The sequence below is a fragment of the Photobacterium sp. HL06 genome, from assembly GCF_059552575.1.
In genome coordinates, this window is record NZ_CM183915.1 from 634,386 (window position 1) to 865,071 (window position 230,686).

Genomic DNA, 230,686 nt, shown 5'->3' on the forward strand with positions numbered 1-230,686 from the left:
ATCATTGAGATCTTTGGCGACCTCATGGTCAATCTCCTGCAACCGTGCGATACGATAAATCAGCTCATCGTGATAATCCGGTGGCATTTTTGCCAATACATTCGATGAACTTTCGGCTGGCAAATACGCCAGAAAAATTGCCTGCATCTGCGGGTGCTCCTGGCTGATATACTTCGCCAGCACCTCTGCATCCACCCACTGCAAGCGCTGCATATTGTTACGCAGCTCATCGCCATATATGTTGTTTAGCAGGCCTTTGGCCAGATCATTACCCAGTGCTTTGCGCAGCGTATTCGACAGGTACTCCTTGGATGCCCCACGGATACCGCTGTGTTCTCTAAAATCATCAAAGAAGTGCTGAATAACTCCTTTCGCATTATCACTCTTGATACCGCTCAGCTTTGCCATCGAATGGGTGACGCGCTGCACTTCATCACGGCTGAAATGCTGCAAGACCTGAGAGGCTGCCTCTTCACCCATTCCCAATAGCACCAGCGCCGTTTTCTCTACATTGTTGAGCTTGGCCGGTTCAGACATTTTCGTTGTGTACGCGCTGTTCATTCACATTCACCCATTGTTTCAATACTTCTGCTACACGTTCAGGCTCTTCATTGGCAATCAGCTGCAAATGCTTGAGCTGAATTTCCAACGGTGATCCCGGTGGCGGTAAGAGTTCGTGATTAGTGTCCAATGCCGAGCTACTGACATCGATACCTTTATCAGCAAGCCGTCTGTCGAGTACTTTCTCATGTTCACGCTCGGCACGGGTCTGGAGGCTGCTATCGTAGTCTTCATCTTCTTCAGGCGACGCAAATTCCAGCTCTTCTTTTCTCCGGTCGATCCCCATAAGGTGAGAGATCAGCGGACGCAATACAAAGAAGATCATCGAGAGCCCAAGAATGCCGCCAATCACATAGCGGATCGGCTGCTGAATGGTTGGATCTTGCCACCACGGGATCGCTGGCGGGGTTTCAATTTCGATTGGCGTAAAGTTGAAGCTCATCAAGCTGAGGTTATCGCCGCGACCGGCTGTAATACCGACAGCATCCGATACCATGGTGGTAATTTGCTGTTTCTCGGTATCAGTCCAGGCGGTACCGTTGGGCGCCGCTGCTGAATTCAATAGCACTGAAACCGTCAGCTTCTTCAGTTGCCCCTGTTGATATTGAGTCTGGCGAACACTGCTACCCAAGGCGTACTGACGGTTAACCTCTGAACGCTCGTTGGTATTTTTGCTGTCTTGTGTCTCAGGCTCTTCTACTACCGGTGGTTTGTTACTCAGCGATCCCGGCACTCCCAGGGCAATCTTATCAACGGAATTGTTTTGAATGCTGTGCTCGCTCCTGACAACCGGCGTCGAGTCAATGATTTCCTGTGTCTCCTTGGTACGACTGAAATCCAGATCCGCCGCGACCTGAACCCGGAAATTACTTGGCCCCACAATGGGTGTCAGCATATCCGCGGCACGCTGGATCACCTGCTTTTCAAAACTTTTCTGGTAATCCAGGTATTTGGCATTTACCTTGCCCACTTCAGAAGCACCAATTTCAGCACTCAACAAACGCCCGTACTGATCAACCACCGACACATTCTCAGGCTTCATCGCCGTTACACTGCCGCTGACCAGATTAATGATCGCTTCAACTTGTTCAGTTTTCAGATCTTCACCCGGCTTGAGCTCTACCATCACCGAAGCCGAAGGCGCTTCGCTGTTCTGGCGAACAAACAGAGTCTGACGAGGGATCGCAAGGTGTACTCGGGCATTAGAGACCGCATTAAGGGCGATAATAGTACGTACTAACTCGCCTTCCAAACCATGGCGATAACGCGCCGTTTCCATAAACTGGCTCGTCCCCAGCGAGGAGTCGTCTTTCAGCGAATCCAATCCTGTAGGTAGCTTGGCTTTCACCCCTTTGGCCGCCAGCAACATCCGAATACGTGCCACTTCGCCTTCAGCGACCAGCACCTGACCATTTTCCTCTTGCAGACGGTACGGGATACCCTCGGTTTCCAGAACCGAGATAATTTCACCGGTATCGAAACGTTCTTGCTGGCTATACAGAGGGCGGTAATTTTGGGTCGAACTCCATAACGCCACCACAATAATGGCAGCCACAATAGCCGCTAGCACTGCAGAGAGCACCAGGTTACGCTGGCTGCTATACCACAGATGCCTGGCTCGCTCAGCAAACGCATCCATTGTGCTGTCGTCGGCACCAGCCGATACTGGTTGAGAGATAATTTCAGACATAATTTACACCGGCATCTTCATAATATCTTCAAACGACATAACCACTTTGTTCCGTACCTGCATCAACGCAGAGAACGACAAACTGGCCTTCTGACTGGCAATCATGGCACCGACTAAATCGTCGCTTTTTCCTGTTTCCACGGCAGTCATTTTGGCGCTGGCCACTGACTGTTGGTCATTCACGACTTTCAGTACCTGGTGCATCGCACCTGAGAAGGACAAAGGGGAATTTAGCTGGGTAGACCCAACTTGCTGATCAATCGGGTTCTCAGACACCACAAAATCGGCTTGTATCCGATGTTGCATGTTCTGCATTTTTTCCAGCATTAGCTGTTCAGACGAAGCCAATTGAACCATTGTGTTATTAGCCATTTTGTTTCTCCTTTTAAGCGGCGGATCCCAGCTCTGCCTGTAAATCAATGCCCTGATCGCGCATTGCTGCCAACTTGTAGCGTAAACCGCGTGTCGTTACCCCCAAAGCCTTGGCCGTCTGGGTTCGGTTGCCACCGAACTGCTTTAAGATGTCGATAATGTATTGAAATTCAGCCATTTTCTTTGCTTCGATATGACCGATATCTGCAGAAGGTTTCGCAAGTGTGTGCACTTTCGACGTGTCGATAGGTAACATTAAGTCTTGCGCGGTAATAAAATCACCATGACGCATGACCAGCGCACGTTGAATGACATTTTCAAGTTCACGAATATTGCCCGGCCAGTGGTACTGAGACAGTGCGGCCTTGGCATCAGCAGATAACTGGCAGGAACTCATTTCCTGGTACTTATTGATGAAAAACTGCCCCAAAGGCAAAATATCTTCAGCGCGTTCACGCAGCGGCGGCCAATGCAATGGCAATACATCCAAACGGTAATAAAGGTCTTCGCGAAACGTTCCCTCCTGTACCGCCACTCGCAAGTCTTTATTCGTGGCCGCTATCACCCGAATGTCTAACTGGATTGCTTTATGGCTGCCTATTTTCTCGACTTCACGCTCTTGCAACACGCGCAACAGTTTGGCTTGCAATGCCGGTGACATTTCGGCAATTTCATCGAGTAAGATCGTGCCGCCGTTGGCTTCTTCAAACTTCCCGGTCTGAGTTTGCGTTGCCCCTGTGAACGCGCCCTTCATATGGCCAAATAACACGGCTTCCAGCATCGATTCCGGGATCGCCGCGCAGTTGACGGCAATAAATGGTTGGTCGCTGCGGGGGGACTGTTGGTGCACATAGCGTGCGAGCACTTCCTTCCCCGTACCTGACTCACCGGTGATCAGAACACTGGCATTGGTACACGCCGCGCGATGTGCCAACTGCAGGATCTGTTTGCTGCGCCACGACTCTGCGACAATATCAGCCATCGGCTGTTCGAGCGCCTCGACACGATGTAGCAAGCTCAACAGCTGGCCCGCCTCAAAAGGCCGCAATAAATAATCTGTCGCTCCCGCTTTCATCGCATCAGCCGCCAGTAACCCCTCATCTTGCTCAACAATCGCAATCGCCACACGCCCTTTGTTACCACTCAATTGCTGGTTACACTTGATCCATTCTGTCAGGCCGATATCGGGCATTGTCGAGCTGACCAAGGTGATTGCAGCTCTTTGATCATGTAAGACTGCACGCCCAGATGTAGCATGGCTGACCAGATATCCAGACTGCTCTAATACCGCAGTCACTTGTCTGGCAATGTTCAAGTCGGGCTCGATAAGTTGAATGTGTTTATGGAGCATCACTGAACCTTACTGTTCGTTATTGATCCGTTACGGATCACCCTGATGGTGACTCGGCGATTCTTCGCTTTGCCTTGTTCGGACGCATTACTCGCAACGGGATAACGCGAGCCATGGGAGCGAACCTGAATTTTCGAAGCACTCACACCTGCTTCTTCAAGGAAACTGGCAACATCATCAGCCCGCACTTTAGAAATCTGGAGATTGGCTAGCGATGACCCGACGTTGTCGGTATGCCCATCAATCAACACCTTTTGGACGCCTTGATCTAACTTGACGTATTCGGCCAAGTGCTGAAGCGATACTTTTTGGTCTGTCGTCGCTACCCGCTGTCCCAACTCAAAGGCCAGAACCAAGTCTCGGGCTTGTTCGTAAGACATCGCCGGCAACGAAGAACGGCAACGATTGAAAGCATTTAATGGATCTGCAATACGAACACTAGGTAACTGGACAGTTAGGGCATCCTGCTGAGTAGGGGATGAAACAGAAAACTTCATCCACGCCCCTCGCGAAATAGCTTGTAATAGCTCATCAACCGAATCGTTAAACACAAACTCATAAGCTGATACCCACAGCCCCTCTCCAATAATTGCTGCCTGCTCTGGCTGTTCCCAAGGAGAATCCAGCTTATACAAACGGGCCGTTTTATAGTGTTTCGGCAACTGATAACTTCGAACTTGTAAGACAAGCTTATTATTTGGTTCAGCTCTAAAAGTAACCTGCCCAAATTTATTTACATTTTGATTTAATAAACACTGAAAATGGTCGCCTTTATATTCCCATTTAACCAAATCCATTGGTACGGATATATTTTGCGCATTTACCAAGCCAACATTTAAGGTAAAAAGCAATATTACATTTTTTTTATAAGACATAATTCGCATGAGCACCCTCTCTGGCCCACCCTCTTCATATTCTTTTTTGGAATTATTATATAATGGTTATTTAGCTTTCATCATGGTGATAAAACCACCTACAAAAACCTCTGAAATAAAATCAAACCAGAGAAAGGATATATATTTGACACTTCCCTGACATTTGACTGACGCCTTTAAAATGAACATAATTCAAAATTAAACACGAATAAAAGTTGATTAAAAACAATACAGTAAATCAGTTTCATACTGTGCAAACAATAACCAAGCTTCGTTGTACTATTAAAAACTACACTTATTTAAATATATGAAAACCATATATTGTAATTAAAGAACAACATGTGGACTAATATCACACATTTGCATTAAACAACTAAAAACTCATAAAAACATCAGGGTAGACTACAGCCTCAAGCCTACAACTTATATTTATATCAACAAACGAAACATAGACTGTAAAGTAGTTTCATATAAGCATGTGGATATACAAAAATGAAGTTTATTGAAATGGAAAGTCTTAAAAAACATCCCACATTGAATGTCGAGCTCTTAGGCAAACCTATACATACAATTCGAGATGAGTTAAACACAATTCTAGATCAAGCTTCTTCAACTTTATGTCTGAAGTTACAGAAGTGGATAACGAGTGTTGATATTTCCCTTGAGTTTAGTGGTATTGAACTGCATAAGTGCAGCAACCAACCTCATGCACATATGGCGTCAACATTCAGACACCAGCACCAAGGATTACTTCGGGCTTCAGTATCCAAGAATATCCTGCTTAACCTGTCTGATCACTTTTATGCTGCCGCTATACAACGGCCAGCCGATTCAACCTGTACGGTAACCAGCAGTGATAGTCGGCTTCAGCAGCGCTTAGGACAACTTGTTGCCAGCCATATTGCCCCTGAAGATATGTGGCAAAGCACTGAAGCCACCTTCAGTGATGAAATTGGATTACAAGCAAATTTCATCATTAGGCATGACGATACGTGTGGTGAGCTCCTTATCGAACTGGATGCAACCTTGATTCAAACCTTAATTGATGAACTGGTTGTTGATTCCCAAGAGCCTATTCTAGCCAAGTTCACTGATGTATTGAGCCAAACACCAGTAAAAATGAATGCCGTACTATGCCGTAAAGAAATGCCACTCGATCAGGTTTTAAGCCTACAGCCAAATGACATCATCAACATCGATTTACTTTCCAACGTACCTGTCAGCATTGGGCAAGAACACTTATTCAACGGACGGGTGGCTGAGCAAAACAGTCAACTCGTTCTGATACTGAAAGACTTTAAGGATTAACACTGATGAGCGATATGAGTGACCAGACCACATTTGACACCGATGATCTAAATTTCGATGATTTGCAACTAGAGCAATTCGAGCCAAAGCCAGATATCCCCTTCACCCCTGATATCCCTGTCCGTGACCTGAGTTTTTTCAAGAAAATCCCTGTCACTGTGACGTTGGAGGTATCAAGCACCGAGATCTCGCTTGGTGAGCTGATGAAGGCAGGTGAAGGCTGTGTTATCGAGCTGGATAAATTGAACGGCGAGCCACTGGACGTCAAAGTAAACGGCTCCCTGATGGGCCATGCCGAAGTGGTGGTGGTCAATGAAAAATACGGTTTGCGTTTGATCGATGTCGTCGACTCCCCATTGAATTCGGTGGGCAGCTAGCCCATGGTATTTCCACGGTTCATTACATTGGCTTGGCGTGTCATCTTGTGTATTGGAGTGCTAACCACACAGGTTAGCTTTCCTACCTATGCCGCCGACGGTGGCGGTCTATCGTTTCTTACCGTTACAGACGGACAGACCGAACAGGAATACAGTGTTAAACTGCAGATCCTGATCCTGATGACCGCCCTGAGCTTTCTTCCAGCCTTCCTGCTAATGGCCACCAGCTTTACCCGGATTATCATTGTATTGGCGATTCTTCGCCAAGCATTGGGGCTGCAGCAAAGTCCCCCCAACCGGGTGATGGTCGGAATTGCACTGTCGCTCACGATTTTGATCATGCGCCCCGTCTGGAGCGATGTCTATGACAATGCATTCATGCCCTATGACAACGGCGACATTACCCTGATGCAGGCTTTTTCGGTGGCCGAAAAACCGATGCGCGAGTTTATGCTAAGTCAAACCCAACAAAGCTCACTCGAACAAATGTTGCGGATCGCCAACGAGCCACTGGATCAGAAGGTCGAGGACATTTCCTTCGCGGTAGTACTGCCTGCATTTGTGATCAGCGAACTTAAGACTGCCTTTCAGATTGGATTTATGCTGTTTATCCCGTTTCTTATCATCGACCTGGTCGTCGCCAGTGTATTGATGGCAATGGGAATGATGATGCTATCACCATTGATCATTTCACTGCCATTCAAGCTGGTGGTGTTCGTGCTCGTCGATGGCTGGGCAATGACAGTCGGCACCCTGTCCGCCAGTTTCGGGTAACAGGAGAACATAACCATGACACCTGAACTCGCCGTTACCCTCTTTTCCAATGCCGTCTGGACCATCATCAACATCGTCATCGTGCTGGTGATCCCCGGCCTGTTGGTCGGTCTGGTTATTGCCGTGTTTCAGGCCGCCACCCAAATCAATGAACAAACCCTGAGCTTTCTGCCCCGTTTGCTGGTCACTCTCCTGATGGTAATTTTTGCAGGTCACTGGATGCTCAGAAAGTTAATGGAACTATTTGATTACTTGTTTCACAACATACCGGGGATGATCGGTTAATGAATGTCACCTTTGCCGAAATCTCCACTTGGCTCGGCCAGTTTTGGTGGCCCTTCTTTCGAATGGGGGCCGCGATGCTAGCCATGCCGTTTTTCGGTGATGCCCTGATCCCGGTATGGATTCGAGCACTGCTGGTACTGTCTCTGGTAGTGATCACCGCCCCCTTACTGCCTGCGATGCCGGCTGTCGATTTACTGTCATTCACTGCTATATTCCTGGCTTTAGAGCAAGCTATCTGGGGGATTTTCTTCGGCCTTATCATTCATTTGCTATTTTCTGTACTCACCATGCTCGGGCAAATCGTCTCGTTGCAAATGGGACTGGGGATGGCAGTGATGAACGATCCGGTCAACGGTATGTCGGTGGCGATCCTGGGCCGGATGTTTTTAATTTTTTCCACTCTGCTGTTTCTAGCTCTTGAAGGCCACCTTCTGGTCATTGATATTCTGGTGCAGAGCTTTTCGGTCTGGCCTGTGGGGTCAGGATTAGCCGGGCCATCGCTACAGGGCGTGGTGAACATGTTCGGCTGGATGTTTGCTTCAGCACTGGCACTGGCGCTTCCGGCCATTGTGTCGATGCTACTGGCTAATATCAGCTTTGGCGTAATGAACCGTGCCGCTCCTAGCCTAAACGTGTATGCCCTGGGCTTTCCGATGACCATGCTGCTGGGACTATTCAGCGTACTGCTCTCTGTAAGCGGCGTTCCCGGCCGCTATACCGAACTGGTTCATACCACCTTGGAACACCTACGCATTTATACGACGGGGGGCCTATGAGCGATAACTCAGCTCAGGATAAAACTGAAAAGGCCTCCCCCCAGAAAGTTAGAAAAGCACGTCAGGAAGGGCAAATTCCCCGTGCCAAGGAATTTACCACTGCGGTTATTTTTATGATTGTAGCGCTATTTTTCTATACCCAGCTAGACAGCATTTGGCAGAGTATCTCCGGTGTGTTCACCTTTAACATGAGCATCACCCGGGCCGATTTAGCCAATCCCTGGCAAGCCATCGAACACCTTGGAAACAGCCTTGCCATCATTATCGAGCTCCTGCTGCCACTGTTTTTGGTGATCCTGGTTGCCACTCTCGGCAGCAGCCTGGTGTTGGGCGGGTGGATATTCCATCCCGCCAGCGTGATGCCAAAACTATCTAAAATCAGCCCTATCTCTGGAGTGAAGCGCATTTTCTCCACTCGATCATTAGTCGAGCTATTAAAATCGTCGCTCAAAGTCACGGTCATTTTCTCACTGCTTTATTACTACCTTGATGACAACCTCGCGCAACTTCTGGCTATGCAGAGCCTGCCGCTAAAACAAGGCGTGGTAATGATCATGCGCATTTTGTTTGAGGGAGTGCTGTTGATGGGGATCGCGCTGTTACTATTCGGCCTTATCGATATTCCCTATCAGCGGTGGGAACACCTCAAGCAGCTCAAGATGAGCAAGCAAGAGCTCAAAGAAGAATACAAAAACAGCGAAGGCCGTCCTGAAGTTAAACAACGTATTCGCCAGATCCAACAGCAGTTTGCACGCCGTAAAATTGAAAAAACAGTCCCTCAGGCGGATGTAGTGATTGTCAATCCAACCCATTACGCGGTGGCGATCAAATACGACCCGTCGCTTTCGGACGCACCGTTTGTGGTGGCCAAGGGCATTGACGAAACCGCACTGCATATCCAGCGCATAGCTCGTGAGAGTCAGGTGGAAATACTGAGCTCGCCACCGCTCACCCGCGCTATATATCATACAACGCAACTAGAACAGGCCGTTCCCAGCCAGCTTTATATCGCAGTCGCACATATTCTCACTTACGTTCTCCAACTGCGATCATTTCGTAAGGGGCAAGGAGAACAACCGCAACCACTGCCCTCATTTGCGATACCAAAACACTTACAACATTGATTGAAAAAATGAATAACAAGACATTTGCATCCAGCAAAGGCATTCATAGCAGCAAGAAGGACAACGCATGCTTAATTGGCTAAATAACCTAAAACACTCCACTAAAGGATTTGTCGGCATCCCCATTGTCCTATTAATGATCCTAGCAATGGTGATTCTGCCCCTGCCGCCGATCCTACTTGATGCCCTGTTCACGTTTAATATTGTACTTGCTGTACTGGTATTGCTCGTTAGCACCACGGCCAAGAGGCCGCTGGATTTTTCTGTTTTCCCAACCATCTTGCTGGTCGCTACCTTAATGCGCCTGACGTTGAATGTTGCCTCGACCCGTGTCGTACTTTTAGAGGGGCATAACGGGGGGGATGCAGCAGGCAAAGTCATCCAGTCCTTCGGTGAGGTTGTGATTGGCGGCAACTATGTCGTGGGTATGGTGATCTTCATAATTCTGATGATCATCAACTTTGTTGTGATCACCAAAGGTGGTGAACGAATTTCTGAAGTGGCCGCTCGCTTTACCCTCGATGCCCTGCCGGGCAAGCAAATGGCTATCGATGCTGATCTGAATGCTGGCCTGATTGACCAGGACAAGGCTAAACTTCGCCGCCGGGAGGTTGCCAATGAAGCCGATTTCTATGGCTCGATGGACGGTGCCTCGAAATTCGTCCGTGGTGATGCCATTGCCGGCCTTCTGATCTTATTCATCAATATCATCGGCGGGATCAGCATTGGGGTATTCGAACACGGTCTGGCCGCTTCTGAAGCCTTCAAGACCTATGCCCTGCTTACCATTGGTGACGGTTTGGTCGCCCAGATCCCGTCACTATTGCTGGCAACGTCTGCCGCTATCATCGTCACCCGTATTAACGACAGTGATGATGATATGGCTCAAGCCATGCAGAACCAGTTGCTGGCCTCTCCGGCTACCCTGTTTACGGTTGCGAGCGTCATGCTCATCATCGGTTTGGTACCGGGCATGCCGCACCTGGCTTTCTTCTCGTTTGCTGCAGTTCTTGTATTTGCAGGCTGGCGTCAGCTGAAGGCACCAAGCCGCGATAGTCAGCTTGATGAAGTGCATACCCTCAGCGAAGCGATGCAGCAAGAAAGTGAGCAGCAACTAACCTGGGATGATATCCCCCATGTACACAGCTTGTCACTGGCACTGGGTTTTCGGCTTGTTCACCTGGTAAACAAAGACCAAGGTGCCCCGCTGTCCCAGCGTATTCGTGGCGTTAGGAAAAACCTTTCCGAGCAAGTCGGTTATCTGCTACCTGAAGTCAATATCCGAGACAACCTGAGCCTAAAACCCAACCAGTATACAATTTCGGTTCATGGCGAAATTATCGAGCAAGGGTTTATCGAACCCGAGCGCCTGATGGCGATTGCCGTAGGTGAAACTTACGGTGAGGTCGACGGGATTCTAGGCAATGATCCCGCCTACCAGTTGCCTGCAGTATGGATCCAGCACGATGATAAAGCCAAGGCTCTGAACATGGGTTATCAGGTGGTCGATGACGCGACGGTGATTGCAACTCACCTGAGCAAAGTCATGAAAACCCAGCTATCCGAGCTGTTCACCCACGATGATGTCGACCTATTAAACCACCGCCTTGCCCAGCAGGCGCCCAAACTGGCAGAAGCATTAAGTGCCGCGCTACATGCCGGTCAGCAGCTAAAAATCTATCGCCAGCTGCTTCTAGATCAAGTCCCACTGAAGGATATCCGCACTATCGCCAACACCATGCTGGAAAGTGCCGAAAATACCAAAGATCCTATTTTAGTTGCCGCCGATGTACGTTGTAGCCTGCGCCGTACCCTGGTGAACCTGATTAACGGTGACCGCAAGGAGCTGAGCGTCTACGCCCTGTCGGACGAACTGGAGCAAATGCTGATGACATCGCTACAGCAGGCCCAGGCTAGCGGCCCTGTGATGCTAGATAGTTTCCCGGTCGAGCCCAACATCCTCAACCAGTTCCAGCAGAATTTGCCGGTTGTGAAGCAGCAATTGAAGCAGCAAGGCTTGGCCCCTGTATTGTTAGTGATGCCACAACTCCGACCGTTATTGTCGCGTTATGCCCGTACTTTCGCCCAGGGGCTAGCGGTGCTGTCTTACAATGAAGTGCCAGAAAACAAACAAATCAATGTGGTAGGTAACCTTGGATAGATTAACAACTCATGATGCTCTGTATAGCTTTGTGCTGAATCTTGTTCCTTCGTTAGCAAGAACAAAAGACGATGCAATTATCATTGACGCTTTTCAGTCCAATGATATTCGACATGTGTGCCAAGCTATCCGAAACGCCCAAACCAATGAGGTGAAATATCAACATCTGACGCTGCGGTTTGGCGGTAACAGCGAACAAAGTGTATATAGTTACGATCTCTCGCGACAAATGACATTTTGCCTCGATATGTACAGCTTATATTTGGCCATCAAGCATATCAGCTTTCAGCTCGAGGCATTTCACCCAGATATGATCAGCAATTTGGTGGTACCGATCCAGGCGGAAACCCTTAACTGGCCGTTAGGGCAAGCGTTCTTGCAACAGATCTTCTACAACCACAGAGATGCCATGTCACACATTACGCCTTGTGTCCAACTCCATGCCAGTAACTTGGATCAGATGAGCCTATCGAGCAATATCGCCTCGCTAAAGAACAAGACGACAAGCTTGTGGGTTGATATACACACACCCTCCGAGTACCTCGAATTTCTGGAACAATGCAAACCAGACGCAATCAAAGTTTCCCAGCTATTAGAAACAAAGGAAATGCGGGACGGGCTTATTCCTATCGTTCGCTTTGTTCGTAAAAAGAATATTAAATTCATTGCCGGAAGAGTCGCGACGCAAAAAGATCTTAATCAGTTTAAATTATTAGGCGCCAGTTATTACTTTGGTTATATCAGTGACATTCCAGCATCAATGGCAACCAGAGTAATTCGATTAATTTCAAATAGTTAGGAAATAATTAAATATTTTTATCTTTTTTAGTTAATGTTTTCCAAAAGACGTCCGCCTTATTAAATCGAGCAGGAAACATTCCAAAAGATGGACAAATAGGAGAACTATCATGGCTCTATCGATGCATACGAATTACGCTTCTTTGGTAACTCAAAATACACTGAACAACACATCGAATCTATTAAATACCTCAATGGAGCGCCTGAGCACGGGTTTCCGTGTTAATTCGGCTGCCGATGACGCTGCAGGTCTTCAGATTGCTAACCGTCTAGAAGCACAGACTCGTGGTATGTCAACTGCAATGCGCAACGCACAAGATGGCATCTCTATGATGCAAACTGCTGAAGGTGCAATGGATGAAATGACCAACATCGTTTACCGAATGAACGACTTGGCAACTCAGGCATCAAACGGTTCAGTAACCCCAGCCGACGGTGTGGCACTAAACAAAGAGTACCAGCAGCTGAACGAAGAGCTGGTTAACATCCTTGACTCTACCAACTTCGGTGGTAAAGACCTGTTGAATGCTGCTGGCGCATTCGGTGCTGCAGCTGTTAACTTCCAGATTGGTACCAACGCCGGTGACCAGCTTGCTGTTGACGTAACAACCGAAGTAGGCGCAATCAATACTTCTGTCGGTGCAGCAGGTGCCTTTGCGCTAGGTGATATCAGCACTGCTGCTGGCGCACAAACAGCCCTGACTACACTAACGGGTGCAAATGGTGATGCCGGCGTGCTAAAAGAGCTAGGTGATGCGCGCTCTGCACTGGGTGCTAACATCAACCGTCTTGAGCACACAATTACTAACCTGGGCAACATGGTTGAGAACACCACAGCAGCGAAAGGCCGTATCATGGATACTGACTTCGCCGTGGAGTCTTCAAACATGACCAAGAACCAGATGCTGATGCAGGCAGGCACAAGCGTACTGACTAAAACAAGCCAGCTACCTGGTATGGCGATGTCTCTGCTTCGCTAATCAAGCCGCAACAAGGCGTAGCCTTCCGCTCCAGAAAGCCTCCTCACGGAGGCTTTTTTCTTTGCCTGTGTCCGTCATCTATTATCCCGACAGGTATTAATCTCCCCCCACTTCCCGTCGCCTTATTACATTAGTTTCCACTTTCTCTCCCGTACCTATCGCCGACAGCAGATCCATCGGAATAGCGGAAGTACCGAACGGAAACAACAAGCGGAAGCAACCCTTCCGCCGCAGGTTGAAAATCACACTAAATTCAATTTATTTAATGACTTACAGACAAATTTAAGCTGGCACGCTATTTGCTGTTAGGTATATAAACAAGGAGTTCTGCAATGAGTATGATGGACCCAATTACCATGGCAACACAATTGGCCACCTTTGACGTACAGCCATTTGAGCAACGCTATCAATTACAGGCGAACAAATACCAAAGCCAGCTCTCGGCATTAGGTAAAGTCGAAACGGCACTGCGTGAGTTCCGCACAGCAATCGATGAAATGAACAGCACAACTGCGAGTGTGATCAAAAACACCGCTACCCTATCGCAGGAAGGCAACTTTACTACTAACGTAGATGCCAGTGCGCTCAATGGCAGCTACCAGTTTTTTGTCGAGCAGGTAGCCACGGCACACCAGGTATCTACCGGTATGCCTGCCGGCAGTACTGCTGACACCCAAATCCCGACCACAGGAACGCTCGATTTCACCATTGACGGTGAAACTACGTCAATCGATCTTTCCAAGGTCGATACTGACGGTGACGGCACAGCAACCCTGACCGATCTGGCAACGGCTATCAACAATGACAGCACCAACCCGGGCGTCAATGCCACCCTTGTACGTGCCAACGGTGAAACCCATTTTATGCTTTCCAGCACCGAAACAGGTGTTGCCAACACCATCAACGTCAGTGCATCCGGAACGGGACAGGCATGGTTTGAAGATGCCTTCACCAACCTCACGGATATTAGCACCCCGCAGGATGCGAAGATCTGGCTGGGTCCCCAGGGCACTGGCCTCGCACTAACAGGCAGCTCCAACACCTTCTCGGATGTCATCACAGGTGTCGACATCACTGTAACCAAGGCCCAGGCCGCAGGTGACCAACCAGTAGGATTAACCGTGGGAACAGACCAAGAGGCGACCAAAGAGCAGCTAAATACCTTCATAGATGCGTATAACAACCTGGTATCGACCATCGACGGGCTTACTGGCTCGGGCTCTGAAGACCAAAAGCGCGGCGTACTGGCCAGCGATCCGACCGTACGATCTATTGAAAGCCAGTTAAACAACGTGCTTCGCACCCAATACAACGGCAAGAGCCTGATGGAAGTCGGCCTGAGTATCAGCCGTGAAGGCAAGCTGGAACTCGATGCCGAACGTTTTGAAGCTGCCCAGGCCAATGACAGTTCGTCGCTTGAGGTCATGTTCAACGGCGACGGCAACTTATTTGACTCCCTTGATCAGGCAATCGACCCTTTCCTTAAATTCTCAAACGGCTTGTTCAAAACCCGTAAGGATGCGCTTCAACAGAACATTTCCCGTATCGACGACAAACAAGCCACTCTCGAGCGTAAGTACCAGATGTCTTACGACCGCTATCTGTCGCAATTTACCCAAATGAACACCCTAATGACTCAAATGAACCAGACCGGCAGTCTGTTCGCCTAGTACAGGAGTACCCTATGTTAATGCAAGATTCCGGCTTTAACTCTTACCAACAAGTTGACCTTGATGCCCAAGCCGCATCTGCCAACCCTCACCAGCTGGTGCTGATGCTGATTGATGGTCTGCTCAATGAGCTTACCCGCATAAAAGGCCACATCGATGCCAAGCGCCTGGCTGAGAAAGGGGCGGGGATCAATAAATGTATGAATATTTTAATTGGCCTTGATAGTGCGTTAGATCTCACCAATGGCGGTGAAATTGCAGCTAACCTGCACGATCTTTATGAATTTTCCCAAATCGAGCTGTATCAGGCGAGCGTGAACAATGACAACGAGCGCATCAGCAATGTAGAGCGCGTCATGGGCAATATTCGTGAAGGTTGGGAAGGATTTGGTAAGCATGCCTAAGGTCTCGCCTCAGACGTTGCGCCAGTTAGCAAAACAGCTGCAAGCCGCCACCAGTGATGAAAACTGGCAGGCAGTGAAGCAGCTGGATTTGCAGCTACGTCCTCTTTTGCTGGCGTGCAGAACCATTCCTCATACCTCTGTTCTCGAGGCTGAACTCTTGCAGTTAAAGCAGAGCCACCAGCATGCCTACTCTGCGCTTTCTGCCGCCCGAGACAAGGTAAAACAACACATTGATTCTGCCCCCGAGCAGAAGGAGCGCATCTTGGCTTATCAACTGGCTATGGACATGGAGTAACCGATGCAATCAATGACCTCAACCACTGTGGGCAGTACGCCGGATACAACAGCCCCATCGCACGGCAAGGGTGATGAAATCAAGGTGATCGCATCAACAGTGTCACCATCTGGCAAGAATGGACAAAAAGCCGAGAGCAGCTTTAGCAAAAGCACTGGCTTCTCAACTCAGCCGGGCGCGAAAGAAAACAGCGAAGACGTTGCGAGCGATGTGCAAGGCAGCAGCATTGAAACGGCTATGACCTACGCAGATTTCGCTCCTCCCCACAAACAGGAACAAGCACTGAATAGCTCCTTCACACACTTTGGGACAAATACTAACGCTTCGGGACAGGGGTGGAGTGAGGCCGCCTCAAGCACCGCGGCAAATGTTAAGCTGAACAAGCTTACTGCAGGCTCACTACCCCAGCCTTCTCTGCAGGCTACAAGCTCCGCCCAAGTTGGGCCAGACACCATTTCAGGTGCAGCTTTGGCTCAGCGCCTCACTAACGATTTACCAGTCGCCACTGCATTTAATGGAAAATTGAATGAAATGCTGGCATCAAAGTCCGAGCCAATAAGTATTTCACCGCTTATCACCTCTTCTAGTGATGTGGCACATTCAGCGATTTCTCAAGGGCACTCCCCGTCACAAGCCTCACCCGTTCGTGCCGTCTGGGCCAACATGCAGATGGACGCCTCGCCAGGCAAGTGGGGAGAACAGATGCTCCACGTTTTGCAGGATCGTGTCTCTTTACAGGCGACCCAAAACTTACAGGAAGCTCGCATTCGCCTCGACCCACCCGACTTGGGCAAGCTCGATTTGGTGGTGCGTATTGATGGAGACCGCCTGAACGTTCAAATCAATGCCAACCATGGCGCAGTTCGCGATGCCTTGGTACAGGTTTCCGAGCGCCTGCGTGCCGAGCTACAACAGCAACAATTTGTTCATGTTGACGTTAATGTCGGCTCGGGGGATCAGGGACAGGCATCATATTCCCAACCCCAAGAGGACGACAGCTACCAGCCAGCCGTGCTGGGAGCCAACGAGAGTGCCGACAACACCACAGAGACAACATCAGAACACTGGTTATCTACCACCGCCTAGGAAGGAGTCAGACTCATGACAAAACAAAATTATGCCTTTATATTTTTCACAATGCTCCTGACCAGCATTGTTGTATCGGCGGGGACATTTACCGGCACGGTCTGGTATATGAAAAAACACAATAGCTTTAATCTAAGTGAAATCGTTGGCAACTTTTCGTTTCAAGATGAAACTCGTTCAGAACAACCTTCGTTTCACTCTCTGGACAAGCTAGTGCTCAGCGTGAAAGGCCAGCGCCAAACTCACTTTGTAATGCTGGAACTCGCACTGGAGACTCACCAGCCAGAACGAATCAAAAACATCGATAACTACATGCCCGTGGTTCGAAATTCTTTGCTAAAGCTTTTTAGCAACAAAACCTACGAACAACTACAAAACCAACCAACCATTGATTCTTTGCAAGAAGAGGTCAAAGAAACGCTGCTTACCGCATTTGCCGACACTCACCTCGCGCGTGATATTGACGATGTGCTACTCACCAAGTACGTGGTTCAGTGAGGTCGGTATGCTTGATATGAACCCAGCCGGTCAATACGGCACTGAACCCGAACTGACACCCACCCAATCCTCGTTCAACGAGGATTTGCTGATCAGAAAACACCTTGTGTTAGTAAAACGGGTCGTGAACCAGCTTAGAAGCCATACCAGCACCCATTGCAGCATTGAAGATATGCAGCAAATCGGTCTACTTGGTTTGCTTGAAGCTGCCAGGCGTTACGAAAATGTGGAAGATCCTAATTTCCCGGCCTTCGCTGTCTGTCGGATTCGCGGCGCAATCCTCGATGAATTACGCCGCTTAGACTGGCGCTCTCGTCAAACTCGCCAGCAGGCCCATGAGCTGAATGATGTGACACGCGATCTGATGAAAAAGCTCAAACGCCAGCCAACAGAGGCTGAAATCATCGAAGTGCTAGGAACCGATAAGGACGATTACCAACAACGCCTACACGCAAGTATGGCCAGTGAAATGCAAAGCTTGGATCAACTCATCGAAGCCGGTACAGACCTGTCGACACCTGAGCATAGTGACGGAATTAGTCATGAACAGATGCGACGGACACTGGAAGTGGCGCTGGCCAAGCTCAATAAACGCGAGCAACTGCTACTCACCCTGTTCTACCAACACGATATGAACCTGCATGAAATCGCATTGGTGCTTAACCTGACCCCGCCTCGCATCTGCCAGCTTCATAAACAAGCCCTTAAACAACTTAACCACTACTTGTCTTCCTAGGAGTCTTCATGCAAAAGTTTACTGGTGCGATCATTATCATCTTGTGTGTATTTGGAGGCTACCTCTGGGCTGGGGGTAATCTGTCTGCTATCTGGCAACCTGCCGAGCTGTTAATTATCGTGGGAGCCACCATTGGCTCACTGATCATCGGCAACCCGCCCCATGTACTGACAGAAATGCGCCGTCAGTTTCGCCGTATCTTGTCTGCCCGGGATGACGAGCAGGCATATTACATGGAGCTGATGGCACTAATGCAGTTGCTGCTTGAAACCATTCGCAACGGTGGATTCAAATCCCTCGATCAACACATTGAAGATCCTTACAACAGTGAGATATTCAACCGTTTTCCTCTTATTAATCAGGAACCGTACCTCATTTCTTTCATTACAGACAATTTGCGTTTAATGGCGATGGGACAGATGTCGCCTTATGAGCTAGAGGGGCTACTCGAGCAGGAAATAGAAGCCATTGAACAGGATTTACTTCTTCCTTCCCGCTCGATGCAACGTACTGCTGAAGCGCTACCAGGTTTTGGGATCTTGGCTGCGGTGATGGGCATCATCATCACCATGCAAGCTATCGATGGCTCTATCGCGTTAATTGGCTATCACGTTGCCGCCGCTCTGGTAGGCACATTTTTAGGGATTTTTGGCTGTTACTGCATTCTTGACCCTGCGAGCAACGCAATGGCACAACGAGTAAAGCGTGATATGTCAGCCTTTGAATGTATTCGAGCAACACTGGTTGCGTACGTGGCAAAAAAACCGACTTTATTAGCCATAGACGCAGGCCGAAAACACATTCAGCTAGACATCAAACCGTCATTCAATGAAATGGAAAAATGGTTAGCTGAACAGGAGGGATAATGCAAAAAAACGAGCAAGTTGTCTTTAAACGTTCTGTCCGCCGCCGTGATGAAAACTATCATGGTGGCGCCTGGAAGGTTGCATTTGCAGACTTTATGATTGCTCTTATGGCGCTATTCCTTGTCCTTTGGTTGATGCAGGTTGTCGATCAAAAAGAGCGACGAGCCATCGTCGCTTACCTCAATAGCTCGAGTATCTTCGACGAAGGCTCGGGCAACCCTTTTGACACCTCCAGCAGCTTATCCCCTATCGATTTTGGTGGTGACGCCTCCGATCTCAGCTCCCACAATGCCGCAATGACCGTCAGCTCGTTTTTCGACGGCAACGGTGACGGGCCGGAAAGTGACGCACTTGTTCCGGGATCCTTCGAAACCCAAGAACAGCTCACTATTCTGGCTAAGGTCGTTGAAGAAATGGCGAAACAGATAGCGGCACAGGGCAATGTGATGGTCGATGTCACCCCCCAAGGCCTGCGGATCATTTTGCAGGATAATTACAAACAGCACATGTTCAGTCGTGGTGGCTCGCAACTTACCCCTTTCTTTGAAGATGTGCTGTTTGCTATCGCGCCGGTTTTCAAAAAAATCAATAATCAACTCATCATCAGTGGCCATACCGATGCCACTCAATTTAAAAGTCACTTCAGCAGCAAATCAAACTGGGAATTGTCGGCATCGCGCGCCAACGTCGCCCGGCAAACCCTGATTGCAGGTGGAATGCCGGAGCAACGGGTTTTACAAGTTGCCGGGATGTCCGATCGCGCACTCCTGAACGCCGATGCACCCGATGCCAGTGAGAACCGCAGGATTGAGCTCTTTGTTCTGACAACCCCTGCAGCACAAGTCGTCGATGCGTTATTTGGCAGCAGTCCTGGCAATGAAATTGAAAAAGCCCGTCAAAAGGCAGAATTCAATCAACCCGTGCTACGTCGTGACCTAGCCCGCCATACCGTTTCAACCAACAATGAAAATATGGCTGAGCTTTCGCCCCTTTAGTCGTACTCGGTTTATCTCAAACAATACGAACAAAACAAACCGTAAGGTGTTGCTACACTGACACATCAAAGAGAACAGTCAGATAGCATCACCTTAATTTTGCTGTAATTTAAGGCCCACTATGTCTCGTCAACCGGTAAGAACCAGAAAGCCTGATAGCCTACAAAAGGTCTTTTTGTGGCTAATTCTTATCGACTACGCCCTACTCTCGATGTTCTTGTTTCAACTAACGTCACTGACTCTACAATCAGGCACCGCTATCAGCCTCTTACTGGTATTTTACAACGCTATCTTGACATTCTTCTGCTTCCAGCGTGCCAATCGACGTGATGACTCTTACATCATCTATCCGACCCTATCAGCCACACTGCTGGCGTTTATCTGTTTTCTCTATTTCTTCTTCTTGCTGGCCTAACTGCACAGCACCATTCACAGCCAATCTAATCACAGCCAATCCAATCACAGCCAATCCAATTCTCGTATAAGAAAAAAGGGGCTGGCAGTAAAGCCAGCCCCTTTATACTAAAGAGAATACCTACGGGGGACAGTACGCCCTTACCTCAACAAGGCGACCACAGTATGGCGGTGTACATTGGCCTGGGCGGAAACGGCCTGATAGGTGGTAGTGAAGTTGACGTTCCCCATATTGCTAACAGTATCCAGCTTACCTTCAATGGTCTCTATATCACCAAGCCTGCTTTGAGCTTTGACCTGCACCATCTGCTTGGCAAGCTCGCCTTGATAGGCTTTGATATCATCAAGGCTTTGCTGCACCTGGCGTAAATGCTGATTCACTTTACCCACGGTATGACGGATGCCGTCGCGATTACCGAGGTTAACCGCCAAATCTTCTACCCCTTCAGGTTCTGGCTGAAGCTTGACGACATTCGGCTGGCCGGCAGGATAACGATGGCCCTGGCCAGTAACCATCACTTGCTGCTGCATCTGGTTAAAGTCTGCATCTTTGGCGCGGAAGATTAAATCACCCTCTTGGGTGGCTGCTGCCCGCATTCCTAGCGGGATCAGGCTACGATCAATTTGATCGACCAGCTGCTTATCGTCCATCTGACTGTTGAAGTTAATCATCACTGTCCCGGTTTGGGGAAAGTCGAGACGGATCTGCTCATTTTGGTGACGCTGGCGGGAAAGGTTTAGCCCCGGGACGGTAAAGGTTCTTGCCGCTCCCTGTTCAAGCTGGACGCGAAGCTGAGAGTCCAATACCCGTCCACCATCACTGGTTGCACTCTCCAGCCATTGCTTGATGCTCTGCTGCTTCGAAGCTACCTGCTGCGCCGTATCCGGTGAGGCCGGTTGATTGCTTTTCAAGGCCTGTGTCAGCACCTTTTTCATTGAGATCAACTCACGCCCGACATGCTGCAGTGTCTGGTGGGCAATTTGCACTGTCGTTACTTGCTGCTGCCCTTTGGCTAACAGCGTTTTAGAAACAGAATATGCCCCCTGTGGTAAGGAGGCATATTGTTGCGACGTCGCCGAATGAGGTACCCTAGCTTTATCTGCCACCATTGGCGGTGCAATTGTGGTCTTACCCTGCCCGGTTAGCCTGACCCCTTGCTGCCGGACTTCTACCGTAGAACTCACCATATCGTACCTTTGGCCTTACAATCGATTAAACAGAGATAAGTCATTGATCTTCACATAACTGGCTTGGGTAGCCTCAAGGGCGCTCATGTAGTTGGTTAAACGAACCGAGGCTTCTCCATAATCTAGCGCTTCCAAATCGCCTGTCACCTTATCGACAAACAGCTTGTTTTCACTGTGACTGCTTTCAAGTAAATCAAGGTTGTTGTGACGCCCCCCAATCGAGGTCATCGCACCGAGTATATTGCCAAGGGTGTCATCAATAGCATTGAGCGTATTATCTACTTCTGCATGAAAATTAGCGGTTGGATTCTGAAACTCTGCAATCATACGGTCAATCTGGTTGATCACGTTGTCCCCACCAAGATCCAGTATTTCCTGTGCCGTTAAATTAGACTCCATGGTCACTCCTTTGGCTACCGTGACCACCCGTTTGTCTGCATTGCCATCAATGACATAGCTACTTCCAGAGTTTGACAGCGACGGCGTGTCAGTCTTGGTTCCCGAGAACAGGTAATGCCCCTCCTCGTCTTGGGCATTGAACGACGACACCAGAGAATCTCTCAAGTTTTCCAACTCACTGATGATCCCGACGCGATCCTCATCGGTCATACTGCCATTGGCTCCCCACAGCACCAATTCACGCATGCTCTTGACCGTCTCATTGGAAGCATCGAGATAGACTTCCTGGCTTGATAGCGCGGTTTTCACATTTTGAATATTGTCTTGATACTGATTGATTGCACTGCCTTCTCGAGACAGGTTGAGCAACTTTATCGAATCGATAGGTGCGTCAGACAGCTTGGTAATTCGCTTGCCAGTGGACATTTGCTGCAATACTTCACCCAAACCGGCATTATTGGTTTGTAGGCTCTGCAACATCATCTGACTAAACTGGGTATCACTGATCCTCATTTCGTCCCCTTAAAATAGCTTTAGAACGGTATCGAACAGCTGGTTGGCCGTGCTGATCACCTTCATATTGGCCTGATAGGCATTGGCAAAGACCATCAGGTTCGCCGCTTCTTCATCACTGTTGACCGCGCTCAGGTTATCTCGTGCAGCAATAGCCTGCTGGTTCAAACTCTCGGTCGCCTTGTAATCGGATGTCGCCTGACGCGTCTTGATCGCCGTTTCACCCACCATCGACGAGAACGCATCATTCAGGGTCACATTGCCAAACCCAGAAACAGAAAAGGTCTGATTACTAATACTGATCAAGTCTTTAAGCACATCGCTATTACCCGGGTTACCATCAGAGGAAAGGGCAAGCTCCTCAGGCGTAATGCCTGTAATATCCAGGCTCGCCGATGGGTTGGCCGGATCGTAGGTAAATAATGGGGTACCCGGGTTGTTGTTAAGATCTTTACCCCCCGACAAGGTGCTATTGAAAGCATCGGCAAGCGAGGCAGCCATGTCGTCCAAGGCATCTCGGTAAGGCTTGATAGCCTCAACCTGATACGCGGTAATGGCACCGAGTTCGCCGCCGACCTTACCACTGACGGAAAAACGCTGACCGGCAAACTCTACATTCAAATCCGCCAGGTACGGATCAGAGGGATCCGGTATGGCTTTCAGTTGCGCCGCTTCTCCCCCCAATACTAGAGGCTGGCCCGATGCCAATGTGACCTGGAGGCTACCATCAGGCTGATCGGTGGTTTTAATATCGACAACTTGTGACAGTTGGCCAATAAGGTTATCACGTGCATCCAATAGCTGGGCAGGATTACCGTTTGTCCCTGTAATTTCAACAATCTGACGGTTTATACCGGCAATGTTATCGACAAGGCTATTGGCATGCTCGATAGCCGCCCCTCGTTGATCATTCATGTCTTTATGCTGGGTATGGAGGGATTCAGTCAAGGTATTAAAGCGGTGAGACAGCGCTTCCGCCTCGTTGATTATTTGCTGGCGAAGCGGGGTGGATTCCGGCTTGACTGACGCATCATTTAAGGCTGCAAACAAGGTATCAAGACCGGCCGAGAGGCTGAAACCATCAGCCCCAAGCATATTTTCTAGTTGGCTCATGTTGGTCAGGTACCGGGCCGAATAGGACGTCTGGCTGTTGGTAGCCCAGGTTTGCTTGACCAAGTGTTGATCGGTCACTCGGCGAATGCTGGTTACCTCAACCCCGCCACCAGCGCTGTAACGATCATTGTTGCCCGAGCCCAATGCGTTCATCATTGCCTGCTGGCGGCTGTATCCCGGCGTATTGACGTTTGCCACATTTTGCGCCGTCACATCGAGTGCGGCCTTATTGGCATTCAATCCGGTTAATGCAATATTAATCAAACTCATTGCTGTTAAAGCTCCATCTTACGAATCAGCGGCTGTTGGAATGCAACCGTACTCCTCACCTCTTTATCGCTGTTTTTCAAAGTGGCTTGTGGATCATAGGCGACCGTATGCCTGGCTTCGTTAAGAGGTGCGACAGCATGCGCCCGTTGATTTTGCGAGATCGATTCCATGTTTGTTCCCGACGTCGAAGCCTTTGGCACAACCGATTCATTAACCGGCTCAACCATATTAACGACCGCTTCCACCTGTTTCGGGCTTAGCTGTTTTACCAGCATGTCGGCAATACCACTGTTCTGCTTTTTGGCCATCTCAATTGCCAGCTGGCCATCATAGAAATCACGATACACGCCTTGCTCCTTACTGGAAAAAGGGTTGTCTTCAGGCGACAGAACATCGCTGCTGCTACGCATCTGTCGCAACACCATCTGTAAAAACAACGCCTCAAACTGGCCAGCAACAGATTCTAGCGCCTGCTGCTTGTCACTGCTGTGCCTGATGTTGGCCAGCGCACTGTTGTCGTGATACAACATGGCCGAATATTGGGTACTCTCACCGTTACCTTCGACTTTCATCAAGACTCCTTAAATCACTACCAATTCAGCATTGAGCGCACCAGCTTCATGCAAGGCTTGCAAAATAGACATCAAATCGTCTGGTGTTGCACCCAGGCTATTGACTGCACTAACAATCGTATTGAGCTCAGTCCCTTCCGGCCAGATATACATTTGTGCCTTGCCCTGGTTGATATCTACTGTTGAATCATTGACCACAGTAGTTTCGCCCTCGCCGAAGGCATTAGGCTGGCTTACCTGCTGACGCTCTGAAATAGTTACCGTCAGGCTGCCATGGCTGACCGCCGCCTCGCTTACCTGAACGTTTTTACCCACCACAACTGTGCCGGTCCTGGAATTGAAAACAACGCGGGCAGGTTTGCGCCCTTCCACGACAGTCAAGTCTTCAAGCATCGACATGAAAGTCACCCGTTGCTGGGTATTGTGTGGAGCCCGCATTTCAACCCGGCCTTTATTGATAGCAGTCGCTACATCAGGACCAAACGTTACATTGATAACACGGGCGATATTCTTGGCCGTGGTGAAACTCGGCTTACGCAAGTTAAGAGTGACCGTTGGTTTATCGTTGAAATCTGACGGTATTTCGCGCTCCAGGGTTGCGCCGTTTGGGATACGACCGGTGGTTGGGGTGTTAATAGTAATTTTCGACCCGCTTCGCCCTTCTGCCTGCACACCGCCGACAACCACATTGCCCTGGGCAACAGCGTACACTTCACCATCGATGCCTCGTAGCGGTGTCATCAGCAAAGTACCGCCACGCAAGCTCTTGGCATCACCAATCGATGACACCACGATATTCAACTCCTGCCCCGGTCCCGCCATAGGAGTGACATAAGCCGTGACACTGACAGAAGCCACATTTTTTAACTTGGGATCAGTTTTGTCACCGATCTGAACCCCGAACTGACGCAGCATATTGGTAATAGACTGGCTGGTAAATTTCACCTGATTCCGATCACCGGTTCCGTCCAGGCCAACGACCAGGCCATAGCCCACCAGCTGGTTGTTCCGGATCCCCTGGACATCAACCAAATCCATAATCGGCATTGGTGCCGACGCGCGTGCTGGTTGGGTCATAAAAGCTGACACACCCATGATCAGCAAAAGAAAAAGCAAGGTGCTGAGTTTGTTCATTAGAAAGGTATCCATGGGCTATTAAAGAACTGAGAGAGCCAGCCAGCGGCATTGCTGTCGGCAAGTGCTCCCCGGCCGGAGTAGGTGATCCTGGCATCTCCGATACGCAGTGATGACACCTGATTGCGACGGTCAACATCATCAACACGGACGATACCGGTCAGACGGATAAACTCATCTCCCTGATTGAGACGAATCCACTTTTCACCGCGAATTCGAAGTACCCCGTTTGGTAACACTTCATGCACAGTAACAGTAATGGCCCCTTCCAGCTTGTTGCCCTGCGAGCTGGCCGCCGAGCCATCAAAGGCACGGTTGGCGTCAATACCTACGGCTAGATCATCGATAACATTAGTGTCGAATGTCGGTGCGGCAAAGTTGACTGACGATCCCTTGTCATACTTGGTATCGGCCTTTTTGCTCGACTGGGTTTCCTCGTCAAGCAAAATGGTCAGCACGTCCCCGACACGGTAGGCACGGCGGTCCTGGAACAAGGTCATCATGTACTGATGGCGATACAAGCTACCATCGGCCGCATCCGGCAGGGAATAGTCCAGCGGTGGCGGCGCATACGCTTCATCGTTCGGCTCCGGCGGGATAAACTCAGGACGCAAGCTGCACCCGGCAAGTACCGAGCTGGCAAGCAACACAACAACAGAGGAAGTAAGCCATTTCATCACTGACTCCTTACACCGACTGTGCCACGAACTTCAGCATGTCGTCGGCTGCAGACACCACTTTGGCATTCATTTCGTATGCACGCTGAGTGGTGATCATATCGACCATCTCTTCCACTACCTGCACGTTAGAACCTTCCAGTGCTCCCTGCTTGATATTGCCAACACCATCTAAACCCGCGATCAGCTCGTCAGCCTGACCGCTCGCAGCAGTTTCACGAAACAGGTTGCCGCCAACGGCCTCCAAACCCGCCGGATTGATGAATTTCGCCAAAGTGATTTGCCCCAGATCCTGAGGCTGGGGATCGCCAGCAACGATAGAGGTCACGGTTCCGTCTACACCAACAGATAAACTGGTAGCATTTTCAGGGATCTGGATTTGCGGTGTCAGCGGCAGGCCCTGGCTGTTCACCATCAAGCCCTCGGAGTTAACATGAAACTGGCCGTTACGGGTATACATGATTTCCCCGTCCGAATTTTCAATCTGGAAAAAGCCGGCTCCCATTACCGCCAAATCCATTTCCTGGCTGGTGTTTTGCGAGTTACCCTGGGTGAATACCTTTTGGGTTCCGACCACTCGGACACCGCTACCCAGCTGCACACCGCTTGGCAGCTCATTGATTTGGTCAACCTGCGCTCCCGGCTGGCGCTGAATGCTGTAAAACAGATCCTCAAAGACCACACGGTCACGCTTGAAGCCCACCGTATTGACGTTCGCGAGGTTATTGGAAATAGCGGTCATCTTGGTATCTTGCGCCGCCATCCCTGTTTTACTTACCCATAATGCTGAATGCATTGTTCTCTCCTAACATTTTATATTCAGGTTCAGCTGAAAAATGGCTTAGCGGCTACTCATCAGGCGATTGCCAGCCTGTGCCAGCGTCTCGGCCGTTTTCATCATTCGTACCTGCATTTCAAAATTGCGGGTCAGCGACATAACGTTCACCAGCTCATCGATGGCTGAAACGTTACTGCCCTCTAAATGCTCAGCGGCCACCGAGACCGACGCATCGGCAGGAAATTCACCGCCGTCACGGGCATGAAGCAGACCATCACTTTCCTTTTGCAGCTCGGTATTAGCCGGTTTAACCAGCTTAAGCAGGCCGACTTCGATCTCCGCACCACCACCCGGCGGGATCACCGAAATAGCCCCCTTATCGCTGATCTCAATATGCTGATAATCAGGCAGGGTGATAGGATCACCCTCAGCCATGAGCGGGAAACCATTCACCGTCATATTGCCCTGCTGATCGACACGAATATTACCAGCGCGTGTGTAAGCCTCGTTGCCAGCCGGGGTTTGTACGGTAAAGAAACCTTCTCCGTTTATCGCCACATCCAGGCTACGGCCGGTCTTGATCAAGTCTCCCGAGTCAAACCGTGTCGCGGCAGAGTTCGTCACCACCATGGTCCGGCCATCAAAGCCCGCACCTTGCAACTGCATACTCTGCACCCGCTCCATATCGGCGCGAAAACCTGCTGTATCGGCATTCGACAAGTTATTCGAACGCACATGCTGGGCTTTCATCACCCGGCTGGCACCACTGGTGGCGGTATATAGCAAACTATCCATTGCTTAATCCTTTGAGTCCGTCATCCGGTTAAACCGCGTTAAACAGTGCCTGAGTCAGCTGATCTGAGGTTGAAATGGTTTTTGCGTTGGCTTGATAGTTGCGCTGGGCCGTCATCAAGCTGACCAGCTCGCTGGTCAAGTCCACATTAGAACCTTCCAGTGCGCCCGCTGTCAGGCCACCAAGGGTGCCGCTTCCCGGTACACCACTAATCGGTGCGCCAGAGCTAAAGCTTTGCATCCATGAGGTATTGCCTGTTTTCACCAAGCCCTGGGCATTGGCAAAGTCAGCCAAAATCACCTGTCCCTGAAGCTGGGACTGACCATTGGTATAGGTGGCAAACACCATGCCGTTGTCTTCAACACGTACACCTGCCAGCTCGCCCGATGAGTAACCGTTCGGGCTGTTGGTACTCACACCAAAATCAGCACCAAACTGAGTAGTACCATTGAGGCTGATATCAATGCCCATTGGCTCGGCTCCGGGAGCAGGAAAGGCAATATTGAAGTTTCCGGTTGGCGTAGCCAGCGTGCCATCGGTATTGAATGTGACGGCTTCGGTATGCACCGTCGAACCGCCATCAACCTGGACATGAACATCCCATTGGTTGTCACCCGTTTTGGCAAAGTACTGCGTCACGGTATGTGGATTACCCAGAGAATCATGAACCTTCGAGGTATATGACGAGTTAAAAGTATCGGTATCGGAGGCATTAAAAGGAGTGGTGGTTGGTACATCCACCCGTGCGTCAAAGTTGGCGACAAAATCAATTTTATCTGTCGCTTTAGCGGAAAGTGATGATGTGGTGATATGCAGATCGCTCACCGCACCTGTTTGCAGCTTATTATTGCCATCGACGCCATAGCCTTGCAGCTTCATTCCGTTATTGCTAACGATGTTATTATTTTTGTCTGTGCCAAACACACCAGAACGGGTATAGAGCAGTTGACCAGTGTTGTCCTTGGTAACAAAAAAGCCACCACCGTTGATCGCCAAATCCAACGAGCGACCTGTTCCGCTTACCGAACCGTTTTTGTCGAAGTTCTGAGAAATCGAAGCGACTTCCACCCCGCCTGACTGCATGCCGTTGTAGACCGCAGAGAATTCGGTACGCGACTCTTTAAAGCCGGATGTTGATACGTTGGCAATGTTGTTACTGATGGTATTCAACTGAACATTGGTTGCGCCCAGACCACTTAATGCAATATCAAAACTCATAAGATCCTCATTTCGAGTAATGTCTGGTTAAGCACCAAACTGACTAATCTGATAGAAAGGCACACTGCCGACACCCGCCACATTGACCAGTGCCGCGCCGCCATTGCTTGGAACACGCACTTGAGAAACCTCACCAGCCAGCAAGAGGTTAGGTTGTGCCTGTCCTTGTTCCACTTCCACTGAAACCGTGTAGTTGCCTGGTTTCAGTCCCAGGGCATCGGGGTCAATAGAAAAATCGACATCACCTTTACCTCGCGCCCCAAGCGGCATCTTGGTTGTTTGGCCGTATTCATCTTTGATCAGCAAAGTCACCTGGTTGGAAGGGTGCTCTAATTCAATCTTGCCCTGCTGGATCTGCTCGGAAAGCTCGAATTCACTGGTATTGACATAAACGGTTTGCCCGACAAGGCCCGCTGTTGACAGTACTTGCATGTTGTCGAGCAATACCATGCTGTTTTGCATCACTTTCGACATGTTTTCAGTACTTTCAACCTGAGAGAACTGTGCCAGCTGGCCAACGTATTCGGTGCCATCCAACGGATTAAGTGGGTCCTGATTCTGGATCTGCGCCACCATCAGGGTAATAAATTCATTCTTCAGCGAGCCCGCATCATTCATATCTGCGGGGTTAGCCTGCACCTGGTTCTCGGAAGTGGTCACGGCTGGCGTATCACTGCTTAACGCGGTAAATTGAGCAAGACTCATCGGCTACCCTCCCCTAACCGCAGCAACCCCTGCTGCATGCTTTTCACATTGCTCAGCACTTCAACATTGGTCTCGAAGCTTCGGGTCGCTGACATCATGTCAGCCATTTCAGACACAACATCAATATCCGGGTAGTACACATACCCCTCGTCATTGGCCAGCGGGTTATGGGGTTCAAAGCGTTTTTCAGCATCGCCCTTGTTCTGCACCACATCGACAATCCGTACTTCGGCATTTGGGTAGCCATCATTGCTCGTCGTAAGCTGAGTATTGCTGTATACCGTAGCAAACACCGGCTTCAGTGCCTGATAGGCATCATCCGGATTAGCCGACACCGCATCGGCATTAGCCAGGTTACTGGCGACCGTGTTCAACCGCACGGTCTGCGCCGTCATCGCCGATCCCGCAATGGAATAGATATCTGTAAATGACATGGTAATTAACGTCCCTCTATTGCTTTAGCTAACCCGCTAAACTTCATGTTGAGAAAAGTCAGGCTGGCCTGATAACTCATGTTGTTCTGGGTAAACTTGGCCTGCTCCACGCCCAGCTCCACCGTGTTGCCGTCTTTCGAGTTCTGGTATGGCACTGAGTATTGCGCTGAAATATCAAGCTGTGGCACCGGCTTATCGACCTTGTTCGAGCCTGTGTTTTTCATCACTGTTTCAAAACTTATGTCTTTTGCGAGATACCCAGGCGTATCAACATTTGCTAAGTTACTGGCCAACACCTTGGTGCGTTGAACCCTAAAGTTGAGCGCATCAGGGTGAACACCTAACGCATTTTCAAAACTGATCGCCATTGATTCTTCCTTAGGTCTGGCTTACATCAACCCTTACAATCAAAATGCGTGCCAAAAAATTAGGTATTATTTATCAATGATTTACAAAGGAACACGGAAGCGGAACTTCCGCCTATCGGAAACCATACGGAAAGGAAGGAAATGGAGAGCAAGCTTAGTTTCCATCGGCTTACTGCTGGCGAGTTCCGTACATGCCCAGCCGGAAACCGTAGGCACAACCGTGAATGCCAATCAGCTTCGCGCGCAGCTACGCAAACAAGTCACGGAAGAAATTCAGGCCTTCGCCACCCGTTACCAATGGCAGGTTCTGGAAACAGGTATTGATATTGCAATTCCTGCATCGGTCAATCACCTTCCTGTGTGTCCTGAGCCCATGATCATCAGCGCAAGCGATCAGCAAACCCAACCGATCGGCAACCTGAAACGTCAGGTTAGCTGCGACAGTAAAGAGCAAAAGTGGCGCCTGAACACGACGGTTAAAGTCCGCATTAAACTGCCGGTTGTCGTGGCCAAAACCACCATCAACCGTGATACAAAAATCGATGTCAGCATGCTGAAGATGCAAACCCTGTCATTTCACCGCAGCAAAGATTTCGCGACCCAGTTCCGCACCGTAACCGGAAAACGTACCAAGCGCCGTATCCGCTCTGGCCAGTTAGTAAGTCCTTCCCATTTGCAGCAGCGTTGGCTGGTAGAAAAAGGAGATGAGGTGCTGATTGTTGCCAGCAAAAATGGTATGCAAGCGAGCATGAAAGGGATAGCAATTGAAAACGGGGCTGAGAACGAACAAATCAGTGTTAAAAATACCAGCTCGTCCAAAGTGATCAGAGCCATGGTGGCGGGACAAGGAAAAGTCCAAACAATCTTTTGATTTTTGTTTAATAAAACTGGCCACACTGCCGCTTTAAATAATTAGCAGAGAGAACTAGGAGCCCCCAGCCATGAAAATCGATAAAGTGATTGGCACGCATGTGCAGCCAAGCCAGTTAAGTAACAGTGAGTCAAAGACTTCACAGCCATCATCAGCGAAGCCAGCAATCGAGCCCCAAGTGAGTGTCGACACTCAGCTGGTATCAAAGGCGCAAGATACATTAAATCAGCTGCCAGATGTGGATATGGCCAAGGTGGAATCAGTGAAGCAGGCATTGGCCCGTGGTGAGCTTGATTTAGATATTTCGGCCCTGTCCAGTGCACTAATGCGTTTCCATACCGGGCATGAATAATCGGATATAAGAATCTAGACAGATAAGAGTCAGGGAGGCGACAATGGCTAATCCAATCAATAAGCAACAAGCTATCATGCTGATTATGAAAGGTATTCAGCATGATATTCGTCAGTACGAGCAGCTTCATCAGCTAATGGTTGAACAGCAAGAGAGCTACCTGAAGTTTGACGGTGAAACTCTCCAGGCATTGATTGCCAAGCAGCGGCCATTAATAGACGATCTGAGTCGAAGTGCCACAAAGCGCTCTGAATTAATGGCAACATTAGGGCTAAGCCAAACCAAAACAGGTATGGCAACCCTGCTCCACGCATTACCTGAGAAACTCAAGAAACCAATGAACGAGTATTGGCAAACATTAGAACTGCGTATCCGCTCATGTCACCAGCTCAATCAGCTCAACGGGCAAATTTCAGCGTCATATAACGAAATGCTACAGCAGGTAGGTAAAGAGCAGAGCTACGCATCAGGAAACCTAATGCAGCTGTAAGAATGAATGTAAACTTAATTGAATACATAGCAGCGAGTCGCTTACAGCCCAAGCGTGTTCTACTCTATTGTCTCAGGCATTGGCCACGCTCAATTTTGCCGGGCAGCCCGTACCCACTTTGCTTGGCTTTGCTCCTTTTTATCGCACTTTTCTATCCCAACCATGGTTACAGTGTCACTACCACTATTAACCAGCAGCACTTCCAAACGCAGGTCGGCCAACACTATCAAAAGCTCTCCCCCCATCAGACACTGATCAACCAGCAATTTCTCCGCTTCCTACCCACCGTCCAACAGATCCTGTTGCGGCTGGAGCAACACCAGCTGCCAAAAAGCTTGGTTCTTATCCCAATGCTGGAATCGACATTCAATCCAAAGGCGGTTTCACCAGCCAACGCCGCCGGTCTATGGCAACTGATGCCCGCAACTGCCAGGCGATTTGGTCTTACCGTAAATAAGCAGCAAGACGAGCGCTTTGATATCAGCCGTAGCACCGAGGCCGCTATCGCCTACCTCAGTTTTCTCTATCAGAAATTTAACCACGACGTGATGTTAACCCTGGCAGCCTACAATTCAGGGGAAGGTCGTGTACAGCGAGCATTGAACCAGCAGGCCGAGAAGCACTTTCCCTCTCTTCGCCTACCACAAGAAACCATCAATTATGTCCACAAGTTCTACGCCCTGATGGATATTGTCGATATCGCAAGTATCAGCCACGGAACTCCCTTGCGCTCAACTACGATTAAAGCCATTGCGACTCATATAGCGACAAACAACCAGATTCGGCCACTCAATATGCAGCAGAAAATACTTCTCGTTGAGTTATTCGAAATGCGGCAGGTCATCAATATGAAGCCAGTGAAACCGCTGATAAGTCTGTAATACTTAATCACCTCTATATAACGGCATAAATGCAAACAGGCTGACCATTGCTGGCCAGCCTGCGTGCTTCCCTGGGTTTTATACCAAACTAAATAAATATCTGATCATTTTTCATGGCTAAAATCACCAACTACTTCGTTGGAAACTTTGTAATTAGACCACTAGTTACTGCAGCTTCCGCCTAGTATTTAGCAATTTTCCCTCATGAAAAAGTAGATCATCTACTTATCCAGCTTGGTATTAGCAACTAATCAACCGGTATTAGCGATTAATCATTTGCTCACGCTCAGGGCCTACCGAGATCATTTTGACCGGTACACCCATGAGTTCTTCAATGCGCAGTACATATTTCTGCGCGGCAACCGGTAGGCTTTCAAACGTACGACACCCTGTGATGTCCTCGCTCCAGCCTTCCATTTGCTCATAAACGGGGGCAAGGGCTGCCGTCTGTGGCCAAATTGGGTTTTCGCTGTGCTCGCCATCGTAATCGACACAGATCTTCAGATCTGACATGCCGCTCAGGCAGTCAACCTTAGTTAGGGCAATTTCAGTTGCCGCCTGGATTTCTACGCCGTTACGAGTCGCGACTGCATCAAAATACCCCATATCACGAGGACGACCAGTAGTTGCACCGAACTCGTTGGCTGACTCACGGAACGCATCTTGCTCTTCCATTGCGGTGATCAGGGTGCCTGTACCAACTGACGAACTAAATGCCTTAGCAACAGCAATAACACGCTCAGGGCGAAGCGCTGGCAAACCGCTACCAATACCTGCATAAGTTGAAATCACATTGGATGAGGTTGTCCATGGGTATTCACCGTAGACCAAATCACGCCCTGCACCTAGCTGGGCTTCAAATAGCAGGTTCTGATCTTTTGCCTGTAGCTCTTTCAGTGGCAGGGTAACGTTGCAGATCGCATCACGCCAAGGTGCCGATACTTCTAGCAGCCACTCGGTCATCTCTTCAGCCGTCTGGCTAAACTCAAATGACGGATACAATGCCTTAAGCTGTGGCAGTTTCCAGTCCATCATAAACTGAATGCGCTCACGCAATACTTCAGGTTGCTTCAACCAGCCGACCAAGATGCCTTTCTTCATCACTCGGTCGCCATAAGCGGGTGCTATGCCCTGACGTGTCGAACCGTAAGCCCCATCACCCAGGCGCTCTTCTTCAAGTGTGTCTTCAATAGCGTGGAGTGGAAGACAAAGCGTTGCGCGGTCTGAAATACGCAGGTTGACGTTGACGCCAGCCGCTTTAACTTCAGCCAATTCTTCGGATAATGGTGCCGGGCTGATCACCATGCCCGGGCCTAGCACCGCAATACAGTCAGGGTTAAATACGCCGCTCGGAAGCTGGTGCAGCTTGAATGTGCCGAAGTCATTCACTACGGTATGGCCAGCATTGTTACCACCCTGAAAACGGATGCTCGCCGATGCCTGATCAGCTAAATAGTCAACGATACGGCCCTTACCTTCATCACCCCAGTTTGCACCAACAACAATAGACGACATGATTTACTCTCCTCAAAAGCGATGCCCATATCCTATGCCCCACCAAGAAATAAGAAAAATTAATAATCGTTATCACCTTGATAAGGATTCCATATGGGATTGTTGGGAGACAGGTGTAGAATAGCGGGAAGCGGGAAGCGGGAAGCGGGAAGCGGGAAGCGGGAAGCGGGAAGCGGGAAGCGGGAAGCGGGAAGCGGGAAGCGGGAAGCGGGAAGCGGGAAGCGGGAAGCGGGAAGCGGGAAGCGGGAAGCGGGAAGCGGGAAGTATTTTGCGCAGCTTGCTGGAAGTAGCAACTATGATTCGAGAACTATTATGTTAGATCTTCACTGGCTTAATACCTTTGTGACTCTGGCCCGGTTGGAGCACTTTGGTAAAACGGCCATCGAACTGCACATGACCCAGCCTAATGTCAGCTTGCATATCAAGCAACTTGAGCAAGCCACCCGGGTAAAGTTAATCGAGCGCAACCCCTTCAGGCTGACCCAGGCCGGTGAGCGCCTATTGCAAAGCGCACAAAACACCTTAATGGAACTGCAAGTCTGTCAGGCTGATCTAAATGCTATCAATGACTTGTGCCAGGGAACACTGACGATAGCTGCCAGTGATATTATCTCGCGGCTGCTACTGATATCCCCATTCCAGTCGTTCAAACAAGAGTTTCCCGGTATTGACCTATCGCTGCTCAATACCACCTCTTCACAGGCGGCAGAGCTCGTCAAAAGTGCCAAGGCCGACTTGGGGTTTGTGATGGCACAGAAGGAAAGTCAACCGCTGCATTTTACCGAATTGCAGCAGGTGAAATGGTGTGCTCTCGGTGATGGGTTACAGGCATGGCAGCAAGGCTTGCGGCCAGATAGCCAGGAAGAGCCAACGCTAATTTTACTCGGTCACGATACCCGTACCCGTGATCTGCTCGACTCGGCTCTGCCGACATTAAACCTGCCTAAGTACCGGGTGATGGAAGTCGGCAGTGTCGATGCCCAAATTGACTGGGCAGAAGCCGGATTCGGGGTGGCGATTGTGCCGGAATTCTCCCTTCATCCCAAGCTCAACCTGCAAACAGCGGTTACGCCACTACCTAATTTCCCGACCACCAGCCTCGGCTACATCGTCAGGCAAAATCAGGTACTATCGCGGGCAATCAAGCAACTATTATGCTGGGTAAATGAAGAAATTGTTAGCTCGCAGCAGGTAAAATAACCAACGTCAGTAAACACTTAGCTATTCAGAATAAGCTGAATGCAAAGAAGATGACTGCAAACCAAAATATAAATCCGAGAACTGCGGCAACTCTCTTGTTTAGCAGAAGGCCTGAGCGCTTATTATGGTTTTCCTGAGAGCAATCTTTGGCTTGAACATGGACATGACCAAAAGTGAGTAAAGGTATCAGCACTCGCGCAGTATGATACCCCATGAACAGCATTAGCTCTTCAATGACCACTATTAACAAATCGACCATGGTTTTTGAGTCCTTTCATTGGAGCCTATCTGTGAGGCTTGCTTTGTTTGCGATTAATCAACTTACCACAAGTAAAAACCGTTGCACTGTGAAACACTGCTCTTACTTCAAGAAATATCACTAGATTCAATCAGTCAGGATGTTGCAAGGTACCCAAACCTAACCTCCACGATCACTTGTTCTTGTTCCTTAGAAAAAGTGAACTGCCACCCCTGCTTATCACAGATGCGTTTTACCAGCTCAAGCCCTAAACCAAAACCACTGGCATTTTTGCCGTCATAATCACTTTGGTTTTGAATTCGAACTAGGTCCTTCTCAACTTCAATCGTAATTTCCCCCGCTTCGGCATACTGAAACGCATTCCGGATCAAATTGCTCAGCACAATTTCCACCAGCGGCAAATTACTATGACATTCTCCGGCTCCACGGATGACGGTTGTCAGCGCTTTTTGCTGCTGGAGGTAGGCAAGATCTTCTGACAGACGCTTACAACAGTAGAGTAGGTCGATATCAACCTGTTCTAGTGGCTCATTAGACTCACGAGCCAACCAAAGAAGGGTACTACTTACCGTATTCATATTATCAAGTGCCTTGCGGGCTCGGCCTAATGGCCGCGACTGAGGGTGTTGCTCATCCAAGGTATCCAAACTTATCTGCAAGATAGCAAGAGGAGTGCGAAGTTCATGGCTTGCGTGGCGCAAAAAATCCGCCTCTCGCTCGTTGAAGGCGCGAATACGATCCACCGCAGACTCTAGCTGCTCCGATAGATCATTGAGCTCCAAATAGTCGTAGGATGGTCGTGCCCCCTGCTCTGTCGTTCCGAGTTTACTCGCCCATTGGCTAAGATGAACAAAAGGGCGACTCAGCTGGCGCATCCAGACAGCTGTAACACCAAACAAGACAACCACAAAAAACAGAATACCGATAACACTCTGCTTGGCAACGATTTTAACGTACTCGGAAACAAGCCAGTTAAGGTCCTCATCAGCATACTCACCTAGCCAGTAGATCAGTTCGCCGCTTTCAGTTCTATAGGGCAACATGAAGAGATAAACCAAACCGCCTTCCTGCTCAACTTCCATTTCGACAATTTCACCGACTGTTAACTGCTCAGGAGCTAGATAGGCTTCACGAACGACCTCAGGTAACACATCCCAGTTTCGATAAACTTTCGAAACCGCTAAGGTGAGGACGTCATCTTTTTCCCCTAAGCGGATATTGCGAGCAAAAGAGCGAACTTCCAATTCAACTTCCTTGTCTGACGCCATATCGACTCCAACAAAAAATTGGACCGTAAAAATGGCTATCATGGAAAAAATAAGAAACACCCCAAAGAGCAGCAGCTTTCTTCTGAGACTTTGTTGCAAAGAGCGAATTTTCCGCGTCATTCTTCAAGCTCCTTAATTTGCACCCCAGCATTTACACGTGTATGTAAAAGCGGCTTGGAGAAAGGCTTATCCAACACTTTTCGCAATTTACTTAATTGAACCTTCAGGTTGCTCGGATCTATGTCTTCATCGTTCCATATTGCTTGTTCCAGCTCATACCTTGGCACCACCCGTGGACTCTCGCGGACAAGATAAAGCAGCATCTTCCAGCCAATTGGCGTTAGTTGCAGCCGTTGCCCAGCTCTGTATGCCTCCTGCGCGTCTATATCAAGTGACAACTCACCCACTGATAACTGTGTACTGGCAGGCTTCCCTCTTTTCACCAAGGCTTGCAACCTCGCCCAAATGACAGGCATTGGACATGGCTTGATAACAAAATCATCCACCCCGCTCCGAAACCCGGAGAGCTCATCTTCTACGGTGTCATACGCTGTCATCATCAATACTGGCGTATTGATATAAGCCGCCCTTAGCAGGCGACACATTTCGTAGCCGTCCATTTGGGGCATGTTAACATCAAGGATGATGACGTCTGCATCGCCCTTCCTGGCTAGCTCGAGCCCGGCTTTGCCGTTATAAGCGAAGTCACATTCAACGCCTTTAAGCTCGAAATAATCCGCTAACGCTTCTGATAACTGTCTATCATCATCAATAATCAGTACTTGCATCTGCTACCTTCACGTCGGCATCACTGCCTTTTTTATTAAATATTGACTGCACATCCACCACCACAGCGATCAAAACAGGGACCAGGATCAGGGTTATGCCTGTGCCGAACAACTCACCATAGGCCAGCGATACCGCTGCCGGGATCAAGTACTGCGCTTGCTCCGACGTTTCCAGCATCAAAGGCATCAAGCCGGCGAATGTTGTTACCGTTGTGAGGAAAATTGCCCTCAACCTGGAAAGGCCAGTTACGACAAGTAATCGATGTACCTCTGGTTTGCTCAGAGCGTCTTTTCTGTTCTGGTTAAAGCTGGCAATCAAAACCAAGCTGTCATTAACTATCACACCAGCGAGTGCCATCATACCGAGGAATGAAAGCATGCTTAACGGAATATCCAGCAGACCGTGACCCAATACAGCACCAACAAACCCAAACGGTATCACCGACATAATCACTACAGGTTGCATGTAGCTTTTCAACGGCACCGCGAGCAAGGAATAAATCGCAATCAGCGCAATAACCAATGCTTTGATAATATTGGCTTTAGCCTTTTTGCTCTCTTCTAACTCTCCCGCTTGCTTAATGGTTATTCCCGGCCACTTCAGTTTCATGTCATCAAACGCTGACTGACTTAGATTGGCATACAACTTCTCAGGCGAGACCATTGCTTTATCAACCTGTACGGTGATGTTGGCGTACTGCTGGCCATTTTTCCGGATGATGTCGGCGCGCTTATAGTCAAATTGAATATCAGCCACGGCTTTTAATGGGAAAGCCTGTCCCGCGCTGTTTCTGATCTGAACCAGGTTTAAGTCCAGAAGTGAATCCCTGTATTTTCGTGGAAAACGAATTTCGACACGCACTTCATCAGAGCCGCGTTGCAACCTTTGGATCTCAAGCCCGCCCATCTTGTCGCCTAACTGGCTCGAAAGATCTTGCTGAGTCAGCCCCCACTGTTTAGCTTGCTCTTTTAATGCAAAGGTAAGCTCAGGAACACTGCCTTTGAGATTATCTCGCGCAGCGATGACTCCATGTTCCCGGTTAATTTTCTCAATCAAGAACTGCTTCGCCTGTTCTAAGTAAGCGATATTGGAGTGTGTCAGTACTACCTCCACTTGTGGCGTTGAACTATCTTCCGACGTTGAAAAATTCACATTCCACGTAGCCGAAAGCAGCCCCACTTTTTTACGCCAGCGATCAACGACAGCTTTCGCTCCCAGCACCCTTTCCCCCTGAGGTAGCAGCTCTGCATAGATTGTGATGTCTTCACCATCCACGACGCTCAAGATCTTATTGAGCAGCTTCTGCTCAAGCTCAGTATTGATCTCTTCTGCAGCATTTAGGATCTTCCGGGCATTATTTTCGACTAACTCTAACGGCGTATTGGGTTGGTGAGTCACACTAATGCTAATTAAGTCACCCGGAATTTCAGGAAAAAAGACACTTCTTACGTAATTCTTTTGAACAAGAGCAAAGCTTGCCAACAAGATGGCAAAAAACAGAACCACCACCGAATACCTATGCCGGATAGACCAAGTCAAAACAGGGGCATAAAACGCCTTTCCAAACCACGAGAGCGCATTATTCGCAGCCTGTTGGATTCTATTTGGTGCTTTTACCTTAGAATGGGCAAGGTGAGCAGGAAGAATAAGCTTCGACTCCACCAGCGACATCAGCAGTGCCACAATCACAATCCATGCAAAGCCGGCAAATAACTTGCCCCACTCACTTGATATCTGGGTCATGGGCATAAAAGCGGCGACCGTTGTTGCGATGCCAAAAACCGTTGGAATAGCAACAAGTTTGGCTCCTTTTTCAGTCGCCCTCAGCACACCTAGCTTGGTGCCCCAGGCTTGGCTTCGCACTGAGTAGACACTTTCGCCGACAACCACTGCATCATCGACTAGGATACCAAGCACCAAAATAAAGCCGAAGGTTGTAATTTCATTTAAGGTAAAATTCAGGAAAGTCGGCCCCATAAAGATAAATGTGCCAGCAATCGCAACAGGCAAGCCCGCCGCAACCCAAAATGCCAGGCGAACATCCAAGAACAGGGCCAACAGCAAGCACACCAACACAACGCCCTGGAAGGCATTGCTTTGCAGCAAACTCAGACGCTCATCAATATAGCGGCTCAAATCAGACCATATCGTCAGCTTAATATCGCTCGGAAGGGTTGCTCTCATCTCCTCCAGAACACTATGAGCTTGCTGACTCATCTCTTTTAAATCACTTTTCGACCCCGCCATAATTTCAATACCCAGTGCAGGCTGGCCATTGAAACGCACTTTTTCATCATGCTCCGCGTAGTTATCGACGAGCCGGACGACATCTTTTAGCTTGACCGCGTAGCCCTGCTCTGTCGTTTTCACCACCACATCGGCAAAGTCTCTGGCATAAAAAGCCTGCTGATCGGTACTTAATACCAAGGTGCCAGACTTAAGTTTCAACAAGCCACTCTTCCCGGTAACAGAAAATGAATTTACTGCAGCAGCGACATCAGCCAAGGTTAATGAATACGCCTTCAACGCAAAGGGATCGACCTCCAGCGTGACGCGGTTTTCTTCTTCCCCCCAGCTTTTAATTTTGCTGATGCTTGGCTGTGAGATGAGGCGTCTTTTAAGCTCCTTTAATACCTCCTGCCGGGTTTGAATATCGCCGCCACCGTATAGCTGCACAATCATAGATGGGAAAGTATAGGCTTCTTGCTCTATCACAGCCCTTTCAGCACCAGATGGCCAGTTTTCAATGGCATCTAGCTTTTGTCGAATTGATTGAGTCAGCTTATCAAGCGGGTAATTGTCTGTGCGTATCACCTGGACATAGCTATAGGCTCTCTGGGAGGAAGAAAAACTATGCTTTACCCCTTCAATGCCTTCCAGAGCCCGTTCGATTTTAGCCGTCAAACCAAGATCGACTTGCTCGGCGGTTCTTCCGATAAAAACTGTGGAGATCCCGACGCTATTGGCCGGTAATTTAGGAAATGCTTCTAATCTCAGGCCGTTCAGTGTCAGCCAGCCAGAGACTAAGATCATCACCATAAGCAAGTTGGCAGCTACCGGGTTGCGAATAAACCAACGGATCATAGTTTCACCCCATGAATTGGTTTAACCGACGCACCCAGTTTCAACCCGTCATGAGCATATTGAACAATGCGAAACTCCCCACTTTCTGGTGCGCTGACATATAAACTGTGCTTTGAAGAACCCAGTAGATTAGGCCTCCAATAAGCAAGTGTATCGGGCGTATTGAGGTACCAAACCTGGCCTGATGGACTCATCGCCGTTTGGGGAATGATCAAAGCGTTCTTCCACTCTTTACCTTTCACTGCCACTTCAACAAAAGTGCCAGGCAGGCCGCCTTCTAACTCTAAATATAAGAACCGTTGGCGACTACGTTGATCAATAAAACCCGCCTTGCGAACTCCTGTTACCTTAAATGTTTTTTTGTATGACTCATCAGAGGTTGCCGTCACAACTTTCACCTCAAGCAATGAAAGGTCCTCAGGCAGTGATCGCCACTGCTTATCAGTAAGCGCTATCGCCACCTCCCTTGCACCAAGGTTAAAGAGAGTCATTAGCTTCTGCCCCTCTTGAATAGCTTCTCCGGGGTCGATCATCCTTTCTGCAATAATGGCATCATAGGGTGCACGAATTTCGGTAAAAGAGAGTCGCAATCTCGCGTTTTCTAGATTGGCTTTGGCCGCGGCAACTTGAGCCTTTGCCTGGGCGACTTGTGGCTCTTTCAATACAATCGGCGCAACGGGTTTGTTCTTATTGCCAGAGAGCGACCAGCCTTTCTTTGCCGCTTTCATTTCACTTTCTGCAATAGCCAATTCAGCCTTCGCCTGTTGCAGGCGGGCTTTCGCTTCTTCGACTGCCAGTAAATACGTTGATCTGTCGAAGCTAGCTAACAACTTATTTGCAGAAACAACATTCCCCTGTTCGAGTTCCCTATCGATAAAGCCAACTTTGCCTTCAACCTGGGCAATAATGTCTGTTTGCCATTTTGGTTTGATTTCCGAGTAGAACACCATCTGTTCGCTTTCAGGTGATGTCATAACATTGACAATATCGACAATGGGAAGGGGGATCGATTTCGGTTCGCCCTGAACCGAGTTAGCTGGGGCTGAGAACCAAATATAGCTAGCGGAGAGCACAGCAAATGCTAACCCGAAAACAGCTAATTTCCGTTTCATGTTGTAACCTTGGGAGGTGAATGATTAGTTGGAAAAATTCTAGCTGTTCCCGGGTTACCAGAAGGTAAACTCAATGGCTGATTGCAATTGCTCGGATCTACAACCCTGTCTGCTTTTTAGCAGACAGAGTCACTTTTTTTTCTTCATTTTCAAAGGTGCGCTTCCATTCTTTTGGCACCTCAAATATGAACCCGACCCTTTCACTATGATTCCGAGACTGAGCTTGTTGCTCCTTGTTCTTTAAGGGAAAAATAACAGAAGTTACGTTATGGTTTGGCAATGCCATACCTAGCATTAACACCGTCATAGCCAGTGCAATACTCAGCAGTACGGTTTCTTTTATTCTTTCTATAGCCATAACAACATCCCTTCTGACAGCATTAAAAAACCTTTGAGGCAGTAATAGCTATCGAGCATAGCGGGGCAAGGGTTACCAAAGGGTTAATGCTGGTGACTCTGCTTAGGCGCAAACCAAAACAGAAAAACGATGGTTCAGGCCTGATTGGCCCGGACATTCGCGGCAAGGGCTATGACTCGCTCAAGGCTGCAATCATCAGCCGACGCGATATGATAAACGGGCCCTCAGCCGAGTAATGCCGATCAGTTAAGACAGAAATGATCGGCATTACAAACTATGGCGTTCTTTTTTCTTGCCCTCAACTAACAGCTAGGCATTAGTCGCCGTAGGCTTCTGACGCCTTTTTATCTTTAGGGTTAAGGCCATTGCTATCCCACCATAAACCAGTACCTGGAGCCATAGCTGCCCCCACAGGTGTACAACCTGATTGAACTCCGCCCCCATCTGATTCAGCCTCAAAAAAGCATGAATTGCCGGTGTTGCCGGAACCAGTTGAACCAGCATAGTAATCGGGCCAGGGATCGCTGAGGTAGGCCAGATAAAACCCGCCGAAAAAATCAGTGGTATAGAACTTAGCAGAACCACCACCGTGGCCAGCTCCCGCCGGGGGATCAATTGGCCAATGATCATGCCCATGAATATCACCGCCAGCAAAAACGGTACCGTAATCGCCAGCAAATCTGAGATCGAAGCCAGTCGGTTGATTTGATAATAGGAAAAGCTGAAACCAAAGTAATACATCACCAATGGCAGGTAGATCAGCATAAACAGACAGCCTCTAACCAATGCCACCCTCCAGGCCGGATATTGTAGCCAATAACCGGTTTTTCCCTGCCTGTGATATTCATTCTGCCCACCACCCAGTAATGCCACAGCAATCAATAATGTCTGGTGCAGGATCAACACAAAGACAGCAGGCACGACATAGTTGATGTAGCCCATGGTTGGGTTAAAGACGGGTTGCATCTTCAAGTTCATTGCCGAATACTGCTCAGCCGCCAGTACAATGTTTTCACCCGACATGACCATACGTGATACCTTGGCCTTGGCACCTAATGTTCCTCCCGCAGTCGCCAACCCTTCAACAACAGAGCCATAAACCAGAAAGTAAGCGGCATCGCCTGCATAGGCCAATGTCGGGCTTTTCCCTAGCAGCAAGTCACGAGAGAAATGTTCAGGGATCACCAAAAGCCCCTGTACCTTACCCGCATTGATCATGACTTTGGCCTCATCGACGCTAAATGCCCGAGACACTAGTTGTACCTGCGGTGTGGCATCGACCATGCGCTCCAATTCACGACTGATCTGGCTATTATCCAAATTCACAACAACAACCTGTTGCTCCCGTGGAAGCTGCTGAGAATAAGGTAGCGGGTATAGGAATGAGTAAATCAGCACCCCGCCAAATACGGTGAAGAGTATGGATTGATTGGTAAAAATGGCGCTTAATTCAAATTTAAGCAAGGTTCGCCAGCTCATGCTTTCACCCCTTCAACGGTTTCCTTTCTAGCCAATGCCTTCACCCTCAATACCACAGCAATCAGAGCCAATGAGAATACCGCGAGAATAGACAGTTGCGGCAGTGCTTCACTGATTGCCTGGCCATGGTTAACCTGGTGAACCTGCACTTCAAGATAATGCGTCACTGGCAACATGGCACGCCACAGCTGGGCAAAAGCAGGCATATCCGTTGCGGGGAAAGTTACCCCGACAAACGCAAATGCCGGTGCCGTGAAGCCAGCGGCAAGACTCATGGCCTTGGTTGGATCAAGCGGAAACAGAAAAAACAGCGCCGCAATGGCCTGGCAGGCTATCACCATTAGCAACTGCGCCAACATTAAGATTGGCCAGCTACCATGCATCGGCCAACCCTGTACGACATACAAGCCCCATAGAAATAACATCCCATGCAGCCAGAAAATCGCAGTATACGGCACTAACTTAACCACCAGGTTTCGAACCGGATCCGTTTGCAGCCACTCAGTGATCCCTTGCTGTCGAGACTCTGCCGCCAAGGCCAAAATGGTCGTGATCACAATCAAAATCTGCCACAAGGCCGGGATCGCTGCCGACACTAGAAATTGCCCATAGTGGCTATTACTGTTGTACAAAGGGGTTACCTGAGAGCGCAAGGGCACAGCTTGCCCCAAAGCCTGAACTGGAACAGCATCACCACCTGCTAAGTTTTGCAATGTGCCCACCGATGCATTCAGCGTTCCCTGTGCCTGGACAATAGCGGAGTTAACCAGCTTAGCAATCAATATGAACTGGCTATTGTAAAAAGCTGTGATATCAGGTGCCTGCCCCAACAGCGTTTTTTTCTCCAGATCATTCGGGATCACCACTAATGCATAGACTTCACCCGCCCTTAAGGCCGCACTGCCTTGGGCAACGGACGAAAACGCCTGAGTCACCGCTATAGCGGGGCTGGCATCGTATTGGCGCACCACCTGGCGAGATAATCGGCTATGGTCGAAATCCACCACACCGATAGGTAGATCCCTCGCGATACCTGCAGAAAAAATCGCCCAGAGAGTGATAAAGAGTGCCACTGGCAGCCATGAGACCAGAGATCTGAGCCAACCATCGGCTTTCAGCAGCTGCCACTCGCGGCGTAACTGTGAAGTAAACGTCATTTCGATCACTCAACAATCACGCTCATACCGACACGCATCCCTTCTATTGGCTGTACCGGGCGAGCTTCCACCTCAAAGGTGCGCATATCAAAACCCTGTGCCGGATCGGTAGTACGCCAAGTTGCAAAATCCCCCATCACGGCAACATGGCTGACTTTAAAACTGTACTTTTCTTTACCTAGTGCAGGGATCAGCGCATCAAATTCTGCCCCTTGGTTATAGTCTTTCAGCTTATCTTCACGGACATGGAAAACTGCCCAGGCATCTTTGATATCGACAACGCTAACAACAGGAAAACCCTGCGGGGCAAGTTCTCCTTCATGGAGCAAGATCTGTGTCACCTCGCCATCATGCCAGCTCTCGATTTGCGTATCTGCCGCATAAGCTTCAACTTCAGCAACGGCACCTGCCGCCATCCGGGCTTTTTCTACTGCCGCGCGCTTGGTTTCATCGCGGGCACCTTCTTGGGCCATCTCAAACATCTGGTAGGCGGCGCGCTCGGTATAACGGGCTGCCTGCCACTGTGTATAGGCTTCATCTCGCTTCTGCTCGGCAACCACACCATCTTTATAAAGGTTATCAACCCGTTGGTAGGTTTTCCCCATCAAGGCTGCTGCAGCCTTAGCCTTTTGCCATTGATCGCGAGCCGCTTCAATCTCCTGGCTACGGGCCCCTTTTTCGGCTTGTTCAGCCATCGCACCTGCCGCTTCCTGCCCCGCTTTGGCCTGTTCCAGTTTGGCATCCAGCTCCGGGCTTAATAAGGTGAAAATCAGATCACCCCGCTCGACCTTGTCCCCTTTTCGTACCAATACCTGCTCTATACGGCCCGGTACTTTTGACGATACATTGTACTGCTGTGCCTCAATTTGCCCCTGCATACGCTCGGGCTGAGGCTGGTATGCCTGCCAGAAGGTGTAGCCAAGCCAGCCCACCAATGCCGCTGCCGGTACTACCGCCGCCAAAGACTTAAACTTACTCATGACTTAACCTCTACACCTTGATATTGCTGATACTGATTAAAACTGCTGATCTCGCCACTAACAGCTAATAGGCGCGATAGGGAAATAACATACTGAAATGCAGCCGCAGAACGCTGCGTTCTCACACTGGCCTGATACAACTCTGCATCGATCACATCCAATGATGTAGAGAGCCCCTGGCTGAAAGCCTTCTCACGCAAGCGGACGTTTTCACTTGCCAGCTGCAGGCTTGATGACAGGCCGTTGTATTCTTCCAGTGCCTGCATCGCTTCGCGGTATGTTTTCTCAACCAATACCGACAGATCTTGCTCCGCCTGTGCGCGCAGGTAATTCACCTGAGTGACCGCACTGTGGGCTGCCTTGACCTTGCCCGAACGCCCGGAGTTATCCACCAGCGGGATATTAACTCCAACGCCTACCGCCCAGTCTGGTGCCGTTTTCGCAGCAAGGGTATCGTCTTCATGCAGGTTGTAATTACCGTATAAATACACTTCCGGATAGTACTTGCCTTTCTCGGCATCAATCAGCCCGCTCGCTTGCTTCTTCTTGGCATCCAAGATCTGAAGCCCCGGATAATCGGCCAGTGTCTTGTCAATAAATGCGCTCATCGGAGGCAAAGAGGTATTGGTAAACAAAGGTGTTGAAGGCACGGCCGGCAAATCCAATTTCAGCAATCGGGTAAGTGCTACCTGGGCAATTTCCATATCGCGCCCGGCTTTCTGGCGTTCCACGCGTGCTTTATCGTATGAAGCTTCTGCCTGCAGGCGTTCAACCTTGGCAATTTGCCCTTGTTGTTCTAGCTTGAGCGCGTGATCAAAATGTTTCTTCAATCCTTGCTCAACGTCGATACGGGTTTGCAGCACTTGCTGGGTCATGGCGACGCCAAAGTAGAACTTGGCCAGATCTTCAAACTTGGCCTGCTGCTTCATTGCCAGCAAATGGCGGGCTTCTTCACTCTGTCCTTTGGCAATGTCCTGAGCTGCCGTGATTCGGCCACCAGTAAAAATCGGCCAGACTGCACGAATTGAACTGGTAAAAATATCGCGCTCAGTCAACTGGGAGGTAAATAGCTTGTCTAGGCTGGCAGTATTGATCCCAAGCATTTGCGCCAAGCCTGCAATGGATTCACCAGCTGGCATACTCTCGATCACATCAGAAGGTTTGATTTCAACTGGCTTATCCAACCGGGTGTACTTTGCCGTTGCCGTTATTTGCGGGAAATACAAATCATGGGCTGCATCCTGGAGGTGCCTGGCCCTGTCAACATTAGCACGCTCTGCGGCCAAGCCATCATTATTCACCACAACCGCTTGCCAGGCATCAGCAAAGCTCACTGCTTGCTGCCTGGCTGGAGAGTAGCTGCTCTCAATAGATTCTGCTGCGTAAACATCAGACACGATACTACCGAAAGGCATCGTCAATATAGCGGCGCAACACGTCATCACCGCGATAGGCTTTATTCTCATTATTCTTCCGTTGAGCCTTGTACTGGACAGGAACTACAATTTTAGAGCAATGACTCTAAAACTCAACTGGTCTGCATCATGTATCTTCTTCTCCTGACAGAATTTACATGGCAGTATCGACTCAAAATTGAAAATTAGTCGGCTAGACTATTTTTATCTGGCTGTTTTTAAACAAAATAATGTATAGAAACAATGGAGGTAAAAAGCAGGGGTGAGAGGTGAATAAAATTGCAAAAAAAACGAGAACCTTTAGATTGGATTCATCCCCCTTGCAAAGCAAAAAGCCCGGATGCAATCATCTCGGGCTAAAAATCATTATTATTATGTAGTGTTCAAACACTTTTTTGTTTTAAAGGCAAAGCAGCAATAAAAGAAACTACTTCACCTTATTCCCAGCCACAATCGTAATACCAGCACCTTATTCAAGCCTGTGACAGTTAGGGGCAAAGAGTGGCGGTATTACTATTTCGCCTAACGTTGTAGAAATGGTGCTAATGCTGTAAACAGCTGATCGATTTCTTCCACCGTGTTGTAGTGCATCAAGCCAATACGAATAACACCACCATCATCCATCAGTCCCAGCTGCTCACACAAACCCTGAGCATAAAAATGACCATTCCATACACACATATTGAGCTGGCCCAAATGCCCAGCCACATCACTCGGTGTAACACCGTCAATGCGAATAGCAAAAGTTGGCGTTCGCTCTCGCAAGCGTGTCGGCGTATCAATACCGTAAAGCTTGATATTGCTGTACTGGGACAAACAGTTCAAAAAGTGTCGACTCAGTGTCTCTTCATGCTGCTGATACTGCTCATAGCTTTGCACTAGGCGCTGACGTAGGCTGGCGCTTTCATCACCCCATTGGGCTAAGTACTCAACAGCAGCTACCAGTCCTGCCAAGGCTTCAAAACTCTGGGTACCCGTTTCAAAACGCCCCGGCCCATGATCTGTTGCTGGTTCTACTTTGTAAGGGCGCAGCGTATGCAGCCATTGCGGTGCAATATAAGCGATGCCAACATGGGGGCCAAAAAATTTATAGGCCGAGCAAGCCAGATAATCACAGTCTAAAGCCTGTACATCAACTAACGCATGTGGTGCAAAGTGAACCGCATCAACATAGACCTGTGCCTTCACTTGGTGTGCCGCATCAATAACACGTTCGACATCTACCAGTGAGCCAGTCGTATTCGAAGCATATGTCACTGCGACTAAGCGAGTCTTTGCATTCAGTAAAGACAGCAAATGATCATAGTCTAAGGTGCAGTCTGCCTCGTTTACCCGTACCTGATGGACTATCACTCCTTTGTCTTCCGCGGCCTGCTGCCAGCTCGAAACATTCGAATAATGATCCAGTGCAGTGACAATAATTTCGTCACCAGCTTGCCAGTCACGACTGATGGCCCGGCTCAACTGAAACGTCAGCGAGGTCATATTGGCACCGAATACGATGTTATCCGCAGAGGGCGCCCCTAGTAATGCCTGCGCCGATGCCCTTGCCTTTTCAACCAAAGATACTGTTTCAGCACTGGAGAAAAACGCCCCGCCTAAGTTTGAGTTATAGTGCCCCAAATAGGCTGTCATCTTTTCAAGTACAGTTGATGGTACCTGTGAACCACCTGGGCCATCAAAGAAGAAGACAGGCTGGTCATTGACTGTCTGATTCAGGGCTGGAAAGCCCGGTCGAACGGCTTCAGGCGTGAACGGCATGACTTGGCTCCTTCGCAGTCAGTACAAAAAGATCCAAATATCCCTGCTCGTCTTTTTTCACAGCCTTGATCGGCCGCGCATTATGCCAAAGCTGGCTATCTGCCAGAATAGCGACTTCGCCCTGCTGAAGCGCCATGCTCAAAAACGGCAGATCTTTCTGCTCCCTGTATACTAGGAACTCTCCACCTTCGATGTTATGGCGACCAATACCGATCACTGCAAGGTGATCAAAACCATCCTGGTGAACACCTTCAGGTGCGACTAAGGTTTCTTCCTCAATGGCTGAAATGCGAATTTGATGGATCTCGATTTCCTGCTCATCATCCAGGGCATTGGCTTTCTTAAAGACTTCGCACATCTCGCGCAAGCCATCGCTGTGCAGGATAGACGCTTCAAGCGTCTCAAAACTTCGACTGACATTTCCTTGGAACGTATTGATATCATCCGCCTGCACAAACTGGCGTGATGGCAAATGTTCAACCTTACCCTGCTTTACCTTCACCACTGAGTAGCGACGTAGGCGATACTGGCCATCGGCATGGTCTGTCGTTGGCAGATAATTAAATGAAGGCGAAAGATCATTGACCGCCTGTCCGCTTAGTTGGGTCAGCTGAAGTGTACGCTCTAACGAAGTATTCATCGATTTGCTCCTAGTTCCTTGCCTTGAGTTTCCCTGTTTCGCCATACCGGCCACGTTACAACAGCAATCAGCTGCGTTAACAATCAAGTTACAATTAGGATTAAACAAAACACTGAGGATGCCAACCTTTGACAATTAAAATTTCGCAATACAGGCGAAATTAAACATATAAAGCCATTAATATCAAATCAACCAGTTTAAAAACCCAAAATAAGGAAGCGTTAGCTCAGAAAAGCAGTTGACTCATCCAAATAGGAATGTAAGCACATGAAATTAATGGATTTATTAGAGAGTTATGGTCGATGTTGTCACTGGCATCGTGCAGGATATAATCCTGTTTGTGATGAGATGCTCAATTTTTAAAATTAACTATGAAATGTAAATTAGTCAATAGCTCCAAGAATGGCAACAGCATACTCTGCTGCTGCCAGTCGTCTTTATCGATGTGATGGTTGATCGACAGAACGATACTCGTTACCAGATTTTTTATAAAACGTATTATTGATGATGGCGTATGATACCCCGGCAATTACGGCAAATGTTGCAATTTCAGGTAATCTGGATTCATGGTACGAGTGGTGATGCTGTTCTTTCACAATCACGACATCACGATGGTGGTGATTGTGGCCGTGGTGATTGTGATGTTTATGGTGCTTGTGATAGTGCTCTTTATGATGCTTGTGATGGTGATCTTTATGATGGTTCTTTTTGGCCAATACTGTTGATGGGAACGTTGCTAAGGAAAGCGCAAGAAAACAAGTAATTACAGATTTCATATTATAGCTTTATTAATATATTCATTTCCCTCTAGCATAGGTTTATCATTCGAAGGCATGTCAATACAGAGTTAACATTCTGTCAGAACTTGCTGATACAACACTATTGCATATCAACACACCCATATATTTTGAGTAAACCAAACTAACTGATGCGCATAGCTACTGGTTGCTAATGTATAGCAATCCAGATGTATTATCCTTATAACAATTCCATTGATTGGTATAAATGCCAACGGAACAATGATCTGCTGCATTCAGAAAATTTTCCATTGGGTATATGTCTGATATACAGGAATTTTAGTGTATGCAGATCAACCTAGCTCCCCTGATCTTCGAGCTATGTGCTATCGTAATCAGTGCTGCCATTCTTGGCACACTGTTTCTTTATGCCCGCCAGCCAATCATCTTGGCGTATATTGCCGCAGGTATGCTCATCGGCCCCAATGGTCTGGAGTTAATCCCAAACCCTGAACATATCACTCAAATCGGCAATCTTGGGGTGATCCTGTTGCTGTTTCTAATTGGGCTTAACCTGCAGCCGAAAAAGCTCATCCAGCTTTTTAAAGAAAGCTCCATTATCACCCTGGGAACCTGCTGCTTCTTCTTTTTAAGTGCTTTGCTCTTTGCCCTGGCTATCCAGCTTCCTATGCAAGATGCCTTGATCATCGCTGCAGCCCTGATGTTTTCCAGTACGGTGATCGGGCTGAAACTGATCCCGACCACGACCTTGCATCACAAACATATGGGTCAGGTCATGACCAGTATTTTGCTGGTACAGGATATTCTGGCGATCAGTGTGATCATTTTCCTCAATACTGGCGGTGTCGGGGGCAATGCCATACTAGTGGCATTTATAATGATGTTGCTAAAATTTGTAGCGTTTAGCACCCTGGCTTTTCTGGGTGTTCGCTATTTGATCCTGCCATTATTCCAGCGCTTCGACGTCATCCAGGAATATAGTTTTGTAACGACTCTGGCCTGGTGTTTTTTCTGGGCTGAGCTTAGCCACCAGGTAGGACTGTCGTATGAAAGTGGCGCGTTTATCGCAGGAATTTCCATTGCCGTTAGCCGGGTTTCCCAAGCCATTTCAGTCCATCTCAAACCACTGCGTGAATTTTTTCTGATCCTGTTCTTTTTTGCCATAGGTGCAAGAATGGATCTGGCTGCTAGCAATATCTACAGCCTGCTGGGCATCCTGTTTGGCGCTTTGCTCGTTGCCATCAAGGCATGGGGGTTTACTAAGGCCTTATCTCTGGCCCATGAAAAGCCAAGTATGACCCTTGAGTTAGGAGCCAGGCTTAGCCAGGCCAGCGAGTTTTCCTTCTTAGTCGCTTATGCTGCCATGAATGCCGAATTACTCTCACAAGAAGCTAGCATGTTTATCCAAACAGCCACCATGACGACATTTATCATTTCCACCTATTGGGTTGTTAAGCGCTACCCAACTCCGATTTCTATCACTAGCAATCTACGCCAGGACTAATACCAAACTACATAATTTGCACCCGAGGGAAGCCAAAGTACTGTTATTCACCATAATCAGCAAAAGGATAGGCAACCGTTATTGTGATCTGTTCGGCCGACACTGACATCTTCACTGTTCTGTCTTGTTTTTTAGAATCGCCTGCCGTCGCTTCTATCTTCAGCCAGTGCTCAACATTTTTATAGCCTTGGCGATAGGCGTGGTTAAAAGCACTTTTTTCAAGAAACAAGTACTCCCTTGGTACCGTAAAGCCATAACGGTTGGCCAACGTAAACATCTGCTCATCCAATGTCTGCCGATCCAGATTCTGAATACCTGCCAGTACATCTAACGTTTCCCCATTTACATTTAAATGGGTAAAAACCAGCCCTTTACGCCTTAGTCCTGCTAGCACTGCATTATAATTTGCCGCGTTTAACGGTACATTGTATTCAACATAACGAGCTTTCTGATCGACAAAAAATACCGACAGCATTCCTTCATCAACATTAAGTTCCTGCAACTGGTCGAAGCAGAACACTGGCTCATCTTCATACAAAGCAGAACAGTCAAACACACCCGGTAACGAACTGACCTCTTCAGCAGTATCGTTCAGGCTAATATCACCAAACAACCGCAACTCAGAAGCGCTCACAGAAAAAGTCACGACCAAAGCAGGCAATAACATCATTATTGCTAGCAACATACGCCTTGAAGAAAGGCGGAATAATAGAGAGAACACACTAGGCTCCACAGCAAAATACGCTGCATAGTTGTACCCTCTGAAGAGCAAGACATCAATGAGCAAGAAAAAAAACTGTAACCCCAAGCCTCAAGGGGTTACAGCTTAACTACAGTCAGCATTAACGTAGTAAAAATTCGGGCAGTATTGCTACTCCCCGAGAGCGGTTACCGTTACAAGATGTTGTTATTGGTTTTATTAATTATTTCAATTACATTGACCACACGAAGAAGATCTGGGACTTCATACGGATAATGATGCCGCGGATCACATCCAAGAATCCCAGGAATGGCACCGGTTTTTCAGCACTTATCCAGGCGAGGCCAACCGAACCGACCGGAATGTCATAACCTTGATGCTCATCGAGTTTCAATCGAACAAAGTGATGCTTGTTCATTGCATTCTGCCCTGTTGTCTGGCGAATATTATCGTCACGAGCCAACAAGCTGCCCTGCGCTTCTCCAGTGGCTTCGATAATACCTTCAACTTCTGCATTGAAAATTTTGCCCGGATATACGGCCGAGGTAAATTCAGCCCGTTGCCCAACTTTTACATTGCGGATCGCCTGGTGGTTTACTCGCATCAGGACATATTTTTCGTTGGTGTACATCTGTATGCGGGGCAGAATCCCTACATATTGACCTTCACGCATAATGAAGTTGGTCAGGTAACCATCGGCTGGCGCATATACTTTGGTCTGGTTCAGATTCCACTGAGCCTGAGCAACATTTTCCTGCTCGCTAACAATATCAACCTGACGGCTACTCACCATCAATTGTGACTTCTCCAATGCCAGTTTGGATTTATTAGCAGACAACTTTGCTTTTTCCAGCTTCGATTGCAGAGTAACCACTTCAGCTTTCGCCATCGCTACCGCAGTACGTTGCTCATCCATCTGAGTTTCGGTAATGGTATGCTTGACGGTCGTGTTCTGCTCGATATAACGTTTCAGTGTTGTTTGCTTTAACTTAAGATCTTCCTGTTCAGCAATAAGCTGATTCTTTGATATCTCAATATCCTGCAATGCTGCGTTATATGATTCTTGAGAAATACGGACATCTTCCTCAGCAATAGATAGGATGACTTCTGCAGCATCCAGCTCCGCCTCTGCTTGGTTCAACGCAATCTGATACTGCTCGCTATCCAATGTGTAAATCAGCTGGCCTTCTTTGACCTGCTCATTTGGTTTGACATAAATTTCATCAACATGCCCTTTTATCTTGGTCGAAGCCGGCCGCAGCTGGATATGGGGTGACTGAACCAATGAACCACCCGACATATCCATAGGCGCAAAAGTGATTAAGCCAACCCAGACAAACAACAGCCACCCAGCACCACCTAAGTAGGCAAAGCTTTTTGAAAACTTATTCCAAGGCATACCGACCATGCGCAATAAGTAGATGAACAACGACCATACTGCTAAACCCTCAAGCATGCTCCGTCTCCTCAACCTTATTCATGGCAACGTCTGATGTTGCGACTTCAGAAGCACTGTGACATTGGCGATGGACTTCGATCTCACCCTCATCATTCCCTTTCCAGATATCGCGAATACGTCGCAGGGCCTGCTCACCATCGACAAATGCGATAAACACGGCAATAACCCACACCCAGTGCCAGACAAACCCTATCCAGGTAAGTGCCGTTATTAGCCCTATTTGATGGTGTTCTTTGGTATGTGCTTTTTGGATTGGCAGCTCATGAATTCGCCAGAATCCATAAGCTGCAGCCGCGACAGTCCCTATCAAAACCACGGCGGCCATAATATGTAATGCTGTGTCGACACCGCTATCGACAAAAGGCATGCTTACGAGGCTCATCTTAATCAACTCCGATCTACAAAAGTTATGTTGTTCTATGTTTTTTGTTCGATGGAGTGTGCGGAAAAATGTGATCTGCGTACTTTTATCGGATTGAATGCATCAAATAACCTCACAATGTGAGGTAATCTATCCTCATGTGACTTGTGACGAGCTTAGTACAATGAAGCGCTCCCCAGCGACATTCGATATATCATTCATCCGTTCAATATTCATGAAGCCCGTATCTACTGGGCTGGAGAAACGCTACGGCCTAAAGCCTAAAGATTTGGGTATCCCTTCACGTATACTGACCGAGCCAATGGCTCTCATCCCCTTTACTGATGTCCATCACTGGCTGGTACTCATTGAAGAGCAAGTAAATGATCCCGCCTTCATGATCGAGATAGCTCCCTACCTGAAATTCGACAACATGGGGTATTTTGGTGACTGGTTTTTATCCAGCCCAGATCTGGCACTCGCCTTTAGGCGTATCAACTACGGCACCTCCTGTTTGCAATCAGGATCTGCCTTTCATGGTGAACAATCAGCAAGAATGATTAAATGGTGCTATGACAACCATTTTTCCGAGGGACGCAGCCGGCTGCATGACAGCCTCCGCATGGCTTTGATGTTTACCAATACTTTAAAACACTTTATGGGTGATAATTACCGACCGAAACATGTCGAAATCAGCGGCCCGCCATGCGGGGATGGCAGAGTGGAAGCCTATTTTGGCTGTGAGATTAAATGGAATTCGCCAATGACCAAGGTCTGGCTAGACATTTCGATCCTGGAGCATGGTAGCGCCAAACCCTTTAGCACATCCCGCCCAATGCTGGTATCGAACTTTCAGCTCGATGAATTTCTCAACATGCCGCAACCGCATGATACTGCCAAGATCGTGTATGAGATGGTCAACTATGCTTGTTATTACGGTTATCCTAGCCTAGATTTTGTTGCTAGTCGGTTCCAGGTTACTCGCCAGCAACTTCAGCGTAAGCTCCATGCCTTCGGCTGGAATTTTACCAACGTTACTAACTATGTACTTTGCAACCTTGCCATCAAGTATATGCTCAAAGACATGCCAATCAATGAAATCGCCAAGGAGCTTGGCTATAACAATGTACAGAGTTTCAACAAGGCATTTCAGCGTCAGCGCGGGGTAACGCCGACGCAATATAAAGATAGGCTATTGGAGCGAAGTCAAAGCTAAAGCGAGAAAGCTAAGCTACATTCTGCCGTGTACACTGCATTTTAAAATGCTTGTCCGGCGTAATGTGGTACCACATATCAAACAAAGCTTCGTTTTTACCCTGCAGTATTGGTTTGAAGAAAATGCGATAGCCAGTCAGATCGCGCCGGGCAGCATAGTCAAAGGGGTTACTATTGTTAGGATCGGTAATGATCTCCCGGCTTAGTTTTACCGGTTTCAGCATATAGTCAGTGTCATTGGCAATATAGCGATAATCAATAAACAGGTTGAATTCCAACTGTGTTTGCTGCTCTTCCTGATACTTAACCCACTCTTGCGAAATCATCGTACCGTCTGATTTAAAATCGTATGTCACCCAGCTTTGCTCCTGCGGAGCTTCGTTCTGCGGTGTGCACTGCCACTTTCCATGGATTGCCGGCAATGACGATGAGGCGGCAACACAAGGGATTATCGCCCCAGCCACCAATAGAAATCTGTTAATCCAGCGATTCATCTGTCTCTCCGGTTAATCACCATATTCTAAACAACAATAACTTAACAATTTAAAACTGCCAATAAGCCAACAAAAAACAGACGTAAAAAAAGGAGCTGCTTCCAGCTCCTTTCTTAGAACACAACACAGCAATTACGCTGTTTTCTTTTCACGTTCTAAATATTTAGACGCTACTTGCGCCAATATCGCAGAAATAGGCACAATCGGACCCATCATATTGACTCTCAGTGGTGAGCCACCTGTACCATAATGCAAGTCAGCTGCGTCGGCCGTCGAATAGTTGTACTTATAGTTAAACTTACCTGTCGCCACATGCAGCAAATCGAACTCTTTTCGGTGGCATGAAATGTAGGCTCGCCAATACATCGCATCCAACACCTCACCGGGATGTTCAGCCCGGATAATGAAGCGCCAACTTCCATCCTCGCCATAAAAGTCGAGCGGAAACGTATTTTTTATTTTTCTTTTGCTTAACAAGGTAAACCTATCCACTTAGCCAGCAAGACAGGGGGATTATGCAATGATTACGGGAGAATGGAAGAGATAAGCGAAGAAATAGGGAAAATTCGCCAAAATTGGACGTTTTTTTACCTACTATCTTTGTGAGGATACCACAAAAAAAATCACATTATTAGACTTGTTAATTAACTTTCTCGGCCTATAATGCTGAAAACCGGAGCGTCTGCCAACGCTCCGGTTTTTTTGTGCCTGCTCTCCGGTGATCTACCTGCTATCTGCCAATAGCAAGAAAGCCAGTGAGCAAAATTCGATAAGATTAAGGAAATACCAATGCGTATCGAACAAGACTTGAAGTTAGGTTTTAAAGATGTACTGTTTCGTCCAAAACGTTCAACCCTAAAAAGCCGCTCTCAAGTTGAATTAACCCGCGATTTTACATTCAAGCATAGCGGTCGTCAATGGTCAGGTGTACCTATTATTGCGGCGAATATGGATTCCGTGGGCAGCTTCGAAATGACAGTATCGCTGGCTAAACACGGTGTAATGACAGCTGTTCACAAGCACTACACCGTTGCTGACTGGGCTGAGTTCATCAAGAATAACGACGCAAATGTACTTAACAATGCAATGGTATCTACTGGAACATCTGAAGCTGACTTCCAGAAAACCAAAGACATCATGGCATTGACCGATGACCTGATCTTTATTTGCATCGATATAGCAAACGGTTACTCAGAGCACCTGGTGGAATACGTAGAAAAAGTACGTGCCGAATTCCCAGACAAAGTGATCAGTGCGGGTAACGTTGTCACAGGCGATATGGTTGAAGAGCTTATCCTTGCAGGTGCCGACATTGTTAAAGTGGGTATCGGCCCAGGCTCAGTATGTACAACACGTGTAAAAACAGGCGTTGGCTACCCTCAGCTATCTGCCATCATCGAATGTGCTGATGCAGCACACGGCCTGGGCGGTCGCATCATCGGTGACGGCGGCTGTTCATGCGCTGGTGACGTTTCAAAAGCCTTCGGTGGCGGTGCTGATTTCGTCATGCTTGGCGGTATGCTAGCTGGCCACGAAGAAAGCAACGGTGAAATCATCGAAAAAGACGGCCAAACATTCATGAAATTCTACGGCATGTCATCCCAGAGCGCGATGGACAAGCACTCCGGCGGTGTGGCTAAGTACCGTGCTGCCGAAGGAAAAACCGTACTATTGCCTTACCGTGGCCCGGTTGACAATACCATCCAGGATATCATGGGTGGCGTGCGCTCAACCTGTACCTACGTTGGCGCGGCGCAGCTTAAAGAGCTAACCAAGCGTACTACTTTTATCCGCGTTCAAGAGCAAGAAAACAACGTATACGGTAAAGAGTAAACTCGAGGCTTTCGAGTAACTGAAGGCCACTTTCGAGTGGCCTTTTTTGTGCTTGAAACCGATGAGAGCGGCAAAGAAGGATATCCAATATTCACTTATATCGAAAAGCATGTGCCAGGCAGTCGGTTTCACACTGATTTACAAAAATAACCATGACGCACACCTTTCATCAAAAGATGAAACTGTTCATTGTTAACCACTATAAGCTGTTCATGATCACCCGCTTCAAAATAGACTTTGGATAATAAATTAAAAGCTTCGTCCACAATGGTATCGATCCCGTAGGCCTCTCCCAAGGGGGGGACCGCACCGGGTTGGCAATCTGAGAATAATTGTTCCATCTCATCTTCAGGTACCAACTCAAGCTCTCTGTCTAGCTCATCCTTTAGTCGACGGAGGCTTATCCACTCACTCGCAGGGATCACCACCAACAGATATCCCTTTTCATCTTTTAATACAACTCCCTTGGCAAGATGATCAGCAGGAATAAAAGCGGAGTGAGCGGTCTCACTGCTAGAAAATGTTTTAGGGTGAGCAACAGTTTCAAATGAAATATTTTTTTGACTTAGATATTTTGACACCGTCTGTACAATCGCCATAACTACACCTTTCGTTGACGTTTGTAGCTAAAAGTCGGGGAATAGAGCTGACTATTAATAAATACCTTGGTTCCCCCATCGCTAAGCCGAAGCTGATGAGCTCCCTACTAAAGCTAGTTTAGAATTGGAAAAAGTAAAATCTGGCAGTGCGACACAACTCTAAAGCTGTAATGAACCGAAAGTAAAGGATACAAAAGAGATTGCATGGCTTTACATCCGTCAGGTAAAGTCATGGGAATGCATGCTCATTATGCATTCTTGGAGCTGGACTCACCTTAGCTGACTATAAGCACCTGTGGTTACTATCTTTCTTCGGATAGCTCTTTATTATTGCTATTAACGTGGAATAAATAACATCAGCGCCTCCGATGAAAAATCAATCACTTATTCCCTGCTTGAATAATAATAGCTTAACGCCCCATTCAGGCAGGATTGGATAACGAATCGTAAGGGTCTGTAATGACACATTCTCCACTTAGTGAGCGTGCTTTCCGCTTTCTGATGATCATGATCTTTCTGGCCGCCGCCATAGAGACAGATATATACTTACCCGCCTTTCCGGACATGATGCTGGCATTTGAAACCAACGAAACCATGATCCAGCGGGTACTGAGTTTTAACTTCCTCGGCATTTGTCTGGCAGCATTACTTTATGGACCTGCATCAGATTCGTTTGGCCGGAAGACAGTGCTGAATATTGGTTACCTGTTCTTTATAACAGGAAGCTTTGGCTGTGTGTTCTCCGGCAGTATTGAGATGCTGATATTCTGGCGCTTTTTTCAAGGATTTGGCAGTGCAGCCTGCTTCATCATCGGGGCGGCAGTGACGTTCGATTTGTATAAATCGGAAAAAGCGGCGCAGATGATTGCAGATTTAAACAGCCTTGTGGTCACCCTGATTGCATTTGCCCCGATGATTGGCGGTTGGATCAACTACCAGTTTGGCTATCATTACAACTTCCTGTTTATCGCAGTACTGTCGGTAACAACCGGATTAGTTTGCTTTGTCAAACTACCGGAGTCCCTACCACCAGAAAACCGAAAGCCCTTTTCTGTACGCGGCATTGGCAGAGATTACCTGACTGTATTGAAAAACAGCGCGTTCTGGGCTAATACCCTGATCACCACACTGATGTTCGCGGGATATATTATCTTTATTTCAAATATGTCGTTGGTGTTTGTGAACCACCTTGGCATTGATACCAAGATATTTCCGGCCTACCAAATAAGCCTACTGGTTGCCTTTGTGATTGCCAGCGTGAACAGTGGTCGCCTTATCGCCTGGTTAGGGGTGGAAAAGCTGAAAGATATTGGCTTTGCGGTTATCGCAACGGCAACATTATTGCTATTTTCTATCCCAGTAAGCTGGCAACAGAACCCAAACATTGTCACCGGCATTATGGCTGTCTATTCGTTGGGAGCAGGTATTTGCATTGGGATATTTTTTACTAAATCGATGGAAGCCTGTCCCGGCCAAACAGGTGTCAGCGCATCATTGGTCACGTCTATCCGGCTTGCTCTAGTTGCGGTGTTGATTGATATCAGCAGTGCCATGTTCGATGGCACCATGACGTCAGTGATCAAGATGATCGCTTACTGTATCCTTGCCAGTGTAGTTATTTACTTTGCAAATGAAATTGTGCAGGTTCAGAAGCAGACTGAGGACTTGGCTGAAAGTTAGTTGAAACTCATCGTTGATGCTTATACCCAAGCTACCTCAAGATGCAGGATTCAGAGTGAGACCAGCGTGCTCAGTTCAAGGAAAATAACGGTAGGAATGGCAATCCCTTTCAACGTTATTTGACACAGAAATGGGTTCGCTGGCTCACTCTCAAAGGGCGAAGTTTACTTGGCTCCTATGCGTTGTTACCGATTATTAATTTAGAGTCACTAGATTTTCAAATCGGTGCCTATCCTAGTAGCCAAGTAATTCTCGCTGAAACGAGCATCTTGAGGTAACTTGGGTATAGCATGCAAAAATGCCAACATATGATTGTTTCTGCAGTTTAATAAAAGGCTACTTTCAAGTGGCCTTAATTTTTGACCCAAAATCAGTTAGTGGCAACAAATGAACGATACGTATCGTTCATTCCTTTAAGTACTCTTTAGCTCGTTTAAGAAGAAAAAGTGGACACTATCTTAAATTCCTATGGTCAGCTAAATATCATCAGAACAATCAAACTGTATTATTAACATTAGATAACAGTGATCTAGTTATCACAAATGTGAAAATTAATGCTTTATACATTGCAATTGGTTTAATATCATCTATACCCATACAATAAGTCATACCCTGGCAGAGCATTATGCAACAGAAGGACTAAATGAATCTTAACAACAGAATAAAAGAAATCTATAAATATGTTGAGCCCAATTTAGTCATTGTCGGCGTGTTTGGAATACTCGGTTTTCCAGCCTACTATCTCATATGGGAGTATTTGTTTCCTCAACCTTATGAAAATTTAGCACTTAGGTTGTTCTGCTGCCTATTATTCCTCCCTTTTGTGCTTAAAGACCATCTACCGGCAATCCTTAAGAAATATAAATATATCCATTTTACGGTCGCTGTTGGTTTCTGCCTTCCCTTTTTCTTCTGCTTCATGATGTTGAAAAATGATTGGTCCTCTGTCTGGATGATGTCATTTATGGCCTGTATATTTCTATCCATATTGCTTATCTATGACTGGGTTATCATTTTAATCATTTCAACATTGAGCATAACGGCTGCTTTCGCATCAGCATTTTGGCTTGATGGAACAATTATTTATGCAGGGTTTGATTGGTCATATAGCATTGTCTTTATGTTTGCCTATATTGCTGGCGTAGTATTCAACTACAGAAACCAGATTGAAAATGAAAGTAGAATGCTGTTTGCACGTACCTTTAGTGCAGGCATTGCGCATGAAATGCGTAACCCGTTAAGTGCACTATATACCTCCATAGAAGTCATTCGCGAATTATTACCAAACTCACAACAAAAAAATGAAGCTCAACAATACAGTATTTCTCAAGAACACTTAATTAGAATTAATGACATCATTAGTGATGATATTTCCATTATTAAGAGCGGTAACGAAACTATAAACTTACTATTAAGTTCAATTAACGAACACAAAATATCGAATGATTCATTTCAGAATCATTCTATAGTTCGTGTCATTGAGCATACTTTAAAAACGTATGGCTACAAAAACGCTAACGATAAGAAACTTGTATCATTTATCTGCTGTAAGGATGCTACATTTTTCGGCAGTGAACTCTTACTACGCTATGTCATGTTTAACCTGATCAAAAACGCTCTGCATTACAAAGATAAAGAAGGGTTTCGCATTAGCATCAACCTTGAAATAAACGACGACAACAACATTATTAGAGTAAAAGATACTGGCGTAGGAATTTCAGAAGAACATCTTCCTCATGTCTTTGATGAATTCTTTACCTATGGCAAAAAGAACAATACCGGTCTTGGGCTTCCCTTCTGCCAAAAAGTAATTACCGCTTTTAAAGGTAAAATCACTTGTCAATCTTGTTACGGTAAATGGACTGAATTCAAAATCAGTCTGCCAAAACATACTTCAGAAAAAATTGAAAATTTGAAAAATGATTTGTTGACAGAAAAATCGATGCTGTATGTCGGTATAAATAACAACACCTTCTTTTCATTTCAAAGACATGCGTTTTATACTGGATACAACTTAAACTTTATTAATGTCGATATGATGCATAATATCGATAAGAATATACTTAATACTGATTTAATTGTTATTGACATTGACAATGCCAATAGAAACATAAAACAATTTACCGAATTAGAAAATCAGCTCTCAACTGTTAATAGCAGGGTTATCTATTTTTATAATAATACTATACCCCATAACCTAAATTTGAATCGTATAGTTAACTTTCATCTTATGGATGTGAAATACCATAAAGATACCTTTACGAACAGAGTTTCAAACATATTTTTTGAACCAATAACATATCTTGCCGAGACAAAACAAAATGATACCAACACATCTCGTACAGTGATGATTGTTGATGACAATGCTTCACTTCGGACCTACTCTGGGGTTTTATTAGAGAAGAGTGGCTATCAAATAGTTTATGCTGAAAATGGCTTAGCCGCCTTGAATTACCTAGAAACCAACCTTATTGATGTTATTTTGATGGATCTAGACATGCCGAAAATGGGTGGTGAAGAAGCCACCCAACAGATCCGCAGTAACACACGATTTAAACTTAATAACCACGTACCCATTATTTGTTACTCAGGCAACCTAAGTGCCAAGGAAAAGGACGAACTCATTCAATCTGGTATGAATGACTTCTTAAGTAAGCCCTCTTCAAAAGAACACTTACTTTCTATAATCTCCACATGGGCTTAAAACTCGAGAGCAACATGTGATCTTACTGTGAGCCCAGCATCCGTTTAGACGTAACTACATACAGATACTGGGCTAATTCCTAGTCTATTACTTCAATGCAGTTACACCACTTCTAGAACATAATTTTCTATCAATACTGCTGCATGCGCTCAATATCTGCTCTATCTCTAAATCAGAAATATCACTATTTACAGAAAATCGAACAAGGTTTCTATTTTTTGGTGTCGCAGGCTGACAAAAGACTGAACCAAACACATTAAGATTTTCTAAATGATCCCGTACGGTTTCTGTTTGTGCTTCACTGCCTGTTTCTAGTGCAATAATCTGTGACTGACTTTGAATGTTAAAGCCTAGATGCAACAAACCATTCTTCAATTTTTTGGCCTGTTCAAATAACTTAGTCCTACGCTGATCGCTGCTCTTTATAAGCTGCAAGGTTGCTTTCAGTACTTCTTTTTCATGAGATAGCAGGGTTGAACTAAAAATTGCTGGGTGAGCAACAAAAGGAAAACACTGTCCAACCTTATGGCTACATAAAATAGCTCCTGCACGATGAGCGAAACTTTTTGCTAAACTTACTGTTATAAAATCAACATTTTGGGTTAGATTCAGTTCAGCGATGATACCAGCGCCGTTTGGCCCATGTGTACCGAGAGAGTGTGATTCATCGACAACAATGGCACACCCATATTGCTTAGTGAGATCAATGATTTCTTTCAATCGTGCTACTGTTCCCAACGTACTGTATACGGAATCAACCAATATAAGCCCTGGCCCATTGCGCTTAATCAGTTTCTCTAGCTGCCGAACATTATTGTGCAAAAATGGTTTAATATTTCCTTGCGCATTTCGTGCTCCTTCCCATAATGACATATGAGCAAAAAAATCAATATATATAGGTGTTTTTGGAGGTAATATAGTTTGGATCAAACCGATGTTTGCCGCCCAACCAGATTGAGATAAAATACAATGCTCGTAGCCCGTAAAAGAAGCAAGCTGTTGTTCGAAGCTATCGACCTCTTCTTCTTTGTGCATGAAAATAGCTGACATAACAACATCTTTATTCGTGTTATGTAGTGCCTCAAGATGAGCCGCCAGAATATCCCTATGATTAGATATTGCCAGGTAATCATTACTCTGTAATAAAATAGATCTTGCTGTCGGCTTTTTCCCCAACACTAAATGTTTCTGATCCCTCCTTGGATAAATCAATTCACTTAAGTGCGAGTCAATTTTTTTTTATGAATTCAGGCAGTTTTTTTGTTGATGTAGAGTTATTAAGCATAATAAACCTCATTGTGGTTATGGGTGGAGTAGTTTAATCATTATCAAACAATATTTTGATAATATAATTACTATGCCTTATTCACTTAATAATTCAACGTTAAATTCCTAACAATCATGTTATTAGCTTGATGATATCTGAAATTCCACCTGCGAATGGTTATATACAACTCGAAATAAAAGACCGCAGTTAGCGGCCCAAAACAATATATTTACAGGGTAATACCTTACAGCAGGTAAAAATTAATTAATGTAAGGTATTTTCCTTACTGACATGTTTTCTTGTCAGAATGTCATTAATAATTTTGGCTGCCATATGCTCAACTCTGAATTGTTGAGTGAGCCGTTGCTTATTCTTCCTGCTCCAGTGACGCATGACCTTATCCTTACTCTTCGCTTATCCTGCACCGCCCTCTACGCAAACGTCATGAGCTGCCACCTGTTATCGCCAGCTTATGCTCTGGGCATAAGGCAGCGGGAAAAGTGAGCCTGACGTCACTATTAAGTGTATCTCCTATACTCAGCCCCATCATGATTTTTCTGTTTCACTTTGGTTGCATTGATGCCTTAGCAGAAGGTGCTGGCTCTACCATCTGTATGTGAGTATCGCCCCAATCAGCCAATTGCTGAAGAGATTGGCAACAAACCATACCAGGCGAGCAAAAACAGCCTTATTAAAGGCTAATGGCCACCACAATCGAGCCATGATTCAGAAACAAGCGGCATAGATAACAAAACACAGTATTTCGTGTAAGTGATGTTTGTATTTATTACAAACAGCACCTATGTTTTTGCATATATTAGAAAAACAAGAAGCGAGAATTCTCTATGGAAGCATTAGCCAGCTTTATAGCAGCAATTAACAGCCAGGTATGGGGTGTACCCATGCTGGTAATGATCCTCGGGGTTGGGTTTTTCCTGACGGTTGGTTTGAAATTTATGCCAATTGTAAAGCTAGGTGCTGGCTTTCGACTACTGTGGGCTGGCAGGATCCCTGAAAAAGAAGAAGACATACAAGGTGAAATTAGTCCATTTAACGCCTTAATGACCTCTCTTTCAGCGACTATCGGAACCGGGAACATTGCAGGGGTTGCTACGGCTATCTTCCTTGGAGGACCTGGAGCGCTATTCTGGATGTGGTGTACCGCGCTGGTAGGCATGGCGACAAAATATGCCGAAGCCGTGTGCGCCGTTAAATACCGTGAGACCGATGAGGACGGCAACCATGTCGGCGGGCCGATGTATTACATCAAAAATGGTCTAAGCCATAAGTGGGCGTGGTTAGGGACGGCGTTTGCTATTTTCGGCTCGATTGCGGGGTTTGGGATCGGCAATACGGTACAGTCAAATTCTGTCGCCGCTGCAGTGGATTCAAGCTTCGGTATTCCCCCTATGGTATCGGGATTTATTATGATGATCCTGGTCGGCCTAGTACTGATGGGCGGGATCAAGAGGATTGCTGATGTAGCCGGTAAATTGGTTCCATTAATGGCAGCGTTCTATATCGCTTCGGGTTTGTTGGTACTGGGAATAAATGCCTCTGATATTCCCGCCGCTTTTAGCTTAATCATCAACAGTGCCTTTACTCCAGTCGCCGCACAAGGTGGTTTCGCAGGTGCCGCTGTTTGGGCTGCGATCCGGTTTGGTGTGGCACGTGGTATTTTCTCAAACGAAGCAGGTTTGGGAAGTGCACCAATAGCGCATGCTGCAGCGCAAACCAAAAACCCGGTAGCACAAGGCTTGGTGGCGATGCTGGGTACATTTATCGATACACTTGTGGTTTGTAGTATCACAGGGCTGGCGATTGTTGTCTCTGGAGCCTGGCAAAGCGGTGAAACCGGGGCTGCATTAACATCGGCAGCTTTTGCTTCTGCATTACCCGGCCTTGGTAATTATGTGGTCGCGGTTGCGCTCTCGATTTTTGCCTTTACCACCATTCTGGGCTGGAGCTTTTACAGCGAAAAATGTATTCAGTATTTGTTTGGTGTGAAAGCAATTGTTCCTTTTCGGGTGCTTTGGATTATCGCAGTACCCATTGGCGCAACCAGCTCGCTAGAGTTCATCTGGCTACTTGCCGATACATTGAATGCTATGATGGCAATTCCTAACCTGATAGCCCTACTCCTACTAAGCCCTGTGGTATTTAAACTTACCACCGAATATTTCGCGCTTCAGAAGGCTCAGTCAAAACAAAACAAAGAAGAGTGATTCAACTTGAAAGGTTCGTATACTGTAAACGCAGATTTACCTTAACTTTATTTATCTCTTTTGGCAGATAAAAGCCCCGAATAATCGGGGCTTTTAATTGGCAGAATATTATTAGATTAAGCCACTGCTAATTCTTTTTCTTCGGTTTGCTTTAAAAAGGCATAAGAGATCCCCGTCACCAGCGTACCTGCTGCAATTGCTACCAGATACATCAGTACCGGAGTTATCGCATTCGGAATAAGGAGCACAAACAGGCCGCCATGTGGAGCCATCAGCTGAGCACCGAACAGCATCGATAGTGCACCGGTCAATGCACCGCCCGCCATACAGCATGGGATCACACGCATAGGATCGCGGGCTGCAAACGGGATAGCCCCTTCAGAGATGAAGCACAGACCAAGAACAAAAGAGGCTTTACCCGCTTCAGCTTCGCTGGCGTTGAATTTACGTTTAGCCAAGAAGGTCGCCAGGCCCATACCCAATGCCGGTACCATACCCGCAGCCATAATCGCCGCCATTGGCGCGTAAGTTTGCGACGCCAGCAAGCCAACACCAAACGTATAAGCCGCTTTGTTCACCGGACCACCCAGATCAAAACACATCATACAACCAAGGATAATACCGAGCAGTACTGCATTGGCCGAGCCCATGTTATTCAGGAACTCAGTCAGCCCCGTCATTGCCGCAGATACCGGACCACCCACGATATAAATCATCACAAGACCTGTGATCAAGCTGGCAATTAGCGGAATAACCAGAATCGGTTTCAGTGCTTCCATTGATTGCGGCAGCTTCACATTGTCAGCAATCATTTTTGCACTATAACCAGCCAAGAAACCGGCAACGATACCACCCAGGAAACCAGCACCGGTTGAGCTTGCCAGCATGCCACCAATAAGACCGGGAGCGAGACCCGGACGGTCAGCAATCGAAAACGCGATGAAGCCAGCTAAAATTGGGACCATAAGAGCGAACGCTGAACCACCACCAATCGTCATTAACGCTGCTGCCAGAGTGCCTTCTTCTTTAAAAGCTTCAATACCAAACACAAACGACAGCGCAATCGCCAGACCACCAGCAACCACCAGAGGTAACATGTGGGATACGCCCGTCATTAGGTGTTTATAAGCCCCGGTTTTCTCCTGCCCCGCCGATACCGCTGCGGATGACTTCGCCTCATTCTTATAAACCTGAGCCGTAGCAAAAGCATTATCCAGCTCTTGAGCCGTTTTCTTTAGCGCCAGACTAGTGCTGGTTTTATACATCTTCTTGCCATCAAAGCGCGCTAGATCGACTTCAATATCAGCAGCAATGATGACTAAGTCGGCATCGGCAATTTCTTCGGTTGTTAGCTGGTTTTTGGCACCAACAGATCCTCGGGTTTCAACCTTAATCCAGTGTCCCTGCCGCTTCGCTTCTGTTTGCAGCGCTTCTGCTGCCATAAAGGTATGGGCTACCCCGGTAGGGCAGGCTGTAATGGCCACTATCTTTCGAGTTTTCATAGTATTCCCTCTATTATCACGTTCTACTTTCAAGTTAATGTGAGTCCGATCCTATCTTGCCTTGCACGACACCCTTGCTTTCAGCAATACCGCTCCACCTTGTCATCGGTCAATGCTTACAGTGCCTTACAACGCTCATCAAATTATTGCCCTCCCCCGCTACTGCTCCCTCTGCTGGAAATGACGACTTAGCTTCCTTTCCTGTGAAACAGATAATTATCACAACAACTGAATCGATTCAGCAACCAGCTAAAAAAAAGCTCCCATAGAACTATTTTTTGATGCTTAAGATTTATCCTCAACCTTTTAGCTGACATGCTGAATGGTTTCAGCTAGTATTGCAATTACTCTCTGCTAGATCCTTGGCGAATCTATGATCCAGCGCACATGACGAAGTGGAAATAACTGACATGAAGTTAGACGAAGTAGCAAAACTTGCCGGTGTCTCACGAACCACAGCCAGCTATGTTATCAATGGCAAAGCGAGCAAATACCGAATTAGCGAAAAAACGCAGCAGAAGGTTATGGCTGTAGTGAATGAGTATAATTTTCGCCCGGATCATGCCGCAACTTCATTACGTGCAGGCAGCAGTCGCTCATTTGGCTTGATCATTCCTGATCTTGAAAACACCAGTTACGCCAAACTTGCAAAATTACTTGAGCGAGATGCCCGTAAAGCAGGATATCAGCTCATCATTTCCTGCTCAGATGACGACATCGATACAGAAATGAAAGTAGCAGAAACTCTACTCAGCCGCCGTATTGATGCTCTATTGGTAGCCAGCGCCCTGCCCGCAGACAATGACTTTTATAAAAAGATCCAGCAAGGCGGCGTGCCGATTATCGCGATTGACCGTGCCTTAGACGATGAAAGCTTTGCATGTGTGATCAGTGAAAATCTTGAAGGAGCGTATGAGTTGACCAAAGCACTTATCACCAACAGCATCCGCAGTATTGGTTTAATCGGAGCGGTACCTGAACTCGGCGTTTCCAGAGAGCGTGAGCAAGGCTTTCATTCTGCCATTAGAAGCGAAGGAAAAAATATTGAGGTACTGACCAGTTATGGCGATCATTTTAGCCAGCAGCAAGGCCAGCAACTGATGCAGCAATGGATCGATGAGAACACGGTTCCGGATGCCATTGTGGCCACTTCTTACACCTTGTTTGAAGGGATCCTTGACTGTCTCGTTGCTCACCCGGAGTTGATGACTAAGGTTGAGCTGGCCACCTTTGGTGATAATCGGCTACTCGACTTCCTGCCGATTAAAATTCAGTCTCTGCCACAGCAATTTGAGCTTATCGCTGAAAATGCCCTTGAGCTGGCGTTAAATGCAGCAGCCGGTCGCTACCGCACCGGCGTTGAGGTTATTCCGCGTCAGCTTCACCAGAGAGGATAAAGCCAGCTACAGGCAGTAAACAACAACCGTAGAGGAGGGGAGGCCGGAAACACAACGGCAAACCGTGTCCGTTCAGTCACTATACTCCCTTCCATCATGACAAGCTTCCAGCTGTACCTCTCTTTGCCCGATTGAGCTATCTGAAATAACAAATTCCTCGCGCCCCTCCTTCGGTGCTTTATTCCTAAAATTCTCACAGAAGCAAGTACCTTGCCTTGTCACCTCCCCCTTCTCAGTCTCACTCAATATGGTTGACAAACTCAACCAAATAATTATAGTTGAACTTCTCAACCAAATAATTATAGTTGAACTTCTCAACCATTTTAATGATGAGAAACGGTCATCAACAATGCACATACAACAAGAGTGCAACAGAGAAATCTTGATGCCTTTTTTCTACTTGCTCGCCAAGCTAAACCCTATTTGACTTCAGAAAGGAGTACTGAATGAAGCCAACAATACGATTAACCCAAGTTATTGATACAATTGAACTGACCCCACATTTAAAAAGGGTCGTGTTATCTGGTGAAGGGCTGCTTGGCTTTCCAACCGGACAGGAAGGTGCCCACGTCAAAGTATTGCTTCCGAATGTAGGGGAAGAAATACCTAATCTAGATATCCGCGGAAGTGATCGTCCAGTAATGCGCTCCTACACGATTAGACATTATAATCAGGACACTAATCGCCTATGCCTCGATTTTGTCATCAACCGTCATCAGGGACCGGCAACTGAGTGGGCAGCAAAGGCCAAAAAAGGAGACTACCTCGGCATTGCCGGGCCTGGGCCAATGAAGCTGACTGATTTCACCGCTGAAAACTACCTATTGGTAGGTGATTTAACATCAGTAAACGCCATTAATGGTTACGCAAACGCAATTTCTAACCAGTCGACAATCCATGCGATCATCTCCATCCCAACCGTGGAAGACATTATCCCTCTCGATGTAGGCACACATGTTTCCGTACAGTGGATAATAGAGGAAGATGAAAAGAGTACATTATCTGATGCCATTCTGGCACTAGCCACTAAGTTACCAACAAACACAGAAGTCTTTCTCGGCCTTGAAGCAAGTAATATCAGGACACTAAGAGGGCTATTACAAGAAGAAGTGGGCATTCACCGCCAACATATCCATGCCACAGGATACTGGAAAAAAGGGGTTGATGCCGACCGATTCAGTGCCGAAAAGAAAAGTAGCCCTCTTTAATTTGAAGAGAATGCTGCAATAAAACCGGCCTCCTCTCACACCACACGAAAAGCAAATGTAAGCTGACAGACTCTAGGCATCTTCCTGTTTGCCAAGGCCAACCAACGGCTCTCCATCATCTGAGTAGCTCAGCTCACTTTTCATGACTTCGCCCTGAAATTCAACATGCGTATAGCCACCTTGTGCAAATTTCAGTGCGGCTTCAGGTGTTAGCCAGTCACCGTAACCACAAACGTCCGCCCACCCGATCTTCATTACTTTCATAATCATACCTAAGAATTTTGTCCGGCCAGATTATAGCGTTTATTACTACCGCCGAGTAGCGGTAGCATCTAGCTAAAAACATAACTAGATTGCGAACTACAACCACTCCTGACTGATTGCTACGATCTCGATATTAGCCGCCTCTTCACAAATAGTTCGGATCCGGGTTTGCTCTTGTTCCAACAGACGTTTATCACTACCTACCAGACAAACCGCCATCATGCTACGTTGCCACTTGTCCTGATAACCCACCTCAGCAACTGATGCATTGAATTTTTGTCTTATTCGAGCCCGTAACCCCTGTACTTCACGACGCTTTTCCTTGAGCGATTGAGCGTGGGGGATCACCAGTTCAATGGTCAGAAGAATAATGAAAAAGGATTGCTCACTCCAGTGATCCTGCATAGCTGTCTCTCCACTGCCTTAACCAATATCGACTACACCAGTACCCTATTGAGCAGTTGTGCTTTAATTTGTGTATTTCCAACACTTTAAAAGTGTACACCCGTACAAGGATGCCTATGCTTTATATCAGCACCCTTGCATGGAGAAAGTCACAATGTTTGGTTTTATCAGCAAAAATATCATTACCGGGCTAGTGACAATATTACCTATTGTACTCACTCTCTATCTTCTTTACTGGTTCGCCGTTTCTCTAGAATCAATCTTAGGTAGCCTTATTCAAGCAATTATCCCAAGCGACTGGTACTGGCCGGGGATGGGACTTGCCGCTGGGCTACTGGTCTTTTTTATCGCCGGGCTGATGATGAATGCCTATGTGGTACAGCGCCTGTTTGAAAAAAGTGAACAGGTTTTCTACCACATGCCCTTATTCAGAACCGTATATCCAACAATTCGCGATTTTTTTGACTACTTCTCCCCTACTACCCGCAAAGAATTTGAACAGGTGGTTGCCGTCACTCTGGGAGAAACAGGAATGCAGGCGATCGGATTTGTTACCCAGCCTCTTTCTGAGCGAATGCCGGAATCCTTACGTGAAAAAGACAGTGTCCTGGTCTACCTTCCCTTAAGTTATATGATAGGCGGCTACGCCGTACTGATCCCCCGCAGCGCAATAAGACCTCTTGATATGACTATCGAAGAGGCAATGCGCTTTACATTGACTGCCGGGATGTCCGGCTCTGGGTTCGATCACAGCCATAGTTCGGATAAGGGCCATAAAACATCACCCAATAACCAAACACAAAAATAACGAACAACTATTCCTCTATATGGTTTTTTCTCGGTAGCTGGTGAATAAGCCAGTATCCGATGCTCATGGCTAGCACAACGCATCCAATCGCAAAAACATATAAAACATCAATCTGTTCAAGGTCGATGATAATGACTTTCCTTGCGATAGCCATTAGCGCAGTCGCCATCACAATTTTAACGTGAATCACATTGTCACGAAGGTAAATGGTAATGTTGATGAAAATTTCAATAGCGATCAGAACTGCCATAAAAGCCCCAAACGTTGCCAACATATCATTGATGGTCAAAATATAGAGCGGAGGCGTTATGAGGCGCTGATAAAGTGTCCAGGCAACATCCAATACTCCCATCACAATGACAAATACCATCAGAATCGATAATGTCCTCACTGACCAATGGATGATAATTTCCAGTTTTTTAGAGAGTCTATCTTCATTGTCGATTTGCATTGCTCACCTCCGCACAACAAGGCCTGTTGGGAAGGTTGAATTAGGAAAGTATCGGTGACCGAAATCCTTTCGGTTTCAAAGTAATCACGGAGCACTGTAAGTCATCAAGCATATACTCTGCCGTATTTCCCATCAAAAAACCGGCAATCCCCGTTCGTGAGAGGCTTCCCATAATGACCAAATCTATCTCTTCTTTTCTGACAAAATCGGGGAGCACCTCCTTGGCATTTCCCTCAAGCAAACGGAGGTGTACAGGGGTGGCTAGCCGTTGATAAGGGGCCACAAGAGTACGTAGGCGATCTGAGCGATCGCTCCGTAAGCTTTTTGCAATCAAAGCAATATCTAAGTCGTTACAGTGATTCCACTTCCGCAGATACCCTTCACTCTCCAGCCGCCAGGCATGGCAAGGATACAGACTGGCCTGATTAACTGAAGCGAACTCATACGCCAACTTGATAATATTCTCATTCAATGATCCGTGCTCCTCTCCGGTCACGTCAATCGCAGCAACAACTCGCTCAATGCGAGACTGGCTGTCGTGTATGGCCCAAATAGGAATTGTAGATTTGCGCATAAGGTGCCTTGTAGTACTACCCCACTGGCAAGCCGCTTTTTTATGGCTTCGATGAGTATCAATAATAATCAGGTCGGCCTTCCCCTCCACCGCCGATTTGATTATTTCAATAAACGGGATCCCTATTCTGATCTGGGTACTGAAAGTAATATGAGGATATTGCTGTTTTAATGCCAATACATGGGCTTTCAATTGTTGATGGTAGGTCGCGGTTGCTTTGTCCAGTAAGTCCAGGGTTGTGAAAGAGTATTTGGTCAGCTCTTGGATTTCCTCAAGATCCTCGACAACCGTCAATAACGTTACTTTCGCTTTTTGCTGGTCGGCGAATTTCAAAGCTTGGTGAAAAGCTGGACCCAATACCTGTTCAGGAGAGACAGGAACCAGTAAACGTCGATGAGTCATAAGTCCTCCGCAGTGCTTCGGTAATTACTAGTGCGTACTTGAACTCCGTTAAGGCTCTACAGTGACGTATCCAACGCTTAAATAAAAATTAATCTTTTACATGCTTTGCATAGACTATTTTCTATATATCCGGTGATGAAATGGAGGCGATATGGCACAACACCTTCGCCGTCGGCTTAATGCTATTCGACCATTACGCGTTTTCCTGACTGTGTATGAAACAGGTTCAATCACCAAGGCAGCCAATAGCCTTAACTTAACTCAACCCACTATCTCAATTCAGTTACGGAAACTGACTGAAGTAATAGGCACTCCTCTGTACAAACAAGTTGGCAGGAAGCTGGTTTTTACCGAAGCCGCTGACATCGTTGCAGCCCATGGTGTTGAACTGTTTGAGACTCTTGATCGGCTGGAGATATCACTGGCAGATCTCAACCAGCTCAAGGCTGGCACACTCCGCATCGCCGTTGTGACATCGGCCAAATACTTTATTCCCCATTTACTTGGTTCCTTCTGTCAACGATACCCCTTAGTTGACATCCAGTTAACAGTTGGCAACCGGGCCAAAATTATCCAACGTTACAAGCAAGACTTAGATGATATCTACCTGTTCAGCCACCTGAGCGAAGAGATGACAGACTACGCGATTAGCTTTCTTGCCAACCCGCTAATAGCGATTGCCCATCACCAGCACCCTCTTGCCCAAAAGAAAAAAATTCAGCCAGCGGAGCTGTGCCACTACCCCTTTATCTCACGAGAATATGGTTCCGGTACCCGGTATGCCATAGAGCACTATTTTGAGGGAAAAGGCTTGAAGCTCACGACCAAAATGACGATAGAAAGTAACGAAGCAATTAAGCACTGTGTTATTGCAGGGCTTGGTATCTCAATCCTTTCCGAGTATGCCCTCAGGTATGAATCTAACCCTAACCTTATCTATCTGCCTGTCGACGATTTTCCAATCCTCACATCCTGGCATCTGGTGCGCTCCGCGCATCGTTTACAGACTGCATTAAGTGAAGCATTTGTAGACTTCATCAAAGAAGAAGGAAGAAGTGTACTCAACCAGAAGCTTTAACCTGTATTTATTGTTTCATACATAATCGGCTGCCGAAACATCGGTTACTGTCACATTGCGCTTAACGCACTCGTGAGAAAATTACTCATCCAGTCATTTGGCCAAGAAAGCTCCCCCAACAATGAAAATGCAACAACACAACGCCAGACCTTGCCTGATGCAAGCCTGGGATCAACACGAACATCAACTCGCACATTGGCTTCAAGCCCAAACCCGCGATGAACCTTTGACACAAGACTTGTTGCACGAAGTATTTATCCGGGCAATGCATCAAGATAAAAACTTTTGCGACATCGGGAACACCAAAGCATGGTTATTCAGGGTGGCGAGAAACCTGATCATCGATCAAACACGTAAGCGTACACCGCTGCCAATTCCATCGCTTGATGATATCGAACAACAAGAGCCTGATGGTATTACCGTAGATAGCCTCGCCAACTGCCTACCCAGAGTACTAAAAGAACTCGATTCGAAAGACAGCGAGCTACTGCAAGCGTGTGATATACAGGGAATGACCCAACAGCAATATGCAACCCAACAGGGTTTATCATTATCGGCCGTTAAATCACGCTTGCTCCGTGCCCGGACAAAACTGAGGCAACAACTCACCGTCTCATGCCAGGTAAAGCTTGATGAAAATAAGAAAGTTTGCTGTTTCACACCGAGAGATTAACTACAGTTAACAGATGACTGTTTCATCTACCTTTCAAGTACATGTGAGTACAATCACAGGCTGTAGTGCTCAGAAAAGCTAAGATGATGCCTCTCGATTTAGTTGGACACTTTCTCATGCGTAAGAAAATTATTCTGGACACTGATCCGGGCATCGATGATGCAATGGCCATTTTATTTGCCGAAGCCCACCCGGATATCGACCTTGTCGGGATCACGACAGTTTACGGCAATGCCACTATTGAAAATGGCACACGCAATGCGCTCTACCTAAAAGAGAAATTCAACTTTCGCTGTGATGTTGCCAAAGGGGCGGATAAACCGATCCAACGCCCACCCGTTGGTGCAACCGTTGTGGTACACGGCGAAACCGGCTTCGGTGATTTATGCTCCAGTGAGCCAGAGCACGCCTGCATCGACCCACGCCCGGCTTATCAATACATTATTGAAACCGTCAAAGCGACCCCCGGCGAGATCACCCTCGTTACAGTTGGCCCGCTGACTAATATCGCTTTGGCGTTAGATGCTGCACCTGAGATCACTTCATTGGTGAAAGAAGTTGTCGTTATGGGTGGTGCTTTTGGTATGAATGATCACCGAGGCAATGTCACGCCTTATGCCGAGGCCAATATCCATGATGATCCGCATGCGGCAGACAAGGTATTTACCGCTGACTGGCCTGTCGTCGTTGTCGGCCTGGATGTCACGGAAGAGAGCTTCTTCTCGGCCGATTACATTGATGATCTAAAAGCCGAAGGCGGCAAGGTTGGCGAGTTTATTTGGGATGTGAGCCGTTATTACCTACGTTTCTATGCTAGCAAATTGGGATTGGAAGGTTGTCATGTCCATGACCCATCAGCTATTGCCTATGTCATCAACCCAGAATTGTTTACCCTGCGTGAAGGGCCTATCCGCGTTATTACCGACGGCCCGGCAGAAGGACTGACACTGCAAAAGTTTGACGGTCGCCGATACCAAACAGATGACTGGAAAGAAATGCCAACTCAAAGAGTAGGTATTGCTGTCAACGATCAGGCCCTGCTTTCCCTCTACCGTGACAGCATCATCAATTACGGTAAACAGTTTGTCTAATCAAAGTATGGGAGAAACATGTGTTTCTCCCCTGTTTTTCAAGACTTGAACAAATACCTTATTCTTTTGACCAGCTTCGAATGCTATTGATCTCTTCAGCGTCAATATTTAAAGATTCAAGAAACTCTTGGTGGGCACTTGGCTCCATTTTTTCAAACTGTTTGTGCCAGTTTTGCATATCGTCTTCATTAAACCCTGCAGCTTGCATGATTTCGACCCAGCGCTCTTTTGTCACAATATTTTGTTCTAAAAGCGACGGTTGCTCTAACAGCATGACAATCGCTTTTTGCTGTTGGCGTAATTTTTGTACCTCTTTTTCCAACGAGTTAAATTGATTGTGCAGTATTTGCTCTTGGGCCAAGTCATTATGGTGATCCAGGAGAGGAGCTATATCCTGAATAGGTAATCCAAAAGATCGGTAAGACGTTATAGTCTTTAATCTATTCACTTCCTTATCGCCATACCATCGATAACCATTATCTGAGCGACTGGCGGGTAAGAGTAGCCCTGCCCGTTCGTAATAAAGAACCGTAGTACGTGACACATTACAGGCTTTAGCCAATTGGGTTACAGTCAGCATATGCACCTCTCTTACAATCTAATGCTCTATCTATTATCAATAGTTAACGAAATCGTTTTGCCCAATAAGCAAAGGTATAAGGTAACAAAACACTGGCAATGATAACCAGCGCCCCTGTTATCGCAAGGTGATTGGGAACCTCGGCAAATAACCAGTAACCAAACAGTAGAGAATAAATAATTTTTGCATACTCAACATTGGCGATAACATTCGCTTCCCCCCACTTATAGGCGGTGACACCTATCCATTGGGCAATAGAAGAAATAATGCCCACTAAGAGAAGAAGAACACACTCGTGCATTGTCGGCCATTGCCAAGAAAGAATACTCGGAATGAGTGCAATCAAACCAACAAACACAGCCTGGTAGGTTAGCAGAACTACTCTAGATTCGGTTTGCGCCATTTTTCTCACACACACTACCGCAATGGCAGCCCCCAGTGCGCCACCTAGCCCCGTCAGCGTATAGATAAGCGATGTTCCGTCAAAGGTTGGCTGAACGACTAATAGTACGCCGAAAAACCCGACAAGTATGGTGATAAGACGTGCAGCCCCAACCTTTTCAGAAAGAGCCAGGCGGGAAATCACCGCAACAAATAATACCTGGGTGAAACCTAGCGCTGTGGCATCAGCAAAAGGGATATTACTCACCGTAAGAAAACCCAAATACAGTGCGATGAATGCGCCAACGACTCTAAGTATATGAAGCTGAACGCTGTATGGATTCAGAAGTGATTTAAAATTTACAGCAACTGCAGGCAGCAGCAAACCGATAAAAATTAATTGCCGAAACAGTAATATTTGAAACACATCAATCCGTTCACTCAACATTCTGACCAACACGCCAACAAAAACAAACATTGCTGTAGAAACTAATGCTAATGCAATCCCTTTGGCAGGGGCTGGTAATCGTTTGAGCGTATCTTTCCATGGGGTAGAAATGGAAGATCGCGTACTAAATAGCGGGGAGATGGACATATCGAACCTCATCGTTGTTGAGGCGGAAGGATGGAGCCTACACCTGTAGACAGGTCAACATGTTTTTCAGAACCATACCCTCGGCTTATTAACGAATCAAAAGCGCAGTGCAGCTTCAGATCTATTCGAATATCACTGACTAAGCCTTATGACTTACCGTCTTCGTTGTTGACTATAATGATGCATGTATCGTTAACTTTATTGATGAAGGGAATGGTTATGGCCACTGAATTTGACTCGTTGCTACCTGAACTTAGGGAGTTTTCACTACCTGATGTCCCCTTTAAAGTTGTTGACCCAACGGCTCTGCCAGAGCATACCAGACAGGCATTTGATGACTTTATTGCAGACGCTTCTGCACCTAGTGCTTTTTGCGCGTACAGTCATGATTACTCACGCTTTTGCAAGTTAGTACGACAGGGGAAGATTAACATAGACTAAGCCCTGTTATTGGTGATTGAAAAAATATGCGCTTGATTGCTTGGGGAGATTTCGAGGAGGGTTTAGGAGCTGCCAAGGCAGCTCCTGATTACATTTTAATTTGGCGCCGGTATTAGCTCTTGGTTGATGGCCTTGTTATAACGCCTTTTCAACTTTCTTGGCTACATCATGAGGAACCCAGGCTTGCCAGGTTTGCGGATAGTCTTCCAGGAAGTGGTACATAGCTTCTTCACCATCAGCCTGATTGTCTTGCATCCACGCCAGCAGCTGGCTCATATCGTCATTGCTAAAGCCGCGCTTGGTAAAATATTGGTAGGCTTCGGGGGCGCGGTTAGCAAAACTTTCTGTCGTGATTGTATGCACGGGAGAAGGTGGGTACATCGTTACCTTAGGCGTTTCACAATCCGCTTGAGTGGTGCAGTTCACATACTCTTCAAGGTCGACTCCGCTGCCGAAATCCACTTTTACCATATTGTACTTACCCAGAACCGGTGTGGGTGCCCAGTAGTAACCAAACCATGGCTCTTCGCGTTCGTAAGCCTTGGCGATAGCGCCCGCCAAACCGGCGCCAGAGCCCGGATCAATAACGGTAAATCCGGATTGCTCTAGGTTCATTGCCTCGAACAAGTGATCAGCGGTGATCTGGCAGGTCCAGCCTGCCGGGCAGCCGTAAAAAGCTGACTTGTCAGGGTCTTCTGGGTGTTCAAAGATTTTTGCGTGTTTCTTGACCCCCTCGATGGTTGTCAATTCAGGATATTTTTTGACGAGGTAAGCGGGTACCCAAAAACCTTCTTCACCGCCGTTGACTAACGACTTGCCCGCATAGCGCAAGCGTTTTTCCTGCACGCCCTTATCGAGAGCATCTTTGACGCTGTTGGTCCATAGTTCGGGAGCCACATCAGGCTGGCCTTTCTCAATCATAGAGATGCCGGTTGGCATGCTATCGCCGGGGATCAACTCGGCATCACAGCCGTAGCCATGCTCTAGAATAAAACGGTCGATATTGGCAATCAGGCTTGCCGAGTTCCAGTTCATGTCTGCAATGGTGACAGTTCCACATTCACCTGCATTTGCATTTGCATTTGCATTTGCATTTGCATTTGCATTTGCATTTGCATTTGCATTTGCATTTGCATTTGCATTTGCATTTGCATGGCTTGATAAGGCGCCAAAAAGAAGTAAGGCAGCTATTTTGGTTTTCATTTTGAGTTTCCTTTCTCAAGGCTAGAAAATTCAGTAGGGTCAATAAATCACTCTTGTTCGTACATTATCATCTCTTTGGCAAATAGTTATAGGGCTTCTATCCGTTATTGTTAGCTAGCTAAAAGTTCAAGAATTTTATCATTATCCAACTTTACGGACTCTATGGTCGTTGTCCGAACATGGTGGATAGAAATAAAAAGCCCTGGCTTTAATTACCAGGGCTTTTTCATTTTATTCAGCATCAGATGTAGTTAATCAATAACTGAATGACGCTCTACTTTTTCATGATAGTTGAGGTGTAAATTTCACCTTCTCCACCATTGTCCTCCTGCCAGTAAGTTTTCTGAGCGTAGAAGTCACCTTCAATACCGGTAATGGTGTTTACACCCATAGAGGTTTCACCATCCGGTTTAATCTCCAGTTGTCCGTCGCTGTTAACAGACCATTCGAAAGTAAAGCTCTCATTTACATATCTCAGACTGGTACCGTAACCCGTATTATCGGCGCTCATCGTTACTTCGTCTTCAGCGATATAGGCTTTTACTGTATGATCGCCAACGCTGTTTTGCTGAACATCGATATAGCCAATGACCCAATCGGTATCGGTAAGGTTGATATCGTTGTAGGTAACAGCTACGCCAGAGTCAGCACGGCAAGCGTTCGCCAGCGCGTCATAGTCCGCTTTGGTTTTGTAGTTAGCATCACTGCTGGTTTCCCACCAGACGTCGTTGGTATCATCCTCGCACTCCGTCAGGTTGCCCGTGTAGGTTGCATCGATGTATGTCACACGGTCTGTTTCACTATCCTCATAGTTTCCGTCAGCCGACTGACTTTCTGGTGAGTAGACCGCAAATGTCTTCTCATCACCCTCTTCGCTTAGCAGTACGTGAATTGAATTCAGTTCATTAGTACCGGTAACCGTCGTCTCAATATAGTCGATACCCTCTTGAGACTTGATGTTCCAGTCTCTGCGAACTTTGTCAGTGTACTTGTCACCAAATTCGTCGAATTTTTTCTTCTTGCTTAGCATAGTGCCGTCATCGAAGAAGAACTTACGACGATACAGGCCTTCACTGTTAAAGCGGTTGAGGGCCAGACCAGCAATGGATGTCTCAGAGATAGCGGGTAGCGTTGTGTCAGAACACGCCTGATACAGTGCTACTTTCTCGAAGAATTCATTAACGCTGCCACCTTCTGTGTAAGTAAATTCACAGCTGATATCAACTTCATTCAAAATGGCCTGGTATGCAGTATCATTGAAGAACGTCACCTGATAATCGTTAGATTGGTTAGCAAGCTCAATCGTTCCGCGGATAACCCCGCCGTCATTTTCTGCAAACAGAACGGTTGCTGGATCATCATGCCAACGGTCACCGAAGGCAGCAATAGCTTCATCAGTGACGGTGAACTGGTAGACAGTCTTACCGCCCATCACACTGCTACTCCAGGTTGTCTCACCTACTTTGACCAACTGATAGGTATTTTCATCTCCTTTATAGAAATTTGCGGCTCCGTCATCAATCAGTTCTACACCAATATCCCAGCCCAGATAGATAAGCTTAACCTGGTACGGGTCTGTAGCGGCAGAGCTCGATGTCAGGTCATACAGCGTTGTTGCTACCTCATGATATGGATCTGAAGTGGCACCTACTAACTTCATATGGACGTCTGAATCTGTCCAAAGAGAATAGATGTCCTGGGCGGCAACAGGTATAAACTGTAGCGCTTTGGAGTCTATCGGGAACTGTGCAGTACCCGTTTTATAAGAAGACCAGAACGGCAGATTTGTCGCATTGATAGTCTCACCGTCTAGGGTCGTGATCATTGGTGTATCCAGAGAATAAACCATCTCAGAGTATTCAGTTGGATAGGCGATAGCACTGCTACCGGAAATATCCAGTGTATACCCCGTCGGAGTCACCCAACCGGTACTTGTCAGTATCATATGCTCGTCATCATCAACCAGACCACCCAGAGTGCCGTCAGGCAGAACAACTTTGAACCCTTCAGATATTGCTAAGCTACCATTTACAACAAATTCATCGACTGTCAGTACTTCACTGCCATATTCGCCTTCATCGTCAAACTCATGAAGGACGCTGTTATTACCAACAAATTGAACAATGTCAGCGTTTGTTGCGTTGGCAGTTTCACCCACGCCGTCAGCAATGTCATTTCGGTCGTCGTAGTCCTCGGAGTGGCTACCATCGTCTGAGCCATCATTTGAGCCATCATTTGAGCCATTGTTGCCGGAATCTGAACCGTCAGATGAATCACCCGAATCAGGATCTGAACCTCCAGATGTATCACCGTTGTCTGTTGAATCTCCTGTATCATCCGGATCTATTACGCTAACAACGACCTGCTCAAGGATGGCTATTTTTGCCGTTTCGTTAAACAGGTAGATCTCTTCATCAAAGCTTGTACCTTGTTGCTCGATTGAACCCATACGAACATAACTGCCGTTTCCGTCATCAAACACACTGGCGAACAGGGCTGGAGAATCTTCATCCCACTTCTCGCCATAGGCTGTAATCACGGCATCCGGTACAATGAACTGCAGGATATCTTCACCAGAAATCGTTGAGCGAGTCCAGCTGCCTGAGCCGACTTTTACGAGATCATGGCCAGTTTTGTAGTAGTTTGCACTACCATCTTCAACCAGCTCAACCCCCATATCCCAGCCAAAGTATACAAGGTTTGGATATGTTGTTGCCTCGGTGGAAACGTCGGCAGCAGATTCAGAAATCAGCTGTTCCAGCGTTGTGGCCGGCGCATGGTATGGCTCAACATCTGTGCTGACGTGTACCTCAGAGTCTATCCAGAGGGAATAGATATCCTGAGCCGCTGATGGGGTAAATTTCACCGCCTGTGAGCCCGGTGGGAACTGAGCATTCATAGACTGGTAATCGCTCCAGAACGGAACTGTGCTTGGTGAAATAACCTGGCCAGCAAGGTCAACCAGTTCCAGAGACAGATTTAGCTGGCTCGCAGGAATATTGGTAGGGTATGCCACAGCATTATCGGTGGTGACGTCAATCGTGTAGCTGTTGCTTGTCGTCCAACCTGAGCTGGTCAAAATAGCATCATGGTTATATTCATCAGTGACTGCAGTCAAGGTTCCGTCAGTGTTAACCTGCTGCGGAGTTTGAGTTACCCCTTTGTTGTCACTGATCAGAACTGGCTCAACGTACAGGTACTCCTGGTGCGTATTTGTCGAATCGTCATACTCATCGTCAGCATCCAGGATATAGAGCGAGCTTGCGCCACGAATAAACGCGATAGCGTCAGACGCGGTTGGTGTTGTTTCGTCAGCATCGTCGGTGCCATTGTTGTTGTCATCCGGATCGGCGTTGTTGCCAATGCCGTCGCCGTCAGAGTCTAACGATTCAGTTGCATCCAGCGGGAATGCATCCATATCATCTTCGACACCATCGCCATCGTCGTCCATATCGGCATTGTTACCAATACCGTCCCCGTCAGTATCTACAGACTCTGATGGATCTGTTGGGAATTTATCCTCGGCATCAATTACACCGTCACTGTCAGCATCGGCTGGTGTGATATCCACTTGTTCAAGAATCGCAGTTTTCGCGGTTTCGTTAAACATGTAGATCTCTTCATCAAAGCTTGTCCCTTGTTGCTCGATTGAACCCATACGAACATAACTGCCGTTTTCATCATCGAACACACTGGCGAACAGGGCTGGAGAGTCTTCATCCCACTTCTCGCCATAGGCTGTAATCACAGCATCCGGTACAGTGAACTGCAGAATCTCTTCGCCGTTAATCGTAGAACGTGTCCAGGTTCCGGTGCCGACTTTAGAATAACTGCTGCCAGTTAGGTAATAGTTAGCTGTACCGCCATCAACCAGCTCAACACCCATATCCCAGCCGAAGTAAACCAGATTTGGATGTGCAGAACCTGAAGAGGTATCTGCTGCGGTGGCTGAAACTAGCTGATCCAGCGTGGTAGCCGGAGCATGGTATGGCTCAACATCGATGCCTACGTGTACCTCAGAATCTATCCAGAGAGAATAGATATCCTGAGCCGCTGATGGGGTAAATTTCACCGCCTGTGAGCCCGGTGGGAACTGAGCATCCGTAGACTGGTAATCGCTCCAGAACGGAACCGTGCTTGGTGAAATAACCTGGCCAGCAAGGTCAACCAGTTCCAGAGACAGATTTAGCTGGCTCGTAGGAATATTGGTAGGGTATGCCACAGCATTATCGGTGGTGACGTCAATCGTGTAGCTGTTGCTTGTCGTCCAACCTGAGCTGGTCAAAATAGCATCATGGTTATATTCATCAGTGACTGCAGTCAAGGTTCCGTCAGTGTTAACCTGCTGCGGAGTTTGAGTTACCCCTTTGTTGTCACTGATCAGAACTGGCTCAACGTACAGGTACTCCTGGTGCGTATTTGTCGAATCGTCATACTCATCGTCAGCATCCAGGATATAGAGCGAGCTTGCGCCACGAATAAACGCGATAGCGTCAGACGCGGTTGGTGTTGTTTCGTCAGCATCGTCGGTGCCATTGTTGTTGTCATCCGGATCGGCGTTGTTGCCAATGCCGTCGCCGTCAGAGTCTAACGATTCAGTTGCATCCAGCGGGAATGCATCCATATCATCTTCGACACCATCGCCATCGTCGTCCATATCGGCATTGTTACCAATACCGTCGTTGTCTGTATCAACGGTTTCGGAACCATCCAGTGGGAATGCATCCTCACTATCAATAACGCCGTCGTTGTCTGTATCCGCTTCGCTTATAACAACTTGCTCAAGAATCGCAGTTTTCGCTGTTTCGTTAAACAGGTAGATCTCTTCATCAAAGCTCGTTCCCTGACGCTCGATTTGACCCATACGCACATAGCTACCTTCACCGTCGTCATATACGCTCAGGAACATAGCCGGAGAGTCCTGATCCCACTGTTCACCAAAGGCATCGATAGCCTCATCAGGTAATGTGAACTCAAGAATCTCTACACCACTTTCAGTAGTAGAGCGACTCCACTCACCGGCAGCGACCTTGGTTACAGTGTTCCCTGCAGTAGAGCTAGATGAGTCGCTCTGCATATAGTAATTTGCAGTACCACCTTCAACCAGTTCAACCCCAATATTCCAGCCGAAGTAAACCAGCTCGACATCCATATTGCTTGAAGGGGTCTCTGCTGCAGTGGCTGAAATGACCTGGTCCAGTGATGTTGCTGGTGCATGGTATGGTTCCTGATCTGTGCTGACATGCACTTCGGAACCTGTCCACAACGAATAAGTATCCTGATTTGCAACCGGGGTAAATTTAACAGCCTGAGAGCCTGGAGGGAACTGAGCTGTCGTTGAGTTAAAGTCGGACCAGAATGGTACTGCCGTTTCAGAAATGGTTTCTCCGGAAAGGTTTACCAACTCCAGTGTAATACCCATTGTGCTTGTTGGTGCATTTGTTGGGTATGCGACGGGTGTGTCAGTCGTCACATCCAGGGTATAACTAGTGACTTTTACCCAGCCTTCAGCCGTTAAGATCAGATCTTCGTTTTCTTCTGAAATGTCTGACAGGCTACCGTCAGGGTTAACTTCTTGAGGTGGCTGAGTTACCCCGATGTTGTCGCTGATCAGTATCGAGCTGAGGTACAGTTTCTCGTGCTCAACACCGCTAGCATCGTGGTAGTCGTTTGAATGCATCTCATAAAGCGCGTCCGCATCACGAATAAACTGAATCGCAGTTGATTCAAGCGCATCCTCGGTTCCATCGCCGTCCGCATCTGTGTCTGCGTTATCACCTATACCATCACCGTCGGTATCAATAGACTCTGAATAATCAAGAGGGAATAGGTCCTCATCATCATCTACACCGTCACCATCATCATCGGTGTCTTGATTGTTACCAACGCCGTCACCATCCGTATCAGTAGATTCAGTAGAATCAAGAGGGAATAGATCTTCGCCATCGGCTACACCGTCACCGTCATCATCGGTGTCTTGATTGTTACCAATGCCATCACTATCAGTATCAGTAGATTCTTCCGCATCGGTCGGGAATGCATCATCGCTATCGAGAACATTGTCGTTGTCGTCATCGGTATCTGAGTTGTTACCAATGCCATCATTATCTGTGTCTACTGACTCAGAAGCATCTTCAGGGAATACATCGGCATTGTCACCCACACCATCTTCATCTGTATCCTTATATTCAGAATCATCTTCAGGGAATGCGTCCGCATTATCACCAACATTATCGCCATCGGTATCTGCTGTTTCATTCGGGTTGAATGGGAACGCATCTTCATCATCTAGCGTGTTATCATTGTCATCATCGGTATCGGCACTATTACCAATACCGTCTTGATCGGCGTCGGCAGATTCTGTTGGATCCTGAGGGAATTCGTCCTCAAAGTCTGGTACGCCATCCCCATCTGTATCATGGTCAAATGAAGACTTATTGGAATCATGCGGGAAGAAGTCGAGTAGGTCGTTAACACCATCACCGTCGTCGTCTGTATCGGAATTGTTACCAACACCATCGTTGTCGGTATCAACTGATTCGGTAGGATCTAACGAGAATGCATCCTCTGTATCCAGAATGCTATCGTTATCGTCATCGGTATCTTCATTGTTACCAATACCGTCTTTATCGGTATCAACAGATTCCTCTGGGTTGAATGGGAATGCGTCTTCGGTATCTAGCACGCCGTCGTTGTCATCGTCGGTGTCGACGGTATCACCGATACCGTCCTGGTCGGCGTCAGCAGATTCGTCTGCGTCAAACGGGAACTGGTCATCGCTGTCTAAGATACCGTCATTATCGTCGTCAGTATCTGTAATATCACCGATACCATCACGGTCCGAGTCGCTTGATTCTGCTGCATCTAGCGGGAAGGCATCTTCCGCATCGGCAATACCATCGTTATCATCATCGGTATCGGCATTGTCACCGATTCCGTCTTGATCACTATCTACGTATTCATTCGGGTTAAATGGCAGTGCGTCGACGGTATCCAGTACACCATCGTTATCATCATCGGTATCTCTATTATCACCGAAACCATCCTGATCAGAGTCATACTGTTCGTTAGGGTTAGATGGGAATACGTCTTCAATATCCGAGACACCGTCACCATCGTAGTCACCGTTCGAATATTTAGTGTTATCAAGTGGGAAGTAGTCTCGCAGGTCAATAACACCATCGTTGTCATCGTCAGTATCGGTATTATTACCCAAACCATCGCTATCAGTATCTACTGATTCTTTAGGATTAAGCGGGAAGGCATCATCGGTATCCAGGACTTTATCGTTATCATCATCATCATCTCTTTCATTACCAATGCCATCTTTATCAGTATCCAGAGATTCAGTACTATCGAACGGGAAGGCGTCGTTGGCGTCTGCGATACCGTCGTTATCATCATCGTTATCTGCTGCATCGCCAATACCGTCACTGTCAAAGTCCGCTGATTCATCCGGGTTATACGGGAACGGGTCATCGGCATCTAAGATATCATCATTATCATCATCAAGATCGGCGTTATCACCAGTGCCATCTCGGTCTGAATCTCTAAACTCATTTTTATCAAGCGGGAAAGCGTCATGGATGTCGGCAATGCCATCACTATCGTCATCGGTATCGGTATTATTACCCAGACCGTCATTATCGGTATCTACCGTTTCTTTCTCGTTAAGCGGCAGGTCATCGTCTGTATCTAAGATACCATCGTCATCATCATCGGTATCTTTGTTGTTACCGATACCGTCACCATCGGTATCTAGCCATTCGTTGCTATTATTCGGGAAGGCATCAAATGCGGTGGCAATGCCATCATTATCCGGGTCATCGGTGAGATTGTTGACATTATCTTCACTCACAAAATCAGGTAGCTCCAAAGTCTCGAAGTCTATGTTTTGTGCAGCATCGTCTGAGGTCGCTTCCTTGGCAATGGTTTCGATAGATTTTTGTGTCTGCTCACTGACAGCATCCAGCTGATTAAGCAAGCTCGACGTTGTAGGATCGGCCTTAATCTCGTCAATTGCCTGATCCAGCTCTTCTGGTGTTTCAGGTAACTGCTGGGACTCAACCAGAACTTTGGCTTCATAGGCGAGACGGGCTGCGTCTGAAACACTGTCCGGATCAGCGCTGGTTTCTTTTACTTCAATGTAGTCGCCCATGATTAATTCTGGGTCAAGGTTGTCACCAGCGACTTCATTTATTGCCGCTTCTTTCAGGGCTTCTACTTCTTCATCGGTTAGCTCAGTTGTAGAAGAGGAAGAGAGTTCTTCTGCTTTTTTCTTTTCTAATACCAGGTTAACTTTTGTTGTCAAAGGAGTGACGGTTTGTGCCCCTGCTGGGGCCGACATCATGTATGGTGTATCAACCGTTTCGCCATCTGGGTTGCTTTCTGTGATGGTATCTTCATCGACAGTTTCTGTGGTTGCCTGGACCACCACGTTATATTTACTTGGGTCGTCGATACCTTCCACGTTCAGGTTTGCAACACCACCCTCACCAGAAGTTGCTTGTGGTTCGTCGCTATCGAGCTGGTAGTCACCATCTAAATCCAACCAGACGGTAGCATTTCTTAAATAGCCATCGATTGCTTTAACTGAATAGGTTGTTTGAACAGTAGGAGTATCAGAAGGTGCCACTGAAGATGTATCGGAAGATGTATCAGAAGATGAACCTCCGTCACAACCTGCAAGCAAGGTTGTGCTTGCAAATCCCAGAGCTATAGCGATCTGACTTTTTTTCATAGTCACTCTCTCTTGACGAAAAATTTTAGCGTTAAAAATTCAGCCTCAACTGAATACAGGGGGGCAATGATTTCGCGATCCATATCAATCTTAGAAATAGAAACAAGTTGATTGTATCCAACATGTGCCTATTGTGTAAATTGTCAACCACGTGTGTTTTATTAATATTTGGGATGCCGATCAATTTATAATGTCGGGTATCTTTGCTTACAAACCATAATGCTATCGCGATCATGTTTTTTTGCCGTTATACACTTTGTTGACCAAAGATATTTAGTAGTTAAATATAATTTAGTTGAAGTGAAAGTGGATGCACAATTAATTTTTTAACCTGTGTCAAATAAAAAACCGCAATAAATGATTTCGTCAAAAATATAACACCTCGACAATAATTTGACGCCTTTGAAATATTGATTAGTATATCGTATTGGTTGGATCTGTTTCCTCAACTAGAGAGGGGTGCTTTAATATTTCTTTGTGAATCATATTCTTACACCATGCTCGAAAGTGTTGAGCATAAGGCTTTTTGTCGTAATATGTGCTCATTAGTTAACGTTCGACAGTGTGGCTAAAAAATAATCAAATATAAAAACCAAACAACTCGTGCTTTGCTGGGCAGATGATGATCACAAGAAATTAAAAAACCTATGTATTACTTCAAGTTAGGAAATATTAAGTAAATCCTATACATCTCTTTTGCTGTTAATTAAGAAGATGACTCACAACGTCGCTGAATTTAGTATTTTCTTTTAACTGGATGAAAGTAATGGTTTTTCTATACCATTCTTAATTTGAACATGATTTAATTAAGTAAACACTCTAATTTTATTTTATTCCGAGTAGAAATAAGCGTAAGAATGTTAACCTTAAGTTAACCACCTTAAAAATATACAGGCAACGGTTGATTGTGGGCAATTTAAGACCGAAGCGATGCCAGATCAACCACAATACAGCAAGAAATATCAAAGACCTCTTCTCCAAACACCCTATATTTCTCGTTACCCCAAGCCCCTCGCAAACGATAAATAGCAGCAGAGGCTTGCCTGCTCGAAAAGCTAAATAGCAATAGGAGAATCTTATGGAACAGCCTATCAGTCTCTGACATCCCAGCGCGATCTTGGTTTTGACCATCTGCGTTATTACATCGTTAACGAACGTATTTAGCTATTGAAGTAACCTGAAAGGGACGGTATCTATCGCATCTCCCGGCGGAGGCAACACATTCACGATTCGGTTAAATACAGACCAACAACGAGTTAGTCGCACTCGGCTAACTCAGAGTTGCTACCTAAGGAATTGAATAACCTGTCAACCTCACACATAATCATCAAAGAAGTTCCATACCATCATACCAACAGGCCCCAGGGCTTTGTTTTTAAGTTTGGCGACATATACAGGTACTTCCATCGTCTTTTGAATATTCAGTTGAATGAGTTTCTCTTTCTCAATATCTTGCTCAACCTCATGAACAGGTAAACGCCCCCAGCCTAACCCGCTGCGTATGAGTGATTTTTTGGTATTATGATCAGATACATACCACTGAATTCCATCTTTGACTATGCCAGAGTCAGGGCTACTTTTGTAAGACGATTTAACGACGACTTGCGGGTAAAGTATCAAGTCAGCTTGGCTGATATTGTTTTTGTCCGCCAAGGGAAAACGCTCAGAGATAAATACCGGCAATTTACAGTGGCTTATGCAGCGATACTGCACTCTTGCATCTTGTTCGAAGCCACCATAAATACCAATATCGACCAAGTCATCCAGCAGCATTCGCTCCCCAGATGCAGTTTCAATGTCCAAATGAACAATCGTTTTTGGAAACGCTTGTTTGAGTCGCGCCAACAATTGCGTGACCTTGTCCATGGGAAATATCGCACTAATACTGATACGTAGCTCGGCCTCTACTTCACTATTCATCTGACGGGCGAACATATCAAAATCATTGGCTTCATTAAGCAAATGCTGAATCTTGTTGATTAATATTTTGCCATTACGCGTCAGCTCCGGTCGGTAGGTATCACGACTAAATATCTCAATCTGGTAATACTCTTCAACCTGCTTTACAGAATACGATACGGCAGAGCGCGCTTTAAACAGCCGTTCACTGGCCTTGCGAAAACTGCCTTCCTGATGGATCACGTTGATAACGTGTAAATGTTCTAATGCAATCATGGTCTAATAATATGACCATGTTAGTCAGAAAGCTATGCTTTTTTCGGCCATCAATATTGACTAAAGTAAGTTTCATCAATCGCACCCAAGTGTAATTGCCCAATAAACCAAGGGGCATCTTTAGGGTGGTCAAAATATTCGACCAGTGAGGTAATGGGCATGAATCAGCAGATCCTTAGAACACCAGAAAGCGCGTTTGCGAACCTAGTGGATTACCCGTTTGCACCAAACTATATGGATGTCGATGGCATGCAATTGCATTACATCGATGAAGGCAAAGACAATAATAAAACAATATTTTTGCTTCATGGCCAACCATCGTGGAGCTATTTGTACCGACACATGGTGCCATTATTGGTCGACGCGGGTTATCGAGTGATCGCGCCTGATTTAATCGGCTTTGGTAAGTCAGACAAACCTACAGCTAGCTATACCCATTCTTACGGAAACCATGTTCGCTGGATGACGAGTTTTGTGCGTCAACTAGGGATCCGAAATGCCGCTGCCTTTATGCAGGACTGGGGGGGAATGATTGGATTAAGGGTTTTGGCTCAAGAGCCAGAGTGGTTAGATCGCCTAGTGGTTTCCAATACTGCACTCGCTGAAATGAAAGGCCTGGAAAAGTTTATGGTGCCCAAAGTACTTAAACTGATGGCAGCTATGGCGGGTAAACCCAGCGTCGAAAAGTTTGCTGGTAATATCAACTATGGAAATTGGGCTGGCTATTTTCGGCACAGCGATAAGTTAGAGGTTGGTCAAATCATTCAAACACTGACCACAAGGCAGCTAAGCCCTGCTGAAATGCACGCTTACGATGCCCCTTTCCCAACTGCAGACTATTATGCCGCACCTAGAAAGATGCCAGAGATCGTTGCGTCTGAATTGGATCAAGTCAATGCGGATTGGAAAAAACTTAAGCAATGGGACAAACCTGTACTCACCTTGTTTAGTGATAAGGACCCTTTCTTAGCCGATCGAGGTTACGACAAGAAATTTCAAGCCAACTTTAGCGGAGCACAAGGCCAACCCCATATCACCGTCGAAGATGCATCACACTTTTTACAAGAAGATCAATCCCAACAACTGGCAGCAAAAGTCATTAGTTGGCTAGAACAAACCCAATTTTAATTAACAGGAGATGGTATGAAGATTTTAGCAATTGGTGCAAACGGCGTGATTGGTAAGGCTGTCGTAAAGCATTTACAACAAGATCACGAGGTTATTGCTGTAGGGCACAGCCAGGGCGATTTTACGGTGGATATTGAGAGCAAGAAATCTATTCAAGCCTTGTATGAAAAAGTAGGAAATGTCGATGCCATTATTAGCATGGCGGGCAATGGTGAAATGGGTAGCCTGGATGAGATGCCGGAAGCCGGTTACCACACCGTATTAAACAACAAAGTAATGGGCCAAGTTAACTTAGTACGTATCGGGCTGGATTATCTTAATGAAGGCGGCTCTATTACGCTGACCTCAGGACAGGCATCTAACCACCCAATGCCGGGTACGGCAGCCATTGCCATGGGGGTAGCTGCGGTGAACGGGTTTGTGGCCACGGCGGCATTAGAGCTAAAAGACGGCAAACGAATTAACGCGGTAAGCCCAAGCATGGTGAAAGAAACCATGGAGTTGTGGGGTATAGACAGCAGCTCAGGCATTCCAGCTATTGATGTTGCTACTTATTACCGGGCCAGTATTGAAGGCCATCAAAATGGCGAAGTATTTAATGCAATCGGTGGGCAGTATGAATCAGCCTAAACCGGCTTACCTGGTAGCTTCTGCCATTTTACCGCAAGGACATAGCTCTTTAATCGATTACGCCCAAGCTGCTATGCCAATATTTAAGGCTTATGGTGCCGAGGTATTGGTAGCCGGTACTTCTGAGCAGAAGGTCGATTTATTGGAAGGCCAATGGTCTAACTCGGATGCTAAGTTGTCTCTGGTTAGATTTCCTTCCATGCAGCACCTAAAGGATTGCTTGAATTCGAATGAGTATCTGTCGATCAAGTATTTAAGAACCGACATTATTAACAGCAATTTTTCGGTTGCTATTGATTAAAACATTAATTTGTAATGCTCTTTGAGGAGGGGATATGAGTAGTCAGAGTATTTCAGCTGATTTTATTTTTGAGTCTAAATACCTAACAGTAGATGGCAACAAAATCCATTATGTGGATGAAGGTGCTGGCGATCCTATTTTATTTATTCATGGGAATCCAACATCATCCTATATTTGGCGAAATATTATCCCCTACCTCAGTACGGATGCTCGATGCATCGCGGTGGATTTAATTGGTTTTGGTAAGTCAGACAAGCCTGATATCGACTATGGCTTTACAGATACCTACGAATACCTTGATGCTTTTATCAAACAGCTTAATCTTAAAAATATTACCCTGGTGGTACAAGATTGGGGCTCGGGGTTAGGTTTCCATTACGCCAACTTAAACCGAGATAACATCAAAGGCCTGGCCTTTATGGAAGCCATGTATAAGCCAGTGGTGTGGAAAGAGCTGCCGTTTAGTGCCAAGGTAGCCATGAGGATGATCCGCTCTAAGTCCATGAGTTGGTTAATGCTTGGAGTCGCCAATCAATTTGTCAGCTACATGCTGCCCGCGTGGGTGAATAGGAAATTATCAAAACAGGAAATGGCCGTTTACTCCCACCCATTTATGAGTTTGAGAAGCAGAAAACCAGTTTGGGTTTTTCCTAGGGATGTACCAGTCAAAGGTAAACCTCTGCATACAGCAGATGCTGTGGAAAATTACCATCAGTGGCTAAAGCAAACCCAAATACCCAAAATCTGTTTTTATGCCGATCCGGGCATGCTGATCCCTATACAGGATGTGCCTTGGATTCAGAGCAATTTTCCGAATATTACTATGGTTGATCTTGGTAAGGGTATTCACTATGTGCAAGAAGATCATCCCGAGAAAATCGGAAAAGAATTAGCGGCATGGTATAGAGAAATCTAGGTATTGTTATTTGGCGGCAGAGGGCTTCAATTTGATAGGATTTTCCGATTACAGCGATTAGTATTTTCCATCACTTCAACCCATCAAAATGGAATAATCAGGTTTATATTTTACCTGTACCCGATCAAAAAGGGGTTATTCCCATGCTTAAACAGACGATACCTCTAGTAACAATTTTGACAGTAGCCCTGTCGCCATTATTGCTGACTAACCCAGCAAATGCCCAGGGTGAACCAAAGGCAAACCAATATTGGTGGCCTGAAAAGCTCAACCTCGCTCCTCTGCGGCAACACACTGCTACATCCAACCCGATGGGAGAAGAATTCAACTACGCCGAGGAGTTTAAAAGCCTTGACCTCAATGCGGTGAAAAAAGACCTGGAAGCGCTGATGAGAACGTCCCAAGACTGGTGGCCAGCTGACTACGGCCATTATGGGCCACTTTTCATTCGGATGGCATGGCATAGTGCGGGGACCTACCGTGTCAGTGACGGACGCGGCGGCGCTTATGGCGGGATGCAACGCTTTGCCCCGCTCAATAGCTGGCCCGATAATGCCAATCTGGATAAGGCGCAGCGCTTGCTCTGGCCAATCAAGCAGAAATATGGTCACAAGATTTCTTGGGGCGATCTGATGGTCCTGACCGGTACCGTCGCAATGGAATCGATGGGCTTTAAGACCCTGGGATTTGCGGGCGGACGTGAGGACGCTTGGGAGCCTGATATGGTCTACTGGGGCCCTGAGAATAAGTTCCTTGCAGACGAACGATACAGTGGCGACAGGGAGTTAGAACAACCGCTTGCCGCTGTTCAGATGGGGCTAATCTATGTGAATCCCGAGGGGCCAAATGGCAATCCGGATCCACTGGCTGCCGCTAAAGACATCCGTGAAACATTTGGCCGCATGGCTATGAATGATGAAGAGACCGTCGCACTTATCGCTGGCGGACATACATTTGGTAAAGCTCATGGTGCCGCAGAACCTGCCAAATATGTCGGTCCAGAACCCGAAGCCGCAAGTACGGAAGAGCAAGGCCTGGGTTGGCAGAATAAGTATGGTTCTGGTCATGGCGCAGATACCATAACCAGCGGGCTTGAAGGCGCATGGACCGTCAGCCCTGCGCAGTGGACCCACAACTATCTGCAAAACCTGTTCAACTTCAACTGGGTACAAACCAAAAGCCCTGCTGGAGCCATTCAGTGGGTTCCAGATGACGAGAGTGCATCAAAGATAGTCCCGGATGCCCACGATCCATCTAAAAAGCATGCTCCTATCATGCTTACAACAGATCTATCGCTCAAATTTGATCCGGAGTATCGCAAAATCGCCCAGCGCTTTCTCGATAATCCGAAAGAGTTTGAACTGGCGTTCGCCAAGGCCTGGTTCAAATTAACACACCGTGACATGGGGCCGCGTTCACGCTACCTCGGTGACTTGATCCCTGAGGAAGATATGCTGTGGCAAGACCCTGTTCCTACCGTCAACCATCCATTGATTAATGAGGAGGATACCGTCAATCTCAAAGCTGATATCCTCGCTTCAGGCTTTTCTATTCCCGAACTGATCAGAACTGCCTGGGCATCGGCATCCAGCTTCCGCGGTACGGACATGCGAGGTGGCGCAAATGGGGCCCGCATTCGTCTCGAGCCACAAAAAAGCTGGGAGGCCAATAACCCGGATGAATTAGCGAAAGTTCTTCAAGGCTTAGAGAAAATCCAGCAAGGCTTCAACAACAAGCAAGCGAATGGAAAAAAAGTTTCACTCGCTGATCTGATCATTCTTGGGGGAGCCGCGGCTATTGAAGAGGCTGCCAAGCAAGCAGGTCAAACGGTGCAAGTTCCCTTTACACCAGGTCGCACAGACGCATCACAGACACAGACAGACGTGAACTCATTTGCCGTTCTTGAGCCAGCTGCCGATGGTTTCCGCAACTACTTCGCCAATGACAACCAAAGATCACCTGCTGAGATGCTAGTTAATAAAGCGAATCTGTTGACTTTGACCGTGCCTGAAATGACGGTTCTGGTTGGTGGTATGCGTGTTCTTAATGCCAATACAGGGCAATCTCAGCACGGTGTATTTACCGATAAGCCTGGAACATTGAATAATGATTTCTTCGTCAACCTGCTTGATATGTCAACGAAGTGGCAGAAATCATCAACGTCGAAAGGCATATATGAAGGCCTTGATCGAGAGAAAGGTGAGCTGAAATGGACGGCCACTCCAGTTGATCTCATTTTCGGCTCTAACTCTGAATTGCGTGCAGTTGCGGAAGTCTATGCTGCTGACGACGCACAAGAGAAATTTGTACAAGACTTTGTGATCGCATGGGTGAAAGTCATGAAGCTCGACCGCTTTGAGCTTCAATAAGCCTAAATAGGATAATGCGAGATCCTGTACGTAGTGCAGGATTTTTTTTGCATCCTTTTCACACCTGCTTCGTCTTTATAGGTAAAACACATTTACTCTATGAGGATAAGGGATGTTCCAAATTTTCACGGACTTCGCCAGCTGGGTAGTCTATGAGTTACTAAGCTTACCACCCACGGCGAAGTTTGCCGGTGCTCTGCATTTCTTTGTCGAAGACACAACCAAGATATTTGCCCTGCTGCTGGTTATGATTTACGTCATTGCCGTTGTTCGAGCCTCTCTCAATGTCGAGCGGGTTCGCGATTACCTTAGTGGCAAAAACAAGTTTATCGGGTATTTCCTCGGGGCAACCTTTGGTGCCATCACCCCCTTTTGTTCATGTTCGAGCATACCAGTGTTCCTCGGCTTTACCTCCGCGGGCATACCGCTTGGTATCACCATGGCTTTCTTGATCACCTCCCCGCTGATCAACGAAGTGGCGGTATTGCTGCTAATGGGTCTGCTCGGCTGGAAATTCACCCTGCTCTACATCGTGATAGGTATGCTCATTGGCATGCTTGGTGGGCTGTTTCTCGATGCCATCAAGGCTGAACGCTGGTTGCAGTCTTTTGCCGCCGAAGCTCTGCAAAGAGGCCGGAGCCAGTCTGCGCCCGAACAACCGTTAGAAACGACTTCCCCTCCCCAAATAACCCTGGCTGAACGGCACCAATTTGCCAAGCAGGAAGCCTCTGACATTTTTGGCCGGGTGTGGAAGTGGGTGATCATTGGGGTTGGACTCGGCGCGGCGCTCCACGGCTTTGTACCCGAAGGATGGATTGAAGCCTACTTTGGGCAGAAACAGTGGTGGTCTGTCCCTGCGGCCGTCTTGCTCGGCATCCCCCTTTATTCCAATGCGACGGGCGTTATCCCAATCATGGAAAGCTTGATCACCAACGGGCTGCCTATCGGCACTACCTTAGCGTTTTGCATGAGCACGGTGGCGGCCAGCTTGCCGGAGTTCATTTTGCTTAAGCAAGTAATGCAATGGCGGCTATTAGCCATCTTGTTTGTTGTTCTATTGACGGCCTTTACCCTTGTCGGTTGGACCTTCAATGCCACTTCTCCTTTCTTATAACATATGAGGATATAACGATGAAAAAAATTAAAGTCTTAGGCTCTGGTTGTAAAAACTGCACCTCTACTGCGGCATTAATTAGTGAAGTTACCGATGCGCTTAATATCGCCATTGATGTAGAGAAAGTTCAAGATGTTGCCCAAATCATGGCATACGGAGTTATGTCGACCCCTGCCGTGGTCATCGACGAGCAAGTGGTGCACAAAGGCAGTATTCCTAAGCGTGAAGCAATCGAGGAGTGGTTTGTAAAATAAGCATGTAAAGCACTATTCGCCATCAGACTGGTGGCGAATAGTGATTCAAGATTCAGAATTAAAACAACACCCTAGGCCAGCTTTGCTGAAAAGTGCTTGCCTAGCAGAGCGTGATAAAAGTCATTATCCGACAACACCCCTTCCAAACGCTTTTTCGTTCCCAGCAGAACAGGCTGTCCCGTCCGGTAGCGGATTTCCAATGCTTCGCGCATAGAGATATCCGGCGTAGCCATCACCACCTTATCTTGCTCAAGGGCCTCCAGGCTGTCTCCTTCTTGCCACTGTTGCAATGCCAAAGATTCATCCTGGCGTGTCACTGCTACGATCTCACCTTCAGCGGTGGTGCTAACACAGGTCTTGTCATGCTGGTTAAGTACCAACATTTCGCCCAGCTGCTCCAGCTCACTGGTCTCTGTCATCAACGAACGGCCACGCAATACGTTGAGCGGATTAGTATGGGCAACGAAATCTTTCACGTACTGTGAATTAGGTTTGAGCACAATTTCCTCTGGCTTGCCATGCTGGATCAGCCGTCCGGACTCCATGATCGCAATGTTATTGCCGATCTTGAGGGCTTCATCCAAGTCATGACTAACAAACACAATGGTCTTGTTAAGCTGGCGCTGCAGCTCCAGCAACTCATCTTGAAGCTGGCTGCGGATCAGCGGATCCAGCGCCGAGAACGGCTCATCCATCAGCAGGATATCGCTATCCATAGTAAATGCCCGAGCCAAACCTACCCGCTGCTGCATGCCGCCCGATAGCTCATGGGGAAACTTATGTTTCCACTCGGAAAGCCCTACCATCTCGAGCTTTTCTTCTGCGCGACGACGGCGCTCAGCTTTGCCGATTCCTTGCATCTCCAGGCCAAAAGCGGCATTGTCGAGAACACTGAGCCAAGGCATTAAGGCAAACTTCTGGAACACCATCGATATACGATTGGTGCGCAAATGGCGCAGTTCCGTTTTATCGCAACTGGCAAGGTTAATCGACTGCTCACCATCCTGCACTTCGAGTGCACCACGGCTAACGGTATTTAACCCATTAATCGCACGCAGCAAGCTCGATTTACCGGATCCGGATAACCCCATCAAGACACAGATTTCACCTTCTTTGATATCAAGGCTGACATCGTGGACACCCACCACATCGCCCGTGGCATCGATAATTTCCTGTCGGGTTTTACCATCATCAAGTAAGGCCAGTGATTTGGCTGTCTGCTGACCAAAGATGACATCCAGGTTCTTAATACTAATCGCACTCATGGTTATCCCTCTTTGCTCTGACTGGCTGGTGTTTTACATAGACGATCCAAGATGATTGCAACCAACACGATAGCCAAGCCCGCTTCAAAGCCCTGAGAAATGTTCACCGTATTAAGGGCGCGGATCACTGGTTTGCCCAAACCATCTGCGCCCACCAGCGCAGAGATCACCACCATAGACAGTGACAACATAATGCACTGCGTTATCCCTGCCATAATGTTTGGCATTGCCGCCGGAAGTTCAACTTTGAACAACAGCTTCATTCGATTGGCACCGAACGCTCTACCCGCCTCGACCAACTCTTCTGGTACTCGGCTAATGCCCAGATAAGTCAGGCGGATTGGAGCGGCAATGGCAAAAATAATGGTAGAAATAAGGCCAGGAACAACCCCTAAACCAAACAGCACCAAGGTTGGGATCAGGTAGACAAATGTCGGTATCGTCTGCATCAGATCGAGCACCGGGCGCATAATGGTATAAAGCCAGGGCTTATGTGCCGCGACAATCCCGATAGGCACCCCGACCAGTACTGAAATCATCGTTGCACTTAACACCAGCACAAAGGTTTCCAGCATCTCTTCCCAGTAACCAAGGTTCATGATCAGCAGCAGCGCTGCAACAACAAAAATAACCAGAGAAAGGCTTCGGTGAAGAAACCATGCCAGTAGGGCCGTCATGACAATCGGCACTGCAGGCGGGAACCACTTGAACAGATCAACCAATAGCATGATCAGTGATTCCAGGGTGTAGGAAAGCGAGTCAAAAAATCCTGCGGCATTATAGGTAAGCCAATCCACGAAGGTTGCCATCCAATTACCTAACGGGATTTTATGCTCTGTAATAAAGTCCACTGTTACTCCTTAATGGTCCATATTGTTTTTTTTGAGATAGGTAATTCCGTATTTACCTATTGCGTTAATCTGCTACCACACTTTGTGGTGGCAGCAGAATCAACAATCAGCCCAGCATGAGGCAATTAGATATTCAGGTATAACTTCACAGCTTTAGTTGCATTGCTGCCATCACGTGCCGTTACCTTATCAAGCCACTGCTTCAGTACTTGTGGGTTGGCTTTTAGCCAGGCTTTGGCTGCAGCATCTGGCTTGGCCTTATCGTTTAAGATATTGCCCATCAATTGGTTTTCCATTTCCAGACTGAAGCTCAGGTTTTGCAATAACTGCCCGACATTCGGGCACGTTTTCAGATAGTCTTTGCGAACATTGGTATAGACACTCGCACCGCCATAATTAGGGCCGAAGAAGTCATCGCCACCATCAAGATATTCCATCTCAAAGTTGCTGTTCATCGGGTGTGGTGCCCAGCCGAGAAAGGCTATCCACTGCTCACGGTTCACCGCGCGTTTTACCTGCGACATCATGCCGGCTTCGCTTGACTCAACCAGGCGGAAGCTCTCCAATTCGAAGGCATTTTTATCGATCATATCTTGGATCAAGCGGTTACCATCATTACCCGGCTCGATACCGTAAATGCGGCCACGAAGCTCATCTTTGTGTTTTGCTAAGTCGGCAAAGGTACGTACACCTGCGTCATACACATATTTAGGAACTGCAAGAGTATATTTCGCGCCTTCTAAGTTAGCGCGCACAGTCTCAACCGAGCCGTCCTGGTGATATTTAGCAATATCCGCTTCCATGGTTGGCATCCAGTTACCCAAGAACACATCAATGTCTTCGTTGGCCATGGAAGAGTATGTCACTGGTACCGAAAGCAGCTGGGTTGAGGTTTCATACCCTAGTCCTTTGAGCACTTCGCTAGTAACAGCGGTTGTTGCTGTAATGTCTGTCCAGCCAACATCAGAGAAGCGTACAGTATCGCACTGCGCAGCTAACGCCGTAGATGCCGAGAAGCTGAGTAATAGCGCTGAGCTACCCATGATTGTGTGTTTGATGGCTTTTGTTGTCTTCATGACTCTTCCTTATTATCCATGTTTTTTAAGCAATGGTTCTTCTATTGCGTCTATTGCAAAGGTGTGAAAGCTACTTCGTGGTCGCAGGACGCTGAACGGAACCACTGCGCTGCTCTGTTTCCCAATTTGGGGCAATCCAGGTCGGTGCATCTGACGGCGCAAGCGGTGCCTGCCCCAAGATGGCATCGGCGACTTTTTCAGCCACCATGATGGTCGGTGCATTGAGGTTGCCGTTTGGAATTGTCGGGAACACCGAAGAGTCGATCACCCGCAGTGAATCGATCCCCCTGACCTGACAATCCTGGTTCAGTACTGCCATCGGATCGCTATCCGCTCCCATCTTGCAGGAACATGACGGATGGTAGGCACTCTCAACATTTTGACGAACCCAGGCGTCAATCGCCTCATCGCTGGTAATATCGGCCCCCGGTTGAATTTCCTCGCCACGATATTCATCCATTACAGGCTGGGCCAGAATTTCACGGGTCAGGCGGATACAATCACGCCAATCCTGCTTATCTTGCTCGGTACTGATGTAGTTGAATTCGATGTTAGGCTTTTGATACGGATCGCTAGATGCCACCCAGATGCGACCGCGGCTTTGTGGCTTGTTCGGACCGACATGCACCTGGAAACCATGGCCGTCAAAAGCAGCCTGGCCGTCATAGCGCATAGCGGCAGGTAAGAAATGATACTGAATATTTGGCCATTTCAGTCCAGCCCGAGAGCGGATAAAGGCGCACGACTCAAAATGGTTGGTGGCACCCAGACCATCTCTGCGCAATATCCAGCGTGTACCGATCAGCCCTTTGCTAACCAGGCCTAGCTTGCTGTTCAGCGTGATTGGCTGATGGCACTCATACTGGAAATAAACCTCTAGGTGATCTTGTAGGTTCTCACCAACTCCCGGCAAGTCCTGCTCGACAGCAATCCCCGCTTGCTCCAATACTGCTTTAGGGCCAATACCCGACAACTGTAGTAGCTGCGGTGAGCCGACAGAGCCTGCTGACAACAGTACTTCATTGCTGGCAAAAACAGATTCAACCTGACCGCCGACCTCAATTTCAACACCGACAGCTTGCTTGTTATCAATCAGTACCTTACGGCTGATCACTCCTGTCTTGACTACCAGATTACTGCGTTTCATTGCTCGTCGCAGATAGGCATTCGAGGTTGATGCACGTACACCTTTATCGACAGTCATATGCATAGGGCCGAAGCCTTCCTGCTGATAGCCATTATAATCATCGGTTTTCGGGTAACCCGCTTGCTGCCCGGCATCGATAAACGCCTGATACAAAGGGTTCAAAGTCATGTCGTTGCCATTACAGGTAGCCAACGGGCCATCGCCTCCGCGGTAGGCATCTTCACCGCTTATCCATGATTCAGCACGGCGAAAATACGGCAAACACTCCTGATAGCTCCAGCCCTCAGCACCATGTTCTACCCACTCATCAAAGTCGCAGGCATGACCGCGCACATACACCATCCCGTTAATCGACGAACTGCCACCCAGTACACGTCCTCGCGGACAATGCAGTTGGCGATTATCGATACCGGCCTCTGACTGTGTTTCAAATTGCCATGCATACTTGTCGCTGTTCATCGGGTATGACAGTGCCGTGGGCATTTGGATAAAGATACTTCTGTCACTCCCCCCAGCCTCTAGTAGTAGAACGCTATGTTCACCCGAGGCAGTTAAACGGTCAGCCAACACACAACCCGCAGATCCTGCGCCGACAATGATGTAATCATATGTAGTGCTCATTTGATTTCCCTTTCAATTTAGTAATTAAGATTTAAGCCTGCAGTTATCACCGATACCCGCTATTGCTGGTATCTAGCGGCTCAATCATAAGGGCACTCAAGATCACCAAGCTCAATCATCACACTCTTGTTCTGGGTGTAATGGTTGAGTGTTTCAATTCCATTTTCACGCCCGATCCCAGATTGCTTATAGCCCCCCACAGGCATTTCAGCTGGCGAACCGCCCCAAGTGTTCACCCAGCAAATACCGGCTTCAATTTGGGCTATCACACGGTGGGCACGAGAAAGGTTTTGGGTAAACAGCCCGGCAGCAAGCCCATACTGGGTTGCATTCGCCCGCTGAATCACCTCATCCTCATTTGTAAATCGCAGGACGGACATCACCGGGCCAAAGATCTCTTCCTGAACCTGAGGCATATCATCGGTACAATCTGCAAAGATGGTGGGCTGAACAAAGTACCCTTTATCAAGTCCATTGCCCGTTTCACGCTCGCCGCCACAGATAAGACGCGCACCAGATTCTTTGCCCGCCTGAATAAAGCCGAGTACTTTTTCCATATGTTCGCCAGAGATCAGCGCGCCGATCTGGGTCGACATATCAGCAGGATCGCCAACGACCAATTTGTTGGTGCGGTGAGCAAGTTGCTCGATAAATTCATCGTAAATCGCATCATGGACAAACACCCGGGTACCGTTGGTGCAGACCTCGCCCTGGGTGTAGAAATTGGCCAGCATGGCTGCTGAAACCGCATTATCCAGCTTGGCATCATCAAACACGATCAGTGGTGATTTACCGCCTAGCTCCATCGTAATATCTTTAAGTGTACCGGCCGCATCAGCCATCACTTTCTTGCCCGTACCGGATTCACCGGTAAAAGAAACCTTGGCAATGTCAGGGTGGCGGGACAGCATCTGACCGACACGGTAATCGCCCTGAACAACGTTAAACACACCGTCAGGAACTCCTGCCTCGGTAAAGATCTCGGCCAGCTTCAACACCGACAGCGGGGTTTCTTCCGAAGGTTTAAATACCATGGCATTACCTGCCGCCAATGCCGGTGCCGATTTCCACATTGCGATCTGAATCGGATAGTTCCACGCACCGATCCCGGCACAAACACCTAGCGGCTCGCGGCGAGTATAAAAAAACTGGCCGTAGCCCAAATCTTGTTGCTGACCCTGAATTGCCGCGGCAAGCCCCGCGTAGTACTCAATAACATCCGCACCAGTGGCAATATCCACCTCGATAGCTTCCTGAATTGGTTTCCCGGTATCTTTAACTTCCAACTCGGCCAATTCATCATTGCGCTCACGGAGAATAGCTACCGCCTTCATCAAAATACGGCCTCTTTCCATGCCGCTCATGGCTGACCACACTTTGAAACCTTGTTGCGCCGAAGCAATGGCACTGTCAACATCCTGAGTTGATGCCTGGCCGATCTCGGCCAGTTGCTCACCGGTTGCAGGGTTAAGGGTTACAAACGTTTCTCCTGATGAAACCTCTGTGGCTTGACCATGGATGTAAAGGGACTTCATTTTCATCAAAATGCCTTGGTAATTAATGTTTTATTATGAGTTCGTCAGTTCAAAGACGGGGCGAGCTGTTTTTCCAGATAGTCGGAAATGATCTGCTGTGCTTTTTCGGGACAAATCCCTTCAGGGTTCAGTGCGCCTCGCAGCCAGATCCCGTCGATGAGCGCAGCTATCCCCTGCGCAACGAAGAGGGCTTGTTCTGTAGGTAAGACTTGCTTGAGTTCATAGCGAAGGTGTGACAACAGGCGACGCTCGTTGACTCGCTGAAGCCGATGCAGAGCTTGATCGTGCATAGACTGCGCCCAGAATGCCAGCCATGTCTTCACCACTTTGCTTTCGACCTGATAGCCATCAAAGTTAGCCGCAACGATCGCCTTGATCCTGGCGGTTACATCCCCCTTCTCGACAGCGCGTAGATGCTCAATCGATGTTGCCGATAACTGACGTAATACCGTGCGCATCGTCTCTTCCAGCAAACCGTGCTTGCCACCGAAATAGTGATTAATAATCCCAGGGGATACACCTGCCTTGCGGCTGATCAAGGCCACACTCGCACAGGATAATCCGACCTCGTCAATAACGGCCATCGTCGCTTCGACAAGCTGTGGCCGACGTATTTCTGGCATCCCTACCTTTGGCATATTTGTTACCCAAATGTTTCTTGATTAACCGTTTAATTAAAAATATTTTTACAGCATCTCGGGCGGAAGTCAAAAAAATGTTTCGTGTAGTAATGAATTTTAGCAGCGCAAATAACTACGAACAATTGTAAGCCATTGATACAAAGTGATTTTATTGTAAATCAATGAGGCTGAATTTAGTTTAAATGTTTTGTGTAGAAAACAAGTGGATGTCGTTTTGATGCACCAATATGCTGCAGAATAAAATGGAGGGTTCGGGCTGTTGATGATCGAGCGCTGTGAGTACTTTTTGCACCTCTCGGTAATTTGCTAACAAATGGGAGCTCATTTAGATTGAAATGCTCTCACTCCATTTGTTTAGACCTCTAACCTTTACGGGTATATCAGATTCGATAAGTTTGTCTGAATTACCCATAACTTAAGTCTCTTCGCTTTAATTACTCACTTAATTTCCCTAATTGAGCTATCGCTTGATAAAAAAAATTTACTTTTTATGAACCCTGAATTACACAGAAAGAGAAGGTGATTTTTCTAGTCATTTAAAACGCTGTGTACTGTAAGGATTTCGCGAAGATTAGCACCACTCTACCCATCACGATCATGTGGCACATTAGGGGAACTGGCGATGACCTCAATAACAACACGACAACCCATGCACATAGGTTTTTATCTCACCCACAATTTCACCATGATCGCGATGGCATCTGCCATCGAAGTATTGCGCATGGCCAATCAGCTCTCGGGAGAGACGTTATACCAGTGGTTTACCCTCAGTGAAAACGGCGAGTCTGTTGCCGCCAGTGATGCGCTTGAAGTGAGGGTTGATGACAAAATACCCACCCAACTACCGCTGGACTCGCTCATTGTCTGCGGTGGCGTGAAGGTTGAGCAAAGTTGCACACCACAACTGATGAGCTGGCTTTATCAGCTTGATCGTCAACGAAAAATACTCGGTGGGATCTGTACCGGTAGCTATGTACTGGCAAAGGCTGGAGTGATGGTAAATCAGCACTGTGCCATCCATTGGGAGCACCTGGCAGGATTTCAGGAACTGTTCCCCTCGATTAAGATCACCAATAAGTTGTTTACCCTAAACGACAAGAGAATGACCAGCTCCGGGGGAACAGCACCGATGGATATGATGCTCACTCTGGTGGCTAATCAGCATGGCAACAAGCTCAGTGCAGCAATTTCAGAAATGTTCATGTGCGAGCGGATCCGTAATGGCGAAGATGTGCAGAAGGTTCCGCTCCGCAGTCTGGTAGGTACTTCCCAGCCAAAGCTGCTTGAAATCGTTTCTTTGATGGAAGCCAATTTGGAAGAGCCCATTGGCATGGATGAATTGGCAGGATTTGTCGATCTATCACGCCGCCAGCTTGAAAGGCTATTTCAGAAACACCTGCAGTGTTCACCTTCGCGCTACTATCTTCAGTTGCGGCTTAGCCGAGCCAGGCAACTGCTAAAGCAAACTAATCTAGCGATTATTGAAGTCTCCGTGGCCTGCGGGTTTGTTTCAACGCCCCATTTCAGTAAATGCTACCGTGACTGCTTTGGCATTCCACCTCGTAACGAGCGATTCGGGATCTCGTCACCACAGCCTGTTGTGACCGAATTACCGGTGCTAGCCGAGGTGGCAGAACTGCATGATGATACCGTCTTTGACAGCGGTTTTGACGATCCGAATACTGTCCCTCAGGAGGCCTGCTAACCTGCTATTAGTGCGTCAACGCTTCAGAACCCCCTCTTGACGAAGCAACGCTATAATCGCCTCGGCAGCCTGCTGAGGTGAGCTATCTTGAAGCACTTGTCCTTCTTGGCACTGCACCGCCATTATTGCGGCTTTCATCCGCTCAGCGGCTGTGGTTGCAGTGATCACCTTGAGGCGTTTAGGACGCTGTTTGGCCGGCTGCAATTGCCAAAGAAGTTGCTCATTATCCTCAACAAGCTCAAGGCCTGACTCAAGCATATTGATAATGCCGTCACGGGCTTTCACAAACGCACTTTGCCTTGCCTCTGGCGCAGCGCTGTTTATTGTCATCACCACAGGCTGTTTGACCAATAACTTCCGGCGTTGACCTCGTGGTAGCGCTTGCAACAGTTCCACCCGTCCATCGGCAATGGAAGTCAAACTGGCTATATTCGATGCTAACGCCCAACCTAGCTGATCAGCCAATTGATAAGGCAACATGCCAGACGCTTCTCCCCATTCAGCCTGCTCTCCGCACAGCACCAAATCGGGTTCCGCTTCATTCACATACTGAGCCAGCATCGATAGCGGCTCTGCATTACCAGGCACACTGAGTACCGTTATCTGTCCAATTCCCATCCCCAGGTATTCACGCAATGCCGGATGCTCGGTATCACCAGCATGGACAACATCAATCACCGCTCCAGGTTGCTGCAATGCCAACTCAACAGCCTGTGCATCCAAAGAAGCGCGACAAGGGCGCGCTGAAACCGGATGTACTCCGGCCGAAACCAGTACCATGATTTGCAGCGGCTCACACAGCATCATCCCACACCTCCTTAGCTTGTCCATTTTCAGGAGATGCTAAATTGTCGGTTATATTGTCGCTCGTATTGTCGCTCGTACTATCACTAAGGCTTTCTTTCACCTGATTAATCAGAGCTAGCATGATCTCACTGCTGTCGCCAATCACACTCAAATCAGCCCTGCTGACCATGGTACAACCCGGATCAAGATTAATGGCAATCACGGTGTCACAATCGGTCATTCCCTGCATATGCTGGATCGCGCCGGAGATCCCCACCGCCACATACACCCGTGCCGAGACCCAAGTCCCGGAGGCACCAACCTGGGTAACTCGTGGCATATTGCCATCATCTACCGCGACCCGGCTGGCTCCCTCCGTCGCTCCTAGTGCCGCTGCAGCTTGATGAAACAACGGCCAGTTAGTGACACCATGACCCCCAGCAAACACAAACTCTGCTTCCACCAGAGGGACAGAGCCAGGCTCGATCTCAAGCAATCCCATATCATCAATTTTCGTATGTACTTCAGGCATTGATTCCAGTGTGACTCGGCGAGCCTGATAACGGTGTGTACTCACAGGTTCGGCGATCTGCTCTGCCACCAGCAAAATACGCTCATGTGGGCGACGGTACTCTTTGCCACTAAGGCCTGCGCTGCACCACACCCAATTATCATCAATTTCAACGACTCCCGTGGCTGCCCGCTCATCCAGGCTAGCGGCAAGGCGCCGACCGAGATCGACACTACTTAGGGCTTGATCGCCAAACAACCAGTAACGTGGGGTAAATTGCTTTTCTGCCTGCTGTAACAACGCCAATTGATATTCTGGTTGGTAACCTTCATCCCCCCATAAAGAGAGATCCAGCACCCTATCAACCCCAGCCTCTGTGAGGCAGTCATCTTTTGCCGGGGCAAACAACACAGCCATTACCGCACCGCCACTCTGGCCGCCAATGCGACCGTTGGCCAATTGCTGCGCCAGCCCCAACATATCTTTATCCGCATTGGTCAACCTGCCACTGCTCATCTCCGGTACGACAGCAATATAAAATTCAGCGTCTTCTACACAGTGCAGGGGTAAGTGAGAGGACGGCTGAATGACTGAATGGGGGGGGCTAAATGAAGCGTCATTTGTATCTTTACTATCCAGGCGGTCTATACGCCGAATACCGTTTGGGCCTATCGCCCCACGGAGGTGAGGGTTCTTGCGCACTACTCCTGAGCTGCCTGGTACTAAGGCTCTGAGCCCCGAACTGCCCGCTGAACTGATTACAGGAGCCAACGTTTGATACAAGGGGTGAAGACGATTACGCTGAATACGCTCACGGCGTGGGTCGCGTCGAAGCAATTCACTCATGATGCCTCCACTTCGCTAACTTGCAGCGGATTAATTTGTTCAGGCAAGGCGTCCAATAGCAGCTCAGCAATATCCCGAACCTCAGGCCGAGGCTCCACTACCCCCTCCAGCATCTGACTACACTGCGGGCAGGCAACCGCGACAATCTCGGCACCAGTTTCCTTCACATCAGCCATTCGCATGTCCGGAATACGTTGCTTACCGGCAATATCAGTAACAGGAGCACCGCCACCGCCACCACAGCAACGAGATCGATACCCCGAGCGGGCCATTTCCTTAATCTCGACACCCATCGCTTTTAGCAAGAAACGAGGCTCATCATAACCACCGTTATAGCGCCCCAGATAACAGGGATCGTGATAGGTCACTGAAGCCCCCTGGATGGGCTTGAGTTTCAATAGATCTTGCCTGACCAGCTCTGCCAGTAACTGAGTATGATGCCAAACATCATAGTGGCCACCGAAATCAGGATACTCATTTTTTACTAGGTGGAATGCATGTGGGTCCGCGGTGACAATACGCTTAAAAGCATACTTATTTAGGGTCTTCACATTGGTTTTAGCGAGACGTTGAAATGTCGCTTCATCACCGAGGCGACGAGCCAAATCACCACAATCGAGCTCTTCATTGCCCAGAATGGCAAAGTCAACATTCGCCTGTCGCAGTAAAACAACCAGTGCCCGAAGCGTGCGCTGGTTGCGCATGTCAAATGCGCCATCTCCGGCCCAGAGCAACACATCAATCTGTTTATTCTCTGCCATTAACGGAATATTCAAATCGACCGCCCAATTATGGCGTTGGATTGGAGGGTGACCATTGGGATTATCAGTTGCGATCAGATTATTGAGCACATCCGGGCCTTTACCCGGTGTGGCTCCCTGCTCCAGCGTCAGATAACGGCGCAGATCAACGATTGCGTCAACGTGTTCGATCATCATCGGGCACTCTTCGACACAAGCCCTGCATGTTGTACATGACCAGACAGTCTCAGGATCCAGCAACCCATCAAACAGTGATTTGTCGGGAGCTCCACAACCAACTTGCTGCTCTTTGCCCGGATGAGGGCTGCCATGATAATGTGCCGTCGTACCTCCAGCCATTCCGGTCACCATATCCTGGATCAGCTTTTTGGGGTTCAGCGGTTGTCCGGCTGCATAAGCCGGACACACTTTCTCGCAACGGCCACACTGCACGCAGGCATCAAATCCCATCAGCTGGTTCCAAAGAAAGTCAGTCGGTTTGGCCACTCCCAGATGTGATTCGGCTAAATCGAGTGGCTTCAGCCCTGTCGATAAACCGCCGCCAAAACGCTCAGGCCTAGGATGGAAGGCAAGGTGTAGGGCCCCGGCAAAGGCATGTTTCATTGGGCCACCCCAGGTAAGTCCTAGCAGCATGTCCCCCAGGCCCGCTATCATTGCGATCCCCATCAATACAAGCAGCATCGAAGGCAACGTTTCTATTCCAAACAAGCCAAATAGACTTACCAGTAGAAATGTTCCCGAGAACATCGTCAGGCTTTTCGGCAACCTCATCCAGGGCCCGGCAGATAGATGAGCGGGCAACGGCCTGCGGCGCCGTGCCACAAACTGCGCCCCAACCAACATCACCGTACAGGCAATAAGCGCCAATACGTGCATCACACCAGAGCTAAGGCCAAATAGATAAATAAAGCTCAGCAGCACCATCGCAGCAACAAAGCCCCCAGCGGTGGCTACGTGGGTGTGGGCCATATACTTGTCGCGGGCAACCACATGATGAAGATCGACCAAGTACCGCCGTGGCACACTGACTAGCCCCATCCAGACATTGACCTCAGATGGTCGGCCTTTGCGCCACATTTTCACCCGGCGAGCCGCACCAATCAGGGCCAGTAGCAGTCCCAGCAATAACAACACTGAAACGAGAGATGTCAGCATAGCAATCCCCTTCCTGCGACAGTCATGTTACTAAAGCTCAGAAGCCTTTGTTCATAAACGCCTGCTCAGAAGTCCTTGCACAGACGCAAGGCATCGTAAATCGCAGCGTGAATATTACGTTGCGAAGCACAGTCACCGATCCGGTATAACAGGTAACCTTCGCCATAACGTGCCAGATCCGGTTGTGGTTCGGCAGCATACAGTGCTTCGAGATCCAGCTGCCCTTTATTGATAGAGTCCGGTTTCAATTGGTAGTAAAGCGACTCATTGGGGCGGATACCATTTTCGATCACCACCTGATCCAGCACCCTTTCTTCCCGTTGCTGGGTATACTCATTTTCCAACACGGCAATCACCTTCTCGCCTTCGCGGTACACCTGTTCCAAACGAAGATCCGGTGTCATGATCACCTCGCGCTGGTAGAGACTACGGTAATAGGTCGGAAATGTGGTACCACCCACAGCAACACCGGGTTTCAGATCATCGGTAACCAGCTCAACCAATGCGCCTTTCGCGGCCAAATAATCCGCGACTGACATCCCGGAAAACTCACAGATGGTGTCATAGACCAGCACATTGTTGCCCGGCTCAGCCTCACCACTGAGAATATCCCAGCTGCTGACTACCAAGCCATCCTGCGCGCCCCATCCCGGATATTGTTCGACGAACGGCTGACCACCAACCGCCAAGATCACCATATCCGGCTGCAATGCCATGATGCGTTCGGCATCAGCCTCGGTATCTATTTCCGTCGTTACACCCAGCCGTGTCAGTTCGAGGCTGAACCAACGCGTGATCCCGGCAATCTGTTCACGCTGTGGCGCTCTGGCAGCCAAGCTGATCTGCCCGCCAAGCTGGGAGGCTTTTTCTAACAAAGTGACCTCATGGCCCCGCTCGGCACAAACCCGCGCCGCCTCCATGCCCGCAGGGCCGCCACCAACAACCACGACCTTGCGAATTGGGCCGTTAGTTTTCTTGATGACATGCGGCATTGTACCTTCACGGGAGGTCGCTGCATTTTGCAGGCACAATACATCCAGCCCTTGATACTGACGATCAATACAATAGTTGGCACCGACACACTGGCGGATCTGATCAACCTGCCCCAACTTCACTTTGGCGATCAAATACGGATCGGCAATATGTGCCCGGGTCATCCCGACAAAATCAACATAGCCACCTTCCAGTACGCGCTGCGCCTGAGTGGGATCCTTTATGCTCTGAGCATGGATCACCGGCACACTCACCACCTGTTTGATACCAGCCGCCAAATGTAGAAACGGCTCGGGTGGATAGCTCATATTGGGGATCACATTGGCAAGGGTATTGTGGGTATCGCAGCCGGAGCCGACCACACCGAAATAGTCCACCATGCCGGTTGCATCGTAGTATGTGGCAATTTGTTTCATGTCTTCATGAGTTAAGCCGTCGGGGTGAAATTCATCACCACAAATTCGCATTCCGACTGCAAAGTCAGACCCAACTTCACGACGAACTGCTTCCAATATCTTTAAGCCAAACCGCATCCGGTTCTCGAAACTGCCACCCCATTGATCATCTCGCTTGTTAACTCTCGGGCTCCAGAATTGGTCAATCAAATGCTGGTGCACCGCAGAGAGCTCGATACCATCCAAGCCACCTTCTTTGACCCGGCGAGCCGCCTGGGCGAAATCATTGATGATTCGTTCAATCTCTTCAGACTCAATGGTTTTGCAGGTAGCCCGGTGAACCGGCTCACGGATTCCGCTTGGGCTAAGGAGGTGCGGCCAGTCACCGCCATCCCAACGAGAGCGGCGTCCCATGTGGGTGATCTGAATCATGATGTGCGCGCCATGCTGGTGAACCGCATTGGCCAGATTCTGTAGATGCGGGATCACGTCATCGGTACTGAGATTCACCGACTTCCACCATCCCTGCGGGCTATCAATTGAAACAGGGCTCGAACCACCACAAATACACAGCCCAATCCCGCCTTTGGCCTTCTCTTCGTAGTAACGAATATAACGTTCAGTGGGCATGCCGTTTTCCGTGGCATAGACTTCGGCATGGGCGGTGCTGACGATCCGATTGCGGATTGTCACCTGGTTGATAGCCAGCGGCTGAAAAATAGCATCAAATTGAGACATACCCACTCCTTAAGCTCTTTCCTTGGGCATCACTTCAAATAGCCCATAGTCACAACCAGTCTGCGCTTCGCTCTGTTGCTGAATCGCAATCGTCGCTATCGGCTGCCCTAGCCCTTGAGCGATCTGATCCATCGCACCAGCAAACCAACCTGTGAACATGTAATCAACTTTGCGATTAACCTTGCCGTAATGACAGACAAAGGCAGAATGCTCAAGACGTACCCGGGCTCGCCCCTGAGATACATCCAGCATTTCGACGATAAACTGTCCCCAGCCCCTTTGTGATAATCGCGTCATGTAGTGCTCAAATACCTCGGCCCCTTTCAGGCCATGGGTTTCAGATTCTTTCTCGCACCAGTAATAAGCCGATTGATAACCAGCGTCATAAAGGATTTCGGCGTATTTCTCTGCACCTAATGCCGATTCCACTGCCGTATGGTTATTGATAAAAAAATGCCGAGGGACATACAGCATCGGCAGGCCATTGGTGGTCCAGACGCCAGTGTCGTCATCTACCTCTATCGGTATTTCAGGGTAATGTGTTTGCGAACGTGGTGATCCAGGCATCAACATATTCCTTTTGCTAAATCAGCTATCTACTTATTCCACTATTCATCCCTGAAGCCACTATTCATGCCAGACCTCTTTCAGGATCCGCACCCAGTTATTTCCCATGACTTTCTGCACCCGGCTCTCCGGCCAACCATGATCAAGCAGCGCTTGAGTCAGGTTAGGAAATTCTCCGATAGTGCGGATCCCTTTGGGGTTGATGATCTCGCCAAAACGGGTTAACCGACGGGCGTAGCCCTTGTCATGCGTCAGCCACTCGAAGAAGGCTTGATCATGGCCCTGGGTAAAATCCGTGCCGATCCCCACGCAATCTTCACCAACGATATTGACGATGTAGTCAATCGCTTCAACATAGTCTTCGATGGTGGAATTGATGCCATTCTTCAGGAAGGGAGCAAACATAGTGACACCAATGAAGCCGCCATGATCGGCGATAAACTTCAGCTCCTCATCGGACTTATTTCGGGGGTGATCTTTGAGTCCTAGTGGCAGACAGTGGGAATAGCAGACCGGTTTTTCTGATGCCAGGATCACTTCCTGCGAGGTTTTTGCTCCCACATGGGAAAGGTCGCACATCATTCCAACCCGGTTCATCTCTGCAACAACTTCATGCCCGAAACCAGACAACCCGCCATCCCGCTCATAACAGCCCGTACCGACCAGATTCTGAGTGTTGTAGGCCATCTGCGCGATCCCTACCCCAAGCTTTTTGAAGATCTCCACATATCCCAATTGATCTTCAAACGCATGCACATTCTGAAAGCCCAGAATGATCCCGGTTTTTCCTTCATCCTTGGCACGATAAATGTCTTCAATACAGCGCACAGGGCGGATCAAATCGCTGTGCTCACGGAAAAAGCCATTAAATTCGACAATGTTATCCATGGTCGCCTGAAAGCCCTCCCACACCGATACAGTGCAATTGGCCGTTGTGATCCCTCCTTTTGCCATATCCTCAAATAAAGCACGATCCCATTTGGCAATGATCAGGCCATCAATAATGATCGATTCTTGGTGCAGTTGTGCGGCATCCGACATGGTTCTCCCTCCAGGTGAGTGCTGCTATCAGTATTTTATCTACCTTAACGATATGCCATTCCCATCTGATGAACGGTGTGATAGCGACATCAGATGCAGTATTTCCGTCAAAACAGTCCGACAATTTCCCCCTGATCATCAAGCCTGATATCCAAGGCTGCCGGGTGTCGTGGCAAGCCGGGCATGGTCATAATGTCTCCGCACACCACGACGACAAACCCCGCTCCGGCCATCAGTCGAACCTCCCTAACGGGCAAAACATGATTCACCGGAGCTCCTATCACACTGGGTTCCGATGAAAAGCTATAGGGCGTTTTGGCGATACAAACAGGCAGATGCCCAAAACCAAGCTGATGAATATCGTCCAGCTGACCCAGAGCCGCGGTAGAGAATTGCACCTCGCTGGCACCATAAATACGTGTGGCCACGGCGTGAATTTTTTCATCCAGCGGCATATCATCCGGATAAAGTGGAGTCACTTGAGGGGATGGCTGCTGGAGCAAATCTAGCACCGCTTTAGCCATATCCTGCGCCCCTTCGCTACCTTGAGCCCAGTGATCGGCCGAGGCCACCCGAGCGCCTGATGCCAGGCAACAGCGTTGGATCACGGCGAGCTCTTCTTCGCTATCACTAGGAAAACGGTTAATCGCAACCAACGGTACAAGCCCAAACTGCTGGATATTCTGGATATGGCGAAGCAAATTAGCCGAGCCCGCTTCAACGGCTGCAACGTTTGGCTGTTCAAGGTATGGCTTGTCAACGCCCCCCTGCATTTTTAGCGCCCGCACGGTACAAACGAGCACGACCGCATCAGGAGATAAGCCTGCCAGGCGACATTTGATATCAATAAACTTTTCGGCTCCCAAATCAGCCCCAAAACCAGCTTCCGTCACCACCACATCACTCAGAGCAAGCGCGGCACGCGTCGCCATCAAAGAGCTACAACCATGGGCTATATTGGCAAAGGGCCCACCATGGACCAGCACCGGGTTATGCTCCAGGCTCTGAATAAGATTCGGCATCATGGCCTCTTTGAGCAGAACCGTCATGGCACCATCTGCGCCCAGATCACGCACCGTTACCACACTGGCATCGCGCCGACGACCGATGATCATTTCTCCCAGGCGTCGCTGTAGATCCTGCTGCCCTTCAGCCAAGCACAATACCGCCATAATTTCCGAAGCGACGGTAATATCAAACCCCGACTCTCGTGGTACACCGTGAGCGGTTCCACCTAACCCGCAAACGATATTACGCAATGCACGCTCATTGAGATCCATGACCCGCCGCCAGCTGATCCTGCGCGGATCCAAACCCAGTTCATTTCCCCAATGAATATGGTTGTCGATCAGCGAAACCAGCAAATTATGGGCAACCGTGATCGCATGGAAATCACCGTTAAAGTGCAGGTTCAGATCTTCCATCGGAATGGCCTGCGAGCGGCCTCCCCCTGCTGCGCCGCCCTTCATGCCAAAGCACGGCCCCAATGATGGTTCACGCAAACAGACTGTACTGTTAACTCCCAGTGCATTTAGCCCATCAGACAGACCGATACTGGTCGTGGTTTTGCCTTCCCCTGCCGCTGTCGGTGTGATTGCCGTTACCAGCACCAGCTTGCCGCGCTGATTGCTTACATCAAGATGGGCCATGTCGATTTTGGCCTTGTAGTGGCCATAAGGAATTAAGGTATGGGGCAGCAACCCCAACTGTTCGGCAGCGATTTCAATTATCGGCTTCGGTGTCACTGCACGGGCAATCTCAATATCTGGGGCTCCCGGAGGAGGTAATTTATCCGATGGTATCAGGGCAACATTTAGTTCGTTATTCACCGTCAGCCTCCTTCATCAATACTGCAGGCAGTACGCTTATGAGATTGCGACGATTATTATCGTCAGTAATTACTATTCAACCATCGGGCTGATTGTTTTAATCCGCCAAAGGGGTATAAATGGATCCCTCGAAAAGGCGTGCCGGGGTTGATCGTCTGATAACGAGCCATCTCCTGCACCAGCAATGCAGGTGTCCAGGGTTTAAGCAACTGGGCGGCCCTTAAGTTACGGCGTAACGCACCAGCAGACTCCACCACACCGCATTGCGCTGCATAGAAGAGTAAATTCTTAAGGCGTGTCGGCCCGGGCATCCCGAGATAAACAGGCAAAGGACCGAGCAACTCTTGGTAGCACTCTAACCATTGGATAAAGACTTCGGCGTCAAAAGAGAACTGCGTGACGACCCACATCTCAATCTGGTTTATTTCGGCATATTCTCGCTTAAAAGCCAGTGCACTGGTCAACTCGCTACTTCTCGCTACCGGATGCCCTTCAGGATGGCCAGCAACACCAATGCCTCGTAATGGGTGCTCAGTCAAAACCCCTGATGCCAACAGCGCAAGGGTGTTGGCAAAAGGCCCTGCCGGAGGCGTTTTTTCACCCGCAATCAGCAATATATTGTAGACACCAATATGGGTCAGCGAGGAGATCCACTGGTGTAGGTAAGCTTCACTCGGCACCGAGCGTGCCGGAATATGGGGAATAGGTACCATCCCCCAAGTCAGCAATCGCTCGCACGCTTCAAAGGTTTCTTCAAACCGCCCTTTGGGCAGGAACGGGACGTAAACCCGAGTACCCGCAACAAGCCAATCCGGCACAGTATGAAGCATCAAAACCTGCTTTGGCGTCGCCTCTATCGAGGCCTCCGTCTTCAGCTGACGCAAAGTGGGCTCAACATCTGGCTCATGGAACCCTTCCCCACCCATGCTATTGTAGGCATCACACTTCATACCGTACTCCAAGAGATTTCAGTTACTAATCGACGAAATCGCTTCCGCGAGATTTCGCGACTTCCCGCGAATTAGGGTTAACCGATGGCCGGAACGGCACCTCTACCACCTCGGCATCAACGACTTTACCGCCATACTCGGAAGGCAACGATACGCTCAATTTGGTGCCGATATCCCGCATTTCCCAAGGGACATGTGCCAATGCGATATTGGTCTGCAGCTCAGGTGAATACCAGGGAGACGATACATACCCTACAGCATCACCCCCATCTGAGCCGTAAACCAGCCAGAAGTCATTGGCATAATCCGTAATTGGATCACCACCCAGCACAATTCCTACCATAGTGAGGTTGAACGGCGGAGAGCCCGCATCGATTTGTTCCCGTGCTTTTTCCAGTGCCGCTTTACCGACATAGTCGGCCTCTTTGTTGCGTGGTACCTGATAGGCTAGATTGCACTGGAACGGCAGGCTTTCCTGATCTATATCTTGTCCCCAGGAGAGGATCCCGGCAGCAATACGGCGATGATGGGCCGGGGCGATTACCCGTAGCTTATGGTTTTTCCCTGCTTCCAACACTGTGTACCATAGTTTTTCAGCATCCTCGGTGACATTACGGCAGTAAATTTCATAGCCCCTTTCGCCAGTAAAACCGGTTTGCGAAATAACCACATCGCAGCCAGCAATTTCAGCCTCCATCAAGCCATAATAAGGAATATTTTTCACTTCTTCTCCAAACAGATCCACCATCAGCGCTTCGGACTTTGGTCCCTGGATCTGTACGGGTGCAACGTCGATCTCGGCGATCGTGACATCGTATTGCTTGCCTAAATTGATCCCTCGCAGCCACAACTCCAGGTCACTATCGGAAATTGAAAACCAGAACTCGTCTTCGGCAAGGCGAAGTAATACCGGATCATTGAGAATGCCACCTTCCTCATTGCATAAAATCACGTACTTACCATGCATAGGTTGGATCTTGGAAGCATCCCTGGTGATCACATAGTTCACAAAGGCTTCTGCATCTGGCCCCTTCACCTGGATTTGACGTTCAACCGCAACGTTCCACATCGTGACATCATTAACCAGTGAGTCATATTCCACCATTGCACCACCGTTTTCTGGCAGCACATAGCCACGAGGATGGTAAATGCGGTTGTAAACGGTTGCCCGCCAGCATCCGGCCTCAACAGAAAGGTGCCAGTAAGGCGACTTCCTTACCCGGGTGGATATCAGCATTTCAACGGGAGTAGGTCCCGACTGACGCAAATTGATCGGCACCCGGCGATGCGACTGATCAACGCTGGTTTCATGGCGCGCCACTCCGGCACGTGCTTGCAGTAATCGGTTGTCGTACTTTGTCATACCTTTGCCCTCATCCCCTTAGCGGTCCACCCATTAAATGTGACTGTTATTGAAAATTTGAATTTCCAATCTACGACATAGATGAAACCAAAAACGTCGTACTGACCTCTGTAACCAATCATTCAACAGTCAGGCCGTACTCTTCACTGGCATCTTGTAACCAGAGCCAGAGGTAGTCGGCAAAGCTACGCCGCACAACCAACTCAAATGCCATCTCATCGCTGCGCCGCAATACCACCTGAGTTTTGGCGAGTACCGTACCAACACACTTTCCGATCGGTAGCGAACGAATATCAACATCATAAGGCGTGGACTTTCTCAGTACCGCTTCAGCCTGCATACCTGACAGCGCAATGACACACTGACCGCCGCTGATATCGACGACAGAAAAATGACCCGATAAATGCTGACGTAACCTTGCTTCCACCTGCAGGCTTTGCGCTGACAAAATCAACCACTCGTTGGGAGATAGCCACCAAACCTGTATGTCTTCACTCACAATCGATGAGCATGGTTTTCGTGGCAGAGGCAGGCCGAGGGCAGTTTGTGCATCTTGATAAAAAACCTCATCATTACCGCCTCGCAATACATGCTGGGCAAGGCCTTTACGCTCGTGCAACACAACTTGCGGTGATATCTCAGATAATGAAGTTCTCTCAATACAACGCCGCTCGACGTGGTTTAGAGGAGATTCATAGCGCGGTTCATCAGGTGAGATATAAGGCTGTTTCGCTATTGCCGAGACCACTGACTGACGCTTACCTTCGGGATCATAAAACACCGCATCAGTGATTTCAGCTTTCAGCACCCGGCTATCAGCCAAGGGGAAGTAGACCACTTCCCCCATCCGGCTCAATCCGCCTTTTATCAACCCCAACGCAATACCATGGCCTAACGTGGCACTGTAATAACTAGAGCTGACATGCCCGACCATGGTCATCGGAATCGGTTCATCGGGATCGTTCACAGCCTGTGCCCCTTCAGGGATCACGACATCAGGCTCGGTACATTGAAGCCCGACCAGCTGTTTGCGATCCTCGCGCTGGGTATCTTCACGCAGCCATGAGCGGCGGCCAATAAAGCTAAATCCCTTCTTCTTGCCTGTGATCCAGGACATATTCATATCCTGTGGTGTCACAGAGCCGTCAGTGTCCTGGCCTGCAATAATGAAGCCTTTCTCCGCCCGGAGAATATGCATGGTTTCCGTACCGTAAGGGGTAATGTCGAACTCTTCCCCCGCTGCGATTATCTGCTGCCACAGGTAAAGACCGAAGTTTGCATTGACGTTGATTTCATACGATAGCTCGCCGGTGAAACTGATCCGAAAGATACGTGCCTCAACGCCAGCGATCCAGTGTGGTTGCCAGGTCATAAAGGGAAATGCACTATCGGAGAGATCAACATCCGGCAGTAGTTTCTGCAGTACAGTACGGCTGTTCGGGCCACCTATCGTCATGGTGGCCCAGTGATCGGTGACGCTGGTCATATACAGATCCAGCTCTGGCCATTCCGTCTGATGCCACAACTCCAGCCAGCGTAATACGCCAGCCGCCCCGCCCGTTGTGGTGGTCATCAGAAAATGATTATCATCGATGCAGGACGTTACCCCGTCATCAAAGATCATTCCATCTTCCTTGCACATCACCCCGTAACGGCAGCATCCCGGTGCCAACTGGCTCCAGCCGTTGGTATAGATGCGATTAAGAAATTCGCGCGCATCCGGCCCCTGGATATCAATCTTGCCGAGGGTCGAGGCATCTAAGATCCCGACACTGTTACGGGTCGCCAGGCACTCCCGATCCAGTGCCTGCTGCTGGGTTTCGTTGCCCCGGCGATAAAACCAAGGGCGCTTCCATTGCCCAACGTTCTCAAACTCAGCGCCATGCTGTAGGTGCCAAAGGTGCATTGCAGTAAAGCGTGCCGGATCGAACAAATGCCCCGTATCCCTCCCAGCCAGCGCACCAAAAGTTACTGGGGTGTACATTGGACGGAAGATAGTCGTGCCCGTTTCGGGAATCGTCTGGCCAAGCGCCCTGGCAGCAATGGCCATACCATTGATATTGCCTGTCTTACCCTGATCGGTTCCAAACCCCAAAGCGGTGTAACGCTTAACGTGCTCAATGGATTCGAACCCTTCACGTACTGCCAGCTCAATACCGGCAGCCGTCACATCATTTTGAAAATCGACAAACTGCTTGGGAGCTCGGCTGGTCGGAAAATAATGGGGGATATGGTAAATAGCCAACGATTCCGATTCACCAGGGTCGATAACATCAGGCAACGCAGCAGACACCAGAGAGACCTGCAGGCGATCAGCCACCGCCTGCGCTGCTTTGTTGCCATCTTCGAGTACATCTGACAGTGCGTAACGCCCCTGAACCCCTCCGGCATAGAGCAAATCCGGATTACCCGGCACGAAACCGGCAATGTCATCACGCCACACCGGACGGCTACCGGCATGGCAGGATAGGTGCAAGCTCGGGCTCCATCCACCCGAGCTAGCCACCGTATCGCAGCTAAGCAGGCGGCTGCCGGAACGGCTCACATGACGGCCATCATGCTTCAGCTGTGCGACCTCGACCGCACTTACCCGTTTATGACCGTGAACATTAATCACCGCATGGCCCCGGATTATTTCCAGACCAGCAGCCATGGCACGTTCCACCCATTCTCCGGAGCTCGCTGGACGGGTATCGACAATCGCCACCACCTCTCGACCCGCTTCATGCCAGTCAAGTGCAGTTTGATAACCATGGTCATTGGCAGTCATCAGTACCAGTTTTTGTCCCGGGATCACGCCGTAGCGACAAATATAAGTCGACACTGCCGAGGCAAGCATACAGCCCGGCACATCATTATTGCCAAACACCAGCGGGCGCTCGATAGCCCCCGTTGCCAACAACACTTCACGCGCCCGTACCCGATGCAAACGCTGACGGGCACCTGGTATATTCTCGCCAAGATGATCCGTGCGACGCTCGACAATACCGAGAAAATTCTGATCGTAATAGCCAAAGACTGTACTGCGAGGCAGCAGGGTGATATCTGGATCATTACCAAGCAAGGCCAGTGTTTCGGACAACCACGAACTTGCAGGCTGACCACCAATCAATGGTTGAGTGCCTAGCAGGCAACCGCCCATCTCCTGTTGCTCATCGGCCACCAGTACTCGCAGCCCGCTACCAACAAGTTGCCTTGCAGCCATCAGGCCAGCAGGCCCTCCGCCCACAATCATCACATCGCAGTGGTGGTGCATCTTGTCATATTTGTCAGGATCACAAGCCTGTGGCGCTTTGCCTAACCCTGCCGCTTTGCGGATGTACTTTTCATAGGTCATCCACATCGACTCGGGGTACATAAAGGTTTTGTAATAAAACCCGACCGGCATCAGGGCACCGCCGACTTTACCCAAGGCCGATTTCATATCCCGCTCGATATCAGGCCAACCGCTGACGCTGGTGGCAACCAGCCCGTCATATAATTCAACTTGAGTGGCGCGCAAATTAGGAATAGTGGTAGCCGGTGAGCTGCCTACCTGAAGAATTGCATTGGGCTCTTCGGCTCCCGAACCGAGTATGCCGCGCGGTCGGCTGTATTTATAACTCCGCCCAATAACATCAATACCGTTGGCAAGCAGAGCAGAAGCCAGTGTGTCCCCTTGATAACCGGAATAGGTATTACCGTTGAAAGTAAATGTCAGCGATTTTTTACGATCAATCCGCCCACCGGCAGACAAGCGATTAGGCTGGTTCATTGGCGCTTATCTCCCTCAATTTCGGGTAGCGTATCTGTGAGCTTATAAACTCGCTCAATGTCGTAGCTCACCGTGTTGCGGATCACGTTAAAAAACTGGCGGCACCCCGTCGCATGAAACCACATTTCTCTGTGGTTCCCTTTAATGTTGTTGCGATGAAACAGGTATCGTCCCCACTCTTCGTCACTGACGCAGTCCGGATCTGGAGGCCGCACGATGTGAGCTTCTCCGGCATAGGTGAACTCTTCTTCCTCACGGTCTTCTCCGCAATAAGGGCAGTAGATATTCAGCATAACGTTCCCTCCTAGTGCGCCACACCTGCCGCGCCATGTTCGTCAATCAAATGGCCACTGATAAAACGGTCGATGCTAAATGGCTGTGCCAGTGGATGCGGTCTGTCACAGGCAATCGTATCGGCAAAGACGTGGCCGGATCCCGGCGTAGCCTTGAACCCACCCGTTCCCCAACCGCAATTAAAATAGAGTCCATCAATGGTTGTCGGGCTGATGATCGGACAAGCATCCGGACAAATATCCACAATGCCGCCCCAATGGCGGTTGAGCCGAACCCGGCTGAGAAAAGGAAACATTTCAATGATGGCAGCAATGGTATGCTCGATAACCGGAAAGGAGCCACGCTGACCGTAGCCAAGGTAACTATCAATACCAGCCCCGATCACCAGATCGCCTTTGTCCGATTGGCTCATATAGCCATGGACATGATTTGACATCACTACGGTATCTAGACAGGGTTTTAATGGCTCTGACACCATGGCCTGTAGCGGATGTGATTCAATCGGCAGGGTCATGTTGACCATCTTGGCCAATTCACCGGAATTGCCCGCTGCAACACAGCCGACTTTGGCAGCCCCGATAAAACCATTTTTGGTCTCGACGCCTTGTACTCTGCCATCCTGCACACGGATCCCTGTTACTTCGCTTTGCTGGATCAAGTCAACGCCCAGCTTGTCAGCCGCCCGGGCGAACCCCCATGCGACGGCATCATGCCGCGCCGTACCAGCCCGTGGCTGCCAGCTCGCGCCCAGAACCGGATAGCGGGCATTGGGCGAGCAATCAAGCAACGGTACCAAGGCCTGTACAGCCTCGGTATCTAGCACTTCACCGTCGATGCCATTAAGCCGGTTGGCATTTACCCGTCGCTCGATATCCCGCATATCTTGTAAGGTATGCCCCAGGTTCAGTACCCCACGTTGGCTGAACATCAGGTTGTAGTTGAGATCTTGCGACAGTCCTTCCCACAACTTCAGTGAATGCTCGTAGAGCTGGGCTGCTTCGTCCCAGAGATAATTGGAGCGAACAATCGTGGTATTGCGCGCGGTATTTCCCCCGCCCAGATATCCCTTCTCCACAACGGCAACATTGGTGATCCCATGCACTTTTGCCAAATAGTACGCGGTTGCTAACCCATGCCCGCCACCACCGATAATTACCACATCATAAAATGGCTTGGGTTTAGGATTACGCCATACACGCTGCCAATGTTCATGAAAACTCAATGCATGCTTAAACAGGCCAAATCCCGAGTAGTGGTTCTTTTTCTCATCCATTGATCACGCCTTCTCAGACAAACACCTAGAAATACAAAAGCATTCCAGAAAGCAAACCTGCTCCCATCTGATGAAGACTAATTCTAAGCTAGAGAAAAGAATGTCCGGTTGCGGCGAACAGTAGCGGATTTGCGACACTTTGCCGGATTTGTACTGTTGGAAGTGGTGAATGCTATTAGGCTGAAAAGGTAAGTCAGGGCTGCGATTCAGAACACTCTAAGAAATATCGTTATAAAAATAGGGGGGAATGGCAAATCAAAAAACGCCAGTGTAAATCATCATCTTGACGTCTTTTATTGCTGCATGAGGCATGATTTAGTCGCAATGTGCAAAATGCGACTGACTTGTGTCAGTTCTTAAAGCACTACTTTTTGCTAACTGTAAAAGTGGCTGATTGACATGAAACTGCGCTCCAACTCCAGGCCAATAATATTCACCATCATCTATGCAAAGAGTAAGAATTACGGGAGCATTATCCAAAATTACTTCCTCGTCGTGCTCCACAAACATTGTATAGTGAACATTACTACGCTCTTCTCCACGAATAGTTTCAATGACATCAGCGTAAAAGATATGTTTACTACTAAATTCGCCATCAGCCATATCGATGACTTCAACACGAGTATGCTTCACAACTGCAGAGTAGGGTGTAGCTACAATAGCTTCTGATAAAAATGCTCTTTGGCCTGCAAGTTGCTCCTGACTAAGGCGACCAACAGCAGATGCTTGACACGCGATTAAAACAGCACAGGCAGAAAAGAATACATACATTCTCATATCATCAGTCCCTTTGTAATTACGCTTCAGAGCCTGCGATAGTCGCTTTCTTCGTATAAACAGGTAATGTGCCTTTAGCTATATCGTAGTTACCGGGAACAACAAATGTATCCCATACTTCTACAGGGTAACGAGCTATGTTGACTTGATCGCTTTGATTTCCGCCGAGCATGTATAAATACTTGCCATCATGGCTAGTTATGAGTGTTTGTAATATGGATTCAAAACTATAGATAAGCGTAGCTCAGATCAAAAGTATCGTTCTCTACTGCGAGAAGTAACGTAGAGGTCTTGAGTAATAACCCAGTCAATTACACATTTAAGAGATCGACCTTAACTTCTAGAGCATCTAGCAAGGTTATAAAGTAAATAAAGAGTCACTCTAATAACATAACTACACTTCAATCACGGTACAGTGACAGCTCTAGAGGAAACCCATGCAAACAATTTTACCGCCTTCGCTAAAACCCGGAGATACAATCGGCTTTTTCTCGCCATCTGCCCCGGCAACGGTATTCGCCCCAAAACGCTTTGAACGGGCTAAAGCCTACTTGGAAAATAAAGGCTTCAAGTTAGTCGCCGGATCACTAACCGGAAAGAGCGACCATTATCGTTCTGGCTCAATCCTAGAGCGGGCAGAAGAACTCAATGCGCTGATCCGCGATCCTAAGGTACGTTGCATTATGTCGACAATTGGCGGGATGAACAGTAACTCTCTGCTGCCCTATATCGATTACGAAGCGTTGAAAAACGATCCCAAAATCATAATTGGCTATTCCGATGTGACCGCACTCTTGCTCAGTATTTACTCCCAGACAGGGCTGGTGACTTTCTATGGCCCGGCCTTAGTTGCCTCTTTCGGTGAATTCCCGCCACTGGTTGATCAAACCTTCGACTCTTTTCTCGCGTTAACCAGCGCATCAAGCCAAGATCGCTATCAATATACGCAGCCTGAGTACTGGACTGATATCTTCATCGACTGGAACAGCCAAGACGAAGCCAAGCCCGTGTATCCCAACCATTGTGAATTCCTGGGCTCAGGCACAGTTTCTGGCCGCTTGATCGGCGGTAATCAAAACACCATGATGGCGATCTGGGGGACACCATACCAACCAGAGATCCAGCAAGGGGATATTCTGTTGCTGGAAGACAGTATGCACGATATCGCGACAGTTGAACGCACAACGGCGCAACTTAAGCTGGCTGGTGTTTTCGACCGTATTTCGGCGATTATCCTTGGCAAACATGAGCTATTCAAAGACAGCGGAACCTTACGCAAACCTGTTGATGTACTACGTGAAGTTCTCGGTGATACCAAACTCCCTATTATCAATGGTTTTGACAGCTGCCACACCCACCCTATGCTAACGATGCCGATTGGCACTAGGGTGACAATTGATTTTGACCTGGAAACCGTATGTCTGGCAGAGCCATGGCTGGCGAAGTGTTCGAGTTAAATGGCGCAGTTATTACGAATGAATATAGGCGTCAAAGGCCATGAAGAATTGGCTAATGCCTTCATGGCTCCTTTCTAATACTACTCAAACTGATCGATGAACGCTTTCAATGCATCTAAATCAACAATCTTAATTTCAGCTCCCTCTTTCACAACCAACCCCTTATCAATCAGCTCCTTCACGGCACGGCGGTATACCCGGCTCGAAGTACCAAAACGTTCGGCTTCCTGACCTGCTTTGTCAAATGAACCCAGCATCACATTCTCTTGGTGACGGTGCCATAGATCGTAGGCAATGTTGTAGGTAATAGGATGCAACAAACGATAGGTATAAATATCCAGGGAATCCTGATAATCATTGGCCAAGGCACTGGCAAAGAACAAGGTGAACTCGGGACGTTCAAGCAACAGATCAGCCACCGCTTTCAAGCAGATCACATCAACTTCAATCTGCTCTTCCGACACGACACTCCATTGACATGGTGTCTCGCTAAACAGCTCCATTTCACCAAAAATATGGTGATCGCAGTCAACTTCACCGAGCTGAAAACGTCGGCCGTTTACTGCAGAAATGTTCATTGATACCCGGCCAACAGACACCAAATACAAATATTCAACAACCTGCCCCTGACGTAGAATTTCCTCGCCCGCCTGATAATACTTGCTATGAAGCTGACATTGGTAAAATGCCTGATGAAACTCTTGGTACAGCGCATTTAGGTGCTGGGTAAAGCGACCCGTTTGGTAAGGTTTAAGTTGCATAAAATCAGGAGCAGCAGCCAATAAGTCATCAAATCCTAGCTAAACGTTGCTTGTAGCACAACACTCTCTTCGCTACGCAAATCACAGACACAATAAAGCCCAGCCGAAGCCGGGCTTAAACACGATAATAAGAGAAACAAATCGAGTTATCTAAGGCTGCATACAAAGTGCGTATAATGCCGCTTTTGCCGCCGTCATTTCACCTTGCATCATAACCTCGTCGGCATTGGCATACTGGTTGATGCCATCCTGTACATCTTGCTGATACAGAACAACATTGTTCAGCACCGATGCCACTTGTAGCCCGCGAAGCTTGCCTACGGTAAGCAAAGCAGAGGTCTCCATATCAGCCCCCAGCACCCCTTTCTTATTCCAGTAGTGGCATAGTTGGTCTTCACCATCGGTATAGAAACTGTCATGTGAGCGCACGATACCGAAATGCGCAGGGCATTGATGCTGCGTGATGTAAGACTCAATGCTTGCAACCAAATGGTGGCTGGCAACAGCCGGAAATTCACTGGCCACATAGGCCTTTGAGCCGCCTTCGTCGCGCACAGCCGCTTGCGCAACAATCAACTCACCCAGACCGATATCTCCCTGAAGGGCACCGGCCGAGCCTACTCGCACCATATATCTGGCACCACATTGCACCAGTTCTTCAAGCGCGATAATTGCCGAAGGGGCGCCAATGCCAGTACTGCACACCGTAATTGTATATCCCTGGTATTGTCCGCTCATCACCCGATATTCGCGATTTTCGGCCAGCAATTCAGGCTGTTCCAGCAGCGCGGCGATGCGATTAACACGGTCTGGCTCACCGCACACAATCACTCGCTCCGATACCTGCTCAGCACTCACGGCAATATGGGGTTGCTTGCTCATGCTACCGCCTCTTTTACCGACGCTTGCTTAGCTTGGTTTTGCTTAGCTGTATTCATCCATGCACGGGTACCATTCGCCGCAATAAACAGCAAGATTGCGTACTCTATCGATAGTGCATAGACACCCTGGGCGGCATAGATGCCCACGCTGATCACATTGATCACCACCCAAAGGATCCAGTTTTCAACGTATTTACGGGTCATCAGGATTTGCGCCACGACAGACAGTACCGTCATCACCGAATCCCAGAACGGGAAGGCATCAGGCTCAAGCGTAGGACGAGCCAGATCGGCGCCGAACATATTCAGACCATCGACGGTAATATTAGCCAGCGTAAAGAAGAATGGGTCGATGTACATCGTCATCAGGCCGATGGCCAACACACTGATTGCTGCCGTACCCGCTAGCTTTTGCATGCTAAGCCAGCGAACTTCCAGCATGTCTCCGGTGTCTGAGGTTGGCCGGGTCCACGCATACCAGCCATATAGGTTGGCGCAGAAAAAGAAGAACTGGAGAAGTAGGATCCCGTAAAGCTGGATCTGGTAAAAGATGATTGCAAATAAGGTAACGTTAACCAGACCAAACAGGTAATTGATCGTTTTCTCCTGGCTTGCATACCAAATACACAGCAAGCCAAATACAGTTCCGACCGCCTCGATCCACGACATCGCATAACCGCCGCCAATAGGAATGTTCACCAGGGTATTATTTATATCGAACCAAGCTGCAAAGTCCATCCGGTTGTCCTTTCATTGTTGTTTTAGCGTGGCGATATTGTAAGAAAACCTTCGCTATAGCAATGAGGACATTTGTCCCATCAGATTTGGTGCGGGTCATAGTTTAGGGAAATATCAGCAATGTTTGTGTAAGGAACTATTCAGCCAACATTTCTTTCAACCAATCGACAAACACCTTTACCCTTGGGCTGTGCGCTTTGCCTGGCGTAACGGCGTAGTAATTATGCAGGCAATTCACTTCGAGCTCAGGAAACGGTTTGACCAGCTCACCACTCTGAATACGCTTATTAACCAAAGTGTGCCTTCCCATTGCAACCCCAGCGTGGTTCATAGCTGCCACAATCGACAGGTCTGAACGGTCAAAACCCATCCCACGACACGATGCTAAATTGTCGACACCAAATGACTCTGACCAGAATTGCCACTCATCTAAACCAGATTTGTAATCCCATGCCTGCTTGTCATGCAGCAACGTACAGGCTTCCAGCCCAGAGGGATTATCAAATAGATTGTTCTGCTGGGCATACTCCCTACTACATACCGGGACAATCGACTCACTCATCAATTGTTCACAATGCAAACCTTCCGGCGGCTTGTCGTCATAATAGATAGCGAGGTCGATATTGTAGTTGTTGAAATTGATGTATTCGTTGCCGGTGAGAATATCCAGGCTTATCGAAGGATAGCGCTGATGAAAATCAGCCAGCTTGGGAACCAACCAGCACTGGGCTATAGAGGGACGTGAATAGACTGTCAGTGATCCTGAGATCTCATTGTTTCGTATCTCGGCAACCTCTTGGTTAATTAGTGCCAATGACGATTGCAATGCTGCATAAATTCTCTCGCCTTCGTCCGTTAGCTTTATCTTTCGATGAAAGCGCTCGAACAACTTAAACCCAAGTTCAGCCTCGAGCCCATTGATCCGATGGCTAATTGCACTGGGGCTGAGCGATAGTTCTTCAGCGGCCATTGAGAATGAAAGATGGCGCGCCGCCACCTCAAAGGTATGTAACTTAGATAACTGGTAGCCATTAAGCAGCATATTTCCTGTTAATGGCAGGTTTTTTGCGTACATTACATTAACAAATATCGAGATTTATAGACGATCACAGTACCCGCTACTTAGCGGTTACGTCACGGTTTCATATTATTTTGTGTGAACTTTATCGCTCCAAAATACTACATTTTGAACAAAGTCACCTTTTTGATTGAATCTAGCTCATCTGAAAGTTGAGTATTGATCGTTTGTCAGCCTGATCCCCGAGAGCTTTAATGAGCCCCGAAACAAAAGATCTTATACAGACAAGGACAAAGATATGTATTCGGACGCGTGGATATTTGGCACATTAATAAGCTCAATAGCATTAATTGTGTTCACAATAATAAAACTAAAAATTCACCCCTTCCTGGCATTGCTCTTCTCAAGTTTTTTCGTGGGAAGCGTGATGGGGATGAATCCCGTCGAGATGATTAGTGCAATCGAAAACGGGGTTGGCGGTACTCTGGGCTTTCTCGCCATTGTGATCGGGCTTGGGACAATCTTGGGCAAAATGATGGAGGTTTCCGGTGCCGCTGAACGCATCGGGTTAACCCTGCAGCGTTTGCCCTATATCTCTGCTGATGTGATCATGGTGCTCATCGGCTTGGTATGTGGTATTACCCTATTTGTTGAAGTCGGTGTCGTATTGCTGATCCCGCTGGCTTTCTCTATTGCCAAGAAAACCAATACTTCACTGCTAAAGCTGGCAATCCCTTTGGGAACGGCACTGATGACTGTTCACTGCATCATGCCCCCACACCCGGCAGCACTGTATGTCACCAATGCGCTCGGTGCCGATGTCGGCACAGTGATCCTCTACGGTTTTATTCTTGGCTTGCCAACCGCACTCGTTGGTGGCCCATTGTTTCTCAAACTGGTCGGCTCGCGCCTTCCTTTCACTGAAGTGCCGGCCGATCTGGCATCGGATGAAGAAAGAAACGAAGAAGATCTGCCCTCGCTCGGTGCAACCCTCTTTACGATATTGCTACCTATTGCCCTGATGCTGCTTAAAACCGGCGCTGAGCTAAACCTTGAGGAAGGCACTACCCTATATACCGTCATTGAATTTATCGGCAACCCGATCACGGCAATGTTTATCGCGGCCCTCAATGCCTACTACCTACTTGGCCTGAAGCAAAATATGGGCATGTCACAGCTACTCGACAAGACAGAAAACTGCTTCTCGTCCATCGCTAATATTCTGCTCATCATCGGTGCCGGCGGTGCGTTCAATGGCGTTCTTAACGCTAGCGGACTTGGTGACGGCCTGGCAACAATCCTTGCAGGCTGGCACATGCACCCTATTCTGTTGGCATGGTTAGTCGCTTTGGTTATGCATGCCGCCGTCGGCTCGGCAACCGTTGCCATGATGGGCTCTACGGCAATTGTTTCACCGATGTTGGCGTTATACCCCGATGTTTCTCCAGAGATCATCACTCTGGCTATTGGCTCGGGCGCAATTGGCTGCACTATAGTAACAGATTCACTATTCTGGCTAGTGAAGCAATACTCGGGAGCAAGCCTGCATGACACTTTCAAATACTATACGACAGCAACGGCAATCGCTTCTGTCGTTGCACTAGGCGGCACCTTCCTGCTGTCTTACATCATCTAATTCAAGAGAAGAGATATATTGTGAATACTGAACAAATCAAAAAATTGGTATCAGAGTATCCTTTGGTTCAACAGCTAATTGATCTAAAAGAGCTGGCTTGGTTCAACCCAAATATCACCACATTGGAACAAGGGCTACCGTATGTCGGCCTGGATCACGATGATGTCAAAGATGCCAGCGAGCGCCTTAAGCGCTTTGCCCCATACCTCTGCAAGGCATTTCCGGAAACCGCTGAAACCAACGGGATCATTGAATCTGAAATTCAGGCCATTCCAGCGATGCAAGCCGAGCTTAGCTCTCGCTATCACACCGATATCAGCGGAAAGGTACTGCTGAAAAAAGACAGCCACCTGCCAATTTCTGGTTCGATTAAGGCGCGAGGCGGAATATACGAAGTATTAAAGCATGCTGAAGGGCTAGCCATCGAAGCCGGACTGCTATCGGTTGAAGACAATTATGAAAAGCTTCATTCCGATACGTTTACCCAGTTTTTCAGCCAGTACAGTATTGCTGTCGGTTCGACGGGTAACCTGGGTATGTCGATTGGTATCATGAGCGCCAAACTGGGCTTCAACGTCAGCGTTCACATGTCAGCTGACGCGCGTGAGTGGAAGAAAAACAAACTTCGCTCCCACGGGGTCAATGTGGTCGAGTATCAATCAGACTACGGAGTTGCTGTAGAGAAGGGACGCGAAGAAGCCGCCCATGATCCAAAATGTTTCTTTATCGATGACGAGAACTCCAAAAATCTATTTCTTGGCTATTCGGTTGCTGGTGAGCGGGTCAAAAAGCAGTTCATTGATATGGGTATTACCGTAGACAGCAATAACCCGCTGTTTGTCTACCTGCCATGCGGTGTGGGTGGTGGACCTGGTGGGGTAGCCTTTGGCCTCAAGCTGGCGTTTGGCGATAACGTGCACTGCATTTTTGCCGAACCTACCCATTCGCCTTGCATGCTACTGGGTGTCCATACCGGGCTGCACGATAATATTGCCGTTCAAGACCTGGGGATCGACAACATCACCGCCGCTGACGGCCTCGCCGTCGGTCGTGCCTCGGGGTTTGTCGGGCGTGCCATGGAACGCCTGCTCGACGGCTACTTCACCATCGAAGATCAGGAGATGTATAACCTATTGGGCCTGCTCAGCAAAAACGAAGATATTCAGCTGGAACCATCTGCACTGGCGGGAATGGTTGGTCCGATCCATGTTCAGCAAAATAGCAAATACCTCGATAGAATGGGCTTTACTACAGAAAAACTACGCAATGCGACCCATCTTGTCTGGGCAACTGGCGGCGGCATGGTACCGGCAACCGAGATGGAAAAATATTTGGCAACGGCCAAGTAACTTCCTAATTGCTGACTATATCTGACCGTATCTAGCTACCTAACGAGAAAAGGCTGCGCTTCTGGCGCAGCCTTTTTCCTTCCATCGCGATTAACACTTAATTACTCTATCGCAATACGTTTATGGGCAATCCCTGTATGGCAATGAATACAGGTCTCCCCCCTGCTTTCCATCATCTCATGGTTCAATCTGGCTCGCTGGGGTTGCTTGCTCAGATCAAAGTTATCACCGACATGACAGGTTCGGCATGTTTCGGAATCACTGGCCAACATATCATCCCAAACCATTTTTGCCAGCCTGGGCCTATGCTCCTCGAAATTCTCCTTGGTGATTGTGCCCTTAATCATGTGATAGATATCGGCCGTCGCGGCAATCTTCACCTGCATCTTGTCAATGAAGCCGGGTGGAACATGGCAGTCTGCACACGTTGCCAATACCTCATCGTCACTGATGTAATGCGACGAGGCCTTATACTCTTGGACAATGGTATCCATGCTGAGGTGGCAGCTAAAACAGAATGCATTCTGATTGGACGCAACCATCACACCCTGAAATGCCCCCACAGCCAGCACTGCCAAAAAAATACCAATCGGTATTCCCCACAGCAGCGGTTTTTTCAGCCATCGCCATAAGCGTTGCGTCCGAGATAATTCTTCTCCCATAGTTCCTCACTTAGGAGTCAGGCCGGCATAACCGGCCTCCCCGGATGGTTTATTCCTTGCTTTCACTTAGATAGCGGGCCTTGAACTCTGCCTGCGCTTTCTTACGGGCTTCTTTCACTGAGTCTGGCTCTTTACCGGTGAACCAGGCATGCTCAGGTCTGTCCAGAATGTCCTGCAACACCTTGCGGGCACGTTCAGCTCCCTCTTTGTTACCGTTATGCTCGGCTTTCTCAACCACCTCGAGATACTGAGGCACCATCTCGATGTAGAAACGTTCAGCCACTTCGTACATACCATGCCACTGTACATAATCTGGTGCCTGCATAGCCGCACCATGTCGAGCCCTTCGACCTTCGTGGTGCCAGAGGTAGAACCATGTCCACTCAATTTCTTCATCGAATCCAATATCAGTGAGCATTCCCTCTTTGCTTAGTGTTGTCATCAGAGCCTTACCCGGACGGGCAAACTTGTCATTATAGAGTTCTACCAAAGAATCAAACTGGATATAGAAGTTGTCGATCATCGACTTAGTATGACAAGCTTGGCAAACATTACGCATATCAGCACGACGTGCCTGCCAGGTTTTGGTCTCTTTGCCCAAGGCGAGATCCTTGGCATCGATTTTTTCAGAAATTGCGGGGCGCAATGTCCAGGAAATACGATCACCGACATCATGAGTCACTGGCAACTCGCGGGTAGCAGACATATGGCAGGTAGCACAGGTAGGGGCTGCGTCATAATCTTCACCAACAATCCATTTTGCTGAATCCAGATTCATCCGATCAACATGGGCATAGAAGTTAATGCCATGCTTCGATTCATCGTAAACTTCTTTTTGTGGATGGTCAGGACCAAGGTGGCACTTACCGCAAGCTTCAGGACGACGAGCCTGGACCATATCAAACTCATGTCGCTGGTGACAGGCGCTACAGGCACCAATCGAGCCATCCGGGTTGATCCGCCCAATCCCTGTATTCGGCCAGGTCGTTGGGTCCAAATCACCATTTTCCAACACTTTGACTTCTGAGCCGTGGCACTGCCAACAACCATTTACCGCCGCCGGAGACTGGCCATTCAGGGTCAAGGCCCCTTCAACCACCTCAGCCAGGAAGTTATCCAAAGAACCAATTATCTGGCCTGCTTTGGCATGATGGCTTTTTGCAAACTGATCGACCTCCTGGTTGTGACACTGGCCACAATCTTTCGGAGAAACAATTACGGCAATATTAAATCCTTCATGCTTGATAGCATCCTTATCCGAAGGATCTGCCTGATGGCATTCATAACAACCTACATTCGCACCATAGTGCTTAGAGCGCCCCCATTGGGCATAAATAGACGGGTTTTTATCTTTATGACAGGCTGCACACTCCTTGCTTTGATCACTTAGCTGGGCAAAAGGCTTCATAATCAATGCCTTGGGCTCAGCATTTACTGTTGCCGACCATGATAGTAATACCGTGAAAATCATCGCCGAAAAGCTCCAATACAAGTATCGTACAGCCAATTTTTCATTGTCCATAGCCAACCTCTTTTGCTTACACTGCTTTCGTTGTGTTACATCACTTCTAAGAAATGCAACTTGGTATTTTCATATCCAAGCTTAGATGACGAATGAGATTCCGTAGTTTTTTAAAGGTAATAGATAGGCAAAGTTTGAGCGCCCTCTCACCACTATAAAAGTAATAAGCAAAGGCAGGAAAATAAGGCTCCTCTTTGATAAATTGATCGAGATATCACTTGTTCTAAGCTCGAGTCTTCAGTAGGCGAGTCGCCTATGCAAGTTACCGCTGTATTTGATTTCTTGAGCGTCTTCAGTGCATCTTTTTTGATAAAATCTGCATTCAATTTGGATCCAGCAAAATTATCGGCAACACTTAAGAATACCAAACAACATCTTACGCATTATGGAGTCTGCTATGCCATATCGACGCTTACTATTCCCGCTCGCACCCAAGCAAGCTCTTGGCTCTGCCTTCCATCAAGCGCTGCAGTTTGCCAATCAGCAAAAAGCTAACGTCATCCTGCTTGCGGTTATCGAAGAGCTGGCTGAAATGCAAGATCTCAGCCGTTACTCAGTATCAACGTTAAGCCTGCTCGATAATGCAACCAGGCAATGCGAGAAACAGCTCGAAGAATACAGATCTGAATTGTCACCCCAGTACCCCAATATTGAGTTTGATATAAAGGTCGTAACCGGTATTCCGTACATTGAAATAATCAAAACAGCAGCCAGTGACTCAGTCGATTTGATCGTGATCGACGCCCATCGTGACCATAAAGAAACCGCGTGCCAAGGGGGGACTTCAACCCGGCACCTGATGCGTGAATCCAACATTCCTATCTGGGCCATACACCCACAATTCGAACCAGCACGAATTAAGAAAATTGTTGCTGCCATTGATGTCACCGATGCCGACTCAGCCGAACTTAACAAGAAAATCATCCAGCATGCCCATGAGTTTGCGTTAATAAATAAAGCCAGTCTCTATCTCTGTCACGCCTGGCGACTGGAAAGTGAAGGATACCTACGCGAATGGAACCGATGTACGGACTTGGAGATCGCAGTTATTGCCAAACAACTACGGGATGACAGGGCGGCTCGGCTTGAAGCGCTTATGGCCCCCTATTCAGGCTCAACCACTTCAGTACAAATCACCATGCTAGAAGGTAATGCAAAAAAAATATTGCCGGACTTTGTCAATAACAATGATATTGATCTGGTCGTTATGGGCAGTGTATCAAGAACAGGCATTGCAGGCTTTGTGATGGGAAATACCGCAGAATATATGCTGGATAAAATTCAGTGCTCGGTGATCACGCTCAAACCGGAAGAATTTAAGTCACCAGTGCTTGGCTAGGCAATAACGCGACAGATCAGTAGGGTAAAGTATGATGGAAAATAGTTACCTGCAAGGATTAACCTGCAGGTAACTATTTGCAATCAGTCAAATTGAATCATACGTGCATTAGCTATGAATCACACCTTAAACTGATCGGTGGTTTTCATTAGAGCTTCACTTTGTATATCTAGCTCCCGACATAGCTCAGAAAGTTCTTGCGCACTGTTAGAGATGTTCCCGGACAAACCGTGAATAGCTTCAATATTAGTACTGACTTCATTCGATACGTTGCTCTGTTCACCCGCAGCTTGCGAGATCTGTTTGTTCATATCATTGATAGTACTGACATTAGAACTGATCTGTTTGAGAGCTATAGAGGCTTGCTCGGCGGTTTCGATACTACGTGCCGCAGCTTTCTGGCTTTCACTCATAGATTCGCTGGCTTCAGATGCCGTACTCTGCAGTTCAGAGATAATGGTGTTGATTTCTTCGGTCGACTCTTGGGTTTTGGATGCAAGGCTACGAACCTCATCGGCGACCACAGCAAAACCACGTCCTTGCTCACCTGCACGGGCAGCTTCAATTGCCGCATTCAGGGCTAATAGATTAGTTTGCTCAGCGATATTTTGAATAACAGATAGCACCGAACCGATATTGATTGTGCTTGCACGTAACAGTTCAATGCGATCTGCGGTAACTTCAATTTGCTGGTTCAGGGTTTGAATTTCTGCCTGACTGCTCGCCACGATGCTCAAACCGCTGCCTGCACTGCGGCTAGTTTCGGCAGTTTGTTCCGCAGTTTCACTGGCGTTACCCGAAACTTCGCCCGCAGAATGAGATAACTCTTGCAATGCAGCAGCAACTTGTTCGATTTCACGCAACTGATTTGCTGAGTTACTTTCAGAACATGAACTGATATTAGCCAGGCGTGCCGATTTATCACTGACTTGCTCACTAATTTGAATCGTGTCTCGGATCAAAGTTGTTAACTGTAGCATTACAAGGTTGAAATTCTTAGATAGTTGGCCAATTTCGTTGCTCGAAGATTCTGGAAGACGTTTAGTAAGATCGCCATTACCTGCCGCGATGGTAGCTAAAGACTCAGCAACCACGTTCACTGGTTTAATCACCACTTGAGTCAGTAGTGCACGAATAAGTAAAACAGTCACGACCATGATGGCGATAAGTTGCAAAAAACTGCCAACGATCGATGACTCTTCGGCGGCGACTACCCGGTCAGCGACAAAAGTGATCGCCACGTACCCCATCAATTCACCGTTGCGAGTGATCTCTATTTTCTCTGGCATCATCGGGTAATTGAAAGGGCCACTTTTTGCATGACCTTCACCGAGCAATTTTCCTCGATGATCAGTTACCACCACATCTTTAATAAGATCGGCTTGAGCTAGGGACTGGGCAATGCCATTGACTTGGTCAAAGTCATAAGAATACACCGCGCCTTCAAAGCTAGTCGTTGCAATGTCAACATAATCGGCACGAGCATGTTCAAACTGCTCTTTTGCAGTATCGACAGCCTCAAAATGACTAATACCAGAAGAGATAACAATAACGATGAACAAGCAGCCTGTAAGGTATAGTGTTGCTGTGTTTAACAGCGAGTTTTTAATAAAGTTTGGCATGAATTAAAGCTCCTCAATATTAAGCCAGTATTCTTTGCGATCGAGAGGTGTTTGAGGTGTTAGCAATGGATTATCGATAAAGAACACATGTCGCTGCTTAACATTGGCCTTGCTCAATACGTCTTGAATCATAGCGTTACTGAAAAAGAACTCATCGAAGCTGCCATCTTCCAATGCTTTATCCAGCCCTTGATGGATCCTCTCTGCTAACTGCTTATTATCTTTCCTTACAAAGAAATACATCGGCGCGCGATAAACCAGCATAATGTTGTTTTCAACCACTAGATTTAGCTCTGGCCTAGCCTCCACCTCCTGAAAAGGTTCGTGAATGCCCCGTGGGAAGTAGTCAAAACGTCCACCTTCAAGCATATAAAAGATGTTTTCGTAATCCATTGTGGTACGAACAGAAATATTTCCGCTTTGAAGAATTTGGGTATCAGGCCATAACTTGCCTTGGCCGGCATTAAAACGCTGTAAATCAGCAAAGGTTTTAATGGCATCATAACGATGTTGCTCGCCTTGGCGGATGATAAAGATACGGTTGCCGAGTAGCCCTTTATATACCGGGAATCGAACGGGTTCGAACTCGCCTTCAAGTTCGCTCGAGGTCATGCTCCAGTAGACCTCCATATTACCTTCACTGAGTAAAGTACGTTTACGCCCTTCAGAAAGGTTTTCACGTATTGGTTCCATACGGAACTTAGCCCCACTTCTTTCCAGTGCTAGTTTTAGAGCGCCAATGACAAACTGATCACCTTGAGCATCTGTTTCAGCATAGCGTATTTGCATTTGCGCAAAGCTAGTAAGTGGCAACACCAAAATTCCCAAAATCAGCATTATTTTTTTCACGCCAACCTCCCTGTTGATTTCACGTTAGCCCCCCTAAAGCTACCTGCGGTTAACACCAAGCAACCGGTGGGAATGTTCCCATTATTTAACCTATAAGCTTAATCAATGCAAATGACATCAACTTCTTGTGGGATAGATAGCAAGTTATTTACCTAGAATGCTGGGTGCCACTGCATTTACTCGGAATGGCTTTTTGTTTTGATGTTATTGGCGAACTGCATTTCATACATAATGGAGCTAGGATGACTTGGTTCTGGTGATTATAGGCAGGATATTACGACAAAAGGCCTCAGAGAGGCCTTTTCATTCATCAATATTAACTTAACGGCTTACCTTATGGCACACCATGTCCTTTAGATGCAGCCCATACGCGAAACCATTGTTCGCGGCTAAGCTCAATATCCAGTGCTTCAATGGCGGCCTGAACACGTTCTATCTTGCCCGAGCCGATAATTGGCAGCGGCTTGGATGGCAGGCGGCGAACCCAGGCATAGATAACCTGATCAATGCTTTTCGCTCCCACTTCTTCTCGGATCGACTCAAGTTCATGGCGAACTCGTACCTGTTGCTCAGACTGGCCAGAGAAAATGTCACCACCAGCCAGGCATGACCATGCCATTGGCTTAGTACGCTTCAACTGCATTTGATCTAAGGTACCGTCATGGGCAACGTCGAAGTTCAACGGATTGATTTCCACCTGGTTGGTTACCAGTGGTGCATCAAGGCGAGATTGCAGCAAATCAAACTGTGCCGGAGAGAAATTTGACACCCCAAAGTGATTCACTTTGCCCTGCTGTTTCAGTTCGGCAAATGCTTCGGCAACGTCGTCTGCATCCATCAATACGTCCGGACGGTGGATCAGCAGCACGTCAATATTCTCAACCTGCAGGCGCGACAGTGAATTGTTCACCGACTCAACAATGTGCGCTTTGCTGGTATCGTAATAGTTGATCTTGCGCTCAGGAAATTGATCTGTGCACAGCTTAATATCACACTTGGTGACGATCTCAATCTGATCGCGAATACTTGGCTCAAGTGCCAACGATTCACCAAACAGTGCTTCACAACTATAGCCACCATAAATATCGGCATGATCGACTGTGGTGATCCCCAATTCAATGTGCTGCTTGAGAAAGCTAAGGCGCTCGGCCGGGCTCATCTGCCAGTCCGCCAGACGCCAATATCCCTGGACTAATTCAGAAAACTGCGGACCTTGCGGAGTTAATTCAACTTTTGCCACCATTTTGGTCAGGCTCCATCTAACTACAAAAACTGGCAATCATCCTAGGCTTGTTTCCCCCCTAGCGCAATGCTATAAACCACAAGCCTCGAACTAGAGTACGAACTATGTCTTTTGCGCAGCGTCTTAAAATTTTAATCGGCGAAGAAAGTATCAGTGGCTTTGCCCGTAGGGTTGATGTCAGCGAGGCCCTACTACGCAAATACTTAAAAGGCAGTGAGCCCAGCCTAAGCAAAGCGAATCAAATTGCGATGAAGGCCAATTGCTCGCTGGAATGGCTCGCAACAGGTTGTGGTTATCTGTACCGGCAGGCTGAGGTCGTCGACAAGCCTGCGCTCTATGCAGCTTATGAGCATATCAATGAAAAAAAGATCGACTCAGATGAGGCAGAAAGTCTGTTAAAAATTGTGACTGGCTATCAGTTCCTCAGAACCCATAAAAAAGCCGACGGCTACTTAGATATCAGTGGGATGGCGACATTTCTGGCGCTGGCCAAAAAAGACGAACCTGTATGATTTCTAACTATATAGGCAGATAAGCATCTGGCAGGAGTCTGCACAGCATTGTGCCTGGCAGGCGAGCTTTCTATTGTTGGAGCTTTCTGTGCGGATCACTTTTCACGGGCACACCATAAGCTAGCACGTTAGTTAATGAAAAAAGCCAGCTGAGTGCAGCTGGCTTTTATTTAGCACAAGGCATTTACCTATTAAGTTACCTTCTCAGTGCATTTAGTTTTACCTGAGCCTGTCCATAGACAGAATCCAGCGGGTAGCCACTTTCTTCAATCCATGCGCCTGCTGGCTTTCCGGTTAAAATCTCAATCGCGTCGGTGACGTGGCTAATTGCCCAGATCTGAAACTCTCCTTTTTCTACCGCTTCGACGACATCTTTGCGTAGCATCAGATTGTGCGCATTGGATTCAGGGATGATTACCCCCTGGGTTGGGTGACGGCCTTTGATCGTGCACACATCAAAGAAGCCTTCAATTTTCTCATTCACGCCACCGATTGGCTGTGCTTCACCGAACTGGTTCATTGAGCCGGTGATCGCCACATCCTGGCGCAGTGGGTTATTCGAGAAAGCGGAAATAATCGCACACAGCTCAGCCATTGAGGCACTGTCGCCATCTACGCCACCGTAAGACTGCTCAAACGTTAAATGTGTTGTCAGCGGGATCTTGGTCGTTTTGCCGAAAATCGATGCCAGATAAGCCGACAGGATCATCACCCCTTTTGAGTGAATGCTGCCACCGAGCTTCACCTTGCGCTCGATATCAAACACTTCTCCTTCGCCATAAGCGGTAGTCGCGGTTATACGATTTGGTGCACCAAACTGGTAGTCAGTTGTCGAAATTACCGACAGTCCATTGATTTGGCCTGTAACTTCCCCCCGGGTGTCGATCAGGGTCGTTCCGTTGCGAAATGTCTGCATGACATGATCTTTAAGCCGGCTAACCCTTTTTTCCTGGCTCTGCAGCGCCTGTTCAACATGGTTGGCACGGATCATTGTCGCTTTTGATGATCTCGCCATGTAGTTAGTTTCACGTAATAAATTAGCAATATCGGCAGAATGCAGCGATAGTTTATTCTGATCATCAGCCTGACGGGAGCTGTAATCAATAATCCGCGCAATCGCCTTTCTATCACAATGCAGCATTTCGCTGTCATTGACAATACTGGATATGAAACGGGCATACTGGACTTCTGATTCGTCAGTACGTGGCATCTCATCTTCAAAATCAGCAGTAACTCGGAACAGCTCGCTGAAATCCGGATCGTAATGTTGTAGCAGCTGATAAGTCTGGTAGTCACCAAAAAGAATAATCTTCACATGTAGCGGAATATCTTCTGGCTCCAATGAAATAGTCCCTGATAGCGTCACTTCCCGCTCCAAAGAGCTAACATTCAACTTACGTGCGCGCAAAGCCCGCTTAAGGCCATCCCACACATAAGGGCGTTCCAACACCTTCACCGCGTCCATCAGTAGTACACCACCGTTGGCGCGGTGCAAACTACCCGCTCGGATTAATGAGAAATCGGTAAATACCGTACCTTTATAGGTCGCGTTTTCAACGTAGCCAAATATTGAGTGATAACTCGGGCTATCTTCTACCACGATCGGAAATTTCTGCTCCGGCTGGCTCACCAGTACATTCACCTGATAGCGCCGTGGCATTTTCTTATCCAGTGCCGCATAGGCAAGGGCGACCTGCTCCTCGCTCTCTTCCAAAAAGATATCCAAATTGTCCAGAATATCTTTCTGCATCGCGGTTAAGTAAGCCTTTACCTCCGGCTGACTGCGGTAGCTGTCTTTTAGCTCCTTAATGAAATGCACCACCACATCAAGGGCGACCTCTTCATTGAGCTTCTGTATCTTGTCGGAAAACTCTTCTTCCAGCTCCGTCAGTTGGCGGACAATGCCTCGAAGCTGCTTCTCCAGATCGTTAATTGTATCTTCAAACTGCTGCTGCTCTTCTTCTGTCAGCTGAGCAAAAGTTTCCTCGGTATGTGGCTCTTCACCATTCAACGCAACCAGCTGGTAGTCTCCCTGCGTTGTCAACGACAGGCTTACACTGTGTTCTTTTGCCTCATTGGTGAGCGTCAGCAGCGAGCTTTCCTGCTTTTGTGTCAGCTGATTTTTGAGCTTTTCCGAACGACTGAAATACATTTCATTGTCAAACGCCAACGGCAGTGCCTTCACCAGCCGCATCATCAGTTTTTCGATCTCTTTTTTAAACTGATGGCCCGTGCCTGCAGGCATCTTCAATACTTTCGGACTACGGGTTTCTTCGAAGTTCGCCACATAACACCAGTCATACAGCGCCACACCATTGCCATTAGGATCATGGCGATTGAGGTAGCGCAGTACCATGGTGCGTTTACCCAGGCCATTGCGGCCAATGGCGTAAATATTATAGCCCTTCTCTTTAATCGACATCGCAAACTCAACGGCTTGCTGTGCCCTTTCCTGCCCGACAATCTCATCGAGCGGAGTCAGATGCTTGGTCGACTTGCAGTCAGCCGCCAGCCCATTTAATTCTGATGCGCGATACAGCTTGTCACTGCTTAGAGGTTTAATTGACATAAAGATCCCTCTTCTTATGACATTAGATAACTTCAGTGTAGACAGTAAATTATTATTTTTTAGTGACTTAACTTCAGTTTAAGTGTGAACGATGCTAGTTAAGGTCTTATTGCTGGTTTTATGAACAATAACCACTCAAATTAAAGGGCCTCCTCGCCTGAATGCAGGAGGGTTAATACACCCCCTCTTTGCTATCACTCTGTCTACCACTTTGATAGAATGCCGCGCTCTTTATATCAGGTCAGCGGATAACATCGATGAAAAACACCCGAGTCAGCATTGGATTAAGTAACCCGAAAAGCCCGTCAAATGTTGGTGCCGTCATGCGAGCCGCCGGTTGCTATCGAGTTGATAATGTTATCTATACCGGTGAGCGTTATGACCGTGCGGCAAAGTTTCAAACTGATACCAAAAGCATGTCGCGCAAAATTCCACTTACCGGCGTGAGCTCTTTGCTCGATGACTTAGCCGACGATACTAAAGTAGTTTGTGTTGAGTTAGCAGAGGGCGCAATCCCTCTGCCGGAGTTTCAGCACCCTGAGAATGTACTATATGTATTTGGCCCGGAAGACGGCACGATTATGCAGGATGTTGTCGATAGGGCGGATGCTGTGGTTTATGTCCCGACTGTCGGCTGTATGAACCTAGCCGCCACGGTCAATGTATTGCTGTATGACCGCTTGGCCAAGTCGAATGAAACGGTAACAGGCGATGAGCTTATTCGCCAAAGCAGGGACAACCGTAATCACTTGGTAGTAAAGCCGAAAGCCACGGCGTGATCCATCAATAGTATTAGCATCAAGCCTATATCCTATAAAGCAGAGTGTCGGGTGACCCTCTGTTTGATCGTTTGGTAGTGTGGTAGGTGAACAAAAGCAGTGTTAGGCCAGGTGTTAGCTGGCCAGCAATATTTAAAACGAAGAAGTAATTGTATCCAGATACTCTTCCAATTCAGATTCCGTGGTTGGCTGACCTCCGAGCTCGAAGGTAATTGGGCTGCCGCCATTGAGCATAAACACAGAAGTATCGCCATGATCATAGTGAAACCACTTTCCATTTACGCAAAGATCCGTATAGCAGTTCGGTAATAATTCCATATATCTACCTCTCTATTATTTCGCCGCTATGTCGACGTTTCGTGTGTTGCTGATAATCGCTACCAGCACTTGCTGATCATATTTTCCCTTGGCTCCTTTCATAAAACCCCAGCTCACTGATTTAAACATTGATCCAAATCAATTGTTAATAAATGTAACAAACTTCCTCTTATTGTTATCAAATTTCATCCCCTCTAGTTAACAACCACTCATTTGTACTTCATAAAGCCATTAAAATTATGAGGTTACCTCAATTTGTGTGATGAATATCTAGTTGTTTGCAATGTTAAACAGATACCATGCGCAACCAGTTGTTTATGTACCTTAAACGTTGTCATCAAGGAGATTGATGTGTTTTTTGTTGAATTTATGATTGTTCTTGTCTGTATTTTAATCGGCGCCAGAATAGGTGGTATCGGCCTGGGTGTCATGGGGGGTGTTGGTCTAGCTGTATTAAGCTTCATCTTTGGCTTACAACCTACCAGCCCACCAATTAACGTGATGTTGATGATCATGGCGGTTGTCGCAGCAGCAGCATCTATGCAAGCAGCTGGCGGCCTCGATTTTTTGATCAAGATTGCAACCAACATCCTGCGTAAGAATCCTAAATACATTACTTTTATCGCGCCGGTCGTCACTTATGTATTTACTATGATGGCGGGTACTGGTCACGTTGCCTATTCTGTGCTTCCGGTTATCGCTGAAGTCAGCCGTCGTAGCGGCATCCGTCCTGAACGCCCAATGAGTATGGCGGTGATTGCCTCCCAGTTTGCCATTGTCGCCAGCCCAATTGCGGCTGCCGTTGTTGCTTTGGTTGCTTTCCTTGAGCCTCAGGGGATCACCCTTGCCGACGTCCTAATGGTCACCATTCCGGGCACCAGCCTGGGTCTAACCGCTGCATGCGTCATCGTAAATAAGCTTGGTAAAGAGCTTAAAGACGATCCTGAGTATCTTCGCCGCATGAAAGATCCTGTTTTCCGCCAGGAAATGGAACAAGAAGTGAAGGTTGAAGAGCTAGTGGTCAAGCCTGAAGCCAAGAAAGCCGTTTCACTATTCTTGTTTGGTTCATTGATTGTGGTATTGATGGGCGCATTCTCGTCTCTTCGCCCTAACTTTGACGGTAATGCTATGGGAATGGCGCATACGATTGAGATTGTTATGCTGTCTGTCGCAGCACTGATCATCTTAACCTGTAAGCCTGATGGTTATGCCATTACCCAGGGTTCGGTATTCCACGCAGGTATGCGTGCAATCGTTGCTATCTTCGGTATCGCGTGGCTAGGTGATACCTTCATCGGCGGCCATGGCACGATGGTTAAAGAAGCGGTAGCTGGTTTAGTCGAAGTTGCCCCTTGGACATTTGCCTTCGCCTTGTTTGCACTTTCAGTCATGGTGAACAGCCAAGGCGCGACAACAGCGGTACTGGTACCGGTTGCGATCACCTTAGGCCTTCCGCCGGAAGTGATCATTGCAACATTTGTCGCGGTTAACGGCTACTTCTTCATTCCAAACTACGGCCCAATTATCGCCTCTATCGATTTTGACCGTACAGGGACAACAAACATCGGTAAATTCATCTTTAATCACAGCTTCATGGTCCCGGGCCTACTGAGCATGGTCTTTAGCATTATGTTTGGCTTCCTGTTTGCCGGTATCGTGCTGTAATAGTAACGTCTATCCAAGCCCTGCTTCCGCAGGGCTTTCTCCAACCTTCTCAAATTCAGTCAATTGGCAATTTATAACTCGTGAACCATTTTTATTATGTGTCTTGCCCCAGGCTGCTCAAGATCATCCGAACTTTTTCTTCATTCTCTTCATAGCCTTTTATGGCCTGAATCACCATAAGGCAAGGTGTCGTTAATCGAAGGATATTCGTACTTCGAACATCAGCATATATTGCTGCCGGAAAATCATCAGGTATACCAAGCGGATCAATGTAACTGGCAGATTTTTGTTGATAGTCTCGGTGATACTTCAGGCAGGGCCAGCTGATAATTTCAACTGCCGCTTTAGCAATGCCAGCCTTCCACCCTTCTCTGGCTTCCTCCGGAGATAGATCCAGATAACTGTCAGTGCTGACATCAGAGTCAAGCCAGCTTTGTACAGTGGCGAGATAGTGTTGGTGATCATATTCTTCAATCAATTCATTGACGGCCGATGACTGAAAGGTAAAGCTGACATTGAGCTGGTAAAGCTCAGCTAACGTCATGCCATCAAGTGCTGCAAGTGCGGTCTCAAATGCCCTTTCATGCAGCCTTGCTTCTGCAGCAAGGCGTTGTTTTTCCTCCTTGCGGCGTTTTTCCTTTAAATGCTGAATTCGACTTTTTCCGTCTTCAATCAGCTGTTGTGCCTGCTGCAGAACTTCAATTTCTGCAGGCGAATAGAGTTCGTTGAGATCAGATAAGATAACATTCTTGATGATATTGGATGCGGTTGTCGCTTTCGCTTGTTTGCTTTTCAAAGCCTGGCTGTTCGCAAAATTGAGCATGATTTCAATCCTTCAATATCAATACAACGCTGCCTGAACCTTCAATACAGATTAAGCTAGATGTTGATAAAGACCTTGGCTAGCAAGGATTATTGACACAATTTCTCCTTTCCTTTATTGCCTAATATTTCTAGTGTAGACAAAATTTCATATTTTTTAGTGATTTGGCTCTAAGATAGGTCGCATTAATGAGCAGGCAATAAAGGCACGTCACCAACGTTGGAAGAAGTGCCACCAAGCCGGTATGGTCTTGTCATCCACTGTGATGGCACACAAAATCAAATCAAAAGCGCCCCTTGAGAAATCTTGGGGGAACGGTGCTCTGAAATGAAAGCTGAAATCCTGGTCATTGGTAGCACGGTTAACATAACTCTATGTTAGTCTTGGTATGTCTTTTAAAGTCACTTAGCTTAAAGTCCTGAAATGAAAAATAACATCAACCGATCGAAGTCAATAGCTGATTTGCATATAGGTATGGGGCTGGGAAAGCCCACTCACCCTCTAATTACGATAGTCGACACTGCGAACTTATCGTATGGTGAAGAATTAATTGGTATGAGGTTCTCCTCTGACATGTACTGTATTGCGTTGAAAGATAAAGTCTGCGGCATTGATTACGGGCGAAATCATTATGACTCCAGTCACGGCACTTTAATTTTCACGGCTCCTGAACAGGTCTTCACCGTAACCAAAGCCCAGGGGCTTAATGAAGTAAAAGGATGGATGCTTTATTTTCACCCAGATCTTATCCAAAACACATCATTAGGTAGCAAAATAGATCAATACCGTTTTTTTAACTATGAAGTCCATGATGCTTTACATTTGTATGAGCAGGAACAACAAACCCTGAACCAAATAGTAGACTTGATTCAAAACGAGATTAACGATCGAATAGATAATCATAGTCAGCAAGTATTGGTATCTAACATCGAGCTTATGCTCAATTACTGTGTCAGATTTTATGATCGTCAGATTAACACTCGCTCCGTCCAGAATGCTGACGTAATTTCTCGAATTGAAATGCTTTTAAAGGATTATTACCAAAATAATGACCTGATTGAAAATGGTCAGCCCACAATTCAATATTTGGCAAATAAATGCCACTTATCACCAAGTTATTTAAGTAGTTTGCTAACCAAGGAAACGGGACGATCGGCTAAAGATCATATTAATGATTTCTTAGTAGAAAAAGCAAAGCACCGCTTATTAAGCTCTACAGATTCAATTAGTACAATAGCTTATTCTCTCGGTTTTAATTACCCTCATTACTTCGCAAGAGTTTTCAAACAAAAAACCGGACAAACACCACAAGAATATCGACAACTATAGCAAAATGAAGCATTTTGCTTCATTTTACCATGTCTAGGATTTGTGTTTAACTGTCCTCTTTTTGTGTTAAAGCATGCCTTAAACAAATGGTATATTTGCTTTATCAAGATATAGGGACAGAAAATGAATAATAAAAAAGCACTTATAGTCGTAACTAACCATTCTAATTTCGACAACCCAAAAGCGGAGCCAACCGGACTTTGGTTATCTGAGCTTACACATTTTTACGATGAATTTGAAAATGCAGGAATTCATATGGATATAGTTAGTCCTAAAGGGGGAAAAGTACCTGTAGATAGCAGAAGTTTGGGTCGTTTTACATTAGATAAGGCAACGAAAAAACGCTACGAAGACTCTGAGTTCATGTCTTTATTAGAAAATACAAAACCAATTTCAAGTGTAGATTGGAATGAATACGACATTCTATACTTCGCGGGGGGGCATGGCGCTATGTGGGATTTTACTGATAACGATGAGCTTCACACACTTACGCGTGAAATGTACGAAGGAGGTAAAGTTGTTTCAGCAGTCTGCCATGGTGTGGCAGCCTTGCAAAATGTTCGATTAAGTAATGGGGACTACCTGATAAAAGGTATGAAGGGAACTGGTTTTCCTTATTTTGATGAGGCTATTACTGGTGTGAAACCTTTCGTACCCTATAATCTTGAGAAGACTCTAAAAGAAAGAGGAATGGTATACAGCAAAGCAATATTCCCCCTTATGGGGCATGCAGTCGTTGATGGGCAACTGATTACGGGTCAGAATCCTAACTCTACTAGTAAGACTGCAAAAATAGCTTTGCAAGTAATTAACAATTTATAAGTTGAAAAAAGACGCAGTATACTAATCGACAAGCAGCATTAAACAGGCCTACAACTGAAACATCCTTTGAACAGCGGCGCAAATGGGTTGAAGCGAAGCTCCAGCAACTCAGTAATATCGATTACGATAATATTTGCGCCTACAAGATCCGTTCAGAACGCAACGGTCAATTTCAACTGTTCTCGGGCACAAGGTTACAGGCTCACCACGTAAACCCTTTGAAAATCTATGATTTCTTCCTAGCTCTGGTCCCAAAAGGATACTTTTCCCTCCAATACGCAAAACTCGTGACGAACTACTACCGTAAAATTCTGGCTTTAGTGAGATTAAATAAGGACTCACTAATTAACTGCGCTTAAATGAGAATAACCTATAATATTAATCCAGGTGGGCTTCAGTCGAGCGTCAGACAATGAGCATAGCGGAACGTGCCATATCCTCTCTCATACAGACTCAAGGAGTTGGCGATCTGTACAGGGTCTACCTGATCACGCAACGCGACGGTGTGAATTTCAACCTGGCTTTTGTGCCTGAAAGTTTCAATGCCCCTCACCCTGAAGAGTTTGATACAGAGTACATGCGAGCATTGTTTAAGACCGGCTACGATATGGCCGTGAAAGGCTACCCTTGGAGCAAAACACCACCGGGATTCTAATGGCAGTCCTACCGAATAGTGATCAACAAACGGCATTTAATCTGTTGGTTACTGGGTATTTTCTAGCACGCGCAACCAGAAAAACAATTCCGCCAAGAAATCGCAACAATTGATTCACATCAAAGTTCCGTTAACAATATTAATATAGTTTAAACACTCGTTTGAATGATGCATACTTGTTAAGGATAACTATGTACCCATTACTACTGAAAGCGCACATTGCACTTATTGTGCTGAGTTTTGTCAGCTTTATACTAAGAACATGGTGGGGGTTTAAAGGCTCTGCACTGCTAGAAAACAAATTGGCCTTTGCCGCGCACAAAGCAATCACACTGACAATGCTAATTAGCGCACTGATACTTTGCTTCATGATCAATCAATACCCATTCGCAGACGCATGGTTGACCGAGAAGTTGGTGTTGTTAGTTGCGTATGTGGCCTTTGCCATGCTGGCGTTTAAGCCAACATTAAGCACGAAAACGCGCTCCGTTCTGGCCTCAATTACCTGCATTATTTTCGTAACGATTTTCTACATCGCTAAATTGCACACACCCATTGTGCTGAGCTAATGAATTGTCGAGATAACCGGATTTTTGTTGACGTAAAGCAGCGCGAATCGCTGCTTTTTTGTAAAGAGGACAGAATATGCAACTTATGGGTAATAGTCGTTACTAAGGCGCATACTTCGCAAACACTTCCGCTTCCGTCATATTTTCAGTGTCATTGCTAAACGCATAATACTCAGGCTTTTTATCAATAAAGATCTGGTGGTTCATCACCATTTTATCCTGCTGATCCAGGAGGCCGGCGGAAATAATATGCTGATCGTTATCCTTGAGCAGGTAGAACAGATGAGTCCCACACTCTTTGCAAAAGGCACGTTCGGCCCACTCCGAAGAAACATAGCGGCTAACAAACTCTTCACCGCTGATAGTGACGTCAGTCCCACCCTCGACCGCCAAAAGCGGGCCGCTCCCCCACTTACGGCACATACCGCAATGGCACGCGCCGACATGCAAATCTGCTTCCTTAGCTTCGATAGTCACTTTTCCGCACAGGCAGCTGCCCGATACGGCTTGTTTATCATTCATATACCACTCCTTGTCGATATCTCTTATATCGTTATCTGTAGTCAACAGAACTGTTTATACATACAGTTATAATTATTCAAATTTCATCACATAAAACTGTGACCAATGTTCGTATATCAACTAGAAAGCAATATGAATACTGATGGTGGTTAAACAAAGCTTTGGGGTGAACCTGGTTCATGAGCAACTCCCTCTAGGAACAACCATATATACACATACGAATTAAACCGCTTAAAAGATCATTTGATGTCGGTAGTTAATTGATTTTTATCAAATAATGTTCGGTAGCACTTTGTGATAAATTTGTGAGAATTTCGCGAGAGGTTTGCCAGATTTGTTCGCCATAGTAATAACATGATTCATTACTAAACGGATAGAACAATGAAATTGACCCTAGCTTCCCTTGCGATTATCAGCGCTTTTGGCTCTGCTAATACTTTTGCGGCAGACATCGATGTCACGATTACCAATGCCACCAAGAATATCTACTTCACACCTTTGCTCGTGGCAGCCCACAGCGATGATATTTTCCTGTTCCGGGCGGGGGAATCCGCATCACCGGAAATAGAAGCGATGGCTGAAGGCGGTGATATCTCCGGGCTATCATCACTGGCCACTAATGCTGGTGCAATAGTGGCTGAAAATCCGGCAGGGGGAATTTTGGATCCCGGCCAGCAGGCAACAGCCAGTATGAATACTGGCGATGCTGACCGCTTGACCATTACGGCAATGTTACTACCAACCAATGATGGGTTTGTTGGTTTGGACAGCTGGGAGATCCCATCTACACCTGGCACTTATACCATCTCTGTCAATGGCTATGATGCCGGTACCGAGGCCAACGACGAGCTTGCCGCCAGCATGCCTAACCCACCTTTTATCAATTTTGGTTCTGGCGGTACAGGGGTAGAAACCACAGTAACTAACGACAAGGTTCACATTCATCCTGGCAACTTAGGTGATAGCGATCCCAATGGCGGGCTTAGCGACATCAACAGTGCAACCTATCGCTGGCTTAATCCTGTTGCCATCGTCACTGTGACAGTTAAGTAAGGAGACGGATATGAAATATCGCCTATTACTGATTGCAGCAAGCACAGCCCTGCTTGCCGGCTGTCCAATAGAGGATGATGAGCAAGATAATGTGACTGCAGGTTATACCGTCAGTGTGAAAAACCTGACGCCTAATCAACCTTTATCACCTCTGGCTATTTTGGCGCACACAGAGCAATACTCGTTGTTTAAAATCGGACAGCCATCCTCAGATCCACTGGAGGTAATGGCCGAGGGTGGCGACAACAGTAACCTATTGGCTGAAGCAACCAATAATGAGAACGTCGGCTACAGCTTTTCCGGTACCGGGGTCATTTTGCCCGGCACCAGTGACAGTGTTTCGTTCTTGATTGATCCTGATATCGCCCAGCAACTCTCCGTTGCCAGCATGCTGGTCAATACCAATGATGGATTTATCGGTAAAACCCAGCTCGATATCAGCAACCTAGAGGTAGGTGATAGCCTGACAATGAACATGGCTGTCTGGGATGCCGGGACCGAGGCCAATAATGAATCTGCGGCCACTATTCCGGGACCTGCTGCAGGAGGTGAAGGCTTTAACAGCACCCGTGACGATAATGACCGGGTGTCATTCCATGCAGGTGTAATAAGCAAAGATGATGGCCTGGCGGACTCAGTGCTCAATGCAACACATCGCTTTCTCAACCCGGGGGCCAGGTTAACGATTACCCGGACAGAGTAAACAAGACCATGGCATAAGTTGAAAGATATTCATCCCGATCCGGTCTTTGTTGGGTGGACCGCCATCACACCAACCAACAAAGATAAACCGGCCGGGATGACATCATGTTAACGACAGCCCCCCCAAACAACATTGATCCTGCAGTGATCCTGATTGTTGAAGACGATAACGATTTAGCAGAGCTGATCAGCATGCACCTGACTTTTCAAGGTCATGACGTAGTGCGAGCCACCAGCCTTGAACAAGCCAGAAATAGTATCAAAACCACCTTATTCGACTTGATGGTATTAGACCGAGGGCTCGATGATGGTGACGGCATGCTACTGTGCCACGAGCTTCGCCAACAGCAAAACTGGTTGCCCGTTTTGATTCTGACCGCAAGAGACAGCGAAAAAGACAAAGTTGAGGGGCTGGAGTCCGGCGCTGATGACTACCTAACCAAGCCTTTCAGCGTACTTGAATTTCAGGCCCGGGTAAGAACCATCTTACGTAGGAAAAACCGCCAGCCTGACGCCAATTCGGCTAGCACCGATGCAACTAGTGACAACGCAGAACCCGTACTCGAATTCAACGGACTGACAATCAGACCTCAGTCGCACCAGGTTGAAATCGAGCAGCAGCCGGTAAAATTAACCGCAACCGAATTTACCCTGCTGCACTTTATGGCCCAAAGACCTGGGCGGGTATATAGCAAAGATGAGTTGTTGGAACAGGTGTGGCATACCGATTTTTCCGGTTATCACCATACCGTTTGTAGCACAGTCAACAGGCTAAGAACCAAGCTGAAGTCGCCGAAAACCAAACACAAGTATATTCATACGATTTGGGGAGTCGGCTACAAATTTCAGGCTTGTTAGCCCTACATGACAAAGCAGTGGTTAGGAGAAATGACAATGAACTTTAAGATACGCCTATTGCTGCTCACCGGCCTGTGGTTTGCCCTTTCCGCCTTGCTGCTTGGCAGCCTGTTCAATTACCAGCAGCAATATATCGAACAACGCACCCAGCAAACGTTACATCGTGAGTTAGCCGCCCATATGCGGGATGATAACCCACTGATGCACGGCACCGATTATAATCCTGATGCCCTAAAGTCAATTTTTCATACCCTGATGTTGCTCGGCCCTGATTTTGAAATCTACTTTCTCGATCAGCAGGGGAACATCCGCAGCCATGCCGCTCCTGACGGCAAAGTCCAAGCCGACACCGTAAACCTGGCGCCCATTCAACAGTTCCTGAACCAGCAAGCCTTTCCGATTCTGGGGGATGACCCACGTAACCCAGGGGGACGGAAGGTATTCTCAGTCGCTCCAATTACTCAGTTTGATTCTATTATTGGCTATTTATACGTTGTGATAGGAAGCGAACAGCGGACATTACTGGCAACTCAGGAAGGTAACCAGCCCATCTACAGCATGCTGGCGATATCTCTATTTCTGATCCTTGGATTCAGCTTGCTGACCTATCAGTTGGTAAAACGCACTTTGCTGCGGCCAATAGAAGCTGTCACCCAAAAGCTAAGGAGCCAGGCTGAGAATGATTTCCGCTTTCACCCCGACTTCGTCAACCAGGTTCCGGAGCTCAAACCCATTGCGAAACACTTATATCTAATGGCGCAGCGAATTCAGCAGCAATTTTTACAACTGCAGCAGGAAGAAACCCGCCGCCGAGAGCTATTAATGCAGCTTAGCCATGATCTCAAAACGCCACTATCAAGTATTCTAGGTTACCTGGAAACATGGAAGCTTCAGGCGCAGGCTCCCGATCCGCTTATCGATACTGCACACCGGAATGCGCACAAATTGGCAGAACAATTGAGCCAGCAACTTGATTTGGCACGGAGCCAAAAACAGGCACCTGAGCCTTACTTCGAGCCAGTCAGGCTCACCCAAATAATAAGGGAAACCCAGGAAAGCCTGGCGATTGATGCCGAGAAAAAACACCTCTCACTAAGCCTGTCTATGCCAGAAACGGATACCGTTTATGGTGACAGGCAACTATTGCTGCGCTTATTCGCCAACCTATTTGAGAATGCCATCCGCCATGCACCGGATCACTCCACCATCCAGCTTCAGGCTGAATACCACCAACATGATGTATCGGTAAAGCTCATCAACCAGATTGATCCGGGGGCTCCTTCAGGCTCTATGGGGCTTGGCATGCGGATCATTCAGTCTATTTTGATGATCCATCATAGTCAGCTGATCACAGAGCATGACTCTAAGCAATACTTTCAATCTTTTGTATTGCCTATCTCGTCGTAACACAAAATACCCTAATACTCAGCCAGCAAGTATTAGGGTATTTAAGATAAATCATTGAGTGATATAGCGCGCGATAGACAAGCTAAACCAACAATTGGCTTCCCAGTGCCTTAGCCTGATCATCATCAACCACAGCCTGAACAGAGATATCCATATCGTTGTTCCATTTCAACGCATAAGCCGATATCGCCTCGATATTATCTGATTCACAAATCGCCACACCGGTGCCACTGACCAAATCATGCCAGCGTCCAATCATCTTGATATCGTCTCCCATCATGGCCTGATCCTGTTCTTCGGACAGCTGGGAAAAATGCGCCAGCGTCGGATGAAGCTTGCCTTGATGTAACTGCCAGGTTATTAGAAAAGTCATTATCAGTACCTCATTTAAGCACTGAGGTTAAGTATAGATAAGCGGGCATGATTGGATTAGTTCAATCTCAAACTGAGTCTTGTCAAACCGAGTGCCGCTGAATATAAAACAGTGGCCAATTTTAGTTAACCATACAATGTCCTATGATTAATCATGCGTTATACCAATCTGGATAAGTAGATGGTCTATTTTCCCTCATGAAAAATGATCAGATATTTATGTAGATTGGGATTAGTATCACTTTTTGTTTGTGGAGGATGTATGGCGGTCAAAGACAGGATTGAGTCCACCCCTTCTGGGCATGTGATTAAGCTAACAGAGGCCGAAAGTAAACTATACCCAGGCAGTGGCTGGAAAATTGCCCGCTTTGTGGATGGACAGCTGGTGGAGCTGTTTGATCTATCAGGGGCGGAGATAACACCAAAAACTCAGCAGCAGGAAGTACAAGCAAGAGTTGATGCCGCCTTGCTCTGGGCGCAAAGTGCCGAGGGAGAGCTATGGTCAGTAATGTGTAGCTGCCACCAGCTGACCGGGCCGGAACCCTTCTCGCCGAATAACGCCGATGATATTTCACTGTTGCAGTACCGGCTCGCTAATGACGACATATTCTTCACTATGGAATAATCGGAAAAGGGCCTGCTTTCAGACCCTTTTCTCTATCTCTTTTTTCTCATCTTAAATATCGCCAGAAACAGCAAGGCTGTTATGATCACCGAAGCAATTCCCAGCCCAAATAACACATCATCACTATGCCTAAACGTCTTCAGCACACGGTAGGTCAACAAGGAAAGAATGAAATAAACGGCTATCAATCCAAAGAGTTTAAAGAAATCTAATTCACGTATTTTCTTTAGCATCTTTGCTCTCCCAATATTTCATGAGGCTAATAGCGGTCCCCGTAAGGGCACAGCTATCACCTTATCCTAGCTCGTCAGGTCACGATCTCTAATCAGTATGACCCATATTCAAAGAAACAGGCCTTCTTTCCCCCCTTCAATCGCAACGAGCACCCAACTCTAATGAGCGGTTCCACCCCACATCTTTAACAAAGGTTTCATCGTGGCTAATAAGGATGATGCTGCCCCGATACCCGCATAGCGCCTGCGCCAACATCTGCTTTGATTCAATATCTAGGTGATTGTCAGGCTCATCGAGTAACAGCAGAGTGTCCCCTTGCTGATGGCTAACCACCAACATTGCTATTTTCATCCGCTCACCACCGCTTAACGCAACCACAGGTAACTCCACCCGTTCACGCCGAAAGCCAACACCAGCAGCCATCGTTCGCAGCTCAGTTTGGGCACTATCGGGGCAAAGCCGTAGCAAGTTTTCTAGCACGGTTTGCCCCTCATCAAGCAGGCTAAAATGCTGATCCAAATAACAAAGCTTGGCTTTGCATTTTACCTGGCCGGCCAAAGGCTTAAGTTCTCCGGTAATCGTTTTTAGCAAAGTAGATTTTCCACTGCCATTATTTCCGGTTAGGTGAAGCCTATCGCCATATTGCAGGCTCAGGTTGATCGCTTTACTATCCCCATAGCTAAGCTGCACACCGAGCAGATCAAGAACACCGGAAAGCCGCTTCTCCGAGTGATTCATTACAATCTGCTGTGGTTTTGTTTGTAACTGCTGAGTTTTTAGTTCACCCGCTTTTTGTTCAGCTTTTGAAAGCTGCTGCTCAAACTGTACTTTTCGGGCCGAACCAGACACCTGTGCCGACTCCTTCATGGCATCTAGCAATATCTTAGATTGGCTTCCGGATTGCCTTGCCTTGTTGCCTTGAGCGGCGCGTTGCTGAGCTTTCTCCAAATTGCGTTGATGTTGTTTTCTGATCTGGAGTACCTGTTTCTCCGCGTTTGCCACGGAACGCTCAATAGCGGCCTGTTGCAGCTCCTTCTGCTGGGCATAGAGAGAATAGTTACCGCCATAGTGTCGCATCCCCTTTGCCGTTAGCTCCATGATGCTCGCGGCATGTTCTAGCAGTAGCCGATCGTGGCTGATCAGCAAGATCCCCCCATGATAACTTCCCATTTGCTTCACCAGCCATTGGCGGCCAAGCCGATCTAGGTGGTTTGAGGGTTCATCGAGGATCAAATAATCATAGTCGGCACTGAACAACTGCCAGAGCATCAACCTTGTTAGCTCCCCCCCACTTAAACGGGTACACGACATAAAAGGGTCTGGCGGCAATCCCATCTCCTGAAGCTGAAGGCAAAGCGCTTCCCATGCTCCCCAGTCATCACCAATCAAGTCAAAGTCAGCTTGCTCACAGCTGCCATTTTCGACCCGGATCAACGCGTGTAGCTTATCCGTAACATGGAGAAAATCAGCAATAGAACCCAAGGCCTCCCGCTCGTGGTATTGGGTTATTTGCGGTAAAAAACCCACCTTTGCCTTGCAAACCACGCAGCCAGAATCGGGCATTTTCTCTTGGAGCAATATGTTGGCCAGTACAGATTTTCCTGATCCATTTCGCCCAACCAAACCGGTGATCTGTGCTTCCAACGAGAAGCTCACATTGGTAAATAGCGCATCGCCATTATCATGAAAAACCGCAAGTGACTGCGCAAAAAGTGACGGATGATATAAGGTCATCGAACCTCCTGAAATGATTTCAGGGGCAACGGGCAACTGTCTATATTCAATCAGCTAATCAAGCTTGAATAAGATAAACAAAGAAGGTCGCATATCGGTGAATGCCGCTCGCCTGACGAAGGCGAAAACAGAACACACTAATAAATAGCGAAGACGAAGTTACGCCCACTAACCCTGAGGATCCAAAAATAAAAATAGAAAAGGATGTCAGGTGTTAGTTGTTCATCGTGGCGTAAACTCCTCAAGAAATGATGGCGTTATTTTATACAGTGCCAATTACCATTTTCAATCTTTGTTTCAAAAACAGTTAGAAATCCAAGCTTAAATCACACTTAGGCATAACCAATTCGATCAGCCTTTGCCCTAATTGCGATAACCATCATTCCCAAACCCGGTTAGTTTTTTTACTGTGGACAGCAATAACGACAGTAAATGGAAGTACACGGTTATGCCTTTGCAGGAAAATATCCCCCTTGCCCTCATCGAGGACGATGAAATCGTCCGTCAGGCCACCAGCCAGTGGCTACAGCTGGCGGGTTACCAGGTACTTGAGTTTGCCGATGGGCAATCAGCACTCAGCCAAATCCCCCAGCAATTTCCGGGGATCATTATCAGTGACGTCCGCCTGCCCGATATCGACGGTATGGCTCTACTACCTCAGCTTCTGAGCCGCAACCCTGACATTCCCGTCATCCTGATCACTGGTCACGGTGATGTTGATATGGCCGTCAAAGCGCTTCGCGACGGTGCCTTTGATTTTGTTGAGAAGCCATTCGATCCCGACAGGTTATTAAAAACCGTTGGCCGAGCGCTGGAAACCCGGAAAACCCAGGTCAATACCGAAGAGCGTGAACGTTACCTGGCACAGGCCGAAGGGCTGGAAAAAGTATTGATTGGCCGCAGCGAGGCGATGGTTAACCTGCGCCAGCAGCTGCTAAAGATTGCAGCCATTGATACCAATGTAATCATCTACGGTGAAACAGGATGCGGCAAAGAGCTGGTTTCCCACTGTCTGCATCAGGTAAGCCCACGCAATCAGTATGAATTCGTCCCGCTGAACTGTGCCGCTATTCCGGAAAACTTATTCGAAAGTGAGCTTTTTGGCCACGAAGCTGGTGCCTTTACCGGTGCAGTCAAACGCCGCATCGGCAAGCTGGAATTTGCCCATCGGGGAACCTTGTTTCTCGATGAAGTTGAAAGCATGCCACTCAACATGCAGGTAAAGGTGCTTCGCTCGCTACAGGAAAATACCGTTGAGCGGGTAGGTGGTAATGAGCCGATAAAAATCGATTTACGCGTAGTGGCTGCAGCCAAGGAAGATCTCCACCACCACCCAGAGTTTCGCCAGGATCTTTTTTACCGCCTCAATGTAGCGCAGCTCTATTTGCCGCCGCTTGCAGAACGTGGCGATGATATTTTGCTGCTTTTCGATCACTACACCCATAAGGTCCACAGCGGAACTCGAAAGGCAAGTCCCAGTGATCAGCAGGCTTTGATGAGTTACCCGTGGCCGGGAAATGTCCGCGAGCTCAAGAATGTCGCCACCCGGTTTGCCCTCGACAACACCCTTACGGTTGGGGAGATCTTGGCCTCCCGCCCCAACCTCACCACCGAGCCGTCTAACACAGCATTACCACTGGCTATTCAGGTTCAGAACTTCGAGCGCAAAGTCTTGCATGAAACACTACAGCGTCACAACGGCAGTATCATCGACACCATGGAGGAGCTCGATCTGCCGCGTCGTACCCTCAATCAGAAAATGCAGAAATACGGCCTGTACCGAAGCAATTACACTGAGTAACAGTACAACGCCAAGTCAGAGTTACTCTTAAACCACACATCAAAAAAAAGCGACCTTTCGGTCGCTTTTTCAATAACACCTGTTTATTTAGCTATTAGATAAATGCAAGTATCGGTGAAATACAAAGTAGTATGCCTGTAATAATAATCATATTTGTTGCCATACCTTTATATTTGGCTAAATGAGGTACCTTGTACACCAAATAAGCAGGGATCAAGCAGCCAACCAGGCCAAATACAGGGCTACAAATTGAGGTGAAAGACAGAATTGGGGCATTAATAGCTATCGCTCCCCATGCCAACAAGATGATAAACACAGTAACTAATTTACTTACTAAGTTTTTGTCTATCTGTGATTCTTTGTATTTTCGAAGCATCACGTTCATACATAGGCCTGTACATGCTTCTTTAAATGCCAGGAAGACACCAAAGAATGAAGTCACAACAGCAAAAATATTAATCACGATACCGGCAATTGTCGCCCAGCTTCCTGGGAAGTAGTGCGCAATGATAGCAAGTGCCGAGATATTTTTGTTCATTGCCTCCGCTGCCTGCTCCTGGCTAATTGCAAAGGTAAAAGACACCGCAAAGAAAAATACAATAACAAACAAGATAGCAAAAGCGATTTTCATTGCACGTGACGCTTTATAGCGTGCAACCTCTATTGATTTTTCATGAGAACGGTATGAAATCACCATAGGGCTTAATGACTGGATGAAAAGGATAGAAGTCAAAGTGAATGGCAATGTGATTATCGCATCTTTCAGCATTGAACCCCACTCGCCCACCTGAGGAATATTTGCACTATCCCAACGTGCAATTAACAACACCCCCATAATAGCAACGAGTGACAAAACCGTAACAGCCATAAATCCAGACAGCTTAAATAGCAGTTTTTCTCCTTTAGAGCCAATAAATGACAATACACAAATCAGAGCTAAACCATAGAATGCATTGTCATTGAGGTGCCCTTCAGTTATCCCAAAAGAATGAAGGTATGAAGCACTATCATTAGTCACTGCAAGGGAATAAACCAATACCCATATAACCAGCATCACGAAGTATAAAGCCCCTAATGCCATCCCCCAGTTCTTACCTAGGTATCCTGTGATCACACCAGGATAATCCGTACATTCTTTAGACTCCGCCAGCGTATTTATAAACAGTTTTTGAAAAAGGTACATTGCTGGGTAGCCTATAACAGACGACAGCAGGAAGACCCACAACCCCATCACCCCAACCTGAACAGGAAGGAAAACAATTCCGGCTCCAATTGCCATACCGATACTCATGACAATCCAACCAATATCAACACTGTCGAACTTAATTGCCTCCTTCCATTCTGTTTCTGTCATATTGGCTTTTTTATGTAACTCAGGTTTCCCCATGTCGATAACGGTCGTACCAGCATTGAGTTGCTCACTCATATTGTGCTCCAATATTTTGTAGGTATTAATTAGTAAGATTTTTATTATTTTTCACATCACACCTCATGCATTAACATTACGATGATAATCCACGCAACTTATCAACATAATTTGCACTTCGGCTTGGGATTAATTGGAAGCATACGCTCGGAAGAAGAGAAAAAAATTGCAAAATTCTATGACAATCTATAATAAATGAAATATTTTTCCCCATTAAGCATTCACGCATAAAATAATTTTCTCCAGTTTGATTCAGGTTGGTTTTGAGTTATTTTTATCATGGGAAATTTATGATCCAATTCAAATAACTAATAAAATCACTTTGTAATAAACATCACTTAAGGGCGTTAAAAACAAGACAAGCTTCACAAATTTATTATTGGCGCTAAATGAGGGGGGATGAAAATGTAGAATTTTAGAAGATGGATTATTTCCAATGAGAATAGAAAGATGATTTCCCCGAATAAAAAATAAGCAAAATAAGAACAAACGGTAAATTTAAAATCTTACTTTTTATTTATAGTGGTAAAAATTCAAGTTATAAAAAAACCCGCAAGATGCGGGCTTTATATTTCGAAATATGTAAATTACTGAGCGACAGCGATCACTTCAATTTCTACTTTGGCATCTAGAGGAAGGCGAGCAACTTCAACACAGCTCCGAGCCGGACAGCTATCACCAAAGAAGGCTGCATACACTTCATTTACAGTACCAAAATCATTTAAGTCTTTTACAAATACTGTTGCTTTTACAATATCCGCTTTTGTCAGACCCGCAGCATTGACAATTGCTTCAACATTAGCCAGCGATTGCTGTGCCTGCGCCGCAACATCTTCTGGCATTTTTCCAGTTTCTGGATCTAACGGTAACTGACCAGAGGTATATAGCATATTGCCGAATTTTTTCGCTTGTACATACGGGCCAACTGCCGCAGGCGCTTTATCTGTATTAACTGTTTCTACCATGATGCCCTACTTTCGATATTGTGTAATTGAGGAAAAAGCGATAGCTCACCGCTCTTTATCGCTTAAAAGTAATATACGGCTTCAACAGGGGAAATCCTTCACTTTTATTACTATCAAATCACAACAAAATAGAAAATATTTCTCCAAAAATTCCGATACTCGCTGAGTCGTTATAGACATCACGTTTTTATAAGCAAACAACCTTGTTCAAATAGGGCCACTATTGTTCTCGAAAATCGTAGTAGGCAGTTTTTTGCCTATTGCTAAACCATCAATTTGTTAACCACCTCACATAAGCCCCATCAAAACCGAAACAAACCATTAACAACCAGCCACAATACATTCCAGCAATAGGCGAGATCTTGCTTACTGCCTGATCCGCTAAATAAGCAAGATCTTGCTCATTTATAGCACATTAAAGTTAAATTTCTTTATATTCAAAAGCTTAAAAAGTGGCATTCGACTTGCTATATGTAAATCACTCATCGGTATCCCTACACGGAGCGTATAAAAATGTTAAAAAAGGCACTGATTAAATCACTCGTTGTTGCAACCACTACCATGGGACTATTCGGGGGAGCTGCACATGCTGCTGACAACCGTAGTTATATCCTGGCAACGGCGTCAACTGGCGGTACTTACTACCCTGTCGGCGTTGCCCTTGCCACGCTAAGCAAAATCAAGCTTGAGCCAAAGCACCAGTTTTCCCTTGCTGCAATCAGCTCTGCGGGTTCAGGTGAGAACGTCAAGCTGCTCAACGAAAACGAAGCGCAATTTGCCATTCTGCAAGGGTTGTACGGTGCCTGGGCATGGAATGGGGAAGGACGTTTTGAAAAAAGCGGCCCGCAAAAGCAGTTACGTTCAGTGACCATGCTTTGGCAAAACGTCGAGCACTTTGTGGTTCGCTCTGATATGGCGAAAACAGGCACCGTTGCCGACTTGACGCAAATGGAAGACAAGAAGTTTTCTATCGGCAAGAAAAACTCAGGTACTGAAGGCTCAGGCCGCCAGATCATGTCAGGCTTGGATATCAACCCAGATACGTTCAACCTCGCTTACCTTGGCTACGGTGCCAGTGCAGATGCAATGCAGAATGGTGCGATCGATGGCATGAACACACCAGCAGGTGTACCAGTAAGCGCCGTCACCCGCGCATTTGCCGCAATGGGCGAGAAAATCCAAATCCTGTCGTTCACCGACGAGCAGATCAAGCAAGCCAACAGTGAATACAGCCTGTGGACCAAGTTTACAATCCCGGCCAATACCTACCCGGGCCAGAGCAAGCCTGTAACGACCATTACGCAGCCAAACTTCCTTGTTGTGCGTGAAGATATCTCAGATGATGATGTCTACCTGCTCACCAAGGCTATTTACGAGAACCTGCCGTTCCTGAATAGCATCCACAAAACCACCAAGGTGATGGCTGTTGAAAAAGCCATTGATGGCCTGACAGTGCCGCTACACCCGGGTGCCGCACGCTACTACCAAGAGATGGGGATCAATGTTCCTTCTCACCTGATTGCACAGTAATCGTAAATCAATCGATATCTCGCAGCACAGGACGTGCTGCGGGTTTCGTGGAGCATTATTATGAGCAATTCCACCGAACAAGAATTACAGCAGTTTGAACTGCCGACACGGACAGATTTCCCTTGGCTGACCACCACCATCACCGTGATGGGCGTACTACTCTCGGTTCTTCATATCTGGTTCAACACGCTCGCCACTCTCCCAGAGCTCTGGGTCTCGGCCACTCACTTTGCAGGTTTCGCAATAATCTGTGCCTTATGGTATCCGGCACACCAAAGTCTGAAACGCAGTAAAATTGCACTTGGTTTCGATCTCCTTATCGCCTTTGGTGCCCTGGCCTGTTTGCTGTATATCCCCTTTGCCGAAGACGCGCTTTACGAGCGAGGCGTGAAATTTATCGCCAGTGACTGGTTCTTCGCCATTCTGGCGATTGTGATTGTACTGGAGCTGATCCGCCGCACGATTGGATGGTTTATTCCAGTCCTGATTGTGCTGTGCCTGAGCTATGTCGTGGTTTGGGGACAATGGGTATCAGGGATCTTCCACTTTCCCGGCCTGAGCTTTGAAACCCTGCTCTATCGGAGCTTCTACAGCTCGGAAGGCATGTTTGGCTCGATCTCGCGGATCAGCTGGAGCTTTGTCTTCATGTTTATTCTGTTCGGTGCATTTTTAGTGCGCTCTGGGGTCGGTGACTACATTATTGATGTCTCACGCGCTGCCGCAGGCAAAATCATTGGTGGTCCGGGTTTTATTGCCGTTATCGGCTCTGGGCTAATGGGATCTGTCTCAGGATCCAGTGTTGCCAACACCGTATCCACTGGCGTCATTACCATTCCACTGATGCGCAAAGCTGGCTTTCCCGCACGCTTTGCCGCCGGGGTTGAAGCCGCTGCCTCTACCGGTGGGCAGTTAATGCCGCCGGTTATGGGGGCCGGGGCCTTTATAATGGCCTCCTATACCCAGGTTCCCTATGTCAATATCATTGCCGTCTCAGTGGTTCCGGCCTTGATTTACTTCCTGTCGGTCGCCTTCTTCGTACGTATTGAAGCCAAACGCAGCGGTGTCCATCAGGTTACCGCCACCTCCGAACCTTTCTTAAAGGTACTACTTTCCGGTTGGCATAACCTGATCCCACTTGGTGTACTCGTCAGCCTGCTGGTGAGCGGCTTTACCCCCACCTACGCGGCCGGATTATCAATCATTTCAGTAATTGTCGCTTCCTGGCTATCACCCAATAAGATGGGGCTAACGGCCATCATCGAAGCAATGGCGCAAGGTGCCCGTAACATGGCAACCACTGCCGTACTACTGGTTGGTATTGGCCTGGTGATCAACGTGATCAGTACAACAGGTATTGGCAATACCTTCTCGCTGATGATTAATGAATGGGCCAATGGCAGCCTCATCGTGATGCTGGTACTGATCGCCCTGGCTTCACTGATCCTTGGGATGGGACTGCCTGTTACTGCCGCCTATATCGTACTGGGAACACTGTCGGCTCCGGCGCTCTACAAACTCCTGGCCGAAAGCCAGATCCTCGATATGATAGTTAACGGTCAACTGCCAGAGCAGGCGCAGGCGATATTCATGCTAGCAGCGCCGGATCAGCTATCTGCCCTGACTCAGCCAATGAGCTTGGACAAGGCCCAAGCATTGCTGGCCTTAGTACCGGCTGACTTCATGGGTACACTGCTGGAACAAGGCCTAGGCCTTGAGAAAGTCGGGTTGGCTCTGCTGTCTGCCCACTTGATCATCTTCTGGCTATCCCAGGACAGTAATGTGACTCCCCCTGTCTGCCTGACGGCGTTTGCCGCCGCAACAATTGCCAGAACCCCACCAATGCGAACGGGCCTGACGGCGTGGAAGATTGCCAAAGGCTTGTACCTTGTTCCTCTGTTGATTGCCTACACTTCCCTTGTTAGCTGGGACTGGGTATCCGTTGTCACCGTCGGCTTTTTTGCTACCGTCGGCACCTATGCCCTAATTGGGGCGATTGAAGGCTATCTCGAGGGCAAGATTAACTTGTTCCTCCGAGGCTTACTTGCCACACTAGGGTTAATCTTGGTATGGCCTGACATGCCGATCGCAGCCCGGATCATTGCCACCGTCGTTTTCGTGGTCCTGTTTATCTATAGCGGCCGCAAAGAGCACCAGCCGGAACTGGCTGCCTCACCGTCATCCCAGTCATGACAAGGTATAGGAATCACGTCACCCAGAGCGGGTCGATCTGGGTGCAAATAGGGAGTTTTGTCTGTGAATAAGATTTACGATTACATAATTGTCGGTGGCGGCATCGTTGGCATCTCAACGGCCTGGCAGTTGCAGCAACGTTACCCAGATAAGTCCATTCTGGTCGTTGAAAAAGAAGACGGTCTTTCACGTCACCAAACAGGCCATAATAGCGGTGTCATCCATGCCGGAGTCTATTATGCACCGGGCAGCCTGAAGGCAAACTTCTGCAAAGCCGGAGTTGAACACACGCTAACATTCTGTAAAAAGCACAACATCCCCGTCGAAAACTGCGGTAAGTTGCTGGTAGCAACTGACGAACTAGAACTTGAACGCATGCAGGCGCTTTACGAGCGCTGTCAACAAAATGGCATTGATGTTGAGTTACTCGACCAAGATGCGCTAGCTGAAAAAGAGCCCAATATTACCGGACTAGGCGCCATATTTGTTGCTGCAACAAGCATCGTCAACTATCGCCTGGTTACCGAAAAAATGGCCGAAGAGTTTATTCAGATCGGCGGCGAAATATCACAACGCACCGAAGTGGTCGCATTATCTGAAACAGCCGAACAAATTACGGTCAGCTGTAAAAGTGATGGCCAACCTTTCCAGCTCGATTGCCGCTTCTTGATTTCCTGCTCCGGCCTAATGGCCGATCGTCTGACCCAAATGCTAGGTATCGAAACTGATTTTCAAATCATTCCGTACCGGGGTGAATACTACCGCCTGGCACCGAAGTACAACCAGATAGTCAATCATCTGATCTACCCAATCCCTGATCCTGATCTGCCTTTCCTCGGCGTGCACCTGACCCGGATGATCGACGGTACGGTCACTGTCGGCCCCAATGCCGTACAGGGCTGGAAGCGGGAAGGTTATAGCCGGATCAACATTAGCCTGAGAGACATCAAAGATATGATCCAGTTCAGCGGCTTCTGGAAAGTTACGGCTAAGCACCTGAAAACCGGCCTAATAGAAACCAAAAACTCATGGTGGAAACCGGGCTATCTCAAACTGGTCAATAAATACTGCCCGCAAATCAAAGCCAGTGATCTTGAACCCTATCCTGCGGGGATCCGGGCACAGGCAGTGCTAAAAGACGGCACCCTGGTTCACGACTTCCTGTTTGCCGAAAGCCCGCGTAGCCTGCATGTATGCAATGCGCCGTCTCCAGCGGCAACCTCAGCCATCCCTATCGGTGACTACATCTGCAATAAAGTAGCGCAAAAGGTGGCTGATGCCCCAAAGGAAGGTCAAACTGAGCCTGTCGCAGAGCCCGCTTAGTTTCGCTTTTTAGATAAACTCCCTAACAACAACGCGCGTAGGCAATCTTCGCGCGTTTTTCTTTTTCGCCGTTACACTCAATAAATAACAGTTTGATATCCACATAGGAACTGAGCATGAAACGCAAATCCATCAACCCTACGGACTGGGGGCTACAATGGAGCATGGATCAGGCTGAAGTGGTTCAAGGCGGAACAAAACACCTTCGCTGCTCAGGGCAGATATCGGCACTCCCTGCGCCTGATTGTGAGTTGGGCTTTGTCGTCATATCACCTAACGAACTTCGCGGCCAGATAGAATGTACGTTATCGAATATTGATGCCGTGCTCAGCAAAGCCGGTATGGATCGTAGCAATGTGGTATCACTGCGTTTTTTCACCACCGATGTTGATGGATTTCTGGAAAACTATGATGTCTACGCGAACTGGATTGCAGAAGCGGAAACCTGCCCACCTCAGAGTATACTGGGTGTCCAGCGGCTGGTATTACCCGAGCTGATGATCGAAATTGAGATTGAAGCGGAAGCCTAATTTAGAGCAGTCTGCGGGATCAGACTGCCCTACAAGGCTCACCTAAACCTCTGCACTTATCGCTTTTGCACCACCAAGCTAAGCAGCAGCAAGGTGGCCACAGGGAAAACTGAAGCGACCAGCATCCAGCTCCACCCTTGGGTGAACAGGACCATGCCTGCGCCTAAGGAGCCTGTGGCCTGAAAAGCAGTGATAGAAAAATCATTGATTGCCTGAACTTTAAAACGCTCATTGGCCTGATAGGTACCAGGTAACAAGGTAGTTCCGCTGATAAACAAGAAGTTCCAGCCAATACCCAGCAACACTAACGCCCACCAGTAGCTATGGACACTTTGTCCGATAAGTCCGATAGCAATACAGCCAATCATCACCATACAACCCACATAGATCAAACGGTAAGTACCGATGCGCCTAATCAGCAAAGGGGTAATAAGCGAAGGCAAATACATTGCCATAACATGGCTCTGGATCACCCACTTCGCACTCTGGATATCGTGGCCATGGTGCTGCATAGCTAGCGGCGTGGCTGTCATTAGAAATGCCATTACCGCATAGGCAGTTAAACCGGACCCGATCGCAAGCCATAGCAGAGGTTGCTTCAGCACATGGGAAAAAGGACGGCTAGTACCATTAGCTGCACTATCTTCCTTTATGTTGATAGGCTTCATTCCAACCAGCAAGATGAGAGCCCCAACAAGCTCAATCATTCCCAGTGCGCTGTATGCGTTGGCATACTCAGAGGAATAAATCGGGATAAGCTGGCCAACATTGAGCAGCTCCGGGCCAACCACTGCAGCAGCTATTCCCCCGACTAGCACTAGGCTAATAACGCTCGGGTGCTGGCTGGCATTGCTGCAGCTTTCAATCGCAGCAAAGCGATACTGACCAACATACGCCAATTGGGTGCCGAGTAAAAAACAGCACAAAGAAAAGCCCCAGAACGACGCTTGCTCAATGGCTAATCCCGCTGCAAATGCAACACAACTACTAATAAGGGCTGCGGTAATGAAGGCATTTTTCCGTCCGAATTTGTGCTGAATTTTGGCAGATGGAAAAATGTTTAATGAAACACCAATGATCAGGGCTGTTACTGGTATGGTAGAAAGCTCAGGATTCGGATGCAGCTGAGAACCAACAATACCTCCAAGAAACACATTGAGTGCCCCAACAGATAAAACAAAAGGCTGAACAAGAGCGAGTAGCCAGGCATTCCATGGCAGAGATTTCATAAGTGTCCGATATAAATAATTGCAAGCGAAAAACGTATAGAGCTATACGCATGAAGTCAACAGAAGGTGAATTTGTCGAGATCTAACAGTTAGCGACGATCAGTAACTTATTAAAGGCAGGGCATCAAAACTCTTTATCACCATTAAATTACTTTATAGCTAAAGGTATATATGAGATCAGCATAGCGCTTTTGCCTGATTTCATAGGCATCAGGATATCGTTGACTAAAAACAAACCCACACTTCTCTAGCACTCTGCATGAGGCATCATTACCCTCAGTTACCGTCGCGGTTAAGCACGACAAATGCAGCTCGTGGATTGCGAAATGCAGCAAACCTTGCAATGATTCTGTCCCGTAGCCTTTACCATGATGCTCGGGTAATAGCAGATAGCCAACTTCGGCATTGCTTCGATTGTTCTCGTCGACAATAAACCCTGTAACGCCTACTGGTGCGTTTGTTTCATTATCAATAATAACCAGGCAAAGCCAGTGGTCTGAGGTTGACGTCCACTCAGGTAATCGACTATTGAACCGAGTTCTTATCTCATCTACAGCTGGCTCATCAAATGCCAGTTCTATAACTTTCGGCTCTTGGTGTAACTGACAAAACAAAGGCCAATCCGCCTCGGTTATCTGTCGCATCACCAACCTTGGTGTTTTTAGGCTAATCACCTTACTTTTCCTTAGCTTATATTCAATCTACATACAGAGAGGTTAAGCCTTGACACTACACACCTTGGCCAGGGTTGTCGATCCCTGAGGTAAATAATAATTTGTATTATTTTCAGTTACCGCTCTCCTCGACCAAACCGATAGACTAACTGGCCAGAAAATTGATCATCATTCGTTGAACGGCTGGTACTGTGATAATGATACCAATCGGCAAGTACAGCCCAATTGGGGCTGAACTGATAATGAAGCCCAAGACCGCCGTTGATCTGAAAGACTTTACTATCGCGTACTTTGTCTAGCTGAGTCTCTCCTATTCCAAGGTTGATATAAGGCCGTAGCTCCTCCTCACTATTAAAGTAGTACTGAAAATCAAAGCTGTAGTTTTCATAAGTCACATCTGTATTAGTATTCACTTCTTCCGTATCGATACGGGTATAGTTCAAACGGGATGAGAATTGCGGAGTAAAATACACACCAAGGCTAATTGTCGGTGCCCAGCTATTTTCAAGTTGCCAAGCATCATCGAGGGCCAAATATCGGCCACCAAGTGATATACCAACAGTACCAAAATCGACAGGATCACTGGATACTGACATATTTGCGTAACTGCGACGACGTTTTACCGCCGGGCTGGTCTCGCCTTCTCCAATGGTATAATTCAGGTTGAGCTTAAACTGGGTATCCACTTCTCCATTAGGCAGTTGAACATCCTGAAAGCCAACATAACCAGTACCGGCCTTGATGACATCCCGGCCAAAGAAGTTATTTATACCACGGCCAATAGTATCTACCGGATCCAAGAAAAATAATGCGGTATCACCGACTGCCGAAGACCCCCAAACTTTACCGCCGCGCTGAATAATTTCCCGCTCTTTGTTAAACGCCCACTCACCGTATACCCACCCTAGCACTGGCGTAACCACCAAATCCTGAATTGCAGGCGCTTCTGCAAATGCTTCGAGTCCATACTCCCAATAAAACGTCGACATCAGAAAAGAGTATACAAAGGCATCCCACTGGCGATAGCCAGACTTTCTGGCGACCTGATAATAGACACCACCAAAATAAGGGTGCCCTATATAGTTGATATACCAGACATCTCGATCCCAAACCGGTCCGTCACGGACATTGTTCCACCATTTTTCCAGCAGGCGCTCACTACTATCATCCCAATTCGAAATCTCTTCGGGTAGCAAGGCAATAACCCCAGCCACACCGACCCCGTACCATGCCATCGATTTGGTTTGAGACCACAGACGCTCCTTGTCTTCTCCGTTTGGCGCAGAGAAAAGCGAGACTGAGTACGGCGAATCATACACGTCATCTGGCTTAAGCTGATCTTCCCAGCTTGTATTGCTATAGGGCGAAGAAGACACGGCTTCACTTTCGCCCCCGAATACCGGACTAGCTGTAAGCAAGACTAAGAACAACAGGAGGGGATATGATGACACTGCATAAGCTAACCGTCTCCGGCTCATCGATAACAACCTCATAAAAACAAAGTTGGATATTGATTTGTGAATTTTTAAGCTGTTAATTCAAAAAGCAATCTTGTCAGTATAGTTCAAGGCGATTTGTTCATTTCAAACAAGGAGGATATATTTGTGTAAGCTCTAATTATTGCGAATAACAATGCTATTAGTGCTGAACAACAATAATTACTACGACATGAGGGCTCGAGACGTAATAACTCATAGGGTCTTCCACTCCAGAGGAGCAACTATTGACCGCACATGATCGCCTTTCCATCCGTTCCTATACCAGCCAGATGCGGAGCCATTTCCATCAGTACCACCAGCTCGTATTGCCCCTGCATGGTTCTATCGATATTAAGGTGGGAGAGTACACAGGCAAAGTGAGTTTAGGGGATTGTGTCGTTATCAAAGCCGGACAGAGGCATGATTTTCGAGCCGACGAAGCCGCGCGCTTTATTGTCGCCGATTTGGATCAATTACCAAGCAATGTCATGTCTTCATCAGCGATAAAGTTTTCTATCAGTACGCCTTTGCTGGCCTATATTCAGTTCATTGGCAAACAGCTGGAATCCCAGGTTCATCAGGCTTTAGAATCAATGACATTCGAGTTATTTTACCAGCTCATCGCACAGCAAACCTGCAGCTCAAAAGTTGATCCCCGTATTGAACGTGTGATTGAAGTGATCCAGCAAGATCTCAGTCGCTCATATTCCCTTGATGAACTTGCCCAAATCGCATGCCTGAGCACAACCCAATATAAAAAAGTCTTTAAGCAGAGCATGGCGATGACAACGCAAAAATACCTCACTCAACTTCGGATGGAAAAAGCAAAGGCATTGCTTACCCATACCGACCTTCCCATTCGCCTCATAGCTGAGCAGGTTGGTTACAGTGATTTATCAGCATTCAGCCGACGATTCTCAGATTATTTTGGTCAGTCACCTACCGCTTTTTCCAAATAAAACGGCAATGACAACTCCAGCTTTTTAGCCAACAAAAGCGTCCTCCCAGCACACTCCTTCAAGGTTACTCCGGCTATTCTCTCTGTCATCCATACTGATTGAGGAAGCAATATCATGGCAACACTCTACGGTGTTACAGCTGTTATCTTATGGGGCTTACTCGCCCTCTTGGGTACAATGACAACCAAAATACCGGCATTTCAGTTACTGTCACTGTGCTTTTGTATTTCGGCACTCATAATGGTGGCAAAACGCATCCTCACCAAGAAACCCGTATTGACCAAACCATCTCTAACGCCGACGCAGTGGCTTTTGGGCATAGCTGGATTATTTGGTTTCCATTTTTGCTACTTCATTGCCCTGAAGTATGCACCGGCGATTGAGATCAGCCTGATTGTTTACTTCTGGCCCTTGTTGCTTGCTGTTTTTGTTGCGACAAAGCAAACCCTTGTTCGGGCTTTGTTCGGAGGCTGCCTCGGTTTTGTCGGCATCGCGTTCATCATCATCGGTGACGGCAGCCTCGCATTGAACCAAGCTCATATCACCGGTTATGTGCTCGCAATCGCCTGTGCAATGATCTGGTCGAGCTATTCCTGGTACTTGTCCAACTCAAACAATAAAGTCGACGATATTGGCTGGTTATCTGCAGCCGTAGCCCTGCTTTCTCTGGTGGCTCACCTGCAATTGGAGACTAGCAACTGGAACTTCAGCTCCAGTGAATGGCTCGGTATTGTACTACTCGGCCTAGGGCCGGTGGGCGGATCATTCTACCTATGGGATATCGGCCTGAAGCACGGAAATAAACAGTTGCTGGCTTCCTTGAGCTTCAGTGCGCCCCTGATCTCGTCGGTTGCCCTATCGCTTGCAGGTGTAAACAGCTGGTCTTTCAATATCGTGCTTGCCCTAGGCTTCATCCTTGCTGGCGCTGTGGTATCCAATATGAAGCCAAGGCAAACTAAGGCAATACAGATAAAAGCGAGTACATAAGTCACATCACCGATTATCGGTTACCTCATCAACAGCCCTTAACGATTGTTCATGCTCAAAGCCATGGGTGGCACTTTGCAACGTCACTGTGAACGTCATTCCTGCCACCCGGTTTCCATGATTATCGAGGTTATTGGCGGCAATGATCGTTCCTTGCATGTCCCGGACGCTATTGGCGGTAATTGATAGTCCCAGCCCAAGTCCTTCACCCATTTTTTTACTGGTCTGGAAAGGCTCAAACATATTCGCCAGCATAGGATCACTCACACCAGGCCCATTGTCGATCACCTGGATGATGATGCTATCGTCCTGCTCAGAGGCCGTAATAGTTAAACAAGGTTGATAAGTTTGGCTCATCGCATCAAGTGCATTGGTGATCAAGTTACCGACAACCTGCATCAGGCGTTGTGGCTCACCGAGTACCTCCGGTAAATTAGCGGGGACTCGGATCCGTACATCAACATGATTCAAGCGCTGCTGATGAATACGTAAAATTTGCTGCAAGGTGTCTGGAAATGATGTCGCTCTTAGCTGTTCAGGGCGATTAAAAGCAAACGTCTTGAGTTGTGAAGTCATGTTCGCCATCCGTTCCACCAGCGTATCAACGAGCTTCATATTAGCCAGCAACATCTTGGTTTCACCGCGCTCTATCAGAAGTTGATTGCTGGAAAGCAAAGTCCGCAGCCCAGTCAGAGGCTGGTTAAGCTCATGGGTGATCGCACTCGACATTCTTCCCAGTGCCGCCATTTTACTGCTCTGAACCAACTCCTCCTGGGCAGAATGTAGCTCAGCGGTTCTATCCTGAACCCGCAGTTCCAACTGCTCATTGACTGCACGCAGTGCATTTTCGGCTTTTTTACGCTTGCTGATATCAATGGCGGTGATCAAAAAATGCTTTTCGCCATGCCAGGGCAATGACGTTATCGAAAACAACACCGGGAAGCGCGAACCGTCGCTGCGCTGGGCCATCACCTCAACACCGGTGATTTCCCCCCATTCATGGTGGTTAGCGAGGTTTTTCAACAACAACATCACGGTTGAGTTCCCTGCGCTTGTCTCAAATAACTGCCAGGCAAAAATATTTTCGACCATGGACTCCGACAAGTTGAAATAACTCATCGCCGTTGGGTTGATCTCACCAATTTTTCCCTGGCTATCAAGCAGCATCAATCCGACATTGGTTTTACTGAACATGCGCCGCAGCCGGTATTCAGACTCCGTGACCAATTGCTGAAACTGCTGTTGCGAGCGGAGCTTTTGCCGCCGCTCATAAATAAAGAGCCCTAACATGAGCATCGAGACCATCAGTATGGCCGAACTGATACCCAACCAGTAAACAGTTTGAATTTGCTTGTTCAGAGGGGTGAGGTAGTAAATCTTCCACTTAAGATCATCAAGCTGTACATTCTGGACCAGATACTCCTCCTGCCCTAGCCGCCATGTCGACAGTTCAGTTCCACTGTATAGCTGCTTCGACCTTAGCGAATACTGGGCCATTCCCTGTGCCTGGCGATTTAGCCACTCAGCACTGTAACGCTGGCTGCTCGATAGGAAAAACTTCTGTTCTTTATGGCTTATCAAGACCAGTTCATTTTCTGCCAGCCAGGACTCCGTCAAGATACTCAGGTCGACTTTAACCACGGCCATTCCAATCATTCTTGACTTGGCGTACATAGGTGCTGCCAAAAAGTATCTCGCCTTTCCGCCAACAATCTTGCTTACCGTAACAACCTCTCCGCCCTGTTGGAATAACTTGTCAGCTATCGCCTGCCCGTCAGCCTCCTGCCAATTGGCATGCTTACGGCTTGAAGCAATCAACTCGCCCTTAGGCGTAAGGATATACCACCCCTTGGTATTCGATGCTTTGTCCAGCTGCGCCAGGTAAAGGGCAACGTCATCATGCAGGCGTTGCTCTCCTGACAACAGATCCCGGCTCATTTGATGGTCGGCAACCAAGTAAGGCAAGTAATGATAGCGCCTGAGTGCGCGGCGAATATCACCGACATACTTGAGCAGGCGGTCTTCTCCCTGGGCCTGAGCACTTTCAAATAACCATTGGCGACTTATTTCACGGGTAGCATACATCCCCAAAACGATAACTATGCTCACAACCGAAATCGCCAGCAGTAACCTCATTCGTTGCGACAAGACAACTCCTTGCATCCATGCACATTCTGTCTGTTTATCTCAGTCTGCAAGGCGAACCGCCCAAAGTCGAGCTGATGATGCTGTAAGGGAAATCTATATCACTGTAATTTGAGATCCAAGCACATAGACCACATCGTTTGGTAAACTTAAGAATGATATTCAGAAGTCTTTGCTATACAGGTCAAGCCGAATCACCAACTTGAAAACAAGGTACGGCTTTATTCCACCCACCGGAGGCTCTCGCACATGAAACTTCCAACCTGGCTTACTGCCAGTCTTCTCTTGTTCAGTGTTTCTTCCATCGCCGATGAAACGATAGATATTCCACCGGCTTCTGTAACTTGGGTTAGCCCTGATAACTACCGCGATGTCAGATCAACAAGTGGCAGTCAAACGCGCTTCCAACAACGCGTATTTCAGATCCTTAGCGAGTACTTCAGTGACATGGCAAGAATTTACCTCAAGCCAGAACAGACATTGGCCATCAGGGTCAATAACCTGGATTTAGCCGGCGATATTCGTTTCGGCTCTGATAGCGGGCAACAACTGCGGATCCTAACCAGCATTTCAGCCCCATCAATCAGTTTTAGTTACCAGATCCGGCAAGGTGAAACGGCAATTAAATCAGACAAGGTATGGCTGACCGATCTCAATTACCAGGCTAGCGTATTTGGTATGGACAGGAACAAAGCGCTTGCTTACGAAAAACAGCTTATTCATAACTGGGCAAGAAAAGCGTTGAGGAAATAATATGAGTATGGTCAAAAAGCCCTTAGAGAATAAGGGCTTTCGATATGCTATCAGGTTTATTTTGAGGCCATGGCACCTTTGCCAACCCCTTCGTAGGCCACCACATCAAGGGATTTCCCTGTGATCATAGGGCTGACCTGCTCGGCAATATAATGTGCCAGCAACTCTACTGTAGTATCGCTATTGAGTACTTCGGTTTCACTGCGGGCAATCGCCAGCTCAAATTCACCCTGAGGGGCGGTATAGCGGAAACCATAATGGGTTGACTCAGAAACAGTTGCCGCATGCTCACTCAAATTCAGTGCTGACAATGCCACTTCATCTTCGCTACTTCCCAGGTAAATATCTTGCCAGCGCTGTGCCCATTGCTGCTCTAGCTCGGCGTCTCGCTGGCCATCGACATACAGCTCAACAGGTGAACGGTGGCCATGCGCAATGCGCTGGCAGTTACCATCATGCTTTTTAAGGCCGTGGCTGTAATGGTAAAAAGCACCATCGATTTTCTCGTGGCGTAATTTCAGCTCCAGCCCCTGGACATTGGCCGGTAACTTACCATTGAGAACCTGGTACAAATGCTGGGTAACAGACTCAATGGTTACTGCATCATCGTCAATAAAACAATACGCCTGATCCGGGCAGTTCAAATGAATGCTCTTTTCATTACGAAGCAGATCAACGGTCGCGTAACCTGGTTTGCTTTCGGCAACATGAATACGGGAATTCTGAGTCGGCACAATCAGGCGGTGATCGACATACTCATCCACCAGCTGTTTGATTTGCTTTTTAACCCGGCTGAAATCAAGCACCATGCTCATTTCATTCAGCTCACCCGACATCACCACATCGAGGATCCAACTTTCTCCGACCATACCCCGCTTTTCGCATAGGTAAGAGGCATCGATGACGGTAAGATCTCTGACAAATAGCTTCAAACTGAAGTCCTTACTGATAATGGTTGTCGTTAAACTAGCAGGGCATTATACGCAGCTGAAGCCGGTAGTAAACCGATGCATGAAACCACCATCAAACAGATAAGGCGAACAGGGGGATATCTACCCGTTAGAAACGGTAGCTAGCCCCTGCATACAGCGACGACACGCCGTTTTGCTGCGACTCGAAACTCACTGCGCTTCCATCATTATCGGTACCATCCCAAGTTTCAATATCTGTGGGAAGCAACGAATGGCGAAGTCCAAGCTCTAACCCAAACTGTTCAACGACCTTCCAGCTCACCCCAGCCTGCAAACCAAACACAACACCGCTAACATCAAACTTATCCGGGAAAATAGAATCAGCTTCAACAGATGCATAACCTATATGCAACCCGACAAAAGGTCTGACAGAGTTATCATGGCGAAACAGGTAATCAGCACTTAGCAGGTGCATATTGGCTTTCGTTTCATACGTTGGCGTATCTTTGAACATCGTTTCTGATTTATGCTGCTCAAAGCTGTAATACACACGGCTACGACCTCCCGGTGTATACACACCGATATCCAATCCAGCAAAGCCTTCGCTATCTGTTGTTTCCGCTTCCAGCTTTTCGCCACTGCTAAACACGACACGATCAGCATTGCTGATTTGGCTTACCCCGCCTTTCAGGCTAGCAAAATACCTCAGCGGCGATTCAACCTGCCCAATGCCCTCAGCCAAAGCTGTTATCGGTAATAATGCAGACAGTAAAGCCGCCGCCGTTTTATTTATGTCCATTTTCAACCTGTACAATCTTACTTCCGTTCAAAGCACGGAGCTTTAAAAAAAATGGCAGGTTGTTACCCGCCATATTCAACATCTTGTTATGAGTTAGATTGTTTATTTTAATTCAATAGCTATATCAATACTATAGTTGCTGGTGTGAGGATGGCTCTAAATATCACTCTCTTAGCCAAGTCAGAGCATCCAACGATTCCTCAAAGTACCTTACTTCACCAGAAACAAACCAACTCCCCACCTTCGACATCACTTCCTGCCACCGGCTGTTGCCATAAAAAGCCACTTTGTTAAACTTCTTACCGTGCTTTAGGCCAAGCTTCAAATCATCCCAGGCCGCCTGTAACTGCCAGCCCTGAAACTCGGTTCCATCGACGTAGACATTCACAATCGGATTTTCAACATTAACCAAAGCATCCTCGATCATTGGTGTTATTTTTTCGTAGTCAGCATGGGTCAGAGTGCCTATGGCTTTGAATTCCATAAAAACAGTCTCATTCTCTAGCCGCTCGACATCCATAGAGATGCCATGTACGTTACTCATAGTTCCTCCTCAGAGCTTGTCGTCGACAATCAGCTTCCGAGTCAAAAGTATCTTCTGACATATCATTCATTGATATCACTACAGTTTAGCTGGTGATAACCTGTTCAGCGCCTTCTAAGGCAAGTCAATGCACTAGCAGTGCTCTGTTACCAAAGAAAACAGGCGTCACGCTGATATGTACAATAAGCAGATACGCCCTTACATTATGATACTTCCCATTAACCCAATAGCGTTCTAAATTGCTAGCGCTGCCCACAATAAAATAGGCAGTGTAATAATCGCGAAAAAATTACCGAATAACACCATTGACGCCACATTGGTCGGCTCGACGTTGAACCGTTCAGCAAACAGATAGTTCATGACTGCCGGCGGTAGCATGGTAAACAGCACCATCATTTGAAGTTGTTGGTGAGGTAGCGGGATAAAAAAGTAAATCATGGCGAAGGTGATGGCCCCCGTACTGAGGCTGAACAAGGTGGTCATCAGCCCGGTGCGTAAGCCCGCCAAGCGCAGGTTGACCATCTGCGAGCCTAATGACAGCAACATCACCGGGATTGAAGCTTGGCCTAATAGATGGGTAGCTTCGTAAAATGGCTTCCAGATCGGCATATCCAGTAAGTTAACCGCGAGTGCGGCAAGGGTTGCCAGCAACAAAGGTGTTTTTGATAGCTGCTTAATTGACAGGGATTCTTTGTTGCTCAACAGTGCCATGCCGACGGTGATATGTAAGGTGGTCGATACGACAAACAGCAACACGGCGGCGCCCATAGCTGTTTCACCAAAGGTGTAGCTGAACAGCGGAATGGCGAGATTACCGCTGTTACGAAACATCTGTGGCGGAGCCCAGGCTTTAAAGGTTATTTTATTCATTCGGCATAGGGCGATCATCAATAGCCCCGGAAAGATCACGGCACAAACAGCAGCAGTCAGTAAGGAAACCTGAGCGGTGTCGAGTTTCATGGTCACTAACGACGAGAAGATAAGTGCAGGCACGAACACATCCATATTGATGCGGTTGATCGGCTTGAAGTCTGGCTTTAGACGTTTGCTGATCACATAGCCGACAAACACAATCGCAAAAACAGGGAACAGAATACCGATGACTTTCTCAAACACCTTAGCTTCCTTGCTCAGTTATTGGTTCAGGATTATGGGAGTTCTGGTTAAGGTCTCACCATAACGGTTTATCGTACAAACTAAAATCAATAATCCCAAATCACTTTACAATGAGAGTTCAATGTTCCTATTACTCATTAAATGATGCAGATAAGGTAGAGCTTGTATCGTTATCCTGTCACTGAGCCTGCAATTATGGTTCTGTGCTAGGCTTATTTCCATATTCCTTTATAGAACAATATGGGAGAGCAACCCGATGATAAAACGTATAGAGCACATTGCTTTATTATTAATCGGCATCTTTTCATTGGGGATAGCAGCCTCTGATACAAAACCTCAGTGGCCTAGCGGCTCTTGGCTGGATCTCTCTCATGACTTTTCAGAAGACACTATTTACTGGCCCACTGCAGAACATTTTACATTGATAGAGACATACAAAGGTTTCACGGAACGGGGATATTATTATGCGTCTAACGATTATAGTGCCGCTGAACATGGAGGCACCCATATTGACGCTCCCATTCATTTTGCAAAGGGGAAAAGAACAGTCGATACCATTCCTCTTGAACAGTTGATTGGAACGGCTGTGGTCATTGATGTCTCAGCAAAAACACTGAAGGATCCTGACTACCAGGTTGATAAAGTGGATTTCACCGCCTGGGAAGAACAGAATGGCCTTATACCTGATCAGGCAATTGTACTGTTATATACAGGGTTTAGCCGTTACTGGCCTGATGCGGAAAAATACCTGGGTACGGCTGAAAGAGGACAGGCTGCGGTAGCCAAGTTGCATTTTCCAGGGCTACACCCTCAGGCCGCTCAGTGGCTTGTAAAAGAGCGGAACATTAAAGCGATCGGATTGGATACAGCGAGTATCGATTATGGTCAATCGAAAATGTTTGAAAGCCATCAGATTCTTTTTAAAGCCAATATTCCTGTTTTTGAAAACCTTGCAAACTTGGATAAGATATCAAGCACAGAGCTGTTTCTCATCGCTTTACCGATGAAAATAAAAAATGGTAGTGGTGCACCGTTACGTGTAATCGCCTTATTGCCTGATTAATGGGCTCTTTGAATAACCACTCACAACTCTTATCTGGTTTGGCCGATGGTAGCCCCTATAATAGCGATTATAACGGTGATATCGATGTTTATAGTAAGGACGGTGATAGTTATTGCCGATACCGATCACTGCACGTGTATTGCCAGATGAAATCACGAATCGACCTGAAATCGACACTTTATTATGATGCGACGAGCTAAATACGATCCCAATATGGCTGCCATAATGATGGTATTGATGGTGAGGACCTCGCCCGGCATCGGCGACAGTCGAAAAGGTTAGTATCAAAGGTAAAATCAGAAGGTATAGCGCTTTCATCACGGCTACCTGCAGAATTTTAGTTGCACACTTTAAGTGTATACCAACCTACAACGCCGGCGTTGCAACCGATTTGTTGTGGTGAGCAGCTTCTGATACTCGATACGCCATTCATAGTAAGCAATTTTAGTGAGAACACTCTAATTGATATCCCTATGCTAGTAATAAGCAGCCAGTGATGACCCCTGGCTTACCGTCAATTTTTATAGATGAGGGCAGAATGATGGATATCTTTAAACAAGCATCGGAAGAGTCCGGTAAAGAGAAGAAACTATATAGCATCTGGTTGGCGGGATTAGGCGCATACTCGAAGGGTGAGGAGGAGATCAGCCAGCTATCAACGAAAAGTAAGAGTGTCTATACGGAGTTGGTCGATCATGGCCGCGCCGTTGAATCTGAGATGAAAGAACGTATACATACTACCCGTATCCATACCTCGGTTGTGATTGAAGAACGTGCCCATCAAGTGATGCAAAAATTGGTGGGAATAGATAATGAGCGCATTGATCGCATCGATGACAAGCTTGATCAGTTGACGCTAAACATTGAAGCCTTAATCGAACGCCAGCAAGAGAAGTAAAGCCTGCCGTAAACGCAAGGGAGTATCTTGGCCGCTGGAGCGATATTGTCACCAAACCCGCCAAGTGGCGAGTTTGGTGATAGAAGTTGTTGCAAGTGATGAAGATTAAAGCTCAGGCCACTATAGCTCTTCAGCCGACATAGCCTTTCGAACTTCGGCCTTAAGATCTTTTTTCAGGATCTTTCCGGTTGCACTCATCGGCAGCTGCTGGCGGATCTCCACGCTCCTAGGATATTTAAATGCAGCAAACTGGGCCTTGCTCCACTCATAGAGTGACTCTTCATCAGCATCAGCTCCCTCTTTCAGTACCACATAGGCCTTAATTTCCTCGCCATATTCCTGATCTGGAATACCAATCACCGCCACCATAGCCACAGCCGGATGAGTCATGAAGACTTCTTCGATTTCACGCGGGTAAACGTTAAAACCACCGCGAATAATCAAATCTTTTACCCGATCAATAATGTATAAATTCCCCTTCTCATCAAACCGGCCGATATCACCGGTATAGAACCAGCCATCTCGAAGTGCATTCTCATTTTCTTCCGGCCGGTTAAGATACCCCTTCATGACATTATGGCCACGGATAATGACTTCGCCCTCTTGCCCTTTTGCTACCTGGTTACCCTGAACATCTGCTAGGCGAATTTCTACCCCCTGGATAGGTTGCCCTACCGAACCCGGGATCCGCGCCTGATCCAAGTGATTAAAGCAGGCAACAGGGCTGGTTTCAGACAATCCATACCCTTCCAAAATCGGCACATTGAATTTTTCTTCAAAAACATGAATCACTTCTGTCGGCATCGATGAGCCACCGCTGATCGCAAGGCGTAGCGAAGAAACATCCAACTCGTTCGGGCTGTGATTAAGTGCAATGTACATAGTCGGCACCCCAGCAAACACGGTAACCTTGTGCTTGGCTATCAGCTCAAATACCACAGCAGGTTCAAATCTAGGAACCAGTACCATGGTCGCCCCGGCAAACACTGAAGCATTCATGTTAACCGTTTGCCCAAAAGAGTGGAAAAGGGGTAGTGTTACCAGCTGAACATCGTCAGCCTGTCCAGCCATCAGGTTCTCGGAGGCCAAAGCATTGCATACCATATTACTTTGGGTCAGCTCTGCCCCTTTGGGCAGGCCTGTTGTCCCCGAGGTATACAAGATAACGGCGGTATCATCAGCCTTACGCGATACGTAATCACAGCTTGGTTCTTGTTCATGAATAAAAGCAGAAAACGAAGGCTGGCCATTAAATGACAGCTGTTGTTGGTCTGCCGTCATCACTACCATATTTTCACAATGCTCAACCTGGTCAAACGCGGCAATGCCTGCGCTAGCCATAGGAAGCACATCAGTGCCCTCAAAGCAGAAGAAAAACTTCGCCTGAGAATCTTCCAAGTGATATTTAATTTCACGCTCTTTTAACAGAACATTGAGCGGCACCACAACCGCACCGGCTTTCTGGATACCGTAATAAATCACAGGAAAAAAAGGCAAGTTCGGGCAGCTCAATGCAACCCTGTCACCAGGTTCAATGCCTTTGGTAATCAGACCGTTCGCCACCTTACTGGCAAGGACATCAAACTCGGCATAGGTGATTTGGGTATCACCACAAATAATCGCAACTTTATCAGGTTTACAACTGGCATTTCTTTGCAGGGCAGCAGCTAGACTCATCATAGATGGCTTCACCTTGTTATTAGTTGATTATCTTCCTTGGCAGCTAAATACCTGAACTGGAACTGATATCTTGCAGCCTCGATTCAACCTTATAACTAGATAACCCCCAATCAATTGTCAATAAACAGCTATTTAAATGTTAACTTTATGTGATCGCGATTGAGCGATGGTTATGACGTCCTACAACTAAATACAAATATTCGAAGTACCGATATAGAAAATGTGCTCATTGTTTGCCGGATCTTTCACTGCGTCATAATCGGCTACCAAATAGAAAATACAGTGATCCATTGTCATTTTCCGCTTTCCCGTATGCCAATACAGCAGGCCCTATTAAGGTATCAATAGCAACATACAAGCTACCGGCTGTTACCGTTGAATTCCAACTAATGTCATCTTCATCCATCCATACTCCACCACGCTCAACCGAGCCACCTAGATATAACGGTGCCGAAAACAATTCAAAGTCCAGATCCTTGATATGGTAGCGATAGATCAGCGTGCCGAGCGCGCTATAGTTCCCAGTAAAATAAAAACGAGTAAAACCAGAAAGGTTGAAAAGGCCACCAAGGCTTTGTGGTGATACGGGGTAAAACGCATTCGATTCTGCTCCTGACGCTCTCAGACCTGCAATAAACGTATGGTCATCGAAAGTGAAGGGCTTAAGCAATATTGAGTCCATATACGGCACAGATTCAGAGACATCACTGCCACCTTCAAGCTCCGAATCAGAATATCGATAGCCTAGCTGCAAATCCAACAAGGCTCCGGTGCTAGGGAAAAAAAAGTTATCGAGGCTATCGAAGTTAAACTCTCCGTAACCACTTATGCTCTTTACATCTTGCTCGGGGGCTGCGGAAAATTCACCCTGTATATCTTTCAAGTTGGTATCAAGGCCAATAGAAAACCGGCTATCTCGATGAATATTCCAGCCCAATTGGGAAAATAGGCTTAGTGATTTATACTTCACTTCACTTTGGTCGGCAGCGAAGCGCTCTACATTGTGAAATTCTCGAACTTCCTGCTGCCAACCAGCCCCCACACTGGCAAAATACTTCTGCTGAAAGTCCAGTGGCAAGTACAGCTCGCTCGATAACTTATCCTGAGCACCTAACAATACTTTTGATTTCCATTCACCACCTTTCTGGGTGATGTTTGTCAATGTATATTCTGCCCCGGCGATATAATTCGGACGGTCTTCTCCATCTCTCTCAATGGATAATTTTAAATTGAGATAACCGGGTCCCCATGATTTCTCAACAACCCTAATTGACAACTTTTCACCGTCTTCTTCAAGTTCATAGGTAATCTTTTCAAAAATTCCCTTGGCAAAAAGCCTGTCAATCGCCAGCTCTAAATCTTCTACACTATATTCATGCTCGGGCTCCAGGGATAACCACTGATAAAGGGAGTTATCACTTAGCGTGGTGCGATTAATAATCTTGATATCGGAAAAGGAGTAAGTTGACGGAAGCCAGCTGTGGCTGCTTTTCCCCGCCATATAGCGTGTATATTCTTCTTTATTTATCTGATAGCGCCGTAACTGAGGAAGCATAGCCAATGCCGCTTTTCGCCCGCTTCGGTAAGCCTGGTGCATTTGGTCAAAGTCTGTGGCAACCATAAATGAGACATCAGGTACGATATAAATATCTTTCTCTAAATCAAGCAACGCAATTTGCTCATTACTACCTGAATTCGTCATATAAGTCGTAAGCTGATTGACAACTTTAATGGCAGAGTTCAGCTCCTCCAGCACAAGCATGGGATCTCTTAGATCCACTGCAATCACCACATCAGCCCCCAACGCTTTTGCTTGGTCAACGGGCATGTTATTGACAATGCCACCATCGACGAGAAGCCGCCCGTCTTTATGTACCGGCCTTAATGCCCCAGGAACAGACATCGAGGCCTGCATCGCCTGAACTAAGTTCCCCTTATCAAGCACAACCGGCTCAATTTTTTCCAAATCCGTCGCAACAGCCCGGTAAGGAATAGCAAGCTGGTCGAAGCTATCAAAGTTTGATGGATTTCCAGTGGCCTTTCGCAGCATACTCGCCATTTCCTGGCCCAGAACCAACCCAGGTTGAGGCCTAATTTTGCCGCCAGGTGTTAATCCAATATCGGTATACAGCTGAAATTCATCGGTTCTTTTTTTCTCCCTAAGCTGTAACTCCTTGCGTGTCAATCGATCGAAATAGCCATCATGCCAGTTGATATCAAATGTTCGGCGCTTTATTTCCCCGGCACTAAAACCCAGTGCCAGCATCCCGCCAACATAAGAACCCATACTGGTTCCTGTCACTATATGTACTGGAATTCTGTTTTCTTCCAGCACTTCCAGCACACCGATATGCGCAGCACCTTTTGCGCCTCCACCGCTAAGCACCAGGCCAACCCTAGGGGGCGCATCAGCTGCGAGTATTGGTAGCGATATCACGGGTACAACAGCAAACAGTATTAGCAAAATAGCGGCAGAGCACTTCATTATGCTTTTCATGCTAGTATGCCCCTTTCGCCATTACTTACTCATGAAAACATATAACACACATCCAAAATGACATTCTCCGAAACGATAATTTCCACGACAATAAAACCATATGATGCAAATGGGTATTAAGTAGAGCTGGTGATAGCCTATAATATTGAGGTTCCAATATTCCCAAATCATAAATTAACTATTTAAATTAGCTCAACAATGTTGAAAGCCTTATTGAAATTTACTCATATATAATATGATTTCACACTAGTTGAATTAGAACTTAATCTATAGTTCATAGTTAAACCTATTTTAATCTTTCAGACTTAATTATCATTTTCAACACACAACTTTCTCAACTTTAATAAAGACCATAATCAAACACCTATTATCAAAAATCCCATAAAACCTTCCACTACGCTAAGAAGATTAAACTTTATAGGTATTGATATACAGTGAGAGCAATTATGTATAATCACATTACTTCCTCGTCGTTATGTCTGTTTGTCACACTAGGAATGACAGCCCATGCGTTAGCATCATCACACCAGGAAATTAGTAATAAAGTAAAACCTGCAAGCCAGTTTACGATACAGTCAAACAACGAGTTATCCAAATATCTGGATTTTCAAAATAAAGATGACTTTGAGGCTGCAACTAAAGGATTTATCGCCACCTGGCCTGAAAAAAATATCAAAGATGAATCAGGCAATGTGGTGTGGGATTTCAGCACGTTTGATTTCCTAAATACAGAAGAAGACATCGATACCATTAATCCTTCACTACTTCGTATGGCGCGTCTCAATAACAAACATGGACTATTCAAAATCACAGATGGCGTCTACCAAGTTCGCGGCTTCGATCTGTCTGTCATGTCATTTATGAGAGGCGAAGATGGCTGGATAGTGATAGATCCGCTAATCTCCGAATCTACCGCTAAAGCTGGTTTAACGTTGCTATTAGACCAGGTGGAAAACCTACCGGTTACAGCCGTCATTTTTACTCACTCACACATCGACCATTTTGGCGGGATCTGGGGAGTAACCACTAAAGAAGATATCGACAACGACAAAGTCGAAATTATCGCTCCCGACGGCTTCTTTGAACACTCCGTTTCCGAAAATGTTCTGGCAGGCAGTATCATGAGCCGACGTGCTGGATACATGTACGGCAACATGGTTGAAGCGGGTCCAAGCGGCAAAGTTGATGGTGGATTGGGGAAAACCACATCCACCGGCAAACCAGGTATTGCTAAAGAAACGCTTGAAGTGTTGGAAACAGGCGAAAAGCACACCATTGATGGCATTGAAATAGAGTTCCAAATGGCTAACGGCTCTGAGGCTCCTTCAGAGTTCATATTTTATTTTCCTAAATACCGTACCCTGATGGCAGCAGAGGTTATGACCCGCACAATTCATAATATCTCGACCCTCAGGGGGGCACGTACCCGTGATGCCAATGCCTGGGCGGCATATGTCGATGAGTCAATTGATCTGTATGCGGCAAAGTCTGATGTCATGATCGCTTCGCACCACTGGCCAACCTGGGGAACCGAGGAAATAATCGAGCAACTCGAAAAAACACGGGACATGTATAAGTTCGTTCACGACCAGACCCTCCGACTGGCCAACCATGGCTATACACCCAACGAAATTTCAGCAGCCATCACCCTGCCGGACTCACTGGGTAAAGAGTGGTATAACAGGGGCTATTACGGTACGGTCTCGCACAATTCACGGGCCACCTACGACTTCTATTTTGGCGCGTGGTGGGATGGTAATCCAGCCAACCTCAACCCGTTAACACCGACAGAAGAAGGAAAAAAATATGTTGAAGCCCTTGGTGGTGAAGACAAAATCATAGAGTTAGCCCAAAAAGCAATCTCAAAGGGGGAGTACCGTTGGGCTGTCACACTGCTGAACAATGTTACCTTCGCCAACCCAAAAAATATGACCGCGCGATTCCTAGAAGCGGATGCAATGGAACAGCTAGGCTATCAAGCCGAATCCGGCCCATGGCGAAACTACTATCTGGTCGGTGCGAAAGAGTTGCGCGAAGGCTTCAAACCAGCACCGACTCCTGATACAACAGCCATCGCATCAAATATGCCAATCTACTCAGCATTAGAATCCTTGGCCGTTAAGGTCAACCCTGAACGGGCAGACGGCATGAACACCATTGTGAACATTGAAGTCTCTGGTGATAAAAATGTACAGAGTGGTAAATATGCCTTGAGGCTTTCAAATTCTGTCTTGAAAACTTACAGCGATAGGCACTTTGACAACCCGACGATTACAGTAAGCTTTTCTCACGATAGCTTTGTCAAATTGGTGACCAATCAGCTCTCGCTGAAAGAGGCCATGACTCAAGGTGAATTTAAAGTATCCAAGCCAGATGACTTTAAAGCATTTATGGCCACTTTTGACACATTTGAGCCTGGATTCGGAATTGTTACGCCATAAGTGATCCAGATGACCTCGGTGCCCGTATCTTTCATACAATACGGGTATTGAGCCATGAAAAGACAAACAATTGATCACACATTAAACGCCTAGAGCTGTAATGAGTATATAGGTGATAAAATCATTAATGTTTACTGTAATAAATTACTTACGCGAAAACCAATATAACAACTAACAAGTTTTGGCTAGCTAATATCAAACCTTGGTAATGTAAACAGGTGAATTATGCTAAGAAATATTATACTCGGTTTGATGGCCTTATATTCGTTAAATGGTTTAGCCCAGTCAAACTGTGCAGAGATTACAACAGATCGCCAGCGGCTAGAATGTTATGATCAGCTTTCCAGTGGATACCAAGAATCATTCGCTGAATCCGAACAAATAAGTTCTTCTCACCAGATAACGGCAACATTTGACCTCGATACCATGAATAGCCGTGATATCGTCCGCTATTTTGATAACAGGAAAATATTCCAACTGTCACCTCACTACCCCAACTATATCCTGCCATTATCATATAACGCCAAGCCCAATGAAGAAGCATTCGAGCAGCTCAAACCCGGCGCCAAGCTAGACAGGTTCGAAGTGAAATTTCAGATCAGCGGTAAGTTCAAGCTACTTGATGATATATACAGTGATAACTGGGACTTATGGGTTGGCTATACTCAAACAGCATGGTGGCAACTGTATAACTCTGATGAATCAGCACCTTTCAGGGAAACCAATTACAGCCCTGAAATTTTTTCTACCTACTATTCAGATGTGAATGTTTTTGGGCTTAATTTACTCCAAACTGATATTGGCCTTATCCATCAATCCAATGGGCGTTCTGAGTTGCTTTCACGAAGCTGGAACCGGCTATATGCAAACTTTCAACTAGCCAGAGGTGATTTTTTGCTCTCCATTCAACCCTGGTACCGGCTCCCAGAAAGTGAGGACGACGATGACAACCCAAACATTGAAAGGTACATGGGTTATGGGAGTTATAGGTTGACATATAAAGATGAAGGAACGCTGTACAGTATTTTACTACGTAACAACCTAAAGTTTGACGATAACAAAGGTGGCGTTGAATTACATTGGGCTTTCCCCTTTTATGACATAGTGAAACTATATTTTCAATATTACAATGGCTATGGTGAAAGCCTTATCGACTATGACCATTATGTAAACCGCATTAGCTTAGGTATTTTAATTTATGACTGGTTATAACGTTCGTCAATAAATGAGTCACACATAAAATTTATTAAATGACAAATTATTAAGATTGTTCCTGCTATTTGACTAACGTCTCATCGATAGAAAAGCATGGAACCAATCTTGCCAGTTGATGCCGAGTGCTAGGCACTTGATTTCTTCCAGCCCACAGCAAATATAGGCAATATGATGAGAATAGCGCTGTGCTTGAAGTGAGTAATACTATGGCTCAAATCACCTCGTTGGCATCATGACCAATAATATATCCCCTACTATTTTGTGAATCTTAAGTCTTTCTTAAGATTACTATGAAATCATAACGCTTGTAGTGGACTAACAGGCTGGGCAACGCAAATTGATCTATTTGGGGGGAAAGATTGGCTAGAGGATGCTCATGAGGCAATGGCAAACTTAACTATGTTGGCTACCGTCATCCACATCAGTGCTGTGGTCTTTATGACCTATTGGACCAAACATAATTACCTGCGTGGCATGTTGTTTAAGTCTGATGGTCAATAATAAAGGCACCACTGGCAAACGCGAGTGGTGTCTTTTAGCAAATCACTCCCCTCTATACAAGAAAGGCTCAGCTCGGTAGTATGCCCATCATTATTTGGGGTTGTTGAGCTTTACCTGTCGGGGAGAAACAGTAATAAATGCAAACTAATGCTGAGTTACTCTTACACCGTTATGCGTCTGTCGCTGACGGCATCGCATTGTTATTTTCTGATTATGTCGAGGTCATTATCCACGATCTGGCAAGCCAGAGTGTAGTATATATCGCCAACAATATTTCTAAGCGAAACATCGGCGATCCGGCCGCTCTGGATGACGTCAATTTCGAGCAGTCGGAAACGGTGATCGGGCCTTACGAAAAGCTCAACTGGGACGGTAAGAAAATTTGTTCAACCAGCGTCGTATTGAGGGATGATCAGAATACGCCCATCGGCATGCTGTGTATTAATATGAGTACGGCCCCGATTGAAGCCGCCCGTGAAGCCTTGGATCTCCTTCTGCCGATGAAAAACCTGATCCCGCAGCCAGAAAAGCTGTTTCATGATGACTGGCAAGAGAAGGTCAACAGCTTTATTCATCTGTGGTTAGCCAATATGAATTTGACTATTCCCACACTTTCCAGAAAAGATAAACGGGTACTGGTAGAAGCATTGTACGAAGAAGGTGCATTCAAGGGTAAAAGCTCAGCCGACTATATCGCGAATGTACTGGGCATGGGCCGGGCGACAGTCTTTAACTATTTACGCGAAATAAAGAATAAGGCATAAAACACGATCGCCCTCAGCCACATCTATGCTTGGCTGAGGGTGTCTTCTCGTTAAATTCACAAGAGTTTGAACTGGGGTTTAAACCTTGAGTTCGGCAAGAAACTCAGAGACTTTCGCCAGACCTTCTTCCAACACCTGCGGGTTATTGGCATAACCGATACGTACATAACCTTCCATTTCCAGCACGCTGCCCGGTGTAAACATGACGCCTTTCGACTCCAGGAGCTTGACGCAGAATTCACGGGAAGGCATATCAAAATCATATTTCAGCAAGGCAATTGTGCCAGACTTGGGTTTGATATAAGAAATTAAAGGCTCATTTGCAACCCAGGCATCCAAAGTCGCGCGATTGGCTTTACAAATCCCGCGACTGCGCTCAAGAATGACATCACGGCACTCCAGCGCAATACTAGCAAAGTGATCATCCAGCATTCCGACACTGATGGTGTTGTAGTCCCGGTGAATACAGACAGCTTGAATCACCTCAAGCGGCCCTGCGATCCAACCAAGCCGCAAGCCTGCCAAAGAGAAAGACTTGGACATGCTACTGGTGCTGATCCCTTTTTCATAGATGTCAGCGACGGAGGCAGTAAAACCGTCACCATCTTCATCAGTTCCCCGGTATACCTCATCACAAAGTAAATAGGCATCACAGGAGCGAGCAATATCGGCAACCTGGTTTAGAAAGGCTTCATCCATCAATGCGCCCGTTGGGTTATTGGGATTATTGATCACAATCAAGCGGGTATTTTCTGTCGCAAGACTTCTCAGCTCATTCAGATCAGGTAAAAACTGGTTTTCTTCCAGGAGCTTGAGCACCTGCACATCGGCACCATAACTCTCCGGAATGGAGTAATGCTGCTGGTAGGTAGGCAGAATCGAAATGACCCGGTCCCCAGGAGCAACCAAGGTTTCGTGAACCAGGGCGTTGGCACCGATGGCACCATGGGTGATCAAAATATTCTCCCGCTGCTGCTCTTGATACATCGCGGTGATGTTATCGCGTAACCGGTCCGATCCTTCAATGGCCCCATAGGTCAGTTTCATCGGCAGCAGCTCTTCAAGAATGCTGTCACGCTTGCCCGACATATCCAGTAACTGTGCGACGGTTAACGATTCAACACAGGTCTCCGCCAGGTTATAACGACACGTATTTTCGTAATCGTTCATCCAAATTTCGACACCAAATTCTTTAATTTGCATAACCTATCCTTATCATCCAATTATCTAGTAAGCTTCGTGATCACTGCTCTTTATTCGCCAGCTGCCATATGCCATAGGCCATAGCGACATCTTCCAGCCCCAGTCCTATCGAGCGGAAAAAAACGGGCTTGTCATAATTAGGCAAGGTGCATCTCCCCGCCTCCAAGTCGACCAAATCACCCAGGATCTGTGACTTGTTCCAATCGTGTTGCGTCACGGCAAGACACATTTCCCCGGCACTATCAGGCGTTGTCTGCTTGTAATCGCAATACACATCAGCATGACAGAGAAGATCAGGTGGTACCTCATGAGCATTAACAGCATTAGTACTGATAGAGGTGATAAGTGCCGATTGCTTGATATCATCTAGCGAGATAACCGGGTGAGCGGAAGATGTGCAGAGCATGATCACATCAGCACCTTCCACACAGCAAGTCACTGAGTCTGCAATATGGATCCGGGAGTCTAATGCTTTCAATTCGGATTGCCGCACTGTGTCGTTGGCCAGCTCAGGGGCATAAAGGGTGATCGTCAGCCACTCACGAAGTCCAATCGCGTGGTGAAGGTGAGCCAGCCCAACGCTTCCTGCGCCAACCAATGCCAGATGGCGGCTTTGTTTCGGGGCCAGATGATTGATCGCCAACGCGGTTGTCCCCGCTGTTCTTTCAACCGTTAGCTGGCCTGCGTCACACCACAATAATGGCAGCCCTGTTCGCATTGACATCAAATTCGTCCATGCCGTGATGATCGGTTGTTCGTCTGTGATCAGATAAGGAGAGAGCTTAGCACCAAAGACGCCCTCTTGAGCCATCACGCCAAGGTAAGTGATGTAGTCCCCCTTGTTGTCAGGAAATGGGGCCAAAGTTTGCGGCGGCTGAATGGCAGTATTCTGTCCCAGAGCTTGGAATAACGATTTCATCAGGTATTGAACATCTAACTGCGGCAACAGAGCACAGACTTCTTTATCATCAAGGATCAATGGCTTAAATACATGACTGGCTGTATCTTTTTGATGGCTTTGCATTCATCTTCTCGCTTACTCGTTACTGGAATACAACCAATATACCATAAAGTATAATTTATACTAAATAGTATAAATTATATTTCCCAATGCCATGTGCCGAAGTAAACACCCTAATCGTGGTAGCGACTTTTTAACTACCACCAATTATAATTGATGGCTGTTTTAGAATTGCACTATACCTTATGAGCCAAAAACCTGACCGCACCACCGCAATGCGAATGATTATTGAACAAGTTAAGCAGGAGTTTCCACTTTACGATTCAGACACATTTGTTTGTGGCCCCGACAACAACTGTATTGGGTGCCCAAAGAAACTAATGGAAATCGTGGATACAGAATTAACTTACTGGGAACACGCAATCAATCGAGGTGTAACGCCAGATTTTGATGAACTATCACGATTCGGTAAGTTGTGCAAAAACGTCAAACGCGGGTTGGTTCGCAACAACAGGATCAAAAGCTGAAGGCTCTCCATAGGCTTTGAGCTAGCTGGCATCAATAACAACAAATATAACTAGCTCCTTACTTCGAAGACGATAGTTTACTTTCACTGTATTCATTTGCTGATACAGCGGTAGCCAGATGGTTCTTCTTTGGATATCTATTCTAAGAAGAACGGCGTGAAGAAAGCCATCTGTGTCCATATCGTTAGCCTTAAAAAACAATAATATAAAATGAAACTTCACAGTTTTATTTTTTGAGCGCATACGATTTTGGCAATTACAGCACCAAAATACCCCCTAAGTACATTTGACGAAATTGATTCCATATACCAACTTAGTTGATAGGAAACAAACTTAATAAGCGTGACTCATAGAGGAATTCATGGATGATGAACAGTGTTAAGGCGTCAACCCCAAAGGCACTGAAAGGCTCATTTCTCTCCGCTGCATTAGCAGCACTACTACTGACTCCTATGTATGCTGTCGCAGCGGGATCTCCTGATTCACCGTCTGAGATTACTTTTCTAACTTGGGGCGATTATATTGATGAAGAAATCGTGTCAAAATTCGAAACTGAATACAACGCTAAGGTCAACTTTGTTTATTTTGAATCGGATGATACTCGTGATGAAATTTTAACAACCTATGGTGCAGAAGGGTATGATTTGATACTTGTTGACTCCGTTAACATACCTTTCTACAAAAAATTAGGGTGGATCACCGACTTTGACAAGAAGATCGCCCCCAATCTTAACAGTGTAAAATTACCAACATTATCAAACCTGGAAAAAAGAGATCATACTTGCACACCTTATGCCTGGGGCACCACTGGCATTGCCTATCGGAAAGATCTAGTACCAGAGCCAATTACCAGCTGGCAACAAATCTATGATCCCACCTCTAAGCTACAAGGGAAAATACTCATGTCTTCTCTGGGTGAAGAGGTCATAGGCATGGCGCTGAAGTCTCTGGGCTATTCCATGACAAGTTCCGACATGAAAGAGCTTGAAGAAGCCCGTCAGCTACTACTTGCCCAGGCACCTTCAGTTGCCGGCTATTCTGCAGTGGTTGTAGACAGTGAGGAATCAAAACTCGTAACTGGCGAGATCACGGTGCTCCTTACTTATAGTGGTGATGCATTAATGTTAAAAGATATAGAACCACAAATTGAATATGTAGTGCCTGAAGAAGGAGGCGCCATTTGGGCTGATTTTGTTTGCCTGTCGGCAAAAGGTAACAACCCGGAACTAGCTCATCGTTTTACCAATTTTATCAACCGACCTGAGCAAGCCGCCCAAAATGCATTATATTTTTACAGTGCCACACCTAACAAGGAAGCAGAGAAACTGCTACCCGAGGAATTTCTGAATAACCCGATTATCTACCCTAATAAGAAAACAGTAGCATTATCTGAAACATATCAGCCATTGTCATTACGTACGAAAAAAAAACATAGCTCGATCATGAATGAATTGAGAGGAACATTGGAGTAAATATGGTTTCTTAGCTATTAGGTAGTAATATGCTGTTAAGAAAAAAAATAACCTTTACTCTTTTGACTATTTTTTTGCTGCAAATTGTGGTGCTGATCGTTCCTTCTTTCACGCTCTACCATAATTATATTAGCCAGCAAATGAAAGCGCATATCAGTGATTCCGTTGTACAAGTACAAAGTGCCCTAGATGACAAGCTAAATGCCGTAGAGGCTGACAGCGCCATTTTTTCTCAAAATGTTGTACTCAATCGTTATCTCCGTACCGAGGATTTGAGTATTCGTACTTATGTGATGCATGAAACATTATTGAAAGAGTTTTCCTCTTTTATGGCAGTTCACCCTGAGTACATTGAGATCAGCCTGATAATGACAGACGGCTATGAGGAAGTTTCACTACTTAAAAATGATTACAACAATAAAACCGATGAAGAACAAGATACCTTTTACTTCAAGGATATCGCCGAGTCGGCATCGGACTATAAAATAAACGCGCTTGTCGATCCTGATACCGAACAATGGGTATTGGTTGCTACAAGAAAGGTATTTCAACATAACTTAATTGAGCAAACGAAAACGACCAAGGCGGCTGTCAAAGGCTATCTGATTGTCAAGCTTACGTTTGATTTTATAAACTCATTTCTTGAAAATAACAATTTGGTCAGTGGTGGCTTTATTATTTTGCATGATGACAGCGGCACGCCGATCTTAAAGAAAGGGCACGCTGATATTCCAACCCATGCTTTGCAGACATTATTTAATGAAACCAAACAAAGTATTATCTCGGATACTGACAATTTTACGGTTAATGGTAACCCTTACCTTGTCGGACAGACAAAACTGATTAAGAACCTATATTACAGTATCGGATGGCCTGAATCAGAATTACACCAATTGTTAATCTCTTTGGGTTATACATCCATCATAAATAGTTTGATACTGACTGTTGGCAGTATGATTGTACTCTTCTGGTTATTGAACAAACAACTTGTCAAACCTATTCTTCATTTAGGTCTTGCGGCCAAAAAATTAGGCCAGGGGGAGCGTATTTGGAACTTCCAGCCAAAAAGCAATGATGAACTGTCGGGTCTCGCCGACACAATCAAGGAGATGGGATATGGCCTGATCCAGCAAAAACAACAAATGCATGAAATCGCCTACCTGGATAGCCTGACCAAATTGCCGAACCGACGACGGATAATCGAAGACCTAGAGCACCAGTACTCTTCCCCCAACGCAGGCCCACACGATATTGCCTTGCTTTTTCTTGATTTGGACGAATTTAAGCATATCAATGACACCATGGGACATGAGGCCGGTGACGAGGTGCTGATTGCAGTAGCCAATCGGCTCAAATGTACCTTGCGTGCAACTGATACCATAGATTATGTCACTGACGAAAATGGAACAATTCGATATAACCTTGCCCGGTTGGGCGGGGATGAATTTACTGTACTCTTGCTAGATATCAAAGACCGCAATGATGTTGAACGAGTTGCCGAGCGCATTCTTGATGCCTTTACCAGTACCTTCAATATAGCGGGTAAGGAATTAACCATCGGGATCAGTATTGGCATCGCTTTAGCAGCAGAAAGCGGAGAAACTGCGACAGAACTGCTAAAAAGTGCCGATATTGCAATGTATGACGCCAAAATGCAGGGTAAGAACACCTATCGTTTCTTCTCTAGAACTTCTGCTATTCAATCGCTCAAGGTCTTAGAGATCAAGGACGACCTTCAAAGGGCCATCGACAATAATGAACTGAAGCTGGCCTATCAACCACAGATTTGTGTGAAAAACGGAACCCTAGTCGGCTGTGAGGCGCTGTTACGCTGGTACCACCCTGAAAAGGGCTGGATACGTCCTGACGTATTTATACCGATTGCCGAAGAGTCCGGCTTGATTGTTCCACTGGGCCGATGGGTACTGCTAGAGGCATGCCACCAAATCAGAGAATGGCAATTTATGGGGTATCAAGTACCTCGCGTCTCGGTTAACGTGTCCTGTGTTCAGTTTGCAAGAGAAAATATACACCAGTTAATACTCGATTGCCTGGCAGAAACTGGAATCTGTGCTGAGTTCTTAGCTATAGAAGTGACTGAATCCAGCATAATGCAAGGGGTTGACCCAATTGTTCAGCTGGAAAAAATTCAATCAACAGGTGTCCGAATTGCACTAGATGATTTTGGTACAGGCTATTCCTCCTTAAGTGCCCTGAGAGGATTACCAATTAACGAATTGAAAATTGATAGAAGCTTTACCACTGACTTGAACAATGGCACTGATGGAAAAGCGATAGTTTCCGCCATTATTGCCATGGCACACCAACTAAATATGCAAGTTGTTGCTGAAGGGGTCGAGTCCAATGAAGAGTTGGCTTTCCTGAAAAAAAGGCAAACAGATATTATCCAGGGCTATTATTTCAGCAAGCCACTGTTAAAAGATGATTTTGCTGATTATTTGTCATCTCAGTCAGCTAATCAGAAAGAGAGCAATAGAAAGTTGCGACTCATGAAGTAGTAATCAAACATGCTGTACTTGTTTAGGATACGATTTGGGCTTGTAGCCAGAAAACCAGCTCTTCCTGAAGTTAAGAACGAGCTGACTTCATTTTTTAACTGGCGGTATTAGTTTTCTATAGGCGGAAAAGACACCGTTTCCCCTTCTGCAGTTAAGATCTCAACACGGCAAGGCTTACCATTACTATCAAGCCGCAACTCACCAATCGCACTGCGGTTAATCAAGCGGTGATTGCCTGTGGTATCTGGATCGCGTTTTTTGATCTTCAGCCGTTTACGCTTGGTAAGCCAGTTCAATGGCGAATGCGGGCTATACAATGCTCGGTCCATCACATCACAAACACGCAGCAAGGTATTGGGAAACTCATTTTTGATCCCGCTGGAAGTGATTTGGTAGATATTCGGGCTGCTGCGACGAAAACGCAGTTTCACATCATAGGCAAACGAATAGTGAACATCTCCAGATAGGATCACAAAGTTTGTTGGCGTTTTGGTATGGGTAAAAATACTAAGCAAGGTATTGGCTGAGCCCGGATGCGCCATCCAGTTTTCAGCATCGATCAACAGTGGCTGTCCTAGCCAGGTCATCCCTCTTTGCAGGGTTTCGATGAACTTCACACCAAACATGGGCGCTGCCGACACAATGATCACCGCCGGTTCATTGAGCAAGGATTGCTGTAGTTCGGTCAATGCTTCCCAGTCCATCAGGCCGGACGGCTTGTTCATTTTCGACTCGGAACGCCAGCGCCGGGTACGGGTATCTAGCACCAGCATTTTCGGTGTCGTCTCGATGGTGTAATGCCATTGTTCAAAGCGATACAGGAAATCAATCAACTGATCCTGATACTCACAGCTTGGCTGTGATAGGTAAGCGTTGACGTGCGCCATAAACTCATGGTCATCAAAATGTTCAGGGGCATTCCCCCACCCCTGGCACAGCCAGTAGCTGATCAGCCCATTGCCGATAATTCGGCGGGATAATAGGTTCTCATAAGCGGCTTTTTCCCAACCAACAGTGAGATTCCAATCATCGGTGACATCATGATCGTCAAAAATCATATAGGTCGGAATATGTGCCATTAAGCGCTGAACCTGCGGCAAACCTGCAACAAATTCATCGATATGCTGTTTTTCTTCATGCCAAAGCTGTTGCCACTTTGGTTCGAGTATCCGCTGGCCACATTGAAACCCACACTTTTTCAGCCGTTCGTCATCAACGAGTTGCCATAACTGCGGTGACCATACCAGCAGGTACATGGCAAAGAACTCACTGAAACTCATCAGGTGATTTTCACATTCCCGAGAGCTGAATATCGGCCTTCCCCGATTCGGTAGCCATTTTCTCAGCCCGTTATCTGACAGCCAGTTTCCGTTATCAACATAGTGGGGCAGGAGCTTGTCCCTGCCATAGAAGTTATAGCCATGTTGATACAGTGACTGGGTATTAGCGACAATTCCTTGGGAAAATGTCTCTTCTGGCAGTCCCAGCAGCCCGATAACCTGCTGAATGACATCCAGCATAGGCCCGGCGACATGATCGGCATAGATCTGATCACCGCTCATCATCAGCAAGGCCGGCCTTTCTGGTAACGGTTGCAAAGCCACTTTGCTATCAGCCGCCACCAAACTATCTTTACTCGGATAATGGGGGTTACGGCACGAGCCGTGCAGCACATAGTCAGCCTGCGTTTTGATACTAAATGAAAGACGTTGCTCTCCGGGATACAACAATGACGGCACCAGCTCGGTTATATCACCCTGCTGGGTCATCAGTTGATATTCCAGCGCCGTATCGACAGGAAAGTCCCCTTTCAGATTCGCCAACGTTACCCAAGCAAAACGACCGACCTGAACCTGTTCCCTGACCGTAATTCGTTCTGAATAGAATGACTGTTCGTCACCGGGATGAAAAAGGGAAAAACTTGCCTCTAAAGGTGCCGACGTCACGAGCCAAAGCGTTAGCTCTGTGGCGGTACATTTTCGCAGAATGGGACCTGCCAGCAGCAAAGGCAGGTTTTCGGAAGAAAAAGCGGTACTGGAATACATGGTTTGCACTAAATACCCGATCGATTTGGCTTTGGTGCCCTAATCATACCTCGATTTTGACCAAGAATTTGCTAGCAAAACGTAAAGTTATGCATAGATACCTCGTTACAGGTATCAGGTGTCTTTCCTAAACATCGTACTCAGCTCCGAGTACATCCAGGCCATGACCTTACCGTTACCTTTATCACGTCGTTTTACCACCCCCATCTCAACCAATAGCGAATCAGGGATATGCTCTGTTGAAAGCTCCACAAGCTTGCCAACATACCATTCCTCTTTGACCACGTGCTCAGGAACCAAGGCCCAGCCGACACCACGGATGACCAAAGCCGTAATATAGTAATAACTATCTATATGCCAATGACTAGATGATATTGGCTTGGCCTGGTCTTCCCCCATGCGATCCCGGATCACTAGCTGGCGATAACGGTTCAGATCACTCACGCTTGGGGCCGGAATAGATGCTAGCGGATGCTCGGAAGGAACAACCAGTGACTGGTGAAACTGACCAATCGACATAAAATCCAGAGAATCTGGTAAGCTTTTTAAGTGAAAAAGGATACCAATATCAGCTTTTTTCTCACTTACCCACCGAGCAATATCATCCTGTGAGCCATTGATGATCGTTAGCTTTAGCTGCGGGAACCTATCAGCGATCTTCTGAAAGAAATTCTCGAAAGACATAATCGGCACGGCCTCATCCATAGCAACCGTCAAGGAGATTTCTTCACCGGTAGAGACTGTCATCGCCCTAGATTGCAAGCGCTGACATTGCGCCAGTACGGCCTGTGCTTCAATGAACATGTCTTCGCCTTCTGGCGTTAACACGGGCAGGCGCGCACTGCGATCAAACAGATCAAAACCAAGATCCACTTCCAGATTGGTAATCGCGGTACTTACCCGTGACTGGGCTTTGCCAATTTTTCTTGCCGCTGCAGAGAACGATCCCTGATTAACAGCAGTGACAAACGCCTCCAACTGATCAAGTGTCCAATTCATTTATTTCCCTCGCATCTCGCATCTCGCATCTCGCATCTCGCATCTCGCATCTCGCATCTCGCATCTCGCATCTCGCATCTCGCATCTCGCATCTCGCATCTCGCATCTCGCATCTCGCATCTTACCAACCTATCCGAAAACCGGATAGGTACCAACTTTAATCAATCTGTATAACACGCATAATTCCTCCCAGATACAGGACAAACGAAATGATGACTATGCAAGAGAAAATAACTAATAATAACTCAGTAAACCGTACGTTCTGGCGCTACACTATCCCATCTGTCGCAGCCATGCTGGTCAATGGCCTCTATCAGGTCATCGACGGCATCTTTGTTGGCCACTACATTGGCTTTGAAGGCTTGGCGGGGATCAATATGGCATGGCCTATCATTGGTGTCATTATCGGCCTTGGGCTACTAGTGGGCATGGGATCCGGCAGCCTCATCTCGATCTATCGTGGCGAGGGAGCAACTGATAAGGCACGGGCCACGCTTTCGACAGGGTTGGGCCTCATTCTCCTTGGAGGTGTTCTCATGATGGCCTTAATCTCGGCTTTCGGACCAGCAATGCTTATCGCCCAGGGAGCAACTGGTCCAGCACTGGAGCTTGGCACTGAATATATTGACATTTTTGCCTGGGGAGCGATCTTTACCATTGCGGCAGGGGCTATGCCGATGTTGGTCCGCAATGATGATAGCCCGAACTTCTCTACGCTACTGATGATCATTGGTGCGCTCATGAATATCGCTCTCGATTATCTATTCATTGGCAAATTTGGTTGGGGACTGGAGGGAGCGGCTATTGCCACTATTTCCTCACAGATAACTGTGGTAGTGATTGCGATGGGCTACTTTTTTTCGCCATCTTCTCAGCTAAAGCTGAGTTGGATAACACTGGTATTCAGCCCAAAGCTGGCGACTAAATCAATCAGCTTGGGCACCTCAAGCCTCTTTATGTATGCCTATTTCAGTTTCATTATTGCCCTGCATAATCGACTGTTTATGGAATACGGCACTTCTGTGCATGTAGGAGCATTTGCCATTATCGGCTACCTAATGGTGATTTATTATCTGCTGGCTGAAGGTGTCGCTGGCGGTATGCAACCACCGGTGAGTTATTATTTTGGTGCGGGACAAGTTGATAAAATTAAAGCAACCCTAATTCTGGCGATTAAGGTGGTGCTCATTTCCGGGATTGGCGCTGTTATCTTGTTAAACCTGTTCCCTGAAACCATGATCAGCTTATTTAGCAACGGCGATCCAGCACTGATGAACGAAAGCGTAAACGGCCTGCGCCTGCATCTTTTTGCGATGTTCCTCGATGGCTTTATTGCCCTGGCTTCTGTGTATTTCATGGCCGTGAACCAAGGTGGGAAAGCACTGGCCATTTCGGCAGGTAACATGCTAATCCAGCTGCCGTTTCTCTACCTATTACCACAATGGCTTGGGGTTAATGGAGTATGGCTTTCTGTTCCGCTGTCAAATGTGGTTCTCTTTATGATTGTTGCGCCGCTGGTCTGGCAAGATATTCAGAGTAAAAGCAAGCCAGTCACAAGGATGAGCTTGGCAAAGAGCCATTAAACTCGACAAATAATAAAAGTCCCGACCGAAAGTCGGGACTCCCTTTCTTCTACATCAAACATTCATCCCTGAATCTATTTTCCGGCCTTAGAGCGACAAAATCACACCCGCGATAGCTGCACTCATCAAATTAGCCAGCACACCGGCAGCAATGGCACGGAAACCATTTTGAGAGATAAAGGTACGGCGCTCTGGAACCAGGCTACCTAGCCCACCAATCAAAATAGCCATAGTTGAGATATTGGCAAAGCCGCACAAGGCAAACGTCACAATGGCCATCGAATGGGTGCTCAGCTGATCTTTAACTTCCATCAACTGTATAAAGGCTACAAACTCGTTAACCACAATTTTGTTACCAATCAGCGAACCGGCTGTAACGGCTTCATGCCAAGGAACACCCAGCAGCCAGGCAACCGGAGCAAAGACATAGCCCAGGATAAGCTCGAAACTCAGCTCAATACCCACAAGATCACCGATATAACCCAGCATACCGTTCAACAGGGCAATCACACTGATAAATGCCAGCAGGGTCGCGCCAATAGCGACGGCGATGCGCAGCCCCGACATGGCGCCATCTGCCAAGGCTTCGACAACATTACTCGCGCGCGGTAGTTCGACTGACGTAATTTCATCTTGATCCAACGTGGTGTTGCTTGGCGGAAACAAGATTTTCGCCATCAACAAACCAGCAGGGGCTGACATAAATGCCGCAGCAATCAAGAAGTTCAGCTCAACACCTAAAGAGGCATAACCCACCAGCGTGCCACCAGCTACCGAGGCCAAGCCACAGGTCATTACCGCAAAGAACTGCGAATCACTCATGTTCTTCAGGTAAGGCTTCACCACCAGCGGCGCTTCAATCATGCCGACAAAAATATTCGCCGTTGCTGATAGCGACTCGGCACGACCAGTACCCAGCAACTTTTGCAGTGAACCGCCAATCAGGTTAATTACTTTCGGCATCAAGCCAATATGGTACAGCGCCGAAATGAGCGCCGAGAAGAAAATAATGATACCCAGCACATTGATAGCGAAAACAAAACCGACACTTCCCGTTGCCAGGCCACCGAACAGGAACCCAATTCCTTCCTGCCCGTAGTTAATCACGCTCGATACGGTACCAGTCACCGCATTCAGCGCTTCCTTGCCAGCAGGGACATAAAGCACCAGCAGCGCGAAGGCCACCTGTAAGCCAAATGCCAATGAAACAGTTCTGAGGGGGATATTGCTGCGATCTTTCGACAATAGCCATGCAAAAAGCAGAATAGCTGCGATACCTAACAACGATGTCATGAGTGAACCTTTGGAACCTAATAGAGTTGAGGCGCGCATTCTAGGCAAAGAACTCATTCATGCAATATCAGCTTGTTAACGGCTTGTGGCACACCAAAAGCCACCCACACGCATAAAAATTATATAATTGATTTATAAGGGTTTAATTTCAAGCCTTCCGTTATTGTTGCCAGATAGAAAAGATATTTTAGCCAGTGCGAAAAACAAGCATGGCATTCATGTGTGTTTTTCCACCATTTTCATCCCCTTTATAGTTTCACCAGCGGCTTTAGGGCTTTATCCCAATAAGGCGTTTCACCGATATACTCTCTAAAAAATCCAATCACGGCCGAAATTTTTCGTGGCAAATGCTTACGGCTCGGGTACACAGCATAAAATGGCATACTCTGATCAGCCTTCCACTCCGGTAATAGCTGGATCAATTTGCCGTCACGAAACTCATTGGTTAACAGGTAACTCGCCAAATAAGCCACGCCCCAGCTAGAAATTGCCGCGTCACGAACGGCTTCGGCCAAATCAACCCGATAGTTGCCAGAGACCGTAACACACAGCGCCTCATTAGGATTGGAAAACGACCAGGTACTGTAGTTGCGCTGACGGCTTTGGTAGGTCAGGCAATTATGACTGACCAGATCATTGGGATGATGCGGCACAGGATGGTTAATCAGGTAGTCAGGGGAAGCCGCCAACACAAAACGCGTATCAGCCAACCTTTGGGCGACATAGCCTTCAGGGATATGTTCATAGTTAGTGATCCAGAGATCGATACCGTCTTCGAGCATATTGGCCTTATGATCAAACAAGCTGACTTCAACCTGCAACTCAGGGTATTGCTGACGTAGCTGCTCTATTGCCGGAATAATATGCATTGTGCCGAACGACTGCGATAACCCCAATCGCAGCACACCTGCAACTTCATCACGGACATCATCCATAATGGCATCCGCATCCTGAACAGCATTCACAACTTGCTCGCAGTAACCCGCAAAGCGCTGGCCGGCTTCAGTCAGGGTAAAACTACGGGTAGTTCGCTGTACCAGTTTCACATTAAGCTCCGCTTCCAGGGCTCCTAGTTGTTTACTAACATGAGAAGTCGATACCCTCAGCTGCTCAGCCGCCGCTGTAAAGCTGCCTGCTTTAACCAGTATGTGGAATATAGCCATCTGGCCTGCTCTATCATGTATCAAAGTACTGGTGCCCCGTTAACTATCAATTGTCACTTCTTGCAGTATGGCTGCGATGCCAGACAAAAAAGGGCGCTAAGTGTAATGGATTCAGTAAAAAAGTCACCTTCTCCTCAGGCTGTAGTGAATGTGATGCCTCAGTGCTCCCCGAAGCCTGGGGGCTCCCTCCGACATTTACATTGATTTGCCTGGCGAAAAGGCTGGCTAAGTATTTAACGGCGCTGACACGAAGTACACCCTCGACAAGCAGAGCGGGAGTGGGGATCTAAACGGCTTCGCTGTACTTTGCAATATGCATTTTTCAGTGCGCGACGAGCTGAAAACCAATCATCTGGTTTTTCAAGTAGCAAGTAGCCGTTAAAGCGTTTCACTAATTGCGTACGGTATTCATTAATAAAACGGCTATCAAAGCCAATTTCAAAATGCTCTAACGCTTGCTCTATTGATGTAAAACTAGCGATAGTTTGTTGAATATCGGTTTGGCTCATAATCTAAACTGATAGAGATATTTCCACAAGTTTAAGAGAGCATGGAAACTCAATCATTGATGTAACACGTATTTCGCTCAATTTTATATGTTGTTGTCAAAACATAGGAGCTAAACAGCCATTAGGTGTACTTATTGAGCACACGCACTAGATGACTGTTTTATTAATACCGTGGACAACACAAGCCTTTGTAAAAACTCATATCATGTATAAGTTGTTAGACTCCAACCATTGCTTTACCGCGAGATTAAAAGTTACCAGCTTTTTGGGTGTTACGCGCCTTTGGGCATATATGAGACTCAGTTTATGAGCTTTTACTGACCAGTCAGGGAAAACATGAGCAAGTTCACCACTCTCGATAAGATCTTCAACTTGATAATACGGCAAGCTTGCGACCCCCACTCCCTGTATAGCTAGCTCTAATATTGAATTATAGGTGTTAGAGCGAATGCTTCCTGTCACTTCAACATCATAGCTTTGCTCGTTACTAATAAGCTCCAGTTGATTCCAGCGCTCATTTTGACAGTTAAGAATGAAGGTGCATTGATGAATATCTTCGATAGCCGCCAGTCTTTTCCCTTTGCCGTAATTAGCGCTACAAACCAACACATTTCGGATGTAACCCAGATCTTTGGCAATGACATCGCCTGGTAATTCATCATAAGCCCGAAAAGCGACATCAAAATCTCCGGACTCAATTTTCTTTTTCATAGGGCCAAAATCGAGAATTAAGTTAACCTTCGGGTATTGTTGTCTGAAGGATGGGATCACATGACGACAAAGTGCTCGACCAAACTCGATGGGCGCTGTGACTTTCAGGTCACCAGCGACTTCCTGCGTAATATCTTTTACACGCATCTCAGCCTCAGTGGCCAGTAGCTGAATTTGCTTCGCCTTTGTGTATAACTCTTCCCCGACTTCGGTAAGGCTGATTGATCGGGTAGTCCGATGGAACAACCTGGAATTCAACGCCTCCTCAAGCTTCTGAATATGACGTGACACCAGACCTTTAGATACATCGAGTGTCTCTGCAGCTTTGGTGAAGCTACGCTCTTCGGCTACTACACGGAAGGTTTGCAAATAGGTCAGATTCATTAATTGGCATCATTTAGTAAACAGTGTTGTCATTTTCTGTTGTTTTCCTCTCAATCTCAACCACCTAAGATTCAAAATATAAACAGAAAGGAGAAAAACAATGAAAGTTCTCGTAATTGGAGCATCGGGCACAATTGGCAGCGAAGTGGTAGAAGCTCTGGCTGTAACACATGAGGTTGTTAAAGCCGGTAAAGGAAGTGGCGATGTGCAGATTGACATTACCGAACCAGCCTCAATCCGCTCGGCACTTGATTCAATCGGCCAGTTGGACGCAATTATCTGTGCTACGGGTGATGTTGTCTTCAATACTTTCGATAATTTATCGCGTGAGGAGTGGGATGTTGGCATTAACAGCCGTCTTATGGGGCAAGTGAACTTAACCCAAATTGGTGCTGAATATCTCAATGATAGCGGCAGCATCACGCTAACAAGCGGCATTATCGCAGATTACCCGATCGCCTATGGGACGAGTGCAGCAACGCTTAACGGTGCAATAGAGCATTTCGCAAAAGCGGTATCGACTGAGCTGCCGCGTAGTATTCGCATCAATGTCGTCAGTCCATCAGTGGTCACCGAATCACTGAGTACATACGGTGACTATTTCCCTGGATTCCACTCGATCGCTGCAAAAGATGTCGCAACATCCTATATCCGTTCGGTGTTAGGGGTTGAGTCGGGTCAAACATTCAAGGCCTTCGCAGGCAACTGAGTTAACAAGAGGTATTTGAGATGAATAAGCTAATTTTTATGGCCGCAGTCACTGCTTTCTCTATGAACGCGTCAGCTAACTCATTGGTAGAAGATAATCCGACCCTTGTCGGCGATGCTTTTGACTTTGTTGAAGGCCCGGTGTGGGATGCGCAACATCAGCGCTTCTTGTTTAGCGATATACCCAACAACAAGACATATTCCTATGACCTAAAAGGGACACTGAGTGTTTTTGATGAAAACTCTGGCTATGCCAATGGCCTCGATTTTGATTCAAAGGGCAACCTATGGGCGGCACGTCATGACAGAAAGCTGTCATACGTTCAAGAAAACGGTGAGAAAGTCATCGCAGCGGCTACATACAACGGAAAACGCCTGAATAGCCCAAATGACTTAACAGTTAAAAGTGATGATAGCGTCTGGTTTACCGATCCACCGTTCGGCATTCAAGGCTATGGCCCACAAAAAGCGGAAGAAGAGCAACCTGTCAGAGGCATTTATCGTTACTTAGATGGCGAATTTAAATTGGTTTCGGGGGATTTGAAGCTACCCAATGGTATTGCATTTTCTCCTGACGAATCATTCCTATACGTTGCTGATACCTCAGATGGTTGGGTGTATCGATTCAATGTAAACGGTCAGGCCGTTAGTAATAAGACCCCGTTTGCTAAGGTTAATACACCTTCTGCGTCAGAGCCGATGGCCGACGGAGTTGAAGTTGATCAGAAAGGCAATGTTTATGTAGCCGGGCCAGGTGGTGTAGGTGTATTCAACACAGAAGGTCGCCAGCTTGACTACATTGCAATTGATGCAGGCCATATCAGTAACATCGAAATTGGTGGCCAGAATCAAGATCTATTAATGGTTACTGCATACAATAAAGTTTTATTATTCCAAATGAAATAACGACAATCCTTGACTGATACGCAACAGATCCAACTGGATCTGTTGCTTCAATTGAAATATCAGATTAGTTCAATTATGGCAAGTGGGCATGAATAGATTATTAATAGCTCTACCTATTTAGAGCAAACTGTCAGGCTAGTTAATTCTATATTTTCGATGTCAGATTGCATCTCAGCTTTCTCAGGGTAAGCAAAGTCCCCGTACGCTCGCTAGGTTAGACTCAAGACGGGTAGCACTTTCATGTATTATGTGCTTTATAACTAAGAGACAGTCAAAAGGTTGGGTAAATTCAGCCTTTATGTATCAGGTTACTCTGATCGTTATGGAGCCATGAATGAAGCCGTTTCTTTCTCTGAGCTTAAGTACATTCTACCTTATCTTCCAGAGCTCCTACGCTTTTGCAGATATCCCAATCGCTCGGTTTGAAACAGAATCATTGAGCCGTTGGCAGCAGAAATCCTTCGATGGCTACACCCAATATGACATTGTCACCTTCAACGGTCAGCGGGTACTCAAAGCCCAGAGCCGAAGCGCCGCTTCTATCCTTGCCAAACCGTTTAAAATCGATTTAAAGAAAACCCCTTATTTGAACTGGTCATGGCGAATCGAAAATACCTTGCCAAGACTGAACGAGCGAACCAAGCAAGGGGATGACTATGCTGCCCGGCTTTATATTATTCAAGAAGGTGGCTGGGCGAGCTGGAATACCAAGGCCCTTAATTATGTATGGTCCAGCAACCAGCCCAAAGGCTGCCGCTGGAACAATGCTTTCGCTGGTAATAAAGCAAAAATGTTGGCAGTACGCGGGCGAAAAGATCCCCCTCGGATTTGGGTCAGCGAGAAGCGCAATGTCTATCAAGATTTAATCAAATCGTTTGGCGACAAAGGCAGCGATAAACAAAACGAGAAGGCTTACCGCTTCATTGATGCGGTTGCCATCATGACCGATACCGATAACAGCCAAAGAAGTGCTATTGCCTATTACGGTGATATTTACTTCTCAGAAAAATAGCAGTGTCATTATGCTTGAAACCAACCCAGTTAAAATCGATATAACATGCCAGCGTTAATCAGACCTACTGAAGAATCGTAGAAGTTAATATCGCTATCTTCTTCAAACCACACCACCCCTGCATTGGCCAACCAGCCCTTCCAACCGAAAGGTTTTGCATAAAAGGCTGTAAAAGTCACACCGTATCGCTCGCCATCTGCTTTTTGGTCATAGACAGGATTGGCCTCGTCATAGTCCAGATTGACAAAAGTGGCATTGGTAACAAACTTCCAGCGATCATTCATCGAATAGATGTAGTTTACATTGAGAGACAAACCATCATAGGCGACTGCATCACCGTCACGGTCTTGGTCGATATAGGCGATAGCAGGAGTAATCAGATGCTTCATTCCATCCCGCTTAAACGTGTATTGAGCGCTAAAACGATAACTGTCACCGTTACGATCCAGCAAAGCACGATCAGATTCAGACAACCCCAGAGCTTCACCGCTGCGTTCCTTATCAATATCAACTTCCCGCGCAGAATAACGAAGCTCAAGCTCAGTTCCATATATATTGTCCCAGATCAGCCTATATCCGTCGCTGGTACGATCGGTTCTTGAACGTTGCGTTCCGGTGAGAAATGGGTCTTCCCACACCTCAGTCGCTAGCGGGGTTTGCAAAAAGCTGGCACCAATCACACCGGCATTCCCAATTTCCTGCCGGATACCTGCACGGGCTGAAAAATCAAAACGAACATAGTCTTCCAGCTGGTTACCAAGGAATATCTGGGTACGAGTACTGGCAAAGGTGTAGGCAAATTCTAGGCCAAGCACCGGCATACCGGAAGTTTTACTGTCTGCAGACTGATTCAGGGAATCAAGGGTTTTGCTACCAATATCGACACTGCCAAACTTTGCCAGCGTATTGGACTCAACAGTGGTAACACCGGCTCCAAGATTGATAAAACCACTGACCCCGCTCTCCTTGGGAATGGGTTCAATGGCGGCATAAGTCGATGGAACAACCACAGTGCTGAATACTAGCCAACTCAAGTGTCGCATTGATAACTCTCAGGTCGAAGGTTTGTTCAAAATTTAGGCTACATATCCATTCATGTAAAACCATTAAAATATTAGATTTGAGAAAGGTAATCAGACTAAAGAAACGAGATTCAGATGGGGAGACTCCGATTCAAATAGCCACAGAGACTTAACCCTGCAAATCATAAGCTCGAAGATACATGCTACGCTTAAACGACTTTGCGCCCCATTAATCTAAACGTGATGAGCGAGTAGAGTCGTATGAGAAAAGCAACATCAACACAAAAGCTATTATTTTTCGTGGTAGCTGTTGTCACCGCTGCATTTTCAATATTCTCGGCTGTATTGATGACCGAACCCGGACAGAGCTTGAATTTGCCTCGCAGCTGGGTAGTGACGTATTTTCAATACCGATGGTTTTTCATTGGCTTAAATGTTTGCTTGCTTGCCTACCTTTGGTATTTACATACAAGCCTTAAGGTCTGGTCTCGATTCTGGATGAGCCTTGCAAGTGTTGGCGTGGTAGTGTGTATTATTGCCGCTAATTTCTTGCTGACAGCATTTTTTCCTTCCTATCAATACGGCGCAAACTACGTCTCAATCACAGAGGCAAATAAGCTCTTAAACGACGACGATGTCATCTATGCGGTTGAAATCAACGGCGAGGTACGAGGCTATCCGCGAGCCCATCTCGAAGTCCCGCATATCGCCGGTGACAACATTGGTGGCAAAGACGTAGTCATGACTTTCTGTGCGCTCAGCAACCTGCCTGTGGTAATTGAACAGGATATCGGTTTCGGCCAATCCGATTTAGGGATCCTTATCCAAACACATAACAATTTAGTGATGGTTGACCGAAATTCGGGAGAACTTATCCAGCAGATCACCCGCGCGCCAGAGTTCTCCGAAGCAGAAATCGTATCCCACCCCAATACGATGACAACCTGGAAAAGTTTCAAACAACTCTACCCTCAGGCCAAAGTGTTCATCTACGAATTTAACCGTGTAGTTGACTCGCTGCTACTTGCGTTGTTTGAAGGGCCGATGGAAAAGCAGTTTAGTAATGAACATGGCGCAATATTTCCGACACTATCAATGGAAGACGAGCGTTTACCTGCCAAAGAACAGGTATGGGGATTTGATTTTGGTGAGGTTCAGGCAGCATTTACCCGCTCATTTGCTCAGAAAAACCCAATCTATAGGTTTGACCTAAATGGCCACCCTCTCGTACTGGTCTATGATGAGAAGCACGATATCGTCAATCTTTTCGATGGCCTTATCGACGAGAAGGTAGCCGAATTTGAATCGATTGACTTCAGAGGCGCAACAAACAGTGGTCAACTAAGTCAGTTACCAATGCATAACGGCGTCTTCTGGATGGTATGGTCACATTGGTATCCAAATACTCAGGTTTTTAATTGAATAATTGGACTTTGAAAAGTAGGTATAACTCGACGGCAAGAAAATGATGAAAGCCCCTATTGATACCGGAGACATTCCCGTTCGTCAGCATCATATTCGGCATTAACAAAAGCACCCAGCCTACGCATTAAAATGTCTGGCATGGGTGCTATTGAAGTGAATTACTTGCTAACTTCTAAATCATCTTGCAAGTCTTCCGATACTCGGGCCGCTTTTGCCTGTTGGCGCTTTTCTTTTAGCATCGTCAACATTGGCAGCATTAGCGCCAGTACCGCAAAAATCATGATGGTTAACGTCAGCGGGCGCTCCCAAAGGAAGGCAAAACTACCATCCGAAAGGGTCAGCGCACGGCTCATGTTCTTTTCCAGAATATCGCCGAGGATAAAGCCAAGCAGCATCGGGGCCATTGGGAAATTCAGCAATTTAAGGAAAGTCGCGATAACCGTAATAATCACCATCATCTGGATATCAAAGGTATTGAAGCTCACTAAGTAAACACCTGTGATCGAGAAGAACAAGATCAACGGGATCAAGATCGGACGTGGGATCACCAGTAAACGGGAGATATACGGGATCAATGGCAAGTTCAGGATCAGCAGCACAATGTTGCCAAAATACATTGAAATAATCACTGACCAGAATACATCCGGGTGATCGACAAACAAACGCGGTCCCGGCTGAATGCCATAGGCAATCAGAGCGCCAAGCATAATCGCTGTTGTACCAGAGCCCGGGATCCCTAAGGTCAGCAGAGGTACAAACGAACCTGTAGATGCCGCATTATTTGCTGACTCCGGCGCTGCAAGGCCACGCAGTGCCCCTTTACCAAACTTCGCTTTCTCTTCTTTCGATGCCAGGTTACGTTCCATCCCGTAGCTCAAGAACGACGCAATGGTCGCCCCGGCTCCCGGCAGCACCCCAACCAGAAAACCAAAGAATGAAGAACGGCCGATTGTTGGCGCCACATGCTTCACTTCTTCTTTGCTCAGCTTCATGCTGCCCAACGAATTCATATCCATTTGCGGCTCTTCCTGCTTGTGCTCGCCGCGCAACACCGTCATCACCACTTCAGTTAGGGCAAAGGTTGCCATTGCCAGCAGCAGGAAGCTGATCCCGTCAATCAAATTGACATTATCAAAGGTATAGCGAGGAATGCCCGACATAACGTCGATACCAACAGTCGCAATCATCAAGCCAAACACGGTCATCATCAGCGCTTTTAGCACCTGACCTTTGCCGGAGAAGGCTGCAACAGCCGTCAGGCCCAGCACCATCAATGCGAAATAATCACTTGATTGAAAACTCAGCGATACCTTGGCCAGTGCAGGCGCGGCAAATAGCAATACCAGCGCACCAATCGTACCGCCGGTAAACGACGAATAGGCAGCCAATGCCAGCGCCTTACCCGCCTGCTTTTTCTGTGCTAGCGGGTAACCATCAAATGCGGTTACCACAGTACTGGCACAGCCCGGCGCATTGATCAGAATCGAAGACGTTGAACCGCCGAAGATCGCCCCATAATACACCCCGGCCATCAAGATAATGCCGGAAGAGGGATCAAGCCCGTAAGTAATAGGGATCATCAGGGCAATCGCCGAGATCGGCCCCAAGCCCGGTAACATACCGATGAACGTTCCGGCAAAACACCCAACAATTACCATCATCAGGTTGAAAGGCATGACAGCGGTAGTCAGCCCTGACATCATTCCATCAAACATAGTCTTAGCTCCCGATGAAAGTCATAATAAAACGCCCAGGCGCAAGGTAGATCTCAAGCAGTTGGGTGAGAACAAACCAAAAACCGACAGCAAAGGGAACGGATGCCAGAAACAGCATTTTCGGCCGCCTTTCGCCTAGCAACCAATAACCTCCACCTAAGAAAAGAGCCGTCGAGATCATAAAGCCCAGCCACTCCAGCGAAATAGCAAATAACACCATCAGTACCAATAGCTTGGCTACCAACACAAAGTCGTATCCTGAAAGACTCAGCCGATCTTTTTGTTCTTTACTTGCCGTTACGAGCTGGCAGACAGAGAACAATACCCCCAGTATGGCAAGGGCAGTGGGTAGAGATTTAGCGTGGAACGGTTCGTATTCATCGCCGGGAAATAAGGCTATTTGATTGGCGTAATAACCGTAGGCGACGGAAAAGCATAGAAATACCAAACCACCGATATGATCTTTTGTTACCGTCATAGGTGATCCCTCACAGTAAGCAGTTGTAGATAGATATGCGGAAAAAGAGCGCAGGACAATTCAATGCCACTGCGCTTACGGGAATTAATTCAGGAAGCCGAGCTCTTTCATCAAGCTGCCCATTTCTTTCTCCTGTAGCTCCAGGAAGGCTTCAAACTCTTTGCGAGGCTTAAAGATCTCTGTCCAGCCATATCGGTCACGGACTGTTGCCCATTCCTCGGTGTTATACATTTTTTCCAGTACCTTAGCGTACTCTTCGGCTTGTTCGTCACTGATCTCAGGAGAGCCAAAGAAACCACGCCAGTTAACGAAGGTGGCGTCATAGCCCAGCTCTTGCAGGGTCGGGACATCCGGTGCCACTTTAGATCGTTCATCGCCAGTCATTGCCAGAATTCGCACCTCACCGGCTTCCGCCAGGCTCAATGCCTCGCTGAGGCCTGTCGACAGCACCTGGGTCTCACCCGACAGCAAACCAGCCATCGCTTTGCCGCCTGCATCGTAGGCCAGATATTTAACTTTGCGCGGCTCACCACCAGCCGCTTTGAACGCCAAGGCCGCCACCAAGTGATCCATACCGCCACGCGAGGAGCCGCCAGCTACCGACACAGAGCGCGGGTTCTTTTTGTAATCTTCCGCCAACTGGGTAAAGGATTGGTATTTCGAACTCTTAGGGACGACAAACGCTGCATAGTCACCAATAGTGGCTGCAATTGGAGTGAGATCTCGAAACGATTGCGGGAAAACGTTGGATAAAGAGCGGATCACAATCGGCGTCGAGTTCACCATCAGCGTATCTTGCGACTGCTCGGCCGTTTTGATCAGGTAGGCAATCGCCTTACCGCCACCACCGCCGGACATATTTTCGTAAGAAATTTTATCCACCAGCTCAGATTTCGACAGCGCTTCGCCGGTACCACGAGCGGTACTATCCCAGCCGCCACCAGCACCGCCCGGTACTAGGAAGTGAATGGAGTCAACATCTGCCTGCGCCACACCGACACTCATCGCAGATGCGATAACAGCAGCTAATACGGATACACGTTTACGGGATATGAACTGAGTAAGCATAATCGTTCCTCATTAATAGTGATTTGTTCCTTCACCATTAACGTTATGCCGCCCCCTGACTCATTAAAAGATTGTAAAATTAATGTGAATAACGGGCTTATTGGTAATTTTGTTCATAATGTTCACAGCACCAAAGCCTTAAGAAAGGTAAACTATCTGTAACAAGGAATAAGGGTGGAAGGACATCACCAAAAATCATGACGCAGTTTCTGTCATTACGCCATTTACGCCTAAAAACCCGTATGGTGTTGATTCTAGGTATTATTGCCATACTCCAGACTGGCGTTCTGGGACATTTTACGATCCGCTATCTCGACAACGTACTTGATGAGCAAATTGGCCAGCAAGCGATGCGGGTAGCACAGGCCATTGCGGCGTCACCGGATGTGATTAATGCCGTCACCGAAAAGAATACAACATTATTACAACCTTTGAGTGTTAAACTGGCTAAATCCTCAAAAGCCAAATTTGTTGTCATTGGCGACAAAAATGGTATTCGCCTTGCCCACCCATCACCGAATCGTATCGGTAAATCCATGGCCGACGATGATGGTGATACCAATGCTCCCGCCCTTATTCATGGCCAGGCCTATGTGTCGAAAGCTAAAGGCAGTATTGGCTGGTCTATGCGGGGCAAAGCGCCAATTTTTAGCCATGACGGTACAACTATCGTCGGTATCGTATCAGTCGGCTACATGCTTGATACCGTCGATATGATCGTGGGCCATCACCGGATATCTATGATAGTCGCCATAACCATTGCGTTTCTGTTCAGCGTGATCACTGCCATCCTGTTTGCTAACCACTTCAAAAAAGCCATTTTCAACCTCGAGCCAGAGCAAATTGGCAGGCTGTTCCATGAGCGAAATGCGACCCTTGAAACTGTCCGGGAAGGTATCGTCGCAATTAACCACAATGGCCATATCACTACCTTTAACCATGCTGCAATCAAGACGCTGAAGCTCCCCGAAGATCAGCACTATATTGGTCGTCATATCCAGGATGTCTTACCGGATAGTGGCATGCTGGATGTATTAGAAAAAGGCAAACCCCAGTTCGACCAGGAAGTGTGGCTACACGATCACAACCTCATCGCCAACCGGATCCCACTGCTACAGGATGGTAAGGTCACCGGCGTTGTCTCAAGCTTTCGCCTCAAAAATGAACTTGATATGGTCAGCCGCAAGCTTACCCGCATTCAGCAATATGCCGAGAGCCTGCGTAGCCAGTCCCACGAGTACAATAACAAGCTGCACACGATTGCCGGGTTAATTCAAATTGATGCCAAAGACGAGGCATTGGCGGTGATCGGCCAAGAGACCTCAAGCCATCAAGCCTTTATCCAGCAGCTGATGAACGTCACCTCCGACAGTATTTTGGCCGGATGCTTGCTGGGTAAATACAACCGTGCCAAAGAGCTAGGGCTTAAGCTTTGTATTGAAGAAGACAGCCAGATGTCGGCATTGCCGGAACAGCTGCCACGAGAACAGCTGGTAAGCATTCTCGGCAACCTGATAGACAATGCATTGGAAGCGACACTTGTCCACCATGGCAAGGGCGGTGCCATCACCTTGAGCCTTTCTGATTTTGGCAAAGAACTCATTTTCGAAATCAACGATCAGGGAGCTGGGCTTTCCAGCGAGGAAGCCGACAAGATTTTCACCCGCGGCTACACAACAAAAAATCAGCAAGGGCACGGGATTGGCCTGGACTTGGTGAGAAACCTCGTCGATCACCTGGGCGGTATCATCACTGTTGAGCCAGCAGAAATTCAAGGCAGCCGATTTACCGTCTACCTACCGAAAGCTTTTCGAGCACCAGCGGCTGAAAATGGAAAAGAGGAAGCATAATGGGAACACCAATCAAAGTTGTTATCGCTGAAGATGACCAGCAAATTGCCGAGATCCAGCGACGGTTTATCGAGAAGATTGAGGGATTCGAGGTTATCGGTATCGCACACGGTCTGGACGAAGCCCGAGACTTGGTTGAAGTGTTACAGCCGCAATTATTACTGTTAGATAACCAGTTTCCAACGGGTACCGGGCTGGAATTACTCCGCGAGTTGCGGGCCAGCGGCAGCTGCACCGATGTGATTTTGGTCACTGCCGCCAAAGAAGTAGAAACCCTGCGCACAGCCATGCACAGCGGCATTTTCGACTACATCCTCAAGCCATTGGTCTTTGAGCGCCTGCAGTCATCACTGGCCAATTATACAGCCCATCTCAGCAAGCTTGCTGAGATGGAATCACTGGAACAAAGCGATTTGGATGGCCTATTTAAGTCCCCTGCATCCGAGGCCACTGCACCACCAGCGGCTCCTACCCGCCTACCAAAGGGGATTGATGCCTTAACACTGGATAAGATCAGAGCGGTATTAGTCTCACCCGCTACCGCACTCAATGCCGAGCAAGTCGGACAGGAAATCGGAGCCAGCCGAACTACCGCCCGCCGCTATCTTGAGTATATGGTCAGCACCGATGAGCTCTGCGCCGAAGTCTCTTATGGCACCGTTGGCAGGCCAGAGCGTAAGTATCGCAAGCTGGTTTAACAAAGTATTTTCCAGTAGCAAGCCAATCTATATCACAAACCAATATGCAACTAACCGCAAATAAATATGCCTCCAATATGCCGTTTGGTACTCTCTGTAATTTTGACTAACTTAGTAGAAAAAGTTGTGAGCGCTTCCAATACGGCAGTGTTTATTTAGAGATTAGAAGAGCAAGTAGTTAGGCAACTTTTTATGCACTACTCATTAAATTGAAGACCTGGTGCCCTGGTTTCAAATTTAACCAGTGGACCAAGTATTAGTACAAAGTACATAAAAAGGATTGATAATGAATAACTCACTTATGGTTGGCTACTTACAAAGCTGGTCTGCAAATGTCACTTTCACTCAGGCAGCAGAAAAGGGCTACAATGCAATCGTACTGGCGTTTGGAGAAATCAATGGCTCAGATGTTGGTATATTCGACAACGTCTTTGCCGCGGCCCCTTCACCGGAATTACTAAAGGAAGACATCAGTAACGCCAAGAAAAATGGTGCAAAGCAAATTCTTTTATCGGTAGGCGGTGCAAATAATACTTATAACCCTAATGGCGCTCAAGCAGACAGCCTTGCTAAAAACATCGTTAGTTTTCTTGATGAGTACGGCTTTACCGGTATCGATTTTGATCTAGAGGTTGAAGGCGATGGCGCCTATTTAGATGAACTGTGCAAAGCCATCAAAGACGCCGATCCATCATTGATCATTACTGCGGCTCCGCAGCTTAACCAAGGGGCCCATGACACTGATCTTTTCTTGGTGTCTACCGCTAACTGCCGCATGTATGATCAAGCCGTTAATAATAATCGCTTTGACTACCTGTTCATTCAGGCCTATAACAACCCTTGGCCTGCGATTGACGGCAACAATGAAACAGACGTTGAGTTTATATCTAAAAGTTTTGCTAACTTAACACACACCATTCCTAACGAGACGCTGATCGTCATTGGTGAGCCCGCTGATAAAGAAGGGGCAGGAACGAGTATCTTTACCGTTCCTGACGTCCCCGACAATATCTACCAGCTGATCCACGACCAATATGAGACAGTTTGTGCCGACCCGCAATTTGGCGGTGCCATGGTTTGGAGCATTAACCTAGACGCTGAAAATGAATATCAGTTTGTTAATGCTTTAAAAGGGCTAATCTAATTCCAACCTGAAGATTCCCCCCACAATCCGGGTAGGAGCTTGCTCCTACCCTGCCTCTGTAAAATGTATAAGTATCTCCGGAATAGGTATAAGCCTACAAAGCCTGCCATCTCTACAATGAGGCTATTCACATTGCTTTGCCAAGAATAGAGGTAAGAATATGGCATCTTCAAACTGGAATCCGGATAAGATCCAAGATCAACAAGGCCGGCTCGTGATCATCACAGGAGCCACCAGCGGCATAGGCCAAGAGGCAGCCCGGAGCAGAAGTACAGAAATCTGGGCTGTCGCTAACTTACCTCGCTTAATTTCACCATTATTACCCTAAGGTAAAAGTCATTTGTAATTTAATGCGATTATCATCATCTAATAAACAAATACAATAAGCCCATATCAACAAACAACACTCAAAAGGGTTATACGTGGGCTGGATCTTCTTATTACTTGGCGTAATGGCCGAAGCCACTTCGCATGTCGCATTAAAATCAACCAATGGTTTCACCAACCTGCTACCTAGCGCTATTGTCATTCTGGGCCATTTTCTCGCTTTCCTGTTTCTTGGCCAGGCGATGAAGGATTTACCCGTCGGTATTGTCCATGCCTCATGGGCAGGACTAGCCATCGTGGTCGTTACCACTATGTCCAGCCTGATCTACAAGCAACATCTTGATGCCAAAGTCTGGCTAGGTATGGTTATTGTCGCTATCGGGATCGCCATTATTAACTTATCTGGAGCTTCACATAGCCATTAGTCTGCCTGTAGAAATCATACTAATTTGACACATTCTCTTACATAAAAAACACCGTTCAATTTGTACAGGATGCGTTCAGAAAACGATTGCTAACCTTAGCGCCATAAAGAACAAAACCTATTCAGTTTGATAAAAGGGCACGGCAATGAACACTTTCATAAAAACCTCTATCGCTTCCGTCTTTGGTCTAACGTTACTAACTGGTTGTGTTAATCCGGGTGAAGATGACCCGAATGCATCCACCAAACAAGGGGCCGCTGGCGGTGCTTTATTAGGGTTAACTCTTGGTGCCCTGACAGGTGATGCCGAGCTTGCTATGAAAGGGGCCGTGGCCGGTGGTGTTGCTGGCGGTGTTGCTGGCGCAACTAACGATATCCAGAACAACCGCGAGAATATCCGCCACGAAAGCCGCAATGATTCACTCGCACAAATCGGTAATAGCAACGCAGCTTCTACTGCACCATCTCACAACCAAAACTGGGATCAGCTGAATAACTTCACCGGCAATTGGAACGTGAGTATCTGGAGTGGCACATCAGAGCAACCTGTTACAGCCACCGCAAAGGCAACAGGATCATTGGCCAAAACCACGGAAGCACAGATCAAGATCCAGGATCTTGCTATCGATAGCAGCAAACAGCCACTTCAATTAACAGCTAACTTTGCCTATACCCCAGATTCGGGCTACACCCTGTCGGTCAATAGTAATATCAACAACGTACCGGTTAACTTTGCTGGTGAATACCAGTCAGGCATGAACCGCTACAACTACTACCCAACCTCTACCGATGTCAGCGTAATCGAAGGTGTCGACTCTTCAAGTGTCCGTCTTGAACTGGCCTTTGCCGGCCAGAATGTATGGATGATTGATACCTATGCCCTAGTAAACGGCAAAGAGGAAAAGATCCAGACTTACCGTTTCACCAAGTCATAAGCCGCTCTAATTGATTCTACAAGCGTTATGCCATCTAAACGCTCAGGATGGTATAACGCTTTTCTGTATAGATCGCACTCCTGCTACCTTCCACCCGCCAAATCGATAAAAGTGCCAGTAGCATAGGACGATTTTTCCGACAGTAGCCAACCAATCGCCTCGGCAACTTCATCAGCAGTACCGCCTCGCTGCATTGGAATAACATTATTGCGAACCAAGCGCGCTATCCGCTCAGGCTCCCCGCCATCGGCATGCATATCGGTTTCAATAAAGCCAGGCCTAACACCATTCACCCGAATGCCTTCGGCTGCTACCTCCAAAGACAACCCTTTGGTTAGGGAATCAATTGCACCTTTGGATGCCGCATAGTCCACATATTCGAAAGGTGAGCCACTGCGAGCGGCTACCGACGACACATTTACTATTGCCCCGCCCTTGCCACCATGGGACAGAGCCATCCGTTTAATGGCCTCGCGGCAGCACAAAAACTGGCTAGTGACATTGGTCATTAAGATATGATTGATCCTGTCTGCTGTCATGGATTCAACCCGCATTTGCGGCTGCAATATGCCAACATTGTTGACCAAACCGGTAAGCTGGCCCAACTGCTTGTCGATAATCTCAAATAAACGAATGACATCGTCTTCATTCGCCACATCAGCCTGTACTGAAATAGCCTTAACTCCCATCGTTCGAACATCATCCAATACAGCCTGTGCCGCAGTTGCATCGGAGCGGTAATTAAGGCAAATATTCACCCCCTGTGAAGCCAATAACTTTGCTGTTGCAGCCCCAATTCCCCGGCTAGACCCGGTGATCAACACAACTTGTTCGCTACTCATTGGTATCTCCTTTACACATCTATATTGGCACAATTAATCACAGACTCTGAAAGTCATTTATTTCCTTCAACAGCAAAGGGCACATTCAATCCGTTAACAAAAATCAAAGCAAGCAGTTAACAATTGAACACCTGAATGGCTTACAGCCTCTAGCCTATTGCTCAAATAACATACAAATCTAACGCGATAAAGCAACAACTGTCGTTGGTTATATTCTCGACAGTAATAAAACAATTCAGTGTTGACCTCTCAAAGTGAAAACAAACCATTTACACCAATAGTTACAGGATTGTACTAACTTTGATACTATGCGCCCTTGATTCAGGTAGTAGAAAGCAATCTATGAATATCGATAGCAGGAAGTATCAAAGCAAGAAGTGGGTAATTAGCTTTACCATCTTTGCTATTCTGCTAACTAATTTTCTCTCTTCGGTGGTTATTCTAAACCCATCGCTATATCAAGGTGGTGAAAACTGGCTGACAGGTAAAAAGGTCCTTATCTGTACCCATGAGGGGTTACAGTGGATTAATATTGATTCGTTGAAACAGCAAAACTTGGCACATTCTGGCCAGCATGGCGCGGAAAACGAACATAGTGATATCAAGTTTCACTGCCCAATTTTGAAACACCACCAGCCACTCAGTAGTTTTCCTGCAGAAGCGCTACTTTTCCTACTTGTATTGCTCTCTTTGCAACTGAAGACCCGGCTTTCAAACCGAGAATCGGCCTCCGAACGCATTTATTTTCATTATGCCCCCAAGCATTCTCCCCCGTATTGTGACTAAAACAAGCAGCAACACATAAGGCCGAATCGACCTCGACAGGTTACTAATTACGATAAAGTCCAATGGCAGAATAAATTCATAGCAGAGCCAATGGACAGGGAGAAAGTCATGAAGAAAATCATCAATATCATTTTGGGTAGCGCACTACTACTAAGCGGATTTGCAAATGCACACCACTACAAAGGGGGCGATCTGCATATTGCTCACCCTTGGTCGAAGCAAGTACCGCCAACCTCAGCCGTTGCGGCCGCTTTTCTAGATGTCATGAACCACGGTAATGAAGACGACACCTTGTTAAGCGCCGAATCACCCATTGCAGGAAAAACAGAACTTCACGCCCATATCCATGAGGACGGTATGATGAAAATGCGTGAAGTTGATAATATTGGTATTCCGGCCAATGGTACGCGCACACTAAAGCCTGGCAGCTATCACATTATGTTTTTCAATTTAAAACAAGTACCGTCATTGGGTGATCGTTTCCCGGTAACTCTCCACTTTGCAAAAGCCGGTTCAATTGAAATCGAAGTTGCGGTTGAGAAGGCTACCTTCAAGCCTGCAGGTCAAGATGACAAGAAAGAAATGGCTCATGCTGGCCATTAAGCTGTATTAACTCATCTAGATCTCAACATTGAAAAGCCGCTTGATATTTCAAGCGGTTTTCTCTAGAAATAATACTTATATCTGTCGTACCAACATTTGCCATATTTCTATCTTTTTTATTAGCTTTGGGAGTACACGTGAGGATTTCATAAATATCCCGCATGATAATTACCGATGTGCAAAAAATAACACCAGATAGCATTGCCGATAACTCGATATTATCTCATGCAAATAAAAAAATAAAAGTCACTATCAGTATGGTGCAACCAAGTAAGGCCGTTAGTTCTCTGCCTCAAGGTCCCACAAACGGCTTTTAATACAACCGATTCGATTATAAATTCTTAATCTCTTCATTTAGCTGATAGCCTTTATCCGTCACTATTTTTTCCAGCACACTCACTCGCTGTTGCAGTATTTGCAGATCTTGTTGTAGCTGTTTGACTTCACTACTACTTCCAGCACTCTCTAGTTTCTTCATCTCTGCTTTATGGCTAAGATATCGTTGTAGTCCCAAGGAAATAAAAACAATTGCCACAATCGCTACACCGGTAAATTCCATCTTTTTGTCCTCTGGTAGTTTTTCTAATTACATCAATGACTAGCAAACTTTACACCAACATGAGCTTAAATAAAATCAACAACTTACAGAAGAAATACTTATTGGGGCTATATCTATTAGCGAAAAAAGCCAGTTAACATTACGATTATCGCCAAGGTTAAGTCATTCTGGCTAACTCATACCTAATAAATAATATGAACGGGTCAGATTTCCGAAACACAATCATCTTCTCATGAAGATTGGTAGAATTAACTATTGCCTCAATCATTAGCGAAAATATGAAAACTTGGAAGCAGGCCCCATTAGATTCGACAGTCGGCCAATTTGTTGAGTGCTATTGGTTACTCGAAGTCAACTATGGCGATAATGATAGGCCATCTCCGGTGCTGATCCCCAACCCAAATTGCCACTTGGTGATAACGCCCCCTAATGCCGTTCATCGCTATCAATATGATGATAACGAAGGAGTAAAGGAGCTACAGCTGACAGGTTCCCACTTCATTATGCCTTCAACACGTGCACTAACTCTGCTAGATGATAAGCAGGTACTTCGCCTTGGGGTAAAGCTGCTTCCAGGCGCTCAATACCGGCTTTTCAGCCTTGACGGGAAAGGGACTGTAGACCAAACCTTCAACAACTTATCCGCTATCCACCCTTTGCTGGATACAAATACACTTGAGTCCCTATTAAGCTTCAAGACAGAACCCAATCGAGTTATTGAAGCACTAGATGAATGCATCACTTCAATAATTAATCAGACTACTGCAGATCGTCATAGCTTGCTGGTCAGCAAAGCCCTACAAATACTGAATCAAGATCCCGCCCAGGGCATCGAACACACCCTAGGGTGCTCACGCCGAACACTGGAGAGATCATTTGCCAAAGTAACAGGACTCACTCTCAAGCAGTACGAAATCATGATGCGACTCGATAAACTGCTTCTCTTTCTTTACCAGCAGCCAAATGACAAGCTCGACTGGGCAAGCATTGCTCTACAGTTTGGTTTTAGCGATCAACCTCACCTGATCCGCTTGCTCAAGAAAAGTATCGGGGCGACACCGGGAGGCTACCTCAATACCAGAAACCTGATCATTGATATCTACGGCGATTTCGAATCGCCAGATTAAGGTAATAATGTCGTTTTTATTCAATATCCAGGGTTGTATGAGCGCTAAGATACACCTATCAACTACTTATAAATGATGACATAAAATGCAATACCAATTACTTAAACAGGGGCATTCCTGCCAGCTAAACGATACATTCTCTATTCAGCTGATCCGCCAGAGTGACTTTGGCGATATCGTCAAAATGCTTGAAGATCCAAACGTCAATAAGTTCTTGTTCTTTGCCCCGTCACCTATTGAGGTCTACGAGGCCTTTTTCTCGCCGATTATCGACAATACCCAGCAGACCATCAAACAAAATGAGTGGCCGGAAAGCCCAACGTTTATTATCAGGGATAATGACGGCCGCTATATGGGCATGATCGGTATTAGTCAGGTCATGATGCTGGCGGGCAATTTCGACGTCGGCCACCAGCTGCCACAGCATGCCTGGGGACAAGGGATCGGCACCTTGGGTTGCCAATTTGCTACCACGCTAGCATTTGAACAACTCGGGGCGCATAAAGTCTGTGCTGATTGCTATGCCAGCAACACAGGCTCGGCACGCGTACTTGAAAAGGCTGGTTTCGAGCTTGAAGGCCGCCAGAAAGATTACTATCAAATCGATGGTGGTTTCGACGACAGGTTATGGTTTGGAATGACTGCTAGGCAGTTCAAAGAACAATATAAATAACCTTGTGCTCTCGTAATAAGCGGGAGCGCCTGCTCTATTTAGAATATCAGGCCATACAACACCACCCTGTTGCAGAAGCAACTCATGATGCTTTTAATCATTACAATTGCACTTCATTCAGTACTCTATACAGCCTGCTTGCCAACGCCTGGGCGTCGAAAGCCTGATAGAATTCGGCAGAAGGCCAATAGCTCCGCTGCGGCTGTCGCTGCCATTGCTGATACATAGCTGTTAGCTGTTGCTGGTATTCAGCCGAATACTCGGCGTTCACCTCGTAAAGCTGCCCGGCATAGTGGCGCAAAAAGCTTTGCGTTTCCCCTTCAGGCAACTCCGCCAATATCGGCCTGCCGCTGGCTACATAATCAATGGCCTTGGTAGCCAGGTGCGTATCGGTTTTACCACTATCGGGCGCGCCTTTTTGAATAAATAAGGCATCGCACTGACCCAGGATATCTTGCATCTGACTTTTCTCTACCAGTCCGGTCATCACAACGGAATCCTTTAAACCATACTGTTCAACCAACTGGCAAAAATCTGGCGGGCAATCCCCTACATTGATAAAGCGAAATGGAAAAGGGACCTGTGCCAGCTGGCTCATTATTCCTTTGGCTGAGCGTCGAAAACCATCCCAGGTACCGCTGTACCCTATGGTAAACACCATATCCTTATCGGAAGCATGATCAAGGACAAAATCATAACTATTGGGGATCCAGGCAACCTTCTCTTCCCCGACCAAGCGCTGATAGGCAATCCAATCCGATTGTGAGGTAACTATCAGCCTAGCGGCTTGTTTCAGTACTCGCTTTTCCCATGGCGATATTTTTCCTTCGGCAAAATAGCTCGCACGCGACCAGCCATCACGAAAGTCCAACACTAGCGGCAAATCAAACCAGCGTGACAAATAATAACCAACCAATGAACTACTAAAGGGCGGACAACTGACTAAAATGACATCAGGCCTATGTGCCATAATTTGCTGGCAACACTGCCACAAACTCGGCACAATCCAGCCCCAATGCAAGTCCACCAGCCAATAGTGCTTAGCTATGTCACCATCCCGGACAGGTACATCGCCTTGCCAGAGGCGATAACCCAGCTTGTGAAAAATGGTTGGCCACCGCCATGACCACTCGATATTCCAAGAAGTAACGGCTTGGTTGGAAATTAACGTCTCGTGCTGCCAGCAAGCCGAATTGTCCTGCTGAACAAAGCGGCTGGGGCACTGCTCCCTGATCAGCTGTACATCACAACCGGCCCTGGCAAGATATTGAGCAAAGCGCCGACTGCGGTTCGCTGCGACATTGAGATGAGGAGGAGAAAAGTAACTCAAGTACATCACTCTCATACTTCCTCCCCAAGGCCGTTTTCAGTAAACGGCCAACTAATAGAAACTTCTATCAGTATAGTGACGCGAGGTGTATGCCAACCTCTTGTGACACCGTATTCTCATAAATTGAGCTTTATCTAGATACCACCAGAAATGGTCAGGTACACCTCATCCTTGCCTTGTTCACTATCTAGCCCATAGGCATAGCCCAGCGTTATCGGCAAGGTCAGGTTATAGCCCAGTTTTGCTTCCACCGTAATCTGGGTGCCAATACTTGTCAGCTGTTTCCGGTCTTCCCCGGAATCCCATGCGGCCCCCGAATCAACAAACACCGAGCCAGATACATCCCCAAGGCCAACCGGATACAGTGACCAGTTGCGTTCAACACGCGCCAGCCAGGTTTTCAGCTCCAACCTCTGGGTTGCATAGCGATGGCCGCGCTGAACGGACTCATCATATCCCCTTAGCGCCTGGGTATCCCGGCCGAACAGGCGGACTTCTTCAAACAAATCATTGCCGCCCAATCGGAAGCTCTTCGCTTCATCGTCAGCATAACCGCCAGCCAATCTCGCTGTCAGAGTCGTTCTGCCCGGCAGATCCCAGGTTCCCTTCCATTGGGCCTGGTACTTCTGCCCCTCAAAGTCACTGTCGAACAAGGCATTGGTCTCGGCCACTACATCCAAGTAGTGCCCCCAGCCAACTCCTGGCACATTCAAATAGCCTTCGCGGTTGTCAAAGGTCAGAGCAAGACCCGTCAGGGTCTCGTTGCTTTCTCTGTACGCTATCATGCTGGCAAAATCAGGTTGGGAAACCAGACTCTCTTTGTCTAACACGCCACCAGCATGCAAACTCAATTGATCTTCAAAGGCCGTAACGATGTGATTACGTTGCAGCAAGAAATCGTCATCGCGGGTGATACGGTAGCCACTACTATTATCAATCGTCAGCTTGTCATAACTATGGCTGCTACTGATCGCAGCCATCCAACGATTGTCATACAGATAGGACAAATTAACATCAGCCAGCTCATTGTCGACATCCCATGTGGCCGTTAACTGATAACTATGACGACCCAGCGCATCAGAGCCATAAGTCAACGCCCCTAACTGGGTCCGTGCATCATCAATATAAACGACAGGTAGCCAGTTGCGTGGACGAAGCGTCGACCAAGGGCTATAGGACTCCGGCTCACTTTTTTCTGCCACTTGTTCGACGACTGGCGGGTAGTTATATCGACCTTGCTGGCTATCAATATTCTGTGCCGACAAGGCCAGAGGCTCTGGCAGATAGCGCAACTGATAACCTTGGCTATCGTAGGCCTGATAAACCAGGCCAAAACCCGGCTGCCAAACAGGCTGTAAAGCCCCGCCCAATTCTCGTGTCCACTGTTCGAGCTGGCCGTTGTTTTCATCAAGCGTATAAATATCGAATACACCGTCATAATCAGCACTAAAGACGATGCGGCCATCCGGCAGATAGCTCGGGCTGCTTTCAGCAGCTTTGGTATCTGTCAATGCTCGCCATGTTTTAGTCTCCAAATTCAGGATTTCTAGGTTCCAGCCTTGCTGCGGACGCTTCACGGCAGCGACCAGCTCTTTACCTGTCGGTGAGATATCAAAAGCACCGAGTACCGTATCAGAGTCACCTCGCCAAATTCTTACAGGATCCTGAACAGACTCCTGGGAAGTTTCCTGAACAGGTTCCTGAACAGGCTTCTGCTGCTGGGTATCCAGCAACCAAAGCTCGCTGATACCTGCCACCTTGCGACTGGCAACCAGCTGCCTGCCGTCTGGCATCCAGCGAACCTTGCGAAAACGCTGGCGTTCTGTCAGCTGCTGCCACTGGCCGTCATGAAATATAAACAGGTCGTTATAGCTTCTGCCATCGGCATAATGAATGAGCCGCGATGCCGCCAGGCCAGACTGCGGATGAGATGACATGTCTGAAATATCTTTACTCGCCGTCAATGGTAACCATTCACCACGGTGCGGATTAAGGGACGATATCTCTGGACGGTCTTCACCATTGTTACGGTTGACCAGCAGCCCGTGATTGCTGCTGGTCACAACCTGGAGGAATGGCGTCAACTGTAAGTCCTTACCAGCCACCGATTGCTGCTGCAACTGAGTCAGCTGCGGAGCAAACTCCGACTCAAGGTAAGCCTGAAAGTCTAACCACAGTGTAGAAAAGTCTTTGCCAAATGACTGCCTGGCTGTTCGGTTAATCAAAAAATAAGGGATGATCCGGCGGCTATAACCCTGTAAAAAACGCTGAACTTTTTCCTCACCATAAGTTTGCGACAGATATTGGATAAAGTACGCCCCATAAAGGTACTGGTAACCCAACGGCCACTCACGATCAGCGACGGCAACCTGGTCCAAATCTTTGAGTTCACCGCTGGCGACCTCCATGCGCATTTTCATCGCATACTGGCTGCTCTGAAGGCGGCCGTAGCCTAATTCCTCATTCGTTTCCAGATATACCGCCAACCCTTCAAGCAATAAAGAAGGGGTCAGGGCATGGGGAAAGAAAAAAGGCTGGCGTCCAAAGATCTTCTGCAGCACTTTAGGTACCCCAGTCGCCAGCTCCATATGCATGATATGGGCATATTCATGACGGATCAGCAGGTGCAGCCAATCATCGCTGGTTGCCAAATCACCCCCGTCTTCCGGTGGGCTCATAAACAAGCGGATCTGTGCAAAAGGAAGGGGAGTGGCCCAGCCATTAGAAAAATCAAAATCATCCACCAACACGATTTCAGTACGCTCAAGCGGCGCCGACTGAAAATAAGGCAACTGTTCTTGACGAACCCGTTCAGCAATATCCAATACCTTGGTAGCACTTTGTTGATGACCATCTACAAAATGAACAGAGAAATGCTCTGATTGCTGGCTAAGCCAATCTTTACCTTCTTCGTCCCAGCCAACAGGAGCCGCTATCAGTGAAGCCGACGACAGGCCTGCGCCTAACAGCATTCCTAATAGCGTGCGTTTAAGTGTTTTCCCTAACATACTCTACAACCTTGATTATTATTGCTACACACTACCAACTATCTGGCGTGAACAAATACCCTTTACTTCTGACGGTAATAATTTTTCTTGGAAACGATGGAGTATCACCAAGCTTTTTTCGCAATGTCACGACTTTGTTATCTATGGTGCGATCTATACCGTCATAGTCGATGCCTCTGATCGCCTTGACCAAAAACTCACGTGATAGCACCTCATCCGCTTTTGAAGCCAACAGCCACAACAAATCAAACTCGGATCCCGTCAGCGATATGGACTCATCATTCAACATACAGCTTTTGCGCATGTTGTTAAGCTTCAAGCTTCCGCAGGTGAGCTGCTCATTGTGGAGCTGAACGTTTTTTCGACCTGTTGTTTTTGTTATTTCAACATCAGTATGCTGACGACGCACTAACATTCGGATCCGGGCCAATAGCACCCTAAGCGAAATCGGCTTTTGAATAAAATCATCCGCACCTAGCTCTAGTGCTGCCACATGTTCGATATCATCATCAAAAGGAGTCAATAACAGGATTTTACTCGATACATGTGGCCTGATCTGACGACACAGCCCCAAACTGTCACTTCCGGGGTTAGTCCGGCCAATAATTATTAACTCGGGTTGTACGGCTTTTATCAATTCGGCTGCAGAATCCTGGGCCGCAACCACCACCTCGTACCCATGCAGGATGAGATAGTTCTCTTGCTGAGCTCTAACGCTTAAGTCATCTTCCACTAATACTATTTTCATAAATTTCGATCTTACATCTAGCATCAATTGAACAACGTGCAATATTGGCGCGTATCTTACTCGGATAAACCAGCTTGTAAATCATGATTGAGAAAAATATACCTATAATTTTCTGCTTCGATGGCATTTTAGAAAAAATACCTTAAGATAGCCCCACAGAAGGAAGTAACAAAGTTGCAACAAAAGGAAGACTGATGGGCTATATCAAGTCAGCAGCAGATACCACAACACCCTATTTATTGTTGGCCGCTCTCTCGGCTGTATTCATGGGCACTATCGGGGCGATTGCCGTTTATGCAAACCTCAGCTCTGAAACAGTCACCTTCTTCCGCCTTTTCTTTGGCGGGATCATCATGCTGGGATACCTAGCGGTTAGCAAAAAACTAAATTTGCTACTGTGCTGGCCTTCATGGCAGGTGATCATCAACGGTGCCTTTCTCGCGGGCTTCATTGTCTTCTATATTCAAGCCATGAGCCATACCAGTATGGCCAACGCAATCATGACCATTTACCTGGCTCCTGTGGTCGCCTCTATCTCAGCCCATTTCCTGTTTTCGGAAAAGCTAAATACGCAGTCTATTGGCTTGATCTTATTTGCTTTATTAGGCTTTGCGATGATGATGGAGTTTAAGGTCGAGTTCGGTTCCGGCACTCAGGACGCATTAGGCATGCTTTATGCCATCCTTGCCTTGGTGTGCTATTGCTGTTTTATTCTGATCAACCGCGTAATCCCAGCGCGAGTTCATGTCTTTACCCGCAGCTGGTACCAGCTGATGGTTGGCGCAGCCTGCATGCTACCGTTAATGCTGGCTAAAAGTGAGAGCATTGAAATGACTCAGTGGGCCTGGTTAGCCATCGCCGGCCTCATTCCCGGTTTTCTCGCTATCTTATTTGCTGTCATTGCCCTTCGGGAATTACCGTCCGCGACCTTCGGCACCCTGTCATACCTTGAACCTATTGCCGTCGTTTCACTGGCCTGGGGACTTTTTGACCAAGCTTTGAGTCCGTTGCAGCTTTCTGGTTGTATGGTCATCATGGCCTCCGGCATCATGCAAGCCATCGCCACGCAAAAACCACAGGGCAAGCTCATCGAAGCAAGCTCAAGCTAAGCCCCCCAGGATCCACAAGCCTCAGCACCTCTTCTGAGGCTTCATTGTCGTTGTTTAATACAAAAGCCCGTTTCTAACAATACGAAGCCCCTCCCCCTAATAAGGAAAAAGTCTCATACTTTTTTCTTACTTCCAACCTTCCTAACTTGAACTATCTTTAGAAAATACCAACACATTTTTAACATTCATATGTACTTTTTTGTAAGCTCGATTGTCCATACAGAACACAATATTCATCATAACTGTCTGACTTTTCGCTTACTAAAAAATGACATGAACTTAAATAGTAACAAGGAGTTACACATTCTGAGGTTTTATTTTTATGCATGGTGGGAGCTATAACCCAATGGCGGTAGCATGCATAAACGGCTTAACCTCATGAAATATTCAACAATAAAGCAGCAAGCATACAGGCAGCAAATAAACCTCAAGCACATAATAACTACAACAAGGCAACATAAGATGAAGGACAGAGACTTAATTCGACCCAATGAGCCTAATTTTGGATTGCTATATCGTCTCAGTGACATATTTTTTATTATATTGACACTCTATATTGCTACTGAGCTCTACACTAAATCGTTTAACAGCAACTACCAAATTGCAGGTGCATTAGCCATAGTCGGTTTTCTGTTGGCAGCAGAAAGCTGCAATCTTTATCGCTCATGGCGAATTAATACCTTTCGTGAGCATGCTATGGTTACCCTACTCCCATGGACATTAACATCATTCATACTTATAACTGTGGGTTATTTCACCAAAACAAGCTCTGATTTTTCCCGCGTTGTTATAGGTATTTGGTTAAGCGTTACCCCATGTGTTCTTGTCAGCTGGCGTTTCGCCTTAAGGCTAGCGGTTATTCAACTATGCCGTTGCGGCTACTACACTCAAAAAGCAGCCATTATTGGTGTAACGGAAAGCGGTATAGCACTAGCGCGAGAACTCATCCTCAAAGAAAACCCAGGCATCGTACTAGAGGGGTTTTATGACGAGCGCTTTGAAGATCGTATCCCCTATAAACTTAATGCTCCGCTATGTGGCACAGTCATTGACGCATTAGAAAAAGCTAGAAATGGTGAATTACAACATATCTATATTGCAATGCCTTTATGCGCTAAAGGTCGGATCTCAATGTTTCTCGAACAGTTTTCAGACACCACAGCCAATACTTATCTGATACCCGATTTTTTTTCTTACAACCTGCTGTACTCTCGTTGGGGCCATGTTGGGAAAATACAAATCTTAAGTGTGTTT

203 protein-coding genes and 3 pseudogenes (2 of these 206 only partly in view) are annotated in these 230,686 nt (G+C 47.2%); 94 read left to right on the forward strand and 112 right to left on the reverse strand.

From position 1 onward, the window contains the following. The 5 genes in view from AC51G0_RS21370 to AC51G0_RS21390 are tightly spaced (at most 54 nt apart) and all read right to left on the reverse strand, a layout consistent with a single transcriptional unit that may run on beyond the window. Positions 1 to 561 carry the 5' portion of a flagellar motor switch protein FliG gene (locus AC51G0_RS21370; RefSeq protein ID WP_496303662.1) on the reverse strand. It extends 468 nt beyond the left edge of the window, so only the first 561 of its 1,029 coding nucleotides appear in the window; it begins with the start codon at positions 559 to 561; the stop codon falls past the left edge of the window. Further along, positions 530 to 2,200, reverse strand: a complete 1,671-nt coding sequence (fliF, locus tag AC51G0_RS21375) for a flagellar basal-body MS-ring/collar protein FliF (protein WP_496304170.1) — start codon at positions 2,198 to 2,200, stop codon at positions 530 to 532. The genes AC51G0_RS21370 and fliF overlap by 32 nt, the downstream gene beginning before the upstream one ends. A gap of 54 nt (positions 2,201 to 2,254) precedes the next feature. After that, positions 2,255 to 2,623, reverse strand: coding sequence for a flagellar hook-basal body complex protein FliE (gene fliE, locus AC51G0_RS21380; protein WP_496303663.1), 369 nt, complete (start codon positions 2,621 to 2,623; stop codon positions 2,255 to 2,257). A 13-nt stretch (positions 2,624 to 2,636) separates the two neighbouring features. Continuing rightward, positions 2,637 to 3,974: a sigma 54-interacting transcriptional regulator gene (locus AC51G0_RS21385; protein ID WP_496303664.1), complete on the reverse strand. Its 1,338-nt coding sequence runs from the start codon at positions 3,972 to 3,974 to the stop codon at positions 2,637 to 2,639. Beyond that, positions 3,974 to 4,849, reverse strand: coding sequence for an OmpA family protein (locus AC51G0_RS21390; RefSeq protein ID WP_496303665.1), 876 nt, complete (start codon positions 4,847 to 4,849; stop codon positions 3,974 to 3,976). The genes AC51G0_RS21385 and AC51G0_RS21390 overlap by 1 nt, the downstream gene beginning before the upstream one ends. Positions 4,850 to 5,341: 492 nt before the next feature. Between AC51G0_RS21390 and AC51G0_RS21395 the strand changes: the two genes are divergently transcribed. The 18 genes from AC51G0_RS21395 to AC51G0_RS21480 all read left to right on the forward strand — a co-directional run bounded on the left by AC51G0_RS21395 (position 5,342) and on the right by AC51G0_RS21480 (position 20,397). Then, the gene (locus tag AC51G0_RS21395) at positions 5,342 to 6,157 is read left to right on the forward strand and encodes a FliM/FliN family flagellar motor switch protein (RefSeq protein WP_496303666.1); all 816 of its coding nucleotides are present in this window, start codon (positions 5,342 to 5,344) and stop codon (positions 6,155 to 6,157) included. A gap of 5 nt (positions 6,158 to 6,162) precedes the next feature. Then, positions 6,163 to 6,534: a flagellar motor switch protein FliN gene (gene fliN / locus AC51G0_RS21400; protein ID WP_496303667.1), complete on the forward strand. Its 372-nt coding sequence runs from the start codon at positions 6,163 to 6,165 to the stop codon at positions 6,532 to 6,534. Between the two features lie 57 nt (positions 6,535 to 6,591). After that, positions 6,592 to 7,308: a flagellar type III secretion system pore protein FliP gene (fliP, locus tag AC51G0_RS21405; protein WP_496303668.1), complete on the forward strand. Its 717-nt coding sequence runs from the start codon at positions 6,592 to 6,594 to the stop codon at positions 7,306 to 7,308. 15 nt (positions 7,309 to 7,323) lie between these two features. Continuing rightward, a complete protein-coding gene (gene fliQ / locus AC51G0_RS21410; RefSeq protein WP_496303669.1) occupies positions 7,324 to 7,593 on the forward strand; it encodes a flagellar biosynthesis protein FliQ in 270 nt (89 codons plus the stop codon). Beyond that, positions 7,593 to 8,369 carry a flagellar biosynthetic protein FliR gene (gene fliR, locus AC51G0_RS21415; protein WP_496303670.1) on the forward strand — a complete coding sequence of 259 codons (777 nt, stop codon included), beginning with the start codon at positions 7,593 to 7,595 and terminating at the stop codon, positions 8,367 to 8,369. The genes fliQ and fliR overlap by 1 nt, the downstream gene beginning before the upstream one ends. Continuing rightward, positions 8,366 to 9,493, forward strand: a complete 1,128-nt coding sequence (gene flhB / locus AC51G0_RS21420) for a flagellar biosynthesis protein FlhB (RefSeq protein ID WP_496303671.1) — start codon at positions 8,366 to 8,368, stop codon at positions 9,491 to 9,493. The genes fliR and flhB overlap by 4 nt, the downstream gene beginning before the upstream one ends. A 67-nt stretch (positions 9,494 to 9,560) precedes the next feature. Beyond that, positions 9,561 to 11,654: a flagellar biosynthesis protein FlhA gene (gene flhA / locus AC51G0_RS21425; protein WP_496303672.1), complete on the forward strand. Its 2,094-nt coding sequence runs from the start codon at positions 9,561 to 9,563 to the stop codon at positions 11,652 to 11,654. Further along, entirely contained in the window at positions 11,647 to 12,453 is an 807-nt protein-coding gene (locus AC51G0_RS21430; protein WP_496303673.1) for a hypothetical protein, read from the forward strand. The genes flhA and AC51G0_RS21430 overlap by 8 nt, the downstream gene beginning before the upstream one ends. Positions 12,454 to 12,562: 109 nt before the next feature. Further along, complete coding sequence (lafA, locus tag AC51G0_RS21435; protein ID WP_496303674.1) at positions 12,563 to 13,432, forward strand: lateral flagellin LafA; 870 nt, start codon at positions 12,563 to 12,565, stop codon at positions 13,430 to 13,432. A 332-nt stretch (positions 13,433 to 13,764) separates the two neighbouring features. Then, positions 13,765 to 15,102 carry a flagellar filament capping protein FliD gene (gene fliD / locus AC51G0_RS21440; RefSeq protein WP_496303675.1) on the forward strand — a complete coding sequence of 446 codons (1,338 nt, stop codon included), beginning with the start codon at positions 13,765 to 13,767 and terminating at the stop codon, positions 15,100 to 15,102. Between the two features lie 14 nt (positions 15,103 to 15,116). After that, positions 15,117 to 15,506: a flagellar export chaperone FliS gene (fliS, locus tag AC51G0_RS21445; protein WP_496303676.1), complete on the forward strand. Its 390-nt coding sequence runs from the start codon at positions 15,117 to 15,119 to the stop codon at positions 15,504 to 15,506. Next, positions 15,499 to 15,801, forward strand: coding sequence for a LafD (locus tag AC51G0_RS21450; protein WP_496303677.1), 303 nt, complete (start codon positions 15,499 to 15,501; stop codon positions 15,799 to 15,801). Before fliS ends, AC51G0_RS21450 begins: the two co-directional genes overlap by 8 nt. Positions 15,802 to 15,804: 3 nt before the next feature. Continuing rightward, complete coding sequence (locus tag AC51G0_RS21455; protein WP_496303678.1) at positions 15,805 to 16,887, forward strand: flagellar hook-length control protein FliK; 1,083 nt, start codon at positions 15,805 to 15,807, stop codon at positions 16,885 to 16,887. Between the two features lie 15 nt (positions 16,888 to 16,902). Then, positions 16,903 to 17,385: a flagellar basal body-associated FliL family protein gene (locus AC51G0_RS21460; protein ID WP_496303679.1), complete on the forward strand. Its 483-nt coding sequence runs from the start codon at positions 16,903 to 16,905 to the stop codon at positions 17,383 to 17,385. A 7-nt stretch (positions 17,386 to 17,392) separates the two neighbouring features. Beyond that, the gene (locus tag AC51G0_RS21465; RefSeq protein ID WP_496303680.1) at positions 17,393 to 18,121 is read left to right on the forward strand and encodes a FliA/WhiG family RNA polymerase sigma factor; all 729 of its coding nucleotides are present in this window, start codon (positions 17,393 to 17,395) and stop codon (positions 18,119 to 18,121) included. A gap of 8 nt (positions 18,122 to 18,129) precedes the next feature. Beyond that, positions 18,130 to 18,987, forward strand: coding sequence for a flagellar motor stator protein MotA (motA, locus tag AC51G0_RS21470; protein WP_496303681.1), 858 nt, complete (start codon positions 18,130 to 18,132; stop codon positions 18,985 to 18,987). Next, positions 18,987 to 19,982 (forward strand): flagellar motor protein MotB, encoded by a 996-nt coding sequence (locus AC51G0_RS21475; RefSeq protein WP_496303682.1) that lies wholly within the window; start codon positions 18,987 to 18,989, stop codon positions 19,980 to 19,982. The genes motA and AC51G0_RS21475 overlap by 1 nt, the downstream gene beginning before the upstream one ends. Positions 19,983 to 20,103: 121 nt before the next feature. Then, positions 20,104 to 20,397 (forward strand): hypothetical protein, encoded by a 294-nt coding sequence (locus tag AC51G0_RS21480; protein WP_496303683.1) that lies wholly within the window; start codon positions 20,104 to 20,106, stop codon positions 20,395 to 20,397. 140 nt (positions 20,398 to 20,537) lie between these two features. Here the strand turns inward: AC51G0_RS21480 and AC51G0_RS21485 are convergent, their stop codons facing one another. The 12 genes from AC51G0_RS21485 to flgB are packed head-to-tail and all read right to left on the reverse strand — an operon-like array spanning position 20,538 to position 30,558. Beyond that, positions 20,538 to 21,584 (reverse strand): flagellin, encoded by a 1,047-nt coding sequence (locus AC51G0_RS21485; RefSeq protein WP_496303684.1) that lies wholly within the window; start codon positions 21,582 to 21,584, stop codon positions 20,538 to 20,540. 15 nt (positions 21,585 to 21,599) lie between these two features. Then, positions 21,600 to 22,496, reverse strand: a complete 897-nt coding sequence (gene flgL, locus AC51G0_RS21490; protein WP_496303685.1) for a flagellar hook-associated protein FlgL — start codon at positions 22,494 to 22,496, stop codon at positions 21,600 to 21,602. Positions 22,497 to 22,505: 9 nt separating this feature from the next. Next, a complete protein-coding gene (flgK, locus tag AC51G0_RS21495) occupies positions 22,506 to 23,879 on the reverse strand; it encodes a flagellar hook-associated protein FlgK (protein WP_496303686.1) in 1,374 nt (457 codons plus the stop codon). A 5-nt stretch (positions 23,880 to 23,884) separates the two neighbouring features. Further along, on the reverse strand, positions 23,885 to 24,451 hold the full coding sequence (locus AC51G0_RS21500) for a rod-binding protein (RefSeq protein ID WP_496303687.1): 567 nt from the start codon (positions 24,449 to 24,451) through the stop codon (positions 23,885 to 23,887). A 9-nt stretch (positions 24,452 to 24,460) separates the two neighbouring features. Next, entirely contained in the window at positions 24,461 to 25,546 is a 1,086-nt protein-coding gene (locus AC51G0_RS21505; RefSeq protein ID WP_496304171.1) for a flagellar basal body P-ring protein FlgI, read from the reverse strand. Positions 25,547 to 25,584: 38 nt separating this feature from the next. Continuing rightward, positions 25,585 to 26,262, reverse strand: a complete 678-nt coding sequence (gene flgH, locus AC51G0_RS21510) for a flagellar basal body L-ring protein FlgH (protein WP_496303688.1) — start codon at positions 26,260 to 26,262, stop codon at positions 25,585 to 25,587. 10 nt (positions 26,263 to 26,272) lie between these two features. After that, positions 26,273 to 27,058 carry a flagellar basal-body rod protein FlgG gene (gene flgG, locus AC51G0_RS21515; protein WP_496303690.1) on the reverse strand — a complete coding sequence of 262 codons (786 nt, stop codon included), beginning with the start codon at positions 27,056 to 27,058 and terminating at the stop codon, positions 26,273 to 26,275. Positions 27,059 to 27,103: 45 nt separating this feature from the next. Continuing rightward, the gene (flgF, locus tag AC51G0_RS21520) at positions 27,104 to 27,835 is read right to left on the reverse strand and encodes a flagellar basal-body rod protein FlgF (protein ID WP_496303691.1); all 732 of its coding nucleotides are present in this window, start codon (positions 27,833 to 27,835) and stop codon (positions 27,104 to 27,106) included. A gap of 28 nt (positions 27,836 to 27,863) precedes the next feature. Then, a complete protein-coding gene (flgE, locus tag AC51G0_RS21525; protein ID WP_496303692.1) occupies positions 27,864 to 29,051 on the reverse strand; it encodes a flagellar hook protein FlgE in 1,188 nt (395 codons plus the stop codon). A 27-nt stretch (positions 29,052 to 29,078) separates the two neighbouring features. Beyond that, on the reverse strand, positions 29,079 to 29,756 hold the full coding sequence (gene flgD / locus AC51G0_RS21530; protein ID WP_496303693.1) for a flagellar hook assembly protein FlgD: 678 nt from the start codon (positions 29,754 to 29,756) through the stop codon (positions 29,079 to 29,081). Next, entirely contained in the window at positions 29,753 to 30,190 is a 438-nt protein-coding gene (flgC, locus tag AC51G0_RS21535) for a flagellar basal body rod protein FlgC (protein WP_496303694.1), read from the reverse strand. Before flgC ends, flgD begins: the two co-directional genes overlap by 4 nt. 5 nt (positions 30,191 to 30,195) lie before the next feature. Further along, on the reverse strand, positions 30,196 to 30,558 hold the full coding sequence (gene flgB, locus AC51G0_RS21540; RefSeq protein WP_496303695.1) for a flagellar basal body rod protein FlgB: 363 nt from the start codon (positions 30,556 to 30,558) through the stop codon (positions 30,196 to 30,198). Positions 30,559 to 30,634: 76 nt separating this feature from the next. Between flgB and flgA the strand changes: the two genes are divergently transcribed. The 4 genes from flgA to AC51G0_RS21560 all read left to right on the forward strand — a co-directional run bounded on the left by flgA (position 30,635) and on the right by AC51G0_RS21560 (position 33,152). Next, positions 30,635 to 31,429: a flagellar basal body P-ring formation chaperone FlgA gene (gene flgA, locus AC51G0_RS21545; RefSeq protein ID WP_496303696.1), complete on the forward strand. Its 795-nt coding sequence runs from the start codon at positions 30,635 to 30,637 to the stop codon at positions 31,427 to 31,429. A 70-nt stretch (positions 31,430 to 31,499) separates the two neighbouring features. Next, positions 31,500 to 31,781: a flagellar biosynthesis anti-sigma factor FlgM gene (flgM, locus tag AC51G0_RS21550; protein WP_496303697.1), complete on the forward strand. Its 282-nt coding sequence runs from the start codon at positions 31,500 to 31,502 to the stop codon at positions 31,779 to 31,781. Positions 31,782 to 31,824: 43 nt separating this feature from the next. Then, on the forward strand, positions 31,825 to 32,271 hold the full coding sequence (gene flgN, locus AC51G0_RS21555) for a flagellar export chaperone FlgN (RefSeq protein ID WP_496303698.1): 447 nt from the start codon (positions 31,825 to 31,827) through the stop codon (positions 32,269 to 32,271). A gap of 2 nt (positions 32,272 to 32,273) precedes the next feature. Then, positions 32,274 to 33,152: a lytic transglycosylase domain-containing protein gene (locus AC51G0_RS21560; RefSeq protein WP_496303699.1), complete on the forward strand. Its 879-nt coding sequence runs from the start codon at positions 32,274 to 32,276 to the stop codon at positions 33,150 to 33,152. A 261-nt stretch (positions 33,153 to 33,413) separates the two neighbouring features. Here AC51G0_RS21560 and AC51G0_RS21565 read toward each other — a convergent pair whose 3' ends face one another. Beyond that, the gene (locus AC51G0_RS21565; protein WP_496303700.1) at positions 33,414 to 34,667 is read right to left on the reverse strand and encodes an adenylosuccinate synthase; all 1,254 of its coding nucleotides are present in this window, start codon (positions 34,665 to 34,667) and stop codon (positions 33,414 to 33,416) included. 312 nt (positions 34,668 to 34,979) lie between these two features. On the opposite strand from AC51G0_RS21565, the gene AC51G0_RS21570 reads away from it, so the two are divergent. After that, entirely contained in the window at positions 34,980 to 35,867 is an 888-nt protein-coding gene (locus AC51G0_RS21570) for a LysR family transcriptional regulator (RefSeq protein WP_496304172.1), read from the forward strand. A gap of 393 nt (positions 35,868 to 36,260) precedes the next feature. On the opposite strand, the gene AC51G0_RS21575 is transcribed toward AC51G0_RS21570, so the two are convergent. The 12 genes from AC51G0_RS21575 to AC51G0_RS21630 all read right to left on the reverse strand — a co-directional run bounded on the left by AC51G0_RS21575 (position 36,261) and on the right by AC51G0_RS21630 (position 50,945). Continuing rightward, complete coding sequence (locus tag AC51G0_RS21575) at positions 36,261 to 37,514, reverse strand: sensor histidine kinase (protein WP_496303701.1); 1,254 nt, start codon at positions 37,512 to 37,514, stop codon at positions 36,261 to 36,263. Continuing rightward, positions 37,511 to 38,182, reverse strand: coding sequence for a response regulator transcription factor (locus AC51G0_RS21580; RefSeq protein ID WP_496303702.1), 672 nt, complete (start codon positions 38,180 to 38,182; stop codon positions 37,511 to 37,513). Before AC51G0_RS21580 ends, AC51G0_RS21575 begins: the two co-directional genes overlap by 4 nt. Next, a complete protein-coding gene (locus AC51G0_RS21585) occupies positions 38,163 to 41,267 on the reverse strand; it encodes an efflux RND transporter permease subunit (RefSeq protein WP_496303703.1) in 3,105 nt (1,034 codons plus the stop codon). The genes AC51G0_RS21580 and AC51G0_RS21585 overlap by 20 nt, the downstream gene beginning before the upstream one ends. Continuing rightward, a complete protein-coding gene (locus AC51G0_RS21590) occupies positions 41,264 to 42,379 on the reverse strand; it encodes an efflux RND transporter periplasmic adaptor subunit (RefSeq protein ID WP_496303704.1) in 1,116 nt (371 codons plus the stop codon). The genes AC51G0_RS21585 and AC51G0_RS21590 overlap by 4 nt, the downstream gene beginning before the upstream one ends. Before the next feature lie 97 nt (positions 42,380 to 42,476). Beyond that, a complete protein-coding gene (locus AC51G0_RS21595; protein ID WP_496303706.1) occupies positions 42,477 to 42,737 on the reverse strand; it encodes a hypothetical protein in 261 nt (86 codons plus the stop codon). A gap of 309 nt (positions 42,738 to 43,046) precedes the next feature. Then, positions 43,047 to 44,216, reverse strand: a complete 1,170-nt coding sequence (locus AC51G0_RS21600; protein WP_496303707.1) for an ABC transporter permease — start codon at positions 44,214 to 44,216, stop codon at positions 43,047 to 43,049. Continuing rightward, the gene (locus AC51G0_RS21605; RefSeq protein ID WP_496303708.1) at positions 44,213 to 45,373 is read right to left on the reverse strand and encodes an ABC transporter permease; all 1,161 of its coding nucleotides are present in this window, start codon (positions 45,371 to 45,373) and stop codon (positions 44,213 to 44,215) included. The genes AC51G0_RS21600 and AC51G0_RS21605 overlap by 4 nt, the downstream gene beginning before the upstream one ends. Positions 45,374 to 45,378: 5 nt before the next feature. Next, on the reverse strand, positions 45,379 to 46,353 hold the full coding sequence (locus AC51G0_RS21610; protein WP_496303709.1) for an HlyD family secretion protein: 975 nt from the start codon (positions 46,351 to 46,353) through the stop codon (positions 45,379 to 45,381). Then, entirely contained in the window at positions 46,350 to 47,819 is a 1,470-nt protein-coding gene (locus AC51G0_RS21615) for a TolC family protein (RefSeq protein ID WP_496303710.1), read from the reverse strand. Before AC51G0_RS21615 ends, AC51G0_RS21610 begins: the two co-directional genes overlap by 4 nt. Before the next feature lie 471 nt (positions 47,820 to 48,290). Continuing rightward, positions 48,291 to 49,529: a cysteine desulfurase-like protein gene (locus AC51G0_RS21620; protein WP_496303711.1), complete on the reverse strand. Its 1,239-nt coding sequence runs from the start codon at positions 49,527 to 49,529 to the stop codon at positions 48,291 to 48,293. Further along, on the reverse strand, positions 49,513 to 50,169 hold the full coding sequence (locus AC51G0_RS21625) for a 2OG-Fe dioxygenase family protein (RefSeq protein ID WP_496303712.1): 657 nt from the start codon (positions 50,167 to 50,169) through the stop codon (positions 49,513 to 49,515). The genes AC51G0_RS21620 and AC51G0_RS21625 overlap by 17 nt, the downstream gene beginning before the upstream one ends. 437 nt (positions 50,170 to 50,606) lie before the next feature. Continuing rightward, positions 50,607 to 50,945, reverse strand: coding sequence for a hypothetical protein (locus AC51G0_RS21630; RefSeq protein ID WP_496303713.1), 339 nt, complete (start codon positions 50,943 to 50,945; stop codon positions 50,607 to 50,609). A gap of 307 nt (positions 50,946 to 51,252) precedes the next feature. Here AC51G0_RS21630 and AC51G0_RS21635 point away from each other — a divergent pair, with 307 nt between their 5' ends. Then, positions 51,253 to 52,431: a cation:proton antiporter domain-containing protein gene (locus AC51G0_RS21635; protein WP_496303714.1), complete on the forward strand. Its 1,179-nt coding sequence runs from the start codon at positions 51,253 to 51,255 to the stop codon at positions 52,429 to 52,431. A gap of 43 nt (positions 52,432 to 52,474) precedes the next feature. On the opposite strand, the gene AC51G0_RS21640 is transcribed toward AC51G0_RS21635, so the two are convergent. From AC51G0_RS21640 to AC51G0_RS21650, 3 genes are all read right to left on the reverse strand, one after another. Beyond that, positions 52,475 to 53,152 carry a hypothetical protein gene (locus AC51G0_RS21640; RefSeq protein WP_496303715.1) on the reverse strand — a complete coding sequence of 226 codons (678 nt, stop codon included), beginning with the start codon at positions 53,150 to 53,152 and terminating at the stop codon, positions 52,475 to 52,477. A gap of 211 nt (positions 53,153 to 53,363) precedes the next feature. Then, positions 53,364 to 54,587 carry an HlyD family secretion protein gene (locus AC51G0_RS21645; protein ID WP_496303716.1) on the reverse strand — a complete coding sequence of 408 codons (1,224 nt, stop codon included), beginning with the start codon at positions 54,585 to 54,587 and terminating at the stop codon, positions 53,364 to 53,366. Then, positions 54,580 to 54,972 (reverse strand): MFS transporter, encoded by a 393-nt coding sequence (locus tag AC51G0_RS21650; protein ID WP_496303717.1) that lies wholly within the window; start codon positions 54,970 to 54,972, stop codon positions 54,580 to 54,582. The genes AC51G0_RS21645 and AC51G0_RS21650 overlap by 8 nt, the downstream gene beginning before the upstream one ends. Positions 54,973 to 55,135: 163 nt before the next feature. Between AC51G0_RS21650 and AC51G0_RS21655 the strand changes: the two genes are divergently transcribed. Beyond that, on the forward strand, positions 55,136 to 56,167 hold the full coding sequence (locus tag AC51G0_RS21655) for an AraC family transcriptional regulator (RefSeq protein ID WP_496303718.1): 1,032 nt from the start codon (positions 55,136 to 55,138) through the stop codon (positions 56,165 to 56,167). Between the two features lie 10 nt (positions 56,168 to 56,177). Here the strand turns inward: AC51G0_RS21655 and AC51G0_RS21660 are convergent, their stop codons facing one another. Then, entirely contained in the window at positions 56,178 to 56,660 is a 483-nt protein-coding gene (locus AC51G0_RS21660; protein ID WP_496303719.1) for a hypothetical protein, read from the reverse strand. Between the two features lie 132 nt (positions 56,661 to 56,792). Beyond that, positions 56,793 to 57,137 (reverse strand): hypothetical protein, encoded by a 345-nt coding sequence (locus AC51G0_RS21665; RefSeq protein ID WP_496303720.1) that lies wholly within the window; start codon positions 57,135 to 57,137, stop codon positions 56,793 to 56,795. A 312-nt stretch (positions 57,138 to 57,449) separates the two neighbouring features. Here AC51G0_RS21665 and AC51G0_RS21670 point away from each other — a divergent pair, with 312 nt between their 5' ends. After that, entirely contained in the window at positions 57,450 to 58,493 is a 1,044-nt protein-coding gene (locus AC51G0_RS21670; protein WP_496303721.1) for a GMP reductase, read from the forward strand. Between the two features lie 128 nt (positions 58,494 to 58,621). On the opposite strand, the gene AC51G0_RS21675 is transcribed toward AC51G0_RS21670, so the two are convergent. Further along, the gene (locus AC51G0_RS21675; protein ID WP_496303722.1) at positions 58,622 to 59,092 is read right to left on the reverse strand and encodes an aminoacyl-tRNA deacylase; all 471 of its coding nucleotides are present in this window, start codon (positions 59,090 to 59,092) and stop codon (positions 58,622 to 58,624) included. Between the two features lie 459 nt (positions 59,093 to 59,551). Between AC51G0_RS21675 and AC51G0_RS21680 the strand changes: the two genes are divergently transcribed. Together AC51G0_RS21680 and AC51G0_RS21685 are read left to right on the forward strand one after the other, a co-directional pair. Continuing rightward, the gene (locus AC51G0_RS21680; protein ID WP_496303723.1) at positions 59,552 to 60,772 is read left to right on the forward strand and encodes a multidrug effflux MFS transporter; all 1,221 of its coding nucleotides are present in this window, start codon (positions 59,552 to 59,554) and stop codon (positions 60,770 to 60,772) included. Positions 60,773 to 61,415: 643 nt separating this feature from the next. Continuing rightward, entirely contained in the window at positions 61,416 to 63,476 is a 2,061-nt protein-coding gene (locus tag AC51G0_RS21685) for a hybrid sensor histidine kinase/response regulator (protein WP_496303724.1), read from the forward strand. 87 nt (positions 63,477 to 63,563) lie between these two features. Here the strand turns inward: AC51G0_RS21685 and cqsA are convergent. Beyond that, a pseudogene (cqsA, locus tag AC51G0_RS21690) lies at positions 63,564 to 64,761 on the reverse strand (alpha-hydroxyketone-type quorum-sensing autoinducer synthase). Positions 64,762 to 65,588: 827 nt separating this feature from the next. On the opposite strand from cqsA, the gene AC51G0_RS21695 reads away from it, so the two are divergent. After that, complete coding sequence (locus AC51G0_RS21695) at positions 65,589 to 66,968, forward strand: alanine/glycine:cation symporter family protein (RefSeq protein WP_496303725.1); 1,380 nt, start codon at positions 65,589 to 65,591, stop codon at positions 66,966 to 66,968. A 116-nt stretch (positions 66,969 to 67,084) separates the two neighbouring features. Here AC51G0_RS21695 and fruA read toward each other — a convergent pair. After that, positions 67,085 to 68,464: pseudogene (gene fruA / locus AC51G0_RS21700) on the reverse strand (PTS fructose transporter subunit IIBC); the annotation flags it as partial. A gap of 416 nt (positions 68,465 to 68,880) precedes the next feature. Between fruA and cra the strand changes: the two are divergent. Beyond that, positions 68,881 to 69,867 carry a catabolite repressor/activator gene (gene cra / locus AC51G0_RS21705; RefSeq protein ID WP_496303726.1) on the forward strand — a complete coding sequence of 329 codons (987 nt, stop codon included), beginning with the start codon at positions 68,881 to 68,883 and terminating at the stop codon, positions 69,865 to 69,867. Positions 69,868 to 70,313: 446 nt separating this feature from the next. Beyond that, complete coding sequence (locus AC51G0_RS21710; protein ID WP_496303727.1) at positions 70,314 to 71,075, forward strand: siderophore-interacting protein; 762 nt, start codon at positions 70,314 to 70,316, stop codon at positions 71,073 to 71,075. Positions 71,076 to 71,147: 72 nt separating this feature from the next. On the opposite strand, the gene AC51G0_RS21715 is transcribed toward AC51G0_RS21710, so the two are convergent. Further along, a complete protein-coding gene (locus AC51G0_RS21715; protein WP_496303728.1) occupies positions 71,148 to 71,339 on the reverse strand; it encodes a hypothetical protein in 192 nt (63 codons plus the stop codon). Positions 71,340 to 71,435: 96 nt separating this feature from the next. After that, a complete protein-coding gene (locus AC51G0_RS21720) occupies positions 71,436 to 71,744 on the reverse strand; it encodes a DUF503 domain-containing protein (protein WP_496303729.1) in 309 nt (102 codons plus the stop codon). Between the two features lie 154 nt (positions 71,745 to 71,898). Between AC51G0_RS21720 and AC51G0_RS21725 the strand changes: the two genes are divergently transcribed. Then, on the forward strand, positions 71,899 to 72,552 hold the full coding sequence (locus AC51G0_RS21725; RefSeq protein ID WP_496303730.1) for a DUF502 domain-containing protein: 654 nt from the start codon (positions 71,899 to 71,901) through the stop codon (positions 72,550 to 72,552). 7 nt (positions 72,553 to 72,559) lie between these two features. On the opposite strand, the gene AC51G0_RS21730 is transcribed toward AC51G0_RS21725, so the two are convergent. After that, complete coding sequence (locus AC51G0_RS21730) at positions 72,560 to 73,003, reverse strand: phosphate-starvation-inducible PsiE family protein (protein ID WP_496303731.1); 444 nt, start codon at positions 73,001 to 73,003, stop codon at positions 72,560 to 72,562. A gap of 40 nt (positions 73,004 to 73,043) precedes the next feature. Beyond that, positions 73,044 to 73,979, reverse strand: coding sequence for a universal stress protein (locus AC51G0_RS21735; RefSeq protein WP_496303732.1), 936 nt, complete (start codon positions 73,977 to 73,979; stop codon positions 73,044 to 73,046). A gap of 151 nt (positions 73,980 to 74,130) precedes the next feature. Between AC51G0_RS21735 and AC51G0_RS21740 the strand changes: the two genes are divergently transcribed. From AC51G0_RS21740 to AC51G0_RS21750, 3 genes are all read left to right on the forward strand, one after another. Continuing rightward, on the forward strand, positions 74,131 to 75,057 hold the full coding sequence (locus AC51G0_RS21740) for a LysR family transcriptional regulator (protein ID WP_496303733.1): 927 nt from the start codon (positions 74,131 to 74,133) through the stop codon (positions 75,055 to 75,057). 121 nt (positions 75,058 to 75,178) lie between these two features. Further along, positions 75,179 to 75,730, forward strand: coding sequence for a sigma-70 family RNA polymerase sigma factor (locus AC51G0_RS21745; protein ID WP_496303734.1), 552 nt, complete (start codon positions 75,179 to 75,181; stop codon positions 75,728 to 75,730). Positions 75,731 to 75,846: 116 nt separating this feature from the next. Then, positions 75,847 to 76,821 (forward strand): nucleoside hydrolase, encoded by a 975-nt coding sequence (locus AC51G0_RS21750; protein ID WP_496303735.1) that lies wholly within the window; start codon positions 75,847 to 75,849, stop codon positions 76,819 to 76,821. Positions 76,822 to 76,879: 58 nt separating this feature from the next. Here the strand turns inward: AC51G0_RS21750 and AC51G0_RS21755 are convergent, their stop codons facing one another. Continuing rightward, the gene (locus AC51G0_RS21755; protein WP_496303736.1) at positions 76,880 to 77,401 is read right to left on the reverse strand and encodes a MerR family transcriptional regulator; all 522 of its coding nucleotides are present in this window, start codon (positions 77,399 to 77,401) and stop codon (positions 76,880 to 76,882) included. Positions 77,402 to 77,444: 43 nt separating this feature from the next. Next, the gene (locus tag AC51G0_RS21760; RefSeq protein ID WP_496304173.1) at positions 77,445 to 78,260 is read right to left on the reverse strand and encodes a DMT family transporter; all 816 of its coding nucleotides are present in this window, start codon (positions 78,258 to 78,260) and stop codon (positions 77,445 to 77,447) included. Positions 78,261 to 78,596: 336 nt separating this feature from the next. Here AC51G0_RS21760 and AC51G0_RS21765 point away from each other — a divergent pair, with 336 nt between their 5' ends. Next, positions 78,597 to 78,818, forward strand: a complete 222-nt coding sequence (locus tag AC51G0_RS21765) for a hypothetical protein (RefSeq protein WP_496303737.1) — start codon at positions 78,597 to 78,599, stop codon at positions 78,816 to 78,818. Between the two features lie 135 nt (positions 78,819 to 78,953). On the opposite strand, the gene AC51G0_RS21770 is transcribed toward AC51G0_RS21765, so the two are convergent. From AC51G0_RS21770 to AC51G0_RS21780, 3 genes are all read right to left on the reverse strand, one after another. Then, positions 78,954 to 80,021, reverse strand: coding sequence for an ABC transporter substrate-binding protein (locus AC51G0_RS21770; protein ID WP_496303739.1), 1,068 nt, complete (start codon positions 80,019 to 80,021; stop codon positions 78,954 to 78,956). Between the two features lie 274 nt (positions 80,022 to 80,295). Beyond that, entirely contained in the window at positions 80,296 to 88,761 is an 8,466-nt protein-coding gene (locus AC51G0_RS21775) for a thrombospondin type 3 repeat-containing protein (RefSeq protein WP_496303740.1), read from the reverse strand. A gap of 1,314 nt (positions 88,762 to 90,075) precedes the next feature. Beyond that, complete coding sequence (locus tag AC51G0_RS21780) at positions 90,076 to 90,936, reverse strand: LysR family transcriptional regulator (RefSeq protein ID WP_496303741.1); 861 nt, start codon at positions 90,934 to 90,936, stop codon at positions 90,076 to 90,078. Positions 90,937 to 91,095: 159 nt separating this feature from the next. On the opposite strand from AC51G0_RS21780, the gene AC51G0_RS21785 reads away from it, so the two are divergent. From AC51G0_RS21785 to AC51G0_RS21815, 7 genes are all read left to right on the forward strand, one after another. Beyond that, on the forward strand, positions 91,096 to 92,064 hold the full coding sequence (locus AC51G0_RS21785; protein WP_496303742.1) for a haloalkane dehalogenase: 969 nt from the start codon (positions 91,096 to 91,098) through the stop codon (positions 92,062 to 92,064). 15 nt (positions 92,065 to 92,079) lie between these two features. Further along, positions 92,080 to 92,694 (forward strand): short chain dehydrogenase, encoded by a 615-nt coding sequence (locus AC51G0_RS21790; protein WP_496303743.1) that lies wholly within the window; start codon positions 92,080 to 92,082, stop codon positions 92,692 to 92,694. Continuing rightward, complete coding sequence (locus AC51G0_RS21795; protein ID WP_496303744.1) at positions 92,681 to 92,995, forward strand: DUF1330 domain-containing protein; 315 nt, start codon at positions 92,681 to 92,683, stop codon at positions 92,993 to 92,995. Before AC51G0_RS21790 ends, AC51G0_RS21795 begins: the two co-directional genes overlap by 14 nt. Positions 92,996 to 93,029: 34 nt before the next feature. Beyond that, entirely contained in the window at positions 93,030 to 93,911 is an 882-nt protein-coding gene (locus tag AC51G0_RS21800; protein ID WP_496303745.1) for a haloalkane dehalogenase, read from the forward strand. Positions 93,912 to 94,054: 143 nt separating this feature from the next. Next, entirely contained in the window at positions 94,055 to 96,280 is a 2,226-nt protein-coding gene (katG, locus tag AC51G0_RS21805) for a catalase/peroxidase HPI (RefSeq protein WP_496303746.1), read from the forward strand. Positions 96,281 to 96,392: 112 nt separating this feature from the next. Further along, entirely contained in the window at positions 96,393 to 97,394 is a 1,002-nt protein-coding gene (locus AC51G0_RS21810) for a permease (protein ID WP_496303747.1), read from the forward strand. Between the two features lie 17 nt (positions 97,395 to 97,411). Continuing rightward, positions 97,412 to 97,648: a thioredoxin family protein gene (locus tag AC51G0_RS21815; RefSeq protein ID WP_496303748.1), complete on the forward strand. Its 237-nt coding sequence runs from the start codon at positions 97,412 to 97,414 to the stop codon at positions 97,646 to 97,648. Between the two features lie 71 nt (positions 97,649 to 97,719). Here AC51G0_RS21815 and choV read toward each other — a convergent pair whose 3' ends face one another. The 6 genes from choV to betI all read right to left on the reverse strand — a co-directional run bounded on the left by choV (position 97,720) and on the right by betI (position 104,781). Then, positions 97,720 to 98,913: a choline ABC transporter ATP-binding protein gene (gene choV, locus AC51G0_RS21820; protein WP_496303749.1), complete on the reverse strand. Its 1,194-nt coding sequence runs from the start codon at positions 98,911 to 98,913 to the stop codon at positions 97,720 to 97,722. Positions 98,914 to 98,915: 2 nt separating this feature from the next. After that, entirely contained in the window at positions 98,916 to 99,764 is an 849-nt protein-coding gene (choW, locus tag AC51G0_RS21825) for a choline ABC transporter permease subunit (protein WP_496303750.1), read from the reverse strand. 125 nt (positions 99,765 to 99,889) lie between these two features. Next, entirely contained in the window at positions 99,890 to 100,807 is a 918-nt protein-coding gene (locus AC51G0_RS21830) for a choline ABC transporter substrate-binding protein (RefSeq protein ID WP_496304174.1), read from the reverse strand. 103 nt (positions 100,808 to 100,910) lie between these two features. After that, positions 100,911 to 102,608 carry a choline dehydrogenase gene (betA, locus tag AC51G0_RS21835; RefSeq protein ID WP_496303751.1) on the reverse strand — a complete coding sequence of 566 codons (1,698 nt, stop codon included), beginning with the start codon at positions 102,606 to 102,608 and terminating at the stop codon, positions 100,911 to 100,913. An 80-nt stretch (positions 102,609 to 102,688) separates the two neighbouring features. Beyond that, on the reverse strand, positions 102,689 to 104,149 hold the full coding sequence (gene betB / locus AC51G0_RS21840) for a betaine-aldehyde dehydrogenase (RefSeq protein ID WP_496303752.1): 1,461 nt from the start codon (positions 104,147 to 104,149) through the stop codon (positions 102,689 to 102,691). Positions 104,150 to 104,187: 38 nt separating this feature from the next. Then, entirely contained in the window at positions 104,188 to 104,781 is a 594-nt protein-coding gene (gene betI / locus AC51G0_RS21845) for a transcriptional regulator BetI (RefSeq protein WP_496303753.1), read from the reverse strand. 625 nt (positions 104,782 to 105,406) lie between these two features. On the opposite strand from betI, the gene gbdR reads away from it, so the two are divergent. Beyond that, entirely contained in the window at positions 105,407 to 106,489 is a 1,083-nt protein-coding gene (gbdR, locus tag AC51G0_RS21850) for a choline metabolism transcriptional regulator GbdR (protein WP_496303754.1), read from the forward strand. 15 nt (positions 106,490 to 106,504) lie between these two features. On the opposite strand, the gene AC51G0_RS21855 is transcribed toward gbdR, so the two are convergent. The 14 genes from AC51G0_RS21855 to AC51G0_RS21920 all read right to left on the reverse strand — a co-directional run bounded on the left by AC51G0_RS21855 (position 106,505) and on the right by AC51G0_RS21920 (position 124,694). Continuing rightward, the gene (locus tag AC51G0_RS21855) at positions 106,505 to 107,296 is read right to left on the reverse strand and encodes an electron transfer flavoprotein subunit beta (protein ID WP_496303755.1); all 792 of its coding nucleotides are present in this window, start codon (positions 107,294 to 107,296) and stop codon (positions 106,505 to 106,507) included. Continuing rightward, positions 107,283 to 108,632, reverse strand: a complete 1,350-nt coding sequence (locus AC51G0_RS21860) for an electron transfer flavoprotein subunit alpha/FixB family protein (RefSeq protein WP_496303756.1) — start codon at positions 108,630 to 108,632, stop codon at positions 107,283 to 107,285. Before AC51G0_RS21860 ends, AC51G0_RS21855 begins: the two co-directional genes overlap by 14 nt. Then, entirely contained in the window at positions 108,629 to 110,548 is a 1,920-nt protein-coding gene (locus tag AC51G0_RS21865) for a (Fe-S)-binding protein (RefSeq protein ID WP_496303757.1), read from the reverse strand. The genes AC51G0_RS21860 and AC51G0_RS21865 overlap by 4 nt, the downstream gene beginning before the upstream one ends. Before the next feature lie 65 nt (positions 110,549 to 110,613). Then, positions 110,614 to 112,674 (reverse strand): oxidoreductase, encoded by a 2,061-nt coding sequence (locus AC51G0_RS21870; RefSeq protein ID WP_496303758.1) that lies wholly within the window; start codon positions 112,672 to 112,674, stop codon positions 110,614 to 110,616. Positions 112,675 to 112,683: 9 nt separating this feature from the next. Further along, a complete protein-coding gene (locus tag AC51G0_RS21875; RefSeq protein WP_496303759.1) occupies positions 112,684 to 113,241 on the reverse strand; it encodes a DUF5943 domain-containing protein in 558 nt (185 codons plus the stop codon). A gap of 60 nt (positions 113,242 to 113,301) precedes the next feature. After that, positions 113,302 to 114,282 carry a dipeptidase gene (locus tag AC51G0_RS21880; RefSeq protein ID WP_496303760.1) on the reverse strand — a complete coding sequence of 327 codons (981 nt, stop codon included), beginning with the start codon at positions 114,280 to 114,282 and terminating at the stop codon, positions 113,302 to 113,304. Between the two features lie 107 nt (positions 114,283 to 114,389). Then, positions 114,390 to 116,111, reverse strand: a complete 1,722-nt coding sequence (locus AC51G0_RS21885; RefSeq protein WP_496303761.1) for a formate--tetrahydrofolate ligase — start codon at positions 116,109 to 116,111, stop codon at positions 114,390 to 114,392. A gap of 62 nt (positions 116,112 to 116,173) precedes the next feature. Further along, entirely contained in the window at positions 116,174 to 117,061 is an 888-nt protein-coding gene (locus tag AC51G0_RS21890; RefSeq protein ID WP_496303762.1) for a methylenetetrahydrofolate reductase, read from the reverse strand. A gap of 25 nt (positions 117,062 to 117,086) precedes the next feature. Then, positions 117,087 to 118,424: a glycine cleavage T C-terminal barrel domain-containing protein gene (locus tag AC51G0_RS21895; RefSeq protein WP_496303763.1), complete on the reverse strand. Its 1,338-nt coding sequence runs from the start codon at positions 118,422 to 118,424 to the stop codon at positions 117,087 to 117,089. 118 nt (positions 118,425 to 118,542) lie between these two features. Then, positions 118,543 to 122,178 (reverse strand): sarcosine oxidase subunit alpha family protein, encoded by a 3,636-nt coding sequence (locus AC51G0_RS21900; protein WP_496303764.1) that lies wholly within the window; start codon positions 122,176 to 122,178, stop codon positions 118,543 to 118,545. Further along, positions 122,175 to 122,471, reverse strand: coding sequence for a sarcosine oxidase subunit delta (locus AC51G0_RS21905; protein WP_496303765.1), 297 nt, complete (start codon positions 122,469 to 122,471; stop codon positions 122,175 to 122,177). The genes AC51G0_RS21900 and AC51G0_RS21905 overlap by 4 nt, the downstream gene beginning before the upstream one ends. A gap of 11 nt (positions 122,472 to 122,482) precedes the next feature. Next, a complete protein-coding gene (locus AC51G0_RS21910; protein ID WP_496303766.1) occupies positions 122,483 to 123,745 on the reverse strand; it encodes a sarcosine oxidase subunit beta family protein in 1,263 nt (420 codons plus the stop codon). A 315-nt stretch (positions 123,746 to 124,060) separates the two neighbouring features. Further along, positions 124,061 to 124,522 (reverse strand): hypothetical protein, encoded by a 462-nt coding sequence (locus AC51G0_RS21915; protein ID WP_496303767.1) that lies wholly within the window; start codon positions 124,520 to 124,522, stop codon positions 124,061 to 124,063. Positions 124,523 to 124,541: 19 nt separating this feature from the next. Then, complete coding sequence (locus AC51G0_RS21920; protein ID WP_496303768.1) at positions 124,542 to 124,694, reverse strand: hypothetical protein; 153 nt, start codon at positions 124,692 to 124,694, stop codon at positions 124,542 to 124,544. Between the two features lie 265 nt (positions 124,695 to 124,959). Here AC51G0_RS21920 and AC51G0_RS21925 point away from each other — a divergent pair, with 265 nt between their 5' ends. After that, a complete protein-coding gene (locus AC51G0_RS21925) occupies positions 124,960 to 125,979 on the forward strand; it encodes a S66 family peptidase (RefSeq protein WP_496303769.1) in 1,020 nt (339 codons plus the stop codon). A gap of 80 nt (positions 125,980 to 126,059) precedes the next feature. Here AC51G0_RS21925 and AC51G0_RS21930 read toward each other — a convergent pair whose 3' ends face one another. The 4 genes from AC51G0_RS21930 to dsdC all read right to left on the reverse strand — a co-directional run bounded on the left by AC51G0_RS21930 (position 126,060) and on the right by dsdC (position 129,434). Further along, the gene (locus tag AC51G0_RS21930) at positions 126,060 to 126,740 is read right to left on the reverse strand and encodes a Crp/Fnr family transcriptional regulator (RefSeq protein WP_496304175.1); all 681 of its coding nucleotides are present in this window, start codon (positions 126,738 to 126,740) and stop codon (positions 126,060 to 126,062) included. Between the two features lie 150 nt (positions 126,741 to 126,890). Then, positions 126,891 to 127,622 carry a nucleoside phosphorylase gene (locus AC51G0_RS21935; RefSeq protein WP_496303770.1) on the reverse strand — a complete coding sequence of 244 codons (732 nt, stop codon included), beginning with the start codon at positions 127,620 to 127,622 and terminating at the stop codon, positions 126,891 to 126,893. Continuing rightward, entirely contained in the window at positions 127,619 to 128,359 is a 741-nt protein-coding gene (pnuC, locus tag AC51G0_RS21940; RefSeq protein ID WP_496303771.1) for a nicotinamide riboside transporter PnuC, read from the reverse strand. Before pnuC ends, AC51G0_RS21935 begins: the two co-directional genes overlap by 4 nt. Positions 128,360 to 128,495: 136 nt before the next feature. Then, entirely contained in the window at positions 128,496 to 129,434 is a 939-nt protein-coding gene (gene dsdC / locus AC51G0_RS21945; protein ID WP_496303772.1) for a DNA-binding transcriptional regulator DsdC, read from the reverse strand. A gap of 241 nt (positions 129,435 to 129,675) precedes the next feature. On the opposite strand from dsdC, the gene dsdX reads away from it, so the two are divergent. Both dsdX and dsdA read left to right on the forward strand, forming a co-directional pair. Continuing rightward, positions 129,676 to 131,013: a D-serine transporter DsdX gene (dsdX, locus tag AC51G0_RS21950; RefSeq protein ID WP_496303773.1), complete on the forward strand. Its 1,338-nt coding sequence runs from the start codon at positions 129,676 to 129,678 to the stop codon at positions 131,011 to 131,013. A gap of 20 nt (positions 131,014 to 131,033) precedes the next feature. Then, complete coding sequence (gene dsdA, locus AC51G0_RS21955; RefSeq protein ID WP_496303774.1) at positions 131,034 to 132,362, forward strand: D-serine ammonia-lyase; 1,329 nt, start codon at positions 131,034 to 131,036, stop codon at positions 132,360 to 132,362. A gap of 101 nt (positions 132,363 to 132,463) precedes the next feature. Here the strand turns inward: dsdA and AC51G0_RS21960 are convergent, their stop codons facing one another. Continuing rightward, the gene (locus AC51G0_RS21960) at positions 132,464 to 133,024 is read right to left on the reverse strand and encodes a NapC/NirT family cytochrome c (protein ID WP_496303775.1); all 561 of its coding nucleotides are present in this window, start codon (positions 133,022 to 133,024) and stop codon (positions 132,464 to 132,466) included. Between the two features lie 49 nt (positions 133,025 to 133,073). Next, the gene (locus AC51G0_RS21965) at positions 133,074 to 134,546 is read right to left on the reverse strand and encodes a multiheme c-type cytochrome (RefSeq protein WP_496303776.1); all 1,473 of its coding nucleotides are present in this window, start codon (positions 134,544 to 134,546) and stop codon (positions 133,074 to 133,076) included. Between the two features lie 397 nt (positions 134,547 to 134,943). Here AC51G0_RS21965 and AC51G0_RS21970 point away from each other — a divergent pair, with 397 nt between their 5' ends. Continuing rightward, the gene (locus tag AC51G0_RS21970) at positions 134,944 to 135,885 is read left to right on the forward strand and encodes a universal stress protein (RefSeq protein WP_496303777.1); all 942 of its coding nucleotides are present in this window, start codon (positions 134,944 to 134,946) and stop codon (positions 135,883 to 135,885) included. Between the two features lie 119 nt (positions 135,886 to 136,004). Here AC51G0_RS21970 and AC51G0_RS21975 read toward each other — a convergent pair whose 3' ends face one another. From AC51G0_RS21975 to AC51G0_RS21985, 3 genes are all read right to left on the reverse strand, one after another. Beyond that, the gene (locus AC51G0_RS21975) at positions 136,005 to 137,507 is read right to left on the reverse strand and encodes a methyl-accepting chemotaxis protein (protein ID WP_496303778.1); all 1,503 of its coding nucleotides are present in this window, start codon (positions 137,505 to 137,507) and stop codon (positions 136,005 to 136,007) included. Positions 137,508 to 137,510: 3 nt separating this feature from the next. Then, entirely contained in the window at positions 137,511 to 138,356 is an 846-nt protein-coding gene (locus AC51G0_RS21980; protein ID WP_496303779.1) for a transporter substrate-binding domain-containing protein, read from the reverse strand. 334 nt (positions 138,357 to 138,690) lie between these two features. Further along, positions 138,691 to 139,599 carry an aldo/keto reductase gene (locus tag AC51G0_RS21985; protein WP_496303780.1) on the reverse strand — a complete coding sequence of 303 codons (909 nt, stop codon included), beginning with the start codon at positions 139,597 to 139,599 and terminating at the stop codon, positions 138,691 to 138,693. 104 nt (positions 139,600 to 139,703) lie between these two features. On the opposite strand from AC51G0_RS21985, the gene AC51G0_RS21990 reads away from it, so the two are divergent. Beyond that, a complete protein-coding gene (locus tag AC51G0_RS21990) occupies positions 139,704 to 140,111 on the forward strand; it encodes an XRE family transcriptional regulator (RefSeq protein WP_496303781.1) in 408 nt (135 codons plus the stop codon). Between the two features lie 27 nt (positions 140,112 to 140,138). Continuing rightward, positions 140,139 to 140,243: pseudogene (locus tag AC51G0_RS21995) on the forward strand (hydroxymethylglutaryl-coenzyme A reductase family protein); the annotation flags it as partial. A gap of 64 nt (positions 140,244 to 140,307) precedes the next feature. Here AC51G0_RS21995 and AC51G0_RS22000 read toward each other — a convergent pair. Further along, positions 140,308 to 142,680, reverse strand: a complete 2,373-nt coding sequence (locus AC51G0_RS22000) for a Lon protease family protein (protein WP_496303782.1) — start codon at positions 142,678 to 142,680, stop codon at positions 140,308 to 140,310. Positions 142,681 to 142,937: 257 nt separating this feature from the next. Between AC51G0_RS22000 and AC51G0_RS22005 the strand changes: the two genes are divergently transcribed. Further along, a complete protein-coding gene (locus tag AC51G0_RS22005; RefSeq protein ID WP_496303783.1) occupies positions 142,938 to 143,459 on the forward strand; it encodes an RNA methyltransferase in 522 nt (173 codons plus the stop codon). Between the two features lie 132 nt (positions 143,460 to 143,591). Here AC51G0_RS22005 and AC51G0_RS22010 read toward each other — a convergent pair whose 3' ends face one another. Beyond that, the gene (locus tag AC51G0_RS22010) at positions 143,592 to 143,777 is read right to left on the reverse strand and encodes a hypothetical protein (protein WP_496303784.1); all 186 of its coding nucleotides are present in this window, start codon (positions 143,775 to 143,777) and stop codon (positions 143,592 to 143,594) included. Positions 143,778 to 144,128: 351 nt separating this feature from the next. Here AC51G0_RS22010 and AC51G0_RS22015 point away from each other — a divergent pair, with 351 nt between their 5' ends. Continuing rightward, positions 144,129 to 145,442, forward strand: coding sequence for an anaerobic C4-dicarboxylate transporter family protein (locus AC51G0_RS22015; protein WP_496303785.1), 1,314 nt, complete (start codon positions 144,129 to 144,131; stop codon positions 145,440 to 145,442). A gap of 94 nt (positions 145,443 to 145,536) precedes the next feature. Here the strand turns inward: AC51G0_RS22015 and AC51G0_RS22020 are convergent, their stop codons facing one another. Continuing rightward, positions 145,537 to 146,265, reverse strand: a complete 729-nt coding sequence (locus AC51G0_RS22020; protein ID WP_496303786.1) for a hypothetical protein — start codon at positions 146,263 to 146,265, stop codon at positions 145,537 to 145,539. 423 nt (positions 146,266 to 146,688) lie between these two features. Here AC51G0_RS22020 and AC51G0_RS22025 point away from each other — a divergent pair, with 423 nt between their 5' ends. The 4 genes from AC51G0_RS22025 (at position 146,689) to AC51G0_RS22040 (ending at position 149,640) form a co-directional block, all read left to right on the forward strand. Next, entirely contained in the window at positions 146,689 to 147,594 is a 906-nt protein-coding gene (locus tag AC51G0_RS22025; RefSeq protein WP_496303787.1) for a helix-turn-helix domain-containing protein, read from the forward strand. A gap of 123 nt (positions 147,595 to 147,717) precedes the next feature. Then, on the forward strand, positions 147,718 to 148,416 hold the full coding sequence (locus tag AC51G0_RS22030; protein ID WP_496303788.1) for a type 1 glutamine amidotransferase domain-containing protein: 699 nt from the start codon (positions 147,718 to 147,720) through the stop codon (positions 148,414 to 148,416). Positions 148,417 to 148,828: 412 nt separating this feature from the next. Next, a complete protein-coding gene (locus AC51G0_RS22035) occupies positions 148,829 to 149,071 on the forward strand; it encodes a hypothetical protein (RefSeq protein WP_496303789.1) in 243 nt (80 codons plus the stop codon). 191 nt (positions 149,072 to 149,262) lie between these two features. Then, on the forward strand, positions 149,263 to 149,640 hold the full coding sequence (locus AC51G0_RS22040; protein ID WP_496303790.1) for a SirB2 family protein: 378 nt from the start codon (positions 149,263 to 149,265) through the stop codon (positions 149,638 to 149,640). Between the two features lie 102 nt (positions 149,641 to 149,742). On the opposite strand, the gene AC51G0_RS22045 is transcribed toward AC51G0_RS22040, so the two are convergent. Then, positions 149,743 to 150,162, reverse strand: a complete 420-nt coding sequence (locus AC51G0_RS22045; protein WP_496303791.1) for a GFA family protein — start codon at positions 150,160 to 150,162, stop codon at positions 149,743 to 149,745. Between the two features lie 381 nt (positions 150,163 to 150,543). Here AC51G0_RS22045 and AC51G0_RS22050 point away from each other — a divergent pair, with 381 nt between their 5' ends. The 4 genes from AC51G0_RS22050 (at position 150,544) to AC51G0_RS22065 (ending at position 154,182) form a co-directional block, all read left to right on the forward strand. Beyond that, on the forward strand, positions 150,544 to 151,215 hold the full coding sequence (locus AC51G0_RS22050; protein ID WP_496303792.1) for a spondin domain-containing protein: 672 nt from the start codon (positions 150,544 to 150,546) through the stop codon (positions 151,213 to 151,215). 10 nt (positions 151,216 to 151,225) lie between these two features. Further along, on the forward strand, positions 151,226 to 151,918 hold the full coding sequence (locus AC51G0_RS22055) for a spondin domain-containing protein (RefSeq protein WP_496303793.1): 693 nt from the start codon (positions 151,226 to 151,228) through the stop codon (positions 151,916 to 151,918). A 104-nt stretch (positions 151,919 to 152,022) separates the two neighbouring features. Further along, a complete protein-coding gene (locus tag AC51G0_RS22060) occupies positions 152,023 to 152,775 on the forward strand; it encodes a response regulator transcription factor (RefSeq protein WP_496303794.1) in 753 nt (250 codons plus the stop codon). A gap of 36 nt (positions 152,776 to 152,811) precedes the next feature. Beyond that, positions 152,812 to 154,182, forward strand: coding sequence for a sensor histidine kinase (locus tag AC51G0_RS22065; protein WP_496303795.1), 1,371 nt, complete (start codon positions 152,812 to 152,814; stop codon positions 154,180 to 154,182). 82 nt (positions 154,183 to 154,264) lie between these two features. Here AC51G0_RS22065 and AC51G0_RS22070 read toward each other — a convergent pair whose 3' ends face one another. Then, on the reverse strand, positions 154,265 to 154,555 hold the full coding sequence (locus AC51G0_RS22070) for a DUF3303 domain-containing protein (protein WP_496303796.1): 291 nt from the start codon (positions 154,553 to 154,555) through the stop codon (positions 154,265 to 154,267). A gap of 261 nt (positions 154,556 to 154,816) precedes the next feature. On the opposite strand from AC51G0_RS22070, the gene AC51G0_RS22075 reads away from it, so the two are divergent. After that, positions 154,817 to 155,179, forward strand: coding sequence for a hypothetical protein (locus tag AC51G0_RS22075; protein WP_496303797.1), 363 nt, complete (start codon positions 154,817 to 154,819; stop codon positions 155,177 to 155,179). 32 nt (positions 155,180 to 155,211) lie between these two features. Here AC51G0_RS22075 and AC51G0_RS22080 read toward each other — a convergent pair whose 3' ends face one another. Together AC51G0_RS22080 and AC51G0_RS22085 are read right to left on the reverse strand one after the other, a co-directional pair. Then, positions 155,212 to 155,412 carry a hypothetical protein gene (locus tag AC51G0_RS22080; protein WP_496303798.1) on the reverse strand — a complete coding sequence of 67 codons (201 nt, stop codon included), beginning with the start codon at positions 155,410 to 155,412 and terminating at the stop codon, positions 155,212 to 155,214. A 136-nt stretch (positions 155,413 to 155,548) separates the two neighbouring features. Then, positions 155,549 to 157,147, reverse strand: a complete 1,599-nt coding sequence (locus AC51G0_RS22085) for an ABC-F family ATP-binding cassette domain-containing protein (RefSeq protein WP_496303799.1) — start codon at positions 157,145 to 157,147, stop codon at positions 155,549 to 155,551. Positions 157,148 to 157,595: 448 nt separating this feature from the next. Here AC51G0_RS22085 and AC51G0_RS22090 point away from each other — a divergent pair, with 448 nt between their 5' ends. Beyond that, positions 157,596 to 158,948 carry a sigma-54-dependent transcriptional regulator gene (locus AC51G0_RS22090; protein ID WP_496304176.1) on the forward strand — a complete coding sequence of 451 codons (1,353 nt, stop codon included), beginning with the start codon at positions 157,596 to 157,598 and terminating at the stop codon, positions 158,946 to 158,948. Positions 158,949 to 159,042: 94 nt separating this feature from the next. On the opposite strand, the gene AC51G0_RS22095 is transcribed toward AC51G0_RS22090, so the two are convergent. Together AC51G0_RS22095 and AC51G0_RS22100 are read right to left on the reverse strand one after the other, a co-directional pair. Beyond that, positions 159,043 to 160,335: an SLC5/6 family protein gene (locus AC51G0_RS22095; RefSeq protein ID WP_496304177.1), complete on the reverse strand. Its 1,293-nt coding sequence runs from the start codon at positions 160,333 to 160,335 to the stop codon at positions 159,043 to 159,045. A gap of 626 nt (positions 160,336 to 160,961) precedes the next feature. Next, positions 160,962 to 161,339 carry a RidA family protein gene (locus AC51G0_RS22100; RefSeq protein WP_496303800.1) on the reverse strand — a complete coding sequence of 126 codons (378 nt, stop codon included), beginning with the start codon at positions 161,337 to 161,339 and terminating at the stop codon, positions 160,962 to 160,964. A 513-nt stretch (positions 161,340 to 161,852) separates the two neighbouring features. Between AC51G0_RS22100 and AC51G0_RS22105 the strand changes: the two genes are divergently transcribed. From AC51G0_RS22105 to AC51G0_RS22120, 4 genes are all read left to right on the forward strand, one after another. Beyond that, complete coding sequence (locus AC51G0_RS22105) at positions 161,853 to 162,869, forward strand: TAXI family TRAP transporter solute-binding subunit (RefSeq protein ID WP_496303801.1); 1,017 nt, start codon at positions 161,853 to 161,855, stop codon at positions 162,867 to 162,869. A 60-nt stretch (positions 162,870 to 162,929) separates the two neighbouring features. Then, the gene (locus AC51G0_RS22110) at positions 162,930 to 165,059 is read left to right on the forward strand and encodes a TRAP transporter permease (RefSeq protein WP_496303802.1); all 2,130 of its coding nucleotides are present in this window, start codon (positions 162,930 to 162,932) and stop codon (positions 165,057 to 165,059) included. 63 nt (positions 165,060 to 165,122) lie between these two features. Further along, complete coding sequence (gene lhgO, locus AC51G0_RS22115; protein ID WP_496303803.1) at positions 165,123 to 166,382, forward strand: L-2-hydroxyglutarate oxidase; 1,260 nt, start codon at positions 165,123 to 165,125, stop codon at positions 166,380 to 166,382. 116 nt (positions 166,383 to 166,498) lie between these two features. After that, entirely contained in the window at positions 166,499 to 166,912 is a 414-nt protein-coding gene (locus AC51G0_RS22120; protein ID WP_496303804.1) for a RidA family protein, read from the forward strand. A gap of 56 nt (positions 166,913 to 166,968) precedes the next feature. On the opposite strand, the gene AC51G0_RS22125 is transcribed toward AC51G0_RS22120, so the two are convergent. From AC51G0_RS22125 to AC51G0_RS22135, 3 genes are all read right to left on the reverse strand, one after another. Continuing rightward, positions 166,969 to 168,141: an MFS transporter gene (locus AC51G0_RS22125; protein WP_496303805.1), complete on the reverse strand. Its 1,173-nt coding sequence runs from the start codon at positions 168,139 to 168,141 to the stop codon at positions 166,969 to 166,971. A gap of 143 nt (positions 168,142 to 168,284) precedes the next feature. After that, the gene (locus AC51G0_RS22130) at positions 168,285 to 168,815 is read right to left on the reverse strand and encodes a GNAT family N-acetyltransferase (protein WP_496303806.1); all 531 of its coding nucleotides are present in this window, start codon (positions 168,813 to 168,815) and stop codon (positions 168,285 to 168,287) included. A gap of 116 nt (positions 168,816 to 168,931) precedes the next feature. Next, the gene (locus AC51G0_RS22135) at positions 168,932 to 170,293 is read right to left on the reverse strand and encodes a DUF3943 domain-containing protein (protein ID WP_496303807.1); all 1,362 of its coding nucleotides are present in this window, start codon (positions 170,291 to 170,293) and stop codon (positions 168,932 to 168,934) included. Positions 170,294 to 170,538: 245 nt separating this feature from the next. On the opposite strand from AC51G0_RS22135, the gene AC51G0_RS22140 reads away from it, so the two are divergent. Both AC51G0_RS22140 and AC51G0_RS22145 read left to right on the forward strand, forming a co-directional pair. Next, positions 170,539 to 171,252, forward strand: coding sequence for an AraC family transcriptional regulator (locus AC51G0_RS22140; RefSeq protein WP_496303808.1), 714 nt, complete (start codon positions 170,539 to 170,541; stop codon positions 171,250 to 171,252). Positions 171,253 to 171,366: 114 nt separating this feature from the next. Further along, positions 171,367 to 172,239, forward strand: coding sequence for a DMT family transporter (locus tag AC51G0_RS22145; RefSeq protein ID WP_496303809.1), 873 nt, complete (start codon positions 171,367 to 171,369; stop codon positions 172,237 to 172,239). Positions 172,240 to 172,245: 6 nt separating this feature from the next. Here AC51G0_RS22145 and AC51G0_RS22150 read toward each other — a convergent pair whose 3' ends face one another. Then, positions 172,246 to 174,375: a PAS domain-containing sensor histidine kinase gene (locus tag AC51G0_RS22150; protein ID WP_496304178.1), complete on the reverse strand. Its 2,130-nt coding sequence runs from the start codon at positions 174,373 to 174,375 to the stop codon at positions 172,246 to 172,248. A 258-nt stretch (positions 174,376 to 174,633) separates the two neighbouring features. Here AC51G0_RS22150 and AC51G0_RS22155 point away from each other — a divergent pair, with 258 nt between their 5' ends. Further along, positions 174,634 to 175,137, forward strand: a complete 504-nt coding sequence (locus AC51G0_RS22155) for a DUF3016 domain-containing protein (protein ID WP_496303810.1) — start codon at positions 174,634 to 174,636, stop codon at positions 175,135 to 175,137. Positions 175,138 to 175,193: 56 nt separating this feature from the next. On the opposite strand, the gene AC51G0_RS22160 is transcribed toward AC51G0_RS22155, so the two are convergent. From AC51G0_RS22160 to AC51G0_RS22175, 4 genes are all read right to left on the reverse strand, one after another. Next, the gene (locus AC51G0_RS22160) at positions 175,194 to 176,069 is read right to left on the reverse strand and encodes a 6-carboxytetrahydropterin synthase (protein ID WP_496303811.1); all 876 of its coding nucleotides are present in this window, start codon (positions 176,067 to 176,069) and stop codon (positions 175,194 to 175,196) included. A 127-nt stretch (positions 176,070 to 176,196) separates the two neighbouring features. Continuing rightward, entirely contained in the window at positions 176,197 to 176,847 is a 651-nt protein-coding gene (locus AC51G0_RS22165) for an outer membrane protein (RefSeq protein WP_496303812.1), read from the reverse strand. Positions 176,848 to 177,010: 163 nt separating this feature from the next. Continuing rightward, positions 177,011 to 177,391, reverse strand: a complete 381-nt coding sequence (locus AC51G0_RS22170) for a SpoIIAA family protein (RefSeq protein ID WP_496303813.1) — start codon at positions 177,389 to 177,391, stop codon at positions 177,011 to 177,013. 234 nt (positions 177,392 to 177,625) lie between these two features. Continuing rightward, positions 177,626 to 178,507 (reverse strand): AEC family transporter, encoded by an 882-nt coding sequence (locus tag AC51G0_RS22175; protein WP_496303815.1) that lies wholly within the window; start codon positions 178,505 to 178,507, stop codon positions 177,626 to 177,628. A 256-nt stretch (positions 178,508 to 178,763) separates the two neighbouring features. On the opposite strand from AC51G0_RS22175, the gene AC51G0_RS22180 reads away from it, so the two are divergent. Both AC51G0_RS22180 and AC51G0_RS22185 read left to right on the forward strand, forming a co-directional pair. Beyond that, positions 178,764 to 179,570 (forward strand): cyclase family protein, encoded by an 807-nt coding sequence (locus AC51G0_RS22180; RefSeq protein WP_496303817.1) that lies wholly within the window; start codon positions 178,764 to 178,766, stop codon positions 179,568 to 179,570. Between the two features lie 538 nt (positions 179,571 to 180,108). Further along, positions 180,109 to 180,468 (forward strand): phasin-related domain-containing protein, encoded by a 360-nt coding sequence (locus AC51G0_RS22185; protein WP_496303818.1) that lies wholly within the window; start codon positions 180,109 to 180,111, stop codon positions 180,466 to 180,468. A 120-nt stretch (positions 180,469 to 180,588) separates the two neighbouring features. Here AC51G0_RS22185 and AC51G0_RS22190 read toward each other — a convergent pair whose 3' ends face one another. Together AC51G0_RS22190 and AC51G0_RS22195 are read right to left on the reverse strand one after the other, a co-directional pair. Further along, the gene (locus tag AC51G0_RS22190) at positions 180,589 to 182,148 is read right to left on the reverse strand and encodes a long-chain-fatty-acid--CoA ligase (RefSeq protein WP_496303819.1); all 1,560 of its coding nucleotides are present in this window, start codon (positions 182,146 to 182,148) and stop codon (positions 180,589 to 180,591) included. A gap of 253 nt (positions 182,149 to 182,401) precedes the next feature. Then, a complete protein-coding gene (locus AC51G0_RS22195; RefSeq protein WP_496303820.1) occupies positions 182,402 to 184,645 on the reverse strand; it encodes a patatin-like phospholipase family protein in 2,244 nt (747 codons plus the stop codon). 497 nt (positions 184,646 to 185,142) lie between these two features. On the opposite strand from AC51G0_RS22195, the gene AC51G0_RS22200 reads away from it, so the two are divergent. From AC51G0_RS22200 to AC51G0_RS22210, 3 genes are all read left to right on the forward strand, one after another. Continuing rightward, a complete protein-coding gene (locus AC51G0_RS22200; RefSeq protein ID WP_496304179.1) occupies positions 185,143 to 187,086 on the forward strand; it encodes an alkyl/aryl-sulfatase in 1,944 nt (647 codons plus the stop codon). A gap of 225 nt (positions 187,087 to 187,311) precedes the next feature. Further along, positions 187,312 to 188,298 carry a phospholipase A gene (locus AC51G0_RS22205; RefSeq protein WP_496303821.1) on the forward strand — a complete coding sequence of 329 codons (987 nt, stop codon included), beginning with the start codon at positions 187,312 to 187,314 and terminating at the stop codon, positions 188,296 to 188,298. 641 nt (positions 188,299 to 188,939) lie between these two features. Beyond that, positions 188,940 to 189,566: a helix-turn-helix transcriptional regulator gene (locus AC51G0_RS22210; protein WP_496303822.1), complete on the forward strand. Its 627-nt coding sequence runs from the start codon at positions 188,940 to 188,942 to the stop codon at positions 189,564 to 189,566. 78 nt (positions 189,567 to 189,644) lie between these two features. Here AC51G0_RS22210 and AC51G0_RS22215 read toward each other — a convergent pair whose 3' ends face one another. Together AC51G0_RS22215 and AC51G0_RS22220 are read right to left on the reverse strand one after the other, a co-directional pair. Beyond that, complete coding sequence (locus tag AC51G0_RS22215; RefSeq protein ID WP_496303823.1) at positions 189,645 to 190,769, reverse strand: aminotransferase; 1,125 nt, start codon at positions 190,767 to 190,769, stop codon at positions 189,645 to 189,647. 40 nt (positions 190,770 to 190,809) lie between these two features. After that, a complete protein-coding gene (locus tag AC51G0_RS22220; protein ID WP_496303824.1) occupies positions 190,810 to 191,793 on the reverse strand; it encodes an ornithine cyclodeaminase family protein in 984 nt (327 codons plus the stop codon). Positions 191,794 to 191,975: 182 nt separating this feature from the next. On the opposite strand from AC51G0_RS22220, the gene AC51G0_RS22225 reads away from it, so the two are divergent. The 3 genes from AC51G0_RS22225 (at position 191,976) to AC51G0_RS22235 (ending at position 196,248) form a co-directional block, all read left to right on the forward strand. Continuing rightward, on the forward strand, positions 191,976 to 192,257 hold the full coding sequence (locus AC51G0_RS22225) for a hypothetical protein (protein WP_496303825.1): 282 nt from the start codon (positions 191,976 to 191,978) through the stop codon (positions 192,255 to 192,257). A 365-nt stretch (positions 192,258 to 192,622) separates the two neighbouring features. Then, positions 192,623 to 193,729: a polyamine ABC transporter substrate-binding protein gene (locus AC51G0_RS22230; RefSeq protein ID WP_496303826.1), complete on the forward strand. Its 1,107-nt coding sequence runs from the start codon at positions 192,623 to 192,625 to the stop codon at positions 193,727 to 193,729. A gap of 29 nt (positions 193,730 to 193,758) precedes the next feature. Next, the gene (locus tag AC51G0_RS22235; protein WP_496303827.1) at positions 193,759 to 196,248 is read left to right on the forward strand and encodes a bifunctional diguanylate cyclase/phosphodiesterase; all 2,490 of its coding nucleotides are present in this window, start codon (positions 193,759 to 193,761) and stop codon (positions 196,246 to 196,248) included. Between the two features lie 107 nt (positions 196,249 to 196,355). Here AC51G0_RS22235 and AC51G0_RS22240 read toward each other — a convergent pair whose 3' ends face one another. Together AC51G0_RS22240 and AC51G0_RS22245 are read right to left on the reverse strand one after the other, a co-directional pair. Then, entirely contained in the window at positions 196,356 to 198,293 is a 1,938-nt protein-coding gene (locus AC51G0_RS22240; protein ID WP_496304180.1) for an alkaline phosphatase D family protein, read from the reverse strand. 114 nt (positions 198,294 to 198,407) lie between these two features. Continuing rightward, positions 198,408 to 199,292, reverse strand: coding sequence for a LysR family transcriptional regulator (locus tag AC51G0_RS22245; protein ID WP_496303828.1), 885 nt, complete (start codon positions 199,290 to 199,292; stop codon positions 198,408 to 198,410). Between the two features lie 212 nt (positions 199,293 to 199,504). Here AC51G0_RS22245 and AC51G0_RS22250 point away from each other — a divergent pair, with 212 nt between their 5' ends. Further along, on the forward strand, positions 199,505 to 200,875 hold the full coding sequence (locus tag AC51G0_RS22250) for an MATE family efflux transporter (RefSeq protein WP_496304181.1): 1,371 nt from the start codon (positions 199,505 to 199,507) through the stop codon (positions 200,873 to 200,875). Positions 200,876 to 200,962: 87 nt separating this feature from the next. On the opposite strand, the gene AC51G0_RS22255 is transcribed toward AC51G0_RS22250, so the two are convergent. The 4 genes from AC51G0_RS22255 to AC51G0_RS22270 form a co-directional block, all read right to left on the reverse strand. Beyond that, positions 200,963 to 202,168, reverse strand: a complete 1,206-nt coding sequence (locus tag AC51G0_RS22255; protein ID WP_496303829.1) for a NupC/NupG family nucleoside CNT transporter — start codon at positions 202,166 to 202,168, stop codon at positions 200,963 to 200,965. A 248-nt stretch (positions 202,169 to 202,416) separates the two neighbouring features. Beyond that, positions 202,417 to 203,355, reverse strand: a complete 939-nt coding sequence (locus AC51G0_RS22260) for a LysR family transcriptional regulator (protein WP_496303830.1) — start codon at positions 203,353 to 203,355, stop codon at positions 202,417 to 202,419. Positions 203,356 to 203,564: 209 nt separating this feature from the next. Then, positions 203,565 to 203,840, reverse strand: coding sequence for a nitrogen fixation protein NifW (locus AC51G0_RS22265; protein ID WP_496303831.1), 276 nt, complete (start codon positions 203,838 to 203,840; stop codon positions 203,565 to 203,567). A gap of 198 nt (positions 203,841 to 204,038) precedes the next feature. Then, entirely contained in the window at positions 204,039 to 204,935 is an 897-nt protein-coding gene (locus AC51G0_RS22270; RefSeq protein WP_496303832.1) for a LysR family transcriptional regulator, read from the reverse strand. 100 nt (positions 204,936 to 205,035) lie between these two features. On the opposite strand from AC51G0_RS22270, the gene AC51G0_RS22275 reads away from it, so the two are divergent. The 3 genes from AC51G0_RS22275 to AC51G0_RS22285 all read left to right on the forward strand — a co-directional run bounded on the left by AC51G0_RS22275 (position 205,036) and on the right by AC51G0_RS22285 (position 207,561). After that, the gene (locus AC51G0_RS22275) at positions 205,036 to 205,644 is read left to right on the forward strand and encodes a short chain dehydrogenase (RefSeq protein WP_496303833.1); all 609 of its coding nucleotides are present in this window, start codon (positions 205,036 to 205,038) and stop codon (positions 205,642 to 205,644) included. A 20-nt stretch (positions 205,645 to 205,664) separates the two neighbouring features. Beyond that, a complete protein-coding gene (locus AC51G0_RS22280) occupies positions 205,665 to 206,549 on the forward strand; it encodes an SMP-30/gluconolactonase/LRE family protein (RefSeq protein ID WP_496303834.1) in 885 nt (294 codons plus the stop codon). Between the two features lie 334 nt (positions 206,550 to 206,883). Beyond that, entirely contained in the window at positions 206,884 to 207,561 is a 678-nt protein-coding gene (locus AC51G0_RS22285) for a DUF3047 domain-containing protein (protein WP_496303835.1), read from the forward strand. A gap of 29 nt (positions 207,562 to 207,590) precedes the next feature. Here the strand turns inward: AC51G0_RS22285 and AC51G0_RS22290 are convergent, their stop codons facing one another. Then, a complete protein-coding gene (locus AC51G0_RS22290; RefSeq protein WP_496303836.1) occupies positions 207,591 to 208,604 on the reverse strand; it encodes a DUF2860 domain-containing protein in 1,014 nt (337 codons plus the stop codon). 240 nt (positions 208,605 to 208,844) lie between these two features. Between AC51G0_RS22290 and AC51G0_RS22295 the strand changes: the two genes are divergently transcribed. Next, a complete protein-coding gene (locus tag AC51G0_RS22295; protein WP_496303837.1) occupies positions 208,845 to 210,005 on the forward strand; it encodes a DUF3179 domain-containing (seleno)protein in 1,161 nt (386 codons plus the stop codon). Positions 210,006 to 210,166: 161 nt separating this feature from the next. Here the strand turns inward: AC51G0_RS22295 and AC51G0_RS22300 are convergent, their stop codons facing one another. The 3 genes from AC51G0_RS22300 to AC51G0_RS22310 all read right to left on the reverse strand — a co-directional run bounded on the left by AC51G0_RS22300 (position 210,167) and on the right by AC51G0_RS22310 (position 213,269). Then, on the reverse strand, positions 210,167 to 211,723 hold the full coding sequence (locus AC51G0_RS22300; protein ID WP_496303838.1) for a tripartite tricarboxylate transporter permease: 1,557 nt from the start codon (positions 211,721 to 211,723) through the stop codon (positions 210,167 to 210,169). Positions 211,724 to 211,727: 4 nt separating this feature from the next. Further along, complete coding sequence (locus AC51G0_RS22305) at positions 211,728 to 212,201, reverse strand: tripartite tricarboxylate transporter TctB family protein (protein WP_496303839.1); 474 nt, start codon at positions 212,199 to 212,201, stop codon at positions 211,728 to 211,730. Between the two features lie 84 nt (positions 212,202 to 212,285). Then, the gene (locus tag AC51G0_RS22310) at positions 212,286 to 213,269 is read right to left on the reverse strand and encodes a tripartite tricarboxylate transporter substrate binding protein (RefSeq protein WP_496303840.1); all 984 of its coding nucleotides are present in this window, start codon (positions 213,267 to 213,269) and stop codon (positions 212,286 to 212,288) included. Positions 213,270 to 213,466: 197 nt separating this feature from the next. Between AC51G0_RS22310 and AC51G0_RS22315 the strand changes: the two genes are divergently transcribed. The 6 genes from AC51G0_RS22315 (at position 213,467) to AC51G0_RS22340 (ending at position 218,647) form a co-directional block, all read left to right on the forward strand. Further along, entirely contained in the window at positions 213,467 to 215,119 is a 1,653-nt protein-coding gene (locus AC51G0_RS22315; RefSeq protein WP_496303842.1) for an ATP-binding protein, read from the forward strand. Then, positions 215,119 to 215,817 carry a response regulator gene (locus AC51G0_RS22320; protein ID WP_496303843.1) on the forward strand — a complete coding sequence of 233 codons (699 nt, stop codon included), beginning with the start codon at positions 215,119 to 215,121 and terminating at the stop codon, positions 215,815 to 215,817. The genes AC51G0_RS22315 and AC51G0_RS22320 overlap by 1 nt, the downstream gene beginning before the upstream one ends. A 286-nt stretch (positions 215,818 to 216,103) precedes the next feature. Continuing rightward, complete coding sequence (locus AC51G0_RS22325; RefSeq protein ID WP_496303844.1) at positions 216,104 to 216,961, forward strand: glycosyl hydrolase family 18 protein; 858 nt, start codon at positions 216,104 to 216,106, stop codon at positions 216,959 to 216,961. 160 nt (positions 216,962 to 217,121) lie between these two features. After that, positions 217,122 to 217,289, forward strand: coding sequence for a hypothetical protein (locus tag AC51G0_RS22330; protein WP_496303845.1), 168 nt, complete (start codon positions 217,122 to 217,124; stop codon positions 217,287 to 217,289). Positions 217,290 to 217,383: 94 nt separating this feature from the next. After that, positions 217,384 to 217,713 carry a DMT family transporter gene (locus AC51G0_RS22335; RefSeq protein WP_496303846.1) on the forward strand — a complete coding sequence of 110 codons (330 nt, stop codon included), beginning with the start codon at positions 217,384 to 217,386 and terminating at the stop codon, positions 217,711 to 217,713. Between the two features lie 145 nt (positions 217,714 to 217,858). After that, entirely contained in the window at positions 217,859 to 218,647 is a 789-nt protein-coding gene (locus tag AC51G0_RS22340; RefSeq protein WP_496303847.1) for a YMGG-like glycine zipper-containing protein, read from the forward strand. Between the two features lie 83 nt (positions 218,648 to 218,730). On the opposite strand, the gene AC51G0_RS22345 is transcribed toward AC51G0_RS22340, so the two are convergent. Beyond that, the gene (locus AC51G0_RS22345; RefSeq protein ID WP_496303848.1) at positions 218,731 to 219,489 is read right to left on the reverse strand and encodes an SDR family oxidoreductase; all 759 of its coding nucleotides are present in this window, start codon (positions 219,487 to 219,489) and stop codon (positions 218,731 to 218,733) included. A 342-nt stretch (positions 219,490 to 219,831) separates the two neighbouring features. Between AC51G0_RS22345 and AC51G0_RS22350 the strand changes: the two genes are divergently transcribed. Together AC51G0_RS22350 and AC51G0_RS22355 are read left to right on the forward strand one after the other, a co-directional pair. After that, complete coding sequence (locus tag AC51G0_RS22350) at positions 219,832 to 220,275, forward strand: hypothetical protein (protein WP_496303849.1); 444 nt, start codon at positions 219,832 to 219,834, stop codon at positions 220,273 to 220,275. A gap of 108 nt (positions 220,276 to 220,383) precedes the next feature. Then, positions 220,384 to 220,878: a copper chaperone PCu(A)C gene (locus AC51G0_RS22355; RefSeq protein WP_496303851.1), complete on the forward strand. Its 495-nt coding sequence runs from the start codon at positions 220,384 to 220,386 to the stop codon at positions 220,876 to 220,878. 331 nt (positions 220,879 to 221,209) lie between these two features. Here the strand turns inward: AC51G0_RS22355 and AC51G0_RS22360 are convergent, their stop codons facing one another. Beyond that, on the reverse strand, positions 221,210 to 221,437 hold the full coding sequence (locus AC51G0_RS22360) for a nitrite reductase (protein ID WP_496303852.1): 228 nt from the start codon (positions 221,435 to 221,437) through the stop codon (positions 221,210 to 221,212). A 278-nt stretch (positions 221,438 to 221,715) separates the two neighbouring features. On the opposite strand from AC51G0_RS22360, the gene AC51G0_RS22365 reads away from it, so the two are divergent. Further along, positions 221,716 to 222,564 (forward strand): AraC family transcriptional regulator, encoded by an 849-nt coding sequence (locus AC51G0_RS22365; protein ID WP_496303853.1) that lies wholly within the window; start codon positions 221,716 to 221,718, stop codon positions 222,562 to 222,564. A gap of 85 nt (positions 222,565 to 222,649) precedes the next feature. Further along, the gene (locus AC51G0_RS22370) at positions 222,650 to 223,237 is read left to right on the forward strand and encodes a GNAT family N-acetyltransferase (protein ID WP_496303854.1); all 588 of its coding nucleotides are present in this window, start codon (positions 222,650 to 222,652) and stop codon (positions 223,235 to 223,237) included. Positions 223,238 to 223,337: 100 nt separating this feature from the next. Here the strand turns inward: AC51G0_RS22370 and AC51G0_RS22375 are convergent, their stop codons facing one another. The 3 genes from AC51G0_RS22375 to AC51G0_RS22385 form a co-directional block, all read right to left on the reverse strand. Next, positions 223,338 to 224,582 (reverse strand): glycosyltransferase, encoded by a 1,245-nt coding sequence (locus AC51G0_RS22375; protein ID WP_496303855.1) that lies wholly within the window; start codon positions 224,580 to 224,582, stop codon positions 223,338 to 223,340. A gap of 119 nt (positions 224,583 to 224,701) precedes the next feature. After that, entirely contained in the window at positions 224,702 to 227,575 is a 2,874-nt protein-coding gene (locus AC51G0_RS22380; RefSeq protein WP_496303856.1) for a BamA/TamA family outer membrane protein, read from the reverse strand. Positions 227,576 to 227,606: 31 nt separating this feature from the next. Then, positions 227,607 to 228,323, reverse strand: a complete 717-nt coding sequence (locus tag AC51G0_RS22385) for a winged helix-turn-helix domain-containing protein (protein ID WP_496303858.1) — start codon at positions 228,321 to 228,323, stop codon at positions 227,607 to 227,609. Between the two features lie 194 nt (positions 228,324 to 228,517). Here AC51G0_RS22385 and AC51G0_RS22390 point away from each other — a divergent pair, with 194 nt between their 5' ends. Further along, complete coding sequence (locus AC51G0_RS22390) at positions 228,518 to 229,432, forward strand: DMT family transporter (RefSeq protein WP_496303859.1); 915 nt, start codon at positions 228,518 to 228,520, stop codon at positions 229,430 to 229,432. A gap of 462 nt (positions 229,433 to 229,894) precedes the next feature. Further along, positions 229,895 to 230,686 carry the 5' portion of an undecaprenyl-phosphate glucose phosphotransferase gene (locus AC51G0_RS22395; protein ID WP_496304182.1) on the forward strand. The gene runs 609 nt beyond the window's last position, so 792 of the gene's 1,401 nt are visible here — the first part of the coding sequence; its start codon is at positions 229,895 to 229,897; its stop codon lies beyond the right edge, outside the window.

What these genes read in the sequence shown, in the direction of transcription:
- fliF (WP_496304170.1), bottom strand. Translation starts at nt 2,200, where the DNA reads ATGGATGCGTTTGCTGAGCGAGCCAGGCATCTGTGGTATAGCAGCCAG.
- fliE (WP_496303663.1), bottom strand. Translation starts at nt 2,623, where the DNA reads ATGGCTAATAACACAATGGTTCAATTGGCTTCGTCTGAACAGCTAATG.
- AC51G0_RS21385 (WP_496303664.1), bottom strand. Translation starts at nt 3,974, where the DNA reads ATGCTCCATAAACACATTCAACTTATCGAGCCCGACTTGAACATTGCC.
- AC51G0_RS21390 (WP_496303665.1), bottom strand. Translation starts at nt 4,849, where the DNA reads ATGTCTTATAAAAAAAATGTAATATTGCTTTTTACCTTAAATGTTGGC.
- AC51G0_RS21395 (WP_496303666.1), top strand. Translation starts at nt 5,342, where the DNA reads ATGAAGTTTATTGAAATGGAAAGTCTTAAAAAACATCCCACATTGAAT.
- fliN (WP_496303667.1), top strand. Translation starts at nt 6,163, where the DNA reads ATGAGCGATATGAGTGACCAGACCACATTTGACACCGATGATCTAAAT.
- fliQ (WP_496303669.1), top strand. Translation starts at nt 7,324, where the DNA reads ATGACACCTGAACTCGCCGTTACCCTCTTTTCCAATGCCGTCTGGACC.
- fliR (WP_496303670.1), top strand. Translation starts at nt 7,593, where the DNA reads ATGAATGTCACCTTTGCCGAAATCTCCACTTGGCTCGGCCAGTTTTGG.
- flhB (WP_496303671.1), top strand. Translation starts at nt 8,366, where the DNA reads ATGAGCGATAACTCAGCTCAGGATAAAACTGAAAAGGCCTCCCCCCAG.
- flhA (WP_496303672.1), top strand. Translation starts at nt 9,561, where the DNA reads ATGCTTAATTGGCTAAATAACCTAAAACACTCCACTAAAGGATTTGTC.
- lafA (WP_496303674.1), top strand. Translation starts at nt 12,563, where the DNA reads ATGGCTCTATCGATGCATACGAATTACGCTTCTTTGGTAACTCAAAAT.
- fliD (WP_496303675.1), top strand. Translation starts at nt 13,765, where the DNA reads ATGAGTATGATGGACCCAATTACCATGGCAACACAATTGGCCACCTTT.
- fliS (WP_496303676.1), top strand. Translation starts at nt 15,117, where the DNA reads ATGTTAATGCAAGATTCCGGCTTTAACTCTTACCAACAAGTTGACCTT.
- AC51G0_RS21450 (WP_496303677.1), top strand. Translation starts at nt 15,499, where the DNA reads ATGCCTAAGGTCTCGCCTCAGACGTTGCGCCAGTTAGCAAAACAGCTG.
- AC51G0_RS21455 (WP_496303678.1), top strand. Translation starts at nt 15,805, where the DNA reads ATGCAATCAATGACCTCAACCACTGTGGGCAGTACGCCGGATACAACA.
- AC51G0_RS21460 (WP_496303679.1), top strand. Translation starts at nt 16,903, where the DNA reads ATGACAAAACAAAATTATGCCTTTATATTTTTCACAATGCTCCTGACC.
- AC51G0_RS21465 (WP_496303680.1), top strand. Translation starts at nt 17,393, where the DNA reads ATGCTTGATATGAACCCAGCCGGTCAATACGGCACTGAACCCGAACTG.
- motA (WP_496303681.1), top strand. Translation starts at nt 18,130, where the DNA reads ATGCAAAAGTTTACTGGTGCGATCATTATCATCTTGTGTGTATTTGGA.
- AC51G0_RS21475 (WP_496303682.1), top strand. Translation starts at nt 18,987, where the DNA reads ATGCAAAAAAACGAGCAAGTTGTCTTTAAACGTTCTGTCCGCCGCCGT.
- AC51G0_RS21480 (WP_496303683.1), top strand. Translation starts at nt 20,104, where the DNA reads ATGTCTCGTCAACCGGTAAGAACCAGAAAGCCTGATAGCCTACAAAAG.
- AC51G0_RS21485 (WP_496303684.1), bottom strand. Translation starts at nt 21,584, where the DNA reads ATGGTGAGTTCTACGGTAGAAGTCCGGCAGCAAGGGGTCAGGCTAACC.
- flgL (WP_496303685.1), bottom strand. Translation starts at nt 22,496, where the DNA reads ATGAGGATCAGTGATACCCAGTTTAGTCAGATGATGTTGCAGAGCCTA.
- flgK (WP_496303686.1), bottom strand. Translation starts at nt 23,879, where the DNA reads ATGAGTTTGATTAATATTGCATTAACCGGATTGAATGCCAATAAGGCC.
- AC51G0_RS21500 (WP_496303687.1), bottom strand. Translation starts at nt 24,451, where the DNA reads ATGAAAGTCGAAGGTAACGGTGAGAGTACCCAATATTCGGCCATGTTG.
- AC51G0_RS21505 (WP_496304171.1), bottom strand. Translation starts at nt 25,546, where the DNA reads ATGGGTGTGTCAGCTTTTATGACCCAACCAGCACGCGCGTCGGCACCA.
- flgH (WP_496303688.1), bottom strand. Translation starts at nt 26,262, where the DNA reads ATGAAATGGCTTACTTCCTCTGTTGTTGTGTTGCTTGCCAGCTCGGTA.
- flgG (WP_496303690.1), bottom strand. Translation starts at nt 27,058, where the DNA reads ATGCATTCAGCATTATGGGTAAGTAAAACAGGGATGGCGGCGCAAGAT.
- flgF (WP_496303691.1), bottom strand. Translation starts at nt 27,835, where the DNA reads ATGGATAGTTTGCTATATACCGCCACCAGTGGTGCCAGCCGGGTGATG.
- flgE (WP_496303692.1), bottom strand. Translation starts at nt 29,051, where the DNA reads ATGAGTTTTGATATTGCATTAAGTGGTCTGGGCGCAACCAATGTTCAG.
- flgD (WP_496303693.1), bottom strand. Translation starts at nt 29,756, where the DNA reads ATGAGTCTTGCTCAATTTACCGCGTTAAGCAGTGATACGCCAGCCGTG.
- flgC (WP_496303694.1), bottom strand. Translation starts at nt 30,190, where the DNA reads ATGTCATTTACAGATATCTATTCCATTGCGGGATCGGCGATGACGGCG.
- flgB (WP_496303695.1), bottom strand. Translation starts at nt 30,558, where the DNA reads ATGGCGATCAGTTTTGAAAATGCGTTAGGTGTTCACCCTGATGCGCTC.
- flgA (WP_496303696.1), top strand. Translation starts at nt 30,635, where the DNA reads ATGATTTACAAAGGAACACGGAAGCGGAACTTCCGCCTATCGGAAACC.
- flgM (WP_496303697.1), top strand. Translation starts at nt 31,500, where the DNA reads ATGAAAATCGATAAAGTGATTGGCACGCATGTGCAGCCAAGCCAGTTA.
- flgN (WP_496303698.1), top strand. Translation starts at nt 31,825, where the DNA reads ATGGCTAATCCAATCAATAAGCAACAAGCTATCATGCTGATTATGAAA.
- AC51G0_RS21560 (WP_496303699.1), top strand. Translation starts at nt 32,274, where the DNA reads ATGAATGTAAACTTAATTGAATACATAGCAGCGAGTCGCTTACAGCCC.
- AC51G0_RS21565 (WP_496303700.1), bottom strand. Translation starts at nt 34,667, where the DNA reads ATGTCGTCTATTGTTGTTGGTGCAAACTGGGGTGATGAAGGTAAGGGC.
- AC51G0_RS21570 (WP_496304172.1), top strand. Translation starts at nt 34,980, where the DNA reads ATGTTAGATCTTCACTGGCTTAATACCTTTGTGACTCTGGCCCGGTTG.
- AC51G0_RS21575 (WP_496303701.1), bottom strand. Translation starts at nt 37,514, where the DNA reads ATGACGCGGAAAATTCGCTCTTTGCAACAAAGTCTCAGAAGAAAGCTG.
- AC51G0_RS21580 (WP_496303702.1), bottom strand. Translation starts at nt 38,182, where the DNA reads ATGCAAGTACTGATTATTGATGATGATAGACAGTTATCAGAAGCGTTA.
- AC51G0_RS21585 (WP_496303703.1), bottom strand. Translation starts at nt 41,267, where the DNA reads ATGATCCGTTGGTTTATTCGCAACCCGGTAGCTGCCAACTTGCTTATG.
- AC51G0_RS21590 (WP_496303704.1), bottom strand. Translation starts at nt 42,379, where the DNA reads ATGAAACGGAAATTAGCTGTTTTCGGGTTAGCATTTGCTGTGCTCTCC.
- AC51G0_RS21595 (WP_496303706.1), bottom strand. Translation starts at nt 42,737, where the DNA reads ATGGCTATAGAAAGAATAAAAGAAACCGTACTGCTGAGTATTGCACTG.
- AC51G0_RS21600 (WP_496303707.1), bottom strand. Translation starts at nt 44,216, where the DNA reads ATGAGCTGGCGAACCTTGCTTAAATTTGAATTAAGCGCCATTTTTACC.
- AC51G0_RS21605 (WP_496303708.1), bottom strand. Translation starts at nt 45,373, where the DNA reads ATGACGTTTACTTCACAGTTACGCCGCGAGTGGCAGCTGCTGAAAGCC.
- AC51G0_RS21610 (WP_496303709.1), bottom strand. Translation starts at nt 46,353, where the DNA reads ATGAGTAAGTTTAAGTCTTTGGCGGCGGTAGTACCGGCAGCGGCATTG.
- AC51G0_RS21615 (WP_496303710.1), bottom strand. Translation starts at nt 47,819, where the DNA reads ATGAGAATAAAGCCTATCGCGGTGATGACGTGTTGCGCCGCTATATTG.
- AC51G0_RS21620 (WP_496303711.1), bottom strand. Translation starts at nt 49,529, where the DNA reads ATGCCGTTCACGCCTGAAGCCGTTCGACCGGGCTTTCCAGCCCTGAAT.
- AC51G0_RS21625 (WP_496303712.1), bottom strand. Translation starts at nt 50,169, where the DNA reads ATGAATACTTCGTTAGAGCGTACACTTCAGCTGACCCAACTAAGCGGA.
- AC51G0_RS21630 (WP_496303713.1), bottom strand. Translation starts at nt 50,945, where the DNA reads ATGAAATCTGTAATTACTTGTTTTCTTGCGCTTTCCTTAGCAACGTTC.
- AC51G0_RS21635 (WP_496303714.1), top strand. Translation starts at nt 51,253, where the DNA reads ATGCAGATCAACCTAGCTCCCCTGATCTTCGAGCTATGTGCTATCGTA.
- AC51G0_RS21645 (WP_496303716.1), bottom strand. Translation starts at nt 54,587, where the DNA reads ATGCTTGAGGGTTTAGCAGTATGGTCGTTGTTCATCTACTTATTGCGC.
- AC51G0_RS21650 (WP_496303717.1), bottom strand. Translation starts at nt 54,972, where the DNA reads ATGAGCCTCGTAAGCATGCCTTTTGTCGATAGCGGTGTCGACACAGCA.
- AC51G0_RS21655 (WP_496303718.1), top strand. Translation starts at nt 55,136, where the DNA reads ATGAAGCGCTCCCCAGCGACATTCGATATATCATTCATCCGTTCAATA.
- AC51G0_RS21660 (WP_496303719.1), bottom strand. Translation starts at nt 56,660, where the DNA reads ATGAATCGCTGGATTAACAGATTTCTATTGGTGGCTGGGGCGATAATC.
- AC51G0_RS21670 (WP_496303721.1), top strand. Translation starts at nt 57,450, where the DNA reads ATGCGTATCGAACAAGACTTGAAGTTAGGTTTTAAAGATGTACTGTTT.
- AC51G0_RS21675 (WP_496303722.1), bottom strand. Translation starts at nt 59,092, where the DNA reads ATGGCGATTGTACAGACGGTGTCAAAATATCTAAGTCAAAAAAATATT.
- AC51G0_RS21680 (WP_496303723.1), top strand. Translation starts at nt 59,552, where the DNA reads ATGACACATTCTCCACTTAGTGAGCGTGCTTTCCGCTTTCTGATGATC.
- AC51G0_RS21685 (WP_496303724.1), top strand. Translation starts at nt 61,416, where the DNA reads ATGAATCTTAACAACAGAATAAAAGAAATCTATAAATATGTTGAGCCC.
- AC51G0_RS21695 (WP_496303725.1), top strand. Translation starts at nt 65,589, where the DNA reads ATGGAAGCATTAGCCAGCTTTATAGCAGCAATTAACAGCCAGGTATGG.
- cra (WP_496303726.1), top strand. Translation starts at nt 68,881, where the DNA reads ATGAAGTTAGACGAAGTAGCAAAACTTGCCGGTGTCTCACGAACCACA.
- AC51G0_RS21710 (WP_496303727.1), top strand. Translation starts at nt 70,314, where the DNA reads ATGAAGCCAACAATACGATTAACCCAAGTTATTGATACAATTGAACTG.
- AC51G0_RS21715 (WP_496303728.1), bottom strand. Translation starts at nt 71,339, where the DNA reads ATGAAAGTAATGAAGATCGGGTGGGCGGACGTTTGTGGTTACGGTGAC.
- AC51G0_RS21720 (WP_496303729.1), bottom strand. Translation starts at nt 71,744, where the DNA reads ATGCAGGATCACTGGAGTGAGCAATCCTTTTTCATTATTCTTCTGACC.
- AC51G0_RS21725 (WP_496303730.1), top strand. Translation starts at nt 71,899, where the DNA reads ATGTTTGGTTTTATCAGCAAAAATATCATTACCGGGCTAGTGACAATA.
- AC51G0_RS21730 (WP_496303731.1), bottom strand. Translation starts at nt 73,003, where the DNA reads ATGCAAATCGACAATGAAGATAGACTCTCTAAAAAACTGGAAATTATC.
- AC51G0_RS21735 (WP_496303732.1), bottom strand. Translation starts at nt 73,979, where the DNA reads ATGACTCATCGACGTTTACTGGTTCCTGTCTCTCCTGAACAGGTATTG.
- AC51G0_RS21740 (WP_496303733.1), top strand. Translation starts at nt 74,131, where the DNA reads ATGGCACAACACCTTCGCCGTCGGCTTAATGCTATTCGACCATTACGC.
- AC51G0_RS21745 (WP_496303734.1), top strand. Translation starts at nt 75,179, where the DNA reads ATGAAAATGCAACAACACAACGCCAGACCTTGCCTGATGCAAGCCTGG.
- AC51G0_RS21750 (WP_496303735.1), top strand. Translation starts at nt 75,847, where the DNA reads ATGCGTAAGAAAATTATTCTGGACACTGATCCGGGCATCGATGATGCA.
- AC51G0_RS21755 (WP_496303736.1), bottom strand. Translation starts at nt 77,401, where the DNA reads ATGCTGACTGTAACCCAATTGGCTAAAGCCTGTAATGTGTCACGTACT.
- AC51G0_RS21760 (WP_496304173.1), bottom strand. Translation starts at nt 78,260, where the DNA reads ATGTTTGTTTTTGTTGGCGTGTTGGTCAGAATGTTGAGTGAACGGATT.
- AC51G0_RS21765 (WP_496303737.1), top strand. Translation starts at nt 78,597, where the DNA reads ATGGCCACTGAATTTGACTCGTTGCTACCTGAACTTAGGGAGTTTTCA.
- AC51G0_RS21770 (WP_496303739.1), bottom strand. Translation starts at nt 80,021, where the DNA reads ATGAAAACCAAAATAGCTGCCTTACTTCTTTTTGGCGCCTTATCAAGC.
- AC51G0_RS21775 (WP_496303740.1), bottom strand. Translation starts at nt 88,761, where the DNA reads ATGAAAAAAAGTCAGATCGCTATAGCTCTGGGATTTGCAAGCACAACC.
- AC51G0_RS21780 (WP_496303741.1), bottom strand. Translation starts at nt 90,936, where the DNA reads ATGATTGCATTAGAACATTTACACGTTATCAACGTGATCCATCAGGAA.
- AC51G0_RS21785 (WP_496303742.1), top strand. Translation starts at nt 91,096, where the DNA reads ATGAATCAGCAGATCCTTAGAACACCAGAAAGCGCGTTTGCGAACCTA.
- AC51G0_RS21790 (WP_496303743.1), top strand. Translation starts at nt 92,080, where the DNA reads ATGAAGATTTTAGCAATTGGTGCAAACGGCGTGATTGGTAAGGCTGTC.
- AC51G0_RS21795 (WP_496303744.1), top strand. Translation starts at nt 92,681, where the DNA reads ATGAATCAGCCTAAACCGGCTTACCTGGTAGCTTCTGCCATTTTACCG.
- AC51G0_RS21800 (WP_496303745.1), top strand. Translation starts at nt 93,030, where the DNA reads ATGAGTAGTCAGAGTATTTCAGCTGATTTTATTTTTGAGTCTAAATAC.
- katG (WP_496303746.1), top strand. Translation starts at nt 94,055, where the DNA reads ATGCTTAAACAGACGATACCTCTAGTAACAATTTTGACAGTAGCCCTG.
- AC51G0_RS21810 (WP_496303747.1), top strand. Translation starts at nt 96,393, where the DNA reads ATGTTCCAAATTTTCACGGACTTCGCCAGCTGGGTAGTCTATGAGTTA.
- AC51G0_RS21815 (WP_496303748.1), top strand. Translation starts at nt 97,412, where the DNA reads ATGAAAAAAATTAAAGTCTTAGGCTCTGGTTGTAAAAACTGCACCTCT.
- choV (WP_496303749.1), bottom strand. Translation starts at nt 98,913, where the DNA reads ATGAGTGCGATTAGTATTAAGAACCTGGATGTCATCTTTGGTCAGCAG.
- AC51G0_RS21830 (WP_496304174.1), bottom strand. Translation starts at nt 100,807, where the DNA reads ATGGGTAGCTCAGCGCTATTACTCAGCTTCTCGGCATCTACGGCGTTA.
- betA (WP_496303751.1), bottom strand. Translation starts at nt 102,608, where the DNA reads ATGAGCACTACATATGATTACATCATTGTCGGCGCAGGATCTGCGGGT.
- betB (WP_496303752.1), bottom strand. Translation starts at nt 104,149, where the DNA reads ATGAAAATGAAGTCCCTTTACATCCATGGTCAAGCCACAGAGGTTTCA.
- betI (WP_496303753.1), bottom strand. Translation starts at nt 104,781, where the DNA reads ATGCCAAAGGTAGGGATGCCAGAAATACGTCGGCCACAGCTTGTCGAA.
- gbdR (WP_496303754.1), top strand. Translation starts at nt 105,407, where the DNA reads ATGACCTCAATAACAACACGACAACCCATGCACATAGGTTTTTATCTC.
- AC51G0_RS21855 (WP_496303755.1), bottom strand. Translation starts at nt 107,296, where the DNA reads ATGATGCTGTGTGAGCCGCTGCAAATCATGGTACTGGTTTCGGCCGGA.
- AC51G0_RS21860 (WP_496303756.1), bottom strand. Translation starts at nt 108,632, where the DNA reads ATGAGTGAATTGCTTCGACGCGACCCACGCCGTGAGCGTATTCAGCGT.
- AC51G0_RS21865 (WP_496303757.1), bottom strand. Translation starts at nt 110,548, where the DNA reads ATGCTGACATCTCTCGTTTCAGTGTTGTTATTGCTGGGACTGCTACTG.
- AC51G0_RS21870 (WP_496303758.1), bottom strand. Translation starts at nt 112,674, where the DNA reads ATGTCTCAATTTGATGCTATTTTTCAGCCGCTGGCTATCAACCAGGTG.
- AC51G0_RS21875 (WP_496303759.1), bottom strand. Translation starts at nt 113,241, where the DNA reads ATGCCTGGATCACCACGTTCGCAAACACATTACCCTGAAATACCGATA.
- AC51G0_RS21880 (WP_496303760.1), bottom strand. Translation starts at nt 114,282, where the DNA reads ATGTCGGATGCCGCACAACTGCACCAAGAATCGATCATTATTGATGGC.
- AC51G0_RS21890 (WP_496303762.1), bottom strand. Translation starts at nt 117,061, where the DNA reads ATGAAGTGTGATGCCTACAATAGCATGGGTGGGGAAGGGTTCCATGAG.
- AC51G0_RS21895 (WP_496303763.1), bottom strand. Translation starts at nt 118,424, where the DNA reads ATGACAAAGTACGACAACCGATTACTGCAAGCACGTGCCGGAGTGGCG.
- AC51G0_RS21900 (WP_496303764.1), bottom strand. Translation starts at nt 122,178, where the DNA reads ATGAACCAGCCTAATCGCTTGTCTGCCGGTGGGCGGATTGATCGTAAA.
- AC51G0_RS21905 (WP_496303765.1), bottom strand. Translation starts at nt 122,471, where the DNA reads ATGCTGAATATCTACTGCCCTTATTGCGGAGAAGACCGTGAGGAAGAA.
- AC51G0_RS21910 (WP_496303766.1), bottom strand. Translation starts at nt 123,745, where the DNA reads ATGGATGAGAAAAAGAACCACTACTCGGGATTTGGCCTGTTTAAGCAT.
- AC51G0_RS21915 (WP_496303767.1), bottom strand. Translation starts at nt 124,522, where the DNA reads ATGAGAATGTATGTATTCTTTTCTGCCTGTGCTGTTTTAATCGCGTGT.
- AC51G0_RS21920 (WP_496303768.1), bottom strand. Translation starts at nt 124,694, where the DNA reads ATGCTCGGCGGAAATCAAAGCGATCAAGTCAACATAGCTCGTTACCCT.
- AC51G0_RS21925 (WP_496303769.1), top strand. Translation starts at nt 124,960, where the DNA reads ATGCAAACAATTTTACCGCCTTCGCTAAAACCCGGAGATACAATCGGC.
- AC51G0_RS21930 (WP_496304175.1), bottom strand. Translation starts at nt 126,740, where the DNA reads ATGCAACTTAAACCTTACCAAACGGGTCGCTTTACCCAGCACCTAAAT.
- AC51G0_RS21935 (WP_496303770.1), bottom strand. Translation starts at nt 127,622, where the DNA reads ATGAGCAAGCAACCCCATATTGCCGTGAGTGCTGAGCAGGTATCGGAG.
- pnuC (WP_496303771.1), bottom strand. Translation starts at nt 128,359, where the DNA reads ATGGACTTTGCAGCTTGGTTCGATATAAATAATACCCTGGTGAACATT.
- dsdC (WP_496303772.1), bottom strand. Translation starts at nt 129,434, where the DNA reads ATGTACGCAAAAAACCTGCCATTAACAGGAAATATGCTGCTTAATGGC.
- dsdX (WP_496303773.1), top strand. Translation starts at nt 129,676, where the DNA reads ATGTATTCGGACGCGTGGATATTTGGCACATTAATAAGCTCAATAGCA.
- AC51G0_RS21960 (WP_496303775.1), bottom strand. Translation starts at nt 133,024, where the DNA reads ATGGGAGAAGAATTATCTCGGACGCAACGCTTATGGCGATGGCTGAAA.
- AC51G0_RS21965 (WP_496303776.1), bottom strand. Translation starts at nt 134,546, where the DNA reads ATGGACAATGAAAAATTGGCTGTACGATACTTGTATTGGAGCTTTTCG.
- AC51G0_RS21970 (WP_496303777.1), top strand. Translation starts at nt 134,944, where the DNA reads ATGCCATATCGACGCTTACTATTCCCGCTCGCACCCAAGCAAGCTCTT.
- AC51G0_RS21975 (WP_496303778.1), bottom strand. Translation starts at nt 137,507, where the DNA reads ATGCCAAACTTTATTAAAAACTCGCTGTTAAACACAGCAACACTATAC.
- AC51G0_RS21985 (WP_496303780.1), bottom strand. Translation starts at nt 139,599, where the DNA reads ATGGTGGCAAAAGTTGAATTAACTCCGCAAGGTCCGCAGTTTTCTGAA.
- AC51G0_RS21990 (WP_496303781.1), top strand. Translation starts at nt 139,704, where the DNA reads ATGTCTTTTGCGCAGCGTCTTAAAATTTTAATCGGCGAAGAAAGTATC.
- AC51G0_RS22000 (WP_496303782.1), bottom strand. Translation starts at nt 142,680, where the DNA reads ATGTCAATTAAACCTCTAAGCAGTGACAAGCTGTATCGCGCATCAGAA.
- AC51G0_RS22005 (WP_496303783.1), top strand. Translation starts at nt 142,938, where the DNA reads ATGAAAAACACCCGAGTCAGCATTGGATTAAGTAACCCGAAAAGCCCG.
- AC51G0_RS22010 (WP_496303784.1), bottom strand. Translation starts at nt 143,777, where the DNA reads ATGGAATTATTACCGAACTGCTATACGGATCTTTGCGTAAATGGAAAG.
- AC51G0_RS22020 (WP_496303786.1), bottom strand. Translation starts at nt 146,265, where the DNA reads ATGCTCAATTTTGCGAACAGCCAGGCTTTGAAAAGCAAACAAGCGAAA.
- AC51G0_RS22025 (WP_496303787.1), top strand. Translation starts at nt 146,689, where the DNA reads ATGAAAAATAACATCAACCGATCGAAGTCAATAGCTGATTTGCATATA.
- AC51G0_RS22030 (WP_496303788.1), top strand. Translation starts at nt 147,718, where the DNA reads ATGAATAATAAAAAAGCACTTATAGTCGTAACTAACCATTCTAATTTC.
- AC51G0_RS22035 (WP_496303789.1), top strand. Translation starts at nt 148,829, where the DNA reads ATGAGCATAGCGGAACGTGCCATATCCTCTCTCATACAGACTCAAGGA.
- AC51G0_RS22040 (WP_496303790.1), top strand. Translation starts at nt 149,263, where the DNA reads ATGTACCCATTACTACTGAAAGCGCACATTGCACTTATTGTGCTGAGT.
- AC51G0_RS22045 (WP_496303791.1), bottom strand. Translation starts at nt 150,162, where the DNA reads ATGAATGATAAACAAGCCGTATCGGGCAGCTGCCTGTGCGGAAAAGTG.
- AC51G0_RS22050 (WP_496303792.1), top strand. Translation starts at nt 150,544, where the DNA reads ATGAAATTGACCCTAGCTTCCCTTGCGATTATCAGCGCTTTTGGCTCT.
- AC51G0_RS22055 (WP_496303793.1), top strand. Translation starts at nt 151,226, where the DNA reads ATGAAATATCGCCTATTACTGATTGCAGCAAGCACAGCCCTGCTTGCC.
- AC51G0_RS22060 (WP_496303794.1), top strand. Translation starts at nt 152,023, where the DNA reads ATGTTAACGACAGCCCCCCCAAACAACATTGATCCTGCAGTGATCCTG.
- AC51G0_RS22065 (WP_496303795.1), top strand. Translation starts at nt 152,812, where the DNA reads ATGAACTTTAAGATACGCCTATTGCTGCTCACCGGCCTGTGGTTTGCC.
- AC51G0_RS22070 (WP_496303796.1), bottom strand. Translation starts at nt 154,555, where the DNA reads ATGACTTTTCTAATAACCTGGCAGTTACATCAAGGCAAGCTTCATCCG.
- AC51G0_RS22075 (WP_496303797.1), top strand. Translation starts at nt 154,817, where the DNA reads ATGGCGGTCAAAGACAGGATTGAGTCCACCCCTTCTGGGCATGTGATT.
- AC51G0_RS22080 (WP_496303798.1), bottom strand. Translation starts at nt 155,412, where the DNA reads ATGCTAAAGAAAATACGTGAATTAGATTTCTTTAAACTCTTTGGATTG.
- AC51G0_RS22085 (WP_496303799.1), bottom strand. Translation starts at nt 157,147, where the DNA reads ATGACCTTATATCATCCGTCACTTTTTGCGCAGTCACTTGCGGTTTTT.
- AC51G0_RS22090 (WP_496304176.1), top strand. Translation starts at nt 157,596, where the DNA reads ATGCCTTTGCAGGAAAATATCCCCCTTGCCCTCATCGAGGACGATGAA.
- AC51G0_RS22095 (WP_496304177.1), bottom strand. Translation starts at nt 160,335, where the DNA reads ATGGGGAAACCTGAGTTACATAAAAAAGCCAATATGACAGAAACAGAA.
- AC51G0_RS22100 (WP_496303800.1), bottom strand. Translation starts at nt 161,339, where the DNA reads ATGGTAGAAACAGTTAATACAGATAAAGCGCCTGCGGCAGTTGGCCCG.
- AC51G0_RS22105 (WP_496303801.1), top strand. Translation starts at nt 161,853, where the DNA reads ATGTTAAAAAAGGCACTGATTAAATCACTCGTTGTTGCAACCACTACC.
- AC51G0_RS22110 (WP_496303802.1), top strand. Translation starts at nt 162,930, where the DNA reads ATGAGCAATTCCACCGAACAAGAATTACAGCAGTTTGAACTGCCGACA.
- AC51G0_RS22120 (WP_496303804.1), top strand. Translation starts at nt 166,499, where the DNA reads ATGAAACGCAAATCCATCAACCCTACGGACTGGGGGCTACAATGGAGC.
- AC51G0_RS22125 (WP_496303805.1), bottom strand. Translation starts at nt 168,141, where the DNA reads ATGAAATCTCTGCCATGGAATGCCTGGCTACTCGCTCTTGTTCAGCCT.
- AC51G0_RS22135 (WP_496303807.1), bottom strand. Translation starts at nt 170,293, where the DNA reads ATGAGCCGGAGACGGTTAGCTTATGCAGTGTCATCATATCCCCTCCTG.
- AC51G0_RS22145 (WP_496303809.1), top strand. Translation starts at nt 171,367, where the DNA reads ATGGCAACACTCTACGGTGTTACAGCTGTTATCTTATGGGGCTTACTC.
- AC51G0_RS22150 (WP_496304178.1), bottom strand. Translation starts at nt 174,375, where the DNA reads ATGAGGTTACTGCTGGCGATTTCGGTTGTGAGCATAGTTATCGTTTTG.
- AC51G0_RS22155 (WP_496303810.1), top strand. Translation starts at nt 174,634, where the DNA reads ATGAAACTTCCAACCTGGCTTACTGCCAGTCTTCTCTTGTTCAGTGTT.
- AC51G0_RS22165 (WP_496303812.1), bottom strand. Translation starts at nt 176,847, where the DNA reads ATGGACATAAATAAAACGGCGGCGGCTTTACTGTCTGCATTATTACCG.
- AC51G0_RS22170 (WP_496303813.1), bottom strand. Translation starts at nt 177,391, where the DNA reads ATGAGTAACGTACATGGCATCTCTATGGATGTCGAGCGGCTAGAGAAT.
- AC51G0_RS22180 (WP_496303817.1), top strand. Translation starts at nt 178,764, where the DNA reads ATGATAAAACGTATAGAGCACATTGCTTTATTATTAATCGGCATCTTT.
- AC51G0_RS22185 (WP_496303818.1), top strand. Translation starts at nt 180,109, where the DNA reads ATGATGGATATCTTTAAACAAGCATCGGAAGAGTCCGGTAAAGAGAAG.
- AC51G0_RS22190 (WP_496303819.1), bottom strand. Translation starts at nt 182,148, where the DNA reads ATGATGAGTCTAGCTGCTGCCCTGCAAAGAAATGCCAGTTGTAAACCT.
- AC51G0_RS22195 (WP_496303820.1), bottom strand. Translation starts at nt 184,645, where the DNA reads ATGAAAAGCATAATGAAGTGCTCTGCCGCTATTTTGCTAATACTGTTT.
- AC51G0_RS22200 (WP_496304179.1), top strand. Translation starts at nt 185,143, where the DNA reads ATGACAGCCCATGCGTTAGCATCATCACACCAGGAAATTAGTAATAAA.
- AC51G0_RS22205 (WP_496303821.1), top strand. Translation starts at nt 187,312, where the DNA reads ATGCTAAGAAATATTATACTCGGTTTGATGGCCTTATATTCGTTAAAT.
- AC51G0_RS22210 (WP_496303822.1), top strand. Translation starts at nt 188,940, where the DNA reads ATGCAAACTAATGCTGAGTTACTCTTACACCGTTATGCGTCTGTCGCT.
- AC51G0_RS22215 (WP_496303823.1), bottom strand. Translation starts at nt 190,769, where the DNA reads ATGCAAATTAAAGAATTTGGTGTCGAAATTTGGATGAACGATTACGAA.
- AC51G0_RS22220 (WP_496303824.1), bottom strand. Translation starts at nt 191,793, where the DNA reads ATGCAAAGCCATCAAAAAGATACAGCCAGTCATGTATTTAAGCCATTG.
- AC51G0_RS22225 (WP_496303825.1), top strand. Translation starts at nt 191,976, where the DNA reads ATGAGCCAAAAACCTGACCGCACCACCGCAATGCGAATGATTATTGAA.
- AC51G0_RS22230 (WP_496303826.1), top strand. Translation starts at nt 192,623, where the DNA reads ATGATGAACAGTGTTAAGGCGTCAACCCCAAAGGCACTGAAAGGCTCA.
- AC51G0_RS22235 (WP_496303827.1), top strand. Translation starts at nt 193,759, where the DNA reads ATGCTGTTAAGAAAAAAAATAACCTTTACTCTTTTGACTATTTTTTTG.
- AC51G0_RS22240 (WP_496304180.1), bottom strand. Translation starts at nt 198,293, where the DNA reads ATGTATTCCAGTACCGCTTTTTCTTCCGAAAACCTGCCTTTGCTGCTG.
- AC51G0_RS22245 (WP_496303828.1), bottom strand. Translation starts at nt 199,292, where the DNA reads ATGAATTGGACACTTGATCAGTTGGAGGCGTTTGTCACTGCTGTTAAT.
- AC51G0_RS22250 (WP_496304181.1), top strand. Translation starts at nt 199,505, where the DNA reads ATGACTATGCAAGAGAAAATAACTAATAATAACTCAGTAAACCGTACG.
- AC51G0_RS22255 (WP_496303829.1), bottom strand. Translation starts at nt 202,168, where the DNA reads ATGACATCGTTGTTAGGTATCGCAGCTATTCTGCTTTTTGCATGGCTA.
- AC51G0_RS22265 (WP_496303831.1), bottom strand. Translation starts at nt 203,840, where the DNA reads ATGAGCCAAACCGATATTCAACAAACTATCGCTAGTTTTACATCAATA.
- AC51G0_RS22270 (WP_496303832.1), bottom strand. Translation starts at nt 204,935, where the DNA reads ATGAATCTGACCTATTTGCAAACCTTCCGTGTAGTAGCCGAAGAGCGT.
- AC51G0_RS22275 (WP_496303833.1), top strand. Translation starts at nt 205,036, where the DNA reads ATGAAAGTTCTCGTAATTGGAGCATCGGGCACAATTGGCAGCGAAGTG.
- AC51G0_RS22280 (WP_496303834.1), top strand. Translation starts at nt 205,665, where the DNA reads ATGAATAAGCTAATTTTTATGGCCGCAGTCACTGCTTTCTCTATGAAC.
- AC51G0_RS22285 (WP_496303835.1), top strand. Translation starts at nt 206,884, where the DNA reads ATGAAGCCGTTTCTTTCTCTGAGCTTAAGTACATTCTACCTTATCTTC.
- AC51G0_RS22290 (WP_496303836.1), bottom strand. Translation starts at nt 208,604, where the DNA reads ATGCGACACTTGAGTTGGCTAGTATTCAGCACTGTGGTTGTTCCATCG.
- AC51G0_RS22295 (WP_496303837.1), top strand. Translation starts at nt 208,845, where the DNA reads ATGAGAAAAGCAACATCAACACAAAAGCTATTATTTTTCGTGGTAGCT.
- AC51G0_RS22300 (WP_496303838.1), bottom strand. Translation starts at nt 211,723, where the DNA reads ATGTTTGATGGAATGATGTCAGGGCTGACTACCGCTGTCATGCCTTTC.
- AC51G0_RS22305 (WP_496303839.1), bottom strand. Translation starts at nt 212,201, where the DNA reads ATGACGGTAACAAAAGATCATATCGGTGGTTTGGTATTTCTATGCTTT.
- AC51G0_RS22310 (WP_496303840.1), bottom strand. Translation starts at nt 213,269, where the DNA reads ATGCTTACTCAGTTCATATCCCGTAAACGTGTATCCGTATTAGCTGCT.
- AC51G0_RS22315 (WP_496303842.1), top strand. Translation starts at nt 213,467, where the DNA reads ATGACGCAGTTTCTGTCATTACGCCATTTACGCCTAAAAACCCGTATG.
- AC51G0_RS22320 (WP_496303843.1), top strand. Translation starts at nt 215,119, where the DNA reads ATGGGAACACCAATCAAAGTTGTTATCGCTGAAGATGACCAGCAAATT.
- AC51G0_RS22325 (WP_496303844.1), top strand. Translation starts at nt 216,104, where the DNA reads ATGAATAACTCACTTATGGTTGGCTACTTACAAAGCTGGTCTGCAAAT.
- AC51G0_RS22330 (WP_496303845.1), top strand. Translation starts at nt 217,122, where the DNA reads ATGGCATCTTCAAACTGGAATCCGGATAAGATCCAAGATCAACAAGGC.
- AC51G0_RS22340 (WP_496303847.1), top strand. Translation starts at nt 217,859, where the DNA reads ATGAACACTTTCATAAAAACCTCTATCGCTTCCGTCTTTGGTCTAACG.
- AC51G0_RS22345 (WP_496303848.1), bottom strand. Translation starts at nt 219,489, where the DNA reads ATGAGTAGCGAACAAGTTGTGTTGATCACCGGGTCTAGCCGGGGAATT.
- AC51G0_RS22350 (WP_496303849.1), top strand. Translation starts at nt 219,832, where the DNA reads ATGAATATCGATAGCAGGAAGTATCAAAGCAAGAAGTGGGTAATTAGC.
- AC51G0_RS22355 (WP_496303851.1), top strand. Translation starts at nt 220,384, where the DNA reads ATGAAGAAAATCATCAATATCATTTTGGGTAGCGCACTACTACTAAGC.
- AC51G0_RS22360 (WP_496303852.1), bottom strand. Translation starts at nt 221,437, where the DNA reads ATGGAATTTACCGGTGTAGCGATTGTGGCAATTGTTTTTATTTCCTTG.
- AC51G0_RS22365 (WP_496303853.1), top strand. Translation starts at nt 221,716, where the DNA reads ATGAAAACTTGGAAGCAGGCCCCATTAGATTCGACAGTCGGCCAATTT.
- AC51G0_RS22370 (WP_496303854.1), top strand. Translation starts at nt 222,650, where the DNA reads ATGCAATACCAATTACTTAAACAGGGGCATTCCTGCCAGCTAAACGAT.
- AC51G0_RS22375 (WP_496303855.1), bottom strand. Translation starts at nt 224,582, where the DNA reads ATGAGAGTGATGTACTTGAGTTACTTTTCTCCTCCTCATCTCAATGTC.
- AC51G0_RS22380 (WP_496303856.1), bottom strand. Translation starts at nt 227,575, where the DNA reads ATGTTAGGGAAAACACTTAAACGCACGCTATTAGGAATGCTGTTAGGC.
- AC51G0_RS22385 (WP_496303858.1), bottom strand. Translation starts at nt 228,323, where the DNA reads ATGAAAATAGTATTAGTGGAAGATGACTTAAGCGTTAGAGCTCAGCAA.
- AC51G0_RS22390 (WP_496303859.1), top strand. Translation starts at nt 228,518, where the DNA reads ATGGGCTATATCAAGTCAGCAGCAGATACCACAACACCCTATTTATTG.